The sequence below is a fragment of the Polaribacter sp. Q13 genome, from assembly GCF_016858305.2.
GTDB lineage: Bacteria > Bacteroidota > Bacteroidia > Flavobacteriales > Flavobacteriaceae > Polaribacter.
In genome coordinates this window covers 1,231,104-1,461,789 of the sequence record NZ_CP074436.1, presented here as the reverse complement: position 1 = coordinate 1,461,789, position 230,686 = coordinate 1,231,104, and the positions used below count along the sequence as shown (strand labels likewise).

The window sequence follows — 230,686 nt, the reverse complement described above, 5'->3', positions numbered from 1 at the left end:
AATATCTAAACATAGGTCACTAATTTCAGAAATCATTTTTTCATTAAGATGAAGAGAATGGATTTCAATAGTTTTTTCTAATTTTTCTCTTAGTTCTTTAACACGTTCTTTTTCCTTTTTGATTAATTCAAATTGTTCATTAATTGGAAGTTTTTTAAAATGTTCAACTATCATCAAGAATATTTTCGGATAGTTAACTTTGTTGAATACATTTATTTTCAGTAATCCAACAAAACGATAATTTTTCAAATCTTTTTTTGTCGTAAATATTGAGATTTTTTCTTTGTAAAGTTCTTTATCTGAATATGGCGAATAGTTTAAGTATTCACACATTTCCTGAATTACGTAAGATATTTTTCGAGCAATAAATTTTTTGTTTTTTTTATTTAATTGTCTGATTGTATAAATCGGAATAAATTTGATTGCTAATGGAATACTTAGTATAAAAAAAATAGAACTAACTAACACATTTAGCCAAAAGCCATTCCAATCAAAATTGTTAAAAAAATCTATCATTTTATATTCCTATTATACTGTTTCAGACGGTTTTCATTTTGTTTGTTGCCAACGTTGTTGTATAAGCTTTGTTGCGTTGTTTAAGCAGTGAATTTAGTAAATAAAGTACGAACGGCGAAATTCCGGAGGAATTTCCCAAGTGAGCTAAAACCAGCAATAAAGTTTATACGGTGTTGGCAAATGTTTTTATTTTCCATATAATTAAATTTATATATTAAATATAACTCTTATATATTTTTAATTTTTGAATTATACTTTTTTATTAATTTTATTAAATTTTCCATTTTTATTTTTTTTATGGAGTTAAGTTCTGATAAAACTTCTTTGTCATCATTAATAAATCTTTTAATTTCTTTATAAAAAGATTTAGTCCCAAAGTTTGAAAGTTGACTCATTCTTCCGTTTTTTGATATAAAATAATAACTATATCCTCCAGTCATTCCTCCATCTCCAATATGATAATAATAAAAATTAATTTTACCGTCAGTTAATCTTTCAGCAAATACCTTTTCCCTTTTTCTAGAAAATGCGTTTGGATTGTCAATTTTCTCATAATATGATTCGTCTTTTGATTTATAAAGACTTTTTATTTCTTCTAAAAGAAATTTTGTTTTTTTTCCATCTTTTTTTACTTTAATATTGTCAAACTTTATCCAAACTTGATCTACATAAATCGTATCATTAGAGTATGTAACAATAAAATCATTTTTTTGAGCATTGCTTTTAATACAAAAGGATATTATTGTTATTAATAATAATATTTTCAGATTTTTTTTCCTCATATTTGTTTTCATTGTAATGTTATTTTTTAATTTTCAGATTTTGATTGATTAATATTTGCCAACGTTGTTTTGTATGGAAAGTTGCGTTTTAAGTCGACGGCTATTTTCCGAAGGAAAATAGAAGTTGACAGAAATGCAACAAACTTTGATTAAGCCAAATTTAGCAATTTTTTATACAAGGTGTTGTAAAATGCGTGTTTAATTTCCACTTTATAAGTTATAAAATTCCTATTTCTTTTTTCTCTTTTTTAGAGTTTCTGAGTAAATTCCTTAATTTTGATTTTTCAGCGTTTTCACAAGTTTTTAATTCAGAACATGAGTAAACCTTTATTTTACTCATAGAAATCTCTCAGCCTTTTTAAATTTGTCTTTAGGAACGAATTTTTCCGACTTTTGCTCAATATTTTGTCAATTCAGCGGTTTTAGTTTCAAACAGTAATGAAGTTTCAAGTTTTCAGATATTTTCAAACAAGCTAAATTCCGCAAACTTTTTCCTTTTTTTTGAGTTTTAAAATTCCGAACGAAAAGAACTATTTTTTCCTTCCTTAAAATTCTAAAAACCTTCTATTTTTTTCGAAATTTTGATTCGCGAGAGAGTGTTCCAAAAACCTAATTTTTCAAACGTTTTATTTCGCTTTTTTGAGTTTTCAGACTTTAAAGCTAAATGTATTTTTAAATATCTGTTGTTCTTAAATTATACTTTCAGCAAGTTTTTTACAACGTATTTTTGTATGGAAATTTGCGTTTTAAATGAACGGCATTTTTCCGCAGGAAAAATAGAGTTTATAAAAAAGCACAAATTTTTGATTAAGCCAAATTAAGCAATTTTTTATACAAGTTGTTAGCCAAAGTTATTTGTTTTTTTCAGTTTGTTATTTCGTTTAAAGTTTTCCGTTTTCCAATATTCAGAGTTTGAGTAAAAATTCCGCAAAGATTTTAATTCCGTAATTTGCTCAATTCCGCAAACTTGCTAAATTCAGATTTTGAGTAAGAATTCCGCAATTTGAGTTTTCAGAGTTTGAGTGAAATTTCAACATTTTCAATTTCTCAAACTTTCAAAATTATATAATTTTTCATTAGCGAGAGAGTGTTTTACTTTTCCACTTTTTTGATTTTTTTCAACATTTGAGTGAGATTTTTTTCGCTTTATTTTGTGTGAATAATCATTGTTTTAACGGACCTTTTTTGATGAGTCAGAATTTTTTCGCGCTATTTTGGCTAACGTTGTTGTGTTATGGAAAGTTGCGATTTAAGTGAACGGCTATTTTCCGCAGGAAAATTGTTGTTTACAAAAAAGCAACTACTTTTACTAAAGCTAAAAATAGCAATTTTTTATACATAGTGTTGCTTAAAGTTGTTTTTTATTTTCTAATTCTAATCGTTTTTTCAAAATTCAGAATTCTAGTAAAAATCCTTTTACTTTTTTAAATTCCATAGTTTACTCAAATTTTGTTTTCAGCATTTGAGTGATTTCTCAGAAGCTTAATTGAAGTAACAATTTTAATTATTTTATTCAAATTTCCAAATTTTAGTTTTTCAGCGCATGAGAAGTTTTTCACACATTCAATTGAGACAACAATTTTGATGTTTTTCGGTTTTCAGAAAATACTTTCTTGTTATTTTTCTCAACCATTTAACTACTCAAAGCTTATTTTTTTGATGTTTTCAATTTTAAAATAAATACCTAAAATTCCTTCAGAATTTTCCATTAGCGAGAGAGTGTCTAACTATTTGAATTTCTAGATTTTTATTTATTATTTCCTAAGCTGATTGAGATTTCTTAGCAATTTTTAGCAACTTGTTTATATAAGGAACTTTTATCCTTTTATTATTCCGTTTTGCTGGGATATGCAAAGGTTTAGTATACTTATATCCGTTTTTTTATAAAAGTAAGTGATTAAAATAAATCATCAAACAGATTTTTAATTTTTTTAAACTTGTCTATGTAACGTGTGTGTAAAACATGATTTTTTTTGGACTAGGCCCTAATAGTTTTTGGATATATCTAATATCCATTCCTTTTTCAATAAATGGTTTGTAAAACTATGCCTTAATGAATGTAGCTTGTGATTGCTCACGTAAAAACACAATTTGAAATTAATATATTACAATAAAAAATCCACCAAATCACAACCTTCTTTAAGATCTAAACTTTCCAATAAAGAACTACATTGAATAGTAAATCCTTCTTTATTTAAAAGTATTGCTTTTTCATTCCATGATTTGTATTCTGTTTTATCTGGGTAGGCAATAACTTTATACTCTTTTATAGGTTGTAGCATTTCTTTTTTAAAACCTGTTTTACTACCTGTAGCTAACCATAGGAAATTTGGTATTACTATACTCATTATTACGGCAGTTTTTTCAGATTCTACAATACAAATAGTATCATCTTTTGAAATATTATTTATTTGATGTAAACCAAATAAACATTGTTGTAATACAAAGTTGTCTAACTTCAATTGCTTGTGCATCCAACTAACATGATTATAAGGTTGTTTCACCCTTTTACCTGTGTTACAATTGTACAACATAATTTTACCACCTCTTATTTTTTTTTTAGTATCTATTTGCCAAAATATAGTTGCTCCTTGCCAATAGTTTGTAATACCAATGTTGTACGTTTTTATGGCTTGTATTACACTTTTTACGCTAAAAGTGCTTAATAAATAGCTAATAAAGCTACTTTGTTGCAATGTATCACAATATTTTACTGCAATATCTTTACTGTGATACGTTGGTTGTATTACAGTTGTGATAGAGTTATTGTTATTTGTAATACAAATGTTATTTGAAGGTTTTTTAAAATAACCACACTTACTTTCTCTATCACATCTGCCATCAATATCATTTAGATAATGTTTTGTTTCCTTGTCAATAAATTTCACAAAGGTCTTTTTATGGCAATTGGGGCAAACAAATTTTTTACTTGTTCTGTCTAAACTATACTTATAAGAATTATTCATATTATATATACACCTCGTACCATTCGTACCATTATTATGGGTACGAATGGTACGATTATGTTTTAATTGTTTTTGTTATGTGATTCTTTAGTAAATAACGCAATCCATCTTCTAGTGTAAAATCTGGTAACTTATTTTTCTTTTTTAGTTTTATAGGATCTGGGTTTACTTCACTTCTGATTATTTCGTATAGCTTTATATACTCTTCTTTTGAAAGAGCTTTTGCTATAGTATGTACATCAGAAGCATTCATTCTAGATATCTATTTTTTTCTTCTTTTTCTAACAGCTCCTTCGGATAAACTAAATATTTCACCTATATGAACATTTGACTTTCCTTCAGAAATTAAAGACTTCATCTGCTCGTCTCTTTCTTCTAAGTCTGAAGAACCAAAAGTTTTAAGATGATTTTTCTCTGATCCAAATTCTACAAACTGAAATTCTAAAAAGTTAGATTCCTTTTCTACACTACATACTATTACATTTTCAGAATGATATAAATGTTCTGTATTACGTTGTTTAATTTGTTTGATATATCTAAATGAAGCGTCCTGAGAACTTGTACCAATGGCAAACGAACTGTCACAAAAATTCATTAACATTTTACTACCTGCTAAATCATTTTTACTGATGGGTTTAGATTCATCTCTTTTAGGTGTATGTGCTAAAACTAGAATTGATAAATCCTCTTTCTGTGATAATTTTTTAAGAGTTTTCATTAAAACTAAAGCATCTTTTGCTTTCTCATTTTCACTACTTAAAAAAGTAAGATTATCAATTATTAAAACCGAGACATCATTATTTTTAATAATTATATCTAATGTAGCGCATAGGTAATCTTCAACACCTTTAAACTCTTTAGGTATATCAAGTTCGGTATTAATTTCAGCTCTTAAAAAATTAGAGCTAAATTGATAATGGTTTTGATATTCTTCTGAACAACGGTTTTCAAATTGTTTATCAGACAACTCAAAGTCTAAATACAGTACTTTTCTGGGGTCACTTTCTAATTTAAAGCCAGAAATAGCAGTTCCTCTACTGATACTATCTGCAATTTGAACGGCTAGAATAGATTTCCCTAAATTTGTATCTGCAAAAAGAATACAAACTTCTTTTTCATACCACAATTCACTAAAGAGCATATTGGGTATTGGTCTATTTTTAGCTTCTTCAACCCATGTGTTGGCTTTTTTAACAACCAAACAACTACTCAATGTACTATTGTTTTCGAGTAGTTTTTGATTGTTTGCTATATCATCCGTAATTCTATCTATTGTATTACTTATCATAATGAATAGATTTAATACGAATTATTGTTTTCTTTTTCGTCTATGAATATTGTAATTACATTTGGTTTATTATCTGAATTAGCTTTTTTTAATTCACATAGATAATCAGAAATTATTTCTCTAATAATTACTGAAATTTTCTCTCCTCTTTTGTTTGCTAGAATTTAAAGCTCTTCTTTGTATTCGTTGTAAATTCTAAAATTAACTGTTGTTTTCATACTTTAAATTTTTAAGTATTATTAATAAATCTATTAATAAATGCTTGCTAAAAAGTATGATGAATTTATACCATAAACACAACGTCTTCACTAGCAGCACTTAACTAAGCGCAAGTTAGGAAGACATTGATGTTATTAAAAGGGCACTGAAAGGGTCAGTTGAGGAAATACTGGGTATTTCTGGGTCAGAAAGACCGAAGTTGGGTCAATGGTAAAAAAAGGCTACTTATTTTGAAAATCATCCCATTCTTTTGATAGCTGTTTTAACCTTTTTTGATGTGAATTACTTGATGAATCACTAACTTTAATCCTATTAAATTTAGTATTAAAATAATGATTTATGATTTCCCTAAAAGTTGGTTCTTTAGGGATTTTTAATTTTTTTTCGTTTTTAAAAAAGAAATAAAGACTAGTAATATATTTAGGTTTTTTATTATATTCAATGTTAAGCTCTTGTTCTATAAAATCTAGCTGCTTTAAAGAATAGAATTGCTCATGATATTCTTCATAGATGTTTTGTGCTTTCGTTTTTGGAGTAAAAAAATTTTCTTGCTCAAAATTAAATTTTTTATTTAAGTCAATCAGAATGGATAGAATATTTTCAAAATTGAACATTTTAATTAAAAAAGGAAGAGATTCAAATGTTTCTCTACTAAAATAATCTAAACTTCCAAGGAGGTATGATAAAACTAAATTATTGGGCTCTTGCAATTGATATCTAAAAGATTCTCTAAGAGCATACAGTGTTTTAAATCTTTTTTCGGCTACTATCTCTCGTTTAGAGTTGTATTCCATACCTATTGGAAAGTCTCCTTTTACTAAATTAAAATATTTATTAAAGTAATCTAAGGCTACCTTTTTCTTTTCTAATTCGGGTAATCCAAATGTTTCATCATCAAAATCTCTTTGAAATAAGGCTTTCTCTCCTCCAATACCAGCTTTATAGTGTTCTAAAAGAAAATCATGAACTACTTCGGTAACTTCATCAATATATAAATAGCTCATATTTTTATCAGAAATTTCAAGTCTATTTTTTACTACACCTAACTCACTAGTATGTGTTGGTTTTGTATTTGTTTGTCTATAGCTTTTATATGCTAATTTTTTGTCAAATAAATAGGTGTCAATTTGATTAAAATTGAGAGAATCTAATTGTTTGGCATCTATTATTCCGAAGTATTTTTTATGTATCATTTTAATAAGTTTGAATAGTCATCTGGTAAAACCGCATCAATATCTCTTAGGTACATTTCTAATGCTTTCATATCTGCATGACCTGTAATTAATTGTAATTTACTTTTTACCTCTAATGGAGTAGCGGTTTTTGCCATTTCTTTATATAATTTAGTAATAAAAGTATGTCTAAAACTATATAAGCCATAATCTTTACCTAAACCAAAATGGTCTTTTACTTTTTTAAATTGCTTTGAAAAATAATTTCTTTTATTATTTTCTATAGTATCCCATTTACCTCCAATAACTTCAGGGGTAAAAAGAAAATCATCTTTATCTAATTTTGTTAAATCGGGTAGTTGCTTAATTAAAATATCAGGAATAATTTTAATCTTAACTGGTTTGTTTTTCGCTCTAACATATAATTTCTTATCAGTTAAATCAATATCTTTAATTTTTAGCCTACATACTTCTACTGGTCTCAAATAGTTATAGGATACAAATTGTACAAACAAATATAAAATTTCATTACTTTGTTTTAGGTATTTAAAAATATCTTCTTGTTGTGTATTGGTATATGTTTTGTTTCTTTCTGGTGTAGCTTTTAACACATTTATTTCACTAACAAAATTTCTCTGTATTATTTCATTATCCACCAATGTTTGAAAAAGAGAACTTAGGTCTAATCTTGTATTATTTCTATTTCTAGCACTACTAGAATGTAATACAGAGTTTAGATATTGTATTACAGTTTTCTTAGTAATACTATTAATGTCTTCTTTTGAATCAATTTTTTCATTCTTTAACCATTTTTCAAATCTATTTATTCTACTATTAAAATTAGAATAAGAATTTTTACTTTGTATTTGTAATTTAATTTTTAATACAAGTTTAAAAGCTTTTTCTATAGGATAAATAGTTTTTATTATCTCTGTTTTTTTAGAGGGCTGAATTTCCTTAACTACTGTTTTTGTGGTTTTAACTTCTTTATTTTTATTTAAAAGCTTTTTTTCAATAAATTCAGCTAAAGAACTGTTATCTTCATAAGGATTATAACCTTCTGATAAAACATACTCTAAACTTTCCTTAAGGATTGATAAAATATGATAACGACTTTTTCTGTCTCTATATCTGTTAGCACCTCCTTTAATATTTGGTTGTCTTTTTAATCTTCCTGTTGTTGGATTTCGATAGGAGTAATGTACGTACCAACTTTTAGAAAGTGCGTCTTTTTTCTCCTTAAAGGAGAGCTTAGACCATGAGTTAATATCTATACCACCTGTGTATATTTTGGGTTCAGAATAATTCAATTTCATAGTTGAATCGTGTACTTTTTCGTGTACTTTTTGCAAAAGTAAGTAATATGAAGACATAAAAAAACGAATTGTGAGACACAATTCGTTGATTTAATTAACATTAAGTTTGTAGCGAGAACGGGATTTGAACCCGTGACCTCAGGGTTATGAATCCTGCGCTCTAACCAACTGAGCTACCTCGCCATGCTTTTGAGGCTGCAAATATAATAGAATTTTACAAACTGACAAGTAGTGTAGTAAATTTTTTTTAAAAAGAATTTATAACTATATTGTGAGCCTAAGAATAAAAGAATAATGGATAAAATAAAATTTGAACTTGAAATTTCAATTCACGCATCGCCGCACATGTTATATCAATATATATCATCACCTTCTAATTTACAAGAATGGTTTGCAGATAAAGTGAACTCAAGAGGTAAGGAGTATAGTTTTACTTGGGAAGGCGAAGAAGAAATTGCAGTATTAATTACAAAGAAAACGGATGATAGAATTCGTTTTAAATGGTTAGAAAGTGAAGATGATGATAGTTATTTTGAAATTAAAATTGAGGTAGATGACTTAACAAAAGACGTTTCTTTAATTATTACCGATTTTGCGGATGATGAAGATGATGTGGAAGAAGCAAAACAATTATGGGAAAACCAAATAGATGAATTAAGACATACAATTGGAGCTTAAGTTTTAATCTTTATTTATTAGTAGTATTCATTTAAAAAAAATTGCAGGTTTTGTGGTTTAATACATATGATTTTTAAAAAAAAAACTCAACATTATTGTTGAGTTTTTTTATGCTTACATATTTTAAAAACATTAATTTTGTAACTCTAAAAAAACGTATTTATGATTAACTTTAATGGAGCATTATTAAATCCAGAAAATATAAAATTATCATCAGAAAACAGAGCTTTTAAATATGGAGATGCCATTTTTGAAACCGTAAAAGTGATGCATAAAAAAGTGGTTTTTTGGGAAGATCATTATTTTAGATTAATGGCTTCTATGAGAATGCTTCGTATGAAAATTCCTATGGAATTTACTTTGGAATCTTTAGAGCAAGAAATTTTAAAAACGGTAGCAGCCCAAGCTGAAGCAAGTACGTATAGAGTTCGCTTAAATGTTTTTAGAAAAGACGGTGGTTTATATACGCCTAAATCTAATAAAATAGATTATACTATAGAAGCTACTGAAAGTTTTTATCAAATAAAGGAATCTTATTCTTTAGATGTTTATAAAGATTTTTATAATTACTCAGGGCTTTTATCAACTATAAAAACTAATAATAGAATGTTGAATACTTTGGCTAGTATTTTTGCAGATGAAAATGAATTAGATAATTGCATTTTATTAAATGAGAAAAAGGGGGTAGTAGAGGTAACAAATGCTAATATATTTGTAGTGAAAGGAAATGTTATCAAAACTCCTGCACTTTCCGAAGGTTGTATTAAAGGCATTACCCGCAATAAAGTAATTGATATTTTATCTAAGAATAAAGATTATACGTTAGAAGAAACTTCAATTTCACCTTTTGAGATACAAAAAGCAGATGAGGTATTTATAACAAATGCAATTATGGGTGTACAACCGGTTACTAGTTATAAGAAAAAAAGTTTTACTACGGAAATTGGAAAGAAAATAGGGAGTAATTTAAAAGTATTACAGGTTGCAGGAAATTAATTTAAATTAAAATCGCTAGGAGCATTTGCCCAAAGCTTATAATTTCCTCCTTTTTGTAATAATTTATTTTTCCATAGGCTTTCATCATCCATAGAAAAAATATTCTCGAAATCATTATCGCTTATAAACCAAGAATTTTGATTCATTTCTTGGTCTAGTTGTTCTTTTTCCCAACCAGAATATCCTAAGAAAAATCGAATATCAGAGGTGTTTAATGCGTCGTTGTTTAATAGGTTTTTTAGGCATTCAAAACTTCCTCCCCAAAAAATGCCATTAGCAACTTCTATACTATCTGGGAGTAGTTGGGGTACTTTATGCACAAAGTATAGATTATCTTGTTCTACAGGACCTCCTTGATATACAGGGAAATTGCAATCAATTTCTGGTAATAAATCGTTAATAGTATAATTTAAAGGTCTGTTTAATATAAAGCCAACAGAGTTATTGGGTGTGTGTTCTGTAAGTAAAACAATGGTTCTATTAAATGCGCTATCATTTAAAATAGATGGCTCTGCAATTAATAATTTACCTTTATTTAGTTTCAATTTATAAGTTTAGAATGGTTCTGTTAAATGTAATAAAAATTTTCATAAAAAAAAACTCTCTTAAAAAAGAGAGTTTTATATACTTTAAAACTAAAGGTCTTAGTTTACAGCATCGCTTAAACCAGCTCCCGCTTTAAATTTAGCTACGTTTTTAGCAGCGATTTCTATCGTTTTTCCTGTTTGAGGATTTCTACCAGTTCTAGCTGCTCTGTTTGAAACAGAAAAAGTACCAAAACCAACTAATGCAACTTTATCTCCACCTTTTAAAGCAGAAGTTACGTTATCTGTAAAAGATTCTAATGCCGCTTTAGCTGCTACTTTAGAAATTCCAGCATCTGCTGCCATTGCATCGATTAAATCTGACTTGTTCATAATAAATAAATTTTTTAAAATTAATTGAATATTTTTTGCTTAATAGCTTAACAAATATAGATGGATTAAGGGTTTACGCAAATTAGAGTGCTAAAAAAGTACCCTTTTGTTAATAAATATGTGTAAATTGTTAATAAAGGTAGTTGTAAAACACAAAAATCTGTAAAAACCATACGGATAAAGGCTTTAGAAGACATTCGCTTCAGAAGAAAAAGTATAGCCATTTAGTAAACTTTTTGCATCCATTTTTTTCTTTCCAGATAGTTTTATTTCATCAATAATAATGAAACCGCCATTAACAGCTACTTTCAACTCTTTCTTTGTAGCTAAAATTTTACCAATAATAAAATTATGAGCTTCTTCTTCCTTTTCTTTTCTAATGGCATAGATTTTAGCCGTTATTTCTTCCTCTCCATTTTTAATAATGGTCCAGGCTGCTGGAAATGGATTTAAACCTCTAATTTTATTATAGATGTTTTCTAAAGAATCTGTCCAATCAATTCTACAATTTTCTGGATTCAACTTAGATGCAGATTTTTCTTCTAAATCGGGTTGTTTTGTTGTTGTTACTTTTTCAGTAGCAATGAGGTCTATTGTTTTACCAACTAAATCGGCTCCTAAAAACATTAATTTATCATGTAATGTACCAACTGTTTCAATTTCTGAAACCGCTATTTCTTCTTGTAAGATAATTTCTCCCGTATCAATTTTATCATCAATAAAAAAAGTAGTTACACCTGTTTTAGTTTCGCCATTTATAATAGCCCAATGTATGGGAGCTGCACCTCTATATTCTGGCAATAAAGAAGCGTGTAAGTTAAATGTACCATATTTAGGCATTTGCCAAACAACTTTTGGTAGCATTCTAAAAGCAACTACAATTTGTAAATTGGCATTTAAATCTTTTAATTCTTTATTAAAATCCTCGTTTTTTAAGTTGGTAGGTTGTAAAACAGGTAAGTTTACCGAAGTAGCATATTTTTTTACGGCAGATTCATTTAACTTTCGTCCTCTTCCCGCTGGTTTGTCGGCTGCTGTAATAACACCAACTACATTATAATTATTTTCTACCAAATGCTTTAAAATAGTAACGGCAAAATCTGGAGTTCCCATAAAAACAATACGTACATCTTTCATAATTAGTGGATTAATTGGTATTTATTCTGATGATTAATTTTTATTTTATCATCGGTTAATAATTGTCGCAAATGTATTAAAATGTCTTTTTCATTCGCCACTAAAGACGCACTAATTTCTTGGGATGATAAAACTTGCTTATTCTCTAAAAGTTGTATTATTTCTGATGATAAATTTTTGGTAGGCTTTCTGTTTTCTGAAATACAAACATCACAAATACCACATTTTTCTATTTTTATTTCATCAAAATAACTTAAAACCTGATTACTTCTACAAAGGGAATTGTTATTTACAAAAGCAATTAAATCTTCTGATTTTTGTTTTTTCTGATGGATGAATTGCTTCATTTCTCTAGAACACCTGTTTATGGTGTAATCATCTTCTCTAGGTACTAGAAAAACAAGTTCGGCATCATTTTTTACAGGCTTATATGCAATAATATTATCGTTTTCTAATCGTTCAAAATTAGCTAAAACCAGATTAGTGGTTAAACCTGCTTTTTTTGCGATAAAAAATTCATCAATTTTTACTTCTTCCTCAAATAAACCTGCGTAGGTTCTTAATATGGAGTTGGTGAATTTTTTAAGCATTGGATTTTTATCCAAATAATTTAAAACAGTTTTACTACTCACTATAAATAATAAAGTAGACTTTTTATTATACTGATTGCTAATTTCTATAATTCCGTTATTGGCTAATATTTTAAGAGCAGTATCTACTTTTAATACGGAATAATTGTACTTTTTAGAAAACTCTAAAAGATTAAAAGAATATGACTCCTCGCTTAATTCGCCTAAAGAAATTCTAAAATATTGATATAATTTTTTGTGAATCTCTTTAATTTCTGGGATGCTTAAAAGTGTTTTTTCTAATCGATCTTTAAATAATATAATATCATTTTTATTAAATAATAAAACGGCAAATGATTTTTTACCACTTCTACCAGCTCTACCGGTTTCTTGTACGTAGTTTTCTATACTTGTAGGTAAATCTAAATGAATAACCAAGCCAACGTTTGCTTTGTCAATTCCCATACCAAAGGCATTTGTAGCCACCATAATGGGCGTTTTTTCGGTCATCCAGTTTTCAAAAGAACTATTTTTTTCTACGGATGATAATCCTCCATGATAAAAAGAACTTTTAAAGTTATTAGCATTTAAAAACGCGGCAATCTGAGTCGTTTTTTTTCTAGAATTTACATAAACAATAGCAGGTGTTTTCGTTTTTGTAAATATTTGAAGTAAGCGTTGTAATTTATCTTCAATGGTAAATATTTGATATGCTAAATTTTCTCTAAAAAAAGACTTTTTAAAAAGTTGAGGGTTTTTTAATTGAAGGTTAGTAGCAATATCTTCAAGAACTCTTTGGTTTGCAGTTGCTGTTAAGGCGATAAAAGGAACATTGGGTTTTAGTTCTCTTAAAATATTGATATTTCTGTAAGAAGGTCTAAAATCATGTCCCCATTCAGAAATACAGTGTGCCTCATCAATGGCAATTAAATTGATGTTTAATTCTTTTATTTTTTGTTGAATAAAATAAGACTGCAACCTTTCCGGAGAAAGATATAAGAATTTTATGCTTCCGAATTTAACATTGTCAAACAAGGTAATCATTTCATCTTGTGTAGAGCCAGATTTAATGCTTGTGGCTTTAATTCCTTTTTGTGTTAAGTTTTCTACCTGATCTTGCATTAAAGCAATTAAAGGAGAAATAACCAAACAAACACCTTCTTTTGCTAAAGCCGGAATTTGAAAACAGATAGATTTACCGCCACCTGTTGGCAGCAATGCAATGACATCTTTTTGAGCCAATGTAGCAGAAATTATTTCTTCTTGTTGGGGCCTAAATTCAGAAAATCCCCAATATTTTTTTAATATTTCTTTTGTAGCAATCATAAATCGCAAGCAAGCGAATTAACAACAAAATCGGCTCTTTCTTTTAAAGATCCAAAAGGAATATTAATGATGGTGTATCCTAAATCTGTATAAGAGTTCATTAAAAATTTGTCAATCTCTAAAGTTTCTTCAAAAGATTCATAACGTTCATTATCTGTAGTATGAATGTCTTCCCAAGGAGAAAAATGAAAAATTTTGGTGTATTTATAGTGGTTGCTTTTTTCGAAAAATGTTATCGGGTATTCTGTTTTAAAATAATCCATGTATGCGTGAACATCTGGAATTCCTCTATCAAAAAAAACAATTTTTTCCTTGCTTTTACTCGCTTCTAAAAATTGTTTTTCTCTACCTTCTAAAAGCATTTTGCTAAATAATAAAGGTTCTGTTAAGAACAGTTGGTCAATTCCTTTTTTTTGAGCCTCTAAAGTTACTTCTCTAGAAATTTCGGGCATACAAAAACACCCTCTATTTGTTAATTCATTTATAACCGAAGTTTTTCCCGTTCCTGGTCCACCTATTAAGACTATTTTTTGCTGCATTTCACAAAAATAAATGAATCTCTTTATAAAACTAATTTTTAATGTAATTTTGTTTCTTGTTATTTATAATTAATTTAGATTTAAGAACATGTTTTTATGAGTGATAAAAAAGAGTTTTATGCAAAGTTAAAAGAGCAACTAAATGGTACTACTAAATTTCCTGCAGATTATTTGTATAAATTTATTGTGCCTACAGATGCCAATCAGGTGCAAGAAGTAGAAGATTTATTTAACGATTCTGGAGCCGTAATAAATACAAAAAAGTCTAAGACCGGAAAATATGTGAGCGTTTCTATCGTATTAAATATAGAAAGTGCCGATAAAGTGATTTCGTATTATTTAAAAGCTGAAAACATTAAAGGAATTATATCATTATAGTTACGTATTTTATGAAGAAAATAGTTTTATTATTAGTTTTAGGTGTATCAATATCTGCCTTCTCACAGAAGAAAGATAAAACATTAGTTACTATAGACGGAGAGAAAACAACTGTTTCAGAATTTAAAAGAGTCTACGAAAAAAATTTAGATGCTATAGATAATAAAGAAGCTAAAAGTGTTTCTAAAAATTTAGACTTGTATATTAATTACAAGTTAAAAGTAAAAGAAGCTTATAGTATTCATTTAGATACACTGCCTTCTTATAAGAGAGAAATGGAAACGTATAAAAACCAACTTTCTGCGCCCTATTTACAAGATACTACGTTTATAGATCAGTTGGTAAAAGATGCTTATTTTAGAACAAAAAACCAAGTTAAGGCAAAACATATCTTATTAAGATTACCACGAGAAGCATCTCCAAAAGACACTTTAATGCTTTATAATAAAATCTTAGAATTGAGAGAAAGAATTCTAAAAGGTGAAAAATTTGAAGCTATTGCAGCACAGTATTCCGAAGATAAATCTGCCCAAGATGATCCTAAAACAGGAAGAAAAGGGAATGGAGGTAATTTAGGTTATTTCGCTGCTTTTAATATGGTGTACCCCTTTGAGGTAGCCGCTTATAATACTAAAGTAGGTGAAATTTCTATGCCTTTTAGAACACAATTTGGATATCATATTATGCAAGTAGATGATTTAAAAGAGTCTAAGGGTGAAATAGAAGCGGCACACATTTTAATTAGAGATACAACGGCTGTAGGTAAATTGAAGATAGATAGTATTTATACCAAATTAAAAAATAAAGAGAAATTTGAAGATCTAGCAATGCAGTACTCAGAAGATCCGGGTTCTAAAAAGAATGGAGGTAAGTTAGGTAAATTTGGTACAGGTAGAATGGTAAAACCATTTGATGATGCCGTATTTGCTTTAGAAAATATAAATGATTTTTCTAAACCATTTAAAACTCGTTTTGGTTGGCATATTGCTAAGCTATTAAAGAAACATCCTATTCAATCTTTTGATGAAATGAAAAAAGAGTTAAAAGAAAAGGTGAAAAAAAGTTCTAGAATGCAGTTGTCTGAAAAAGCAGTTGTAAATAAATTGAAAAAAGAATATACTATTACAGAATTTGAAGAAGCTAAAAAGATTTTAAATAAAAAAAATCTAACAGCACTTCCTATAGATTCATTACAGAGCACAATTTTAAGGATAAATGATAAAAATATTACACAAGAAGCTTTTATTAAATATATTAGAAATAGAAGACATTTAGCCGTTTTTAAACTTTTTGAAATGTTTGAAGAGGAAGAAATATTAACGTATTACAAAGAAAACTTAATTTATACAGAACCAGAATATGCATATACTTTAAAAGAGTATGAAGATGGTTTGTTGCTTTTTGAATTAATGCAAGAAAAAATATGGACAAAATCTTCTAGTGATACCATTGGTTTGCAAAAGTTTTTTGATACACACACTACTAATTATAAAACAACTGATTTAAAAAGTATAAAAGGTCAGGTAATAAATGATTATCAAAACTTTTTAGAAGAAAATTGGATTGCAGATTTAAGAAAAAAGAGCAAAATTAAAGTAAGTAAAAAAGAATTGAAAAAATTAATAAATTTTTACAAAAATAAATAATGAAATATTTAGCTATCTTATTTTGTCTTGTTCTTTTTTCTTCTTGTGATTTTTTTACAATGAAAGAGAAAGAAACCAATACTTCAGAAATTGTAGCTATTGTTAATACAGAAAAGCTTTTTAGAGAAGATTTGGTAAATATTTTACCTAAAAATATAAGTAAAAGTGATAGCCTAGTTTTAGTGAAAAGCTATATTCAGAATTGGGCAATAAAAAGACTTTTACTAGAAAAAGCTAAGAATAATAGTTCTTTAGAAACGATGAATCAAATAGATGATTTGGTTAAAGATTATAAAGAAAGTTTGCTAATTAATAACTTTAAAGAACAATTAATAAAACAACAATTAGATACTGTTATTTCTGATGAAGAACTAGCGGCATATTATATGTTGAATAAAGAGAATTTTAAATTAAATGAAGAACTTGTTAAAATAAAATTCCTTCATGTAGATAAGAATATAAAAGACAAAAAAAATATTTTAAAGCTTTTTAAATCCGATAGTATTAGCGACCTAGAAATATTAGAAAAACAAGAACTAAGTTTTAAATCTTATCAGTTTAACGACTCTGTTTGGACGCAATTAGATAACATTTTGTTAAAACTTCCTTTTTCAAAGGAAAAACTGTTAAAAAAAACAAAATTCATCGAAAAACAAGATTCAATAGGTTTATATTTGGTGGCTATAAATGACGTGTTAGAACGAAATTCTATAGCGCCTTTAAGTTATATTACACCTACAATAAAACAAATGATTTTACATAAACGTAAAATTGAATTATTAAGAGAGATAGAAAAAATAATAGTAAAAGATGCAACACAGAACAACAATTTCAAAATATATTAAAATTTCAATTTTTACCCTTTTTCTAGGGTTTTTAGGATTGCAAACATCAGCACAAAAAGTAAAAATAGATGGTGTAGCAGTGGTTATTGGTAAAAACATTGTTTTAGATTCTGATATTGCTAAATTTAAACAAGAAGTAGAATTAAGAAGTGAAGGAAAAGTAAAAATTACAGATTGTGAAATGCTAGAAGAACTGATGCAACAGAAATTATTGGCGCATCATGCCATTGTAGATAGTGTTACTGTTTCCGACTCAGAAGTTATGGGTAGAGTAGATAGAAGTATCAAATATTTTACACAGCAATACGGGAGTGAAGAAAAAGTAATTAAAGCATATGGTTTTAATGATTTAGATGATTTAAAAAAGGAATTGTCTACGGTTCAAACAGAAAATCTTTTAATAGAAAAAGAGCAACAAAAAATTACAGAAAAGATAGATGTTACTCCAGAAGAGGTGCGTTTGTATTATAATGGATTAAAAGAAAAAGGAGAATTACCTCAGTTTCCGGCAGAAATAGAACTTGCTCAAGTAGTTTTAAAAGCAATACCTACAAAAGAAGAAACAGACAGAATTATTAATAAATTAAATGAACTAAAAAAAGAAATAGAAGAGGGATCTAGTTTTAGAATGAAAGCTATTATTAATTCTGATGATCCTGGAGTAACAAGTAATGGAGGTGAATATACGGTAACAAAAGAGTCTGCTTTTATTAAGGAATTTAAAGAAATGGCATTTACTTTAGACGTTGGTCAAGTTTCTAAACCATTTAAATCGCAATTTGGTTATCATATTATGCAATTACATGCAATTAAAGGGAATACAAGAGTTGCTTCTCATATATTAATGCAACCAGAAATTCCTGAAGAAAAAATGAAGGAACTTAAAGATAAAGCAGAACATATTATTTTAGAAATTAAAGGAGGAGAATTAACTTTTGAGGAAGCTGTTAAAAAATATTCTAATGATGATGACACGAAGAATAATGGTGGACTTATTGTTAATCCGTCTACAGGAGAATCTAAGTTTGATTTAACCAGAATGGATCCTACTTTTTATGCAAGAGTAAGTGATCTTAAAAAAGGAGAAATGACAGACCCTTTTTATGATGAGGAGAGATCTGGTGATAAAATGTACAAGTTCATTTTAATGAAAGATAGAACAGATACGCATGTTGCAGATATTGTTGAAGATTATGTGAAAGTACAACAATTAGCACTTCAAAAAAAGAAAGAAGAAACCATTACAAAATGGTCTAAAGAAAAAATAAAAGATACCTACATTAATATTGGACCTGCGTATAGTAAATGTACGTTTGAGAAGAACTGGAAAAAAGAAGTAAATAAATAATGTCTGACGTAAAAGCAGTAAAAGATTTAGTAGATAAATACAACAAGTTAAAAACAGAGATTGGTAAAGTTATAATTGGGCAGCATGAAGCTGTTAGTTTTACTTTGTTGTCTGTCTTCTGTGGTGGTCACTCCTTATTAGTTGGAGTGCCGGGTTTAGCAAAAACGTTGTTGGTAAATACTGTTTCCGATGCTTTAGGATTGCATTTTAAAAGAATACAATTTACGCCCGATTTAATGCCTTCAGATATTTTAGGAAGTGAAATTTTAGATGAAAACAGACATTTTAAATTTATAAAAGGGCCTATTTTCTCTAATATTATACTTGCAGATGAAATAAATAGAACTCCTCCTAAAACACAAGCAGCTTTGTTAGAAGCGATGCAAGAGCGTTCTGTAACCGTTTCTGGAAATCATTATAAATTAGATTTACCCTTTTTTGTGTTAGCAACACAAAACCCAATTGAGCAAGAAGGAACATATCCGTTGCCAGAAGCGCAATTAGACAGGTTTATGTTTTCTATTTATTTAGAATATCCTTCGTTTGAAGAAGAGGTAGCTGTTGTAAAAAGTACAACGGGTAATAAAAAAGAAATTATAAAGTCATTATTTTCTGCGGAAGAAATTGTGGAAATTCAAAAACTAATACGTAAAATTCCTGTTGCCGATAATGTTATTGAATATGCAGTTCGTTTAGTAGGTAAAACAAGGCCGAAATCTAAAGAAGCTACAGATTTAGTAAAATCGTACTTAGATTGGGGAGCAGGTCCTAGAGCATCTCAAAACTTAATCTTAGCGGCTAAAGCTCATGCGGCCATAAACGGAAAGTTTTCTCCGGATATAGAAAATGTAAAAGCAGTAGCTATCCCTATTTTATCGCACAGAATTGTAAAAAATTATAAAGCAGAAGCTGAAGGTGTTTCTGTTGCAGATATTATTAATTCTTTGTTGTAAAACGAACTCTAGAGGTATAGAGAAGTCGCAAAGAGGTAAAGAAAAACGCAAAGTTCGCAAAGAATTAGGTGTTAAAACTTTGCAAACTTTGCGTTTATTTTTTTACAAGAATTTATTCGTTTTCAAAAAAGCTAAACACATTTCCTCCATAACGTTTATCATAACTATGCTTTTCATTTTTAGTTAAATCTGTGTGTTTAGAGTGTTCAACAATTAAAATACCATCTTCTTTTAGTAAATTTTTGGTAAAAACCAAATCCACTATTTTTAAGAATTGTTCTTCTTCAAAATCATAAGGTGGGTCTGCAAAAATAACATCTGCTTGTAAAGAAGTCTTTTCTAGAAATTTATAAACATCACTTTTAAAAGTGTTTATAGGTAAATCTAAGGTTTTGGCAGTTTCGTTAATGTATTTTATGCAACCAAAGTGTGCGTCTATGGCATAAATTTCTTTGGTTCCTCTAGAGCCAAATTCATAACTAATGTTTCCTGTACCAGAAAAAAGATCTATAACAGCAATACTATCAAAATAATAAGTGTTGTTTAAGATGTTAAAGAGCGATTCTTTAGCCATATCTGTTGTAGGACGAACAGGTAAGTTTTTAGGCGCGGATAAACGTCTGCTTTTGTGTTTTCCAGATATTATTCTCATGAATTTAAAAGGATATAATTTGAATGTTTAGAAGCATCTAATTGATTAAAAATTTTGTTATCACTTTCTAAAAAGGAAACATTTCTAATATATTGATACGTGATTTTATAAATTTCAGAAGCCATTTCAATATCTCCAATAAAAGATAGTTGAGTTTCTTCTACATTTAATTTTAATTGTTCAAAAGTAAATAAGATATAATAAATAAAATCTTCTTTTGTTTCAAAATTAAATGAATTTGTAAATAGGAGCTGTTTATTTTGAAGTACAACAATGTCAAAAGCTTCTTTTGATACATTTACAAATACCTTCTTTTGATCAGAATTATTGAAAGTAATTAATTTTTCAATTAAAATGGTTAAATGATGTTTGTATTCAAACTCACCAAAGTTTTGAAATAAGTAATTATTAATATTTACATAAGGTACATATACGTTTTTTGCGTTGATGCTTTCTATATCATCATAAGCAATAAAATCTGTAGCTAATGTTTTTATATTAAAATTAAGATATTCAGAAAGTATTTCTTCATTAAAATATTGATTAGGTACCAAAGAAAATAAATTATTTTGATGTATAACTAATACAGATGAAAAGTCTTTTTGCAGGTGTATATCTGTTTTAAATATTTCTTCTATTTTTTTTAATAGATTTTCTGGCGTTAATTGTTTTTCTTTAAAGATGTATTCAGAAAAGTAAAAGGTTTCTTTTGATGCATTATTTGTTATACAAAAAGAAAATCCATCCAAATTAAATTGGATGGATAACTTAGTATCTTTTACGTGTGTTAAAGTATGTATACTATTCTTCTTTATCACCGTCTTTTTTGTCATAAGAAGGAGGCCAATTACCACCAGTTGTAACTTCATCTAAAGAACCAACAGAAACATATTCTCCTTTAATTTGATCTGTAGCAATTTGCTCTAATTCTTGTTTAAGAAGAGATTCATCCATTCCTTTTAAAATATCTTGTTTTGCTGTTTTAACATAAAACGTTGGTACTACCATTCCTGGTACTTTTTCTACAGTTCCTACTTCTATTTCAAACTCTTTACCTGCAACGCCAGGTACTTTAAACATTTCTTTATAGTTTTTTCCTTTAAAGTATTTAGAAACAGGTTCGTAACCAATAGTATCTGTTTGTCTTTTTTCTACATCAATGATAATACCACCACCTCTGTGTTCTTTTTCTACAATAGTTTTAGTTTCTGTTAAAGCTAATTTAGCGCTATCAATAAACTTTATTAAACCAGCCTTGTCTTTAGTGTATGTACCTGTTACTTCAAAATGCTTAACTTCTGCATCTCTAATTATTTTTAAGTTTTGAATAACTTTAGAGTATTTTGCAACTTTATTTTTATTAAAAATAATCGGTTCCATTATACCATAGTATATTTTATAAACTAAAAAAGCGGTTAATGCCAAAAGAGATATAGAGGCAATCCATCTTAATTTTAATGGTAAAAATTTAACTATAATAATAGCTAGTAATACTGCAGCTATAAGAGCCGCCAAAATCATTCCAAGTAATCCCATTGTAAGTATTTTTTTTTAATAGTCTTAAGGCAAATCTACAATTTTTTTTTTATGATAAAAACTTTTATTTACAATTCAATGTATCTTTGTTGTATTAATTTTTATATGATAAATAAAACATCCAATTTTTACGCAGAATTACTGAAAAAATTTCAACATTTTCCAACCACTAAACAAAGCAAATTATTACGGCTTTTAAGCGATTTTAGTTTTACAGAGGACACAGATGCCTTGTTTTTGTTAAAAGGGTACGCAGGTACAGGTAAAACAACCAGTATAAGTGCTTATGTAAATAGTTTAGTAAGCATCGGTAAAAAAGCAGTTTTATTAGCGCCAACTGGTAGAGCTGCTAAAGTAATTTCTGTGTATTCTAAAAGACCTGCATTTACAATTCATAAAAAAATATATTTTCCTAAAAAGCAATCAAATGGTTCTGTAGGTTTTGTTTTACAACCAAATAAGCATAGAAATACGGTTTTTATTGTAGATGAATCTTCTATGATTCCGGATAGTAGACAAAATCAGAAATTATTTGAAACCGGCTCCTTATTAGATGATTTAATTCGTTATGTATACTCTGGTCATCAATGTAAATTAATTTTTATTGGAGACACAGCTCAATTACCTCCTGTTAAATTAAAAATTAGTCCTGCTTTAGAAGAAGACACCTTGGTGTATGATTATCATAAAAATGTTACATCAATAGAGTTAGATGAAGTTATGCGTCAGCATGAAGATTCTGGTATTCTTGCAAATGCAACGTTATTAAGGTTGATGATTCAAAATGATACCACTAATTTTAAGTTTGATATTAATTTTCCTGATATAATTAGATTAGATGATGGTTATGATATTGAAGATGCATTGGTTACCGCTTATGATAGTGATGGAGTGGAGGATACGGCATTTATTGTACGTTCTAACAAAAGAGCAAATGAATATAACCAACAAATTAGAATGAAAATTCGAGGGCAAGAAAATGAAATTTCTGCTGGAGATTATATTATGGTGGTAAAAAATAATTATTATTGGTTAAAAGAAAATTCAACCGCAGGTTTTATAGCTAATGGAGATATTTGTGAAATTTTAAAAATATTTTCTATTAAAGAATTGTACGGTTTTAAATTTGCAGAAGTAGAAGTTCGTATGATTGATTACCCAGACATGCAACCTTTTGAAACGGTTTTATTGTTAGATACACTAACTAGTGAAACGCCTTCTTTAACGTATGAAGAATCTAACAAATTGTATCAAGCAGTAAAGGAAGATTATGCACATATAAAATCGAAGTCAAAACAGTTTATGGAAATTAAAAAGAATGTGTTTTTTAATGCATTACAAGTAAAATTCTCATATGCCATGACCTGTCATAAATCTCAAGGAGGACAATGGAAAACGGTGTTTATAGAGCAGCCTTATTTGCCAGAAGGTGTATCTAAAGAATACTACAGATGGCTATATACCGCTTTAACTAGAGCGCAAGAAAAATTGTATTTAATTGGTTTTAAAGATGAATTTTTTGAAGAATAGCAATAAAATAGGATTTAAAGAAAGCGCTAGAAGTAATTGAAAACGATGTTAACGCAGCAGGTAGTTAATTGCTATACTACCATATTTATGCCCGTAGGTATATCTTAAATCTTTAGATTTACTAGTATTGTAATTAAAAGAATACCCAAAGTTTAAACGATTAACTGTAAATTTTAAACCTAACTCAATATCAAAAACAATTGGTTTTAATGCATTCGTAATTGGACTTGTTTTGTTTAAAAAACTACCTTGTAGCGTGGCGTCATAAGTAGCATATCGCAACATTGGTTTTATAAAAAAAAAGGATTCTACTTCTCTATAATAATCTGTTTGGTTATTATTTAAATTAGTATTAAATGCAATTGAATTTGCTAATTTCTGAAGTGGTTTTAGCCCAATTCTACTATAAAAACCTGTAGAAATATTTGTGTAAACAGTACCAAGATTTAAATTGTTAACCCAAGTGATATCAAAGTTATTATCAGTAGTTTCTAAGATGGTTTTTAAATATTCTGCATTAAAATTTAGTGCAAAAGCATTTTTTATTTGATATTTCCATCCTACTGCTTTTTTAAAACCATATATATCATGTATAAATTCTTGTAATTCTTCTGCATAAGAATTAGTACCAATTACCCCAATTTGAGCAGATGTCTTAAAAATTTGATTATTTTTATAAATCCTTTTTATACCGAAACTTCCATATAAATATCCTGCAAAAGGTCTATCTTGGTCATTTACATCTTCTACTGTAGTTTTGTAAGGCGTATACATTTCTTGCCCTATTTGCCATTCTAAAATGCGTTTTTCTAAAGAGGGTTTTTTATTTTTAGAAAGATATCTATACGTTAAAAAAATGCCACTTGTATAATACCTATCTCTATGGGCAGAAACATAAAGATCGTTATCTGTTACTAGGCTAATTTCTTTAGTAAATTTTTCTTGTGCAATTGTATAAGAAGAAACAAACACAATAATAGTAAGTATAAAATATTTCATAAAAGACAAATATAAAAGAACTTATTTAAAATGATGATTTTTTTATGTAATTCTAAAAAAAAGTAGTTATTTTAGTCCGAGTAAATAGAATTTATGGAAATTAAAAAGGGATTAAGTTCAGAGGACTTTCAAAGCGTTAAAAATAGTCAAGAATTATTAGCGCTAATAGAGGAGAAGAATGCTGCTAGTAAGAAAGTAAAAAAAACAATGATATATAATGAAGAACTAAGGTTGCTTCAAATAGAACTTGTTAAATTACAAAGATGGATATCTAATAACAACAAGCGTGTTGCTATTATTTTTGAAGGACGAGATGCAGCTGGTAAAGGAGGTAATATTCGTAGGTTTATGGAACATTTAAATCCGCGGTCTAGTAGATTGGTGGCTTTAAACAAACCTACAGAAATAGAAAAAGGGCAATGGTATTTTCAACGATATATAAAAGAATTGCCAAATCCTGGAGAAATTGTTTTCTTTGATAGAAGTTGGTACAATAGAGCGGTTGTAGAACCTGTTATGGGTTTTTGTTCAGACTTACAATATAAAGAATTTTTAGTGCAAGTACCAGAATTTGAGCACATGATGTACGAAGATGGTGTTGTGATTATTAAATTTTGGTTGTCAATTTCTAAAGGAGAACAATTAACTCGTTTTGAAGGTAGAAAAGAAAACCCATTAAAAAGATGGAAATTTAGTCCTGTAGATAAACAAGGACAAATTCTTTGGGATAAATATACTGATTATAAAGAAGAAATGTTCTCTAAAACGCATACTTCATACAGCCCTTGGATGATGATAAAGACAAATGATAAAAAAGTAGCAAGACTAGAAGCTATTAGACATGTTTTATCTCAGTTTGATTATGAAGGGAAAAAAGAAGCAAAAACAGTTTTAAATCCAGATCCTAATGTAGTAATGCGTTATTATAGATCTAACACAAATATAGATTAAATTTACTATGGAAATATCGTCTAAAAATTTAAAAAAATTAAACTCTAAAAAAGGCCTTTTAGCACTTTTATCTAAAGAACCTTTAAATATAGATAGAGCCATTAGATATGTAGATTATCAAAGAAAACTGGAAAAGTTACAGGTAGAATTGATACGTTTACAAAAGTGGGCAATTAATAAAGAAGAAAGAATAATTGTTGTTTTTGAAGGAAGAGATGCTGCCGGAAAAGGAGGCGCTATAAGAAGGTTAACAGAACGTATTAATCCACGTCATATGCGTATTGTTGCATTATCAAAACCCACAGAAGATGAGGAAACACAATGGTACTTTCAAAGATATATAGAGCAACTACCTAAAGCAGGCGAAATTGTTTTTTTTGATAGAAGTTGGTATAATAGAGCGGTAATAGAACCCGTAAATGGGTTTTGTACTCCGGAAGATTATAAAATTTTTATGAATCAGGTAAATGATTTCGAAAGAATGATTTTAGAGTCTGGAATTCATGTTGTTAAAATTTATATGTCTATTTCTAAAAAAGAGCAGTCTAAACGTTTTGAGGATATAAAAAATAATCCATTAAAGCAATGGAAAATGACTAAACTAGATGAGAAAGCTCAAGATTTTTGGGATGAATATACAGAGTATAAAAATGCGATGTTTGAAAAAACAAATACAGATATTTCTCCTTGGAAAATAATTAGAGCAAATAGAAAAACAGAAGCTAGAGTAAATGTTATTAACCACATTTTAAATAGCATTCCTTATGATAAAGATTTAGAAGTTTAAATATTTTTTAACAGAAAAAAGAGACATCTATATTTTTTGGAATTGTGCATTTTTATCTATTTAATCAAACTTCCTTACAATATGTTAAAAAGTCTTTCGCTATTATCTCTTTTATCTTCTCTAAAGTAAAATAAAAGTTTATTTTTACGCAAATTTTACAACACAACAAATTTATAATGAAGAAATACACGTACACAGAGAAAAAAGACACGCGTTCAGGTTTTGGAGATGGTTTAACAGAATTAGGTAGAACAAACCCAAACGTAGTTGCCTTATGTGCAGATTTAATTGGTTCTTTAAAAATGGATCAATTTATTGAAGAAAATCCTGAAAGATTTTTCCAAATAGGTATTGCAGAAGCTAATATGATTAGTATTGCAGCAGGATTAACAATTGGAGGTAAAATTCCGTTTACAGGTACATTTGCTAACTTTTCTACCGGTAGAGTGTATGACCAAATTCGTCAATCTGTGGCGTATTCTGGTAAAAATGTAAAAATTTGTGCATCGCATGCTGGAGTTACTTTAGGAGAAGATGGAGCAACACATCAAATATTAGAAGATATTGGTTTAATGAAAATGTTGCCAGGAATGACCGTAATTAATACGTGTGATTATAACCAAACAAAAGCAGCAACGATTGCAATTGCAGATTTTGATGGACCCGTATATTTACGTTTTGGTCGTCCAAAAGTACCTGTATTTATGCCAGCTGATGAAAAATTTGAAATTGGTAAAGGAATTCAATTAACAGAAGGAACTGATGTAACTATTGTTGCAACAGGTCATTTAGTTTGGGAATCTTTACAAGCAGCAGAACAATTAGAAGCAGAAGGAATCTCTGTAGAAGTAATAAACATACACACAATTAAACCTTTAGACGAAGAAATTATTTTAAAGTCTGTAGCTAAAACCGGTTGTATTGTTACTGCAGAAGAGCATAATAAATTAGGTGGTTTAGGTGAAAGTGTTGCTAGAACGTTAGCTTTAAATACACCAACTCCACAAGAATTTGTTGCAACAAATGATACTTTTGGAGAATCTGGAACACCAGAACAATTAATGGCTAAATATGGTTTAGATGCTGCTGCAGTTGTAAAAGCTGTTAAAAAAGTAATTTCTAGAAAATAATTACGTTTTAAGTTTTAAAGTAGTTTAATCTTTAAATTAAAAATAATGAAAAAAGTAATTTTAATGATGTGTTTGGCTTTTGGATCTATCCAAATGTCTAATGCTCAAATAGATTTTGGTATTAAAGCAGGGGTTAATTATAATAATACAGGTAACGATTCTTTTAAAACTACTGGAAGTGATGTTATAAACGGAGCGAAAGCTAAATCTGGTTACCATGCAGGTATTTGGTTTCGTGGAGATTTGCCTGTTCTTGGTTTATATTTAAGACCAGAAATAGTGTATACAGAAGTAAAAAGTGAATATGCTTTAAATACTATAAAATCTGATTACGATTTTAAGAAACTAGATGTTCCTGTTTTAATCGGGAAAAAGTTTTTTGGATTTGTAAACGCTTTTATTGGTCCGTCTTTACAGTATGTAATAGAAGATGATTTTAAGTTTAATAACTTAACTACAGATGATTTTGATAAATTTTCTGTAGGCGCTCAAATGGGACTTGGTTTAGAATTTGGAAACTTAGGAGTTGATGTTCGTTGGGAAAGAGGTTTATCTAACTCTGAAGCTAAATTTGCTGATAAGTTTACCGTAGATAACAGAACAAATCAAATAATATTTGGACTTTCTTTAAAGTTATAAATACATAGATTATTAAACACCATAAAGCTCTTGAAATTTTCAAGAGCTTTTTTTATTTCTATCATTTAATAGTAAAAGCTTCGTTTACTGTTGTATAAAAAATTGAGTATTCCTTCTTTATATTACAATTATTTTTTATCATGTACTAGTTACTCAATTTTCATTTTAAAAAGTAATTTAGAATTTTCTCTAAAGCGATATAAGAAGTCTTTATTCTATTTTTAAAGCAGACTGAATAGTTGGAGTACTTTTTTTTAGATACGCTTATTCAATCCTTTTTCTAACAGATTTTATTTACATTCTTTCTAAGCATCCAATTTATAGTAAAAAACAAAACATTCAACAAAAAAAAAGACTCTTAATTTCTTAAGAGTCTTATGTAGTTTTTTATAATTTTAATTAATATCCGGATTCAAGTAATCTGGTAAGTCAGGATTGTTAGGATCGCTACGATCGTTAGCAGGATTTTCATCATCATTAGCATCTTCATTTATCGTTAGAACACCATCACCATCATCATCCGTATCTAAGTAATTAGCTCTACCATCTAAATCGGTATCATCATTTAACGGATTTAAATCTCCATCAGGATCTTCCATTATAGAAGGCACCCCATCATTATCATGATCTGTATCTTTTACAAAGTCATATAAATCAATATAAAAAAGAATACATTCATTTGCTAAAATACTACTTGCTCCAAATCTACCATAACCTAAACCAGAGGGGATAAATAAAATTCCTTTACCTCCGTTTTTATAAGTAATTGGGCCATTATCTGTAATATTATCACCTCCTTTAAAATTAGTGAAACCATGAACCCATCCACGAATAACTCCATTTTTTAAAACTCCATTGCTATAATAAGGAACTAAATTTAGCCAAACATAATCATTATAATCAAAAACGTTACTAATAGTTTCGGTATCTACAATTCTTTGTCCATAATATTTAACAAATACAGAATCCATAACTGTTGGGTTTCCTTTGTCTATTGTTGGAGTACCTACACTATTTACGTAATAATATAGATTGTAATCTATATCATTTTCTTTAACCTTCATCGTTTTTAGATTCTCTTTATCATCGTATAAAGCCGTTTTTCCAGGAACTAAGGCTTTAATAGAATCTATATCAGTATCAAAATAATGATTTTTTAAAAATTGAACTAACGTGTCATTATCTATTAAAGCTTGTGCTTCATAATCAAAATCATCTACCTCAGAAGAAGAGCTACTACCACAAGAGTAAAGTAGTATCGAAATAATTGCAAAAGCAAAAATATGTTTTATTTTATTCATTTATTCTTAATAATTTGAGCGTGCAATTTACCAATTTTATACCTTTGTAAAAAGACAAACGAACTATTTTAACTATTTTTATGAGAATTGATAAATATTTGTGGTGTATTCGAGTTTATAAAACAAGAAGTATTGCAACAACAGCGTGCAAAAAAGGCCAAGTTAAGATAGATAATAAAAGCCTAAAACCTTCTAAAGAAATTTTTGGAGATGAATTGATATTCGTTAGAAAAAACCAAATCAATTATCAAATAAAAGTTTTAGATTTACCAAAAAGTAGGGTTGGAGCAAAAATAGTAGATCTTTATAGAAAGGATGTTACGCCTAAAGAAGAGTTTGAGAAAACAGATCTTTTAAAATATGCCAAAGATTACTATCGAAAAAAAGGAGCAGGTAGACCTACAAAAAAAGATAGAAGAGATATAGATAATTATCAAGACGATACAACAGAAGAAGTATGACAACACCAGGTAGCATTATATTAAATGAATTGCAAATTTCTCAAAAAATAAGAAGGATTGCGTATCAAATTTACGAAACTAATAGTTCTGAAAAAGAAGTTATATTGGCCGGTATTGTGGGGAATGGTTATCTGTTTGCTGAAAAATTGATGGAAGTTTTACAAGAAATATCTCCTATAAAAGTAACTATTTGTAAAGTTAATATTGATAAAAAACATCCTTTAAAACCAATTACCACTTCTTTAAATGTTGAGGATTATAAAAATAAACCTTTAATTTTAGTGGATGATGTTTTAAGTTCTGGAACTACCCTAATTTATGGAATTAAGCATTTTTTAGACGTCCCTTTAAAAAGGTTTAAAACAGCTGTATTAGTGAATAGAAACCACAAAAAATATCCTGTAAAGGCAGATTTTAAAGGAATTTCTTTATCTACCTCTATAAAGGAACATATACAAGTTGAATTTTCTGGAAAAGAAGCTGTAGCTTATTTAGCTTAATATTTTTTCTAATTCTTCTGCAACTTCTGTTTTAGTTTTATTGTCTATTTTTACAATCGTTTTTGCTTGTTCGTAAAAAGGGCGTCTTTCAAAAAGATGTTTTGCAACAAATTCAGGAATTTTATCATCACCTAAAGACGCTATTAAGGGTCTTTTAGCCTTTTTTCTAATTAAGCGCTCTATCATCGTTGCAGTGCTACCTTGTAAATAAATAGAATTTGCATCAGAATTATTAATTTCTTCCATATTATTTGCATAACAAGGTGTTCCGCCTCCTAAAGCGAGGATATATTTTTCGTCTTTATCTAGAATTTCTTTTAAATATTTGTTTTCTATCAACCTAAAATATACTTCACCTTTGGTTTTAAATATTTCAGAAACAGACATTTTTTCTTTTTCAATAATATAGTCATCTAAGTCTAAGAACTTCATAGACAGTTTTTTAGAAAGTCTTTTACCTATGCTAGATTTTCCCGAAGCCATATACCCTAATAATACTATTTTCATTGATTTTTATTTTTATGCAAATATCTATAATTTTTTTTCATTTTAATGGTTATAATTCCAATGTTTGATTGTATATTTGCAACCGGTTTACAAAATAGACCTGGTAGCTCAGTTGGTAGAGCATCTCCCTTTTAAGGAGAGGGTCCTGGGTTCGAGCCCCAGCCCGGTCACAAATAAAAATGTTAAGCAATATGCTTAACATTTTTGCTTTATACAAATGCGCACGTGGCGAAATTGGTAGACGCGCAGCCTTGAGGGGGCTGTGTTCGCAAGAACGTGGAAGTTCGAATCTTCTCGTGCGCACAATTTAATTTAACAATGTATTTAAATTCAAAGAATTAAGTTTCTTTGCCTATTTTTTTACGAATTCTACTCTACTTTTAGATCCTTAATCTTTTTATTTCCTTTTAATTAAGTTTCTATAAAATACTTTTTTATTATAATCCACAACTTTTGGTATTGATATATTATTTATGCCAATGGTGAGTTGTCATGGATGTTAAAAAAAAACTAAGCACAACACCGTGTATTAAAAAATGCTATATTAGTCCTCCATTCAATAACTTAACGCAACAAATCTAAATGAGAAATTAATAAATGAACAATAAACTTTTCTTTCATTATTTAAGTTATTTACAATACCCATTTTTAGTTGGTGGTTTATATTTTACATTTAAGTCAAACTCTAATGGATTTAATCTTCAAGCCCTTAATAATATGCTGATTTTTATGGGGCTTGCAATTAGTTTTGCCTCTCTTCAAGACACAAAAAAGGTTTCTCTAAAATTTGATAAAAAGATTTGGGAAAACCCTAAACTTGGAAAAATATTCATTCGTTACCTTATTATAATAACTCTTTTAATTTTTGTGTTTGGAATTTTTGGATATTTTATTTCAGATAATAAAAACATAAAAGAAGTATCATTTGGAATCATAATTTTTGGAGTTGGATTGATTGGAATGCTAAAAACTGGAATGGAAATTCTTGAAAATCATATAAAGAATGGAAAAAACAAAACAGATAAATAAAAACTACTGCCAACACCGTATAAACTTTATTGCTGTTTTTAGCTCACTTGGGGAATTCCTGCGGAATTTCGCCGTTCGTGTTTTATTTACTAAATTCACTGCTTAAACAACGCAACAAAGCTTATACAACAACGTTGTAAAACATTAACAAAAAAACTATGAAAAATCTAATTTTATTAATTCTAACTTCTTTTCTTCTAATTTCATGTGATAATGATGACAGCCCAAGTGATGAAATGTCTAATGATGCCGTTATTGGTAAATGGGTACAGATTGCAAGAGCATTTGATGGTGTAAATGATGAAAATCTCGATGAATGTGAACTTATGGAAACTATAGAATTTAAATCTAATAATATTGTATTAGAAGAAGATTACGATCCTGATTTCTTATTTCCTGATGACACTAGTTCCTCTGAATATGATGGATGTAAATTGAGTAAAACTATAGAATATACGTGGACAAAAAACGAAAATGTATATCAATTTAGTTTAGATGGAGAAACTGCGGAACCAATAATAACTTTCGAAAACGGAGATCTGAAAATAACTTTTGAAGAAATATATAATGGTGCCACACAAACAGATTCAAGAACATTTAGAAAAATTGAATAAAAAAAAAGTTTTACAAGACCGTTTAAAAATAATTGCGATTTAGTGCTTAATATAAGGTCGTTACGTGTTTGTAATGTCTGATTTTCCTTCGGAAAATCCTCGCATACAAACCCGCAACAAAGCTTATACAACAGCGTTGTACACAAGCAAAAAAATAATTCACTCAATCAAAAAGGCAGTTTACTCATTTAGTCTTTTAATAATTTCAACTTAAATGTACTTTTGAATAAAAACAAAATGAAAATACTTCTTTACTTTTCTTTATTTATAACTCCTATAATAATTCACTCACAAAATAAAGAGTTAGATTTTGAATACTTTCTTTACGGAATAAATCATTGCTACTTTGAATATGGAAATAGAGAATTCAAGGGCAATCAAGTGGATGTTTTTTTTGAAGATTTATTTAAAGAGGATATTATCGCTGAGTTTTTGAACAAAAAAATTGAAAAAGACAGCATTGATTATATAATAATAAAAAGAATTGATAAAGGTCCCAATTTCACGAATGACAGAGATGATAATTTAAGTCAATATTACATGTTTTCTGAATTAATAGAAAATGGACTCAAGGAAAATTTTGATGAAAAATCTTTATACAAAGAAAAGTTGAAATTAGATAAGAAGAAAGCCCACTCGTTCTTAACTGGAGCTTACCTAAGAAGTGGATTTAAAATAAATGACACATTATATAAAGTTAGTATATTTTCCTCTTCTAAACCTGAAAAATGCTATTCAGTTCTAAAATATACTAACTCAACAAATGTAGTTTATAAAATAAGGAGTCAGGAAAAAGATAGATTCATTAACCCGAAATCAACGGTTTATTTTAATCCATCTAACGAATTAAAAAAATACTTCGATTTAGTGAAAAATGTACCAAGCCTTACAGAACGACTAAATATTTACTTCTCAGATTACTATCTTGAAAAGATTTTATCCGAAAAAGATGTAAAAAAAATAAAGAAAATAGAGGAGGAGTTTGCTGAATTTAAAACTCTAAGCGAAAAAGGTGTTAAAGAAATGAACTTAGAAGATATTAAAATAGTTGAGGAATTATTAAATGAATAATGCCTGTTTACAACGCCGTATAAACTTTATTGCTGTTTTTAGCTCACTTGGGGAATTCCTGCGGAATTTCGCCGTTCGTGTTTTATTTACTAAATTCACTGCTTAAACAACGCAACAAAGCTTATACAACAACGTTAGCTACAAGTATGAAAAACATTCAGTACATATTAATAATTTTAAGCCTTTTGATTATAAGTTGCAATCAAGAAAAGCCTAAAACGGACATAACTGAAAATTCTATTTCAATATTAATAGATGATAGAGTAGAATTGTTGAGGGTTGCTTACTTCTTATCACTTGAAGATAGTATTGATGTCAATTTAAGACCTTGTAAAACGGGATTTTATAAAACAAATTTCGAGCCTTATAAAAAATACACCAGCCATCCTTTAGTTCAAAAAATAGGAAATGGAGATGAATGGAATGCTGATTTACCAAGTATTGCGCTTTGCCTTGATGAAAATTTAAAACCAAATGACAATCTTAATACAAAAGAACTTTCTGAACAATTTGGTTGGTATGGTAAAAACATTGATTCGCTATCAAAACTATTGATTGATTTCAAAAAAACAATTGCTTTCAAAAATGACTACAATGTAAATTTTAAACCTTTTACGGATTCCATAAAATCTAATCGAATAACAGAAAAACTAAATAAATTTTACAGAACGAAAAAGAAAACAAGTCTTAAAATATTATTCGATCCACTAAATAGAATTACTAATAAGGCTATAACCTTTACAAACAACCCAGAAAATGAAAGGTTATTTCTTATAACATATCTGTGTGATGAACCAAATGATTCTATCAAAGTATTAAAACTAAAATGGAATGATGATTATAGAAGGATTGTAATTCACGAAAACAGTCATATTTATACTGACAAATTATTCAGTAAATACTATGACAAAGAATTAGATTCTTTAGTAAAACAAGATAAATTCAAAGAAAAATACAAGGATATTGACGAAATTATAGTTGGCGGAATAACCGCGAAAATATTGGAACTGAATTATGGACAAAAAGTTGGAGAAGATGAAATTAATCATCAGCCAAAAAACTCAAGAATCGTATATGAACATTTGGATAAATATGTAAATAATAATAAAATGGAATTTGAACAAATATATAAGGAGATTATAGAACAATTAAAGAAAAAATACCAGTAGCTACGCCGTGTATGTTTTATTGCTTGGTTTTAGCCTACTTACAAAAATCCTTATGGATCTCCCAAAGGTTCATGCTTTTTAGTAATTTAGTTACTGGATTACGCAACTATCCTTATACAAACCGTTTTGTATGCAATTTAAACAGTAAGAATAAATGTTAGATAATTTTATTAATCACCTTCAAATAACCGAAGAAGAACTTCAAGATGAACTTCGCAAAAACTCAAATATAACAACACATAAAAAGGGTGAATTAATTATTAAAAACAATCAATATATTAAAGTATTAAAAATTGTTTTACGTGGAAAAGTAAGAGTCTATCAAGAAAATGAAGAACGTGAAATTCTTATTTATTATTTAAACGATATGGAGACCTGTACTTTGTCTCTATCTGCTTGTTTTGAAGATTGTAAAAGTACTGTAAATGCTATCGCTGAAGAAGAATGCACCATTTTAAATATACCTGTGAGGTTTGTTAAAGATTGGAATTATAAATATAAATCTTGGAACACTTTTACAACAAATACCTTTCGAGAGAGTTATAATTATCTGATTAATCAATATTCTAATTTAGCCTTTCAACCACTTAAAGATAGATTATTTGATTACCTGATTTCAAAAGCAGATAATTCGATAGTAAAGAAATCTCATCAAGAATTAGCAAGAGAATTGGGCACAACTAGAGAGGTTATTTCTAGACTATTAAAAACACTCGAAAAAAACAAAAAACTTCTTCTAGGCCAAAAAGAAATACTCATTTTAAACTCTATTTAAGTTGTGTGCTAAAAGTCACAGGTAATTATCCTTTCATTACTTTTTCTTTGTACCAACTTAAAACTACAATAAAATGAAAAGTGTTAAAACTAAACAGTCATTTACAGAACATACTCCAACAGCACACCACCAAATAGCATTAGAGGTATTGAATGCCAGTAAAGCTTGGTTAAACAATTTTAATAATGGAAATGCTGAAGCTTGCGTAAAAGGATATGATGAAAATGCAACAATGAAGGTTACGCCAATTGGAATAAAAAAAGGGACTACAGAAATTTCAGGTTTCTGGACACCTTTTATTAAATCGGGTGCGACCAACTTAATTTACACAAATGTAAGTATAGAAGTAGCAGATGAATCTACCGCATTTTTATCAGCAAATTGGAGCATGAATGTTGGAAAAGGAATTATTTATCAAGAAAAATGGGAGAAAATAAATGATGAGTGGTTATTAACATATGATGAATTTGAAATATTAGAACAGTTTCAATCTCCTAAAGAAAACACGACTAACCCTATAGCATGTCATATAATCTTAGAAGGTGTAATTAAAGCTTCTATTAAATTTACTAAAGGTTTTAACGCTGGAAATGGAATAGTGTGCGGAAATGGATACTCAGAAAAAGCGACACTAAACGCAATACCATTTGCATCTATAAATGGAAAGAATGAAATTCAGGTTTTTTGGGAGAAACTGATTAAAGATGGTGCTACAAACCTTACATACCACAATCCTACATTTAAAGTAACAACAGGTAATAATGCTTTTATATCATCACAATGGAGCATGAATATTGGTGAAGGTAAAATATACCAAGAAAAATGGGAGAGAATTAATAACGACTGGTTATTAACTTATGATGAGTTTAAAGTATTAAAACAATATTAATTATTTTAATAAGCGCTTTGTATTAAAAGGAAGGCGTTAAATCTTTTTTATATGAAATTACAAAGTTTTACATTACAAATATTCGAGCCAGAAAAGACGGTATCCTTTTATATAGATGTATTAGGATTTAAACTATTAAATGAATTATCAGAAAATGATTCTACGTATTATAACTTATGTTTTGAAAGCACTCGTTTTTACCTTCAATTAAAACACACGCCATCACTTAAAAAAACGGTTTATAAACAAGAATCGCTAGACAATTATTGGAAGTATAGCATATTTGTTAATGACATTCAAAGCGTTTATAAAGAGTTGCAAAAACAAAACATTGTTATAAGTGAACCTTCCCAATTTGGCGATATTGGTTATCTAGCTCACACCACTGACCCAGAAAATCATCAAATAGAATTTATCCAAAAAACATTTAAACAAAACACGGTAAAAACGTTACCTAACAGTAACTACCCGCTATTGGAAAATCCGGAACTAGGATTAATCACAATTAGAACAAAAGACCCAATCAAGAGTATCAATTTTTTTGAAGAGATATTAGATTTAAAATTATTTGTTAGAATGTATGTCACTAGAGGAAATGGATTTACATTATATTTTTTAGGAGACAAAAACTTAAACTTTCCTAATCTAGATATTGATGCTATAGAAAATAGAGAATGGATGTATCAACAAAGCCACTTGTTTATTGAAATCCAACATTATTGGAACAGTGAGTATGATACTAATTTCTCTTTAAAGGCAACCCCAAACAATGGATTAAAGAGTATTAATTTTTCAGGAGATTCAAAACTATTAAAAGAAAAATTAATAATGAATAATATTCCGTTTCATCAGGAAGGAGAAAGCGTCACTTTTGAAACAATAGATAAACATCTAATCTCGGTAAAAAATTGCAGAAGTACATTTAAATCAAGTACCAATCGTATCGAAAAAATAATGTAATTTTACCTTAACTAACAATTTAAAAACAAATCCAGTTCAAAATATTTTTTACCTTCTAAACGGTTAAAAAAATAGTTTGAACGATATAAATTAACCTAAAAGAAGTCAACTTTTATAAGTTTAAAACAAAAAAGAAATGAGGAATATATTAATACTAATTTTGATTTCAGGAATATGGAGTTGTAAACCTGAAAAAATACAAGTTCAAAACTTTGCAACATTTACAAGTCAACAGGTAACAGGTGTAACTGTCAGTGATAAAGGTAGAGTTTTTGCTAATTTCCCAAGATGGAGAGAAGGTGTGAAACACTCCGTTATTGAGGTATCTGAAAAAGGAACGTCAACAGCCTATCCTGATCAAGAATGGAATAATTGGAAAATGGGTAAAACAGTTTCTGATAGTGTATTTGTAGCTATTCAGTCGGTAGTAGCCTTCGAAAATATTCTTTATGTTTTAGATACACGTAATCCATTATTTAAAGGCGTAATAGATTCACCTAGAGTTTTTGCCTTTGACCTTTCATCGGGTCAATTAATAAAAACCTATATGCTAAGCAAAGAAAGTTTTCATAAAGATTCGTACATCAATGATTTACGTGTGGATAAAAAAAATGGCAAAATCTATTTTACAGATTCAGGACATGCTGGAATTGTTGTGGTGGACATAAAGTCTGGCAAAAGCTTTAGAGTACTAGATAATCACCCTTCAACACTTGCAGATACAGATCACTTAACTTTTAACAATGGAGTATGGAAAAATACGGTTCATTCAGATGGAATAGCACTCGATACCCAAAATGATATGTTATACTTTCACGCACTTACAGGCTATAATTTATATGCCCTTTCTACAAAAAAATTAATAACAGAAAATAATAAAGAAATAGAGGAAAGTGTAAAACTTATCGCAAAAACATCTGCTCCAGATGGAATGATTATTGATTCCTCAGGGAATCTATTTTTTGCCGATTTAGAAAATAAAAAAATTATGAAACTAGATATTTCAAGTGGAAAAATTAGTGTTGTAGTGGAAGGTGAAAAAATTAAATGGGCTGACACATTTAGTATCTATAAAGACGAGCTATATTTTACAAACTCAAGAATTAATGAAGCTAAAGGAGATATTAGCGAAATGGAGTTTAGTATTAATAAAATAAAAATAAACTAAGCACAACTCATACAATTTACCGTTAGCCACAATATATAACAAAAACTAAAATGAATAAACTAAAAATAACGAGACTACTATTGATACTATTTTTATGTGCTAATATTTCTTCCTACGCTCAAGAATCAAGCACGTTTGATGATAAACATTTTGTTGAATATCTTACGAGTTCATTAAAAAATAATGACGTAAATATTGAAAATAAAAATGCCTTTTTAAAAGCATCTAGAAATTACTGGAACGATAGAAAATTAGATTATAACTTACATCCAGAAAATTATGAAAAAGCAATATCTTTATTTCACGAGAATCAAGAAAAATTTAAAGGAATAGAAAGAGCCGCAAATAATAAGAGCAATAACAGGATTGAAAATGCTGTTAAGAATTTTCAAAATCTTGATGATAGAAATACATTTTCAAAAAATTCAATTTTATTTGTAGGAAGTTCAAGTATTGCTGGTTGGAAAACTTCAATTTCATTTCCTGAATTCTATATTATTAACAGAGGAATTGGAGGGATGAATATGACAGAAATAATACAACACTATGAAATTTTAATAAAAAAACATGCTCCTTCAGTAATTGTAATTTATTGTGATATTGACATTGAGCAAGGAAAATCTCCTGAAATTGCTGTTAATGCATTCAAAGAACTTACACGTAAAATTAAAGAAGACTTACCTAAAACATCTATATTATTACTTTCTATGAAACCTGTAATGATAGATGATTTCATAGGTAGAAATATCCGTAAAAATAAGATGATTACAAATGAACTACTTTTAGAATTTAGTGAAAAAGAAAATAATATTCAATTTGTTGATCTTGCTTCTCCAATGTTACATATAGATGGAAAACTAAAAACGGAGATTTTTATTAATGATGGAATGCATTTAAACAAATTAGGTTATGAAATTTGGAATCCAATAATTCGAAATATTTTACTTGAATTAACTAAATAAAAGCAAAGCACACAACATCTTAGTATATTTTATTGCTAAAACAAGCAACAAAGTATACCAAAAACCGCTGCCAGTAATTAAAAAAATCTCAAGTTGTTTTCAATACAATCTATAGAAGCAAAATATTTTATTAAAAATTATAATGTTCCCTTGTATTCCATTATTTTATTGGATGACGAGTCAGATTTTTCTGTGAATTTTGTAAAATATAAAACGAAACGAAAGTCTATTTTATTCCTTTCTCCTTATCAAAATTTAAAATGGTTAGGTTCTACTTCTTCAAAAGTGAAATTACTACAATTTCACGGAGATTTTTATTGTATTGAGTATCATAAAAAAGAAGTTGCTTGTAATGGATTGTTATTTAATAATATCTATTTGCAACCATACATTTCACTCAATAAAATTAAATTTCAAGAAATATCGCAACTAGTCGATAAAATGGAAAAAGAAGTTGGAGCCAATAAAAGGTTTTCAGAATCTGTTATAAAATCTTATCTACAGCTCATATTAGCTATTTGTAGTAGTGAAAAAGATGAACAACTTGGCAATAGATTCACACAACAAACTAATGAAAATGAGCTGCTCATATTTCAAGGTTTGTTAGAATTGCATTTTCATAAAGAACGTAATTCTTCATTCTATGCCAATAAGTTAAATATGTCCCTTTCTTCATTTAGTAAAAAAATAAAATCTCAAGTAGGAAAAACACCAACGCAACTCATTCAGGAGCGTGTTATTTTAGAAGCTAAGAAATTATTGCACCTAACTTTTAAAACTGTAAAAGAAGTTTCAATTGAGTTAAATTTTGATGACGAATTTTATTTTAGCAGATATTTTAAAAAAGAAGTTGGATTATCACCCACTCATTTTCGCGAGAAAGTTGGGATTTCTATAGTGGCAAAATAGTCCATTGTTCATCCGCTTTTATCCATTCTTTAGCTCATTCTTAATATTTAGTTTTGCTCTCAAACAAATATAATTATGAATAACTTACTTAATTTACTAATAAATAGTCAAACTAACTTTATCAATTTTATTCGTTTTGCCATTTTTATAGTGATGGTTTGGATTGGTGGTCTAAAAGCTTATCAATACGAAGCAGATGGAATAGTTCCTTTTGTAACAAATAGCCCTTTAATGAGCTTCTTTTATGAAAACAGTAACAAAACAGGCATCAATGAAGAAGGAAAAACTGTTAAAGAATACATGTTACACAAAAACCCAGAAGGTAAAATGGTAGAAAAAAATATAGAATGGCATAAATCAAATAATACATATGCCTTCTCTTATGGGTTAGGAAGTGTAATAGTTATTATAGGACTTCTGACACTTTTGGGAATTTGGTTTCCAAAAATCGGTCTTTGGGGTGGATTGTTGACGTTTGGAATGTCTATTGTTACCTTAACTTTCCTTATAAGTACTCCAGAAGTATATGTTCCAAACTTAGGAGGCGATATGCCAACACCACAATTTGGATTTCCTTTTCTATCTGGAGCTGGAAGATTGGTTTTAAAAGACATTATTATGATGGCAGCTGGGTTAATAATTGCATCTGACTGTGCAAAGAAGATAAAAATTACTGACAACACTAGGCGAAATTAACTGATTAATTTTCATCTACTTAGAGAAGTACTCACGAACTTTCTATCTATGCTTATTTACAAAGTTCCGCTAAACCGAAAAGTAAGAATATTTTAACCCTTTACTATTAACAGGCATAACAACCAATAATTAAAACCAGAAGTAGAAAAACCCTCTTTTCATGTTAATCGCATCATACATTTTTCAAAAAAAAACACCATTTATTGAAATTTGTTGTTGCATAAATTTTTATAATTTCATAATTTAGATTGAATAAAAAAACAAAGCCGAAATAGACTAAAAAAAGAGTGAACTATATTCGGATGATATCAAAAATTAAAAACAAAATAAGTAAACCATATGAACAAAAAATTAATTGTCATCACAGGAGCAAGTTCTGGATTTGGAATGGAAATGGCTAAGGAATTCGCAAAAGAAAATTACCCATTACTTCTATTAGCAAGAAGAATTGAAAAAATGGAAGCTTTAAACCTTCCAAACACAATGTGTGAAAAAGTAGATGTTACTGATAAAGATTCTTTTGAAAAAGCAGTTAGAAAAGCCGAAAGCATTTACGGAGAAACTGATTTATTAATTAATAATGCAGGAATAATGCTTTTAGGAGATATTGCCTCTCAAGATGCTAAAGAGTGGAAGGCAATGTTAGATGTAAATGTAATGGGAGTTATGAATGGTATGCAAATTGTCATGAATAAAATGAAGGAACAAAAATCAGGAACTATTATCAACCTTTCATCTATTGCAGGGATTCAAGCCTTCGGAGATCATGGAGCGTATTGTGCAAGTAAATTTGGAGTTACTGGTCTAACACGTGTTGCAAGGGCAGAAATGTCTGCACATAACGTTCGAGTATTATCTATTCTGCCTGGAGCTGTAAACACAGAGTTATTAAGTCATACAACAAGTGATGAAATAAAAAAAGGATATAATCAATGGAAAGAAAGTGTTGGAGCAGTTAATATTACAGCCAATGATGTAGCTAAAACAGTTAAGTTTATGTATGAATTACCTCAAAGTGTCTCGTTAAGAGAAGTTATAATTACAGACACAATGCAAGATAACTAACTAAACACAATGCTTTTGCTTACAAGGTATAAAAATAATAAGGGTTAAGTACCAAACCCAAAGTTGATGCTTATTAACAAAGTTTGCCAAATTTACAATTTGACGGTTAGATGAAAAAATAAAGAGTAAAATTGTAAATTTGGCTGATTGTTAAACTCGAAAATCATTGTATAATCGCCCCCTTGTTACTCATAAAAAAATAGTTACCAATAATTATAAAAAAATTCTTGAATTAATCTTAATTTTCACAGTAACACAAAGTGTATTCTCTCAAATTGAAAATTGTTTAGAATGTAATTCAAGGAAATATTCCGAAAAGGACATCCGTCATTTAACATTCTTGGAACTTAAAATCTTACGTAACGAGATTTTTGCAAGGCATCAGTATGTTTTTTCAGATGATGGGTTGAGTGATTATTTCTTAAGCAAATATGATTGGTACAAACCTAATAATAAACTAGGAAACAATATTGAGTTAAACCGTTTTAAAAAAGAAAATATTAGTCTTTTTTAAAAAAAAGAAAACGAGAAAATTAATTTTAAAAAGACAATAATTAAAGAATTGGAAGTATTATTAACTTCTTTGAACGAAAATGATACTTTAAAAATAAACAGAGTAATAAGTAATGCTACTATAGATTTTAATATTGAGCATAAAAATGCTGTTATAACTGAATTAAAAGATATTCTCACTAAAATAAATATCAAAGGAATCCATTGGTATAACGAAAATGGATTGTACAAAATAACAACTGATGATGGCTATTTTATAAACGAAACATCAATTAAAATAAAAGGTAAAGAAATCACCTTAAGCTATAATGATATAGAACATTCAGAATTATTATTAGATGAAACATCATTTGACTTTGGAAGTAGTTATGATTCAACTAACGAATATGCTTCTTGGTATACATTTGAAATAAAAAATAATAAATTAGTGCTAATCCAACATCAAGTAGTAGGATAAAAAACTATTGGTTGGTTTTAGCTTACTTAGAATTTTAATTTAAAAATGAGGCTAGCTAAAAGAAGTAATTTATTAATTTATAAAAAGATAAATAATTACTAGTAAGTACAATACCATCTAAAAAATTAATTTTAGATGGTCTTAATACATTATAAAAGTCCCCCAACTTTTAAATATATATGTCTTTATATTGCGGTACAAAATTATAGCTTTTATGACTTTGAATTTTTAGTTTTCGATAACTTGATGGTTATGGAAGTTGAATGGATTAAAAAGGACTTTAAGTATAATAGTATGCTTTTTCTTCTTTCTGTGTTATACCAAATGAATTTTGATATTAGTAAGAATTTAATACTTCTAGCACTTCATTTCGTTTTCGTACAGAAACCGGAATGCTAGAGTTATCGGTAAGCATAAGATAGCCGCCATCAGATTTTATAAACTCTTTTATATAAGTTGTATTTATTAAATGACTTTGGTGTACTCTTAAAAAACCGACTTCCTTTAACATGTCTGCGTAATACTTTAATGTTTTAGAAACGAGTATTTTATAGTTGTCTTTAAAGTAAAATGTAGTGTAGTTATTATCCGATTTACAGCGGATAATATCTTCAATATTTACCACAATTATTTTTTCTGAAGTATGTAGAGATATTTTACTAGGCTTATTGTTGGGAGCCGTTACCGCTTCTTGTAAAACATGCAGTTGTTCTTTATCTGGTTGAATTTGACTTTGGGCTTTTTCTATTGAAATTGCTAAATCTTCATCAGAATATGGTTTTAAAATATAGTCTATTGCCGCAAACTTAAAAGCTTTTATAGCAAAAGCATCACTTGCGGTTACAAAGATAATTTTCGATTTTAAATCAGGAAAAATTTCTAGGATATCAAAGCCTGTTCCATCGCCTAACATAATATCTAAAAATAAAATATCTGGTTGTTGTTTGCGTAATAATTTGGATGCTTCTACAACTGATTTAGCTTTTCCTATAATTGATATTTCAGGGTGATTGTTAGAAATATCATTTTCTAACATTTCTAATGCTACAGGCATGTCATCTACAATAATTGCAGTTAATTCTTTCATATTAAACTTCTTCAGTTAGTTCAAATAGTGTAATTTCTGGTCGTACATTTAGTCTTACTTGATATAAATTTCCGAGAGCTCTATTTATATATAAGGTTCTACCATCATATAAATCAAATTCACCAGAAGAGTATCTTTTATTTTTTACAGGAAGAATTGGCGGATTTAAAAATGGGGGTTTTACTTGTCCACCATGCGTGTGTCCAGACAATATCCATCCTTTATAATTATTCCAAACATTTAGATCGCAAACATCTGGGTTGTGGCATAATACTACGTTAGCTTTTTTAGAATCATACTTATTCATTATTTTTACTGGGTTAAAATTAGAACTCCAATAATCATCAATACCTAGTATATTTAAACCACTAAAATTTACTTCTTCATTTCTTAAAATGGTAATATTCTTTTTATCTAAAATGGTAGAAATTCTATCGGCAACCTTGGGTTCTAACCAATTAATGCCATAATCATGATTTCCTAAAACACCTGCAGTTCCTAACGTTCCGTTTACGGCATGTTTAAAAACTTTTTCTAATTGATCAAACTGTTCAGGTGTTTCATAAGAAACAAAATCTCCTGTATAGACTACAAATTCAGGATTATAAAGTTTTGCTTTTTTAAAAGAATCTATAATATATTCATAGTTAAATCTATTACCAACATGTATATCGCTAATTTGCATAAGCGTTTTTCCTATTAAGTTTTTTGGTAAATTTTTTATCGGCATTTTTACTTTTACAAATTCCAACCAAAAAGGTTCTACTTGCCAAGAGTAAAGTCCGCCAATAAGGCTCGCTCCAACACCTGTTAATAATGTGTTTTTTATAAATTTTCTTCTTTCCATATTTTTAATAATCTGTTTTTAGGGGAATTTTAAACATAACTTTGGTACCTTTTATTTCATTTTTCTCTTTTATTTCTTCCATAGAAAATGAATTATATTTGGTTAAATGCAGAATCCGTTCTTTAGTAACTTCTAGCGCCACAGATTGATGATTTGATTTTACTTTTTTAGATTGATGAAAGCCAATGCCGTTATCTTCTATGGTAAAATATAAGAATTTATTTTTGATTTCAAATAAAAGTTTAATTGTAGCGTCTGTTTTATTAGGAAGAAAAGCGTGTTTAATACAGTTTTCTACAAAAGGCTGCAATAACATTGGCGGAATTAAAATTTCTTCGGAGTCTATATTATTTAAAGCAGTTTCAATGCTATAGTTAAAAGATTTGGAATTCATTTTTTGTTCTAAATCTAAATAATTCTTTAAAGTATCAATTTCATCTTGTAAGCTTATTTCTTCTAATCGAGAATTATTTAAGATACTTCTTAGAAGTATTGAAAACTGAGAAATGGTCTTGTTTAATTCCTTCGAATTTCCAGAATTACCTAGTGCTTTTATCCCATTTAAAACATTAAAAATAAAATGCGGATTCATTTGTAGCTGTAAGGCTTTCTGTTCTAAAGTTAATACATGATTTTCTGTTTCTAAAGCAGTAATTTTTTGTTGATTTTTTTTATTCGTTTTTCTAATATAGATTTCAATAATTGCCGCTAAAAGTAGGCATAAAAGAACGCCACATAAAATTAAAAACCAGGCTTTTTGGTAGATTGGGGTTTCTATAAAAAATGAAAAAGACACTTTTTGACTAAGTAGGCTTCCTTCTTTAGATTGAATTGTAAACGTATAATCTCCTGCTTTTAAATTTGCAAAATCAACTTTATTTTGATGACTCCAAGGCGTAAACTCATTGTTTAGTTGATAACGATATTCTATGTTCTTCGGACTCTTTAAATTGATCGTTTTAAAAGAAAACGAAATGTTATTCTCATTTGGTTTTAAGGCTAGTTTGGCAATGTTTAAAGAATCGATTAATTTATAATTTACAGCAATACTTTCAATAAAAATTGTAGGTTTAACTATGGCTATAGCAGTACTATATTTGTACAATCCTTTGTTTAAGCTTGCAATCCAAACAGAATTCTGGTTGTCTTTAAAAACAGTAATTATTTTATCAGAAATAGCAGCATTGTATTTGTTTATTTTTCTATTAAATAGATACGTATTTGCATCTAAAATGTCAATTCCCTTTTTTTGGGAAGTAACCCAAATTTCATCATTTATTTTTTTGATAGATGAAATGTTTTCTAACGTAGAGATACTTTTTAAAAGACTATTATCACCAATAATTTTTAACCCTTTATTATACGTTGACGCAATTAACTGATTCTTACTTATTAAAAGAGAGGTGCTGTTTTCTTCTAAAATTCTATCAACTTTTAATGGTTTGTAAAGCTTGTCTATACTCCATAAACCTTTTATAGAAGCTATATAAATGCTGTTTTTAAAAGAAATAATGTCATTAATAATAGAAAAATCTATTTGAGTATTTATCTTTAAAGGCTGTATATAATCTTTTTTCAATTCGCAAACTCCTTGCACGGTTGCTAAAACTATTTTATTACGAATTGATTTTATTTTAAGAATTTCTTTACTCTCATAAAATGTAGATTTGTTATTTTGTAGTAGTAAAAGTCCGGTTTTTAAACCGATATAAATTTTGCCTTTTTCAATAAAAATACAAGTTGCTTTTTCTTGTTTGTAGTTCGTGAAATTTACACCATCAAATTTTGAGTAACCATTATCGGTTGCAATCCATAAATAACCTATCTCATCTTGAACAATATTATTTATTACGGTTGATGGTAATCCGTCTGAAATTGAAAAATTTTGAAGTTGATTCTCTTGAGAATGTATCGGTTTTATCAGGAAAAAAATAAGAAAAAATATTAAAAAGATGAGATTCCTTTTCATGCTACGTTTAGAAAAATAGGGTAAAAACAAAATTTTAAAAAATATTTTCATGATAACAAATTTACTAATTAAAACGTCATTACACCTTTTTTAATTATGGGTAATGACGTTTATTACTATACAATTTCTTTTTCAGTTTACTATTTCATTGCGTATAAGCGTTTATTATTCGTGTCTGGTTCTATATGTTTTAAATCTCCATAAGGTTTAATTAAGGGTTTTAAGACTACCAAACCAGTTGTTCTACCTCTAATAATTAGGGTGCTATTTTTTGTGCTCCAATTCCATCTGTATTTTTCTAACGGAATGTTATGTTTGTTAATTTCTACCATTAGCTCTTCATGTAACTCAATCCAATCCATTACTTCTTCTTGAGAAGTGAATATTGGCATTTCATCATCGGTGTTATGAAAACCAAATTCCCACTTAATTGGTATAGAAAATTGAGTTGTATATGCTTCACCTACATATCTTTCTTCTTCATTATTAAGTGCATCATACCAAATGATTTCTTTTTCTTCAGGGTATTTTCTTGCAATTTCTTTAGATAAATCAATTTTTCCTGGCGAATGAGCTGTAGGATAAAATACATAATAAGGTTGTGCTAAATAGTAGTTAGAAAACTTACCACTAAAAACAGTGTAATAAGGAGATGCAATAACTTTTGGTAAAGTTGGTGCGGAAAAAGCATCTTTTAAAGTTTTTAATAATTCTGTATTTTCTACTAAACCAGACGCATGAAACACTATTTTAGTCTCTTTATTTACTACATTTTTAAGGGTTGGTAGAGTACCTTGCGTAATACTTCTTCTTAAGGTTTCTGTTGTAATTTTATCTCCCTTTACAATGGTTTCTAAATTCATACCTTTATAAGGATTGCTTTTATTTACAATATGAACATCACCATAAGGATTTGCGTTCGCATTTTTATTTAACCATACAATAATTTCTTCTAGAGAATATTGTCCGTCAATTATTTTGATGCCTTTTTCTTGAAAATAATTTCTTGCGTTGGAATAATAAGTTTCATTTCCTTTATCGAAACCAGCTATAAAAACAATTGGTTTTCTATATTGAAACTCTGTTGTTGTTTCCTTTTCAATAGGAATGTTATTGTCTGCAATATTAATAATTTTATTTTCCTTTTTTATTTCGTTGTTATCACAACTGATAAAAGGACTGCTTAATAGGATTAAACCTGCTACAAATACTGATTTTTTTAAGAGCGTTTTCATAATTTCTGCTTTTTTAAGTGTTAATACACTGTAAAAGTAGAAGGGAAGTTGACTTAAATTTTACCGGTTTTAGAATCCGTTGATAATGAATTAGAATTCGTAATTTAATTTAAGATTAAAGTATAATCAATGTCTGCAGTAGTTATCATTTCACTTTTATTGCCTGTGCTAATACCTAAAAGTATTTTTAATTCTTCAATTTCATAAGAATCAAAAACCAATACTAAATTCTGATGAAAAGTGGGTACAGGTATTTTTCTTCTTTGCGTTGTACTTGCGCTATACTCTAACCAATAATTAATATCTATTTCTGCAACATATTCTTTAAATTTATTCAGTTGTTCTTCATTAAACTGAAAAAAGATATTATTGAAAACAAGGTTATAATTTTTGCAATCTTTACAAACAGATATTTCTCCGTTTTTAACGCTGGATATTATTTTAGATTTTTGGCACATTGTTTTAATTTTTAGTAACAGTCAGTTTTTATTTGATTGTTTTCTTCAAATTTATGTAATGAAGATTGCAAGTGTGTTTTAGATATTTCTTCTAATACTTTAGTTACACCTTTTTGCATGGAAATAGATCCGCAAAGCATAATTATATTTCCATTATTTAAAGTATCTGCAATTAATTTTGAGTGATTAATTAATACATCTTGAACGTATTTTTTCTCTTTTCCTTCTTGAGAATAGGCAGCATAAAAGGAATGAAGTGTATTATTGTTTAAAGCAGTATTTATATTTTTTTTATAGATTTCAAAAGATTCTTTTGTTCTTCCTCCCCAAAATAAATGAACTTTTGTTTTAGATTTCTTTTGATGAATCATTCCTAAAAAGGGAGCAATTCCGGTTCCGTTGGCAATTAAAACAACTTCTTTTGTTTTCTTAGGAAGATGAAATGCCGCATTCTTTTGAATGTTAGCAACCATTTTATTACCTTTTTGTAAACTATTAAAATAGGTAGAACAAAGTCCGAATTCATGTTTTTTAATACTTAGCAGAATTGTATCGTCAATTTTAGCAATAGAGTATAAGCGGCTTCTTGTTTCATCTTTTGGAGTGATAGCAAGTAAGTCTCCAGATTGGAATTTCGATTTTTTATTCGGTTTTAATGCAATTAAAAAAGTGTCATCAACATTAATGTCTGTTTTGGTTATCACTGTAAATTCTTGCTCTTTATTTGTACTTAAAAGACTTTCTTTAGAAATAGTGAGTTCCGTATTATAAAAAGTATTCCATTCTTTTAACCATTGATTAAAATCAGAAAAAGACTGATTATTCACTTTAAAAAGTGGTAAAACCGGGATAAATTTATCTTTTAATTGTAGGCTAGCTTGCACTAAAATTGCAAACTTACAGTACTGTGTATATTCTTTAGAGCCAAAACCAACTACAGAAAAATTTAAACTATTTTTTTGAGGTGTTTTTTCAATCTTTTTAACGAATTTATTGGCATTTATAGGAGCCTCTCCTTCACCATAAGTAGCGGCAAATACAATAATGTTTTTTGCATTTTTATACGTTGTATATGCGTTTAATTCTGATAAAAAAACGGTTTTACCATTTGCTATTAATGCTTTGTAGAAAGCAGAAGCAAAGTTAAATGTACTTCCGGTTTCGGAACCCACAAGAATAATAAATTCAGCATTATCTTTATTGTATTTGTTTTTTATCAACGTGGTTTTCTTTCTTCTTTTGAGGGTCATAGAAAACCCCGAAAAAATAAAGAATAAAATAGCAAAGCAAGATAATAACAAGACAGTAGACCATAAAATAGATCCTTTACCTGTATGAAGTAATAAACTATAATAAGAACCAAAAGTAACTAGAGGTTGTTTTTTTAAACTGATTATTTGCCCGGTAATTTGATTTACAGCAGCTTCTTTATTTGTAAGTTTTATATAGAAATAATCTTCTTTATCTGAAGAAAAAGGGAACTCTATTTTTTTAACTTGGTCTAATTTGGTGGATGTAAAGAATTTAGAATCAGCATTGTTTTCTATCTTTTTTGTTGATGAAATTGCTACATGTTTACTTTTGTCTTTAGGTAATAAAGAAAACTTTTCTAACGATAAATAAACTCCGGTTATGGTAATAATGATAATAGGAATTAAAGTATATCTACCAATAATTATATGATAATATTGATTAAAATCTTCTTTAATAATTTTAGAGAAAAACTTAGAAACACCACCTTGTCTTTTTGTGATTAATATAATGCCGGTTACGGAAATTAAGAACAGTAAAAAAGAGACAATACCGATAATAATTCTCCCCGTGGATTTTAAGAAAAGCGAACGATGTAAGTTTGTTGCAAACTCATAAATTGGTTTTTTCTTTATGATTTCGCCAATTTTTTCACCTGTTTTTGGGTTGATGTAAAAGGTAGCACTTTTACCGTTTTCTAAAATAACATTAGCAGATACAAAATCATTCTCATCTACTTCTATGGTGATTACTTCATTGTATTTTTGTTGTAATATGTTAATTGTTTCTGCAACAGAAACGTCACTTGTAGCAACAACATCAAACGAATTTAATTTGTCGGATATTGGTTCAAAAGCTAATATAATTCCGGTTACAGAAGCAATTATAATAAATAAAGCAGTAGATATAGCCAGGGTTAAGTGGCTATATCTCCAAATAGAAATTGTCATTCAGTTTATTTTATTGTGCTAACATTCTTACGTAACGGATAAATCCTTTACCTTCAATTTTAGATTTTAAGTTGTCTGTTGTAAGTTCAAATTCTACATCATCTTTATGATATTTTTGATCTTCCACGGCCGTTTCAAAACGAATTTTATAGCCTTTGTCTATTTTATCTTTATCAATTCTAATTACGCTAATTGTACGCTGACCGCCGCTAATGGTAGCTCCTGTAATTGCATCAATTTCGGCTCTTTTTTTACCTTGAAAATTCCACCATTCTGTAATGTCAAAATACCATTCATCATCATCACCTTGCACGTACAAAGTTTCTTCATATTCGCCTTTTGGGTTTAATAATGAAACCACAACATAAGCACCTTCGCCAGTGTAATTTTTCATCTGAATCATACATTTGTATGGAGTACTTTCACTTGCTTTCTTAAAGCTGAATAAAGCTGTTACTGCCAATAAAAATATTGGAATAATAAGTAAGATTTTTTTAATCATTGTTCTAGGGTCTTATTTTAAAAAGTTGATGTTTTGTGTATTTAATAATTCGTTTTCTGAAGCTAAATCAAAAATAGATTCATCAAAATCTGTTTTTACATTTTTGTTAGCACCAATACTTAGTAAATATTTAATGGTTTCGGTATTTTTTGCTTTCATAATTGCAATTTGTAGCGCAGATAAGTTTTCTTTATTTAGTGTATTTACATCAATATTGAAAGGCGCTAGTTTTTTTAATAAAGGCAAATTATTTTCTTGAGCAGCAATATGTAATAAAGTATTTCCAGAATTTTGAAGTTGATTTAGAACCAATCCATTTTTCTCTAATAGGTTTAATTTAGCGTCAAAAATTTCTGGCTTATTCACTTTAAAATTATTCAACAAATAGTACGATAATGTATTACCATCTTTATCCGTTGTGTTAATATCTGCACCTTTTTCTAATAAATAGGTAATAACGTCTGCAGAATTTCTGTTCACTGCGTTTGTTAATGCAGAACGCCCATCGTTATTTTTTAGGTTGATGTTTTTTACATCCTTAGCTAATAATTTTACAACTTTTAAAGTGTTGCTATTGGCAGCATTCATAAAAGGAGAATTGCCTTCTTTATCTTGTAAATTAGTAGAAACCCCTTTATTTATAAAGTAATTAAAAACGGCAAGATCCTTATTATTTCTAGCAATAAAATGAAGCGGATTTCTATTATTGTCATCAACAACATTTGGTTTTATACCATTTTTTTCTAAAAATTGATACGTTTCTAATTTATTTTGACTTCTTCTAGAGCCTTGTGCAGCAAATAACATCGCATTCTTTCCGGTGTTAATTCCTTTATCTAAAAGGATTTTGAAGAACTGTGTATTTCCTCCTTTGGCAGCATATTCAAACAACCCGTTTCCGTTGGCATCTTTATCGTTTAAAGTAGCTCCTTTTGTGGTAAGGTATGCAACCAAGTTAAAATCTTTTAAATGAGGAGCTACTAATAATAAAGCATTTGCGCCGTCATGGTTTTTCTCTTTAGTAATGTCTGCACCAACACTAAAACTGTATTTATACAATGCTATATCTAACTGACCAGCGGAAGCGGCAAAATTTAAAAAAGTGTTACCATGGGTATCAACAATATCAGTTTTTGCTCCTTTAGCAATAACATGTTTCATAATTTTTAAGTTGTTCGTATAAGCAGCCCAAAAAATATAAGTTCGTCCATCGTGTGTTTTTTTATTGACATCGTTTCCTTTTTTAGTTAAAAGGTATTCAATTGTTTTATTATTTGTTTTGCTTAAAATAGCATATACAACAGCATCAAATGCATTTTTATTGGATGCAGAAACGTCATTTCCATCAGCAATTTTTTGGTCTATAATAGCAATATTAGGGTTTGTTTCCCAAAAGCTTCTCTCATGAAAAATATTTGATTTTTGTGCTGATAATGTAATACTTATTAGTAAAAATAGTATTGATATTCTATGTATTTTTTTCATTCTTATTATTTTACAAATGATTCAATTATTGCATTCATTTCTTTCTCTTCTGTTATTTTATCAGAAAATAAAAACTTGTACAATGGTTTATTATCTACTTTAGTTTCTAAGGATAAATCTTTATTTCTACCATAAACTTCATTCCATTTATTTCTTACCAATTGCCATTTATTAGTGTTTGTTGTCCACCAATCTGCTGCTGCTTTACATCTGTTATCAGCTACTTTTACGTAAGTGTTATATCCTTTTTCTTTAGCTAAAACAAAGTCTTCTTTTCCGGCTTCGCGAATTATTTTACTATTGTTTTGGTCATGAACCCAACCATAGCTTGTAATTTCATGTCTATTCCCTCTTAAAGTAATGTTGTAATCGCTTCTTTTAGTGTATTCTCTTCTTGGTAAAGGAGCTGTTGTTTCGTTTTCCCAGTAGCTTTTTCCGTCTACATGAACCCAAGTTCCGGATCCTTCGTAACGCGGACTATCATCTACTTGATATACTTTTTGTGTCCACTGACCTTTTACATCTTTTTTGCTTTTCTGCTCAAAAGTCCAGTTATTATCACCGTTGTACGTGTAAAAATCTTTGTTTTGATATTCCCAATCTTGTCGCCAATGTTTTATAATCATCGGTTCTGCAGGATTACCAACTTGTAGTAAATGCTGAATTGATATTTTATTGTTTCCATCTTCAACCAATGTTGCCCACTCTAAACCTTTATCAACTTTAGTTTTAGAAGGTTTGTAGTTTTCATCTTTACTATAATTAAAAGTTTCTGTAAAGTTAAAAGTAACCTCATAACAACCACACATTTTTCTTATGGCGTTTTTATCTTTTGTTTTTTTGCTTTGTGCATTCATCGAAATTGACAAAAGAAGTAGTAGTGTGCTTAATAGTAATTTATTCATTTTTATTCTTTTTGTTTGGTTTTTAATTTCGACAAAAATATAAAATTTATTTAGATTGAATTAAAATAAGAACATATATTTGCAGAAAATTATTAAGAATGTTTCTAAATAAAGAAATCGCAATTGTATTACTAATATTTTCAATGGCTACTTTTAGTCAGAATATAAAAAAAGATGCTACAAGAATTACTGTTTTAGATGAAGTTGTGGTTACGGGGCAGTACAATGCTCAATCTGTTAAAAAATCGGTACATAACGTAACTATTATTAAAAGAGCGCAAATAGAAAATCAGGCAGCAAATAATTTAGCAGATTTATTAAATTTTAATTTAAACTTAACGATTACACCTAGTTCTCAAACAGGAAAATCTACCATTTCTTTCTTCGGATTAGATGCCCAGTATTTTAATATTTTGGTTGATAATATTCCGTTAGTAAGTGATAACGGTTTAGGTAATAATATTGATTTAACACAAATTAATTTAGACGATGTTGAGCAAATTGAAATTGTAGAAGGTGCGATGGGCGTAGAGTACGGAGCAAATGCTGTATCTGGAGTTATAAATATTATTACCAAGAAATCCATTAAAAATAAGTGGAATATTAAAGCTTCTTTACAAGAAGAAACCGTGAGTGATGAGTATGCTTGGTTTGATGAAGGTAGGCATATACAGGCATTAAATATTGGACATAATATTAATGAAAATTGGTTTGCTAGAATTGGTGTAAATCGCAATCAGTTTGCAGGTTTTTACAATGAAAGGCAAGGAAAAAGTTATTATCAAAACGATGGTTTCAGAGGGTACGATTGGTTGCCAAAAGAGCAATTTAATTCCACTGCTTTTGTACAATATAAGAAACAAAATTTTCAACTATTTTATAAGTTCGAATACTTTAATGAAACTATAAATTATTACGATGCTGCTGTGAGAGCCAATATAGATACACAAGCACAAACGAGTAATCCGTCTGCAACGGATAAAATTTTTAGAACACATAGATATGTAAATAATGTAAACCTTATAGGAAGTTTAAATTCTGGAGCTAATTACAGTGCTTCAGTTTCTTATCAGCAACAAAAGCGTTATTTAAACGAGTTTAACTATTACATTTTAAGTACAGAAATAAGTGATGAAACTGATGAAGTTTATCAATCTAGTAAAGTTTTCTTTTCTAAAGGAAGCATCAATAATTTGGTTAAAAGTGATTTTTTAAACTTTCAGTTAGGATATGAAACAAGGTTTATAAATGGTTTTGATACACAAGCTTCTGGTGATGTTACACAGCTAGATAAAACTCAATCTCAGAACAATTATGCTTTTTATACCTCGTCTGAACTAAAATTTTCTGATGCTTTTACGTTAAGACCTGGTGTACGGTACGAGTATAATTCCTTATTCAAATCTAAATTATTGGCTTCTCTAAGTGCACGTTATTTAATGAATAATGGATTTGAATTACGTGGTAATATTGGAACTTCATATAGAACTCCAAATTTCGAGGAATTGTATTATTATTTTGTTAATTCTAACCACGATGTAAGAGGGAATGAAAACCTGAATCCAGAAAACGGATTTACTGCGTTTATCAACCTAAAAAAATACAGTTATATAAATGAGTTTTCTCTGTTAAATACATTAAAATTAAGCTATTTAGATGTTGCTGATAAAATAGATTTGGCAATTGTAAATCCGACGCCTTTACAATATCAGTACATTAATATTGATGCATACAAATTATGGGGAATTTCTTCTGAAAATAGTATCAAAAAAGACAATTGGACTTTTAATTTAGGTGCTAGTTTACAAGGAACTTCTAGAATAGCAACAAATGAAGTAAATGCAGAAAACGATTTTTTATATTCTTTTCAATTAAATACGAGTGCCAATTATAACATCAAAAAATGGAATACGGCGTTTACAGTGTTGTTTAAACACAACGGTAATCAGCAAAACTATATTTCATCTGGAGTAGATGAAAATGGGAATGCTATTTTTTCTAAATCGACTACAAGTGCCTATAATTGGGTAGATGCTTCTATAAAAAAATCATTCCTTAAAAATAAAATTCAAGCCACTTTAGGCGGAAGAAACTTATTTGATGTTACCAATGTAAATGTGAGTAACGCAAGTACAAACGGAGTAGCACACGCTTCTAATAACAATTCTTTGTTATTAGGCTACGGACGCTCTTATTACCTAAAACTATTATATAATCTTAATTTTTAAACACTAATAACCAAATATTAAAATCATGACTAATAAATTTTTAACTTTTATTTTATGTGCAGTTGTATTTTCTTTTACAAGTTGTAGTTCAGAAGACACACCTCAAGCTCCAATAGTTGTATTAATAGATGGCGCAGCAGTTTCACCAGAAGTTGGTGGACCCAATGAACCAAATCAAGTATATGTAGATTTAAGTACAAATACAACTACTGTTGTAAAAAGAGGCTCTTGGGATTTAGGTTTCTATTCGGGATCTGAATTTAGAGTTAGCTTAAATGGATCAATTTCTATGGCAACTGCAGCACTTTCTACTACTAATATTGATGAAGTTAAATCTTCCGATCAAGAAGTAATCGATTTACAACCATTGGTAAGAACAAATACGTATACAGATGAAAGTGCTCCTTTTGTTGATGCTCCAAATGGAGATATTCTTGAAACGGCGATTTCTGAAATTTCTGATATAGATTCTGAAAACAAAGTATATTTAATAAATCTTGGTTACGAAGTAGATACTACTGCACCTGCAATAGGTAGTTATTCTGCAAATGGAGAAGCTAGAGGTTGGAAAAAAATTAGAATTTTAAAAGATGGTGACAATTATCTTTTACAATATGCAGATTTAGATGCTAATACACACAAAGAAATTTCTATTTCTAAAAATGAAGCATATCATTTTACTTTTTTTAGTTTTAATACTGAAAATGAAGTTAGTGTAGAACCTTTAAAAAACGAATGGGATTTAAATTTTACAATTTTCACTAACTTAATTCCTAATGCAGGGCCTTATGTCTATCCAGATTATGTAACAAATAATACAAAATCAGATGCTAAAGTTTATATGATAGATACAGAAGTAGATGCATATACTTATGATGCTTTTTCTTTAACAGATGTTGATGCAACAAAATTTACAACAGACCAACGAAGTATTGGAAGTAGTTGGAGAAATGGTGGTGGACCAGGTAGTTTACCGTCTTTAAAAGACAATGTATTTTATGTTGTAAATGACATCGATGGTAATTTGTATAAACTTAAATTTATAGCATTAACAAACGAAGCAAGAGAACGTGGGCATCCTGAATTTGTATATAGTTTATTGCAATAGTATAGTTCCTCAGCAATCTTTAGATTGTAGTTTTAGTTGGAAAGGCCGTTTAGATGAAAGTTTAAACGGCTTTTTTATTTCTTAATAACATTGTTATAGTTTACCAATTGCGTTAAGCCTTCTTTATTTGGATCTTCCGCAAAGGAACGTAAATAATTATCTAAATACTTTATGGCTCTATCTTCTGGATAAAACAAAACTTTGTTTTGGTCTGTAGACCATTCTATGACGTTTATATAGGTTTTTCCTTCAAAAGTTCTATAAAAATTTTGAGCATTTTCCGGTAGTTTTTCTTGCAGCTCTTCATCAATATAGATAATGTAATATTTTAAATCTGCTGTAAAAAAATGGAAGGATAACAGGTTGTCATAAAAACCAGTTAGATTATTCGCCAATGGTAAAATTATAGTAAAAACCAATACAGCTATTTTTTGTTTGTTAAAAAACTGTAAGAAAAATTCTAAAGCATTTGTTGTTTTTAAAGTCCAAAAAATGATAATAACACTTAACATGTTCTGAATATTCCAAGGGACAACATTATAACCATATCCTAAATAGAATAATAGAAAAGTAATTGTTCCGTGCATGCATAGAATAAAAACGACTCCAAATTTTCTTGTCTTATTAAACAACAATAAAATACCCATTAAAGCTTCTAACCAAGGTACTATATATGTAAAAGCAACTAAAAACCATTGTGGTAAAAAACTAAAGTGTTTGTTAATGGCGCTTAACCATTGTATATAAAAAGCTTCGTTTAGTTTCTGAATTCCGCTCCAAAAATAAGTAGCAAAAAAGATAAGGATTATAGCATATAATATTTTTCTTGGATTTTCTTTTCTATTGAAAATTTCAATCGCAAAAATGGTTAAGAAACTTTGATAGAAGTAAGGCTGTAGTCTATTTTGATCTGCGAGAGCTAAAAAGAGATAGAGTGCAAGAACAGTAAAACCTTGCCATCTTTTATTCTGAAAAATGTAGACAACCTGAATTAAGAAAAAGAATCCGGCTAAAATATAATCGAACGGATAAATAAATGTTGGTAGCCAATCGAACAACGGAATTAAAGGAAACACTTTTGTGGTGACCCATAATTTTGGAGCGTACACCATAATCACTAAAACCGCAAGAATAGAAAGGATTCTTACCCAGTTTATTTTCTGTTTGTCTGTTAGGTTTGTAATCATTCTATTTGTAAAGATTATTTAATCTAATTATTTTTATTTTCTGAGTCTTATTTAAACTAGCTAACTGAACCCAGTCTTCAATTAATTGAAAACTCCAACTTTTTAAGTTGACATTATTCTCTTCTAAAGAATTTTTAAATTCTGCAAAATTAGGAGTATAGTTAATTTTTTCAATTATTTTTATAATTATTTCAAAATATGATACTAAAGAACTGTAATTTTTATCATCAATTTTTAAAAATTTTATATTTTTTATGTGTTCTTTAGCTAATTCTATATTATCACCAATTATATAGGCTTCAATTAAGCTTAAATGATATCCCCAGGCTTTAGGATTATTATTAATGTATTTTTTATAAAATTGATAAGATTCTTCAAAGTATTTTTTAGAAAGAGAATCTTTATTTATTTTTTTTGATAACATTCCTGCTTCAGTCCATTTATTTCCATTAAACTTTGTACTAACTATTTCTAACGTTTTTAATGCTTGAATAGTATCACCTATTGCAAGCTCACTTTTAGCTTTGTATTTAAAATTAGGAATAATAGAGTTTAAAAAGCGTACATGCTCAGAAGTGTCTTTTTTTATTTGATTATTAGCAAACAAAATAGATTTATGATAATTCTTTGAATAATATAAAGCTTCTATATAACTATCTTTATATAAATATTTATTAGTTATTTTTTTATTTATAGAAAATGCTTTTTCTGCATATTCAACTCCTTTTTTGTATTCTTTATGTCTAATCTTTCTATTTGCTGTTTTTGCATAAGCAATTGCCAATTCATCTGTTTTTTCTAAGTCTTGCTCCTTTATAAAACCCTCTTCAACAAAAAGTAATTGGAGTTGTGTTTTATTAGCTCTGTAGGTATTTATTCCTTTATTTCTATTTAAATTTAATTCATTTAGATATTCAGCATTTACTATATCTTTTGGAATTGATGTAATTAAATTATCTCTAATATCTATAGATGCTGCTTTTATTGTATTCCAATGATTATCCGGTAACTTTTTAATATTACATTTTTCTAAATTAATTATATAATTTTTAAATTTTGATTTTTTAAGAATATCAAATAAAATATTTTCATCAATATTTTGATTTAAAGAAAGTTCTATAAAATCTAATTTTGATAAATTGGAAAAAGAGTATGGTAATGCAGTTATATTATTTGTTAAAACCTTTAAAGTTATGGTAGAATCTCTTTTAAAGTTTCTGTCAAAAACAAAATTATAATATTCTCTATTGTAAAGATATAGCTTTTTTAAATTCTCAAGTTCTCCAAAATTTTTAGAGAGTGATTGTAAATTATTATTTGTCAACACTAATTTTTCTAAACTCTTTAATTTACCAAATGATGTTGGCAATTTTTCTAACAAACAAAAGCCTGCATCTAATGTTTTAAGTTTATGAAGATTACCGAAATTTGATGGTAATTCTGTTATTTTATTTCTAGAGATATTAAGGTTTTCTAAATTTTCTAGTTTTTTTATTGATTTAGGTAGTTCTGTAAAATCATTTAATTCTAAATTTAATTGTTTAAGGCTCTTTAGGCTTCCTATATCTTTAGGAAGTATTTTAATATAATTTTCTTCTAAATTTAAAGTGTCAAGATTTTTTAAATTTGTTATAGAATTTGGTAAATACTGAATGTTATTATTATCTAAATTTAAATATGATAACTTTGGAAGCTCAATATTAACAGGTAATTGTTCAATTAAATTATTATTTAAAAATAGTTTTTGTAAGTTAGATAAACCATTAATATTATTAGGTAAGGTCTTTATTTCATTGAAATATAACTTTAAAATTTTAAGTTTTTTAAGATTATTTAAATCATTTGATATTGAAGCTACTTTACTTCCTTGAATTTCTAAACGTCTAAGATTAGTAAGGTTGTAAAAATTATTTGGTAATGTTTTTCCTAAAGAATTATTAGAACTATAAAAGTTTTTTAACGATTTTAAAAGTGGAATTTCTTTTGGAAATGACAGTTTATTGTTTAATAATATTAATGATTCTAAAGACTTTATTTTAGAAAGATCTGAAAAGAAATTATCTGAATTTTTAATTTCTACTGATGAAAGAGAAAGTTCTTTCAAATATTTAAATTTAGATAAACTTATATCCTTTATAGTAATATAATTTAGATTTAAAAATTTTAAATTAGGTAAATAGTAGAGTTTAGATAATTCTTTTTTCGAGTTTTCATTTGAGTCAAAACTTAAACTTAAAGATGTTAGGTTAGTGAATTCTTTTATGCTTTCTGGAAACTGAATTTTATTAGAACCAGAATAAGATAAGCCAAGTAAATGTTTTAATTTATGAAAATTAGGATTTTGAAAAACCTTACTAGGAAAAGAAGCATAAATTAAAGATAGGTTTTCTAAATTAGGTAGTTTTGAGACTGTATTAATAAAAACATCATAATTCCAATAAAAGTCTCCTTTTAGAGAAACTGTTTTTACGTTTTTTAGTTTGTAAAGATTGTTAGGGAAAACTATGTTTTCTACTTTTCCGTCCCTAAATAACGCAGCAGGTGTGTTAAATCGTATATATTCTAAATTTGGTAAGCTTTCTAAGTTTTCTATGATAGCTTTAACATCTAAATTTTCTGAAATTTTTATAGAAACATATTTTATTTTAGAAATTACATGCACAGAATCTTTATTCTCTATAAAATCTCTATCGTTGTAATTAAATACATCTTGAAAACCAAACCTTTTTAAATGAGTAATGTCTACTTCATTTTTAGCTCCATAAAGTGAATTAAATTGCTTAGAATAACTATTGTAATTTTGAGATTGCAATGTAGAGAAGCTAAATATTAAGAGTACTAAATTTAAAATTTTATACATAATAGTTTTCTGTTTTTGTAAACTTAAAAAATAGTTTAATTAAAAGCTTTTTTTTCACCATTAAATAAGCTAAAAAGTCTTAGTTTTTCAATTAGTAAACAAACTAGTCTAGCCCTGATAGAACGGTTTGTCTGAGCTCTTTTTTAGTCCTTTTTTAAGGATAAAAAAAGCGAGTAGTGATAGCAGGAAATAGCTTCTAATAAACCAGTTTCTCTGCCAAATATTTAGCGGTATAAGATTCCTTATTTTTAATTAATTCTTCTGGAGTTCCTTGAAAAATAAGGTTTCCACCATTTTTACCACCTTCTAAACCTAAATCTATAATATAATCTGCACATTTAATTAACTCGATATTATGTTCTATGACGATAATGGAATGTCCTTTGTCGATTAAAGCATTAAATGACGCTAATAATTTTTTAATATCATGAAAATGTAAACCTGTTGTAGGTTCATCAAAAATAAATAATGCCTTGTCTTTGGTGTTTCCTTTTACTAGAAAGGAAGCCAATTTTATACGCTGCGCTTCTCCACCAGAAAGGGTAGAAGAAGATTGGCCTAATTTTACATAGCCCAAACCAACATCTTGCAACGGTTTTAATTTACTGGCAATTTTAGGAACTAAATTTTCCGAGAAAAAAGCAACAGCATCATCGATGGTAAGGTTTAGAATATCATCAATAGATTTTCCGTCGAACTTAACTTCTAAGACTTCTTTTTTAAAGCGTTTTCCGTTACAAACGTCGCATTCTAAATGCACATCTGCCATAAATTGCATTTCAATAGTAACTTCTCCTTCACCTTTACAAACTTCACAACGACCGCCTTCTACATTAAAAGAAAAGTGTTTGGGCTTGTAATTTCTGATGGTTGATAATTTTTGATTTGCAAACAATGAACGAATATCATCATAAGCCTTAATATACGTTACCGGATTGGAACGAGAAGAACGACCAATAGGATTTTGATCGATAAATTCTACATGTTTTAAAGTATCAAAATCACCAATAACATCTGTGTGTTGACCGACTTTTTCTCCGTGACCAATCAGTTTTTTTTGCATTGTTGGGTACAAAATACTTTTAACCAACGTACTTTTTCCGGAGCCAGAAACTCCGGTAATTACAGACAAACAATTTAAAGGAAATGTAACATCTACATTTTTTAAATTGTTTTCTCTGGCACCAATAATTTGTATTTTATTTCTATAAGTTCTACGTTTTGTAGGGACTTCTATTTTTAATTCTTCGTTTAGATATTTTGCTGTTAAAGATTCTGATTTTAAGATTTCTTTAAAGTTTCCTTCTGCAACTACATGACCTCCAAAAGTTCCGGCTTCCGGACCAATATCTATAATATAATCGGCCTCTCGCATAATATCTTCGTCGTGTTCTACCACAACAACGGTGTTTCCTAAATCTCGTAAATCTTTTAAAACACCAATTAATCTTTCTGTGTCTTTTGGATGCAAACCAATACTAGGTTCATCTAAAATATACATAGAACCAACCAAAGAACTACCTAATGAAGTTGCTAAATTGATACGCTGACTTTCACCACCAGAAAGTGTATTAGAAGTTCTGTTGATGGTTAAATAAGACAAGCCAACATCGGTTAAAAATAATAATCGATTGTTGATTTCTGTTAACAAACGTTTTCCTATTTTTTCTTCGTATTTATCTAGTTTTATGTTCTTAAAAAAAGGAGCCAATTCATCTAAAGGAAGTGTTACTAAATCTGAAATTGTTTTCTCATTTATTTTTACAAAATTAGCTTCGTGTCTTAAACGTTTTCCGTTACACGATGTACATTTTGTTTTTCCGCGGTAGCGAGAAAGCATCACTCTATTCTGTATTTTATAACTCTTTTCTTCTAAAACGGTAAAGAAATGATGTATTCCGTTAAAGGATTTATTTCCGTTCCAAACTAATTCCTTTTGTTCTTCGGTTAACTCAAACCAAGGTTTATGAATAGGAATATCAAATTGATACGCAACGTCTATTAAGTCTTCCTTATAATGTATATAAGAAGGAGTCTTAAACGGAAAAATACAATCTTCCATTATTGATAAACCAGTATTTGGTATCACCAAATCTTCATCAATACCAATTACATTTCCATACCCTTCACAAGTAGGACAAGCACCATACGGATTGTTAAAACTGAATAAATGTGTATTGGGTTCTAGAAATGACATTCCATCTAAATCGAACTTATTACTAAATTCTGTAACTTTATTGTCTGCTAAATTTTCTATAAAACAAATGCCTTTTCCTTCAAAAAAAGCAGTTTGAATTGAATCAGCCAATCGATTGTAGAAATCTTCATCGTCTTTAGTTACAATTCTATCTACAACCAAATGTAAAGGTTCATTTTTAAATTCGCCTTGTGGAAAATCTGAAATTCTATATACCTTATCATTCCATTTTATACGGGCATATCCTTGTTGCTCTAAAACTTGTAAAACTGTTTTTAAGTTGCGGTTTTCATCAATAGAAATAGGTGCTAACAGTAATAGTTTTGTTCTTTCGCTAAACTCTTTCACAAAAGTTACCACATCCGAAACCGTATCTTTTTTTACTTCTTTACCAGAAATAGGAGAGAAGGTTCTACCAATTCTGGCATATAATAATTTTATATAATCGTAAATTTCTGTTGAGGTACCTACTGTAGAACGCGGGTTTGTAGAATTTACTTTTTGCTCAATAGCAATTGCAGGGGCAATACCTTTTATATAATCTACCTTAGGTTTGTGTAATTTTCCTAAAAACTGACGCGCATAAGAACTTAAACTCTCTACATAACGTCTTTGACCTTCTGCATACAACGTATCAAAAGCTAAAGAAGATTTTCCTGAACCAGAAAGACCTGTAATAACTACCAATTTATTTCTTGGTATAACTACGTCTATGTTCTTTAAATTGTGGAGTCTAGCTCCTTTAATTATAATGTTTTCTTTAGGATTTACTTTAGAAATGTCAGTCTTCATTCATCAAAAATATAAGCTATAAAAATACCTTTTTTTTAAGCCAATATAAAAGAAATGTTAATGAATTTTGTTAATTTATTTGTTGATTTGAAAAATAATAAGGATATTTACATTTCATAAGCATCACTAAATTAGAATCATATACATAAAAAACTACTTTTAAATTATTAATTTAATAATAAAATAGAAGAACAACATGTTCTTTAAAAGTGGTTATGATGCAAAAAAACTCAATTACAGACAGTACTTTAGTAAGTGATTACATACAAGGAAATGAAGCATCTTTAGAGGTTTTAATTAAAAGACATCATCAAAGACTGTTTAGCTTTATTTATAGTAAAGTTAAAGATAGAGATATTACAGAAGACATTTTTCAGGATACATTTATAAAAGTTATTAGAACATTAAAAAAAGGAAATTATAACGAGGAAGGTAAATTCTTACCTTGGGTTATGAGAATTTCTCATAATTTGGTGATAGATCATTTTAGAAAAATGAATAGAATGCCAACATTTAAAAATACAGATGAATTTGATATTTTTTCTGTGTTGGGTGATGGTAACTTAAATGCAGAAAAAAAAATTATACAAGAGCAGATACATAATGATGTAAGAGAGCTTGTAAATGAGTTACCAGAGGAACAAAAAGAAGTTTTGGTAATGCGTATGTATAAAGATATGAGTTTTAAAGAAATTAGCGAAAATACGGGAGTTAGTATTAATACAGCGCTCGGTAGAATGCGTTATGCACTTATAAATATGCGTAAATTAATAGAAAAGCATAAAATTATTTTGGTAGAATAACAATAAAAGAAAAAAGGTGTCGTTAGTTGTTTATAACCAGTTTATTAAATTAACTATATGATGCAAATTTACTCTAAAAAGCCTTCGGATTTTCGGATGCAACCTAAACAAGAAACAGTTCAATTTTTGATTAATTTTTCCAAATCGCTAACTTTTGTAAAAACGAAATCAAAAGACTTCATTGAATTGAATTTGAATTAAGAGAGGAAAAAGCTTCAACTAACGTTGGAGCTTTTTTTTCAAATAATTGATTACAAGTTTAATTACTATTTTTTGATTTTTTAATAAAAAAAAGAAAGTCAATTGAAACTAGTTTCAATTGACTTTCTTTTAATTGTTTGTTTTTTTATTAACAAATATTTTAATTATTCACCAAAACCCATTCTCCTTTTGCTAATAAAGGAATAGCTTGTTTGTATTTAACCTCTTTTTCTTGACCACTCATTACATTTTTAATGGTTACATGTTCATTTCTACCAATTTTAGGTTGGTCTCTAACAATGGTTTCAATAGGTTCTGATTGTTGAGGTTTAGAATTTTGGATGGCTTGTTCTGTAGAGTTTTGAACATCTGCTTTAGAGGTATTTAAACTTTCTCTTTTTTGTTGACGTGCTTCAGAAATTTGATTTACATCTTGGTTTGGTAATTCTCCTTTAAATAAGAAAGACAATACCTCTTTGTTGATGTCATCTACCGTAGTTTTAAATAATTCAAAAGCTTCAAACTTATAAATTAATAATGGGTCTTTTTGCTCGTAAGATGCATTTTGAACGGATTGTTTTAAATCATCCATTTTACGTAAATGATCTTTCCAGTTTTCATCAATAATTGCTAAAGTGATGTTTTTCTCAAAATCTGTAATTAAACTTTTTCCTTCACTTTCATAAGCTTCTTTTAAGTTAGTAACAACTTGTAAAGATTTGGTTCCGTCTGTAAAAGGAACAACAATTCGTTCGTATTTATCACCTTCATTTTCAAACACATCTTTAATTACAGGAAATGCTAAAACGGCATTTCTTTCAATTTTGTTTTTATAATGTTCAGTAACAATATCGTATAATTTATCTGTAATTTCTTTTTCTGAAAGTTTTTCAAATTCATCTTCAGAAAAAGGAGAAGTCATTGAAGAAAATTTAATCAATTCGAATTCAAAATTATGAAAATCTTTAGCTGCTTTGTTGGCGTTTACTATAGATTCGCAGGTATCATAAATCATATTTGCAATATCTACCTGTAAACGTTTACCATCTAAGGCATGACGTCTTCTTTTATAAACAAACTCACGTTGAGCGTTCATAATATCATCGTATTCTAACAAACGTTTACGAATACCAAAGTTGTTTTCTTCTACTTTCTTTTGTGCTCTTTCAATAGACTTACTAATCATAGAATGCTGAATTACTTCACCTTCTTTTAAGCCCATTCTATCCATCATTTTTGCAATTCTGTCAGAACCAAATAGACGCATTAAATTGTCATCTAAAGCTACGTAAAATTGAGTTGACCCAACATCACCTTGTCTTCCTGCACGTCCTCTTAACTGTCTATCTACACGTCTAGAATCGTGTCTTTCTGTACCAATAATAGCTAAACCACCGGCGTCTTTTACTTCGTTGGTTAATTTAATATCTGTACCACGACCCGCCATGTTTGTTGCAATGGTAACTACACCTGGTTTACCAGCTTCTGCAACTACATCTGCTTCTCTTTTGTGTAATTTTGCATTTAAAATATTATGAGGAATTTTACGCATTTGTAACATTCTACCTAATAATTCTGATATTTCTACAGAAGTTGTACCTACTAATACAGGTCTGTTTTCTTGAACTAGTTTTACGATGTCTTCTATAACTGCGTTGTATTTTTCACGCGCAGTTTTGTAGATTAAATCTTCTTTGTCATCTCTTTGAATTGGTTTGTTAGTAGGAATTTCTACAACATCTAATTTGTAGATTTCCCATAATTCACCAGCTTCTGTAATAGCAGTACCTGTCATACCAGACAGTTTTCTGTACATTCTAAAGTAATTCTGTAAAGTTACAGTAGCAAAAGTTTGTGTAGCATCTTCAATTTTTACATTTTCCTTTGCTTCAATAGCTTGGTGTAAACCATCTGAATAACGACGACCGTCCATTATACGACCTGTCTGCTCATCAACAATCATTACTTTGTTATCCATAACAACATACTCAACATCTTTTTCAAAAACTGTGTAAGCTTTTAAAAGCTGGTTCATTGTATGAATACGCTCACTTTTGATGCTAAAGTCTTTGTATAGTTCTTCTTTTTGAGCCGTTTTTTCTTCTTTACTACTTTCTGAATTGTCTATTTCACCAATTTTGACTCCAATATCTGGCAATACAAAAAAGTTGTCATTTGCTGTTTTTTCTGATAAATGAGCAATCCCTTTATCCGTTAAATCAATTTGATTATTTTTTTCTTCAACAACAAACCATAAGTCTTCATCTACTTCTGGCATTAATTTGTTGTTATCTTGCATGTAATAGTTTTCTGTTTTCTGCAAGATTTGTTTATTTCCTTCTTGAGATAAAAACTTGATTAATGCTTTATTTTTAGGTAAACCTCTGTAAACTCTTAATAATAAGAATCCACCATCTTTATCATTACCTTCTGCAATTAATTTTTTAGCTTCTGCAAAAACACTTACTAAATGTTGTTTTTGTAACGTAACTAAATCAGACACTAAAGGTTTTAATTCTGTAAACTCATGTCTGTCTCCTTGTGGTACTGGTCCAGAAATAATTAATGGAGTTCTAGCATCATCAATTAAAACAGAATCTACTTCATCAATAATAGCGTAATTTGGAGCTCTTTGCACTAAATCGTCTTTAGAGCTAGCCATATTATCACGCAAATAATCGAAACCAAATTCATTATTTGTTCCATAGGTAATATCTGCATTGTAGGCTTTTCTACGAGCGTCAGAATTAGGTTGATGATAATCGATACAATCTGTTGTAAAACCATGAAACTCAAAAAGAGGTCCCATCCATGCTTTATCACGTTTTGCTAAATAATCATTAACAGTAACTAAGTGAACTCCATTTCCGGTAAGTGCATTTAAGTAAACGGGTAGGGTAGAAACCAATGTTTTACCTTCTCCAGTCATCATTTCGGCTACTTTACCTTGGTGTAAAACAGAACCACCAATTAATTGAACATCGTAATGAACCATGTCCCAAGTAACGGGTTTACCAGATGCATCCCAAGAATTCGCCCAAAAAGCTTTATCACCTTCTAAGGTAACATTGTCTCTTTCTGCAGATAATTCTCTGTCAAAAGGAGAGGCTGTAACTTCTATTTCTTTATTTTCAACAAAACGTTTTGCGGTTTCTTTAACTACGGCAAAAGCTTCTGGCATAATTTTAAGTAAAGTTTCTTCAGAAACTTTATATGCTTCATCTTTTAACGAATCTATTTCTGTATAAATGTCTTCTTGACGATCGATGTCTGCTGTTTTAGCTTCTTCTTCTAATCCAGTAATTTTATCATCAAATTCTTTTGTAGCTGTTTTTATTCTTTGTTTAAACTCTATGGTTTTATCTCTTAAACCATCATTAGAAAGTTTAGAAAATTCTATTTCGAATTTTTTTACATCATCAACAACTGGTTGTAAAATTTTTAAATCTTTTTGTTGTTTATCACCAACAAAAATTTTGATTACTGAATTTAAAATATTCATTTATTATGTTATTTTCAATTAAATTAATAACTGCATTATAGTTCCGTATCAGGTTTTTTAAAAGCCTGAAAAATAGCTTTCTAGGTTAGGAGAAAACAAAAAAAAAGCCTCTTTAGAGACTTTTTAAATTTAATTATTATGTTTAGTATTCATCCTCATTCCAAAGATAATCATCTTCGGTTGGATAATCTGGCCATATTTCAACAATTGAATCATATGCGTCACCTTCATCTTCTATGTCTTGTAGGTTTTCTACTACTTCTAAAGGAGATCCAGTTCTAATAGCATAATCTATTAATTCGTCTTTGGTTGCTGGCCAAGGTGCATCTGCTAAATAAGATGCTAATTCTAATGTCCAATACATTTCTTAATGTTTAATTTTGTGCAAAAATAATTTTTTTACTGAATTATACAAGTCTTTTTTAAGAAATATATGGAGAAGTTATTTTATAATTTTGTTAATATCTTAAAATTAATGATTTAAGTGTGAAATAAAATTTAAAACTACTTCAAATCGATAAAAAAAGAACGTGTTAATTTTTTGTGGGAATCCATTTGATTTCCGCTACTGATAAGTCTTTAGACAACTTTCGTGCCAACGTAAAAAGGTAGTCAGAAAGTCGGTTTAAATATTTTATGATGTCATTATTAATATTTTCTTGATCGTTTAGTTCTACAACTAAACGTTCTGCACGTCTGCAAACGCATCTTGCAATGTGACAAAATGACACTGTTTGATGACCTCCGGGAAGAATAAAATGAGTCATTTGAGAAAGTTCTAAATCCATTTTATCTATTTCTTCCTCTAAAAAAAGAATAGAAGTTTCATCAATTTTTGGAATATTGAGTCTTTCTTTTCCGTTTTTTAGCGTTTCTTTTTCCGGTGGAGTAGCTAACATTGCTCCTAAAGTAAATAACTCATTTTGAATTATTAATAAAGCTTCTTTAATAGGTGTACTGATTTCTTGATCTTTGATTAAACCAATATAAGAGTTTAGTTCATCTATATTTCCGTAACTATCTATACGTAAATTGTATTTTTTAACTCTTGTTCCCCCAAAAAGTGCAGTTGTACCAGTATCACCAGTTTTTGTGTATATTTTCATAATATTAGTTGCAAAATTTTAGAAAGCCAAAGTTACAAAGTTTATTTTCTAAGAAAATGTTAAACTCTTATTTTAAAATGTTCTTTTTTCTGTTCTTTTCTGAAGAAAACAATTCCCCAGTAAAAAACATCTACCGTAACGGTTACTTTTTTGTGATTTTTAATTTCTATCCAAGCCTCTTTCATTTCATCACTCCAATAAATATCGTCAAAAATCCAAACTGAATTATTAGTAATGGTCTCTAAACAAGCATTAAAATAATGTAAGGTGTCTTTTTTTGTGTGATTTCCATCAAAATAGATACAATCGAATTGTTGGTTTTTGATAGCGATTGGCAAAGTCTTTTTAAAGTCGCCTGTTATAATTTTAATATCATTATAATTATTTTTAGAAAATAAATTGTCGGCAACTTTACTGGTTTCTGGGCATCCTTCTAACGTAGTAATAATTGAATTTATATTCCCTATTTTAAAAGCAGAAGTACCTAACCCTAACGAAGTACCAATTTCTAAAATATTTTTAGGTTTAAAATATTGAATTATACGAATTAGTAACTTTGCTTTTTTGTTTGATAAGCCAGCAATTTTGGCAATTTTAGAAACTTGACGGTTATTATTTTTAAAAATTTTAGATCCTGCACCAAAATCTGTGACTTTTATAAAAGTTTTGTTGTCTAACAGTTGTTGCTTGTTTTTAGAAAATAATTTAACTAAAATAGCATCTGTTTTTTTGTAAAAACATTTGGTTACTAAATCATACACAAAAGGAGAGTGAACACCGTGTTGATTGGAAGATTTTGTGAGAAATTTTAAATATTCTGTTATCAAATAAATCATTTTTATATAAAAGACGAAAGTAAAATAAAATTATAGTAAACCACTTTTAAAAAGTATATTTGTACCTATTCATGATTAAAATTACAATGAGAAAACATTTTTTACTGCTATTATTCATCCCTTTTCTTTTTTCGTGTATACCTGCTAAGGATATAATTTACCTACAAGGAGAACCTGTTGCTAGAAAAGAAATTAAAAGAATAAATAATATACCCTATAAATTACAGGTTGATGATATCTTAAATATTGATATTAAATCTAACGATGAGTCGTTAGTTTCTGTTTTTAAGAAACAATCAACTGGAAGTGGAGGAGGAAGTGCTAATACAAGTGCAAGTGCAGGAGCATCATTTTTTTCTGGATATAGTATAGATAGTTATGGAAATATAAGAATGCCTACTTTAGGAGAAATAAATGTTTTAGGTTATACCGAACTGGAGGTTAGGAAAAAACTTGAAAATGAATTAAAAAAATTCATTAGGACTGAAGAAGAAATTTTTGTTTCTGTAAAATTAGCAGGAATTAAATATACTGCTATTGGAGAAATAGGAAGTCCTGGGCCTAATGTTATTTTTCAGAACAAACTTTCTATTATAGATGCAATCTCTAGTTCTGGAGATATTACTACATTAGGAAATAAAAGAAAAGTTGAAATTATTAGAAATTCAATTACTGGAACTGAAAAATTCACAATCGATTTAACACAAATAAATGCTTTTGACTCTGAAGTTTTTTATATTAAACCAAATGATATTATAAACGTTATTCCATTGAAACAGAAAACATGGGGGACAGGTACTACTGGTCTTGGAGCACTAGCTACTATAGTTTCGATACTTTCATTGGTTAGTACTACTTATTTATTAGCAAGAAACCTATAGAGATTTATGGATAATTTAAATAAATTGAAAAGCAGTACTATTCAGGCCAATATTGATGTTAAAGGGTATGTTTTTAAGGTTTTATCTTATTGGAAACTTTTTTTTGTAACAATTGTTATCGCATTGATTGTTGCTAAATTTATGAATGACTATAAACCTAAAGTTTATAATCTAAATACTGTAATTTCTGTAAAGGAAGAGAATAATCCATTGTTTTCTACGGGTACAAACATTGCTTTTAATTGGGGAGGAGAAAGTGATGCTGTAGAAACTATTAAAGTAGTTTTAACTTCTAGAACTCATAATGAAAAGGTAGTTAGAAAATTAAATTTTTTTATAAATTATTTAAAAGAGGATAGATATAGATTAGAAGATGTTTATGGTTACACTCCGTTTGTTGTGGATTTAGATACAAGTAAACCTCAACTGTTTGGGAAACTTATACAGATAGAAATTACCGGAGAGAATACCTATAATTTATCATTTGATCTTAAAGAGGCAACTTCTAGTGAATTAATTACCTATGATACCAATAAAACAAGTCTTCACCATTTTTCTACTCCACTTTTTTCGAAAGAGTATAAAATAGGAGAACAAGTAAATACAGATTTTTTTAATTTTTCATTAAAAAAGACTAAAAAGTTTACTGTTGGAGAAAAATTTTATATTCAATTTGCTAGTTTTGATGGTACAGTAGGTAGCAATAGGTCTATTTCTGTTGCTGGTATCGCAAATGGAGCTTCTATGCTTAGATTATCTAAAGGGGGGACGAATAAAAATAGAATTGTAGATTATCTAAACGCAACTGTTGTAATTCTTGATGAAGATAAACAAGAACAAAAAATTCTTTATGCTAAAAAAACTAAAGATTATATCGAACTTTTATTTACGCAATTAGAAGATAGTTTACAGCGAATAGAAAAAGAATTAAGTGTTTTTAAGGAGAAAAATAATATTTATAATTTATCGGAAGAAGGTAGTGTTGTTTTTAATGAAACTATAGAAATAGAGCAAGAGAAAAAAAATATTTTTGAGTTTAATGACTATTTAAATAATTTAAGAAGTTATATCCTTTCTCATGATACTTATGGAGAAAACATACCGGTTCCTGCTTTAATAGCTGTTCAGGATGGAAAAATTTCTGGAGAAATAGCTACTCTCATACAATTATCTAGTTTAAGAGAAAGGCTAAGGGGATCAGTAACAGACAACCATCCACAGATTATAAAATTAAGTAATGAACTTAATATTTCGAAAGCTAATTTACTAGAAAATATAGCTACGTTAAAATTAGTAAATCAAAATAAAATAAATAAATTAAGTACTGAATTATCTACTTATAAAAGTAAACTTAAAAAATTACCTAAAACAGAACAGGGTTTATTAAAGTTTGAAAAGAACTATCAAATTTCTGAAGCAAATTATAATTACTTAAAGCAAAAAAGTTACGAAGCTGGATCTGCAATCGCTGCAAATGTGTCTGATGTTAAAATAATAGATACCGCAAAAGATTTAGGTAATGGACCTGTCTATCCTGTACCAAGTTTTAATTATTTAGTAGGTTTAATGTTAGGAATTGTTTTTCCTTTATTCTACATCATAACTAAAGAGGTATTAGATAATAAAATTCATACTGCAGAAGATATTCAAAATAATTATGCAATACCAGTTTTGGGAGTTGTGGGTAAAAATCATGGAAATAATAATTTAGCTGTTTTTGATAAACCAAAATCTTCGGTATCGGAATCTTTTAGAGCGTTAAGATCTAATATTCAATTTTTGTTTAAGAATGCACAAAAGGATGAATCTAAAACATTAGTTTTAACCTCGTCTGTGAGTGGAGAAGGGAAAACAATGATTTCTATTAATATGGCAACCGTTTTTGCTTTAAGTGGAAAGAAAACGGTATTAATAGGTTTAGATTTAAGAAAACCTAAAATTTATGATGATTTTGATTTGCCTAATGATGTTGGTGTGGTAAATCACTTAATTAACCAAAAGACATTAGATGAAATTATAATTAACACTAAAATACCAAATTTAGATCTTATTTTATCAGGGCCAATACCTCCAAACCCTTCTGAGTTGTTGCTGAATGAAACAGCAGATAAAATGATTAAAAGTCTTCAAGAAAGATATGATTATGTGATTATTGATACACCTCCAGTAGGTTTAGTTTCTGATGCATTAGAGCTGTTTAAATATGGTGATGCCATTATTTATGTTATTCGTCAGGATTATTCAGAAAAAGGAATGATGAGAATGATAGATGATAAATATAAAAACAAGGAAGTAACCAATATTAGTTATGTTTTAAACGACTTTACTGTTAAAAATAAGTACGGTTATGGTTACGGTTATGGCTATGGATACGGTTATGGTTATGGGAAATATGGTAACGGTTATCATGAAAATGAAGAAAATATAAGTTTCTTTTCAAAAATATCTAGTTTATTTAAAAAGAAATAATACAAAAAAAAAGCATCGTTAATTCGATGCTTTTTTTTTGTTCATAATTTAGGTTGACACTAATTATATTTTTTAAAACTTAATATTCAGTTTTGTCTTGTTTCTCTGCCCATTTATTAAAAGGCTCTAGTGCAATTTCTCTACCTATTTGTTCAAAGGGAATACTTCTTTTTTCATAAGGTAAAGGAATTTCTTTGTAGATAAACTCGTCATCAAAACCAATTTTTGCGGCATCTTGCTGATTACTTCCGTAAAAAACTTTGTCTGGTCTAGCCCAATAAATGGCACCTAAACACATAGGGCAAGGTTCGCAAGAAGTATACACAATACAACCATCTAACTGAAAAGAACCAATATTTTTACAAGCATCTCTAATTGCTGTAACTTCTGCATGTGCAGTTGGGTCGTTGGTAGAAGTAACTTTGTTATTTCCACGACCAATTATTTTTCCATCTTTTACAACGATACAACCAAATGGACCGCCTTCATTGTTATTCATTCCTTTTAAAGCTGCTTTTACAGCTTCGCTCATAAATTCTTCGTGTTTGTTCATCTTCATTTTCTGTTATTATGATTTATTTATTTTAGCCAAAAAAAGCTGCATTAGATATGCAGCTTTTAGATAATGTAAAATTAATATTTTTATTTTAAACTACCCGTCATTTCTTCTGGTTTTACCCATTCGTCATATTGTTCTGGAGTTACATAACCTAAACGTACTGCTTCTTCTTTTAAAGTGGTTCCGTTTGCATGTGCAGTATTTGCAATTTCTGCAGATTTATAATACCCAATTTTAGTATTTAAAGCAGTAACTAACATTAAAGAATTATTTACCAATTCTGTAATTCTTGCATGATTTGGTTCTATACCAGCAGCACAATTTATATCAAAAGATTTACAAACATCTCCAATTAATTGAGCAGATTGTAAAACGTTTGCAGCCATTATTGGTTTAAAAACGTTTAATTCATAATGCCCTTGAGCACCACCAATTGTTACGGCAACATCATTACCCATAACTTGTGCAGCAACCATAGTCATTGCCTCACATTGTGTAGGGTTTACTTTTCCTGGCATAATAGAAGAACCTGGCTCGTTTGCTGGAATAATAATTTCTCCAATTCCAGATCTTGGACCAGAAGCCATCATTCTAACATCGTTTGCTATTTTATTTAAAGAAACTGCAATTTGCTTTAAGGCTCCATGTGTTTCTACTAAAGCATCGTGAGCTGCTAAAGCTTCATATTTATTTTCTGCAGTAATAAAAGGCATTTCTGTAAAATCTGCAATATATTTAGCAACCAATACATCGTAACCTGCAGGAGTATTCATTCCTGTACCTACTGCTGTACCACCTAATGCTAATTGAGATAAATGCTCTAAAGTATTATTTAATGCTTTTAAACCGAAGTTTAATTGTGCAACATAACCAGAAAATTCTTGACCTAAAGTAAGTGGAGTTGCATCCATTAAATGCGTTCTACCAATTTTTACCACGTCTTTAAATGCTTCAGATTTTGCTTTTAAAGTATCTCTTAATTGTGTAATTCCTGGAATTGTAGTTTCTACAATTTTCTTGTAAGCAGCAATGTGCATACCTGTAGGAAATGTATCGTTAGATGATTGTGATTTGTTTACATCATCATTTGGTTGAATCACTTTTTCTCCTTCACCAATTACTTTTCCTGCAATTTCTTGCGCTCTATTAGCAATTACTTCGTTCACATTCATGTTAGATTGTGTACCAGAACCTGTTTGCCAAATAACTAAAGGAAATTGGTCGTCTAATTTTCCTTCTAAAATTTCATCACAAACCTGTGCAATTAAATCTCTTTTTTCTTCTGTTAAAACACCTAATTCTGCGTTTGTATATGCAGCTGCTTTTTTAAGATAAGCAAAACCATAAACAATTTCTAAGGGCATAGAAGCCGGAGCACCAATTTTAAAGTTGTTTTTAGAGCGTTCTGTTTGTGCACCCCAATATTTGTCTGCAGGAACATTTACTTGTCCCATAGTGTCTTTTTCGATTCTATATTTCATAATTATAATGTAAATTTTAGATATAACAAATTTACAAAAAACTATGTTTACAGAAAGTTGATATTTATCATTTTTAGATAAGTAAAAAAAATATTTTTTTGATGCCTATTTTTTTAAAAATAAATATTATTTTTGCAATAATAATTTTACAAAATATACAAATGTTAGATTTTTCAGAATTTTCAGGATTGGTTTTATTCATGTTTATTTTTACAGCTGGTTTCTGGTTGTTAATATTCTTATTAACATTTGTGGTTCCTTATTGGATTGGCGGAACTATTTGGGAAAACATGAAATTAAAAAAAGAAGCAAGAAAAGCTGCAGAAGGTAAGTAGTCTTTAAAACACATATAATTTATAAAAAGAAACTCGTTCATTTAATTGAACGAGTTTTTTTTGGGCGTTACCACAAGGGTCGGGCTTTTTGTTACAAGTCCTCGTTTTTTACAAAAAAGTAAAAACCTGTGGGCTTTTCACTACAATCCCTAACGCGGGCAAACTTGCAAGAACGTTGTTGTGTTATGAAAAGTTGCGTTTTAAGTGAACGGCTATTTTCCGAAGGAAAATAGAAGTTTACAAAAAAGTAATTAACTTTGATTAAGCAATTTTTTATACACGGTGTTGTGCCTAGTTATTTTATTTTTATTTCGTTCAGATTTAGTTCAAATATATTTCCAAATTTTTCATCTTCGTTTTTTTTAATTTGAATGTTATTCCAAGTTAATTCTAATCGTATTTCTTTGTTTTTTCCGTTCTCAATAACTGTAATGAAAATTGGAATATTTTCTCTTTTCGTTTTATAGAATTTGAGTAGATTTTCCGTTTTCCCAAAAAGTTGAGAAGTCAGAGGTGAACCTAATTCAATATTAATTCCGTTCGCGATTGGTTCAATTTCGATAAACCCTTTTTCAGAACTTTCATTTTCTAATCCGTGAAGAAATTCAATTGTCGGAAGTTTTATTTTTTCAATTTTTAGTGATTCCGATTTTATATTTCCGACATATTTAATTCTGTATATTCCGCAAGCTTGTCCAGAAGTATATTGAATTGATAGGCTTAAAATTAACAGTATAAATATTCTTTTCATTCGTTTTTTTAATTAGGCACAACTTGTTATAATAAACAAAGGATTTACAAATATGCCCGCGTTAGGGATTGAAGTAATTGTTTGAGCTCTTTTTTCTTTTTCAGAAAAAAAGCGAGTACGGAAAGCCCGCTCGAACGCCCAAATTTAGAAACTTTTAAAAAGCATCTCCTCCGCCATCATCTTCTCTATTTTCTCCAGATTTTCTATTTTTTTGATTTTTATTCTGGTTAAACCTATACGTAAATGTTAAAGAAACTTGACGCATTCTTCTCTGAAACGTTTGGTCTGTAATATTTGTAGGATTTTCTCTACTTGGTGCATAGCCCAAAACTTGGTATTTTCTAGAGTTAAAAAGGTCGCTAACATTAAGTACTAAAGTTCCTTTATTTTTTAAAATATCTTTACTAAAAGCTAGGCTTGTAGATAAAATACCTTCTATATTGCTTTGAGCATCGGTTTTTGGGCCATAATAAAAAACTCTTGTTTGGGATTGAATATCCCAAGGAAGTGTAATTTTTGCATCTAAACGTGTAAACCAGGCTTTGTTTTTTGTATCAAAATTTTGAGTAATTGGAGTAATATCATTTGTGCTAGGGTCTGTTACATTATACGTATATTCTCCTAGTGTTTTAAACTGATAAAAGTTGAAACTACCCGAAAAACGCACTTTATTGCTAGCGTTATAGTTTGCTGTAAACTCAAAACCAGATCTGTCTTCTGAAGCTAAATTAATAGGTTGTCTTACCAAAATATTGGTTTCTTTGCCGTTTATAATTCTAACATCCTGCCTGTTAACTCTAGTTATGTTATTTGTTGAATGTTGATAATAAATAGAGGAGTTTAAGGTTAATTTGCCCCATGTATTTAAATATCCTAAATCGAAAGAGTTGGTGTATGTTGGGTCTAAGTCTACATTTCCTTTATAGAAAATAACTTCACTTTCTCTACTTTCAAAAGGGTTTAAGTATCTAGAGTGTGGTCTTCTTAATCTTCTGCTGTATCCTAAAGTAAAACTTTGGTCTTCTGTTAATTCGTAACCGAAGTTTACCGTTGGAAAAAAGTCGGTATACTTTTTATTGTAACTTTCTTTGGTATTAAGTAATGAAATATCAATGTTTGTTATTTCTGCTCTTATACCTAAGAGGTAAGAAAACTTGTTAATCTTACTACCAAATTGTGTATAAAAAGCATTTACATTTTGAGTAAAGGCTAGGTTATTAGAAGGATTGTATGCTGCAGCTAAGTTTGGGGCAACTACAATATAATCTGATGTTAAGTCTTGAAAACTACCACGGTAACCTGCTTCAAATTGTGAGTTTTTACCAATTGGCAACACGTAATCTGCTTGAAGTAAGTTATCTAAAGAGAGCTCGTCTGTTGTATTTGTTTCTGGGTTTGTATCTGTAATTATAGCAAATTCATTTTCAGAACTAGCGCTGTGTTGTAAATCTACAGTCAATTTTTGACCTTTATCGTCTAAATTATTTGTATAATTTAAAGAGAATTGAAGTGTTTGATCTTTTTCTGATTCATCTTGTATACGTAAAGAATTGTATAAAGCGTTTTTGCTAGTATCAAAAGAATTAATGCTATTTGTAGAAATATTATCATTATTAGAATCTCTTACAAATATAGTACCTGTAATAGAACTTTTTTTGTTGAGGAAATATTCTAAACCAAAATTAGCATTAAAACCATTTCTAAGTCTTTCATTATCTCTATTTTCTATTCTTATACTATCTACAGTATTGTCTGTTAAATAAGTAATATTAGAATTGTAAATACCAGGGTTTCTGCTATTATTATAACCAATGTTAGAAAAAACGTTTATTTTTTCTGTACGTAAATTTAAATTTACACCGGCTTGATAATTTTTAGGATCTCCGGCAGTAACATTTACAGAGCCATTAAAACCAGAAGCTTTTCCTTTTCTTAAAATGATATTTAAAATTCCTGCGGTTCCTTCAGAATCGTATCTGGCAGAAGGAGATGTAATAACTTCAACTCTTTCTATTGCGTCTGATGGCAATTGCTTTAATGCTTCTGCGCCAGATAAACCTACTAAAGCAGATGGTTTTCCGTCTATTAAAATACGAACGTTTTCGCTACCTCTTAAGCTTACAACTCCATCAGGATCTACGTCTACAGAGGGTACGTTATCTAAAACATCTGAGGCGGTACCACCTTTTACGGTCATGTCTTTACCTACATTATAGATTTTTTTATCTAAACGAATATCTACGGTAGATTTTTCTGCAACCAATACCACTTCATCTAAAATACTAGAATCTTCATGTAGTTTAATGGTTCCTAAATTTTTGTTTGCTATTATTTCTTGATTAGGTAGTTTTAAGGTTTTAAAAGAGATAAATTCAATACTAATCTCGTAAGTTCCTTTAGGAGTTAGAATTCTAAAATTTCCTTTTCCATCTGTGATTCCCCCAGATATTTTTTGTGTTTTACTGTTTTTTATAACAACGGTTGCATATTCTAACGGTTGGTTTGTGTTTGCTTCAATAACCTTCCCAGTAATTGATATGGATTCTTTATTAGGCCTTTGAGCCAGTAAAATAGTTGATGTTAGTAAAAAGAATAATAAAAATGTAGTTTTTTTCATGTGTGCCTTTGAATAGTAGTTCAATTAAGACAGCAAAGTTCTTGCTAAGTTTAACTAGATGTAGTTAATAAAAAGTTAAAGAAAACATAAAAAGGTTCTCCCTAAATGATTGATAAAATAGCTTCTGTTGGCCTTCCAATAACGGCTTTGTTATTGTTAATTACAATTGGGCGCTCTATTAACTTAGGGTTTTCTATCATTGCTTTAATAATTTGTGTATCTGAGAGTTCTTTCCCTTTAAAGTTTTCTTTCCATATTTTTTCTGTTTTACGAACCAATTGAATAGGAGTGATGCCTAATAATTGGATTATTTCAGTAAGTTCTTTCTCTGTTGGAACGTCTTCTAAATATTTAACAATTTCAAATTCTTTTTTAGAGTTTTCTAAAATTTCTAAACCTTGTCTAGATTTAGAACAACGTGGATTGTGGTATATTTTTATCATTTATAAGCCCCTTTTAATTTCCCCAAAGGGGAAAACACTCTGATGGGAAAATGAGTGTTTTTTTGTTGTTTTTATTTGTTTTTAGACCTCATAGGTTTTTTAACTTGTGAGGTCTTTTATTTCACAAGAGTATTTCTTCCCTTCGGGAAGATTAAGATGGGCTTTTTTGCCCATTTAACATTAAATAAGCTTTTAAAAACGGGTTGATATCTCCGTTCATTACGTTGTCTACATTACCAGTTTCATAGCCTGTTCTTACATCTTTTACCAATTTATAAGGATGCATAACGTAGTTACGTATTTGGCTTCCCCATTCTGTTTTTAGCTTTCCAGATTCAATCTCGTCTCTTGTTGCTTGTTGTTTTTGTAACTCTATTTCGTATAATTGCGATTTTAGCATTTTTAAAGCTGTAGCTCTATTATCGTGCTGAGAACGCGAGGAAGAACAAGAAATTTGTATTCCGGTTGGTTTGTGTGTTAACTGAACTTTGGTTTCTACTTTGTTTACATTTTGTCCGCCAGCACCACTAGAACGGGCAGTTACAATTTCTATATCCGCAGGGTTTACTTCAATTTCAATAGAATCATCTACCACGGGAAAAACATAGACAGAACCAAAGGTTGTATGGCGTTTTCCGTTAGAGTCGAAAGGTGAAATACGAACTAATCTGTGTACGCCGTTTTCTCCTTTTAGCCAACCAAAAGCATAATCGCCTTCAATTTCTATCGTAATTGTTTTAATACCAGCAACATCACCGGCTTGATAATTGAGTGTTTTTAATTTAAAACCTTGCTTTTCTGCCCACATGGTGTACATTCTAGACAGCATTTCTACCCAATCGCAGCTTTCTGTTCCGCCTGCACCTGCATTAATTTGTATGGTGGCAGAAAGAGAATCTCCTTCATCTGAAAGCATATTTCTAAATTCTAGATCTTCTAAAAAAGTACTTGCTTTTTCAAATTGTTCTATAACTTCTGCTTCTTCAACTTCGCCTTCTTTGTAAAACTCATACAAGACGTTTACATCTTCGTTTAACGAAATGGTTTTATTGTAGTCTTCTACCCACTTTTTTTTGAAACGAAGTTCTTTCATTAGAACTTCTGCTGCTTTTGGATCGTTCCAAAAATCTGGATCTACCGTTTTTTCTTCTTCGTTAGCAATTTCAATCAGTTTTTTATCAATCTCTAAATAAGATTTTAGTTTTTCTATTCTTGTAGCAATATCTTTAAGTTGGTCTTGTGTAATCATAAGTTCTACAAAAATAAATGAAATTTTAAGATTACTTGTTTTATATGTTGATAGATATTTTAATTCCACATAGATTCGCAAAGAAAAAGACAGAGATTCATGGAGTAATAAAAATTTTCTGTGAAACTCAGTGAAAACTTAGCGTAACTCTGCGAAATAACTAAAAGTTATTCCACCATAATTTTACTTGTACCATAGACTGGGATTCCGTTTTCTGTAATTCCTTCAACTTCTATTAAGTAATTGCTTTTAGAGTCTGATGTGAAAAATGAAATAGAGACATCTCCTGTTTTTGTAGTTTTAATTTTAGGAACCCAATGTAATGTAGTTCTAATGTCTGCTTTTGTTTGTTCTTCAATTCCGTTAATATGGTCTGGTGCATAAAACTCTTTAGCGGTATAAAAACCTACGGCTTTAAAATCTATAATACCTGGTTTTCTTTTTACGTTTTTACTAGAATTATATCCTTCTCCAGATTTAGAGTAAATAGAAACTACGGCACCATTACTTGTAAATACAGAAGCTTCTCCTCCTAAAAGTAAATCTATAAAAGAAACATCAGAGGCAGAGATAACTGTTAAATCTGTTACATCTATAGGTACCTCATCAAACATAATTAGAGGTATGGTTTTAGAACCAAAACTTTTAACGTACACCGTGTCTTGTTCAATGTAGACTCCGTTTACATTAAATAATAAATCTAAAGCAGTACTTCCAGAATTGCTATCTGCTGCATCAAACCTTCTAAAAGAACCTCCGTAAGAAGTTTTTGCGTCCATTTCATCATTTCTTTTACTTTTTTCATCTTTTAAAGAAGTGCTTATTACTATTTCGTCTAAAACATTTTGTTGCTGTTTAAAAGTGGAGTCTAATTCTTTTAAATAATTTTCATAATTTAAAAAAGCACTCATACTTTTCTCGTTATCTAAGTTTTTATTTAGGCTATCTCTTATTATTTCGGGTCTTTTTTTGTCTTTATCATGTATGATTAATACTTTTCGGTCTCTTTCTCTTTCCGATTTAAAGTTGGTTAATCTTGCTTCTAAAAGAACAGGAACGCTATCAAAGAATATATATGGACCATAACTAAATTCTCCTTTAGAATTGGATGTTTGAATTGGTTCTTGAGCAATTTTTTTTCCAAAAAAAGTAAATCTTGTAGGCACAGATTTTATTTCGTACGGAGCTTTCATTGCTAATGTTTTACCAGAAATGGTGATTCCTTTTTCTACTTTAAATTCAGGTTGGGGTGCTGTGTTGTATAGTAAGTTTTGCCAAGTAAAACGTCTCCAACCATTGGTACGCATAATTAAATCTAATAAATAAGAACGTTCTCTGTCGTTTTCTTTTTCAAAGAAATAGCCAGGGTTTTTTATTTTTCCTCTTAAATCTGAATTTAATAACAACCAAGTTTTAATATTTTCTACTTTATGGTCTTCTGGATATGCATTTAAATCTCGAACACTCATAGACAAATTGCTAATTAAGTTTTCTTTTTTTATGTTCTGTACATTTAAATTTAGATGTACTTGTTTTCGTCTACCATAATAATCTTTTGGTTTAGTTATGGTAACTGTAGCTTTATTATTTGCACTGTTAATAAATATAAGTCTTTCAGAAACTGGTTTTCTTTCAGGATTAAATAGTGTAATATGGATAACTCCGTTTTGAAGCGTTTTGTTAGAAATTTTTAAGGTTTGATTCTTTTTTTCTGTAGTTTGTGTAACATTATAAAGTAAATTTCCTCTTTGATGAATTACTAATGAAGTGCCAAATAAACCCTGACTAACATTAGATTGTAAATTAATTAAGAGTTCCTTTCCATTATTTAAAGCATTTAAAGTGTAACCATTTTCTAAGGCTTTTGGTAAAGGATATCTATATTCATTACCCTCTAATTCCATAAGTGCAAAATAAGTTTTACCTAATTCTGGTTCTAAATAGAAAAGCCCTAAACCAAATTTAGTAGAGGTGAATTCTGTTATAAATTGATTGTCATTATCTACAATAGAAATACTAATGGGTAGTTCATTAAATAAATTGTTTTTCAGCTTTATAGCAATGGCGCTCTTTAAATTATTTACCAAATAACCACCTTCTGGATAGAAGTTTAAATCAGGTTTAAATGAATTTGATTTTTTCTCTGTTTGTATATTTTCAGGTGTTTTAGTTACTGTTTTTGTTTTATCCAAAGATAAAATAGAAATTTCTTTTTGAAAAAATGAAGTTGGTTTTTCATTTCTCATATAATTGGTATAGGCTCTTATCAAATAGTTTCCGGGTACTGTTTTTTTTGGTATTTTAAAATTTCCTGCAGTATTAACATCATTCATAAAGAGTTTTTCTTTAGCAATAATACTGTCGTTGCTGTTTATTAATTCTGCATATAGTAAATTACTTTTATTAGACTTGGTATGCGTAACACCATTTACTAAATATGCAGAAAACCAAATATCATCTCCAACAGAGTAATAGGGTTTATCTGTATGAACATATACTTTTTCAGGATAATTTACCAAAGCATAATTATCTACCTTTTCCTTTATCAATTTTGTAAATAAATTTTCTTGAATACTGATAAATGAAGCAAAAACAAGAAGTGCAATAGAAAGGAAAATAAATTTTTTCATCAATGTATAATTTTAAAACTAAATTAACTTATTTTTCTATATGAGATATAAAAATTAAAGTATTTTTAGGTCTTATTATTTACATGATGATTATAGACTTAATTTCCGATACAGTGACTAAGCCAACAAAAGGAATGTTGGATGCAATGATGAATGCCAAAGTGGGTGATGATGTTTTTAAAATGGATCCAACGGTGAATGCTTTACAAGAAAAAGCGGCTGCCATGTTTGGTATGGAAGACGCATTGTTTTTTCCATCAGGAACCATGGCAAATCAAACGGCTATAAAACTACACACACAACCTGGAGATTTGGTTATTTGCGATAAATATGCACATATTTATAATTACGAAAGTGGTGGAGTAGCCTTTAATTCTGGTGTTACTTGTAAGTTAGTAGATGGTGATAGAGGTATGTTTACAGCTAATCAAATAGAAGAAATGGCAGCGGTAAACCCCGAAATCTATTTACCGTATACAAAACTTATCTGCATAGAAAATACCACAAATAAGGGCGGAGGTGCTTGTTGGGATTTTGAAGAAATAAAAAAAATACAAAAGGTAGCTAAAAAAAATAATTTAGGTTTTCATTTAGATGGAGCGCGTTTATTTAATGCTTTGGTTGCAAAAAATGAAACTCCAAAGCAATATGGAGCGTTATTCGATACCATTTCTATTTGTTTATCAAAAGGATTAGGTGCACCAATTGGGTCTCTTTTATTAGGTTCTAAAAAAGATATCAAATACGCATTAAGAATTCGAAAATTGTTAGGAGGAGGAATGAGACAAGTTGGTTTTTTAGCAGCAGCAGGTATATATGCTTTAGATAATCATGTAGATAGGTTAGCTGAAGATCACTTAAAAGCAAAAGAAATAGGTGCTGTATTAGAAGCTGTTTCTTATGTTACTAAAGTAGAAACAATAGAAACGAATATTGTTATTTTTTATGTAGATAAAAAAATAGGAGATATAAATTTCATCAAAAAAATGGAACAAAAAAATATTCTCTTAACGCCAATGGGCGAAGGGAAAATTAGAATTGTTACCCATTTAGATTATACAGATGAAATGCATGAAATTCTTTTAAAAGAATTGAAAAATTTCTAGAAATAAAAACGAACAATTGGTGAAAAAGCAGAAGAATATACGCTTTTATTGCCAGGATATAAAACATCATATCTAAAACCAACAGCAAATCTACCTTGGTTATAAGCGGCTCCAAGATACAAGGCAGGGAAACTAGTGCTACTGCTAACGTTATTCGAAGTGTTTTTTGCAAAAGATTGTTCAAATTCTCCAGAAAGTTGAATGCCTATTTTGGGTATTTGATACAAAGAAATAATACTAGCTCCATAAACATTGGTTTTATTATCTTCATACTTGCTATAAATATAAGTTAAACCTGTACCTAAAGAAAAACCATTGTCAAAATTATAAATAGCACTAGGAGAAATACCAATTGTGGTTTGGTTGCCAAAACTCATACTAACACCACCACCAAATTGTACATTATCCCAGAAATCAATTTTTTCCTGAGAAATCATTGTAAACGAGCAACATAAAAACAAAAGAAGAAAATACTTTTTCATATTAGATATTAATTAGTCTCGTCTAATTTAGACAATTCTTTGTGATTTCTATTTAATTTTTTTAATAAAATTCCATAAAGTATTTGATAAAAGAGCCATAATACACCCAATAATACCAGTGTAACAACAAGAGTTAAAAGAATTACTAAAAATATTTGTTTGGTTTCTAAGTCTTCAGATTTAAAGTTTATTTCTGCAACCATAACAATTATCATCAACAAAGCCATAAAAACTAAATTAAAAAGTACATAGTTTCTTACCGTTTTTCTTGTTCTAAGAATTTTTTTCATTAAAACTTTGGTTGAATCAGAAGTAGATATGCTTTTATAATTTAAATAAAACTTTATTAAAAAATAAAAAATCACTAAATAGAATAATATATTAGAGATGTATATAAATTTTTCTAATCCAATTTTTTTATACTCAGCATAAGCTTCATCTAAGTCTATAAAAAAGTACAGAGAATTTAAACCAACAAATTCTATAATACCAATAATAAATATCCATTTTACAATAGATGACGACTTAGATTTTGTCATTTTATAGATATCAACAGAAGAAAATTTATTTTCTTCTTCAGGTTGATTTTTCCAAGTTGTTTTATATTTTTCTAATAAATCCATGCTGTTATGGGTTTAAGATGTTTTTTAATTTTTCTTTTGCTCTGTTCATTTTTACCCTTGCATTTACAGAAGATATTCCTAACGTTACAGAAATCTCTTTATAAGGTTTGTCTTCCAAGTATAAGAAAATGAGTGCTTTGTCAATATCATTTAACTGATGAATAGCTTTGTACAACGCTTTTAACTGTATTTCTTCTGTATCATCATAATCCGTTGCTTTAATCTTGTAAGCAAAATCAGTAATGTCTTGTGTTTTAACTCTTCTAGTAGATTTTCTATACAACGAAATTGCCGTATTTAAAGCTACTCTATACATCCAAGTACTAAATTTAGAATCTCCTCTAAACTTCGGATAGTTTTTCCATAGCTGAATAGTTATCTCTTGAAATAAATCATTATGCGCACTTTGGTTTGTAGTATAAATTCTACAAATTTTATGTGCTATATTTTGATTTTGTTCAAAATCCGCTAAAAAATTCTTTTCTAAAACTTTCTGCACTTGTTAGTTTTGGTTAGTTACTTATAAGTAGCTTAAATGTATGAATTGTTACAATTTTTATAAAATATATTTTATTCTTTCTTTTTTATCTAACTTTGTTGAACTTTAAATAAAATAGATTGAACAATATTAAGCAAGATTTTACTATCAAGGACCTAGAAAATATTTCTGGGATAAAAGCACATACCATTCGTATTTGGGAAAAAAGGTATAATTTATTGGTGCCTAAAAGAACGGATACAAACATTCGCTTTTATACTAATGAAAACTTACAGAAACTTCTAAATATTGTTTTGTTAAATAATAATAATTTTAAGATTTCTAAGATAGCTAAAATGTCTGAGGAAGAGCTTGTTTTACAATCTAGAGAATTGGCTTTTACAACTTCAATAAATGATGAAGCTATTAATTCTTTAAAATTAGCGATGTTTCAGTTTGATAAACTATTGTTTAACAATACTTATAACAAGCTTCTGCAAAAAAAAACATTTAAACAAATTTTTAAAGAAGTGTTTGTGCCTTTTCTAAATCATGTAGGTGTACTGTGGCAAACAGATACTTTAAAGCCAGCTCATGAGCATTTTATTTCGAATTTAATAACTCAAAAAATTTTAATAAACACAGAAAAAATTCAATATAACATAACTAACTCTTCAAAAACCTATGTACTGTTTCTTCCGGAAAATGAAATTCATGAAATAGGACTTTTATATTTAAATTACGAACTAGTTTTAAGAGGGTTTCAAACCGTATATTTAGGCCAAAGTTTACCTTTAAACAATTTAGATTATTTTTTAGAGAGTGAAAATGAAATTTGTTTTGTAACCGCATTAACTATAAGACCTTATGATGACGTAATTGAAGCGTATTTTAATGAAATTAATACGATTACTAACACTTATGGTAAAACATTTATAGCGGTAGGGCAAAAGGTAAATAAGGTAAAAGAGCTTGCATTAAATTCAAAAATACATCTATACGATTCTATTTCAGATTTGTTAAAAGTCTTATAATATTTAATGGTAGTTGTATTTTTGTTTAATAATAATGTATATTTGTTAAACAAAATAAATAGTGATGAAGAAAATATATATCATTGGTTCAGGTTTTTCAGCTTTGTCGGCTTCGTGCTATTTGGCAAAAGAAGGTTACAATGTTACTGTTTTAGAGAAAAATGACACTTTAGGAGGTAGAGCAAGACAATATAAAAAAGACGGTTTTACTTTTGATATTGGTCCGTCTTGGTATTGGATGCCAGATGTTTTTGAACGTTTTTTTGCTGATTTTGGTAAAAAACCATCTGATTATTATATTTTAGATAAATTAAACCCAGGGTACGAAGTTTATTTTGGAGAGAATTCTTCCATGAAAATTTCTAGTGAATTAAAGGAAATTTACGAACTCTTTGAAAATGAAGAAAAAGGAAGTGCAAAACATTTAAAAACCTTTTTAGATTCTGCAAAATCTAATTACGATACAGCTATAAAAGACTTGGTATATCAACCAGGAGTTTCGCCTTTAGAATTGGTAAACACGACAACAATTGCAAGGGTTTCTCAGTTTTTTTCAACCATAAGAAAACAAGTTAGAAAAAATATAAAAAGTACTAAGCTAATTAAGATTTTAGAGTTTCCGGTATTGTTTTTAGGAGCAAAACCCAATAATACCCCGGCATTTTATAATTTTATGAATTATGCAGATTTCGGACTTGGAACTTGGCATCCGAGAGGAGGAATGTATACTGTTATTGAAGGTATGGTTTCTTTAGCAGAAAGTTTAGGAGTAACCTTTAAAACGAATGCTAATGTTGATAAAATTATAACGAATACTTCTAATAATGTTACTGGTTTATTGGTAAATGGAAAAGAAATTAAAACTGATTTAGTTTTAAGTGGTGCAGATTATCATCATACTGAAACTTTGTTAGATAAAAATGTTAGACAATATTCTGAGAATTATTGGGATAAAAAAACATTTGCTCCATCCTCTTTATTGTTTTATGTTGGTTTTGATAAAAAAATAGAAAATGTAAGTCATCACACGCTGTTTTTTGATACCGATTTTGATGCACATGCAAAAGAGATTTATGATACTCCACAGTGGCCAACAGATCCTCTTTTTTATGCAAATTTTACGTCTATTACAGATAAAACTTCTGCGCCCGAAGGAAAAGAAACTGGTTTTTTCTTAATTCCTTTAGCTCCCGGAATTGAAGATACGGAGGGGTTGAGGGAAGAATATTTTCATAAAATTATGGATAGATTTGAGAAATTAACAAATCAAGAAGTGAAAAAACATGTGTTGTTTAAAAAATCATTTTGTGTCAATGATTTTAAAAGTGAATACAATTCTTATAAAGGAAATGCCTACGGAATGGCAAATACACTTTTGCAAACTGCATTTTTAAGACCAAAAATAAAAAGTAGTAAAGTAAATAATTTGTATTTTACAGGACAATTAACCGTTCCGGGTCCAGGAGTGCCTCCAGCTTTAATATCAGGAAAAATTGCATCAGCATTAATTTTTAAAAATCAACAATAATATGAAAGAATTATTTGATAGTGTTTCTAATGATTGCAGTAAGTTGGTTACTAAAAAATATAGTACTTCCTTTTCTTTGGCAGTAAATATGTTATCTCCAAAAATTAGAACAGATATTTATAATATTTATGGTTTTGTACGTTTTGCAGATGAAATTGTAGATACTTTTCATGATTATAATAAAGAACTATTAATGGAGCATTTTGAAAGAGATTATTATCTTTCAAAGGAACACGGAATTAGTTTAAATCCTATTTTAAATTCTTTTCAACAAACGGTAAATAGATATAAAATTCCGGATGAAATGGTACAAGCATTTCTAAAGAGCATGAAAGCAGATTTATATAAAACTGAATACCAAACCAAAGAAGAATATGATGCTTATATTTATGGCTCTGCGGATGTTGTTGGTTTAATGTGCTTAAAAGTTTTTGTTGATGGTGACGATAAAAGGTTTGAAGAATTAAAGGATGCTGCAATGCGTTTGGGTTCTGCTTTTCAAAAAGTAAATTTTTTACGTGATTTAAAAGATGATTATGAAGTCTTAAATCGTTCTTATTTTCCAAATATTGATTTAGGTCAATTAGATGCTGCTTCAAAGCAATTGATCATTGATGAAATTGAAGCCGATTTTGATTTTGCTTACAAAAACGGAATTCTTAAACTACCTGTAGAGGCTAAATTTGGGGTTTATATGGCTTATAGATATTACAGAAGATTATTAAAAAAGTTAAAGAAAGTTCCATCAGAAAAAATTATGGATACTAGAATACGTATTTCAGACCCAATGAAGATTAATTTACTAGCAAGAAGTTATGTAAAATATAAATTAAATATTATAAAATAATGTTTGCAATTATAACACTTGGCGTTTTTTTATTAATGGAAGGGGTAACTTGGTGTACGCACAAATTTGTGATGCACGGTTTTGGATGGTATCTACACGAAGATCACCATCAACCAAAATATAATGGTGTTTTTGAGAAAAACGACGCATTTTTTGTGGTTTTTGCAACACCTAGTATTTTGCTTTTTTACTTTGGAACTTATACCCAATACACTTATTTGTTTTTTATAGGATTGGGAATTTTGTTTTACGGAATTGCATATTTTTTAGTACATGATGTTTTAATTCATCAACGTTTTAAATGGTTTAAACACACCAATAATCGTTATCTAAAAGGATTGAGAAAAGCTCATAAAATTCATCATAAACATTTAGGAAAAGAAGAAGGAGAGTGTTTTGGAATGTTATTTGTTCCTTTTAAATATTTTAAAAAACCAAAAATATAGTGTATTTATATCTGCTTTTAAATCTTGGTTCTATTAGTATTCCGTTATTGTATTCTTTCGAAAAAAAAATGCGATTTATTAAACATTGGAAAGCGGTTTTTCTTTCTTTAATACTTATTTCTATCGTTTTTTTAATTTGGGATGCTATTTTTACAGCCAATGGAGTTTGGGGGTTTAATCCAGATTATCACTTAAATTTCTTGCTTTTTGGAATGCCAATTGATGAATGGATGTTCTTTATCTGTATTCCGTATGCAAGTTTATTTATTCATTATTCACTTGAGTATTTTAAACCTAAATTGTTAATTTCAGAAAAGTTTACGAAGTCTATTACACTCTTTTTTATTGTAATTTTACTGCCAGTAATTTTTCTGAATACAGACAAAGCATATACTTTTGTAAATTACATCTTTCTGCTTTTTGTTTTGGTGATTGGTTTTTTCTTCGGATTAAAACAATTGCAAAGATTCTATATTTCTTTTCTTATCATTTTAATTCCTTTTTTTATTGTAAATGGAGTTCTAACAGGTACAGGAATTGATGAGCCTATCGTATGGTATAACAATGCAGAAAATCTTGGTATTCGTTTGTTAACAATACCTATTGAAGATGTGGGCTATGCTTTTACTATGATTTTTGGTAATGTTTTATTGATTGAAAAGTTTAAGAAAATCTAAAAAATACTACTTCTAAGAATTCACCACATTTACGGGGTTTTCATTTAAAAATGCTTCTAAATTTAGCACTGCAGTTTGCATTAATCTGGTACGAGCTTCTTTCGGTGCCCAAGCAATATGTGGTGTTATAATGCAGTTTTTTGCATTTAATAATGGATTATTTTCTAACATAGGTTCTGCAGAAATTACGTCTACCGCAGCGCTTGCTACTTTACCTGAATTAAGTGCGTTCTTAAGGTCTTCTTCAACTACTAATCCACCTCTAGAGGTGTTAATAATTAATACGCCATCCTTCATCTTTGCAATATTGTTTTTATTAATTATTCCATCTGTGCTTTCCGTAAGTGGACAGTGTAAGCTAATAATGTCTGCTTTTTCAAACAAATGATCTAATGGAACATAACGGCAATTGGCTGTTTCAAGTTCAGGATATTTAGTTCTGCTATGTACCAAAATATGTAATCCAAAAGCTTCTGCTAATTTTGCAGTTGCTTGTCCGATACTACCAAAACCAATAATCCCAATAGTTTTTCCAATCAATTCTATTAAAGGTGTTTCTATAAATGAAAAATCAGCACTATTTATCCATTTTCTATTTTGAACAGCTGTATTATGTTTTCCTATATTATGGCACATTTCTAGCAATAAGCCCATGGTAAATTGTGCAACCGATCGGGTGCTATATGCAGGAATATTTGTTACTGTTATTCCTAATTCTTTCGCATAACTTACATCAACTACATTATAACCAGTAGCTAAAACTCCTATATAGGTAACGTGTGGCACTTTCTGAAGAATACTTTTTGTTAAGGGCGTTTTATTGGTAAACACAACCGTTGCTTTGCCAATAGCTTTAATAATAGTTTCTTCATCTAAACTAATTCTATCATATATTTTTAAAGAACCAAACTGTTCTATTCCTTGCCAATTAAGATCGCCAGGGTTTAATGTATATCCATCTAAAACTACTATATTCATAACTTTTTTAACTTTTAAAACTTCTATTAAATACTTCCTTCATTACGGAATATGAAGTAGAAGCTCCTGGAGAAGCACCTAAAAGGGCTGCAATTTTTTTATCTTCAGAAACTATAATTTCCGTTCCAAATTCTAGTTTACCAAATCCTTTTTTATTGCGTTTTATAATTTGAACACGTTGTCCTGCAACAACCGTTTTCCAATCATCATTATCTGCTTCAGGGTAGAAAGCTCTTAACTCATCCATTCTATCTTTAAAGGATAAACGGACTTGTTGAATAAGATATTTTACAAGCGGTAAGTTTTGGTATCCGGCACCTAATAGACTCATAATATTATCAAATTCTACAGACCTTGGCAAATCAAACATAGAACCATGTTTTAAAAACTTTGTTGTAAAACCAGCAAAAGGGCCAAATAACAATTCTTTTCTTCCGTTTATCATTCTAGAATCCATGTGAGGTACAGACATTGGTGGAGCACCACGTCCGGCTTTTCCATAGGCTTTTGCATGATGTCTTTCTATAATTTCTGGATTGGTGCAACGCAACCAAAGGCCACTAATAGGGAAACCTCCATATCCTTTCGCTTCTTTAATATTCGCTTTTTCTAGTAGAGGTAATGATCCGCCTCCAGCACCTATAAAAAGGTAATTGGATGCCAACATCCAATGTTTACCTACATTTTGTCCTTTTATACTCACTACCCAACGGTTTCTTTTAGACTTTTGAATGTTGTACACATTGCTATGATTCAATAATTCTACGTGCTCTTGTTTTTTTAAATAACGAAATATTTGTTCTGCTATTTCGCCAAAATTAACATCATATCCCTTTTTAAAATAGGTTGCTGCAACACTTTCTTTTGCAGAACGCCCCTCCATCATTAATGGTAGCCATTCTTTTACTTGTTCGGTATCTTTAGAAAAAAGCATGTCCTTAAAATTAGGGTGTTCTTTCATAGTAGTATAGCGTTTCTCTAAAAAAGCAATGTCTTTTTTACCTCTAACAAAACTAAGATGAGGAACTTCACTAATGCATTTTGATAGATTGTTGATATATCCTTTTTCTGCACAGTCTTTCCAGAAATTATAAGTTTCTGTAAATTGTTGAGAAATACTAATTGCTTTATCAATATTTACAACACCTTTTTTTTCTGGAGTATAATTTAGTTCACAATTTCCAGAATGTCCAGTTCCAGCATTGTTCCAAGCTTCAGAACTTTCTGCAGCCATGGTAGGTAATTTCTCAATAATAGTTATTTTCTTTCCCGGAAATTTTTCATATAATAATATGGCTAATGTGGCAGTCATAATACCACCTCCAATAAGTACAAATTCGGAGTGTTTTACAGATACAATTTTTGGCATTCTTTTGTTTTTAAAGGTGCAAATGTACTTGTTTCTGTATTTATTTTAATCGAATTTTTATTGAAAATTTAGCAATTTTAGTGGGTAAAAATAGAGAATAAGTCAATAAAAATATGCTGCTTAATTAAAAAAAAATAAGTTCATTTTATTTAAATACTTTCTAACCAATCATACATTCTATCTAACCAAGTATGTAAATATCCTTCTTGGTTAATAGCTAAAGAAAATCCGTGTTTTCCTGTCGGATAAATATGCATTTCTACTTTTACCCCTTTGTCATTTAATGCTTTGTAAATCTGTAAACTATTCTCTACAGGAACTGCTGGGTCATTAGAAGCATGTACTATAAAAGTTGGAGGTGTGTTTTCTGTAACATGTAATTCGTTTGAATATTGTGCTATTAATTCTTTAGAAGGATTTTTACCCAATAAGTTTTTACGAGAACCTTTGTGGGTATAATCATCTTTCATAGTAACTACAGGATAAATTAAAGCCATAAAGTCTGGTCTTGCAGAAATAGTGTCCAGAGCTTCTTCTTTAAAATCGTTGGGTGTATTAAATTGAGTTCCTAAAGTGGATGCTAAATGTCCACCTGCAGAAAAACCTATTACACCAATTTTATTTGGATTAATTCCCATCTTTTTAGCATTAAAACGAACCCATCTAATAGCTCTTTGCGCATCTTGCAATGGTGCTTTATTTGAGGTGATTAAAGATTTAGAGTTTGGTAGTCTGTATTTTAGAACAAAAGCAGTAATACCTTTACTATTAAACCATTTGGCCATATCTGTTCCTTCCCAATCATAGGCTAAAAAATTATATCCTCCTCCAGGACAAATAATAATGGCTTTATCTGTTGCGTTGTTTTTTGCAGGTGCATACACTTCTAATGTAGGCTTTTTAACTTTAAAAATTTTAATGATAGCTCCTTGTTCTAAGGATTCTTTTTCTGAAGTTTCTATGCTATTAGGTATGGTTTTCCAAAGAGGGATAACTTCATTTTGCGCTAGTAATTTTCCAAAGGATATCATCATAAAGAAAAAAATAAGTCTAAGTTTCATAATTTTAATTTTAAAAATAAATGTTTACCATTGTTCTCCAATAGCAAGCTCTGTGTGCTTCTTCTTGCCATTCAAATAAGTGGTGTGGAATTCCTTTTTCCTGTAAAATATTAGATAATTTGTAATTACTTTCTAAAAAAGAATCTTCTTTTCCGATGGCTAATATAATATCCATTTTACTTAATTGCTCAATTAAATTTGGGTCGTTTAAATTTTTTAAGTATTGGTTAGGCATATTAAAATAGACAAAATCATTATGAAAGCCACTTAATAAATCTTTAAAGTATCCACTAGATTTTGTTAAATCGTACCGACCACTCATTCCTACAACTTTAGTAAATAAATTAGGATGACGCATGGCAATATTTACGGCATGATAGGCGCCTAAACTGCAACCGGCAGAAATAACATTTTTATTTGAATTGATTAAATTAGCTAGTGGCAAAACTTCTTCTATAACATAGTTTTCATACTGAATATGCCTGTAAATACGATATCCTGGATCTTTAAAACTATTATAAAAAGATTCTAAATCTACACTATCTACACAAAAAACTTGTAAATTTCCATTTTTGATTTTCTGCTCTAAAGAAGCTATAATTTTCCAGTTTTCATAATCATAAAACCGTCCCATTCTCGGAGGGAAAAACAGCACTTTTGGGCCTGCATACCCAAATACAAGCAATTCCATTTCTTTTTCAAGATTAGGACTATACCATTTATGATATTCTCTTTTCACTGAAAATTAATTTTCCATCAAGGTACTCTTTTAATACATTTTTTCGAATATTTTTTGAGGAAAAATTTTAGGATACATTAGAAGTGTTTTTGTTAACAGTTTGTAACCTTTGGCATTAAAGTGTAGTCCATCTTCTTCAAAATATTTGCTATTGGGTTTTCCTTTTTTATCTAATAAAGCATCATAAATATTCACAAAATGAAAATTATCATCTTTAGACATTAATTTTTCTATGTTGTTATTTGTATAATGAATACTTTCTAGTAAATGGTTTCTTGCTACACTAGGTTTTATAGAAATATAGGAGCATTTTATATTGCCATATTTAGTTCTAATTTTTAATAATATATTTTCTAAAAATAAGAGAACTTCTTCCGGATGTCTTCCATCACTTAAATCGTTATCACCGGCATAAATTACAATAGCATCTATTTCTTCTATGTTTTCAAAAATACGATCAAAAAACCAAGTACAAGCCGCTAAAGTAGAGCCTCCAAAACCTAAGTTAACAGGATTATGCTCTCTAAAAATAGTGGTTAATTCATCCCATAAGGTTAGGGTAGAGCTTCCATAAAAAATTGTTTTGGGATCATATTCTAATTCTTGAATATGATTTTCTAATCGTTCTAAATCTGGATGATACCAAAACATGTATAATTTTTTTTAGGGGTTAAGAGTTAAAGATAAGAGATAAAATTAAAAATAGGAGTAATTTTCTATAAATAAAAATGATGTAGTAAGTTAATATCTACCTATGTACAACGATAATCAATAAAAATCACTAAGATAAAATGTTGTTTTATCAATTTTATTTTTCAAGTTATACTGCTTCTTATTTGATTATTACGATGTAAAATCAGTATTAAAAAGTTCTTTTTTTATTTATTGTAAGGTCTTATTTTTTTATCGTCTATAAAATGAATAATTTTGCTTATAACTTCTTAAAATAGAGATAAAATTAAATGAAACCTTTAAAACTTATAGTATTATTTGCTATTACATTTACTTTTTTTAACTGCGATAATCTTTTTGAATATAGCGTTTATGATGCAAATGTAAAAACAGCGAAAAGAAACACGACTGAAAAAAATTTAAAATTATTAGAGAATATTAAATTGGAGTCTCAAGACTTTAAATTCGCTTTCGTTACAGATGTTCATTATTATTACAACAACCTTAGTGCTGTTGTAGACGATATTAACAAAAGAGATGATATTACATTTGTTATTTTTGGAGGTGATATTGCAGATCAAGCATTATTAAAAGAGTTTGATATTTTTTATGATATCATGGGAAAACTTAAAAAACCTTACTTAACGGTTATAGGAAATCATGATTATAATGCAAATGGAAGTATTGTTTATCAGGAAATGTTTGGTGATCTTAATTATTCCTTCGTGTTTAATAATAACAAGTTTGTTCTTTTTGATGATATCGTTTGGGAAAGTAACAAAGATCCAGATTTTGATTGGTTAGCATCAGAATTAAGCGATCATGCTAAGTATAACCAAGTATTTCAAATTGCCCATATTCCTTTTACAAGCCTGCATTTTATAGGTGAGATGAGAGATAAATATGAGGCTATATTAAAAGGTAATAATGTTTCATTAGTTATAAACGGACATAATCATAGCTATTTTTATGAAGAAGGTAAGCCCACTTATTTAACAGTGCCTTCGCTTAAAGAACCTGAATATGGTATTATAAGCGTAAAAGATGATACTTTTAATATTGAAATGATAGAATTATAAATTGAGATGAAGATTAAAAACGTATTAATAGTATCCCTTGTATTTTTAGTTTTTACTAAGTTAAATGCACAAGAAGCCAATTTAAGTAAAGAGAAGTCTTGGTATGTACCAGATTATGTAAAAATGCAATTTGGCGGGAATATTGGGCTTGTCTCTGTTGGGGCAGGGTATCAGTTATTCAATAAAGTATTGTATTCAGAGTTATTATATGGGTATGTTCCGTCATCCGTATCTAAAGCAGATAGAATACATTTAATTACAATAAAAAATACTTTTCCTATTTTTAGAAAAGAAATAGGAAAAAATTTAACGATAACTCCTATAGCTGGTTTTACTACCACTTATGATATAGGAACCATGTCTTTTACTACGCTACCTGGCATATATCCTGAAGGATATTATGTACCGAATGCTTTTCATTTTACATTGTATGGAGGTGGTTTAATTCATAAAGATTTTAAGAAATCAAAAATAATAAAAGGGTTAGATTTTTATATTGAAATAGGAACAGTAGAAACGTATTTATGGTATACAATTACATCCAAAGATGTTGGTGTAAATGATGTATTTAGTGCAGATGTAGGAGTGAATTTCTATTTTTAAGAAATAAAATATTTAAAGATTCCATAAATAAAAAGCCTTGTCTACAATTTGTAAACAAGGCTTTTTATTTTTAGAAGGGTACTCAATTTTAATTGTATAGAACAATATTTTTACTTCGGATATTTCTCACGAATCTTATCTAAACTCAAATTATGAATACTTCCAACATGCGTATGTTGTTTTCCTAAATCTGGTTTGTAAGTTCCTGCTTGAACTTGTCCGCCAATTTTTTGATAGGCTTCTCTAAAAGACATACCTTCAACTACTAGATTATTGATGCTATCTACCGTAAATAAATACTGATATTTTTCATCATTTAAATCAATGTCTTTTACAATTACTTGTTGAATAGAGTAGTTAAAGATGTCTAAAATATCTTTTACATCCTCAAAAGCATTGATGATGTTTTCTTTTAATAATTGAAAATCTCTGTGATAACCCGTTGGTAAATTATTTGTAATCATTACCATTTCTGTATGTAGCGCCTGAATTTTATTACATTTTCCACGAATCAACTCAAAAACATCTGGATTTTTCTTGTGTGGCATAATGCTACTTCCGGTTGTTAATTCATCAGGAAAAGTGATGAAACTAAAATTTTGACTCATATACAAACAAACGTCCATAGCAAAACGAGACATGGTGTTACACAATCCGCCTAAGGCTGAAGCAATAGAACGTTCACTTTTTCCTCTACTTAATTGTGCAGCCACTACGTTGTATTTCATGGTTGCAAATTCTAATTCTTTGGTCGTTAATTCTCTGTCAATAGGAAAAGAAGAACCATAACCAGCAGCAGAGCCTAAAGGATTTTGGTCTACAACTCTAGATACCGCATTTAACATATAAACATCGTCAATTAATAATTCTGCATACGCAGAAAACCACAATCCGAAAGATGATGGCATGGCAACTTGTAAATGCGTATACCCTGGTAATAAGCTTTCTTTATGTGTTTCAGCTAAACCTAAAAGGGTATCAAATAACGTTTTAGTTTTATCATTTATAATAGCTAAATTTTCTTTATAATACAATTGCAAAGCAACTAAAACTTGGTCGTTTCTAGAACGAGCTGTATGAATTTTTTTACCAACTTCACCTAATTTATTAGTAAGTTCCCATTCAATTTTAGAGTGTACATCTTCAAAAGATTCTTCTATTACAAAGGTTCCTTTTTCAATATCGTCTGCTAATTCTTGCAATCCTCTTTTTAAATCTTTCAATTCATCGGCAGTTATAATGCCAATAGATTCTAGCATTATTGCGTGCGCTAAAGAAGCTTGAACATCATATTTTGCAATATGCATGTCAATTTCTCTATCGTTACCTACTGTAAATTTTTCTATTTGTTGATCTATTGAAAATCCTTTATCCCAAAGTTTCATATTTTTCTAATGTTTAATCTTGTAATTGTTTATTTGTGTAAATGAGAAAGCGTGTTATTGTTTTGACCTGTTGCCAATTAAACAATTTAACGATTAAACAATTACACGTTTTAATAATTCTACATAAATTTGAATTCCCTCTTCAATTTCTGCCAAATATATAAATTCATTTGCAGAATGAGAACGAGTACTATCACCAGGGCCTAATTTTAGAGATTCGCAACTTAAACAAGCTTGATCTGATATTGTAGGAGAACCATATGTTTCTCTGCCCATGGCAATTCCAGCTTTTACTAAATCGTGATCTATAGAAATAGAAGAGGAATTTAGTTTTAAACCTCTAGGAGTAATTGTGGTACAAGGTGATTTTTCTTGTAAAATATCTGCAATTTCTTGATTAGAATATGCGTCGTTTACTCGTACATCAATTACTAAATTGGTATGTGCAGGTACAACATTGTGCTGAGAACCAGCAGAAATTTGAGTTACCGTCATTTTTACATCACCTAAAGCTTCTGAAGTTTTTTTAAATTTAAAATCTTTAAACCATTGTAAAACTTCAATGGTATTGTATATTGAATTGTTATCATTTGGATGTGCCGCATGACTTGGAGTTCCTGCTACATCAGCATCAAAAACAACCAAACCTTTTTCTGCAACGGCTAAATTCATTAATGTAGGTTCTCCAACAATAGCCACATCTATATGCGGAATTATTTTTAACATGCTATTTAACCCATCCGGACCAGAATCTTCTTCTTCTGCAGAAGCTACAATAACCAAATTATATTTTAGGTTTTCTTGTGCATAAAAATTGGTAAAGGTTGCCATTAAAGACACCAAACATCCACCGGCGTCATTAGATCCTAAACCATATAATTTTCCATCTTCTACTATAGCTTTAAACGGATCGTTTGTATAGGCTGTATTTGGATGCACCGTATCATGATGAGAATTTAACAATAAAGTTGGTTTGCTATCATCAAAATATTTGTTGGTTGCCCAAACGTTATTTTTTGTTCTTATATACGGAATGTTTTCTTCTATAAACCATCCTTCAATCAATTTTGCTGTCTTGTCTTCTTCTCTAGAAAATGATTGGGTTTCAATCAGATTTTTTAAAAGAGAGATTGCTTTTTCTGTTAATTTTTCAATACTCATCATTATAATGTAATTGTTGTAAAATTATTGTTTTCTTTTGTCAACATAGAAGTATTACCAATATTAACTCTTGTTACTCCATTATTTAAAGCATCAAAACAATTGTCTAATTTAGGAATCATTCCGTCAGTAATAATTTTAGCATCTAATAACTCTTTATAAGAATTTGTATTGATGCTTTTTATAACAGAATTTTTATCGTTAAAATCTTTTAAAACTCCATTTAATTCAAAACAATAATAAATTGATGTTTCATAGATTTCACTCATTCCAACTGCAATGGTACTTGCTATTGTATCTGCATTGGTGTTTAATAATTGTCCATTTCCATCATGCGTAATAGCACAAAAAATTGGTGTAAAATCTGCTTTTATTAATTTATCAATAGAATGTGAAGCTATTTTTTTTACATCACCTACAAAACCAAAATCGACTTCTTTTACCGGTCTTTTTTCTGATTTTATACTGTTGATGTCCGCACCAGTTAAACCAATAGCATCTACCTGTAAAGCTTGTAGTTTAGCCACCACATTTTTGTTTACCAAGCCGCCATAAACCATGGTAATAACTTCTAAAGTTTCGGCATCTGTAATACGTCTACCATTCACCATTTTAGATTCTATACCTAATTTAGAGGCAATATGAGTAGCGCGTCTTCCACCTCCGTGAACAAGTATTTTCTTTCCTTCTAAATTAGAAAATAATTTTAGAAAAGCATTTAATGAAGTTTCATCTTCTATAATGTTTCCTCCAATTTTTATGATTGATAGTTTTTCCATTTTTATTAAGTTTCAGTCATTGCGAGGAAGAATGACGAAGCAATCTATTAATCAAATAACAGATTGCTTCGTGCCTCGCAATGACTTTAGTTGTTTTCTAATATTTTTTTCAACACCAACTGAGCAGCATACGTTCTATTATTTGCTTGTTCAATAACCAAAGAACTATCAGAATCTAAAACGGCATCATCAACTACCACATTTCTTCTAACGGGTAAACAGTGCATAAATTTTGCAGCACCAATTTTATCTTTGGTAATCATCCAATCCAAATCGGTTTTTAATATTTGTCCATAATCGTCATAAGAACTCCAATTTTTGGTGTACACAAAATCAGCATCTTTAAAAGCTTCTTCTTGGTTGTGATAAACAGGAGTATCCTTGGTTATTTCTGGGTTTAAATTATAACCTTCCGGATTTGCAATTACAAATTCAACATCCATTTTCTGCATCGCTTGAGTAAAACTATTGGCTACAGCATGTGGTAAAGCTTTAATATGTGGCGCCCAACTTAGTACTACTTTTGGTCTTTTTTTAGTCGTATTTTCAGAAATAGTAATTGCATCTGTTAATGCTTGTAACGGATGACCCGTTGCACTTTCCATACTTACAATTGGTACGGAAGCAAATTTTACAAAAGATTTTAAAACCTCTTCAGATTCGTCTTTTTCCTTGTCTGTTAATGTAGGAAAAGCTCTTACAGCAATAATATCACAATATTGAGAAATTACAGCAGCACCTTCTTTTATATGTTCTGCAGTGGTACCGTTCATTACAGTTCCATCTTCAAACTCTATTCCCCAAGCATCTCCGGTTACATTCATTACAATAGGATCCATACCTAAATTTAAAGCAGCTTTTTGTGTACTTAAACGCGTACGTAAGCTAGAATTGAAAAACAACAATCCTAAGGTTTTATTTTTTCCTAAATGATTGTTATTTAATGGTTTTCTTTTCAATTCTTTGGCTTCTTGAATCCAATTGTCAATATGTTCTATGTCGTTTATGGAGGTGTAATTTTTCATTGTGTTTTTTTTGCAAAAGGTTTAAATCCCTTGTATTGTGTGGTGTTATTTTATTTTTGTAAACGGAATTTTATTTTCAAAAGCATTGGTAATAAAATTATCTTCCAAACCGTTTACAATCCATGTTTCTATGTTTGCATTTTTTGCAAGTGCGGCTGCTTCAATTTTAGAACCCATTCCACCACTTCCGTGAGTAGATTTTGTGCTCACCACTTCTTTTAGTAACTCTTCAAAATTATCAACTTCTAAAATAGTTTCTGGAGCATTATTTTTAAAAGACTCTTTGGTGTAAATTCCGTTGGTGTTTGTGGCAATAATCAACAAATCTACATTTAATAAAGTAGCAGTTAAAGCCGCCAATTTATCATTGTCACCAAATTTTATTTCATCAGTGGCAACAGTATCATTTTCATTAATAATAGGAATGTAATTATTATGAATCAATACATTTATAGTATTTACAATATTTACTTTACTGTCTTGTTTTTCAAAATCAGAGTAGGAGAGCAGGCATTGAGAACTCAATAAACCATATTCTCTAAATATTTCTTGATAAATTCTAATTAAATGTGGCTGACCAATAGAAGCCAAAGCTTGTTTTACAAAAACTTCTTCGTGTTTACCTTCTAATTTCACAAACTGTTTAGCTACCGCAATTGCTCCAGAACTAACAATAATAAACTCGCAGGTATCTTGTAGTTTTGCAATTTGATTTGCAAGATCTTCAATTTTTCCTCTCGAAATATTATCGGTTTCTTTTGTAAGGGTGTTAGAACCTATTTTTAGTAAAATGCGTTTCTTTTTTTGCATTGTGTTTAATTACGAGTTTTACTTCTTAATTTTTCTATTTATTTTTTTCTTGATAAGTTGTAAATGGTTAAAGTTTTTACCACCAATCGGCACAGTAAAACTGTTAATTTCGTACTTGTCCATTTCCATGAACGTACCATTTATTGGTTACCAAGTGTTGCAAACCGATTGGTCCGCGTTGGTGCAATTTGTCTGTGCTAATTGCTAATTCGCCACCCAAACCTAATTGACCACCATCTGTAAAACGAGTGGAAGCGTTATGATATACAACAGCGGTATCTACGTTTTCCATAAATATTTTTGCTTTCTGAATATCCTTTGTAATAATAGCAGATGAATGTCCGCCAGCATATTTATTTATCATGGCAATAGCATCAGAATTTGAAGCAATTTCACCAATCACAATTTTATAATCTAAAAACTCTTCATACCAAACTTCGTTTGATGAAATCTGCTCTAAATTATGGCTTTTAGCTACAGCTGCATCACCCAAAACCTGAATTTTTGCTTCATTTAATTTTGAAATCAATTTATTGATAAATACTTCTTTATTCGGAAGGTTTTTATCAATTAACACTTTGTCAACGGCGTTACAAGCAGAGATTTTAGATTTTCCGTTGATAATTACATCAACAGCAATATCTAAATCGGCTTCTTTTTCTACGTACACAAAGTTGTTTCCTCGTCCGCTAATTATAACGGGGCAAGTAGCATGATTTTTTACAAAAGCAATTAAACGTTCTCCACCACGAGGTACAATTAAATCTACCTTTTGCGTTGGTTTCTCTAAAAAAGCCTGTGTTTCTGTCCTATTGAATTGTAAATATTCTACCCAATCTGTAGCAGCATTGTGCTTTTTTAAAGCCTCGTGCCATAAGGCTACAATTTTTAAGTTAGAATTTAACGATTCTTTTCCACCTTTTAATAATATTTTATTTCCAGATTTAAACGCAATTCCTGCAGCTTCAACGGTAACATCTGGTCTCGATTCATAAATAATAAGAATGGTTCCAAAAGAAGCCGTTTTATTATACACTTGCATTCCGTTATCATGCTTAAAACTAAAACGTTCTACACCCACAGGATCTTCTTGAGAAGCCAAATGTTTAGCCGCAGCAATCATTTCATCAACTTTAGTGTCATCTGCTTTTAAACGATCGAACATAGAAATGTCATCTCCTTTATAAGCCTCTAAATCTGTTTTATTAATGCGGATAATTGCTGCTCTTTCTTGCTCTAGCAGTTCGGCCATTGTTAGTAAAACAGCGTTTCTAGTTTCAATTGATAATAACGTATTCATATTCTTATAGTATTCAGTTTACAGTTGCAGTTTTTAGAAAAACTTTGCGAACTCTGCGAAAAACTTTGCGTCCTTTGCATTTAATTTTTTATTCACCTAAAGCATCAACCAAAGCTTCAAAAAATTGATTGATATGCTCTTTCTTTATTGTTAATGGAGGTAAAATTCTCAATAAATTTTTATTCATTGCGCCTCCTGTAAAAATTTGATAATCGTAAATTAATTTCTTGCGTAAATCTCCAACTTCAAAGTCGAATTCTAAACCAAGCATTAAACCTTTTCCTTTAATATTTTTTATCTGCGGAATTGTCTTAGCTATTTTTATAAAGTAGCAAGACATCTCGTTTACATTATCTATTAAGTTTTGTTCTTCAATAACATTTAGTACAGATAAACCAGCAGCACACGCCAAATGATTCCCTCCAAAAGTAGTGCCTAACATTCCAAATTTTGCTTCAATGCTTGGGTGAATTAAAATCCCACCAATCGGAAAACCATTTCCCATTCCTTTTGCAATAGAGATAACATCTGGAGTTACATTATAATGCTGAAAAGCAAAGAATTTACCAGTTCTACCATAACCAGTCTGCACTTCATCCGCAATAAAAAAGGTATTGTTAGCTTTACAAAGAACATCTACTTGTTCAAAAAACGCAGCAGTTGCTTGGTCTAAACCTCCAACTCCTTGAATAAACTCTACAATAACGGCACAAACATCACCTTTTTCTAGTTCTGTTTTTACAGCTTCAATATCGTTTAAATTTAAAAAGGTAACTTTTTGTTGTGCATTAATCGGTGCAATAATATTTTTATTATCGGTGGCAGCAACCGCAGCAGAAGTTCTACCATGAAAACCATTTTTAAAGGCAATTACTCTAGATTTATTGGTTTTAAAAGAAGCTATTTTTAAAGCATTTTCATTGGCTTCTGCACCAGAATTACATAAAAACAATTGGTAATCTTTACAACCGGAAAGCGCTTCTAATTTATCAGCTAATTCAACCTGTAAAGGATTCTGAATAGCATTAGAATAAAAGCCTAATTTTTCAACTTGATTTGTGATTGCTTTTACATATTTTGGATGTGCATGCCCAATAGAAATTACAGCATGCCCACCATATAAATCTAAATATTCCGTTTTGTTTTCGTCATAAACATAAACACCCTTAGCTTTTACAGGGGTAACATCGTATAGTGGGTAAACATTAAATAATGGCATAATATTAGTTTTTTATTTGGTTGATTTTCTCAAAAGATTTATTAATTCCTGTAATTAAAGAAGAGCTTAAACCTTGGTGTTCCATTTCGTTTAATCCCTCTATAGTACAACCACCAGGAGTGGTAACTCTGTCTATTTCTGCTTCTGGATGTCTGCCAGATTCTTTCAGTAAAGTAGCTGCTCCAAAACAAGTTTGCATGGCTAATTCATGCGCTACATCCGCTTCAAAGCCTAATTGAATAGCACCTTGAGTTGTTGCTCTAATTAAGCGCATCCAAAAAGCAATTCCGCTTGCACAAATAACGGTAGCTGCTTGTAATTGTTCTTCCGGAATTTCCATGGAAAGCCCTAAGCTATTAAAAATAGTTTTAGCCAATTCTACCTTTTCTTTCCCTTTTGTATTCGGAGAAAGACAGGTCATCGATTGCCCAACTGAAGCGGCAGTATTTGGCATAGAGCGAATAATAAATTTATCAACCCCAACAATAGCTTCTATTTTTGCAATAGAAAATCCTGTAATTACAGAAATTAAAACATGATTTTCTTTTAGAAGTGGTTTTAAATTGTTTAAGATATTTTCTAAATGTCTTGGTTGCACTGCAAAAATTAAAATATCAGAATTTTTAATAGCTTCCTCGTTATCAGAAGTTAAAATTACTTCACTAAAGTTGTTAAAATCTTTAATAGAATTTGTATTTCTTTTTGTTAAGTATAAAGAACTAACTACCTTATTTTTTAATAAACCTTTGGCGATAGATTGTCCTAAACTTCCTGCTCCAATTATAGCTACTTTCATAAATATTTTTTTTTAGGCGTTCCTTAAAGGTCGCGCTTTACACTGTATCTTTTTATGCTGAATTAAGTTCAGCATCTGCTTTTTCTATTTAAATCAATTTAATTTACCTAAAGATACAGAAACAAGTTCAGCATAAAAAGGATGCCGTTTCAATCGCTAACGCAAGCTAGTAAATAGTCAACAACATATTTTATATTATAATTAAGAGAAATTTTTTTGGAAATAAATCCTTAGCTATCACCCTACGATTAAAAGTAATTTGCTTTTATTTTTAACCCTAGTGTTTCCTCAAAACCATGCATTAAATTCAAATTCTGAATTGCCTGACCAGAAGCACCTTTTAATAAATTATCAATAGTACTCGTAATTAATAATTTATTACCGTGTTTTTCTAGTTGTATCAAACATTTGTTGGTGTTTACTACTTGTTTCATAAAAATACTTTCATCAGAAACAAAAGTAAAAACAGCATCTTTATAATACGCTTTATACATTTCTTTTGCTTCTTCCAAAGTCCCATCAAACTTTGTATAGGTTGTTGCAAAAATTCCTCTAGAAAAATCACCACGATTTGGCATAAAATTAATTTCAGAATTAAAACTTGGTTGTAACTGATTTACCGTTTGGTTGTATTCTCCTAAATGCTGATGATTAAATGCTTTATAATGAGAAAAATTATTATCTCTCCATGTAAAATGTGTGGTTGCAGATAAAGATGTTCCTGCACCAGTTGCACCCGTAACAGCATTTACATGTATATCATTTTGTAACAATCCGTTTGCGGCTAGAGGTAAAACTGCCAATTGTATTGCAGTAGCAAAACAACCTGGATTTGCGATGTAATTCGCAGTTTTTATAATTTCTTTATCTAGTTCTGGTAAACCATAGACAAAATCTTTTCCTTCGAAATTCTTATCAGCAAGTAATCTAAAATCGTTACTTAAATCAATGATTTTTGTGTTATCAGAAAAGCTGTTTTTTTGTAAAAAAGAAGTGGAGTTTCCATGACCTAAACATAAAAATAAGACATCAACATTTGCATTTATTTCACTTGTAAAACTGATATCCGTATCACCAATTAAATCTTGATGCACTTTATATAATTTGTTACCAGCATTAGAAGTACTGTAAACAAAATTGATATTTGTTTTTGGGTGATTTAATAATAATCTAATTAATTCACCTGCTGTATAACCAGCTCCTCCTATAATTCCTACTTCTAAATTTTTCATTTTGATGGTATTTATTATCTAAATATCCTGCAAGGTCTTTTTTTGACCTTGTAGGTATTCTTAATTTATACCTACAAGGTTTTTGAAACCTTGCAGGATGAGTCGATATTAACTATTTACTTGTCTGTATATTTTATTCTGATTTCCTAATATTTTAATAAATCCTTTTGCATCATCAGCTGTCCACGCTTTGTTTTCTTCACCATACGTGCTAAAAGCACTAGACATTAAGTCGTGATCAGAAATAATTCCGTCTAAAGAAAAATGATACGGTTTTAAAGAAACTACTACGTTACCAGAAACCATTTTTTGAGAACTTTGTAAAAACGCTTCCGTATCTCTCATTACAGGATCTAAATATTGCCCTTCGTGTAAGTGCATTCCGTAGAAACTAGATAAATACTCTTTGTGTTGTAATTGCCATTTAGTTAAGTTGTGTTTTTCTAACAAATGGTGTGCTTTTACAGTAATTAAAGCAGCTGCAGCTTCAAAACCAACTCTTCCTTTTGTCCCAACAATAGTGTCTCCAACATGAATGTCTCTACCAATTGCATACGCAGAAGCGATGTCGTTTAATTTTTCGATATTCACTTCAGGAGCATTTTCTTGTCCGTTTAAAGCAACAAATTCACCATTTTTAAAAGTCAAGGTAACTTTTTCTTCACCTTCTTTTTCTAATTGAGAAGGATACGCTTCACTAGGTAAAGGCAATTCAGATTTTAAAGTCTCAACACCACCAACACTTGTTCCCCAAAGACCTTTGTTTACAGAATACTTCGATTTTTCCCAAGGCATATCAATCCCTTCAGATTTTAAATAATCTATTTCTTCTTGTCTCGTTAATTTCTGGTCTCTAATAGGTGTAATAATTTTGATGCCAGGAGCCAAGGTTTGAAAAATCATATCAAACCTTACTTGGTCGTTTCCTGCACCAGTACTTCCGTGTGCAATATATTCTGCACCAATACTCTTTGCGTATTCTACAATTTCAATTGCCTGAATAATTCTTTCTGCACTTACAGAAAGTGGATACGTAGCGTTTTTTAATACGTTTCCAAAAATTAAATACTTTACTACTTTGTTATAGAAAGTAGAAACAGCATCAATATTTTTATAAGTAGAAACTCCCATTTTATAGGCATTACTTTCTATATGTTTAATTTCTTCTGATGTAAATCCGCCAGTGTTTACACTTACAGCATGTACATCATATTCTTTTGATAAACTTACGGCACAGTAAGAGGTGTCTAAACCACCACTATAAGCAATTACTAATTTTTTCATTTTTTATCTTTTTTTAGAAACAAGTTCTGTTTAATATTCTTTAATTTTTGAAAAACGCTTTCTTTAACTTCTTGAGAGGCTTCTTTATTATTGTTTTTTGGGTCAAACAACATTCCTGTACACAAGCACATTTTTCTTTCTGTTCTTGTTAAAACATCGTAATTTCTGCACGTTTGGCAACCATCCCAAAAAGATTGGTCGTCCGTTAATTCAGAGAAAGTAACGGGTTTGTAACCTAAATCGCTATTTAGTTTCATTACCGCTAAACCAGTGGTAATACTAAAAACTTTTGCATCTGGAAACTTTGTTCTAGAATGCTTAAAAATTACTTGTTTAATAGATTTTGCAAGCCCTATATTTCTATAATCTGGATGTACAATTAAACCTGAGTTGGCAACAAATTTACCATGTCCCCATTGTTCTATGTAGCAAAATCCTGCAAATTTACCATTGTCTAATGCTATAACAGCATTTCCGTTTTCCATTTTAGTGGCAACGTATTCTGGTTTTCTTTTTGCGATACCGGTTCCTCTAACTTGAGCAGCGTCTTCTATTGTTTTACAAATAATATCTGCGTAAACAGTATGTGATTTGTTAGCAATTACAATTTCCATTGCATTGTGTTTTTTATGTTGTTAAAGTTGTTGTTTGTATTTCTTGAATGTAGAACCGGACTCACCTTAATTCTATAATTAATTGATTACCCCAAAAGGGCGAAAAGAAAAACTACGTCGTAAATTGTTATTGTTAAAAATAACGTAAGGATGTAAGTAAGTTTTGTAAGAATTGTTCACGATAAAAAAAATAAAAGGATAAATACTATAATAAGTTAACTTGTTGCTGAAGTAGAATATTAGCGACGGCGGTTGCGCAAGCGCAAGCTGGGACTTATTGTTGTACATAATTTATTTCTTCTTGAAGTAATCATATGGCTAAAGTATATATTTTTTTAAAAGTATTATCAAAAGTGTATCGCTTTTTTATAAGTTTTATTAAATTTAAACAAATTTGAAGTTTGCGTTAAAAATAAATCAACAAAAACCTGAAATAATACTTTTTTCATAATTATGAAGTTGATAAAAGTATAATATATTCATTAATATAGAGCTACGTTTATTTGAAGCCGAAAATTTGTATGCTTTAATTAAAAAAAATAGGGATTCTGTCACAACTTTGTTTGATAATTAACCAATAAAATACAAATATGTTAGTACTAAATTTAAGATTTAAAGAAATGACAAAATATTTAAAATTTGGAGTTTTCTTCCTTACTTGTTATTCGTTTTCAATTTTTAAATAATTGATAATGTCTGAAGCTATTAATGCATTTTCTCCTTTTTGCTTGGTTGCATCATCTCCTGCTTTTCCATGAAAATAAACGCCAATTAAAGCAGCTTTAAGAGGCAGGTAGCCTTGCGCTAATAAGCCTGTAATTATTCCTGTAAGAACATCTCCGCTTCCTCCAGTTGCCATTCCGGGGTTTCCAGAAGTATTAAAAAATAAAGTTCCTTCCAGATTACAAACACAAGTATTTGCACCTTTTAAAACAACAATACATTTGTGTTCTTTTGCAAAATGTTTTTGTTTTTTAAAACATTCTTCAGTAGTTTTCCAAGGACCCACTAATCTTTTAAACTCTTTTGGGTGTGGAGTTAAAATTGAGTTTTTAGGAATGTTATCTATTAATTCTCTGTTTTCGGAAATAATATTTAATGCATCAGCATCTAGTACCAATGGAACTTTTATCGATTTAAAAAGTTGTTTTAAAACTTCTTTTGTCAAGGTGTTTTTTCCAAGTCCCGGACCTATTCCTATAGAATTATAAGAAGAAATATCTGGTAATTTTGAAATATAGGTTTTCTTTTTATCCGTTAAACACATGGCTTCTGGAGTAGAAATTTGAAGAATTTCATAGCCGCATTTTGGAATATATGTGGTTAAAAGTCCGGTGCCGGCTTTTAAGCAAGCTTTAGAGGCTAAAACTGCAGCTCCTATTTTTCCGTAAGAACCTGCAATAATTAAGGAATGACCAAATGTGCCTTTATGAGCATGTTTTTCTCTTTTTTTTACACTTTTAGTAATGGCGCTATCTAATACAAAAATATTGGTAGGTTGTTGTTGTATAAAATTTTCATCTAGACCTATATCTATTACTTTCCAGTCTTTTATGTATTGGTTACTTTCTTGAAAGAAAAATGAACGTTTTGGTCTTTGAAAACTAATGGTTAAATCAGATTTTACGATGAAATTAGAATCAGGTAGTTTATCGCAATAGAAACCAGACGGAATATCAACAGAAATAACATGTTTTTTAGCATCATTTATATGTTGAATAAATTTAGCAGCTAAACCTTCAACTTTTCTACTTAACCCAGTACCAAAAATAGCATCAATAATAATGTCATATTTTAAAAAATCAAAGACATCATCTTCAGATGCTATAATTGTTACTTTGGTAAGTTTGTTAAAATTAGTTTTACAATCAAGAGATAGATTGTTATTTATTTTTATTAAAACGATTTCTACATAATATCCTTTGGCTTGTAATATTCTTGCAATGGCAAAACCATCACCGCCATTATTACCAATACCACAAACAACGGCAATTTTTTGATTTTTGAAAATATTGTTTTCAATGGCACATACAAAGGCTACAGAAGCTCTTTCCATTAGATCTAAAGAAGAAATGCCTTCTTGATTAATAGTATGTGTATCGGTTTCTTTTGTTTGCTTTGCCGATATTATTTTCTTGAGACCTAACATAATTCAGGTTTTTTAAAGTAGTTCAATTTACATTTTTTTATGAAGAAAATTACTTTTAGATTTAAAAAAGTATCAAATTTTATGTGGAATTACAATTCATCCTAAAAAAGATACAACTCGGTAATCTTTAATTTAAAAAACTAGGGTTGTATTGCATCTTTGTATCATAATTAATTTATGCTGAACTTGTTTCAGTACCTAAAAACAATATATTATGAAACTTATTTTAGCAATTTTAGTAACAGGAATGATATTTATTACAAATGCAATAACTGCACAAAACAAAACAATTACTGCAACGGTAGTAAATGTAACTTCAGATGCGGGTAAAGTAGGATTTGCTTTATACAACAAAACTAATTTTAGAATGAAACCTTTACAAAGTGTAACTTCTAAAATCACTGAGGGAAAAAGTACTATAACTTTTACAAACGTGGAAGCAGGAGAATATGCCATTATTTGTTATCATGATAAAAATGATAATGATAAAATGGATTTTATGCCAAACGGAATGCCTTTAGAAAATTATGGTGCTTCTAATAATAATATGTCTTTTGGTCCACCAAAATTTGAGGATGCAAAATTTAGGGTTATTGATAAAAATGTATCTTTAGAAATTAAATTTTAATAAGTTTATAGCCTACTTAATTCCATAAAATGAAAACATCAAACCCAAATTTCTTTGATAAAATAAAAAATGATTTTATTGTTTGTACAAAACTTACTGTAGTTATAGGGATTGTTTTTATAATTATAAATCAGCAATTTAGTTTTAAAGGAATTGGGTTAACGTTTTTAATTTCTGGGATGTATTCTTTTACTTTAGGCCTTGGAAACGGCATTATAAATGAATATTTAAATACAAAATGGGATTGGGTTAAAGAAACCAATAAAAGAGTTTGGGCAGGCATTATTACTACCGTTTTATATACAGTTATTGCCGTTTTAATAATTCATTACATTCAATATATAGCGCTCTTTGGTTATCAGTTTAAAAACTTCTTTCAAGGAAATTTAGTTTGGGTGCATTTATTTGCTATCATATTTTCTTTGGGTGTAGCTGCTTTTTTTCATGCAAAAGGTTTTATGGATAACTGGAAATCTGCCATGACCCAAGAAACTACAAAACAAGAAATTGTAGCAAAAACGGAAACAGCAAAATTTGAGTCTTTAAAAAATCAATTAGATCCACATTTTTTATTTAATAGTTTAAATGTCTTAACGAGTTTGATTGGCGAAAATCCTGCGCAAGCAGAAAAATTTACCACAAAACTATCTAAAGTTTACAGATATGTTTTAGAGCAAAGAAATAAAGATTTAGTGCCTATTGAAGAAGAATTAAAATTTGCAAAAACCTACATGCAATTATTAGAAATGCGTTTTGAAGATGCAGTGAAATTTAATATTCCAGATTCAATTAGTAATAACGACTTAAAAATTGTGCCACTTTCTTTGCAACTTTTGTTAGAAAATGCGGTAAAACACAATGTAGTTTCTTCTTCTAAACCCTTAGCAATTAGTATTTATGAAGAAGATACTTACTTAATAATAGAAAACAATGTAAATCCGAAAGAAGCAATAGGTAAAAGTACCAAAGTAGGGTTGCAAAATATTGCCGATAGGTATGGATTGATCACTCATAAAGGAGTGAAAATAGAAAATAATAACAAAACTTTTAAGGTGAGTTTACCTCTCTTATATAAAATGAACGACATTATGTACACAGACGATTTAGAAAATAGCAAATATGTAAAAGCAGTAGAAAGAGTAGAAAAATTAAAAGAATTTTATCAGAATTTAGCAGCTTATTGTATTGTAATTCCTTTTTTAATTTTTATCAATTTAAGATTCTCTTCGGGGTTTCACTGGTTCTGGTTTCCAATTTTTGGATGGGGAATGGGATTGGCATTTCACTTTTTAGAAGTTAATAATTACAATATTTTCTTGGGCAGCAATTGGGAAGAAAGAAAAATTAAAGAAATGATGGATGAAGAGAATCAATCTAAAAATAGACGATAATGGAACGCGAATTTACACAAGAACAAAAATATATTTTAGCAAAGAAAAGAGTTGAAAAGATAAGTAAATTCTATAAGCACTTGGCAACCTATGTTATTGTAAATATCTTTTTAAGTGCCATTTTTATTGTTGGAGATATGAATGATGGAGTTACATTTATGGAAGCTGCTTCTGATTATCATAATTATAAAATTTGGATGTATTGGGGAATCGGAGTTGCATTTCAGGCATTAAATACTTTTGGTTTAAGTTTGTTTCTAAATAAAGATTGGGAGCAAAAGAAGATTCAGAAATATATGGATGAACAAAATTATAGAAGATAATCATGGAGACAAGTTTAGCTCAAAAACAACAGTATATTAAAGCTCAAAAAAGAGTGAAAAAGATAAAAGGGTTTTATACACATTTAAGTATTTACTGTATTGTGATTCCTATTATCATTTTTGTAAATTTAAAGTTTGAACCTCATTTTCATTGGTTTTGGTTCTCTTTATGTGGTTGGGGAACAGGGCTTTTCTTTCATTGGTTATCCGTTTTTGGATTGAATTTAATAGGTTTAGGAAAAGATTGGGAAGAAAAGAAAATTAAAGAATTTATGAACGAAAAGAATTAAAACGATGCAACAAGATTTTAGACAAGAGGACAAGTATATAAAGGCTAAAAAACGTGTAAAAGCCATAAAAGGATTTTACGTCCATTTAATGGTGTACGTTTTAGGAAACATTTTTATTAGTGGAATTGTTATCTTTGGCTTAATACAAAGTGGTTACACTATAGTAGATGCTTTTTCTAATTTCGGGGTTTATTCTACCTGGCTTTTTTGGGGAATAGTAATGTTTTTTCATTGGATGGGTGTTTTCGGTTTTAAATCTATTGGTTTTGGAAATGATTGGGAAGAAAAGAAAATTAAAGAATTTATGGAAAAGTAGTTTTGTTACACAGAGATTCACGGAGAAAAAGCTGAGATTCACAGAGTTTTTTTACAAATTAGAATAAAAGACCGGTTTTATAGTTTTTTTTCTTTGCGCACTTAGCGAAAACTCTTCGCGAACTTTGCGTTAATTTTTAACCTTTTTTACAAACCACAAACTTATGAACGTATTAATAATTGAAGATGAAAAGCCTGCAGCAAGAAGACTAAATAGAATGTTAGCTGCTTTAGATTTAGAAGTTCAGCAAATGTTGCACTCTGTAGAAGAGTCTTTAAATTGGTTACAGAATAACGAGCATCCAGATTTAATATTTTTAGATATTCAGCTTTCGGATGGATTGTCTTTTGAAATTTTTGAAGAAATTGACGTAAAATCTGCCATTATTTTTACGACTGCGTATGATGAATATGCGTTAAAAGCATTCAAATTAAATAGTATTGATTATTTACTAAAACCATTAGATGAAGATGAACTTAAAGTTGCGGTAGATAAATTTAAAGAGCATCGGCCAAAACAAACAGATGTTCAAGTTAATCTAGATGATATTAGAAAATTATTGGTAAACCCGGTAGATAGAAAGTTTAAAAAACGAATTTCTATTAAAGTAGGGCAGCATATAAAAATTATTCCTATTAATGATGTTGAGTGTTTTTATAGTGAAAATAAATCGACGTATATTCATACCAAAGAAAATAGAAATTACTTGTTAGATAACTCTTTAGAAACATGGCAAGAACAATTAAATCCGGAGCATTTTTTTAGAGTCAACCGAACTTTTATTGTGCATATAAATGCAATAAAAGACATTATTGCATATTCTAATTCTCGTTTAAAATTGATGTTACATTCTTATTCTGAAACTGAAATTATAGTGAGTAGAGAACGTGTAAAAGATTTTAAAAACTGGATTGACTGATGCAGTAAGTTTTATAATTTAGTTTGTTTCTAAAAGAATAAAACTCGTACTTCGCTAACTATGAATATAAAACATTTAAACGTTCCATATTCACGTTAACGTTGTGCGCAAGCTGAAAAAAGGAAGAAAAACAGTATAATAAAACATAAAATTATACTTTTACAAAATGGAGAAAAAATCTAGTTTAACTAATCATCAAAGTGACTTAATAGAAAGTATTAAATCTATTATTTCAAATTCACGAAAAAAAGTTGCAACTAAGGTAAATCATGAATTAATCCTGACTTATTGGAAAATTGGTGAACAAATTCTTTTGAATGAGCAGAAAGAAAGTCTTGATATGAAAACAGCAAATCAAGTAATTCTAAAACTTTCTAAAGAATTAACAAATGAATTAGGTCGTGGATTTTCTCGTTCTAATTTATTTAATATGAGAAAACTACATCTTGAGTATAAAGATATCCAGACACTGTCTGGACACTTAAGTTGGTCTCATCTCTGTGAATTATTAATAATAGAAAATTTAGAAAAAAGACAGTTTTATGAAACTGAGACAAAAAATTCTAAATGGTCAATAAGAGAATTAAAAAGACAAATAGATAGTTCTCTTTTTGAAAGATTATTACTTTCTTCTGGAAAAGCTAATAAAGAAAAAATAATAGAATTATCTAAAAAAGGACAAGAATTAACTAAACCTGAAGATATTGTAAAAAGTCCTTATGTTTTTGAATTTCTGGGAATTCCAGAAAACAAACCAATGCTAGAAAAAGATTTAGAAGCAAAGTTAATTAGACATATTGAGGATTTCTTATTAGAGTTAGGAAAAGGTTTTATGTTTGTTGGATCTCAACAAAGAGTAACAATTAATAATACTCACTATTACGTAGATATGGTTTTTTATAACAAAATATTAAAATCATATATATTAATAGAACTTAAAACTACTAAGCTAAAAATATCAGATGGAGGACAATTAAACACTTATTTGAATTATTACAAAACTGAAGTTAATGATGATAATGACAATCCTCCTATTGGAATAATTTTATGTACCGAGAAAGATGAAATTACAGCTGAATATATTTTAGGCGGATTTGAAAATAATGTATTTGCTTCAAAATACACTTACATATTACCAAACAAGGAAGATTTAATTAAAGAATTAGAAGAAGTAATTAAAAATGAATAGCCAGTGCCCAACACCGTGTATTAAAAATTGCTAAATTAGTGCTTAACCAAAAGTAGTTGCTTTTTTACTCACTTCAATTTTCCAGTGGAAAATAGCCGCTAATTAAAAACGCAACTTTCAATACACAACAACGTTAGCGAAGTATCTTTAGAATATTTTTTCAACAAAACCTTCCAAAACTTCCGCCTCCATTAAACTTTAAATTCTTCCTTCCACACCACAATAATAACCTAACTTTGCATCCCTTTAAAAAGGAAAATATTGCTATAATAAATGGCAATTGCAAAAACACAATCTATGAATATTTACAAACAAATAGAAGCAGAAATTTTAGCTGCATCAAATATTGTTATTACAGCACATAAATCTGCAGACGGAGACTCAATCGGATCCTCTTTAGGCTTACTTTATTTTATTGAAAAATTAGGAAAAAAAGCAGCGGTTTGTCATCCAGACAAAGCACCCGGTTTTTTAGATTGGTTAGATACTTCTTCAATTCTTTTAATGGATGAAAATCCTGAAGAAGTAACAGAACAAATGCAGAAAGCAGATTTAATTTTCTGTTTAGATTATAATGCAACCAATAGAGTAGGATCAGTAATGCAAGTATTGTTAGAAGCAGCAACTTGTAAGAAAATAATGATAGATCATCATTTAAACCCAGAAGAGTTTCCTACAATCACTGTTTCAGAAACAACAGCATCGTCAACATCACAATTAATTGTAGATTTAATAGAGCAATCAGGTCATTTAGATTTGTTAGATGAAAAAATAGGAACGCCTTTATACTTAGGTATTTTAACAGATACAGGAAGTTTTAGATTCAATTCTGTAAAACCGAGAACACATGAAGTTTTAGCCAAAATTTTAGCTGCGGGAGTAGAGCATCATTTAATTCACGAGAAACTAAGTGATAATAATACAGAAACTCGTTTGCGTTTGCAAGGATATGCAATGAGCGAAAAATTAGTGATTTTGTACGATTATAATGTGGCTATTATATCTTTGTCTAAAGAAGAATTAGCAAAATATCAGTATAAAAAAGGAGATACCGATAGTTTAGCAAACTTAGTTTTATCCATAAAAGGAATGAAAGCTGCGATTGTATTTACAGAAAGAGATGGAATTATGAAAATTTCTTTCCGATCTAAAGGAGCAGAAAATCCAGTAAATATGTTGGCAAAAGAACATTTTAATGGAGGTGGACATGCAAATGCTTCTGGTGGAATGAGTGATTTAACTGTTGATGAAACTTTAGAGAAATTAAAAGGATTGATTCCTCAGTATTTTCAAAAACAGTAAGAATAGCCTTGTAAAATAGATTAAAAATAAATACAAGACTCTGCATGAAAGAAATACTTTCACCAATAGAAGCTCAAAAGATAGTTTTGCTTTCTCAACGTGTTTTGCCTGGTGAGTTAAAAGGTGCGTCATTAGCTAATACACTTGCCAGTATTGAACATCTTGGTTATGTGCAGATAGATACCATTTCTGCTATTCAACGTGCCCATCATCATACGTTATGGAATAGAAATCCAGAATATCAACTTTCTGATATTGATACGTTAATTGAAACCAAACAGATTTTCGAATATTGGTCGCATGCGGCAGCATATCTGCCAATTCGAGACTATAAATATTCACTTCCTCGTAAACAAGCTATTTTAAAGAACGAACAAAGTCATTGGTTTCAGAAAGATGTCAAACTCATGGATGCCATACTAAAACGCATAAAAAACGAAGGGCCTTTAATGGCAAAGGATTTTGTTCACACAGCTAAAGTTGGGGAATGGCAAAGTAAACCGGCAAAGCAAGCTTTAGAGAATTTGTTTATACAAGGAGATTTGATGATTTCTAATCGTAAGAATTTTCACAAAGTATATGACCTTACGGAACGCGTTTTACCAGAGAATATTGATGTGAAATGCCCTACTCAGCAAGAACATATTCGTTTTTTAATTACAAGCTATCTAAGAGCCAATGGTATTGGTATGGCAAGTGAAATTGCCTATTTACTTAAAAATACCAAAACACTTGTTTCTTCTGAACTGAAGGATATGTATGCTAACAATGAATTATTAGAAGTGCATGTTAAGGGACAAGTATATTACGCCTTGCCTAATGTTTTGAGTTTGTTAAGTAAGCCCATAAATAGTCAACTAAAAATTCTTTCTCCTTTTGATAATTTATTGATTCAGCGTAAACGCATACAGCACTTATTTAATTTTGATTACAAAATAGAATGTTATACTCCAGCTGCAAAACGTAAATATGGCTATTTTTCATTACCCATTCTTTGGGATGGGAAATTAGTGGCAAGAATGGATTGTAAGGCTGATAAAAAGAGTGCGACGCTTCATATTCATCATTTATTTTTTGAAGAAAACTTTTCTTTTAATGATGACTTTAAAGCTGCTTTTATTAAAGAGATAGGGGTGTTCAAAAACTTTAATAATTGTACAGATGTTGAAGTCCATAAAACAACACCTAGCTCATTATTAAGGACCATTAAATCCATTTCTTAGTGGATATTAACGATTGTTTCAGGTGCAACTAGTTCATTTGATTTTGTTTAGGTGTTTTGGATTGCGAGTGTAAATACCGGATTAGGAACTTGGAGTACGGCTGCAATTTTATTTCCAATCGCTTGGGTAGAAATGATTATTGGAGCTTGGATAGCATCTAAACTTTATTCAAAAAAAGATCAAAGAATTATTGAGGAATTAAAACATGTAAACGCATCAGCAACCAATCAGTTAATTAAGGGGGTAGAACTTAAATTAGATCAATTCTTGAAAAATTAAAGAAAACTCACGTTAATTTTTTCTAAACAAATTCAAACAAACTCTTTAAATAATTTCCTAACAATTAAACTTTGATTATTTTTATCAAAATTTAGTTTTAAATGAGTCAGAAGGAAGAGTTTTTCGAATATATTAATAACGGTTACAAAACCAAAGGCGATTTTATAGCATTAGGTGCAGCAATGTTAGGGGAAGAAACCATAACAGATGCCATCGTTAAAATTCCACTTAAAACCTTGAATAGGCATGGTTTAATAGCAGGGGCAACCGGTACAGGTAAAACAAAAACGTTGCAAGTTTTAGCCGAAAATTTATCAGAAAAAGGAATTCCGGTCTTATTAATGGACATTAAAGGAGATCTTTCTGGTTTGGCGCAACCAAGTCCTGGACACGCAAAAATAGACGAACGTCACGCCAAAATTGGTTTCCCGTTTACAGCACAAAAATTTCCAATAGAAGTTTTAACCATTTCAGAGCAAGACGGAACAAGAATGCGTGCTACGGTATCAGAATTCGGACCTGTTTTATTATCAAGAATTTTAGACTTAACAGAAACTCAAAGCGGAATTGTTGCCATCATTTTTAAATATTGTGATGACAATAAATTTGCGCTTTTAGATATTAAAGACTTCAAAAAAGTTTTACAATATGTTACCAACGAGGGGAAAGAAGAAATTCAAGCAGAATATGGTCGAATTTCATCATCATCTACCGGTGCAATTTTGCGTAAAATTGTTGAAATAGAACAACAAGGAGGAGATTTATTCTTCGGAGAAAAATCTTTTGATGTAGAAGACTTAACCAGAGTAGATGAAGACGGAAAAGGAATTATTTCTGTATTGCGTTTAACCGATATACAAGACAAACCAAAGTTGTTTTCAACATTTATGTTACAATTATTAGCTGAGGTTTATGAAACTTTTCCGGAACAAGGAGATAGCGGAAAACCAGAGTTAATTATCTTTATAGACGAAGCACATTTGGTGTTTGAAGAAGCTTCTAAGGCCTTATTAAATCAGATAGAAAGTATTGTGAAATTAATTCGTTCTAAAGGAATCGGATTGTATTTTGTAACGCAAAATCCTAAAGATGTGCCAGAAGATATTTTAGCGCAATTGGGATTAAAAATTCAGCATGCATTAAGAGCTTTTACTGCAAAAGATAGAAAAGCAATTAAGTTGGCGGCAGAGAATTATCCTTCTTCAGAATATTATGATACTAAGGAAGTTTTAACGCAATTAGGAATTGGAGAAGCGTTTGTTTCTGTTTTAAATGAAAAAGGAATTCCCACTCCGTTGGCAAGAACCATGTTGCGTGCACCCATGAGTAGAATGGATGTTTTAACAGATAAAGAGTTGAAAAATGTAATAAATAATTCGCGTCTTTTTTATAAGTACAATGAAAACTTAGACAGAGAAAGTGCGTATGAAATGTTAAATGCCAAGATAGAAAAGATTAACAAGGCAGAAGAAAAAGCAATACAAGCAGAGGCCGATAAAAAAGAAAGAGAAAAAATAGCAAAGGAAAAAGAGAAAGAAAGACAAAGAGAAGAAAGAGCAACAAGAAGTACAACAAGAAGAAGAAGTACAGCTCAAAACCCGCTTATAAAAGTATTAACAAGCGCCACTTTTATTAGAGCGGCATTTGGTATCTTAAAAAAAGTATTAAAATAATATTTTCATAATAAACGTTTAAACAACGACTTAAAACAACAAAATGATTAAAAAAAATATCTCACCAATTATAGTAATCGCATTTTCTCTATTTATAATTAGTTGTAGTAACAGTAGTAAATTTAAAATTGAAAAAGGAAAAGTTGGTGAAGTGACAACTAAAACGACTATTAATCAATTAAGTACTATTTTTAAAAATGATTCTATCGTTAAAAATTTAAGCGAAGGAGCACAAGGTGATAATTACTTTCAGGAAGATGATGAATATTATATTTTTGAAAAAGGAGGGAAGCTATTGCTTACCATTTTGCCAAAAGAACAATTAGATTCTACGTCTACTATAAAAAGTATCGAAATTCATGATGCACGTTTTAAAACAGCATCTGGGATTAATGTTAACTCAAGTTTTTCAGAGATAAATGCCAATAATAATATTAACAGAATAGAAACGACTTTAACATCTGCAACGCTTTTTTTAAACGACTTAAATGCAACGATAGCTATAGATAAAGAAGAATTAGGTTTAAAAGATTTTACAACTCAAAAAGTTACAAAAGAGCAAATTCCAGATTTGGCAAAAATGAAAACCTTTATCGTTTGGTTTAATTAGGGCGTATTTTGTGCGTTTTATTTTAAACACAAAACCGCGCTAGGAATTTATCTTGAGCGAAGTCGAAAGGCTATATCTTTTTATGCTGAAATAATTCAGAATTCTAAAAAAACATTTATTTAATTAATACTATTTTGTTTTTGTAATTAAATAAGTGTTTTTTGCATAAAAAGGATGCCGTTTCAATCGCTTACGCAAAACTAATCTTTATGAAGAAAAAATATACCATTCAAAAATCACCATTTGTAGTTCCAACTACAGACGGTAAACTAATAGAAGAACACTTTGGTAATGCAACCGATGGAAATTCTCAAATAAGTATTGCACACATGATTGCGCCTTCTGGTTGGAGTGAACCTTTTCAAACCCCAAAATTTGATGAATACACCTATATTATAAAAGGAAAAAAACAATTTATTATTGATGGCGAAACAGTTGTTTTATCCGCAGGTGAATCTATCAAAATAGAAAAAAATACCCGAGTACAATACTCAAACCCTTTTACAGAACAATGTGAATATATGGCAATTTGTTTGCCTGCATTTTCTATAGATATGGTAAATAGAGAAGAAAATTAACCTTACTTTTCCTCTATTAGAATAAAAGTAAAGTTAAAAGCAAGAAATAGAGTTGTAATAAACACTGTTTGTTGGCAGTAATAACCTAACAAAAAAACATCTAGAACTATGGTGGAATTAAGGAACTATCAAATAGAAATAGCTAAGCAGTATGCTGAATATAGAAATAACCCAATTATATTTGATAATGGATATGATAAAGTTCCTAATCCTTTCACGTTAAAAGACGCTAAAGAGTTTATAAATCTGCAACTTAAAAAAGAACTTCCATAAAGAAAATTAATATATTGGAAAGGTCAATTCGTAGGAGAAATAGGAATTGAAATTAAGGAAGATGTATTTAGATTAAGTGCAGAAATGGGATATTTTATTGGAGAGCCTTTTTGGGGAAAAGGAATTGCTTCTAAAGCAATAAAACTAATGACAGATTATGTGTTCAATAATTTTAATATTATAAGAATTGAGGCTGGCGTTTTCGATTTCAATAAACCATCTATGAGAGTGTTAGAAAAAAATGATTTTAGTATAGAAAGCATTAAAAGGAACGCAGTTATCAAAAATGGGAAAATTATAAATGACCATATTTGGGTTAAATTAAAGGAATTAAAAGAATAATAGTATTGCCAACACCGTGTATAATGAATTGCTGGTTTTAGCCAATTTACGAAAGTCCTTGCTGTATAATATTTACTAACTTTAGTGCTTGATATACGCAACGAATCATACACAGCAACGATGGTCTTTATTTACAAACGCTTTAAAAAGATAAAAGCTCTTCTAATTTTCCGTATTTCAGAAAACTAGAAGAGCTTTTATAAATTTTATTAAATAAGTTCTTAAAAACTTAGTTATTTCTGTGACAAGCCAAAAGGGTGTTTTTTAACAACATTGCTATGGTCATTGGGCCAACTCCACCAGGAACAGGTGTAATAAAATCAGATTTTTTAGAAACTTCATCAAAGGCAACATCACCTACTAATCTAAATCCACTTTTTTTACTAGAATCTGGTAAACGAGTAATACCAACATCTATAACAGTTACATGATCTTTTACCATATCTGCCTTTAAAAACTCTGGAATACCAATAGCAGCAATAATAATATCTGCTTGTAAAGTTATTTCTTTTAAGTTTTTAGTTCTACTATGGCACATGGTTACAGTTGCATTACCAACCTTTCTTTTTTGCGATAATAAAATACTCATTGGGCTACCAACAATATGACTTCTACCTAAAACAACCACGTGTTTTCCAGAAGTTTCAACATTATATCTATCTAATAATTCTAAAATTCCGAAAGGAGTTGCAGAGATAAAAGTAGGTAAATTTAAAGCCATTTTTCCAACATTCGTTGGATGAAATCCGTCTACATCCTTATCAGGGTTTATAGCCATTAATATTTTTTGTTCATCAATATGTTTAGGCAACGGAAGTTGTACTATAAAACCATCAATGTCTTTATCAATATTTAAAATTTCAATTTCATTTAATAAATCTTCTTCAGTAGTGTCTTCTGGTAATCTAATTAAACTAGATTCAAATCCAACACGTTCGCAAGCTTTTACTTTTGCGTTTACATAAGTAATACTTGCTCCGTCGTTTCCAACAATTACAGCTGCTAAATGAGGAGTGTCCGCTCCATTGTTCTTTAATTCTCTTACTTCTAAAGCGATTTCTTCTTTAATATCTGCAGATGTTTTTTTTCCGTCTAATAAAATCATTTCTAGTTTGTTGTGTTGTTGTTGTTGTTGTTGTGTGTTATGTGAAAATAAAAAAGATAAACGTGCGTTTATCTTTTTTAATATTTTTATTTCATCCCTTGCATCATTTGCATCATCTTTTTGCCACCACCACCTTGCATCATCTTCATCATTTTGCTCATCTGGTTAAATTGCTTCATCAGTTGGTTTACTTCGTTAACAGAAGTTCCAGATCCTTTTGCAATTCTCTTTTTTCTACTTGCATTTATAGTTGTTGGTGTGCTTCTTTCTTCTGGTGTCATAGAATGTATAATTGCTTCAATACCTTTAAAAGCGTCATCATCTATATCTACATCTTTCATTGCTTTACCAGCACCAGGAATCATACCCACTAAATCTTTCATGCTACCCATCTTTTTAATTTGTTGAATCTGACTTAAAAAGTCATCAAAACCAAATTGATTTTTAGCAATCTTTTTCTGTAATTTTCTAGCTTCTTCTTCGTCGTATTGGTCTTGTGCTCTTTCTACTAAAGAAACAACATCTCCCATACCAAGAATTCTGTCTGCCATTCTATCTGGATGGAATACATCTATAGCATCCATTTTTTCTCCAGTACCAATAAACTTAATTGGTTTATCAACCACAGATTTAATAGATAAAGCGGCTCCACCACGTGTATCTCCATCTAATTTTGTAAGAACAACTCCATCAAAATTTAAGATATCGTTAAAAGCTTTTGCTGTATTTACAGCATCTTGCCCTGTCATAGAATCTACTACAAATAAAGTTTCTTGCGGACTTACAGCTTTATGAATGTTAGAAATTTCATTCATCATTTCTGTATCCACAGCTAAACGACCAGCAGTATCAATAATAACTACATTTTTACCGTTTGCTTTTGCATGCTTTATAGCGTTTTGTGAAATTTCTACAGGATTGTTGTTCCCTACTTCAGCATATACCTCAACGCCAATTTGTTCTCCAACAACTTGTAATTGATTAATTGCTGCAGGTCTATAAACATCACAACCTACTAATAAAACTTGTTTAGACTTTTTATCTTTTAGAAAGTTTGCTAATTTTCCTGAAAAAGTAGTTTTACCAGAACCTTGTAAACCAGACATTAAAATTACGGTTGGCGAACCACCTAAATTAACACCTACAGTTTCACCTCCCATTAAATCGGTTAGTTCATCTTTAACTAACTTTACCATTAATTGCCCAGGGTTTAACGTTGTTAATACGTCTTGACCTAATGCTTTGGTTTGAACTCTTTTGGTAAATTCTTTGGCAATTTTAAAGTTTACATCGGCATCTAATAACGCTCTTCTAACTTCTTTTAGCGTTTCTGCAACATTAACCTCTGTAATTTTACCATGACCTTTTAGGGTGTGTAAAGCTTTATCTAATTTATCGCTTAAATTATTAAACATAATTCGTCTTCTTTTTTAGGAATCACAAATATAAGAATTAGAATAGTTTTTTATTGAATCAGAATTAGAAAATATGTAGTTAAAGATATTTATTCATTGATTTGATATCAATTAAAGGAAAATAGCTGAAGTAAAAACGTTGTTTCTAATTAAAATATTGAATAATATGTATTTAAAATAGAAGGTTTAATTTTTATCACGAAGTAAAATGGAGTCATTTATAACCTAGTAAGGTTAGCAATAAGTATCTTCACCATAAGTCATTATTAATATTTCGGTATGATGTTCTGTGTGATATGCTGTCCACATAATAATTTCTCTAATAGTCATTTTACCCATTAATGGATGAGGAATTACTAATGTGTCTAAATTTACATCACTAATTTTTTTGATTTTAAATTGTAGTTTTTTACTCTGTATTAGCAGTCTTGTTAATAGACGCTCTCTATCTTTTAGCAAGGGTTTCTTTAACTTGTTGTTATACGTTTTTACTTTATCCTTACTATCAAGTAATTTTTGATGGTAGTTGTTTACAATCGTTTTATAATCTCTAGGTTCTCTATTGCATAACCCAAATTTATATTTTAAAAAAAAGCGAGGGTAGCTTAAAGCATTATTTAAAAGTTGCAAGCTGTTTACTAAATGAAGTATTTGTTGGCCAACAGTCCATTTACCATCGGGGCCTTTTTCCCAATTATCATCTGGTTGCTCTTCTAACCATTTACATAAAGCCTTGTGTTTTTCTTCTAATAAATCTGCAATTGCTTCTTTTTCCATTTATAATAGATTAAGAAAGTAAGATACAAAAAAATACGTTACTAATTGTTAAGACTAAATATGTCTTTATAGCATTGTTTAATTGTAAATAGTTGTTTTTTTTAGCAAGTGCTATTTTTTATACATTACTATTCAACTCAAACAGACATATTACTTTTTTTAAACATAATCGATTTAATGAACTACTTATCTTAATTAATTTTTTCAATAGTTAACATAGTTCCAGAGGGTATTATAGTTAAACTATCTGGAATTCCTCTATCACTTTCGAAAACTCTACCTTCAACTCCAATTTTATCATTTTTAAGTAAATCTAAAATTTTCACCATCATTATAGTACTTTTATTCACCAAACTACTATTTTGATAGCTATAAGATTTTGTATTATTTACTGATATTGTGTTTTTTATAAGTTGAAATTCTCCTCCAACTCGAACATTATTTATTACTTCGGATGTAATTCTGTAAGTAATTTTATAACGTCCTGCTTTAAGTACAATAATACCATCTGAAGTATTAGTGTAGTCTGAAGAGTTGGGAGTAAAATCTTGAGATTGAAAGTTGATGGTTGTAAAATTGGAAGATTCTGCAACTGTTTGTATTGCATTTGGGTAACATTCGCTTACTGTAGGTGTAAAAGTTGTTTTAGGAATATATTTAGAAATTGTACTATCATAAACTAAAGTTTGTCCGTCTATTGGATTTATGTTGGAAACATCTATGCTTTGTATTTTTTTAACGGTTGCTGCAGCCAAAGTTCCGGAAATATCTCCTGTAATTATTAACGCAGATAAATTGGTTTGTTTTGATATTTCTGCATCGTTTTCTAATGAAATTTCTAAATTTTTACCATCTGCATTTAAAGTATAAATATCAATTTTTTGAGTATCCGTATTTATAGTTGAAGAATTTACCCAACCTGTACCAGTAGTGGTTGCAGATAAAATTTGTCCAGTATTTCCTGCAGAATTATTTTCATCTAGAATATGACCATTTAATTTTAATGTCTGTTTTATTGTTACAGTAGTATTATTAGATATTTCATCTATGTTTAGAGCTTCAATACCACCAACTGAAAAGCTAATTTCATCTGCGACAGGGCTGTACATTCCTGTATCTGTATCATTTTTAAATCTATATGATGGTCTACCTAAAGTGCCATCAGAGTTTAAAATGCCTTCCGTTCTCATGGCCCCTGTAACATGAAGTTTATTGGTTGGAGAACTTGTTCCTATACCCAATCTATTATTAATATTATCCCAGAATAATTGAGAATTATCTTCTGTTAGTTCACCTGTTACACTTCCAAAAAATATAGATCCTTCGGTAGCTGTTGGAGATAGTTTTACCCAAGTAGTTCCGTTATAAATTTTAATAGTAGTGGGTGAGGAGGAGGTATCAAACCAAATATCGTTTTCTACTGGATTTAGATTACCCGTATTAGAGGTTGTAACGGTATTATTTCTTATATTAAGTATAGTACCTTTACTATTTATAACACTAATTTCTTGTGCATACATACTATTTACTAGCAGTAGTAAAAAAGATATAATATGTAGTTTTAGAAATTTGTGCATTTTTATTGATAAAAAATAATTTTAAAGTTAAGAGAACTAATTCTTTTATAAACAACTAGGATTATTTTAAGAAAAGTGACACTATCCTAAAATCTGTGTAAGTTGAAAAACTCAGGGTTAAATTATTTATAGTTTAATCCTGTTTTCAAATATAGCTAAAAATTGATTAAGTATAATTCCCCAATTTCTAATTGGCATTGTCCACTTTTTAGTACTTTCTCTCAGTGCTAAAAAAACAGATTTCATGACAGCTTCATCGGTTGGGAACGAGAGTTTGTTTTTAGTATATTTTCTAATTTTCCCGTTGAGATTTTCTATAAGATTTGTGGTATAAATTATAGTTCTTATTTCTATAGGGAAATCAAAGAAAACGGTAAGTTCATCCCAGTTATTTTCCCAACTTTTAATCGCATAAGAATATTTAGAATCCCATTTATCTTTAAAATCTTTTAAGGATGCCTTTGCAGCTTCTTTTGTAGGTGCAGTATAGATTTGTTTCATGTCTCTGGTAAACTCTTTTTTGTCTTTCCAAACAACGTAACGACAAGAGTTTCTAATCTGATGCACTACACATATTTGAGTAACAGAATTAGGGAAAACAGTTTTAATTGTATCTGTAAATCCGTTTAAATTGTCGGTTGCTGTGATTAAGATATCTTGTGTTCCTCTAGCTCTAATATCTGTTAAAACACTCATCCAAAAAGCAGAAGATTCATTCTTCCCTAACCATAAACCAAGTACTTCTTTTTTACCATCGGTTCTCAAACCTACAGCAATGTAAATGGTTTTGTTGATGACTTTAGAGTTTTCTCTAACTTTAAAAACGATTCCATCCATCCAAACGATAAGATATGTTGCTTCTAAAGGTCTATTCTTCCAAGCTATAATATCATTGGTGATACTATCGGTAATTCTTGATATAGTACTTGTGGAGATGTTAAAATCGTAAAGTTCTCGTATTTGTTCTTCTATATCACTATTGCTCATCCCTTTTGCATAAAGGGAAATTATAATGTTTTCTATACCTTCTGTAGTACTTTCTCTTTTTTTAACAATCATTGGGTTAAAAGAACTTTCACGGTCTCTTGGAACGTTTATTTCTGTCTCCCCTAAAGTTGTTTTTAGTTTCTTTTTGGTATACCCATTTCGAAGATTAGTTGATTTACTTTTTTGATGTCGATCATAATCTAGGTGAGCATCTAATTCTCCCTCAAGGATCTTTTCTATGCCTCGTTTATGAAGCTGTTCTAAAAAATTAGTAAGTTCTGATCCGCTTTTAAATTGCTTTAAAAAATCTTCGTTTAAAATGTCTTCTGGTTTCATAAGTATGTAAAATTTAAAATTAATAAAAAAATCTCAGGTTAATTAATTAACCTGAGATTTTAAAACTTACACACTTTATGAGACAGTGCCAGAAAAGTAAAATTATGACCTGTATTTTACAAGTCATAATTTTAAATATGCTATTTATTTAATAAAGTGTACTTCAAAAACATCTCCAGTATAAGCAGCACCACCTAATGCAGCGACAACTATGTTGACTTCATTAACTGTTGTAATTGTATAATCTGTACCGGATCTTAATTTAGCCCCATTTCTATAAACAGATACACGATTAACGTTTGTAGTTGCTAACATACCAATAGCATCCACAGTAAAATCGGTTGTTACATCTGCAGTTAATTCTGTTTCATCCCATAGAACGTCAATAAAGTTTGTCAATAAAAGTTTTTTTGTTTCGCCACTAGCTTCATCCCTAACTAATAATGAGTACCCAGTGGTATCAAAAGCAGTAGCAGCAGAGTTTTCGGCATCTCCGGCCGTAGCATCAATTCCATCAATTCCTGTAATTGCAAAAATAGCTCCAGATGCATCAATATAAGTATCATCAGTTAAAGTGCCTCCTAATTGCCAGGTGGTAATTATACCTCCATTGGGTGCGGTATCAGTAAACATTGTTACGCCATTACTAGATTGTAAATACTTAATTGTACCTTTATTATCAATCACTTTAATAGAACCGCCAGCTTCACCTAAAACAGTATTTGCTTGTTTTGTAAAATCTGTAGCAGCATTTGTTGATGTATTCGTTCTTTGCGCGTTTATTGCAGTGCTTATCATTATTATAAGGCTTAATACTGTTAATTTTAAATAATTCCTTTTCATAGTTTTCATTTTTAATTGATTTAGTTTTTTACGTTTTCATTTTAATTTGTTTTTATTCACAGGCTTTTAGTTTTTATTATCATTTAATAGAATTGTACTATTCTAATTTTATCGTCTTGGTAGCATTTTGCTTCTCGTTCTAATTTTATAGTAGTAGTATTAATTGCTGTAAAATTGATACGAACACCATTTCTATAAACGTCTATTTTATCCGTATTTGTAATGTTTAGGGGAGTAGTAAAATCAATTTGTCCTTCATAAGCAATTATAACTACTTGTTTTTTTTGAAGGAAAGTAGAAGTAGGTTTTTGTCTTAAGACACCGGTACTTTTATCTATTACAATTATTTTATCTTCGGTATTTGTACTTTCTAATAACCCTGCAATGGCAAATGTGTTAGTTACGTCTGTAGTAATTATAGTCGGTTCAATTAAAATGCCCCCTAGTTTTATGTTATCACCATTTGTATAAAGTCCATTTATTGCCTCGGTGTTTTTAGAAGATACCCAATGAGTTCCATCAAATATTTCAATACATTTACAAGTCTGGTTCCACACTTGATCTCCAGTTACAGGATCTTTAAATTGTATATTTCTAAAACTATCATTATCCACTACTATAAGTCCAAATTCATTTGTAGGGTCAAAATCATCATTAATAGGAATCCATTTTGTGTCATCCCAAATCATTAATGATGGGTTGTTATTTAGACCATAATTTGTAAGCCAAATAATATCTCCCAATTTAAAAGGAAGAGATAAGTCTCCTAAAGAGTTTACTATTTTTATGTTTCCATTTCTATTCCCGTTTCCATTTTCAGGTTGAGGTATGTATAGTATCTTCTGACTGTCTAAAAAGACAAAACCATCGTTATTGTTCAAAATATTTAATTCAACATTTAAATATTTTAATTTTCCATCCCAATTAATATCATAAAAAGTATTGTTAATGGGGGTTCCTTCACCTATAATAACGGAAACCATTCCGTTTTCATCTGTATTAATTGTATGTTCTTCTATGTATTCTGTACCTGCTTCATTTGTTATTGTAAAACGCAAAGCAATTTCTTCTAGACCTAAAGGAACCTGGTTCTCTAATACATCTGTTCCAGGAATCTGAATTTCTTTAGTATTTAAAATTAGCGCCTGATAATTAAAACCTGGTGTTTGACCAAACACAAAAGTGCTGGCTAATAAAAGTAAAATAAGCAGTGTTTTATGCGAAAATTTCATGTTTTTAGAATCGTCTTCTATTGTTTAATCTTAAAATATAGAATAACAATCCGAACGAAAATGCCTTGGTGTGAAATGAATATGATTCTTCTATATTACTGTCTTGGCTTTTTTCTTTAAAACTATCGGCTACATTATATTTTATATAGGTAGATAGATTATCATGAATAACATACTCTACACTTATTCCTCTGTGTATTCTAAGTAGATTTTTGTCGAATGTATTTTCCTTGTATAAATTAACTGTATTGTCTTTAGAGGTCCTTGCTCCAGCAATAAGCCAATCGTAAGAAACATGTGCGTGTATTTGTACTTTTAATCGTCTTTCATTAACAATAGCAAAATTAGCGCCTGCTTTTAAGGTTATATAACTTAAATCATAGGTTGCTGGTATGCTAATATTACCTGAATAATAACCAATGTTAATTTTATATTTGTTGTATCCGAGACCTAAATCCCAAGTATATCTTTCTTCATATAATTTAAACCTAAAACCACCTTCCATAAAAAAATCTTGTGCTTTTGAATAACTTAAATCTAAAGAGTTATTACCTAAATTATTTACATAATTTTTAAAATAGGCATTTTCAAAACCAGTTTCAATATAGACCTGTTGTGCTTCTGTTGTATAATTTATGAAAATAAATACAACAGTTATAATTATAATATGTGAGATATTTTTCAACATCTCTTATTCTGTTTTTAGAAGCTTTTCTGTAAATGTACTAGTACCACTTTGTATGCGTATAATATAAGTTCCTATACTATAATGTTTAAGGGGGATAAGTAAATTGTCTGTAGGGGTGTATTCTTTTGTAAAGATGATTTTACGATTGATGTCATAAATTCGTATATGAATTTTATGCTTAGTTTCTTTAGAGAAGTTAAGTGTTATAAATTCTATAAAAGGATTTGGAGAAATTACAAGTCTAAGAGATTCATCAATAATATCTATGTTAGAATTATTGATGTTAAATATTTTACTATTATTTAAAAACCCTTGTTGAACATTTATTTTACTAGTACTTTTTGTGCCAATAATACTAGATTGACCAATGCTTTGTGCAATTTGGTACCTTATTTTATTTTTAGAAATAGATTGTACAGAATTGCTACCTACAGTAGATATTGTAGAATTTAAAAGAGTTCGTTTTGTATGTTGAGAATAAGTTTCAAATACAAATAAAACAAGTATTATTAAAAGTGATTCTTTAATCAATGAAAATTTCTTTTTAATTATAATGCAGTTATTTTTCTAAATATATGCATTATTAACAAGAAATTAACTAAAAATAAAGTATTTTATTTATTTCTATTGATTAGTTAGCAATAAATTCTAAAGCATCACCATTAATACAATGACGTTTTCCGGTAGAGTTTTTAGGGCCATCATCAAAAGAATGTCCTAAGTGACCACCACAAGTATTGCATTTTAACTCTGTTCTAGCGTACCCAATTTTATAATCGACATCTAATTCAACATTATTTTTAATAGCTCTGTCAAAAGAAGGCCAACCAGAACCAGAATCATATTTGTACTCAGATTTATATAGAGGTGTTTTACAAGCAGCACAAACATAAGTACCAGTAGCTTTGTTTGTGTTAAAAGAACTAGAAAAAGCTCTTTCTGTGCCTGCTTCTCGTAATACATAATATTGTTTAGGAGTTAATATTTTTTTCCATTCGGCATTTGTTTTTTCAATGGTATAGGTTTTTTGTTCTTTGGATGAAGTCTGAGCATTGCTAGAACAACTAATTAAAAAAAGTAGCGTAAGTAAGGAGAATATATTTTTCATAAAAGTATCTTGTTTCTATTTTCGACGAATATTATTTGCAAAAATTACAAATTTAACTTTCTTTAAAGTATTATTTTTTTGATAAAGTTAGAATATGTAATTTTATAAAATTCTAAAAGATACTTTATAGTGACAATTTAAAGTAATATGTGTCTTATTAAGTATTGATGATAAAAAAAATAAATAGATGAAAAAAACAATTATTTTAGTTTTAACGGTTTTCCTTTTTGTAGAATGCAGTACCGTGCCAATTACAGGTAGAAGCCGTGTTAATTTTGTAAGTGATGCTCAGGTATTACCTTCTAGTTTTGCTCAATATAGTAGTTTTTTAGAAGAAAATAAGTTGTCTACAAATAGGGTAATGTCTAACCAAATAAAAGAAGTTGGTAAAAATATTTCTGCTGCGGTAGATCGTTTTATGAGAGCAAATGGTATGAGTAAAGAAGCAGATTCTTATAGATGGGAGTTTAATTTAGTAGAAGATAATACAGTAAATGCTTGGTGTATGCCAGGAGGTAAAGTTGTTTTTTATACTGGTATTATGCCAATTTGTGCAAATGATAATGGAGTAGCTGCTGTAATGGGGCACGAAGTTGCACATGCTTTTGCTAAACACGGTCAAGAAAGAATGTCTCAAGGGCAATTACAACAATTAGGTGGTGTTGCTGTGGCATTAGGTACTTCTGGTAAAAGTTCAGAATCGCAACAATTATGGAATACCGCATTTGGAGTAGGTTCTGGTTTAGGAATGTTAAAGTTTAGTAGAGTGCATGAACAAGAAGCAGACAGATTAGGTTTGGTTTTTATGATTATGGCTGGTTATGATGGTAGAGAAGCTGCTGAGGTTTGGGTAAGAATGAGTGCTAATTCTGGTGGAAGTTCGCAACCAGAAATTTTAAGCACACACCCTTCTAATGAGTCTAGAATTCAAGATTTAAGAAATTATTTGCCGACAGCTAAAAAATATGCGGCACAATACAATGCCAAAGTAAAGAATTAAATAAATTAGAAAAGGAATAGATTTCCTATATTGTGGCCGTTCAAATTAGTATTTGAACGGCTTTTTTTATAAATAAAATATGCTATGTTAAAAATAGGAGATAAAAAATTAATCAATGCTTGGGCTTTTTATGATTGGGCAAATTCAGTATATTCTTTGGTTATAAGTACTGCTGTTTTTCCTATTTATTATGCAGGTTTAACTACCTCAGAAGGTTTTGCAAATGCAGATGGTAAAATTGCCTTTTTAGGTACTTTATGGACACCGACAACCTTGTATAATTATGCTATGGCTTTTTCATTTTTAGTGGTCGCTTTTATTTCGCCAATGCTTTCTGGTATTGCAGATTATGCCGGTAATAAAAAGAAATTTTTAAAAGGTTTCTGTTTACTAGGCGCGCTGTCAGTAATGAGTTTATTCTTTTTTACAGGAAAAGAAACGCTTTGGGTGGGAATTCTTTTTACCATTTTAGCAAGTATTGGGTTCTGGGGAAGTATTGTGTTTTACAACGCCTATCTGCCAGAGGTAGCTTTACCAGAACAACAAGACAATGCCAGTGCAAAAGGGTTTATGTTAGGGTATTTAGGTTCTATAATATTATTGCTTTTGTGTTTGGTTTTAATAGAAACTAAAGTTTTTGGTTTTTATGATAAACAACTGGGCTCTCAGTTATCTTTTGTCTTAGTAGGATTGTGGTGGCTTGGTTTTGCACAAATAACCTATGCTAAATTGCCAAACGAAGAAAAAAAAGAAATCCCTAAAGACAATTATTTTTCGAAAGGACTAAAAGAAATAAAAAAAGTAGCCAAAGAATTATTTGCATACAGAGAATTAAAAATATTTTTAATTTCTTTCTTTTTATGGAGTATTGGTGTACAAACAATAATTTTAATGGCGGGTATTTTTGGAACTATTTTAGGTTTAGAAACCTTAAACTTAATTGGTACTATTTTACTAGTTCAGTTTGTAGGAATTTTAGGAGCTTTCTTGTTTTCTAGATTGTCAAATAAAATAGGAAATATCAAAACATTAAAAATTACCATTGTAATTTGGGGAGTTGTTTGTTTTATTGGTTTTAACCTCACAAAAGAGACGCCGAATATAGATATATATTTTTATGTTTTAGGAGCTTTAATAGGTTTGGTAATGGGCGCTATACAGTCTTTAGCAAGGTCTACCTATTCTAAAATGTTACCAAAAACGGAAGATACTGCATCGTATTTTAGCTTTTTTGATGTTACAGAAAAAATAGCTTTGGTGATTGGTATGGTTACTTTTGGAATTTTAAATTCTATGATATCGATACAATCTAGTGTATTGGCACTAGCTGTATTCTTTTTGGCTGCTTTTATTTCTTTAAGTAGGATTAAGAAAACCGAGTATGTGCATTAATAATATAAAAAGAACCTCAAAGATTTTTAAAACCTTTGAGGTTTAAGTTGTTATCTACAATACGAAATTAATCCCTAAAACAATATTTCGTCCTTGGTTTAAAATTCCATCTGCTTTTAATCTTGATAAATGATCAATATATTTTTTATTCAAAATATTATTTGCAGATACACTAGTAGAGAATTTGATATTATTTATCTTAATATCTCCGCCAAAACCAAAGTTTAATAAATTGTAACTAGGAGAATAGGTTTCAAACTCACTAACTTTATTTTGTGAAAAAGTACTTTTTAAAGTTAAAGAAGCATACCCTTGTTGTAACCAATTCTGAATGTTAAACTCAGTTCTTAAGGTGTTTTTCCAAGAATTAGCAGGGATTAAAGGTAAATAATTTCCATTATCTTGTTCGCCAATTACGGTTTCAAAAGTACTTTCTAAATGCAACCAGTCTAAAGGATGTGGGTGTAAGTGAAAACCAAATTCACCACCATATAATTTAGCGTCTTCTTGCAGATAATTATAAACAGGATTTCCATCTTCAATAGTACCAGTAGGAGAGATGTAAATATAGTCGTTTATTTTATTGTAAAAACCGTTTGCAAATAGTTCAATATGTTCTGTTTTATATTCTAAAGAAAGATCAAATTGAAAATTCTGTTCATTGGTAAGGTCATTATTTCCTTTCTCGAATCGGTTGGTACCTTCATGCACGCCATTAGAAGTTAATTCTGCTAAATTAGGTGCTCTAAAACCAGAAGCTATGTTTATTCTAGTTGTAATTTTATCAGTTAATGAAGCTTTATAGCCTAAAGAAGTAGTAAAACTATTGAAAGATTTATAAATAGCTTCAAAAACACGAACATCTCCATCTTCAGAAAGTTCATGTCTTTCTGTGTTTATATTTCTATTATCATATCTAATTCCGGCTTGTAAACTATTTTTATTCCAAGAATAATTTGCAGTGGTAAAAATTCCAAAATCATTTATAGTAGCATCAGGAATTAAGATTTCTTCACCAAAATTGGTGTTTGTTTGATGTAAACCTTGCACTCCAGAAAGAATTTCTACACTTCCAATTTTAGGAAAATGATATTTTCCATTATAACTAAATGTTTTTAATTTCATTCTTAAAGCAGCTTCATCACCTTCCTCAAACTCTTGTCTGTCATTAAAAGTATATCCCAAATCTAAATCTAATTTAGAATCACCTAAAAAGAAATGATTGTGAGAACTTAAAATATGATTATCGACAATTTGATAAGGATCTAAAAGAGTTTTACTTGTAGACTGTTCGCCAATTCCGTCTTCTGGTAACCCTAATTGAGATCTGTTAAAATTATAACGAATTTCTGAGGTAAAATTATTTTTAGAATACCCAATTCCTGTTTTAAAATCCTTTTCATTAAAACGAGTATTGGTTACTCTCTCATCTGTTGGGATTTTATAATCTGAATGATTTGCATACGTTGCTCTTGCTAAAAATTTCCAACTTTCCGAAGATAATTTTGCGCCAATAGAAGTATTAGTACCTATAGTATTACCAAAAAAACGATGACTAAAATTTATTTCTTTATCGTTTTCTGATGCAAATTTTTCTGGATTTAAATATAAAACACCACCCAAAGCATCAGAACCATAAAGTAGAGAGGCAGGGCCTTTTATAACTTCAACACTACTTATTCCTGCGTCATTAATCCCTAAACCATGTTCGCCACCAAATTGCTGGTTTTCTAATCGAATGCCTTGTGTATATACTAAAACTCTATTTCCGCTTAAACCTCTAATTACGGGTTTCCCTATAGAAGCACCTGTAGAAATTTGTGATACTCCAGCAATATTTGTAATTCCTTCGGCAAGTGTTGTCGCTCCTGTTTTTTGAATTGCTTTTGCGGATAACCTTTCTATTTTCATTACATTTTCTGACTGTAATTTATTAAAAGGTGCAGAAATGATTACTTCATCCATTTTAAAAGCAGTTTCTTTTAATTGAATATCTAATGATACGTTTCCGGTATTAAAATCAATGATTTTAGAGACTGTTTTAAAACCTAAATAACTAAAATTAATTTTAATTTTCCCATTAGGGATATTTTTAAGTACATAGGTTCCGTCTTCTTTAGAAGTAGTTCCTTTATGCAATTCTGGAGTGTTAATTTGTACGTCGGCTAAAGAGTTATTATCTATATCCGTAATTTTTCCTGAAATGCTATTTTGTGCATTCACAGAAAATCCCGCCACTAAAAGTAGCAATGTTATTAATGTTTTCATTGATGTTTTTTTACTGATTATTAAAATCTATGCGTCATTTTAAATAGTATGAAGCAATCTGTTTGTTTTATAGTGAGGTTACTTCGTCATTCATCCTACCATTTATATATTTGGTGGTGATTCTGTTTTAATGATCTATTGAGTTTAAAAGTTAAGAAAAACCTTCCGGTAGTCATTTCGACGATAGGATAAATTTCATAATTTAGAAAACCAAAATCATGTAACTTTAAGTAATTTCTTCAAAGCTTCGCTAGATACTTTCAATTAAAAAATATTTTAATTTAGTAGTAGTAGAAATGACAAAACTTCACTAGATCATTTTCGTTTGAGAATTTTTTTCTCGCGTATCAAAATGACAATTGTAATTTAAACAGTAAAATAGGGTGGGCCTCTAGATGTTTTTATAGACTGACAAACTTCTTTAATTCTTTGAGGTTTATCTATGAAAATTGAAGTGTAATAATGCGCAGGAATTACATCGAAATTAGATGTAAAATCCATTGAAAATATGGTTAAATGCTTATGGAATTGAGCACAATTTAAATGTTGATTATGTATGTGATGTTCACTAACAGAAGTACATACAGAGTGTTCATGATTTTGTAAATCGTGAATTATTTCTATAGATGTTGGTAACATCAATAATAAGAGAAAAAAAAAGCTAAATAATTTTTTGTACAAAAGTTTTATTTTTTTCTAATTTTTAAATTTAGCATTTCTACCCCTAAAGAAAATGCGATCGCAAAGTACAAATAACCTTTTGGAACCGCACCAACAGATTGGTTAAAAATTACTGTATTAGATAAATGAGCACTTTCTGTAATCAACATAAAACCTATTAAAATTAAAAAGGACAATGCCAACATTTGTATCGTCGGGTTTCTGTTTACAAAATTACTAATAGGGCTCGAAAAAATCATCATAATTATAATAGAAACAATTACGGCAATAATCATAATTAATAATGCGCCATCAATTCCGTTAGTCATACCAACGGCAGTTAAAATACTGTCAAAAGAAAAAACGATGTCTATTAGTATAATTTGAATTATAACATTTGTAAGAGATATTACTTTTGGCGTTTTTAAAATTTCATCTTCATTTGTGTGTTCTACTTTTTCTCTAATTTCTTTGGTACTCTTGTAAAGTAAAAAAAGGCCACCTAAAAATAAGATGATACTTTGGCCTGTTAAAGCTGTTTTAAACCAACCAATATTAATTTCTAAAAAAGGTTCTTTAAAAGCAATTAGATAAGAGATACTAATAAGTAATAAAATTCTAGTAATCATTGCTAAAGACAATCCTAGAAGTGTTCCTTTTTTTACTTGGTGTTTAGGTAGTTTATTAGCAGAAATTGAAATAAAAATAATATTGTCTATTCCTAAAACTATTTCTAAAAAAGTTAAGGTTAATAAGGCAACCCAAGTATCTAAATGTAAGAAAATTTCCATTTTACTTTACTTTATAAACAGTACCGTTTTGTTTAAATTTACTAAAACCAATTTTTGCAGTAAAATTATAAGAGCTGTCAGTAACTTTTGTTATTTGAATATAAATAGGATCTTTATCTAACTCTCTTTTTGGAGATTTCATTTTTAAAGAATAAAAGAAATTATTTTTCCATTTGATATATAAGGTATCAATATGTTTCATTCTTTTTTCAGTTGTAATACTGTCATTAGAAATACTTATAATCTTTTCGTATTCTTCAATTTGAAGGCTATCTTTTCTTATTACGGTGGTTTTACTATATCCTTTTCCTGCAGGAATTTCAAAAACTCCTTTTTTAAAACGATCTCCATTGTCTTTAATTTCTGAATGACAAGAAGTCAGAAAAAAGAAAAGAGATAAGAGAGAAAAGAACATAAATCTTCTTTTATTTATATTAAAAACAGAAACTTTTACATTCTTTACTCTCATAATATTTACTTCTTAAAAATTTATATTCCTGTATAGTTTGCAGGTGTAATTGCTTTTAATTCTTCTTTAATTTCTGACGAAACTTCTAAAGTGTCAATAAAATCTGCAATAGATTTTTGGTTGATTTTAGCATTTGTTCTTGTCAACCCTTTTAAGGCTTCATAAGGGTTAGGGTATGCTTCTCTTCTTAAAATAGTTTGAATAGCTTCTGCAACAACTGCCCAATTATTTTCTAAATCATCCTCAAATTTTTGCTTGTTTAGTAACAATTTGTTCAATCCTTTTAAGGTAGATGTAAAAGCGATAATTGTATGCCCAAAAGGCACACCAACATTACGTAAAACCGTACTGTCTGTTAAATCACGTTGCAAACGAGAAACTGGTAATTTTGCAGATAGGTGTTCGAAAATTGCATTTGCCAATCCTAAATTTCCTTCAGAGTTTTCAAAATCAATAGGATTTACTTTATGTGGCATTGCTGAAGAACCAACCTCACCGGCCTTAATTTTTTGTTTAAAGTACTCCATAGAAACGTATGTCCAGAAATCTCTATCTAAATCTAAAACAATAGTATTTATACGTTTTAGCGTATCAAACAAAGCAGCTAAATGATCGTAATGTTCTATTTGAGTTGTAGGAAAAGAGTGATGTAATCCTAATTTTTCTTGTACAAAAGTACTTCCAAATTCCTTCCAATCTATGGTTGGATAAGCCACTTTATGAGCGTTATAATTACCTGTTGCACCACCAAATTTAGCAGCACTTGGTATGTCATTTAATAAGTTAAATTGCTCTTTTAAACGAACTACATAAACATCTATTTCTTTACCTAACCTTGTAGGAGATGCTGGCTGACCATGCGTTCTTGCCAACATAGAAATGTCTTTCCACTCAATAACTAGTTCTTGTAATCTTTCTAAAAGCTCAAAATATTGAGGAACATAAACATCATTCATTGCTTCTTTTATAGAAAGCGGAATTGCAGTATTGTTTATGTCTTGAGAAGTTAAACCAAAATGGATAAATTCTTTATGTGCTTGTAAACCTAATGCATCAAATTTTTCTTTGATAAAATACTCAACAGCTTTTACATCATGATTGGTAATGCTTTCTATATCTTTTATTTTCTGAGCATCTTCTGCAGTAAAATCGATATAAATTTTACGTAAATCACCAAATAAATCGGTATTAAAGTTTGCTAATTGTGGTAAAGGAATTTCGCACAAAGCAATAAAATATTCAATTTCTACACGAACTCTGTATTTTATTAAAGCTTCTTCAGAAAAATAGTCTGCTAATTTTGATATTTTATCTCTATAACGTCCATCAATAGGAGAGATGGCATTTAATTTAGTTAAGTTCATTTTTTAGTTATGTTGTTAATTGCAAAAATAGTGAATTTAGCAGATTTATGATGTTTTTTGGATACGAATTTTATGAATTAACACATTTTTAATTGTCAGAAATTCACGATTTTTTTAATTATTAATTATGGCAAAGGTTGTTTCTTAAATTTTTAAAAAAGGTGAATGATTTTTAACTTTAGATATTATGTAAGCGCTCTTATTTTTTTTTACTAAATGAATTTTAGATAAAAAGAATCTGGGTTTCTAATTATTTTAAGTTCGTTTAGCTATCAAACTTAAAATAAATTTTCCACGTGCTTTACAGCCTTTACTTTCGTGAATAATTTTAGTTTCAATTAAATATTTTAATTCTGGGTGAATCCATTTTTTTTCTAAGCCAAAGAAGTACAACGTATTCATAGTATAGGCTCTTACCGCAATTTTTTGTGGTGTAATGAGCCAATCGAAACCTGTTTCTATTATGGCTTCTATTTGCAGATGGGAAAGTTTTTTTTTGATTTCATTTTCATTTTTTGCATAATAAGCAGTCGCTAAATGTTCGCAAATTTTGGCACAAGGTCTAATAGCACTATCAAATTTTAGAGATGCTATTTTTGAAGTAAACGCATCTAAATGTGGTAAAATCCACTCTAAATGATGATGCGTACATATCCATTCTAAAACCCAAGCTGCTTTTATAGAAACTTTATTTTCAATATCAAAAGTAATAGAAATCAATTCTTTAAATAAATTTTGATTTTCCAATACAATATTCGCAACTCTTTGTCGGTTTTCCCTTTTAGGGTTTTCCATATTATGGAGGTGTTCCGTTAAGAAATGAAGATTTGTTTTTGGCACTATTAATGTATATTTGTTTTCAAAATTAATACTAAATGTTAAATGTAAAGAGACTATTTTTTATTTTACTCTTTTTTGCCTGTTTTTTCACTAATGAAACAAGCAATGCTCAGAGAATTAATCAATTTGATCAGAATAAAAAAAGAACAGGTGTCTGGAAAAAATATTATTCCAATAAGAGAATACGGTATGTAGGCGAATTTAAAAAAGGAAAAGAAGTTGGCGTTTTTAAGTTTTATGATATTACTAGCTCTAAACATCCTGTTATTATAAAGACGTTTTTTACAGACTCTGATTCTTTATATGTTCAATTTTTTACATTAAATGGTAAAATTGAAACAGAGGGAGTTATAAATGGTAGAAAACGTGTTGGAAATTGGAAATATTTTTATTCTGATGGCAAAATTATGTCGGAAGAAAATTATAAAAACGGTAAATTAGATGGAGCTCAAATAATTTATTATCAAGACGGCCAGGTTACAGAGTTTGCCACTTATAAAAATGGTTTGTTAGATGGTGTTGCTAGTAAATATTCTGATAAACGGGTTCTTATTCAGGAGGTTACTTATAAAGAAGGAGTGTTAAACGGATTGGCGAAATACTTTGAACTCGACGGAAAATTAAAAGAAACTGGAAATTATAAAAACGGATTAAGAGTTGGCAATTGGGAATATTATATGGATGGGGAAGTGGCAACAGAAAAAGAACTAAGAAAGAAAAATACTTTTACTCGTAAAAAGGAAGATTGATTTTAGGCGTTTTTTCGTTATTCTATATAAAACAAAACAATAGCTACATCAATTCTTTCAATCTATAAAAACCATTTCTAATTTGTATCTTTGCAACCTCAAAAATTAAAAATGAAACGAGTAGTTGTTGGTCTTTCTGGTGGTGTAGATTCTAGTGTTACTGCACATTTATTAAAAGAACAAGGTTTTGATGTTATAGGACTTTTTATGAAAAATTGGCATGATGATTCTGTCACTATTTCTAATGAATGTCCTTGGTTAGAAGATTCTAATGATGCAATGATTGTTGCAGAAAAGCTAGGAATCCCTTTTCAAGTGGTAGATTTAAGTAACCTATACAAAGAACGTATTGTAGATTATATGTTCGATGAATATTCTAAAGGTAGAACGCCAAATCCGGATGTACTTTGTAACCGAGAAATAAAGTTTGATGCTTTTATGGACATTGCTTTAAAATTGGGTGCAGATTATGTGGCTACCGGTCATTATTGTAGAAAAGGAGAAGAGATTATCGATGGGAAACCAGTTTGTAAATTATTAGCAGGTAAGGATAATAATAAAGATCAGTCTTATTTTTTATGTCAATTATCTCAAGAACAATTAACAAAAGCATTATTCCCGATTGGTGAATTAACAAAACCAGAAGTAAGAAAAATTGCCAAAGAAGCAGATTTAATTACCGCAGAGAAGAAAGATTCTCAGGGTTTATGTTTTATTGGTAAAGTTCGTTTACCAGAGTTTTTACAACAAAAATTGCAACCTAAAGAAGGTGTAATTGTTACCATTCCAACGGATTTTGAGCAGTACACAAAACAAGCTCCTTCTTTTGAAAATAAAGAAAAGGAGTTAAAATATTATGCTACTAAATTTACTTACAATAAAGAAGATGGTAAAGTGGTTGGTAAACATCAAGGAGCACATTATTTTACGAAAGGACAACGTAAAGGCTTAAATGTTGGTGGCACAAAAGAAGGTTTATATGTAATTGAAACGGATGTTGTAGAAAATGTAATTTATACAGGAGAAGGTAAAAATCATCCAGGATTATATAGAAATGTGTTATTTGTTTCTAATGAAGAAATACATTGGATTCGTAAAGATTTAACACTAAAACCTGGTGAAAATATGCAAGTAGCTGCTAGAATTAGATACAGACAACCTTTAGAAAATGCTACTTTATATAAAGTAGAAACAGGTTTGTATGTTGCGTTCGAAAACCAACAATCTGCCATACAAGAAGGGCAATTTGTAGCTTGGTATAAAGAAGACGAATTATTAGGTTCTGGAGTTATCTCTTAAAGTTTAAAAAAATATGAAAAAGAAGTTTTTATTATTGTTTTGTTTCCTGGTTTCTGTATCAACTTTTTCTCAAAAAGATTCTGTTGTAAATTATTTAGACAGAAACTATAAGAAAATAAAGAAAGAACAAGCAACATACATTCAAACAATTGTTGAAAAAGATTCTTCTTGGTTAGGCACAGTTTACTTTGGAAGTGGAAAAATGAAACTTCAAGGTTCTTTTAAAGAGAAAAATCTTAAAACAAGAATAGGTGTTTTTAAGACGTTTGATGAAAAAGGAAATTTAAAATCTATTCAAGAATACAATTCCAAAGGAAAAAAGGAAGGTGTTTATACGTATTTTAATGATAACGGACAAAATATTACAAATGGATATTTTCTTAATGGAAAAAAAGAAGGAGTTTGGAATTATTTAGATGATCAAGAAAATAATAGAGCTAGAATTGTTTTTAAAAAAGGCAAAGTATTAAAGTACAATTTATGGGATGAAAAAGGAAATGTTTTAAATGAAAAGTTGATTTTATTTAGAAAACCAACCTATAAACGAGGAGACGAAGCTTTTAAATCAAAATTAAGACAAGAACTATTATCCGATTTAAAGAAAGAAGGTTTTAGCACTAATTTTTTAGTAAAATTTTTTATAAATGAATCTGGAAAAATTAAAAATATTCAGATTACTCCAAAGTTAGATGTTGTTTTTGAAGAAAAAATAATTGATTATTTTAGTAATGTAGAAGATATGGAACCTGCTATTATAGCAAATAGAAAAGTTAAATTCCCGCTAAAAGTCCCGATTATATTAAATAATACAAAAAAGCATTGATATAAATTATTTTAAAATCGTTAAAAAGTAGTAATTTCGGAATATGAAGAAATTACTACTTTTTTTATTTTTAAGTACTTTTATTCAAATTACAGCACAAGAAGATGCTTGGCTTTTTTTAAAAGATAAACCAAGTGAAACTTCTTTTTTAGAAACCCCCTTAACAATGCTTTCTCAAAGAGCATTAGATAGAAGATCTAAACTAAATATTTCTTTAGATTCTAAAGATGTTCCTGTTGAAGAAGCGTACTACAGCCAACTTAAAAATGATGTAAACATTGCTGTTTTAGGGAAATCTAAATGGCTAAATGCGATTCACATTCAAGGAGAAATAAGTGCTATTAATAATTTACGATCCACATATAATTTTATAGATCATATTGAGTTTGCTAATAAATCTTTAAATTTAAACGGAAAATCAAAAGGAAAAAAAATAACACCTAATCATTATAATAAGCTGAATGAAACCTTTATTGATTTTGATTATGGTGCTACCGATAATCAAATTAAAATGTTAAATGGAGATTATTTACATCAGCAAGGTTTAACAGGTGAGGGGCAAATAATAGCTATTATAGATGCCGGTTTTCCTAATGTAAATACCTTAGATGCTTTTAGTAGAATTAGAGATAATGGTCAAATATTAGGAGGTTATGATTTTGTTGAAAGAAGTACTGATTTTTATACGGGCGATAGCCACGGAACAAATGTTTTGTCTACCATTGGTGGTTATATAGAAAACGAATTTGTGGGTGCTGCCCCAGATGCTTCGTTTTATTTGTTTAGAACAGAAAACGGAGCAGTAGAAGTTCCTTTAGAGGAAACTTTATGGGTAGAAGCAGCTGAAAGGGCAGATAGTATTGGGGTAGATGTTATTAATACTTCTCTAGGATATACCACTTTTGATAATCCTAATTACAATTATTCTTACGCAGACATGGATGGTAAAACAACCTTTATTTCTAGAGGAGCAGAAATAGGTGCTTCTCGTGGCATGCTTTTAGTAAATTCGGTAGGTAATGATGGAGATAAAACATGGAAATATATGGGAGCACCTGCAGACTCAGCTTCTGTAATAAGTGTTGGAGCGGTAGATTTTTCTGGTAATATTGCTAGTTTTAGTTCTTTTGGACCAACTTCCGATGGAAGAATAAAACCAGAAATTTTGGCGAAAGGTCAAAATTCTACCGTTATAAATTATTATACAGGAGAAATAAGTACAGCATCTAGCGGAACCTCTTTTTCATCGCCTATTATGGCAGGTTTAATTGCGTGCCTAAATCAGCATGAAGGTAATTTGTTGAAATCATCATCAAAAACAGCTACAGATAATTTTAATACTTATTTAAAACAAGCTATTTATGAATCTGCGGATAAATTTAATAATCCTACGGACCAATATGGATATGGAATTCCGAATTTTGAGGTGGCTTTGAATAGTTATATTGCTAGTTTATCCGTGTTAAACAATGAGATTATCAACTTTAAAATATTTCCAAACCCTGCCGAAAGTGAGTTTCTAGTATCTACAGACAGTTTAAATAATTATACAATTCAGATATACACGGTTCTAGGAAAAAAAGTTCTAGAGAAATTAGATTCGAATTCTAAGTCTGTTGATATTTCTTTTTTAAATAAAGGTGTTTATATCTTAAAGATTTCAAAAGGAAATCAACATAAAACAATAAAGTTGATAAAAAAATAATGAAAAATAAAATCACGGAACTTTTTAAAGTAAAATACCCAATTGTTCAAGGAGGAATGGTTTGGGTGTCTGGTTGGAGATTAGCTTCTGCAGTTTCTAATGCTGGTGGCTTAGGTTTAATTGGTGCAGGTTCTATGTATCCAGATGTTTTAAGAGAACATATTATAAAATGTAAAAAAGCGACTTCTAAACCTTTTGGAGTAAATGTGCCAATGTTGTATCCTGAAATTGAAAAACTTATGGATATTATAGTGGAAGAAGGTGTGAAAATTGTTTTTACTTCTGCAGGAAATCCAAAAACGTGGACTAAATTTTTAAAGGAAAAAGGAATTACAGTTGTGCATGTAGTGAGTTCTGTAAAGTTTGCTTTAAAAGCCGAGGCAGCAGGTGTAGACGCTATTGTTTGTGAAGGTTTTGAAGCAGGCGGACATAATGGGAGAGAAGAAACGACCACTTTTACACTTATACCTATGGTAAAAGAACAAGTTAAAATACCTGTAATTGCAGCTGGTGGAATAGGAACCGGTAGAGGAATGTTGGCTGCTATGGTTTTAGGAGCGGATGGAGTGCAAATAGGAAGTAGATTTGCAGCAACAGTAGAATCTTCTGCACACATAAATTTTAAAAATACTATTATTGATGTTAAAGATGGGGATACTTATTTAACTTTAAAAGAGTTGGCTCCTGTACGTTTGGTGAAAAATAAATTTTATAATGATGTACAAAAATTGTATAAACAAAATCCATCTAAAAAAAATCTTATAGAATTATTAGGAAGAGCAAGATCTAAAAAAGGAATGTTTGAGGGAGATTTAGAGGAAGGGGAGTTAGAAATTGGTCAAATTGCTGGTTTAATTCATGAAATAATTCCTGTTAAAGACGTTTTTAAAGAGATAATTGATGAATTTAACTTAGTTAATTCGTTGATTATTAGTTTATAGTGCTTTTTTTTAAAAATATTTTAAATATTTTGTTCTGTTTGTTGTTTTTTGGCATTACATTTGCAATTCAATAAACGTTGTTAGGAATTAATTTAACAACATTATATTTTTTTATTATGAATAAAGGTACCGTAAAATTTTTCAATGAATCTAAAGGATTTGGATTTATCACTGAAGAAGGATCAAACAAAGAACATTTTGTACATGTGTCTGGATTAATTGACGAAATTCGTGAAAACGATGAAGTTGAATTTGACTTACAAGATGGAAAAAAAGGATTAAACGCAGTAAACGTAAGAGTATTATAATATATATTTATTACTAGTTAAATTTTTATCTAAAAGCCTATCAAATTTTGATAGGCTTTTTTTATTTTAGTACTTTAAAACTTTATGTATGATTGACGGTAGACAACGAAAAAATGTTAAGATTGGGTTATTTGTAGAAATTGTACAAAAACCACATCAAAGAAGTGGGGAGTTAACAGAAGGCGTAATTGCAAAAATTCTAACTAAATCTCAAAACCATCCGTATGGAATTAAAGTTCAGTTAGAATCTGGTTTGGTGGGTAGAATTAAAAATATTATTGAATAATAGGATTCTTAATTTACAGGTATTTTAATTTCGTATACTTTTCTACTCTTATTGTTCAGTTTGTTCTCTCTTAGCCAAGGATTGTATATTTTAAATTCTTTATAATTCATTCCGAATTTTTTAGCAAAATGAGTAATATTAGAAATTGCGGTGTCAACTTTTATAGTTCTAGTTGCTGCCAAGGTATATAAGTCTTCATTTTCAAAAACAAATCCATATTTTCTAGGGTTAGAAATTACTTCTTTTAGCGCAATAATTCTTAAAACATATCTTTCTGTCTCATCAGGTAGTTTAGCATCATAATAATTATCTACTTCTTGGGTTTCTAGTCGTTTACTAACTCCATAATTTCCTGCATTGTAAGCAGCAGCAGCTAAGGTCCAAGAGTTAAAACGTTCTTTAGATTTTATTAAATATTCTGCAGCAACTCTTGTAGATTTTTCAATATCATAACGTTCATCTACGTTACTATTTATTTCTAAACCATATTCTTTTCCTGTAGCCTTCATAAAATGCCACATACCTGCAGCACCTACATTAGAGGTTTCATCTATAAAAGCACTTTCTGCCAAGGCTAAAAATTTAAAATCGTCTGGCAAACCATATTTTTTAAGTAAAGGCTCTAAAATAGGAAAGTATTTATTAGCTCTTTTTATAAGTAACAACCCATTAGATTGCCAATAGGTATTTACTAATAATTCTCTTTCCATTCTTTCTTTAACATCTGGTATTTCTACAGGAACTCTTTCTCCGGCAAGATTTAAATTTGCAGGAAGTTTTAAAGCTTTTATTTTATAAGTTTTAGATGTACTAGTTTTAGGGTCAGTTTCATTTTTATTAATAGCGTTATAAAACAAGAAAGCTACTATTAGTACGCAAAATAGCGAAAGGAAACGGAAGGATTTATTCATAATATTAAATTTTTTAGTTATTTAAAAAGAAGGAAATATGCTGGTTTTAAGAAGTTAAAATAGCATCAATAATTTTAGATATTTTTTTTGCTTTCGTGATAATCATAATGTGGCTTCCGCCTTTAATCTCTATACAATTATCTATATTTTTAATAGGAAACACATGATCATCTGTACCATGAATATGAGTTATGTTTGTGTTTTTTTCTGTTTGTTCCCATCTAATAATAGTACCTATAGACCAGTTTAAGTATAATTTACTTCTAACCGAAAGATATTTTTTATAAATATCTGCTCTCTTTTTTAAAGATTTTCCTAAAAAATATTGAGCGTAATCTTCAAAATTAGAAACAACTTTTGTTGGAAAAAATTTATATGCTTTTGTGAATTTTACTACTCGAAACCTTTTTGGAAGTTCTTGATGATGTTTTACACTAGAAACGATAATAACTTTTTTCGTGTCTAAATATTTACTCATTTCTTGCACCATAATTCCCCCAAAAGAAACACCAATTAAAACAGGGTTTTCTGTTTTAACTTCTTCACACATTCTCATGGCATAGTTAGCAATCGTTTCTTCTTGTGCTACAGGCGTTATCCATTTTAAATAATGAATTTCATATTTGTCTTTTGGTAATTCTAAGTTTTCAAAAATTTCTGGTCCAGCAGCTAATCCAGGTACTAGGTAAATAGCAATTTTTTTCATGTTTTATAGAAATAATATTTTTTACGCTGTAATTTTATTTTTATCAAAATTAAATCTTACAAGACCATCTTCATCAATTTTGGTAAGTGTTATAGTGTGTAATGTATTCACTAACTCCGGATTCCAAGGTGTTTTAACTTTAACGTAATTTTCTGTAAAACCGTTTATAAAACCTTCTTTATTTTCGTTTTCAAACAAAACAGTTAATGTATTTCCTAATTGACTTTCATAAAAAGCACGCCTTTTTTTAGCAGATAAACCACGTAACATTTTACTACGCTTTGCACGTACTTTTTTAGGTATAACACCGTCTAAAAGAACAGCTTCTGTGTTAGGCCTTTCCGAATATGTAAAAACATGTAAATATGAAATATCCATTTCATTTAAATAGTTGTAGGTGTCTAAAAAGAGTTCATCCGTTTCACCAGGAAAACCTACAATAACATCTACACCAATACAAGCATTAGGCATTACTTCTTTAATTTTAGAAACTCTATTTGTATACGTATTGGTTAAATACCTACGTTTCATTTTCCTTAGTAATTCATCACTACCAGATTGTAGAGGTATGTGAAAATGAGGTACAAAGGAATTTGATTTTGATACAAAATCAATGGTTTCATCTTTTAATAAATTAGGTTCTATTGATGAAATTCGTAAACGATGAATGCCCTCAACTTTATCTAATTCTTTTACTAATTCTAAGAAAGTATGTTCGTGCTTTTTATTACCAAATTCACCTTTACCATAATCACCAATATTAACGCCAGTTAAAACGATTTCTTTAATTCCTTTAGATGATATTTCTTTGGCATTTTCAATCACATTTTCTAAAGTATCACTTCTAGAAATTCCACGAGCTAAAGGTATTGTACAATACGTACATTTATAATCGCAACCATCTTGCACTTTTAAAAAGGCTCGAGTTCTATCTCCTATGGAATAAGAGCCCACATAAAAATCTGCATCAGAAATTTCACAAGAGTGAACTTCACCAATATTATTTTTAGTTAAGTCGTTTATATAACTTGTAACATTAAATTTTTCTGTTGCTCCTAAAACTAAATCTACACCATCTACTGCAGCTAGTTCCTCTGGTTTTAATTGCGCATAACAACCAACAGCAATTAAAAAGGCATCATCATTTTTCTTTAAAGCATTTTTTACAATGGTTTTAAAGCGTTTATCGGCATTATCTGTAACGGAACAGGTGTTTATAACATAAACATCTGCTTTTTCTTCAAAATCTACACGTTCAAAACCTTCACTCACAAAATTACGAGCAATTGTAGATGTTTCCGAAAAATTTAATTTGCATCCTAAAGTGTAAAAGGCAACTTTTTTTTCTGCATTCATTCTAATAAGTTTGTTTAACTAAAAAACAAAACTTTAAAAAAAAGGATATATTTCTTAAAGTTCTAATTGTATATTTACAAATACTGTATTAAACAGTTTAGTAAGAGCAAAAGTACGACATTATTGATGATTTTTGAAACGGAAAGGTTAATTATTAGAAGACTAATTTTGGAAGATTTAGATGCATTTCATGAACTTGAGAGTAATGCTAATGTTCTAAAATATGCTACAGGTACACCAAAAACATTTATTGAAAATAAAGGAGAATTAAATTCTTTAATTTTAAGATATTATCAGCAAAAAAATGATTTTTGGATTTACGCAATCATTAGAAAAATAGACAATCAATTTATAGGAACAGTTGCCCTGGTAAAAGACAATTTAGATGATGAAATTGGATACCGATTTTTAGAAAAGTTATGGGGTTATGGTTTTGGAACAGAAGTTTGTGTTGGGTTAATTTCTTATTGTAAGAAAATTGGAATAAAAAAAATTGTAGGCTATGTTGTGGATAAGAATAAAGCTTCGGCAAAAATATTAGAAAAAAATGGCTTTACGGTAGTAAAGAAATTTATTAGTGATGATCTAAAGCTTCCTGAAACAAAATATAAATTGTATTTATAATTGAACGTAAATATGGGGTTGAAAAGTAAATTAAAGTATTTGTTAAGTATAAATAAATCTACCAATTAATTCTTGCCATTATAGGATAGTGATCGGAGTATTTTTCTGTATATGTTTTAAATTGATTTATTGTTGCTGTATTATCTGTTAAAATAAAATCTATCCTCATGGGAAAAGGGTAATCAAAACTTTTTCCAAATCCTTTACCTGCATCTATAAAAGCATCTTTTTTACCTCTAGAAATTTGGTTGTAAACCCAAGAATATGATGTGTTATTAAAATCTCCACAAACAATTTTTTTGCCTTTCCATTCTTTTTCATGGGCTAAAAAGAGTTCTGTCTGTTCTGCTTGTTTTTTAAAGGAATTTGTAACTCTTCTTAATAGTTTTTCTGAATTTTTTTGACCAAAATTTTCTTCATGCGGTCTTATTCCAAGAGATTCTAAATGTGTACCATAGATTCTTATAGTGTCTTTATCCTTTACAATATCCGCAAAAATTATATTATTAACCGTGTTTTTAAAATCGAAAGAACCAGAATTTATTATTTTATATTTAGAATAAATGGCCATTCCATATTTATGGTTTTTTTGCCCTAGCCTAATATATTTATAGGGAAATGAAATATTTACTTTTTTAGATTTGTAAAATTCTTGAACTACTAAAATGTCGGGATCTTTAACTTTAATAAATTCAAAACCATTTAGCTCTTTACCTTTAGAATCTTTTTTTATAAAAAGATCAAAAGATTTAACATTATAAGACATTACCTTTAAATCATTATTTAAAGCTGAGGTTTTACTAGAAATTTTAAAAAGAGGAGTAGAGAAAAAGAATCCTATTATTAAAACTAAAGAAGATAATAAAAGTTGTTTTTTTAGTTTTATTAACCAATAAAAGACAAAAATTATATTAATTATAATTAGTAAAGGGATAAAAGTACTTAAAACAACAAAAACAGGTAACGTTTTTGGAGAGATATAACGTAGAAAATAAGACAGCAATAAAATTGAAGCCAATAGCCCATTTATAGTGTATATAACCTTGTCAAAAAGCGATAATTTCTTCATGTTATTTTCTTCCTTGTTTAAACAAAAATTCTTTCTCGGCTTTGGTTAAAGTATCATAACCAGATTTACTAATTTTATCTAAAATACTATCTATTTGCTGCTGATTTAAATTGTTATTATTACTTGAATTAGCAGTCTTTTTAGGAGCTTTGTATACCGTTTTTAAAGGTTTCTGTTTTGATGAAAAAAAGGAAGAAAAATACTCCCAAATTTTTATTTCTTTATTTGCCGCTTTCTTAACGTAAAAAAAACCGAATAATGCGCCGCCTAAATGAGCAAAATGTCCTCCTGCATTACCTCCGGATAAGGCTAAAATATCTAAACCAACCCAAATGGCAGCAAGGTGCCAAAGTTTTACAAAACCAATAAAGCGTATTTTTAATTGATAATTAGGCATGTAGGTGGTTATGCCTATAAAAATGGCTGAAATTCCTGCGGAAGCCCCTACTAACATAGAAGATTGTCCTTGAAATAAGGGAAAATAATTTTGGCTTAAAATGAATAAAATTCCACCAAAAAGAGTTCCTAATAAGTAAAAAGTTAATAATTGTTTTTGTGTAAAATATTCTATAAATAGATTTCCAACAAAAAATAAGGTGATTAGATTTAAAAGAATATGTAAAAAGTCTGCATGCAAAAATCCATAAGTAATAATAGTCCATGGTTTTGTAAGTATAGAAGATAAGTTATCATCTAAAGAAAACCATTCTACTACCCAATTTATTTCTCCTTTATACAAATCTTGAAAAACAGAAACTAATAAGGTAAAAACAAAAACAGCAATATTTACGTAGATTAATTTTTCTACGATATTTCCACTTTTATAGCGGTTTTTTATTTCATCTATAAAACTCATTAACTTGATTTAAATTGATTTTTTTTCCAATACCAGGCAATAATAAAGCCTATTAAAGCACCACCAACATGAGCAAAGTGTGCTATATTTCCAATAGAATACTTTGTCATTCCAAAAAACAAATCACCTAAAATAATAACAGGAATAAAGTACTTTGCAGCAATAGGAACAGGGAAAAATATTAAAGCCAATTTTGCGTCTTTAAAATACATTCCAAAGGCAACTAAAACCCCATACACTGCTCCAGAAGCTCCAATTGCAGGAGTATGATATAAGCTGTAAAATTTATTCATAGTTTCGCTAGAAAGGGTAATAAGAGAATCATTATAACTACCACTATTTAATATGTTTTGAATATCTGAAGCATTTAATCCTAATGCTATAAGTTGATCGTATATTCCATTAAATTGATAATAATTAACTAAAGTATAAATAACTCCTGCTCCAATTCCGGCAGAAAAATAGAAGAATATAAACTTCTTTTTTCCCCACATTTGTTCTAAAGGTGTTCCAAAAGCCCATAAACCATACATATTAAATAATATATGACCAAAACTACCATGCATAAACATGTGAGTTACATATTGCCAAATTCCGAAATGTTCATTTTTAGGAAAATGTAAAGCCAAAACATTTGTTAAATCTATTTTTAAAAGTTGTGGAGCAACAAATAAAATTACATTTATAATAATTAAATGTTTTATAGCATCTGTAAGTTTATTATTCATTTTTAACTGTTAAATAGATTATCTATTTCGTTTAATGTTAGTGTTTTAAAAGTGGGTTTTCCAAAAGGAGAAACAGTAGGTTCTTTGCAAGAAAATAAATCATTTACCAAGCCTTCTTGTTCTCTTTCAGAAAGTTGAGTTCCTGTTTTTATAGACAATGTTTTTGCAAATGATTTAGCCATTACGTCAAAATGACTAAAACTAGCGTCTGGCACTTCTAAATCTATATCACTTAATAATTCTTCTAATATAATAGTTATTTTACTTTCTGTAACGGAAACCGGAATTCCTTTTATAGTAACACTATCTTTTGTAAATTCATCAAAAGAAAAACCTGCATTTTCTAATTCGGTTTTTATGGTATAAATCATTTCTATTTCTGCAGATGTATAAGAGATTTTAACCGGAAATAATAATTGCTGACTATTGGCTTCTTTTACGGTAATACTTTCTAAGAAATCTTCGTATAAAATACGCTGATGTGCTAAAGATTGATTTATTAAAACAACACCAGACTTTATAGAACTTAGTAAATATTTACGTTGAATTTGAAACGTTTTTTGTGTTTTTATTTCTTGCTGATTGTCAAATAATTCAGACTGTTTTTCTTCATCTGTAATAGCAACTGAAGTGTATAAAGACTCCCAACTTTGGGTTTGTGGTTCTCTTTTAAACGGCGTATGAATTTCTTTACTAGCCTCTTCTTTAAACGGATTAAAATCTGGATCTACAGATATTCTAGGAGTAGAAGTCGGTTTTGTTTTTGTATTAAACTCATAAGGAGTGTCTAAATTAGCATCTCTATTAAAATCTAAAAGAGGCGCTACATTGTACTGCCCTAAACTGTGCTTTACAGTGGCTCTTAACATGGCGTACAATGCTTTTTCATTATCAAACTTTATCTCCGTTTTTGTGGGATGTATATTGATGTCAATAGTGTTTGCAGGTACGGTTAAATACAAAAAGTAGGAGGGATGCGATCCCTGTTCTAACAAACCATCAAAGGCATTTACAACTGCATGATTTAAATAAGAACTTTTTATAAAACGATCATTTACAAAAAAGAATTGTTCTCCTCTTTTTCTTTTAGAAAATTCTGGTTTTGCAACAAAACCTTCTATACCAACAATATCTGTTTGTTCATTTATGGGAACTAATTTTTCATTCATTTTAGTACCGAAAACACTCACAATTCGTTTTCTTAAATTACTGCTTTTTAAATGATACACTTCATTATTGTTATGATGCATTAAAAAAGCAATAGTTGGATGCGCTAATGCTACTCTTTGAAATTCATCTATAATATGACGCGTTTCTACAGTATCCGATTTTAAAAAATTTCTTCTAGCAGGAATATTGTAAAATAAATTTTTTACAGCAATACTTGTTCCTTTACTGGTAGAAATAAAATCTTGTGATACAATTTTACTTCCTTCAATTTTTATACAAGTACCCAGTTCTTCGTTGTCTTGTTTTGTTTTTAACTCTACATGAGCAATTGCTGCAATAGAAGCCAAAGCTTCTCCTCTAAAACCTTTTGTGCTAAGGTTAAATAAATCTTCTGCTTTTTGAATTTTAGAAGTTGCATGACGCTCAAAACTCATTCTAGCATCTGTAGCGCTCATTCCTTTTCCGTTATCAATTACTTGAATTAACGTTTTTCCAGCATCTTTTAATAATAGTTTTATGTTGGTAGCACCTGCATCGATTGCATTTTCTAATAACTCTTTTACTACAGAAGCAGGACGTTGAACGACTTCTCCTGCAGCAATTTGGTTTGCAACATGATCTGGTAATAGTTGAATAATATCCGACATTAATTTTTATTGAAAATAGATAAATCGAAATCTATGATGTACAAAAAGATAAGTACCAAAATTGCGATGATAATAAAAAGTGTTTTGTTTACGCTTTTATCTGAGTTTTTTAGATCGTCAATAGCGTCACCAAATTTACCTTTAATCCCTTTATTTTTACCAGTAGTAGATCTAAATTGATCTAATTTATGTTCAATTTTAAAAGGACTTCCTTCTCCCTTGTAGAAGCGAGGTTGGTAATCAAATTTTTTATTAGTACGTTTTAAAAATCCCATAGTTTTAGTATTATTGGTTTATAATTTCTTGAATAAATCAAGGATTATACCAACTTATATAAGTATTTCAAATTTACAGAATTAAAAGTAATTCTTCAAAAAAAGATGTTAAAAGAGTTCTTAAAACTGTCAGAAGACACGAGGGGTCAATTAATTTCACATAAAGTTTTGTTATTTCTACCAAAGGGAGAAATAACATAAAGCTATAATCCTTTAACTATAAAAACTTAGAAATTATTTAAGAATTTAAGAATACCTATCCTGCAAGGTTTCTAAAACATTGCAGGGTAGGTGTTAATTAATATCCAATACTTTCTGTAGAAGTATCAATGTTTTTAAGTGCAGCCATTTTTATCGCTGCTACAGCACATTCGGTTCCTTTATTACCTAATTTACCGCCAGATCTATCTAAAGATTGTTGTTTTGTGTTATCTGTTAAAACACAGAAAATTACAGGAACATCATGCTTTACATTTAAATCTACAATACCTTGGGTAACACCTTCACAAACAAAATCGAAATGTTTTGTTTCTCCTTGTATTACATTACCAATGGCAATAATAGCATCTACTTGTTGTGTTGCAATCATTTTTTTGCAGCCATAAACCAATTCAAAACTTCCAGGAACATTCCAAGAAATAATGTTTTCTTTAGTTGCTCCACAATCTAATAAAGTTTCAATTGCGCCTTTTTGTAAATTCTCTGTAATTTCTGGATTCCATTCAGAAACAACAATCCCAAATCGAAAAGATTTCGCATTTGGGATTGTTGTTTTATCGTAAACTGATAAATTGGTAGTAGCCATTTTTATTAAGTTTTAAGTTTTTAGTTTCAGTATCTAGTAAGTTACGGCCTACTGCAACAGCTTACTGGTGGACTGAGAACTGCAGACTATTTTAGTTAGCGTATTTTGCAGCTGCTATATATTTTTCTATATCTCTACCTTGGTCAGATTTAGAATAGTTTTCTTTAATTTTTGTAAATAATGTTTCTGCTTTACCAAAATTCTTTAATTCCATAGCAGTTTGTCCTGCTTTAAATAAGTATAATGGAGCAGTAAATTCATTACTTTTTTTATTCGCTGCTTTTTCATAATATTCTAAAGCATCTTCTGGTTGATTAATATCTGCAAAAGCATCACCAATAGCACCTATAGAAACAGGTCCTAATAATTCATCATCAGAATTAAATTTACTTAAATACTCAATTGCTTTGTCGTATTTCTTCATTTGTAAGTAAGAAACACCAGCATAATAGTTTGCTAAATTTCCAGCATCTGTTCCGCTAAAAGAATCTGCAATGTCTAAAAAACCATATTTACCATCTGCACCTTCTAAACCTAAAGTTAACAAAGAATCTATTCCGGTACCTGCAATGGCAGCTTCATCAAAATATTTTCTAGGAAAAGCTAATTCATTAGAAGCTTCTGTTTCATTTGGTTCAGACACATATTTATTATATCCTAAATATCCTAAGAAGATAACAACAATTGCTATTAAAGTTAAAAACAAAGGTTTGTTATTCTTTTCAATCCATTGTTCTGATTTAGAAGCTGTTTCATCTAAAGTATGTAATACTCCAGCTGTTTCAAATTCTGATTCATCAATTTGATTTTCTACTTTTTTACTTTCTGCCTTATATTTTTTCTTGTATGTTGCCATTATTTCCTTAAAAATTAGTGGCGACAAAAATAGTTTTTTTAATTGGATTTTAAAAGCGGATAATTCGCTAAATTTTCAATAATTTGCAAAACGTTTTCAATATCAAATTTTATTCATGTATTTAAAGAAAATTTCTTTACTCAATTTTAAAAATATTGAGTCGCAATCTTTTGATTTTCAACAGAAAATAAATTGCTTTGTAGGTAATAACGGTATTGGAAAAACCAATGTTTTAGATGCTATTTATTACTTGTCTTTTACAAAAAGTTATTTTAATTCTGTCGCAGTTCAGAATATTAGGCATGGAGAAGGGTTTTTTATGATAGAAGGAGACTATCTTTTAAATGATAGAAATGAAAAAATAGTCTGCAGTCTTAAAAAAGGACAAAAGAAAGTCTTAAAAAGAAACGGAAAAAGTTACGAGAAGTTTTCTGAGCATATTGGTCAGTTGCCTTTGGTTATTATTTCGCCTGCAGATAGAGATTTGGTAACGGAGGGGAGTGATACGAGGAGAAAATTTATAGATGGTGTAATTTCTCAGCAAAATAAAACTTATTTAAAAGATTTATTGTCGTATAATAAGGTATTGAGTCAGCGAAACGCATTATTAAAATATTTTGCAGCTAATAGAACTTTTGATGCTTTAAATTTAAGTGTTTATGATGAGCAACTTTCTGAATATGGAAGTCGAATTTATGAGGTTAGAAAAAAATTTTTAGAAGAGTTTATCCCTATTTTTAATGAAAAATATCAAATTATATCTGGAGATAAAGAACGTGTTAATTTATTTTATAAGAGTCAGTTACATGATTTTGAAATGCAGGATTTATTGCAAAAATCATTGGTAAAAGATAAGATTATACAATACACCACTTCTGGCATACATAAAGATGATTTAAGTTTTGATATTGGCGATTATCCTATTAAAAAGTTTGGCTCACAAGGACAGCAAAAATCGTATTTAATTGCATTAAAATTGGCGCAGTTTGAGTTTATCAAACAACAATCGAAGGTGATTCCTATCTTATTATTAGATGATATTTTTGATAAATTAGATGAAAATAGGGTGTCTCAAATAATAGATTTGGTAAATAATGATGAATTTGGACAAATATTTATAACAGACACTCATTTTGAAAGAACCGAAAATATATTAAAGCAAGGAAGTAAAGAGTATCAGATTTTTAAATTGTAAGTTTCAAATCAAAACTTTAAAAATGAATCTGATAAAAATTGATAAAATGTTTATTTGATACAATAATGAGATTACTATATCAAGCAAAAAAAGTTTGATTCGTAATGACGAAGAAGTTTCATGATTTCAAAATTCAATTTATTTTACGAATATTAGACAGAGCTTGTCGAAGTCTTTTTATTCAAACAACAATTAGCAAAGGGCAAATAGTAAAAAGTAAAAAGCTACATATAATGGCAAAAAGAGAAAACGATTCCTTTTCAATAGAAGATTTAATGAAAAGTTTTATCAAGGAAAATAACTTGAGTAGGGGAATGCAAAAAATAAAAGCAGAAGAAACTTGGAATAAAATGATGGGGCCTGGAGTTGCCAATCATACAGTTTCTGTGAAATTGCAAAACAAAACTTTGGTTATTCAATTAAACTCTTCTGTTTTACGGGAAGAGTTAAGTTATGGAAAAGAAAAAATTATTAAAATGATGAATGAGGAAATTGGCGACGGTGTAATTTCTAAATTGTTATTGGTGTAGAGTTTTTCTCAACGTTCTATTAAAAGAATCGCGTTTAGATTGAAAAGAATATTTTTCAGTTTAAGAAGACCTTTTCTATTCTTTATTGTTTTTAAAACCTTAGGGCTTGTTCGTTATTTTTTTACTTTTTTATCTTCATCATTTCACTAAGCAAGTCATTCAAAAATTTTTGTTGCTTTTCATCTTCACTAAAATATCTTTGATAATTTACACTACAAGATTCAATATCCGAAATATTTTTTTTATTAAAAGACCAATCGTCAGTGTCTTGCACACTTATTTGTAATTTACTACTACAACTTTTCCATAAATTAGAAAATTGGGTTTCTTTGTTTTTATCTAATCTATTAAAATCAGCATAAACACTAAAACCTTTCATTTCTGGATTAAAAAATTTTAAAATAGAAGTAATTGGAACTCCTCCCCAATTTATTACTTCTGGAAAAGAAATCTCTTTAATGTTTTTTTCATTAAGTAGTTCTTTTTGCTCATATTTTTGCCAAAAGTAGTTTTTCTTATAGCTGATTTTCGTTCCTTTTGGCAAAAGTATATTTTTAACCACTATAGGTTTGGTTGTTATATAAAAAGGACTTTCATCAGGCTTATTCCCAAGAGCATACATTGAACCCAATCCTTTGGCATAGATGTAAAATAAACCAATAAGAACAAATAGTATTATTCCTAGTATTATAAGTATTTTCTTAGTTTCCATTCTTTTTTAGAGATTTTGTTACATATGGAAAGTAACCTTCCTTATGTAATTTTCAGTTTAATGATTTAGTTTAGAAGTTAGCTAAATTAAAGTTTTTGGCGTAGAAAGTGAATATGAAAACTTTTATTCCATCATAGAAATAAAAGTTTCCATGAAAGTATTATGGTCTCACCTATTTTTTTACCTTTCTATTTGTGGAAGATGTCTTATTTTATCAATTCTTTCATGATCATTTGGTTGGTCTTGTTTTTGAATTGGTGAACTAAAAAAGAATAATCCTTCATCTTCTCTAGTTCTTTAAAGTCTTCAAGATAAGATTCGTCTCCCATAAATTTCTTTGATAATGCTCTATTCAATTTATTAGCATTAATATCCTTTAGGTTATCAGGATTATTAATTCTGTCTGTGAAAATTTTAATACTTTTCTTATAATAAGTATTCGCTTTTTTATTATTCCCTTGGTGTTCATTTAAAAGTCCAGCAAAAAACCAACCTTCTGCTAATTTAGGTTTTTTCTTTATTACCATTTCACTTTCATACAGAGCTTTTTCGTATTCTTTCATCTCTAAATAAACTCTAATCTTGTTTAAATGTGGTAAATAGTAACTGTTATCAAGTTCAATAGCTTTGTTGTATAAAGTTAAAGCACTGTCTTTTTTAGAATCTATTGAAAGCTTTAAAGCATTATTGTTCAATTCTACGGCTTTCCGATTATATTCTGAATTTGCTTTTTTAGCATTCTTACAGCTTGCAAGCCCAATAATAATGAATAAGGTTATTAAATATTTCATATTTGTTTTTTTTACGTACTCTAACTTAAATGATACAACGTTTGTTTTACTGATTTAAATTAGAAGTTAGCGAAATATATTGGTTTTAAGGCAGAAGGTTAAAATGAAAAAAACTTTTTTAAAAAGTAAGCGTCTTAAAAAGATTAGGTCTTGGTGGTGTTGAATTAATTTTTTGTGTCTGAATATAAAAATAGCTAGTTGCTATGAGAATATGTAATAAGTTTAGGTTGATAAAAAAAGTATTCATTTTTAAACGAAAAAGACTCGTAACAATTATGTTACGAGTCTTTTTAAAATATTTTATTAAGAATTTTAAAATTCTTAAAATTGCTCTCTTCCAGAAAAATGAAAGTTTCCTTCAATTTCTGCATTTTCATCAGAATCAGAACCATGTACTGCATTTTCTCCCATAGAAGTTGCATACAATTTTCTAATAGTTCCTTCTGCAGCATCTGCTGGGTTTGTAGCGCCAATTAAAGTTCTAAAATCTTCTACAGCATTCTCTTTTTCTAAGATTGCAGCAACGATTGGTCCACGTGTCATGAACTCTACTAATTCTCCAAAAAACGGACGCTCATTATGCACAGCATAAAAAGTTTCTGCATCTGCTTTTGTCATTTGAGTTTTTTTAACTGCTACAATTCTAAATCCTGCAGCGTTAATTTTTTCTAAGATAGCACCAGTATGTCCGTTTTCTACAGCATCTGGTTTAAGCATTGTAAATGTTCTATTTGTTGCCATTCTATTTTTTATATTTTTGCAAAAATACATTATTTAATGTTAACTGCAAGTTAAGGGTAAACTTGTGTTAATTCTTGCTGTAATTTGTTGTTTTTACCTCGCATTTCCATAGTGATTTCTTTTTTCTTAAAATTGAATTTTAAAAGCCCAAAACTAATTTTAGAGACTACATTTTGCACTCTATATTTATTGGTTTCCTTAGTAAAATCACTATAAGAGTGAGTAAGTCCGCTAGAAGTGAAATCTATAAGTGGGTACGAAAGGTTTGGGACTGCTGTTTTAGAAAATTCAGAAATATGTCTATCTCCAGAAAGTAATAAAACACCTTTTGCTTTACTTTTAATAATTGTTTGTTTTAATTTATCAACTTCATTTGGGAAATTTCCCCAAGTTTCAAAACCATGCTCTGCAGCTAATACCTGAATACTACTTGTAATGATATTAAAATCTGCTTTAGAGGTGTTTAATTCTTTTATAAACCATTCCCATTGCGTTTCTCCTAAAATAGTTCCTTTTTCGCTAGTGTTTGGTGTAAATCTTTTAGAATTTTTGGTATCTTTTGTTAAAGCACTTCTAAAGTATCTAGTATCTAAAACAATAACTTTAATACTTCCTTTTGTTGTATTAAAAACTTCTGAATGATAAACGCCTTCCTGTAGCCTTCGAGGGCTTGTTTTATCAACATTAAAAAAATCTAAGAAAATTTGTTGCGCTTCTTTTTTTGTTGGCGATTCTACACCGCTATCATTTAGTCCATAATCATGATCATCCCAAGTAGCCATAACAGGTATATTTTCTACCAAGTCTAAATACCCCTTTTGCTTTCTTAATGTTAAGTAATCATTTCTTAATGTGTCCATGTTATGTGTATCCGAATAAATGTTGTCACCTCCCCAAATCCATAAATTTGGTTTGTTTTTTTTGATTTCTTTCCATAAAATATTTTCTAGATATTGTTTATTACAAGATCCAAAAGCAATGGTAAAATCATTGGTGTTACTATGATTAGAGTTTTTAGAGGACGAGCAAGAAACGAGAGCAATTGTAACTAAAAGGTAAATAAAGTTTGTTAAATTTTTCAAGACTAAATGGTTTTGTTTTAACACAAATGTAAAAGAAATAATATTTTGAACAATGTTATTAAATTGTATCTTCGCAGCTTATGATTTTAAAAGGATTTGAAGACTTAAAAATATTTCTTGATAAATCGAGAAATATTGTAATTGTAGGACATAGAAATCCGGATGGAGATGCTATGGGTTCTACATTGGCTTTAAAGCATTATTTAGATAAAAAAGGACACAATGCAACTGTTGTTGTACCGAATGAATATCCAGAATTTTTACATTGGTTGCCAGGGTCTGATACCACATATCGTTTCGATTGGCAAAATAATCAATCTCAAAAAGCAATAAAAGCATCAGATCTTATTTTTCTTTTAGACTTTAATACGTTGCATAGAGTAGGTTCTGATATGCAAAAAACGTTAGAAAAATATCCTAAAGATTTTGCTATGATAGATCATCATCAACAACCAGATGATGTAAAATATATGTATTCTGATGTTACTATTTGTTCTACAAGTCAAATGGTGTATCAATTTATAGAAATGAATAACGATTTAGATTTAATTGATGCCGCAATAGCTACTTGTTTATATACAGGTATTATGACAGATACTGGGTCTTTTCGCTTTAGATCTACTACAAGTACAACACACAGAATTATTGCAGATTTAATAGATAAAGGTGCTGAAAACGATAAAATACATAACAATGTATACGATGCAAATTCTTATAATAGATTGTTATTATTGGGACAAGCATTAAGTAATTTACAAATTTTACCAAAATATAAAACGGCTTATATTACCTTAACTTCGGAAGAAAAAAAGAGATTCGATTTTCAAAAAGGAGATACAGAAGGTGTTGTAAATTATGCGCTTTCTTTAAAAGGAATCATTTTTGCAGCCATTTTTATTGAAGACAGCGAGCAAGGAATTATAAAAATATCTTTCCGTTCTAAAGGGCGTTTTTCTGTAAATCAGTTTTCTAGAAACCATTTTTCTGGAGGTGGACATGATAATGCAGCCGGAGGAAGGTCTGAGGAATCGTTGGCAGAAACTGTAACCAAGTTTGTTAACTTATTACCACAATATCAAAAAGAATTGGAAGCGTCTTATGAAAATTAAAATTTTAATTCTTACAACTATTTTGTGTTGGGGTTGTTCTAAAGTAGCACCTAGAAGACCAATAAATCCTAAAAATTCTACCACAATTTTAAAAGAAACTATAAATAAGTCTATTCGATTAAATAAAATTGAAGAAGATAAAATTGTAGCGTTAATTAAAAAAGATTCAACTAAAACGTATCAAATTTCACCAAATGGATTTTGGTATACTTATATCAATAAAATAGAAAAAAATACACCAACGCCAAAAGTAGGAGATGTGGCAACTATAGCATATAATATATCTGATTTACAGGGTCATATTATTTATAGTAAAGCGGCAATAGGTGAAAAAAAGTACCAAGTAGATAAAGAAGATTTTATTTCTGCACTTCAGGCCGGAATAAAGTTGATGAAAGTTGGAGAAACCATTACATTTGTCATTCCGTCTTATAATGCTTTTGGTATTTCTGGTGATGGAAATAAAATAGGAATTAATCAATCAATAAAAAGTACAGTAACATTAATCAATATAAATAATTAAAAATGAAAGTAGTAAAAAGTGTTTTAGCAGTAGCAATCGTTGCGTCTATGGTTTCTTGTAGTAACCAAGTAAAAGAAGTTAAATCTTTAGAAACAGAAATAGATTCTGTTAGTTATGCAATTGGTTTAAGTATGTCTGGTCAATTAAGGTCTGGTTTTGAAGAAGTTAATCAAGAAGTACTTACACAGGCTATTAGAAATGGTTTAGATTCTACTAATTTATTAATAGATATTAAAGATATTCAGAAAGTAATAAGCCCTTACTTCCAAAAGAAGCAAGCAGAGCAAATGAAAGAACAACAAGCTAAAGTAGCTAAGGAAGCAGAAACTAAATTTGGTGATAATAAAAAAGCAGGTGAAGATTTTTTAGCTGAAAACAAAACTAAAAAAGGAGTTGTAACTACAGCTAGTGGTTTACAATACATTATTTTAAAAGAAGGTACAGGAGAAAAACCAGCAGGACCAACAACTAAAGTTAAAGTACATTACCATGGTACTAATTTAGAGGGTAAAGTTTTTGATAGCTCTGTAGATAGAGGTACTCCTGCAGAATTTGGTTTAAATCAAGTAATTAAAGGATGGACAGAAGGTGTGCAATTAATGAATGTTGGTTCTAAATACAAATTTTTTATACCTCAAGAATTAGCTTATGGAGCAAGACAACAAGGTGCAGATATTAAACCATTTTCTACATTAATTTTTGAAGTAGAGTTATTAGAAATTAAAAAATAATACCCTTTATGAAGAATTTAAAATACTTAATAGCATTTGTTGTTTTATTAACTGCATGCAGTACTACTCCAGAAAAGTATAAAGAACTTAAGGATGGAGTTTATGCTGAAATCTTAACTAACAAAGGAACGATTTTAGTAGAATTATATGCAGAAAATGTACCCATGACAGTTGCTAATTTTGTTTCTCTTGTAGAAGGAACAAATAGTAAGTTAGTAGATTCTTTAAAAGGTAAAGACTTTTATGAAGGTATTATTTTTCATAGAGTTGTAGATAATTTTGTAATTCAAGGTGGTGGTTTTACTGCTACTGGAAGAAAAGATGCGGGTTATACTTTTGGAGATGAATTTCCGAAAAGTGAAGATGGCAATTTAATGTACAGACATGATGATAAAGGGATTCTTTCTATGGCAAATGCCGGACCAGAAACCAATAATAGCCAGTTTTTTATTACACATAAAGCCATACCGCATTTAGATGGTAAGCATACTGTTTTTGGTAAAACAACCATCAATTCTCTTCAATTAAAAGAATTAAAAAATAAAATTAAAGATTCTTTACAGTTAAAAAAGGCTATAGATTCTACAAGAATGGCTGTTGTAAATAGTATTGTACAAAAAGATACTATTTTATCTGTAAAGATTCTTAAACTAGGTACTAAAGCAAGTAATTTTAACGCAGCTGAAGTTTTTGATGCGCAATTGGATGCATTTGAAAATTCAGAAAAAGATAAAAAGAAAGCAGAAGAAGAAGTTGAAAAAGCAAGATATGCTACTTACTTAACTGAAAAAGAAGCGTTTTTAGCTAAAATGGATGAAGGTAAAGCTATAAAAACATCTTCTGGACTTAGAATTTTAAAATTAAAGAAAACTTCGGGTAAAAAGATAGTTGATAACAAACCTTTGTCTATTAATTATACCTTGTATACGGCCGATGGTAAAAAGATTCAATCTACTTCAGATGCTAGTGGAAAACCTTTTGTTTGTCAGTTAGATGATGCTCAAAGACCTATGATTGCTGGTTTTAAAGAAGGTGTTTTAACCATGAATGAAGGCGAAAAAGCACGACTGTTTATCCCTTATTATTTAGGGTATGGAGAAGGTAAATACGGTCCTTTCCCAGCAAAATCAGATTTAGTTTTTGAAGTTGAAGTTTTAAAAATAGGAAAGTAATTTGTTAGATAATCTTATACATTTAGATAAAAATCTTTTAGTTTTTTTAAACAATTTAGGAAGTGAACAATGGGATCCTTTTTGGTTGGTAATTACCAATCAAATTTATTGGAGCCCATTGTTTATCTTTATTTTCTACCTAACCATTAAAGGTTATGGTTGGAAACGTGGAGGAATCATGATTCTTTCCATGATTTTATTGGTTGCTTTTTCAGACCAATTTACAAACCTTATTAAAAATAACGTACAACGTTTACGTCCGAATAACGACCCAGAAATAATGCATTTATTAAGAACTTTAATAAATCCACAGAGTTACAGTTTTACGTCTGGTCACGCCACAACATCTACATTTTTCTCTGTTTTTGTAGTGCTTCTTTTAAAAGATAAATACAAGTACATTTATTTTATTTTATTTTGGCCATTAATATTTGCTTATAGCAGATTGTATTTAGGTGTACATTTTCCTATTGATATTTCTGCCGGAATTATTCTTGGCGCTACTTTGGCTAATATTTACTATTTCTTTTTTAAGAAGATAGATAAGAGATTTTTTTAGGATAAAAATCTAAAATACAAGTTATTTTAACATGCATTTTTTAGGAGAATTATAATATCTTATTTTAAAGGTAAGGTGTTTTCTTTCTGTGAATTATCTTTTAAAAAAATGTAAAGTGTAAATAAATAAGGACTCAAAGGAAGCTTTATAAATTACTAAAACCCTTAGATTTGTTTTAAAACTAATAAACAATAGGCGGTAAGGAATATTCTACCTACCATTCTGTCTATTACATCAAAGATTACAATCTTAAATCTAAGGGGTTTATAATAACTTTAAGGTTTATTAAACTACGTAAATTGCAGTATTAGTAAATCACAAAACCAATTACTTCTTTTTCTTATTGTTAAAATATAAATATTTTGTAGAATGATAATAAGCGCTCAATAAACTATCCATTTTCTTCGCTACTAAAGGATATGTATCTTTAATATCTTTTACTTCTTTTGTTTTTAAATTAAACAACCCAGTTGTTTTACTGATGTCGGTTTTAGAGTAATATAAACTATCTTGTAGTAAACCTACAGCAGGTTCTCCATTAATTTTTAGATACACAAAAGAAGCTGTTTTTTTAGGGATAGAATCTAATAAATTGTTACCAAGTGTATAGTTTGTATAATTTATTTTAGCCAAACTAGCTACTGTTGGAAATAAATCTATTAGTTTTCCATTCTTAGAAATTGTTCCTATTTTAATTAAGTTAGGTGCATGAATAAAGAAAGGAACATGTTGTGCTTGAATATTTAAGTCAAATTCTTTGGTAAACTTATCGGTCCTTTTCATAGACGTATTATGGTCTCCAAAAAACGCAAAAATGGTGTTGTCATAGTATCCAGATTTTTTAGCTCTTTCTAAAAATTTAGCAATGTTAAAATCTAAATATCTTAAAGCATTTAATTGAGCAACAGATTTAAAACCAGATTTCTTTAACAAATCATCACTCACTTCATCTTCACTTAAAGGCGTATAACTTTCTTTTTGATCAGGCACTGTAAAAGGCATGTGATTAGAGGCGGTTTGTATAAAAGCAATAAAAGGTTTATCTTCTTTAGATAATTTTTTTAATACTTTATTCGATTCATTAAATAACTCATAATCATCAATCCCCCAAACATCAGCTCTTTTTTCGGTTTTGTAACTTCCTTCTTCAAATATTTGTAATCCGTTTATATTCGATTGAAAAATACTTCTAATATTAGCCCAATTGGCACTTCCTCCTAAAAAGTATAATTTTTCATATCCTTTAAATTGATCAAAAATAATACGCTGATCTTGAATTAATGGATTTCTAGAAGCTGTTTTAACATTTTCTATGTCTGGTAAACCTGTTATGGTTGCAAAAACACTAGCGGCAGTACCTACCTTATGAACATAAAAATTAGAAAAGCTAAGACTCTTTTTTATAATAGAATCTATTTTTGGAGAGCTATTTATAGCATTTCCGTAATAACTTAGTGGTTTTACCCCAACAGATTCCATCATAACAATAACTACATTTGGTTTTTTTGTATATGTGGAATCAAAAACTACTTTTCTTTCAAATGAAATACTGTCTTTTGGTAAGTTTAATTGTTTAGCTATAACAGGATAATAGGCTTTAAAACTATCCATATTTACGCCTTCACTTCTAAAAGCAAAACTATCGAAAAAGTATAAAACAGGATTCAAAGCAAATTGATTGACTTCGTTCTTTTTAGAGAAAAAAGCTTCACTCCAACGCAAAGGGTAGTGCGTAATGCTATTGTAAATTCCGTAGGATAATAGTAAGATTGTACTAATAAAATAGATGGCTTTTATTTTTTTTGAAATAGTATTTCTCTGACTCGAATAGGAGTTATAAATAAATTTAGACAATTTAAAAATTAGGAAGCATAGCAGTAAAAGCCCAAAAATTCCTTTATAAATAGGATAACTTTCCACTAAAACCTGACTAGAAATTTCTAAATTACTTAAAAAACGGAGAGAGGAAGCATCTAGTCGAATGCTTAAGTAATCATAATAACCAAAATCAAAAAGATAAAATAGGGTAAGTATTAAATATGCAAGTACTAAATATAAGTTAGCAATTTTTTTGTAAATTTTTGTTTTAAAAAAACGATAGTTAACAATTAGAATTAAGATTGCCAAAGGTAAAAATGTAATTACGGCTAATTTTAAATCAAAACGAACACCTAACGAAAATGCTTTTTGAACTTCAGAAGTAGCAACTCCTTCTAATTGCGCAAAAAACTGATAAAAAAGGATTCTAAAAAGTAAAATATAGATAAATAAAAATAAAACATTTGTAAAAATGTATTTGACGTAATTCGGTATTTTCTTGAACATTATTCAGATTTAAGAGTGCAAAGGTATTTATTTTAAAATTATTTAAATAAACTTTCGTTTTTAAAATGAAAAAGGATGATAAAAAGTAGATTTTAAGTAAATTTGCAACTAATAAACGTATAGACAGAATATGAAAATATCATACAGTTGGTTGCAACAATTTTTGCAAGTAGATTGGGAACCTATTAAGACAGGAGAATTGTTAACTGATTTAGGATTAGAGGTGGAAGGAATTGAAACCAAAGAATCTATAAAAGGAAGCCTAAAAGGAATTGTTGTTGGTAAAGTTTTAACCTGTATACAGCACCCTAACGCAGATAGATTAAAAGTAACTACGGTAGATTTAGGTTCTGGAGAACCTGTACAAATTGTTTGTGGTGCACCTAATGTAGCAGCAGGACAAAAAGTACCCGTAGCAACTATTGGTACCACTTTATATGATGATAAAGGTGATGGCTTTAAAATAAAAAAAGGAAAGATTAGAGGAGAAGAAAGTCATGGAATGATTTGTGCCGAAGATGAATTAGGTTTAGGTAAAGGTCATGACGGAATTTTAGTTTTAGATGACAAACTTAAAGAAGGAACTCCGGCTGCAGAAGTTTTTAAAATAGAAACAGATTATGTGTTCGAAATTGGGTTAACACCAAATAGATCTGATGCTATGAGCCATTTTGGTGTAGCAAGAGATTTACGAGCAGGTTTAATTCAAAAAGAGATTAAATTAGAATTGATTTCTCCTTCTGTAAGTAATTTTCATGTAGATGAAAGAACACTGCGTATAGATGTAGAAGTAGAAAATAAAGAATTGGTTCCTCGTTATTGTGGAATTACGATAACAGATGTAGAGGTAAAGGATTCTCCAGAATGGATTCAAAATAGATTAAAAGCTATTGGTTTAGTGCCTAAAAATAATATTGTAGATATTACCAATTATGTGTTGCACGAATTAGGACAGCCTTTACATGCCTTTGATGCTCAGAAAATAAAAGGAAATAAAATTCTTGTTAAAACATTAAAAGAAGGTACAAAGTTTACCACTTTAGATGAAGTTGAAAGAGAGTTATCATCCGAAGATATTATAATCTGTGATGCAGATTCTAATCCGCTTTGTATAGGTGGTGTTTTTGGAGGTTTAAATTCTGGTGTTACAAAAAACACAACTTCAATCTTTTTAGAAAGTGCCTATTTTAACCCAGTTAGTGTTCGTAAAACGGCTAAAAGACATGGTTTAAATACAGATGCATCTTTCCGTTTTGAACGTGGTATAGATATTAATACAACAGAATATGCTTTAAAAAGAGCCGCTTTGTTAATTGAAGAATATGCAGGAGGTAAATTGGCTTCTGATGTTTCTGATTTTTATCCGGTTAAGATAGAAGATTTTCAAGTGTTTTTGTCTTACGAGCATGTTTATAGATTAATAGGGCAGGAGATTCCAAAAGAAACCATTAAAAATATTTTAGCTTCGTTAGAAATTAAAATTAATAGTGAAACAAATGGTGGTTTAGGTTTAACCATACCTTCTTATAGAACAGATGTTCAGCGTGAAGCAGATATTATTGAAGAAATCTTAAGAGTATACGGTTACAATAATATTGAGTTTTCTCATAAACTAAATACGTCTATTTCTTTTGATTCTAATAAAGAAACGAAGATTGAAAACGTTATTGCAAACCAATTAAGTGCTTTAGGTTTTAACGAAACGATGGCTAATTCTTTAACAAAGCCGGAGTATACTGCATTGTCAGAGAATATTAATGAAGAAGCTAACGTAGCAATGTTAAATCCGTTAAGTAACGATTTAAAAGTATTACGTCAGTCTTTATTGTTTAGTGGTTTAGAATCTGTTGCGTATAATATCAATAGAAAAAATAATTCACTACAATTTTATGAGTTTGGTAAAACCTACCATAAGTATACTGATAAATACGAAGAAAATAAACATTTAACGCTTTTTGTTACTGGTAGCAGAACTAAAGAAAGCTGGAGTGTTGCTAATAAAATGTCTGATTTCTTTTACTTAAAAGGTGTTATAACTTCTTTATTAAGTAGATTAGGTATCGATAAAGTAAAATCTTCACCATCGAAACAAGATGTTTTTTCTGAAGGAATTTCTTTTGGTTTGGGAAAAATAAAATTAGTAGAATTTGGTGTAGTTAAAGGATCTCTTTTAAAAGAATTCGGAATTAAGCAAGAGGTTTTATTTGCAGATTTTAATTGGGACACTATTTTAAAATTAGTAGGAAATAAAAACGTAAAAGTAAGTGAATTACCTAAATTCCCTACTGTAAAGCGTGATTTAGCTTTGCTAATAGATTCTAAAGTAGCTTTTAATGAAGTTTATAATTTAGCTTTTCAAGCTGAGAAAAAACTATTAAAAGAGGTAGATTTATTTGATGTTTATGAAGGAGATAAACTACCTGAAGGGAAAAAATCGTATGCAGTAAGTTTCTTATTACAAGATGAAACAAAGACTTTAGCAGACAAACAAATAGATAAAATAATGCAAAAATTACAGCAATCTTTTGAGAAAAATTTAGATGCTGTTTTAAGGTAATTTAAGAATTACTGTTATTCTTATAAAAACAAAAACCTCTTTGAGAAATCAAAGAGGTTTTTTATTGGTTTTATTTTCTAATTAAAGAAAAATGTCCTTTTTTAAGAATGGGCATTTTGTTGGTGTCTATTGGAATTAGTTGTGCGGTAAACCAATAATCGTTAGAAGGTAATAATTTTCCGTTGTAAGTTCCGTCCCAACCTTCACCACCTATAGTTGTTTGGGCTACTAATTTACCATATCTATCAAAGATGTTAATGCTACTGTTAGATTGGTATAACGTGTTACTAGCTCCTTTTACAAACCAAGTGTTATTTTTTGTATCGCCATTTGGCGTAAAGAATTTTGGAAATTGAATTACAGAAACTATTAATTCTGAAATACCACACCCATCTTTATTTTCAACAATAATTTTATAAATTCCGCCTTCTATGTCTTCAAAAGTATTACTGTCTTGAAAAGAACGTATTGTATTTCCGTTTTCATCTTCTAAAGCAAATAGAAATTCCTCATTAATTAATGGATTTGTAGGAATGTCTATACGGATACTTAAATTAGAGCTTATACCAGAAGTATCATCGGTAATGGTAACAAAACTTTCTTCTAAGGTTTCAAAATTAGATTTTAAAACAATAATGGTTCTAGAATATGAACAAACTTTTGTTGTTTTACTAAATGCGGTAACTGTGTAATTTCCTGCATCATTAATGTCAACTTCTTTGGAGTTTCCACCAAAAGGATCTCCGTTTTTTGTCCATTCATACTTATAATCACCAAGGGTATTTACTTGTAATGTATACGGAATGTTTTTTGTACAAATAATTATCGGGTTGTCTGGATCTTCTCCATCAACAGAAAAAACAGGGATTTCATTTGTTTTTAGAGATAATTTTCCAATTCCTTCACAATCGTTATTATTCTTATTTTTTATTTTGAAATAAATAGTTTGATTATATGCATAAGAAATGTCTTTACTATTTCTATGATTAGAAATATCTGGAATTGGGTTTATAGCCGCATCTCTATCGCTTATTGTTTCGTAGAAAAATACTTCAATTTTATCTGGATCAGAAATACCTGGAGAATCTTTTATTGTTTGTACAGCACTGCTAAAATCAAAATTAGTAATTCCATCGGCGGCGGCATCAATATCAATAAAATCATCACATTCCTCAAAAGGTGTATCTATAGTAATATCAGGAATAAATTCTGCATTAATTTCTATTTTAGCGATAGAAAAACAACCATTATCGTTAGCAATTACTCTTACACCAGCTTCTGAAAATCCACTAGTTACAGGGTAGTTTTCTATGTCTGTGCCGGTAACTAATTTAGTAGCATCTCCATTAATTGCATCGGTTTCTGTTTCATAATACTCAAAAGAAAATTTACTATCTGTATTATCAATAATGGTTTTTTCTGCTTCTGTAAGGTTTATAATAGTGTTTCTGCTAACATCTGCTGCACATTGTTTTAGTAGGATTTCATTGTTTAACAATGCTGGTTTAGGGTTTACGGTTAAAGTAATTGCGTTAGAAATTAATCCACAGCTATTTCCTGTTCTGTTTAAAGCAACTTTGTATTGATAGTTGTTATAAGAAAAAGGTGTATCTGTAATTTGTAATGAATTTGTGTTGCTTCCAGAATAAATAGAATCGTCAGAAATTGGGTTCCAAGTTGTGCCATCTGTAGAAACTTCCCATTGAAAACTGTATTCTGATGCGTCTAGATCCATAACAATTGAAATTGTATCTGTATCAACTTCACAAAAAGTAACATCTATAAATGATGTTATAGTAATAGGTGCTGAGGTTGTGTAATTAGCATTTGGGATCGTATAACCGTTAGAATTTTCTACTTTTCCGTTGTTATCAACATCTAAATGATTTGGAGATAACCTACCAGAACCATCTCCGGTAAATCCAGCTTCAATAACATCGAAACAATCATCACCATCAGAATCTAAATCAACAAAATCAAATATTACATCTTGATTAGCAACTATTAAAGTAGCTCTGTCAGAATTTTTAATAGGAGTTTTTAATGCACCTGAATCTGGTGAAGTTTCTAAGTTATCTAACAAACCATTGGTACCAACAGTTCCGTTTACTCTTCCATCATTATCAGTGTCAAAATTTCCATAACCAGCTTCAACTACATCAAAAATACCATCGTTGTCAGTATCGTAATCTAAATAGTTTTTAACGCCATCACCGTCGGTATCTAAATTTGTTGTAATTGTATCAAAAACATCATCTAATCCATCAAGATTTGTATCCGTTTTTGTTAATACAATATTTTGACCATAAGCATCGTATAAATCAGGAATTCCGTCATTATCAGTATCTAAATCGAACATGTTTTCAATTCCGTCTGAATCTGAATCACGTGAGAAACAAGTTAATTGAATGTTTCCGTTAAATATAGATTGGGAAGTTGAACTTTTTGAATGATGTTCGAATGTGAGTTGTTTTACTTGATTTGCAACAAATTTAAATGTACTTGCAGAAGTTGTTGTTGCATATTTAAACCATATTTCTGATGCCGATATGTTTGTAATTCCGGATTTAAAATTATCATCAAAATTAGTAGCAATTAATAATTGATCATCAGGGTCTAAAAGGGTTATGTTTTTATTTGAAGGTCCAATTCTTATAATAAAATATTCGTCATTAATTGAGTTGTGAGTAGTAGCGACTTGTTGGGTAAAGTTTAAATTAATATTTTTTGAAAACTTAAGGTTGTAGGTAGATATAGAACCTGTTGTTGATGTATTAACGGTTGATGTAAAATTACCATTATTATCACCAGAAAATAAATTTGCGTTAGAATCATTATCTAAAGAACCAATTATAGTTGCTAAATTATCAGGAATAGTGGGAGTATTCACATTTGTAAAATTGATGATTTTATCACCTAAAGATTCATCGCAGTTTAAAATTCCATCATTGTCAATGTCGTTATCTAAATTGTCAATAATATTGTCGTTGTCGTAATCGTCTGGACAAATACTTACTGGTATCTCAATAGAATTCCATTCACTAATTACAGTTCCATCACAAATTATTTTTGTTCTAAGTTGGTATCTTCCAGGTGTTGTTGGTGTAATTTCTGTAGTTTTATTTGCTGTAGAAGTAAAGCCTGTGCCATCATCAAAAAACCATTCGAATTCATCGAAAATTTCTTCATTAGCTGCTTTTAATTTTAAATCATTTCCAATACAATTACCAGTGGTAGAAACTGAGGTGTTAAAATTAATTTCTGGAGAGGAAGGAAATCCAGAATAAAAACTACCAGAAGAAGCGCTTCCATTATAATTAAAATAAGCACAATATAACTCGTCTGTACTTTCTATAATAACGTCATTGGTAAGGTCTAATATTTCATAAGTTACATAATCTCTATTACCAGTAACTGTTTTTGCATTTGTAATATCTAGAATGGTTGAGTTTAATTTTATAACAGCAGTTTTATTTGTTACAATGGTAATTCCTCCTTTGAAATCTACCTCACCAATTTTATCAATCTTTGGAATATTAATTACAGCTTTTCTATTCTCACAGCTTAGAGGTGGAACAAAAAACATTCCTTGATTTGCTTCAGCAGGGTTTCCAGCCGCATTTAGACCACCTATTCCTTGATACGCAAAAACCTTTTTAGAAGTTCTAACATACATATTGTTATTTGTTCCAAAATTATCTCCTTCAATAATATAATATTCTCCAGGTTCAATTGTCGTAGTTTTTATAGGGTTTCCGTTAATAAAAATATCTGTACCACTTGTATGACCAACTATAAGTACATTTTCCCATTCATCATTTCCTCTTCCTTTTACAAAAATATATTCTGTACCAACTTTAGATTCATCTACAATTTGATCTAATCCATAATCTCTTCCGCCACCGTTATCAAAACTTCCATTTGCTGAACCTATATTTACAACAATAGGTTTTTTAATATCATCAGATTCTATTAAAGTTCCAATTAAACCATCTTCATTAATTACATTATCTGAAGCATTTGTAGCGATGATGTAACTTTCGCCTTCATTTAAATTTACAGATAATGAAGTAGCTGTTAAAATCCCATATTTTTTTATAGACAATCCAATTGGCAAATCATCGAATTTAACAACAGTACCATTTTCTGTGGCCATTACAGATATAAAATTCAAATAATTACCTGTAACTGGACTATCTTTGTTTGTATACATTCCTGCTCTAAAAATTGTTCCTAAAGCTGAAGCACCTTTACTCACTAAAGCACCTGCTTGTGGACCGCTTGTTGCGTTAAGAGCTCCTCCAGCGTTCATTCTTACAGAAACATAAATAACATCATCTGCTTCTATAATATATCCTTTGTTGTTATGAACTTGACTTGTTTGATTAGAGTTTACAAATAATTGTCCTTCACCATTTTGGAGAGATATTATTTTAGGAGCTGTGCGAGAAACAGTTCCAATAATATCATCAGAACTCCCAATTTTTTTTATTTTGAATGAAATGTTTTCATCTTTAGGTGTAGAGATGTAGAAATATTGATCATTTGGATTTGCATTACCTTCTTCTGCATAAGTTAATGGCGGAATAAAGTGTTTTTTGCTTAATTGTGCATTTATATTTTGAAAAGTTATAAAAATGAATAAAATATAGAGAAAACTTTTGCGCATTGTAATATTAAATTAAGTATTAATATTATTTGTGTTAAAATGATATTAATAACACAATAATTTAAAGGCAAATTACAAAAGTTTATTGAATGTAATGGTTTTTAAATATTAGAAAATAAGATAAAATATTTTGTTATAAATCTCTCTTTTGGAGTAGTTTGTAAGAAAGGTACATAAAGATAAAAGTCCATGCGCAAACAATAAGTATCGCGGAGAAATTTACATCGTAACTTTTTGTAAAATTTTCTCCTATTTGACTTGCTACAGATTTTACCGCATTCAATCTAGAAAATGGCTCTTTTATAAGGTTAGATATAGACTCTAACGGTAAAAATTGCATAATAGCATCAACAGATTCAGATGTTTTGTCCGCATCTCTAAAAGACCAAAAAAGATACCCTTTAAACATACTTTCTCCTATAAGCCAAACTACCATGGCACCTACTGCAAAAGCAGAGCGTTTTACTAAGATTCCAAAAAACAATCCCATAGAAAAGAAACCAACTAGTTTTATAAAGAAAGCTAATAGGTAGATTAAATCTGTAGTTATTATTGATAATTCATTATAATCTGAGTAAACAAGACCTAAAATTAAAGAGACTACAAATACAAAAATTGTTGAAATTAGTGCAAAAACGACTACTGTATAAAATTTAGAAAGTATAAATTCTTTTTTACTTAAACCATCAATTAAATTCTGTTTTAATGTTTTGTAGCTGTATTCATTGGCCATCATAGAAACAATTACCAAGAGTAAGAAAAACTTTAAAATGGATGCCACGTATGTGTTAAAATGCCAGATGTACGGGAAATTAAAAATTCCCATATCTGCTAAATGGAATTTTATAGGTCCAATATCAAATTTTACGGCAGCAATTAATGCAATAGAAGTAAGTAAGCCAAAGTAAATAATTGATAATACTTTACTGGCTCTGTTGTATTTTAATTTATGAAACTCTATGGTTAGTAGTCTTAACATGACTTTGTAGTTTAAAAGGTGGTTAGTTGTTGTTTGTTAGATCTAAGAATTGTTGCTCTAAACTAGGTTTACGTTTTACTAAATGCGATAAAACAATTCCTTTTTTAAAGAGAAATTCATTTATTTCTGCGGATGAAATAGTGGTATTTAAAGTAGCAATGATAGTTTCGTGATCTTTAGAAACTTTAGCTATTGCAGGATGTTCTTCTAATAGAAATCGTAATTTATCTTCGTTAGCTTCAACTTTTAATTCGAACAAACCATTAGAAGCTGTCATTTCATCTACACGACCAGCGTATAATTTTACGCCATTTCTAATAACAACAACATGAGAGCATACTTTTTCTACTTCATCTAATAGGTGAGAAGCTAATAAAATAGTAGTTCCGGTAGCGGCAATATTTTGTATAATTTGACGAATTTCATGAATTCCTTGCGGATCTAAACCATTAGTAGGTTCATCTAAAATTAAAATTTCTGGATCATTAAGTAGGGCAGAAGCAATAGCTAAACGTTGTTTCATTCCTAAAGAAAACGTACTAAATTTACTATCTCTGCGGTCAAAAAGATTTACGGTAGCAAGTTTTTCGTTAATTTTTTCTGTGGATATTTCTTTGATCTTACAGATTAAAGCTAAATTTTGAGTAGCCGTCATGTAAGGGTAAAAATTAGGTCGTTCTATAATAGCACCTACTTTCTTTAACGCTTGGTGGGTAGAAAGTTTTCCGTTAAACCAAGAAAACTCTCCAGAAGTTCTGTTTACAACATTTAAGATAATCCCTAAAGTGGTAGATTTTCCACTTCCGTTAGGACCTAAGATTCCGTAGACATTTCCTCTTTCTATATCAAAAGAAAGATTGTTTACTGCGTGAACTTTTCCGTATTTTTTATCGAGATTTTTGAGTGATAAGATAGTTTCCAAAGAAATTGATTTAGTCGGTTATGTTTGTAAGACGACTAATTTACAATTTTGTTACGAGAAATAAGTCCACAGTTTTCAGTTGGCAGTAATCAGTCAAGTTCAGAATAGAAATAATTGACTTGAATTATATAAAGGATAGTGTATAATGAGTGCTATAAACTGCAACTGAATACTAAATTAATATTCATTATAATCGTAATCATCATCAAAATGACCATATTCATCGTCTATGTCTCCATCATCACCAAAACCATCATCTAGTTTTTCTGCAACAAATTCCTTATCAGGAGCTTCACTTGGTATTTCTCCTACAGTTAAAATAATTTGTGGTAAATCTTCTTTTTTCTCATCAGAAACCTCAATAACTTCCACATAGAAAGTCCACATTTTTAAGAAATCATATACGTAAATTAGCTTATTACCTTCTTCTGGTAACGTATCATTTAAAATACAGGTTTGCATAGAAATACCTTCGCCCACTTCTTCCATATTAAATAACGGAATCTCTTCTCCCTGTTCCCATTCATCATCGGTTCTATAAAAAGAAGCCATTTCTCTACCTCCAAAACCAAAGGCTTTAGCAATTGTGGCATGTAAATCTTCTAAGTTTAAGCTGTTATCAACCAAAATAGTTCTGATTACATCTTCTTTTGTGTCTAAAATTACGCGTATTTTGTACATGAAATGGATTAATTTTTCTGCTGCAAAAATACAAAATTTTATATGTACTTTTACCATATAATTTGAAGGATATGGATACAGTTGCTATTTTAAAAGCGTTTAATGAGAGTTCTAAAAACACCTTAATGGAAACGCTTGATATTGAATATGTTGCTTTAGGTGATGATTTTTTAACGGCAAAAATGCCTGTTAATTCTGGGGTTCATCAGCCTTATGGGCAATTACATGGTGGTGCAACGGCAGCGTTAGCAGAAAGTGTTGGAAGCGCTGCTTCTAACTTTTTTATAGATAGTAAAACCCAGTTTGTAAACGGAATTCAGTTATCTATAAACCATATAAAAAGTAAAAGAGAAGGCACTGTTTTTGCAACTGCAACAAATATTCATAAAGGGAGAACAACACATTTATGGGAAGTTAGAATTGTTGATGAAAATGACGATTTAATTTCCGTAGCAAAAATGACTAATATCGTTTTAAATAGGAATAAGGACAAATAAACGCAAAGGAGCAAAGGCTTTCGCAAAGGTCGCAAAGTTTTTGTGAATTTTTCTTTGTTAACTTTTTTATGTTCGCTAGTGCTCTTTTAACTAGTGCCAAATAAGATATTTTCATTGAACAATACTCATTAAAATAAGCAAGATCTTTTTCCGCTAATAGAAAGGGAATCTTTGAAATAGATTTTAAAGACAAAATAATTTAGATAATACATTGAATATCATTTTTAATAAAATAGAAGAACATCACAAAAGAAATAGTCCTTTTGTAGCGTATAGAAAACCAAACTCAGAACAAGTTTCTGGTTTTTTTATGACTGATATTACATTGCATTTTACATCTCAATATACAGAGGCAGGATTTGTTTTTGCGCCTTTTAATAGAGAGGAAAATGCTGTTTTATTTCCTTTAGAAAAATCAGAATTTATCAATGAAAATATTTTAATTGAAGAAAATTTTTCTCTGAATGATAATTTTAAAGAGAATATAAATTCTGATAAAGAAAAACATGTTCATTTAGTAGAAAAAGCACTAGATGAAATTAATAAAAACGAGCTTGTAAAAGTGGTCGTTTCTAGAAAAGAAGAAATTCAATTAGATAAATTTGATATACTTCTTACATTTAAAAAACTTTTAAAAACCTATACAAATGCTTTTGTGTATGTTTGGTTTCATCCAAAAGTTGGTTTGTGGTTTGGCGCAACCCCAGAAACTCTTTTAAATATTACTGGAAACAGTTTTAAAACGATGGCTTTAGCAGGAACTCAAGTTTATATAGATTCTGAAGAGGTTATATGGAAAAGTAAGGAATTAGAAGAGCAGCAATTGGTTACTAATTTTATAGAGAGCCAATTAAAACCTCTTTCTACCAATCTAAAAATTGATAAAAAAGAAACGGTAAAAGCGGGGAACTTGTTACATTTAAGAAGTAGTGTAGCAGGGGAGTTGAATAAAAGTGCTAGTTTAAAAGCATTAATTAGAAGCTTGCACCCAACACCTGCAGTTTGTGGTTTGCCAAGAGACAAAGCCGAGGAGTTTATTTATCAAAATGAAAACTATAAAAGAACATTTTATAGTGGTTTTTTAGGAGAATTAAATATTGAAAATAAAAATTCTTCGCTTTTTGTGAATTTAAGATGTATGAGTATTGAAGATAAAATTGCGTCTATATATGTTGGTGGAGGTATTACAAAAGATAGCAATGCTAAAAAGGAATGGGAGGAAACCGTTGCTAAAACAAAGACTATTAAGAAGGTGCTTTAATTTATAAAAATAATAACCCAGAAAGTGTTTTAATCCTTTTCTAGGGGAGATAAATAATAATATTTATTTAAAATCAAAAAACCGCAAATAGTAAATTTGCGGTTTTTCTCTTTGTGTAAAATTCGAATTAAAATATTTTAAACGGACTTATTTGCCCGTATTTAGGTATTCATAATTAAGGGAATACAAAAACGGTGTGTAACTGTTATATATCGTCAAAAGAAAGATCAGTAAAACTTTCAGTAGATTTTACTTCATCAGTAGTTTCTGTTTCTTCTTCTTTTTTAAAGTCCTTTTGGTGACGCTCACTAATTACTTCGCTACCTTTTTCATTTAAAATGTAATCGGTCGCTTTACCTAACATTTCTTGAAAATCGGTAAAATCTTCTTTGTATAAGTAAATTTTGTGCTTTTGGTAATGGAAAGAACCATCATCGTGCGTAAATTTTTTACTTTCTGTAACAGTTAAGTAATAATCATCTGCTTTTGTTGCTCTTACATCAAAAAAGTAAGTTCTTCTTCCTGCTCTTAAAACTTGTGAAAAAATTTCTTCCTGTTCAACTCTCTCTACTCTCTCTGCCATAATTCTTTTAAATAGTAATTATAATATGTTTTTTATACTTAACAAATCTAACAAAATATTTTATGTAGCAAGGTTAAAGATTAAATTTCTTTTTCTAAAAGTTGTTGTTCATACAAATCTTTATAATATCCTTCTTGCGTTATTAGTTGATTATGAGTTCCTTGTTGTGTAATTTTACCGTTGTCTAAAACAATAATTTTATCGGCATTTTTAGCAGAAGAAATCCTATGACTAATAATAAAAGTAGTTATATTTTTTGAAATTCGTTCTAAATTAGATAAGATTCTTTCCTCGGTTTCTGTGTCTACAGCAGACAAACAATCATCAAAAATTAAAATCTTAGGTTTTTTAATAATTGCCCTTGCAATAGAAACACGTTGTTTTTGTCCGCCAGAAAGTGTAACCCCACGTTCTCCTAATATGGTTTTATATCCTTTAGGAAAATCGATAATGTTTTTATGTACATCTGCATTTTTAGCCGCGGTAATAATTTCTTCTTCTGTAGCGTCTTCTTTACCGAATTTAATATTATCTTCTATCGTTTCCGAAAATAAAAACGGATCTTGGGGTACAAAACCAATCTGACTTCTAACAGCATCTAAATTGGCTTCTTTAATAGGTGTATCGTCTAATAAAATGGTTCCTTTTTTGGTGTCATATAATCTAGATATGAGTTCAATAATAGTAGATTTTCCAGAACCTGTTTTTCCTAAAATAGCAATGGTTTCTCCAGATTTTACAGAGAAATTAACGTTTTTTAAAGCCGTAATATTTGTATCATCATACGTAAAAGTAACATCTTTAAAAGTAACGTTTCCTTTTAATTCAGAATAAGAAGTATTGGTGTTTTGTATTTCTGGTACTTGCTTTAGAAATTCATTAATTCTTGCTTGAGAAGCTTCAGCTTGCTGAACCATAGAGGTAACCCAACCAACAACGGCAACAGGCCAAGTTAAAATATTTACATATAACATAAACTCTATAATGGTACCTATTTGTATTTCTCCATTTATATATAGTTTTCCACCAACGTAGATTACTAGTAAATTACTGATACCAATTAAAAAAATCATTAACGGAAAAAATAAGGCATTTGCTTTTTGAAGGTGAATATTTTTTTCCTTGCTTTCATCGGCAATTTTATCGAAGTCTTTTATTATAGAAGCTTCAATTCCGTAAGATTTTACCACATTAATACCAGAGAAAAACTCTTGATTAAAAGTGGTCAGTTTTGATAGATATTGTTGAACAACGGTACTTCTTTTATGTATTACTTTACTTAAAACGAAAATAGAAATGGATAATAAAGGAAAAGGAATTAGGGTGTACATGGTTAATTTTACATTAATACTCATCATCTGAGTAAAACCAACAGCAAATAATACAATCATATTCATACTGTACATAATTGCTGGCCCAACATACATTCTTACTTTAGAGACATCTTCAGAAATACGATTCATTAAATCTCCCGTTCTGTTTTTCTTATAAAAATTAAGTGATAATCTTTGGTATTGTTGATAAATTTCGTTCTTAAGATCAAATTCTATCAACCTAGAAGTAACAATAATCGTTTGTCTCATTAAAAAAGTGAAGATACCTGACAAAAGAACAGCTCCAATAATTATTAGAATGTTAATTAATAACTGATGCTGTACAATGTTTAAATCTGTAACATTTCCTGCTTGATAATCTTCAACAATATTTAAAGAATCACCAATTATTTGCGGAACTTTTAAAGCTAAAAATTTTGATAAAATGGTTGCTAATAATCCAATTAATAAGCGCCATTTATATTTAGAAAAGTATTTATTTACGTGCCTTAGTTCTTTCAATCAATACTGAATTTTAAAAAATAAAATTACAATTAATAAAGTGTTTGTAAAATATTTTTTTGTTAAAAAAGTGAAAGCACAAAGATACACGTTTAAGGATAGAATTAAATCTTAAAAAAGAATTAAAAAGGTAGTCGAATAAAAGTAAAATAACACTATTTTTGCACCGAAATTTATATATAAGTTCTTTAGAAATGATTAACAGAAGACATATTCGAGTTAAAGTAATGCAATCTGTGTACGCTATGTTACATTCTCATAATGATGATATCATTAAGGAGGAAAAATTTTTAAAACATAGTATTTTAAAAATGTACGATTTGTACGTTTTAAATTTACAGTTATTAGTAGAAGTACAGAAATTAGCCGCTAAAAAAATCGCACTTTCTAAAAACAAAATTCTTGCTACAAAAGAAGATTTAAATCCAAACAACAAGTTTTTAAACAATAAACTGATAAATACCATCGCAGAAAGCATTAGTATAGAGGGGTATGTTGAGTTAAATGATTTAAGAAATTGGGAAGAAAGTGATGAGTATGTGAAAATTATTTTTGAGAAATTGCAAAAGAGCGATTTGTATAAAAAATATTTAGATACTGTAGAAGATTCTTACAAAGTAGATAAAACTTTTGTTATAGATTTTTTCAAAGAAATTATTGCTCCCGATGAGAAATTAGGAGAGTATTATGAAGATACTATGATTTCTTGGGCAGATGATATTCCTTTTGTAAATACTTGGATAGTAAAAACACTAAGTAAACAAAAAGACAATACCATTTTTGTTTTAGGAAAACTTTATAAAGATAAGGATGATGAAGATTTTGGATCTAAATTGTTTAAGAAAACGGTTTTAAAGAATGCAGAATACGAATTAATTATAGAAGAGAAAACGCCAAACTGGGAAATAGATAGAATTGCTGATATAGATATGATTCTAATAAAAATGGCAATTTCAGAATTTCTAAATTTCCATTCTATACCAACTAGAGTTACTATTAATGAATTTATAGAAATTTCTAAAGATTATTCTACAGAAAAAAGTAGTTACTTTATTAATGGAGTTTTAGATAAAATTTCAAAAGAATTTATAAAAGATAAAAAAATAGTTAAAATTGGTAGAGGCTTACTCTAAACTATTGTTTTCGAAAAATTATTTATTATTTTTACACAAAATTAAATCATAATGAAAAAAATAACAATTTTATTAGCATTTGTAATTACAGCATCTTTTTTTACCGCTTGTAAAGACGGCGGAAGTGCAGTAAAAAAAATTAACAAGGAAAATTTAGACCAAGCATCGTCTAGAGATAATGAAATTAAAAAAGGAACAGCATCTATTTCTTTAGATAAAAAAGTATACGATTTTGGTACTGTAAATGAAGGAGATATTGTAGAAACTAGTTTTTTAGTAACTAATTCTGGTAAAACAGATTTAGTAATTACAAACGCAAAAGGATCTTGTGGTTGTACAGTTCCTACATGGCCTAAAACACCTATTAAACCAGGAGAAACAGGTACTGTTAATGTAAAATTTAACACAAGCGGTAAACCAAACAGACAACAGAAAACAGTAACTTTAACAACGAATACAGAAGCAGGTAGAGAAATCTTAACACTTAAAGGTTCTGTAACACCAAAAGCATAATAATAATGATATCAACTGTAATATTTTTACAAGAAGGAGTAGGTAGTTTAATGAGTATGTTACCTTTTTTAGCAATTATTGTAGTGTTCTATTTTTTTATGATTAGACCACAAATGAATCGCCAAAAAAAGGAAAAAGCTTTTCAGGCTGAAATTAAAAAAGGCGCAAAAGTGGTAACATCTAGTGGAATTCATGGTAAAATAGCAGAAATAAATGCTACAGAAGGTACGGTAACGGTAGAAACAGGAGCAGGGAAAATTAAGTTTGAACGCTCTGCAATTTCTATGGAATTGACCAATAAAAAATTAGCTCCAGCTAAAAAATAAAAATTAAGTTTTAAAAGTATTAAGTGAGCTTTGTCTTTTTAGATACTGCTCACTTTTTTGTTTACATGCTTTTGTGTAGATTGCATAAAATTGAAATATAACCTCCTTGATAAAGAATAAAAAAATATCGAAAAGTTTTATAGGTTTTTTAATAGCATCTATTTTAATGTGGTTTTTAATTACGCTCTCTAAAGAGTATGTTACAACATTAACTTTTCCTGTAAAATACACAAATATTCCACAAGATAAGTTGTTGCAGAAAAAACCAATAAAAGAAATAGATATTATTGTAAAATCGTCTGGATTTAATATTATAAGCTCTAATTTTGGTGATAAAAGTATTGCCTTAAATGCAAATAGTTTACTTAAAAAATCTTCTAGTAAGTATTATTTTTTAACAAGAAATCAGGTAAACACTATTCAAAAACAATTGCCTTCTGGTGTTCAATTACAAGAAATTGTTTTAGATACTATTTACTTAGATATTGGCACTTTAACATCTAAGAAAGTGCCCTTAAAGCCTAATTTAGATATTAATTATCATATTGGTTATGATATTTTAGAGCCTGTAGTTGTAAAACCAGATAGTATTTTAATTTCTGGACCAGAAGCTCAAATAAATAAGATAACATCCATCAATTTAAAATTATTAAAATTAGATGATGTTCGGTCAGATTTCTCGAAACAAGTAGAAATTATATTACCTAAAAACTCGAGTAATATTAAAGTAAAATCAACATTTGCAGCAATAAGTGGTAAAGTAGAAAAATTTACAGAAGGCACTTTAGAAATTCCGTTTTTAGTAAAAAACCTTCCAGAAGGTGTAACTATTACTACACTAAATAAAACTGTAGAAGTTGTTTATGTGGTGGGGCTGTCTAACTTTAATAAAATTGATAAAAACTTTTTTAAAGTTGTTTGTGATTACAATGTTACTAAAGAGAATAACCTGGATTATTTGTTACCCAAAGTAATAGGGAGTCCAGATTATGTTAAAAGTTTTAAAATAATTCCTAATAAAATAGATTTTTTAATTCAAAAATAAAATGGTTGTAGGTTTAACAGGTGGCATTGGTAGTGGTAAAACGACTGTAGCTAATTTTTTTGCTAAATTTGATACAGTTGCTATTTACAATGCAGATTTTGAGGCCAAAAAGTTAATTAATGCTTCCTCAAGAATTAAAGCTAAAATTATTGAGTTTTTTGGTAAAGAATCTTATCAGGATAATCAATTAAATAGACCTTTTATAGCAAACCTTGTTTTTCAGGATAAAAGCAAATTAGCGGCCTTAAATGCAATTGTACACCCAGAGGTTAAAAATCATTTTCAACAATTTGTACATCAGCATGCAAATAAAGAGTATATATTATATGAAAATGCTATTCTTTTTGAAAGTAAAAGTAATTTAAAGTGCGATATTATTATTTCTGTTTATGCTCCTCTAAGTGTTAGAATAGAAAGAACAATGTTAAGAGATCATAGCTCTAAAAAGGATGTGGAAAACAGAATAAAAAACCAATGGTTAGAAGATAAAAAACTACTACAATCTAACTACGTTATTACCAATTTAAGTAAAGAAAATACTGAATTTCAAGTTATTAATATCCATAATATTTTAACAAAAAAATACTGTTGAATTTAATTTTATTCAATAGGATTGTTAAAATACTCTTAAATTTAAAGTAAAGCTGTTAATTTAGGTTAAAAACAATAAATTCAATTTTTGAAAGCCGTAACTTTGATGTATGGGTAAGAAAATGTTTGTTCTTATTGTAGTTTTAATGAGCATTTCTTTAATAGGAATTATTGCTGTGCAGATGTATTGGATAAACAATGCTGTGGCAAGTAAGAATGAACAATTTAAGAATGAAGTTCAAAAATCTTTAGGAGGTGTATCTCAAAAAATCAATGAGAAAGAAAAGGCCTTTTTTGATAAAAAAATGGAGAACTTTTTCGAAAATGTAGGTTTAGCAAATGATGCTCAAATTAGAAATTACCTTTTTCAAGAAATAGATACTACATCGAAAGAGCGATTTTCTTTAGGAACAACCTATTTAGAAGAAAATTTTAAGTTACCAACAGATTTTTTAGATAATGATTCTATTATTGTAAAAAGAGTTACAGGAAGGCAAGATTTTTTTCATTCTAGATTAATTAAAGGTGTAGATAACGCTTTTTCTTCTACAGATGAAAAAAGATACTCTTTTACTAAAAGATTTAAGGAAATTGAAAATGCGTATAATTCTCCATATTTTGAATACTATAAAAAGAATAAACCGATTCATCAAAGAATAAGTAATAATGATTTAAAGGTTACTATAAAAACGGCATTAGCAAAACGAAATATATTTTTAGATTTTAAATATGGGGTTTATAGTAAGGATGGTTTAGCAACAAAACTAAAGTCTGGTTATTATACGATTAATAAAAAGGAGAGCTATCGGTATCCACTTTTTTTTAACGAAAATGGACACGTTGAGTATGAGTTATATGTAACATTTCCGTCTAAAAATGAACACATACTTTCTGGTATTTCAAATATTTTATTACTGTCTTTGTTTTTTATCTTTATTATTATAATTGCCTTTTCAAGTTCTTTATATCAATTGGTAAGACAAAAGAAAATATCAGAAATTAAAACTGATTTTATTAATAACATGACACATGAGTTTAAAACTCCTATAGCTACTATTAATTTAGCTTTAGATTCTATTAAGAATCCTAAGATTATTAATGATAAGGACAAAGTTTTACGCTATGTGCAAATGATTAGAGATGAAAATAAAAGAATGCATTCTCAGGTAGAAAATGTCTTAAGAATATCTAGGTTAGAGAAAAATCAATTAGATATTAGTAAGGAAACTATTGATATGCACGATGTAATAGAAGATGCAATAACACACGTAAGCTTATTAATACAAGATAGAAAAGGAACATTAGAGACTCATTTTGAAGCGATTATCACAGAAATTCCAGGGAACGAATTTCATTTAACAAATATAATTGTCAACATATTAGAAAATGGTTTAAAATATTCTGAAGGGGCTCCAAAAATTGAAGTTTATACAGAAAGTACAAATAAGTTCTTTATCTTTAAAGTAAAGGATTATGGAATAGGAATGAGTAAGGCCGTACAAAAAAACGTTTTTGATAAGTTTTATAGAGAGCAAAGAGGAAATATACATGATGTAAAAGGACATGGACTTGGTTTAGCCTATGTAAAAGAAATAGTAGAAAAACATCATGGTACAGTTGTCGTAGAAAGCGAAAAAGGAGTAGGAAGTACATTTACAGTAAAATTACCTTTAATTTAAAAAATATAACAATGGGAAGTAAAAAAATTTTATTAGTTGAAGATGATCCAAATTTTGGAACGGTCTTAAAAGATTATTTAGCATTAAATGATTACAATGTAACTCATGCTAAAGATGGAATAGAAGGATTAATCATGTTTAAAAACAGTGATTATGATTTATGTATATTAGATGTTATGATGCCTCGTAAAGATGGATTTTCTCTTGCACAAGATATTAGAACCACCAATAAAGAAGTGCCAATTATTTTCTTAACAGCAAAAACTTTAAAAGAAGATGTTTTAAGAGGATATGCTGTTGGTGCAGATGATTATTTAAATAAGCCGTTCGATTCGGAAGTATTATTGCATAAAATTAAGGCCATTTTACAACGAAAAGATACAGATAAAACTGCAGAGTCAGAACAATTCGAATTTGTAATTGGAGGTTTTTTCTTCAATTCTAAGTTAAGACATTTATCTGTTGGAAAAGAAGGAGAACCTATTAAATTATCTCCAAAAGAAAGTAAATTGTTACGTATGTTGGCAATTCATAAAAATGATTTAATGCCAAGAGAATTGGCTTTGACAAAAATATGGAGAGACGACAATTATTTTACGTCTAGAAGTATGGATGTTTATATAGCAAAACTACGTAAATACCTAAAACCCGATGAAAAGGTAGAAATTTTAAATATACATGGTGAAGGATTTAGAATGGTAGATAAATCTTAAGAAAATTATAATTTCCCAGAAATAAAAAACTCAACATGATTGTTATCAGGTTGAGTTTTTGTACATTTAATATATGGCAGAATTTATTAAAATATATAATGAGAACCCAAACCAAAAGGAAATAGACAAAGTTGTTAGGGTTTTAAAACATGGCGGTTTGGTAATTTACCCAACAGATACTGTTTATGGCTTAGGTTGTGATATTACTAATAATAAGGCTTTAGAAAAGATTGCTCAGATTAAAGGTGTAAAGTTAGAAAAAGCTAATTTTTCTTTTATATGCAATAATTTAAGCCATTTATCAGATTATATAAAACAAATAGATAGCGCTACTTTTAAAGTGCTTAAAAGGGCGTTACCAGGTCCTTATACCTTTATTTTACCAGGAAGTAATAATTTACCGAAAGTTTTTAAAAAGAAAAAAACGGTAGGTATTCGTATTCCTGATAATAATATTATTAGAACTTTAGTAGAAGTGTTGGGCAACCCAATAGTGTCTACTTCTATTAGAGATGAAGATGAAGTTTTAGAATATACGACAGATCCAGAATTAATTTTTGAAAAATGGGGTAAGTTAGTAGATATTGTTATTGATGGGGGTTATGGAGATAATCAAGGATCTACGATTATAGATTTTACTGAAGGCTACCCAGAAGTAATAAGAGAAGGCAAAGGGAGTTTAGAAATTTTGTAAAATTAGTTGTAAAGCTTCATTTTTTTTATTTCTATACACGAGAAAAAAAATCTCAAGCGAAAATGATCACGGGCTGTTTTGTTATTTCAACCTAAGAGAGAAATTACATAATATAGCTCAATTTTCCATTCTCCTCTTTATAAGACATCTCCCAAAAGATAGAAGTGATAGGTTCGTGTAGTTATTTTTATAATTTGAAAAATATAATAATTAGTTAATTTTCTTCTACTTATAAAAGACGTTAATGGTGGTGGTTTTTAAAGTATGAAAAAAAGTATCAAGATTTTTTTACAATTACTTTAAATCATCAAACTTTTTTCTGCCAAGAGCAAAATATTGCCAAACAATACTTGTGTGTAGATTGTACTCTTGTTTCTTTTGTAAAACTCTACGTTTACCTAAAAATTTAAAGAAGTTTTTATAAAAGCTAAAATGTGCTTTAATGATGGCCCAAGTATGTATGGGATTGAACTCTAATAGAAACTTAAGACCTGCAATTCCGTCTAAAATTAAACGAGAAAAAATAACGAATAGAAACCATTTTTTAGGAACATTTTTTACTACATTCAATAAGCTATTTCTAAAGTTTAAATATGTTTTGTGCGGATTTGTTTCTTGCAAAGTGGCTCCGCCAATATGATAAACAGTAGAAGTACCTACGTATTTTACCTTGTAACCTCTATTTTGTGCTCTCCAGCATAAATCTATTTCTTCTTGATGTGCAAAATAATCTTCATCTAAACCACCTAATAGGTGATATACTTTAGATCGAATAAATAGACAAGCTCCTGAAGCCCAAAAAATAGTAGCTTCATCATTAAATTGACCATTATCGGTTTCTAATTCATTAAAAATACGACCTCTACAATAAGGATATCCGTATAAATCTACAAAACCTCCAGCAGCACCCGCATATTCAAATTTTGTTTTGTCTTTAAAATCTAATAATTTAGGTTGAATAATAGCCGTATTTTCTTCACTTTTAAAAACAGAAATAATGGGTTTCAGCCAATTTTCCGTAACCTCAACATCAGAATTTAAGAGGCAATAAATATCTGCATCTATTCTTTTCAAAGCATCATTATACCCTTTTGCATAACCGCCATTTACAATGTTTTCTACAATTTTAACTGAAGGAAAAAATTCTTTCACATATTTAATTGAAGAATCTGTAGAAGCATTGTCTGCTATATAAATATCCGCTTCTTGCGAACTAAAATTCAGAACCGATGGCAAGAACTGTTCTAACAGTTTTTGACCATTCCAATTTAATATGACAATTGCTATTTTCAAGGGTGCAAATTTACATTTTATAAGTTAGTTTAATTCTAATTTTTTCTTAATAAAAACGATAAACTTAACGAAGCTTATATAAGGTTATTATGGCATCGGATATTAGAATTTGTTTTATGTAATGAATCTTAATTTCTGCTATCGCAGGATTTACCAATTTTATTTATAATTAGGTATTTCTTTTAGAAAAATATATGTCTCATTTTCAAAATCCATTTTGCAGTAAAAATGCTCTAAACCATTGGTAACTATTAAAAATGTAGCTTTTAATTTTAAGTTATAACGAGCAATTTGATCAAAAGTATCTTGTGTAATTTTAATAGAAGGTGCTTTGCATTCTACAATAATTTCATGATTTCCTTCTTTATTAAAAACTAAAATGTCAGTTCTTTTTTTGCGATTATTAATGGTTAACTGTTTTTCTAAAGCAATTAAAGAAGTAGGATATTTTTTTTCATCGATCAAAAAATGTACATAATGCTGTCTAACCCATTCTTCTGGAGTTAAAACCATATATTTTTTTCTCAAATTATCAAAAATAAGCGTCTTATTTTCGCTACTTTTGAGCTTGAAGTTATAAGTTGGTAGGTTGAGTTTTTGCATCAGTCAAAAGTAAGAAAATGAACGAAATAAGAAGTATTGTTTCAGAGATAAAGAAAGGGAATATAAAGCCTATTTATTTTTTAATGGGTGATGAGCCTTATTATATTGATAAAATTTCTGATTATATAGAAGAAAATGTTTTAGATGAATCCGAAAAAGGGTTCAATCAGCAAGTAATGTATGGGAGAGATGCTAGTATAGAAGATATTGTTTCTTCGGCAAAACGCTACCCAATGATGGCCGAAAGACAAGTTATAATTGTAAAAGAAGCGCAAGATCTAAGCAGAAATATAGAAAAGTTAGTTTCTTATGCAGAAAATCCGCAACCAACCACTGTTTTAGTTTTTAATTATAAGTATAAAAAATTAGATAAGCGAAAAAAATTGCACAAAGTAATCGCTAAAACAGGTTTAGTTTACGAAAGTAAAAAGCTGTATGAAAATCAGGTTTCAGATTGGATTCGTAGAGTATTAAGTGGTAAAAAATATCAAATAGAGCCGAAAGCTTCTCAAATGTTAGTAGAATTTTTAGGTACAGATTTAAGTAAAATATCTAATGAATTAGATAAATTAATGCTAATTCTACCTAAAGATACTATAATTGATGACAAACATATTGAAGATAATATTGGTATTTCTAAGGACTTTAATAATTTTGAATTACGAAAGTCGGTAGGAGAAAAAAATATTGTAAAAGCGAATAGAATTATAAATTATTTTGCAGAAAATCCTAAAAATAACCCTTTGGTAATGACGATTTCTTTATTAAATGGTTTCTTTACACAACTGCTATTATTTCATGGATTAAAAGATAAGTCTAAAGGATCTGTAGCAAAATCACTTGGCGTGAGTCCGTATTTTGTAGATGAATATTTTTTGGCTGCTAAGAATTATCCGATGCGAAAAGTAGCGCAAGTAATTGCTTTTTTGCGAGATGCAGACGTAAAGAGTAAAGGAGTAGGAGCAAGCCAAACTCAAAAAGATATTTTAAAAGAACTATTATTTAAAATACTACATTAATATGAAAAATATTTTTGAGAAAGAAATCACCAATGAAGTTATTAAAAGAATTAATAATTTAACAACGTCCACAAAACCAACTTGGGGTAAAATGTCTGTTTCACAAATGTTATCGCATTGTTCTGTAAGTTATGAAATGGTTTATACGGATAAATATCCAAAGCCAAATGCATTTACCAAATGGATACTAAAAATGTTTGTGAAAAAGATTGTTGTTTCGGAAAAACCGTATGCTAAAAATGGAAAAACCGCTGCTCAATTCATTATTTCTGATGATAAGGAGTTTGAGGTTGAAAAGAAAATTTTAATAGATTATATAACTAAAACGCAAGAATTAGGAGAAGCTTATTTTGAAGGAAAGGAATCTCATTCTTTTGGGGAGTTAACTGCCGTAGAGTGGAATAATTCGTTCTATAAACATTTAGATCATCATTTAACTCAGTTTGGAGTTTAAGTATGATATTACTTAACCCATTTTGATTTTATAAAATTATAGGAAGAACGGATATCGTATTATCATTTAAAACAAAGAGAGAAATTATATAAAGATACTTAATTATAGATTTTTCTGAATTATGAGATTTCTCCTATCGCATAAATGACAAAACTGCATGTCATCATTTCCGCTTGTGAAATTTTTTTCTCGGGTCTCAGAAAGACATCTTGAGTTATAATTTGTTTTACGACATTATAGAATTCATTTGGGATTATAGGTTGAAATAACATTAGGAAGTGTTTTTACTCGAATTGATTGATTTTTTATCAATTATAAAACAACTTTATTTATAATATAAAAGCGAGCAATAAAATATTTACTGCTCGCTTTCTTAATTAATATCACTAATAATTGTCTTAATTCACAATCAACTTTTTAGTTAAAACTTGATTTTTTGAATCTTCAATTTTTATAAAATAAATACCTTTTTTTAAAGTTGATATTTCAAAGTAATTTGTTTTTATCACTTCATTAGAAAAGGATTTTACTTGTTTTCCGGTAACATCAAAAATGGTCACTTCATTTGTTTTATCAGAAAGAACAAAGTGTGTTTTAGCCGGATTTGGATACAGTTTCATAGAACTTATATTATCAACTGTAAAATCATCCGAAGAAAGAGAAGCAGGATTATTTGCATACACTTTAAATTCTCCGGGTGCTAAAGAAATAGTACTCGTTGTATTGGTAACAGAAATAGTAGTGTTATTTTTTAGTAAATTGTACCAAGTACCCGTTTGTTGAAAAGCAGGAGAAATACTTTGAGTTGTTACGCCAAAGTTTCCTATAATAACAATGTTTTGTATGTCTGAAGCAGCTGCATCTGTTAAGTGAATGGTATTTAATCCGTTAGCATTACCAACATCTAACGTGAAATCTGAAGTCTCAAAAATATCATATTGTAGTTTTAATTTAATTAATTTAGACCAAGTTTCTTTAACAGCTCTTCTGTTTTCGTTTGCTAAATAATTCCATAAAATAGGTTTATTACCCGTTCTTCCATTTTGTTCTATAGAAATATCATAACCCAATTCGCCAAATTGCCAAATCATTTTTGGACCTGGAATAGTAAAATAAAAGGCACCAGCTAATTCTTCTCTTTCTAAAGCGGTATTAAGGTTTTTAATATTGTAGCTACCACTAGAATTACCATATTGTAGATTCTTGTACATTAAACGCTCTTCATCATGGCTTTCCATATAACTTACATTTGCAGGTACAGACCAACCTCTATTTTTATAAGAAATCCAAGAGAAATCTGCATCACTACCAAAGCCCATAGTAGCTTGGTTATATTGATGGTTGTGATTGCCCCAAACCATAATTCCTTTTCCTTCGTCTAATTTATAATTTACCCATTCTGTTTCTTCTGCATTGGTACCTAAATGTTCGAAAATGATATAAAAACTGGGGTCTATTTCCCATTGGTTATCTGCATATTCTTTTAAAACATCAACTCTATCTTGTTGGTAAGCGTTTGTACAATTTTGGTCAGAATCAGAACAGTTTTGAGTAAATCCTTTTGTTAAATCCCAACGGAAACCATCAATTTTATATTCATCAATCCAATATTGAGTAACTCTTTTTACGTAGTCTTTAGTGGCTTGTTTAGCGTGATTAAAATCATTGAAAACACTGTAAGAGTGTGTAGCTGTTTGATTGAAAAAAGGACTATCTACACTTGCTTGTCCTCCATAACCACCATTATCTGTATTGTACATTCTGTAGTATGGATTTTGGCCAGAAGCATGATTAAAAGCAACATCTATAATTACAGCGATTCCTCTTCTATGGCATTCATCTATAAATTGTTTAAAAGCAGTGGTATTACCATAATATTTGTCTAAAGCCATGTGAAAAGAAGGATTGTAGCCCCAAGATTCATTGCCGTCAAATTCCATAACTGGTAAAAACTCGATGGCATTAATGCCTAATTCTTCTAAATAATCTAATCTTGCTTTTACAGCATCATAAGAATGCAAGGCATCAAAATCTCTTATTAAAAGTTCGTAAATAACTAGGTCTGTTTTTGCAGGTTTGGTAAAAGAAGTGTTTTGCCAAGCATAAGGAGTGTCTCCTGTTCTTAATAAAGTTACTGCGTGGTTTGTTTTTCCTGTTGGATAACTTGGTAAGTTGGGATATGTAGTTGCGTTTATATATTGATCGTTAGATTCATCTAAAATAACGGTAGAGTATGGGTCTGCAACTCTTAAATCGGCATTAATTATATATTGATACATATAATCTGTTTGCGGAGTTAAACCAGTTAATTCAATCCAAAAGCGATCTTTAGTACTGTCTTTTTTTAATAAATAAGTATTGTTGATTTGCCAGTTGTTAAAACTACCAATTATATGCACAAACTCCTTATTGGGCGCATAAAACACTAAAGTAGCTTTTGTATTGTCTGATGTGTTTAAGTTAATTCCGTCTTTCATACCTGCAGGAACAACGGCTTCTGAAACCGTTGGTTTTACAATTGCTTGAAACGTTGTGCTTTTTGTTTCTCCGTTATTTGTAGCTTCTAAAATATAAGTAGTATTTTCTGTTACGGTAGGAGAAAAGCTATATGATGTTATGTTATTTTGTTGATTAATAACAGCTCCATTTGCTTTTAAGCTAAAGTTTGATGATAATGAAGTTGTTGCAGCAATTGGTAATGTTTCTCCAGAATTTAATATTGTTGTAGCTGTAGATGGTGAATTTAAAGTTAATTGATAAGCACCAACCTCAAAATATTGGTCTTGAGATTTTTTATCACCAGAACCATCTTTTGCCTTTACTAACATTCCAATTCGTCCAAGACCTGTTCTGTTATAAAAGGTGGTTGGTGTAAAAGTTATAGAGTAAGTGTCATTGTTATTTTTTGTTAGTTTTTGAGCTTCGTTAGAATTTGTCCAACTTCCGTTGTTTGGAGAATCTATAGAATTGGCATCATTGATATCATAAGACCAAGACCATAAATAGATATCTGAAACTCCCCATGAAGCAGCTGTAATATTAGATACTGTAATTGTTATGGGATCAGTTTCATTAAAAGTAGCAGGAGAAACAGAAAAAGTAACATTCTGTACCTGGCTAAAAGTAAAACTGGTTATAAATAAGATTAAAAAAGTAATTTTTTTCATAAAAAAGGCTTTTTAAAGACAAAGGCTACCTTAAGTAGGTAGCCTTTGTAATGTTTTATAAAATTATTGAACAGTTACTGTTCCTTTATTATAGTCTACTGTAATTGTATATGAACCATCTCCAGGAGATTTTACATTATTTTCATCTTCTCTAACAATCATACCAGGGTATGTTTTACTTTCTCCCCAATCATTATCCCAAGCTCCTTGTTGCGGTAAGAACTTAAATTCATCTGTAGATGTTAAAGTTTGAGTTAATTCAAACAATCCTTCAGATACTTTTGTGAAAGCAGGAGCTGTTGCATTGTCCCATCCATTTGGAGAACCTACTAAATAAAGATTTGTAGGGATTTCTATAAGATTAAAAGTTAAAGTATTAAAATCTAGGGTAACCATATAAGTACCTGCATTTTCTACTTTAATGTTTTGTTCTTCATCTAACTCTAAAGTTCCGGCAGTAGTTTTATTTTCTCCCCAATCTCCGTCCCAAGAGCCAGATGTTGGTAATAATTTAAATTCATCATTTGCAGAAAAAGCTTGAACTTTTACAAAAACTCCATTTCCAGAGGTGTTAAATTGTTGCGTAGCATCGGCATTATTCCAACCATTGTGAGCACCTACCATAAACATGGTGTCTATGTTTTGTAATCTAAAACTAAGTGTATTAAAGTCTATCATAACCAAATACGTACCTGTTGTTGTAACTTTTATGTTTTGTTCTCCTTCTTGCACTATTTTACCAACATTATTTGGGTCTTCACCATAATCTCCATCCCAAGCGCCAGAAGTTGGTAATAATTTAAACTCATCACCTGCAGAAAAAGCTTGTACTTTAGTAAATACACCATTTCCAGTAGTATAAAGTTTTTGTGTGGCATCAGCATTGTTCCATTCATTATGGGCACCTACCATAAATAAATTATCTGGTATTGCCGCTTTAAAGGCAGTTAAGGCAATGGTTATAGCATCTGAAGTTCTTTCTAAATCTCCTGAAGCCGATTTTGCAATTGCTTTAATTCTAAAATCGAAGTTTGTGGCAACATCTGCAACTCCTCCATTGGCAATTACTAAATCATTTAAGTCTTTATAAGAAATTTCGAATGTTGTAGAAGTTGATGAACCGATATTTGCAAGCGCAGCAAAACTTGTTCCTGCTTCTGCCATTTCTATTTCATAGCTAATAGCTAAACTACTTGTTTCTCCAATTTCAGGATCGTCCCAAGTAATAGTTAAGGCTGTTTCATCAGGATTCACATCTGTTAATACTTGAGAAAAAGTATTATCTGGGCTCGTAATTACTGGTGGTTTCACTGCAAATTTAGAAATTTGAAATAAAATTACATTAGACATTGAGCTACCTGTAGATAATCTTACATAGATTGGTGTATCTGTATAAGATTTTACATCCGTATTTTCTAAAGCTTTATTTAATTCAGCAACGGTTATGGTAAAGTTCTTTTTATCTGTTGTACCTAATTGAATAGGAGCATCAAAAGTACTTTCTAAATCCATTTCTACGGTATAGGTTGCAGAAGGATTAATTTCATCGATCCAAGTAATTGTAAACGCAGGGTTATCTAATAATTCTGAATTTAAAAACACGGTACTAATTCCTGGTGTTACTAACTCAAAAACAGCATCTGGACTTGTTATTGTTAAGCTCTCTTCTGTCTCACAAGCACCTAAAAAAAGTGTTAGTGATAAAAATAAGTAGCTTAATCTTTTTATATAAGTTTTCATTTTTTATCTATTTTTAAGTTATTATAAATTTAAAGGAATTAAGATATAACGACCAGTTAAATCATTAAACCAAACATCATAATCATCTTCTACAATTACTGGTATTGCACCACCACCATCGGTTGCTACACCAGAAAAAGAAGTAGAGCTTCCCCATTTAGCACTAGCACCTGTAACAAATTCTACTTCGCCAGGAGTTAAATGTATTTTAGTAGCAAACCAAATATGACCATCAAAAGCAAGAGGTGTCATTGCTGTGTTGGCAATACTAGATCCTTGTATTTCTAATGATGTAGGACTTATAATTCCTGCTTCATTAAAAGATTCTATAGAAAACTCTTTAGAAGCAAAGTTTATTTTAAAAGTATAAAAACCATCAGATTTTACACCAAATCTTCCTGGATCGGCTTCTTGTGTTGCAGGGTTACCAGCAATATCTCCTTCAGTTTCTATTGGGTCTTCGTTATCTGGGTATGTAGTTCCCCATTGATTAGTCCATTCTCCTTTCGTTTCAATAACTTTAAATCTTCCTTCACCATCATCGGCAGAAGATTTTGAGAAATAACCAGTATAGTAAAAAGTATTACTATCTGTTTCGTCTCTAAATAAAGCGGGATTGTTACCTGTAGCTAAATTATCCCAACCAGGTGCAGTTGCATTACCTACTAAATAATAATCATTAAAAGAGTAATTAAAGTAAGGGTATACACTAAATTGAACTGTATTTGATGCAGCTGTTTCGCTATTTTGAGTTCCTAAAGAAGAAACAATTCTTATATAGATGTCTGACCAATTAAATGGATTGATTCCTGCGTTACCTGCCGCCGCATTTACCTCATTGATAGATAATGTAACCGAAGTTTTACCTGAAATAGTAGACGCAGTAACGGGTTCTGTAAAAGCATCATCTTTAGAAAATTGAATGGCATAATTAACAGCCGCTTGAATTCCATAATCGGCTTCATCCCAATTTAAAGTTAAAGCTGGGTTTGATGTATTTACAGCGTCTAATTCTAATTGTGTGAAATTTAATTCAGCTAGAGTAGGAGCTGTTGGTGCTGATATCGTAAATGTATCAGAAGTGTCATCGCAAGATTGGAAAAATAAAAGTATTAGACCAATGATACTAACTGCTGAAAATCTTTTTATGTTTTTCATCATTTGTAATTTGTTTTTAAATTAATACCCAGTATTTTGAGTTAAATTAGGGTTAGAAGCTAAACTTGCAGTAGGTATTGGGTATACTTTCATGTAAGCTGGTAAAGCAATACCGTTGCTACCGTTTCCTTTCCAAGCCCAATTGTAATTACCTCCAGTAAATTTACCAAATCTAATTAAATCTTGTCTTCTGTGTGCTTCCCAATGTAATTCTCTTGCTCTTTCATCTAAAATAAAATCTAACGAAATGTCTGATGCTGTTAGGTTATTTTGAGGATTGTTTGCTCTTGTTCTTAAGGCGTTTATATAAGAGATCATATCTGCATCTGTTCCTCCAGAACCTCCTCTTAAATGAGCTTCTGCGTACATTAAATACACATCTGCTAATCTAAATAAAGGGAAATCTGTATCTACAAAAGTTTGATCTGATCCAAAGGTTCCTGTAGAGGTAGCATTCGAATATTTTTCTATTACATACCCTTGGTCTTTATCAGAAATGTCTGTAATATCAATACTTCTAGTTCCAGAAATAATGGTATTTCTAGTATCTCCAGAAAAAATACCGCCATTAAATAATTCTGCAAATTGTTTTCGAATTCTTAAAGCGCCTCCCCAACCTGCGGCACCAACACCTAAAGGAATTCCGTTTGCTTCTAAACTCCCTATTTCACCATTTACCATTACTGTTGTTGGTCCGTAGTTCTGTGTGATTAAACCATCTGAAATTAAGGGGAAAATAATTTCATTATTAGCAGAGTTCGTGTTGTTATCTGCCATAAATAAATGTGTATAATTGGTTGCTAAAGAAAATCCACCACCTAAAATTTTTGTACATTCAGCTAAACATTCTGTATATTTTGGCTCACCAATATAAACATCTGCATTTAAGTATATTTTAGCTAAAATCATCCACGCAACTGCTTTGTCTGCTCTACCATGTAGATTAGTTCTTGGAGCCATTAAATCTGCATCAATTGCTAATAATTCACTTTCTATAAATGTAAATAATTCCGCTCTATCCGCTTGCGGAGGATTAAAACCAGCAATTGGGTCAGTTTCTATAACCATAGGAGCTTTACCGTACAAGTCCATTAAGTTATAATAAGACAAAGCTCTTAACAAACGGGCTTCTGCTCTATAAGTAACAATGTCTGCTTTTGTATTGGCAGATACGTTTCTTGCATTTAATTTTTCTGGGGTTGTTTCTCTTAAGAAATTGTTAGCAAATGCTACGGTTACCATCGCTCTACTAAACATACCTAATATTACTGGATTTTGTGCAGTCCAAATATTACGTTGAATTTCTCTTGTACCAGGGTCATTCTCATAAGACCAAATCATTTGGTCTGCAGAAAGAGTTTGCAAATACAATAATGTTCTACCATATTGACTAGTACCTGCATCTAAACCTTTAATATTAGAACTTTCTGGACCATCAACTCCGGTTAAAGATAAGTTGGCATAAGTTCCGGCTAATACTTCTAAATAAGCGCTTTCATTTTCAAAAAGTGCTTCGCTTAAAACCGTTTGATCATCTTCTGGTACAATATTTAAATCGTTTGTACAAGAAGTAACTACTGATGTTAACAAAATAACAACGAATAGATTTTTTATTGTTTTTATATATTTTTTCATCTTGTTTTTATTAGAATTTAATATTAGCTCCAACTAAGAAGTTTCTAGATCTAGGATAAATTAAATTATCAATTCCATCAAACACTTCTGGGTCTAAACCAGAGTAGTTTGTTAAAGTAAATACATTTTGAACCCCAGCCCATAAGCGAATACTGCTGTAAGAGAATTTTTTAATTGGGTTGTTAAAAGTATATCCTAGAGTAACATTGTCCATTCTTAAATAAGAAGCATTTTCTATATAAATATCAGAATTTATAACGTTAGACGTTCTTAAGAAATCTGTGTTTAATACAGAGGTAGGCAAGTTTCCTAAAACAGCGTTGTCTTGTAATAATTCGTATTGTGCTCTAGAAGAGTTTACGTTATTATATACATAATTACCAAGGCTTGCTCTTAAGTTAAAACCTAAATCGAAATTTTTGTAATTAAAACTAGATTGAAAACCTAAAGTTACATCTGCATTTGGGTTTTCTTTTAAATAACGATCTTCATCATTAATAATACCATCATCATTTAAATCTGCATATGCTCCTTCTATTGGTTTGCCTGCAGTGTTGTATAGTTGTTTATATACGTGAAAAGAGTTTGGTGCAAAACCTTCTCTTAATAATTGAATGGTATTTCCTGTTCCACCAGAAGTACCACCAGTTCTAACGTCTTGGTTATTTGCAAGCTCTGTAATTTTTCTATCTAAATACGTCGCGTTAAATGTAAAGTTCCAATTATAATCTTCACTTTTAAGGATGTCTCCATTTAAAGTAAACTCTAAACCTTTAATTTGTAATTGACCAATATTCTGAATTGTACTGTTACCAAAGTTTGTACCATCTGCTAAAGCAGCATCAAATAATAAATCATTAGATGTTTTTTGAAATGCACTTACAGATCCACTAAATTTATTATCAAACAAACCATAATCTACACCAAACTCTATAGTTGTTGTTTCTTCCCACTTTAAATTTGGGTTTACAACAGAAGGAATGGTAGATTTTATGGTGGAGTTTCCAAACAAATATCTAGAAGTTTCATTACCAAAACGGTATCTATCTAAATACAAATCATTAACACCAGGTATGTTTTGTTGTCCTGTTAAACCAACACTAGCTCTTAATTTTAAGTTTGAAATTACTTTAGAATCTTTTAAGAAATCTTCATCACTAATGTTCCATGCTAATGCAGCACCACCAAAGTTACCCCATTGATTGTCTGAACTAAAACGAGAAGTACCATCTCTTCTAAAATTTAAAGTAAGTAAATATTTTTGGTTGAATTTAAATTTAGCTCTACCAAAGAAACCAATATTAACAACATCTGGATCTGCAAAAGTTGTAGATATATTTTCTGGGTTATTTCTATTTCCAGAATTGGCACCAAAATTTTCGAATCGTTGATAAGAATAACCAGTGGTAAGATCTACATTAAAGTTATTGTAATCTTTTATATAGTTAAAATAAGTATCAAATAATTTATTACCTCTTTCTTGTGTATTAAATGCATTATTACCCAAATATAAAGCGTTAGACTGTGCAGGTGCTAATTTAGATGTTACATCACTATTTTCTGAATTAATTTTATCGAAACCAACATTTACAACAGCTCTTAATTCTGGTAAAAAATGAAATTTATAATCGAAATTTAAGTTTCCGTATTGTCTAAAAGCATATCCCGTATTGTTTCTTTGCAATAAAGATGCTACTGGGTTGGTTGTTCCGTTTGCAATTTCTCCGTTAGAAAAGTGTTGGTAATACCCACCAAACCTAGAAGAAGAATCATACACAGATTGTGTAGGGTCGTAACGTAAAGCAGCACCTATTTGTCCGGAATCTCCAAAACGACTGTCTTCAAAAACCCTGTTATAATTTAGGTTAATTTTTAAATGATCTTTAAATAAAGAAGGATTCATTGATAAGGAAATAGTTTTTCTATCAAACTGAGAAGTTAACAAAGCACCTTCTTGGTTTGCAAAACCTATAGATAATCTTGTAGGTATTGCCCCAAAAATTTGTCCTTTTGCAGTAAGATTATATAAAGAAGACGTTGTAGAACGTAATACTTTATCTTGCCAATTTGTATTTGCACTACCTAAAGCAGCAACATCTCCAGGTCTTTTTGCTGTAATTAAATTTCTATAATCATCAGCAGAAAAAACATTTACTTTATCTAATACTTCTCCAAAAGTATATTGCATATCAAAATCTAATGTAAATTCTTTTCTACCTTTTTTAGTAGTAATGATTATAACACCATTAGAAGCTCTAGAACCATAAATAGCGGTTGCAGAAGCATCTTTTAAAACAGAAAAAGACTCTATGTCATTAGGGTTAATGTTTGCTAATAAACCACGAGAACCAGCAATAGAAGCATCACTATTTTCTATAGGTAAACCATCAATAATAATTAAAGGACTGTTAGAAGCACCGATAGAAGAACCCCCACGAATTGTAATCTGAGATCCAGAACCAGGTGCACCACTTGTAGTAACACTTACCCCAGAAACCCTACCACTTAATAAATTTTCTGGTGTTACAATGTTCCCTTTTGTAAAATCTTTAGAGGTAATAGACTCTACAGAACCAGTAGCGTCTTTTACAGTAGTTGTACCATAACCTACCACTACAATCTCATCTAACGATTCTGCAGATTCTTCTAATACTACCGTAAGGTTATAATTTGTACCAATAGTAAGCTCTTTATCTGCAAAACCTAAATATCTAAAGACAAGAATGTCTCCTTTATTTATTTTATTAATACTAAAGATTCCATCAAAATCGGTTTGTATACCTTTTGTAGTACCTTTAATTACTACACTAACACCAGGCAAAGGATCACCAGATGTTTTATCTTTTACAACACCTTTAACTGTTTGTTGTGCAAACATGCTAAAAGAAGTAGTTAAAAGAATTCCAATTAACAATAATTTAAATTTTTTCATGTATATTTTGTTAAATTATAACTGTAAATTTGAGTTTGTGATTTTACAATAAATTTACATTCCACTCTGTAAATATACCTATTAGAGAAACATTTACAACATGATTTAAATCACGAAAACGTTTTCGTGTTAACAACTTTCTTTGAGTTATTATTACATAATTAATGAAATTTAACACTAATATTTTACTTTTGATAAATAATGAAGCAAAAAATAACCATAAAAACAATTGCTAAGGAATTAGGTGTTTCTACATCTACTGTTTCAAAAGCTCTAAAAGACAGTCATGAAATTAGTAAAGAAACAAAAGAGAAAATTCAAGCTTTTGCAGATTACTATAATTACAAACCTAATAGTTTAGCATTGCAACTTCGCAATCAGAAAACAAAAGTAATTGGCGTTATTTTACCTAAAATAGTACACCATTTTTTCTCTACAGTTATTATGGGGATAGAAGAAGGAGCTATAGAAAAAGGGTATCATATAATGGTGTGTTTTTCGAATGAATCCTATAAAAAGGAGGTAGAGACTCTAAAAGTTTTATCAAACGGAAGTGTAGATGGTTTAATCGTTTCAATAGCGAATGAAACTCTAGAAAATAAAGACTTTAAACATTTTCAGGATTTAGTATCAGAAGAAATTCCATTAGTATTATTTGATAGAGTTGTAGATGAAATTCTATGCGATAAAGTAGTGGTAGATGATGTTGGAGCTGGGTTTAAAGCTACCAAACATTTGTTAGAAATCGGAAGAAGTAAAATTGCTTTATTAACAACACCAAAACATGTGAATGTAGGAGCTTTAAGGAGGCAGGGCTATGAAAAAGCTTTGATTGAAGCCTATATTAAAACAGATTCTAAATTAATTATAGAGATTGATGAAAGTATTAATATCTGTAATCAAATAGAAAAAATATTTGAAGAAGATATCGATGGTATTTTTGCGGTAAATGAAATTTATGCAGCAAAGGCAATGAAATTAGCTAAAGATAAAGGTTTAAGGGTTCCTGAAGATATTGCAATCATTGGTTTTACAGATGGTTTAATCTCTAGGTACTCATCTCCATCTATAACCACTGTTGCACAACATGGTTTTGTTATGGGTAAACAAGCAGTAGAACTTTTAATAGAACGAATTGAAAAGGATTCTGAAGTTTACAAACCTAAAAAAATTGTTATTTCTAGCGACTTAAAACTACGAGAATCTACGAAAACGTCGTCGTAGATAGTTTTATTACTTTTCCATAAATTCAGATAAAATATCTACTTTTGTTTCATTAATCTGATTTATCAATAAATTACATTCCACAAAATTTATGAATTGATAAGTCTAGTCGCTTATCGTAATAGTTACTTAATAGAATACGATAATGGAAAAGCGTAAGTTAAGCTTCTGGCAAATCTGGAACATGAGTTTTGGATTTCTAGGAATACAATTCGGGTTCGCCTTGCAAGGTGGATTCATGTCAAGAATTTTTCAAACTTTAGGAGCCGGTAAGGAAGAAATTCCGATGCTTTGGATAGCCGCACCTTTAACAGGGTTACTTGTACAACCAATTATTGGTTATATGAGTGATAGAACTTGGAGTATAAAATGGGGGAGAAGAAAACCTTACTTTTTAGTAGGTGCTATTTTAAGTTCTTTAGCACTGTTTTTTGTACCTCATTCTCCTGTTTTATGGGTTGCTGCTGGTTTTTTATGGATTTTAGATGCATCTATAAATGTTTCTATGGAACCCTTTAGAGCTTTAGTAGCAGATAAATTACCACAATCTCAACGATCTTATGGTTTTGTTGTACAAACATTAATTATAGGTATTGGAACTTGGATTGCAAGTAATTTACCTTGGATGGTCTCTCAATTTGGTGTAAGTAATGAAGCGGCATCTGGTGTTGTACCAATGTCTGTAAAAATTGCTTTTGCTATTGGAGCATTTGTTTTTATGGCAAGTATTTTATATACCGTTTTTACAACGGATGAATATCCGCCAGAAGACATGGTAGAATTTGAAAAAGAAAAGGAGAAAAAGAATAATTTTATTCCAGATATCTTAAACAATATTGGCAGCATGCCAACCACAATGAAAAAATTGGGAGTGATTCAGTTTTTCTCATGGTTTGCTTTTTTTACCATGTGGTCTATGGCAAACCCTGCTTTAACAGAACATGTGTTTCATACGCCAGCTCCTATAGAAGCCGCTTTTAATATGGCAGATACGGTACAAGCAGAAGCGTTTAAAATAGCCAATACAAAATTTCAAGAATCATCTAATTCAGTAGGTTCTGCAATGGGAATTTACGGACTATCTTCAATGGTATTTGCTTTGTTATTAACCTTATATACTTCCAAAAGAAACATCAACAGAAAATATGTACATATGTTTTCTTTAATTATTGGAGGTGCAGGTTTTTTAGCGATGAGTTATGCATCACCAGAAAATTTAAAATATTGTTTTGTATTAATTGGTTTTGCCTGGGGTAGTATATTATCCATGCCATATGCGATGTTATCTAGTTCTGTAGATCCAAAGAAAATGGGAGTAATTATGGGAATATTTAATATGTTTATTGTAATTCCGCAAATTATTGCCGCATTAGGAGGGATTAATTATGTCTCTAATTTATTAGGAGAAGATGCTATTAATGCTATGACAGTTGCAGGAATTAGTTTAATAATTGCAGGTTTATGTAATTTATTAATTACCAATAAAAACGCAATTAGTTATCAAGAAGAGATTTAAAAATAAAAAGCATATATATTTAATTAGTTGACTTTAAAATTAATTAAATTTCAAAATTAAAATTTAAAAATACATGAAAAAAGGATTTATATTCGATTTGGATGGTGTTATTGTAGACACTGCAAAATACCATTATTTAGCTTGGAAAAAACTAGCAAACGAACTAGGTTTCGAGTTTAGTAAAGAACAAAACGAATTATTTAAAGGCGTAAGCAGAAAACGTTGTTTAGAAATTTTGTTAGAAATTGGTAATAGAGAAGCTACACAAGAAGAGTTTGATACTTGGATGATCGAAAAAAATGTAGATTATTTAAAGTATATCGAAAATATGGACGCTTCAGAGATTTTACCTGATGTGCCTAAAGTTTTAGAATTTTTAAAAGGACAAAATATTCCTATTGCTTTAGGTTCTGCGAGTAAAAATGCACAACCTATTTTAGAAAAAGTAGGACTTTTACACTATTTTGATACTATTGTAGATGGAAATAATGTAACCAAAGCAAAACCAGATCCTGAAGTTTTTCTTTTAGCAGCAAAACAATTAGGTGTAAATGCAAATGATTGTGTTGTTTTTGAAGATGCTGTTGCCGGTGTAGAAGCTGCAAATGCTGCAAAAATGATTAGTATAGGTATTGGAGATCAAAAAATACTTTCTGAAGCACAATTTAACTTTTTGGATTTTACAGAAATCAGTACTGATTTTATTCAGGAGTTGATTGATAAATAAGTAGGTCTAGAATAGAAACAAGACTAAAAAGAGTCAAGAAACAAGATCAAAAAATAAATTACATAGCAAGAGTCAGTCTAATAGCGTAGCGGTCTAGCATCTTTGCTCTTATATCTTAAAAAAACAAAATGAATCAAGATTATATCATACCAAACGAATGGTCTATTATAGAAGAAGGCTTTAATTCAGAGAAAGTAAAATCATCAGAAAGCTTGTTCAGTATTGGTAATGGCGCCATGGGACAAAGAGCAAATTTTGAAGAAAATTACTCAGGAGAAACTTTTCAAGGGAGTTATATTGGTGGTGTTTATTACCCAGATAAAACACGTGTTGGATGGTGGAAAAATGGATATCCAGAGTATTTTGCAAAGGTATTGAATGCACCAAATTGGATTGGAATTAACGTACTTATCAATGAGGAAAAATTAGATTTAAACACCTGTAAAGAGGTTTCTAAATTTAAGAGAGAGTTAAACATGCAAGAAGGTTGTTTGTCTAGAAGTTTTGAAGCTGTTTTACAAAACGGAATCAAAATTAATGTTGCTACAAAACGTTTTTTAAGTCTAGAAATCGATGAGATTGGTGCTATAAGTTACAATATTACTTTGTTAAATTCCGATGCTAAAATTACATATATTCCTTATATAGATGCAGGAATTACCAATGAAGATACCAATTGGGATGATCAATTTTGGGATGTTTTAAAAGTTTCTCAAAAGAACCAACAATCTTATATTGAGGCAAGAACCATGAAAACACATTTTTATACGTGTACTTTTATGGAATCTCGTTTTTTTATAGATAATAAAGAAGTTGAGGTGAGTGGTAAAAGTGAGCAAACTTCTAACTTAATTTCTTCTACATATCAACAAGATATTAAAGAAAATCAAACATTTACCATTCATAAATTTGGTGGTTATGTAGTTGATAGAGATCATGATAAAGAAGCATTAGTTGCTGCTGCAAAAGTAGCTTTAGACAAAGCTGTGAGTTTTGGTTTTGATGTTTTATTAGAAAAGCAAAAAGAATCTTGGGCACAAATCTGGAGCATGAGCGACATTACTATAGAGGGTGATGTAAAAGCACAACAAGGAATTCGTTTTAATATTTTTCAATTAAATCAAACGTATTTAGGTACAGATGCTAGTTTAAATATTGGTCCGAAAGGGTTTACAGGAGAAAAATATGGAGGAAGTACTTATTGGGATACTGAAGCATATTGTATTCCTTTTTATATGGCAACCAAAGATCAATCTGTTGCAAGAACCTTGTTAGAATACAGATACAATCATTTAGATAAAGCTATTGAAAATGCAGGAAAGTTAGGTTTTACTAATGGAGCTGCGTTGTATCCAATGGTAACCATGAATGGTGAAGAATGCCATAACGAATGGGAAATTACTTTTGAAGAAATTCATAGAAATGGTGCCATCGCTTTTGCTATTTATAACTATTATAGATTTACAAATGATTATTCTTACATTCCAGAAAAAGGATTGGAAGTTTTAATTGCCATTGCACGTTTTTGGCAACAAAGAGCAACTTTTTCTTCGGATAAAAACAAATTCATGATTTTGGGTGTTACAGGTCCTAATGAATATGAGAATAACATCAACAATAATTTTTACACGAATTACATTGCTAAATGGTGTATTAATTATGCGTTAGAAAATATCGAAACTGTAAAAACGGATCATGTTTCTGATTACATCAGAATAAAAGAAAAAGTTAATTTCACGGATGAAGAATTGGTGAAATGGAAAAGTGTTGCTGATGGAATGTATTTCCCATATTCAGAAAAAAACAAGGTGTATTTGCAACAAGATGGTTTCTTAGATAAAGAATTAATTACGGTTGCCAATTTAGATAAAAGCCAAAGACCAATAAATCAAAAATGGAGTTGGGACAGAATTTTACGTTCTCCGTACATAAAACAAGCCGATACTTTACAAGGTTTTTATATGTTCGAAGATGATTTTTCTACGGAAGAATTAGAACGTCATTTCGATTTTTACGAGCCATTTACGGTACATGAAAGTTCATTGTCTCCTTGTGTACACAGTATTCAGGCTGCAAAATTAGACAGAATGGACCAGGCGTATACGTTCTATTTACGTACTTCTCGTTTAGATTTAGACGATTATAATCACGAAGTAGAAGAAGGGTTACATATTACTTCTATGGCAGGAACTTGGATGAGTATTGTAGAAGGTTTTGGAGGAATGAGAGTAAAAAATAACACGCTTTCTTTTTCTCCAAAAATACCTAAAGGATGGAAAGCGTATTCATTTAAAGTGAATTTTAGACACCAAGTAATTACCGTAAATGTTTCTCAAACAGGAACTGAATTTACTTTAGCAGGAAAAGAAGCAATAGATATTTTGGTTGATGGAGCGCAAGTAACTGTGTCACCAAATAACTAAATATAAATACGAACCTCAAAGGTTTTTAAAACCTTTGAGGTTTACATAATAATCGAATTAAAAATATGGAAAAATATGATGTTTTAGAACCAGACCATTTTTACCATATTTATAATAGAGGAAATAATAAAGAAAATTTATTTGTTGAAGATAGTAATTATTCACATTTTTTAAATTTAGTAAAAAAGCATATTTCACCAATTGCAGATGTATATGTGTACTGTTTGTTGAAAAATCATTTTCATTTATTGATTAAAATAAAGTCAAGAGAAGAGTTATCATTAATTAATAAAATAAATTTAGATAAGTTATCTCAACCTTTTTCTAACTTATTTAATGCTTATACAAAAGCTATAAATAAAAAGTACAACAGAGAAGGAAGTTTGTTTAAAGTTAGATTTAAACGTAATAGAATTACGGATTTAAATTATTTAAGAAATGTAATTTTATATATTCATTTAAATCCTCTTAAACATGGTTTTACAGATAATTATCAAGAATATTTATATTCATCTTATAAATCTATTTTATCATCAAAACCAACAATTTTAAAGAGAGAAGAAGTAATTGTATTATTTGATGATAAAGATAATTTTATTCATGTTCATTATGAAAATGAACAAAGTGATAATTTTGAAGAACTTGAATAAATAGTAACAAAGCAAACCTCAAAGGTTTTTAAAACCTTTGAGGTTTAAATAGGATAAAATGAAACTATTAAAATACATCCTTTTAACTGTTCTTATAATTTTTGTTATCGTATTTTTGTTTTCATGCCAAAAACGAGAACAAAATAAAATGGAGGTTACTAAGGAAATTACAGCAGTAATAAACGAAATTGAAAGAGTAGAACCACCTAATTGGTTTATTGGTTTTAAGGATACTTCACTACAATTATTAGTTAAAGAAGAAAATATTGGGTTTGCAACACCTTCCATTTCTTACGAAGGGGTTTCTATTGAAAAAGTTAACAAAGCTAGAAGTAACAATTACTTATTTATTGATTTAATCATTGATAAATCAACAAATCCAGGTGTATTTAATATTGATTTTAATTTTACTGATGGTACAAAAAAAACGCATACGTATGAGTTAAAATCAAGAGAGAAAAACGCGGAAGATTATATTGGTTTTAACAGTTCTGATGCTATTTATTTAATTACACCAGATCGTTTTGCAAATGGAGATGATTCTAATAACATTAATTTAGCATTAAAAGAAACAGATATAGATCGTTCTGATAATTATAAGCGCCACGGTGGTGATATACAAGGAATCATAAATCATGTAGATTATATTTACGACTTAGGATTTACAGCTGTTTGGCCAACGCCAGTGTTAATAAATGATATGGCAGAAAGTTCTTATCATGGCTATGCAATTACAGATTTCTATACAGTAGATTCTCGTTTTGGTAATTTATCAGAATATAAAAAATTAGCTGATAAGTTAAGAGAAAAAAATATGAAATTAATCATGGATCAAGTTGCCAATCATTGTGGTATTGGCCATTGGTGGATGGAGGATTTACCTTTTGATGATTGGTTAAACAATCAAAAAAACTATGAAGAGAATATTAATAATTGGAATAATGAAACCAATATAGGATCTAATCATAGAAGAACTACAAATCAAGATATATATGCCGCAAAGGCTGATGTAAAAGGGAATAATGAAGGGTGGTTTTCGCCTAAAATGCCAGATTTAAACCAACGGAATCCATTTTTAGCCAAATATATTATTCAAAATAGTATCTGGTGGATAGAAACGTTGGGGTTAGGCGGTATTAGACAAGATACCTATCCATATCCAGATAAAGCCTTTATGAGTAATTGGGCAGGTGCTATTATGCATGAATACCCTAATTTTTCTATTGTAGGAGAAGAATGGAGTTACAACCCCTTAATTGTTGGTTATTGGCAACGAGGAGCTTGTAATAAAGATGGTTATGAGTCTAACTTAAAATCACCTATGGATTTTCCGATGCAAAAAGCTATTGTAGAAGGTTTAAATGAAGAAGAATCTTGGGATCAAGGGTTAGTAAAATTGTATGAAGGTTTAGCAAATGATTTTCATTATACAACTCCAAAAGATATTCTAGTTTTTTTAGATAACCATGATAAAACCCGGATATATACAGAACTATGGGAAGATCTTTATAAAGTGAAAATGGGTTTAAGTTATATGTTGACTTTGCCTAGAATTCCACAAATATATTATGGTACAGAAATTTTAATGAGCGATTCTGCAAATCCAGGAGATCATGGTTTAATTAGAAGTGATTTCCCTGGAGGTTGGACAGATGATGTTGTAAATGCTTTTACTGGAGAAGGGTTAAATGAATACCAAAAGGACATGCAATCTTTTATTAAAAAGCTTTTAAACTATCGTAAAAATAGTGCAGCCATTCATGATGGAAAAACAATACATTTTGCGCCTTTAATGGGTGTTTATTTCTTGTTTAGAATAAAAGATGATGAAACCGTAGTGCATATTATCAATAAAAATAAAGAACCTATTACGGTTGATTTAAACCGATTTGAAGAGGTTGGAATGAAAGGAAAAACAGTAAAAAATATTATTACAGACGAAGAGTTTGTATGGGGAAATGAAATTCAATTAACCGATAGAGGTAGTATTATTTTAACAACGAAAATATAGTTATAAATAAGCAGGTATTCCTTTTTGTAACAAAAACCAAAAGACTTAAAACACATTAATATGAAAACCTATATCATTCTTTTTTTATTATTGTTTATAGCATCTTTTGCTTTTACTCAAAACTCTAAAAGAGTTTTTAAAAAAGCAAGTGTTGATAAAGGAAATTTATTGAAAATTGAAGTGAATGATGGAATTTACCAAATTCAATTTTATAACTCTAAAATTGTAGAAACATCTTTTATTCCAAAAGGAGAAGAATTTAATTCTACTTCTCATGCGGTTGTTTTAAAACCAAATCTGGCAGATGTTCAGTTAAAAGAATCGGAATACTTTGTTGATTTTTCCTCAAAAGGTATTTCCGTAAAAATTCAAAAATCACCTTTTAAAATTTCTTATTTTTATAAGGATAAAGAAATTACATCAGAGAAAAAAGGATATTTTAAATCCAAACATCAACCGTTGGAATCGGTAAAAGGGAATATTGTAGCTAAAAAAACAGAAAAAATTGAATTCAATTTAACTGCTGAGGAAGTTTTATATGGAGCTGGAGCAAGAGCTTTAGGTATGAATAGAAGAGGTTACAGATTACCACTTTATAACAGAGCGCAATATGGCTACGAAACGCATGCAGAGTTAATGAACTTTACAATTCCGTTGGTAATTTCATCAAAAAAATACATGCTGCATTTTGATAATGCACCCATTGGTTATTTAGATTTAGATAGTAAAAAAGACAATTCCTTAACGTATGAAACTATTTCTGGACGAAAAACTTATCAAGTTGTTGTAGGGGATTCTTGGGAAGATTTGGTGAATAATTATACCACTTTAACAGGAAAACAACCTTTGCCTGCCCGTTGGACTTTAGGTAATTTTTCTAGTAGATTTGGGTATCATTCTCAGCGAGAAACAGAAGCTACCATAGCTAAATTTCAAGAAGAAAAAATACCAGTAGATGCCGTGATTTTAGATTTGTATTGGTTTGGAAAAGAGTTGCAAGGCACCATGGGGAATCTTGAGGTTTACAAAGACTCTTTTCCTGATATTAAAGCAATGATTTCTAGGCTTAAAGACAAGGGAATTAAAACTGTTTTAATTACAGAACCTTTTATTTTATCCACTTCTAAAAAGTGGAATGAAGCTGAAGAAAAAGAAGTTTTAGCAACAGATTCCATAGGAAATTCAGCTAAATATGATTTCTATTTTGGTAATACAGGTATTGTAGATATTTACAAAAAGGAAGGAAAAGAGTGGTTTTGGAACATTTATAAAGAACTTATAAATCTTGGAGCAAAAGGACTTTGGGGAGATTTAGGAGAACCAGAAGTATTGCCGTCTTGGGTAAATTTCCAGAATAAAAAAGCAGATGAAATTCATAATATTTATGGACATGATTGGGCGCGTTTAATTTTTGAAGGATATCAAAAGGAATTTCCGCAAGAAAGACCGTTTATTTTAATGCGTGCAGGTTCTTCAGGTTCGCAACGTTTTGGTATGATTCCTTGGTCTGGAGATGTAAATAGAACTTGGGGCGGATTGCAATCTCAACCAGAAATTGCCTTACAAATGGGCATGCAAGGTTTGGGGTATATGCATTCTGATTTAGGCGGATTTGCCGGAGATAATTTAGACGATAATTTATACACACGTTGGCTGCAATATGGTGTTTTTCAACCTATTTTTAGACCGCATGCGCAAGAAGGAGTTGCTAGTGAACCTGTTTTTAGAAGTGATAGCGCCAAGGAATTAGCTAAAAAAGCAATTGAATTACGCTACAAATTATTGCCTTATAATTACAATGTGGCTTTTGAAAACAATCAAAAAGGTACACCTTTAATGCGTCCTATTTTCTTTGAAGAAGATGATGAAAAGTTGATGAGTAATTCAACAACATATATGTGGGGAAAAGACTTTTTAATTACGCCAATATTAAAAGATGCCGTAAAAACAAAAGAAATTTATTTTCCTAAAACAGCCAATTGGTTTAATTTTTATACGGACGAAAAAGTTGAAGGAGGACAAACTAAAACTGTTCAGTTAAATGAAGAAACGATTCCTACCTATGTAAGAGGAGGTGTTTTTATTCCGATGACAAAAATTGTTCAAACAACAGATGATTATACAGGTGATGTTTTAGATCTTCATTATTATTACGATGCATCAGTGCAAAAAAGTGAGGGTTCAATGTATAATGACAATGGTTTACTTTCTAATGCTTTTGAGAAAGGAGCATATGAAATTCTAACCTTTGAATCTGAAATAACAAAACGTTGGTTAGAAATTGATTTAGAAGCAGAGTTAGGTGCTAATTGGAATTCATCAGAAAAAGAAATTAAATTAATCATACATAGTATCAATTGGAATCCTAAAAAGATAAAAATCGATGGAAAAGGAAAACAATTTTCATTAGAAAAAAATACACTTACCATTCCTTTAAAATGGAATACTAAGAAAGAATTAAGAGTAAAAATAGCATTAAAATAATAATCAATTATGAGAAAAATAAATAGCGTTTTATCCGTTTTAATTTTACTATTGGTAATTGGTTGTTCAACAGAAAAAAAATCAAAAAACGACATGAAAAGTGCATCAAAAAAGAAAAAGGAAGTAGTTTATCAGGTATTTACACGTTTGTTTGGTAATACAAACACCACGAATAAACCTTGGGGAACAATTGAAGAAAATGGTGTGGGTAAATTCAACGATTTTACAAATAAAGCCTTGTCTGAAATAAAAGATTTAGGTGTTACTCATATTTGGTATACAGGTGTTCCGCATCATGATGTAATTAGAGATTATACAAAGTTTGGCATTTCTAATGATGATCCGGATATTGTAAAAGGTAGAGCAGGTTCTCCGTATGCAGTGAAAGATTATTACAATGTAAATCCGGATTTAGCTGTAAATGTAGCCAACAGATTAGAAGAATTTGAGGCTTTAGTAGCTCGTTCTCATAAAAATGGATTAAAAGTAATTATTGATATTGTACCAAACCATGTTGCAAGAAATTATCAAAGTTTATCAAATCCTAAAGGGACCAAAGATTTTGGGGCAGATGATGATAAAACAGTGGAATATGATGTAGATAATAATTTTTATTATGTACCAAATGAAGCGTTTCAAGTGCCAGATTTCTTAAATGGATATGCACCGTTAGGCGGAGAAAAAAATAGGTTGTCTGATCATAAATATGTTGAAAACCCTGCAAAATGGACAGGAAATGGATCTCGTGCAGCAAAACCTCATTTTAACGACTGGTATGAAACGGTAAAAGTAAATTATGGTGTTTCTCCGGACGGAAGAAAAGATTTTGATGAATTGCCAAACGGATTTGAAAACGAAGATTACAAAAAACATTTTGAGTTTTGGCAAGATAAAAAAGTACCAAGTTCTTGGATTAAATTTAGAGATATTGCTTTGTACTGGACAGCAAAAGGAATAGACGGATTTAGATATGACATGGCAGAAATGGTGCCTGTAGAGTTTTGGAGTTATATGAATTCTGCTATTAAAATGAAAAATCCAGATGCTTTTTTATTAGCAGAAGTATACAACCCAAATGAATATAGAAACTACATTCGTTTAGGTAAAATGGATTATTTGTATGACAAAGTACAGTTATATGATACCATTAAGCACATAATGCAAGGGCATGGAAAAACAGATTATATTCCTGGAATTCAAGAAGATTTAAGAGATATAGAGCATAATATGTTACACTTCTTAGAAAACCATGATGAACAAAGAATTGCAAGTCCAGAGTTTGCAGGAGATGCTTTAAAAGCAAAACCAGCTATGGTAGTTTCTGCAACAATTTCTACTTCGCCTACAATGATTTATTTCGGACAAGAATTTGGGGAACCAGGTGCAGAAAATGCAGGATTTGGAACTGAGTCTAGAACTTCAATTTTCGATTATATTGGTGTTCCAACGCTTCAAAGATGGGTAAATAATAAGAAATTTGATGGAGGTCAATCTACGGATCAAGAAAAATCTTTAAGAGATTTTCACAAACGCTTATTAAATTTCACCATTAAAAGTGATGCCTTAATGGGCGATTACCAAGACATTCATTATTTTAACCGTCAGCATACAGAATGGTATAATGAAAGAGTTTTGTCTTTTGTACGTTGGAGTGAAAATGAAAAATTAATTATAGTTTCTAATTTTAATGCACATGATACTTATGGTTTTGAGTTAGGTGTACCACAAGATATTATTGCAAAATGGAAACTGAAAGATGGAGAGTATCAAGTAGAAGATCAATTGTATAAAACGTATTCATCAACTTTAAAAGTAGAAAATGGAGAGGCGAGAGTAAGAGTTGATGTAAAACCATTAGAATCTTTTATTTTAAAGCTGAAAGAATAATTCTAAAAGACTACAATACCTTTCAAATATCCTGCAAGGTTTCAAAAACCTTGTAGGTATAAATACATAATCTATCCATGAAAAAAATACTTTTCCTATTCCTTTTAGTAACTATTTTTAGTTGTAAAGAAAATTCATCAACAGAAAAAATAGCAAAACAAATCGTAAAAAAAGAATTCGTTTGGGAAGGAGCAAACATTTATTTTTTGTTGACAGACCGTTTTAATAACGGAGATACCACCAATGATATCAATTTTAATAGAACCAAAGAAACCGGAAAATTACGTGGTTTTGAAGGCGGAGATATCAAAGGAATTACTCAGAAAATAAAAGAAGGATATTTTACAAAATTAGGAATCAATGCCATTTGGATGACGCCAATTGTAGAACAAATTCATGGAGGTACTGATGAAGGAACTGGTTTGTCTTATGGTTTTCATGGCTATTGGGCTAAAGATTGGACAAAGATTGACCCAAATTTTGGAACTAAAGAAGACTTAAAAGAATTGGTAGCAATTGCACATAAAAACGGCATTCGAGTTTTGTTAGATGCGGTTATCAATCACACAGGTCCGGTTACGGATAAAGATCCGGTTTGGCCTTCAGATTGGGTAAGAACTGGTCCGCCGTGTACGTATGATTCTTATGAACATACCATTTCTTGTACGTTGGTAAAAAATTTACCAGACATAAAAACAGAAAGTAATGAGGCTGTAGAATTGCCAAGTCAATTGGTTAAAAAATGGAAAGCAGAAGGACGTTACGAGCAAGAAGTAAAAGAATTAGATACTTTTTTTACTAGAACAGGACATCCAAGAGCGCCACGTTTCTATATTATGAAATGGCTTACAGATTATATTACAGAATTCGGAATTGATGGTTACAGAGTAGATACTGTAAAGCATACAGAAGAGTCTGTTTGGCAGGAATTTAAGCAAGAATGCGATGCTGCTTTTGCAGAGTATAAAAAGAATAATTCGGAAAAGGTTTTGGATGAAAACAACTTTTATTTAGTAGGTGAAGTGTATAATTATACTATTTCAGATGGAAAATCTTTTAATCTTGGTGAGAAAAAAATCAACTATTTTGACCATGCTTTTAATAGTTTAATCAATTTTGAGTTAAAATGGAATGTGAAGCAAATGCCAGAAACAGCCGTTTTTCAAAAATATGATTCGCTTTTACATACAGATTTAAAAGGGTATGGCGTCTTAAATTATCTAACCTCTCATGATGATGGGCAACCTTTTGATAAAGAAAGAGAATTGCCATATAAAACAGCCACAATGTTGTTGTTAACTCCCGGAACTTCTCAAGTATATTATGGTGATGAATCTGCAAGAGATTTAACAATAGAAGGGACAGTTGGGGATGCAACTTTACGTTCTTTTATGAATTGGAATGACATTAAAACGAAAGCTAAAACGCAGAAAATTTTAAAACATTGGCAAAAATTAGGTCAGTTTAGAGCCAATCATCCAGCAGTAGGAGCAGGGAAGCACACACTTATTTCTAAAGAAAACGGAATGGTTTTTTCTAGAGTTAGAAATACTGATAAAATTATTGTTGGTATCAATTTACAGAAAGGAATTAAAGAAATACAAGTTTCATCATTATTTAAAAATGGAGAGAAATTGAATGATTTTTATGCTAACCAAGAGGTAGAAGTTAAAGACGGAAAAGTAATAGTAAATTCAGATTTTGATATTATCTTGTTAGAGAAACTTTAATTTTTGGGCGTTTTAACGGGCTTTCCGCACTCGCTTTTTTTCTGAAAAAGAAAAAAGAGCTCAAACAAATGCTACAATCCCTAACGCAAGCTTGTCTGTGGGCAAATTTTATAAGCCAAAAACAAATAGATTTATTGAATAAAATTTCACAAATTCAAGACAATAATTATTTAAGAAAAAGAGAAATCAACTTAAATACGATTTAATAAAACAATTAGAATAACTTTGTCGTTTGTAAAGAACGTAAAGTAATCTTATTAAACGGTAAGATTTACTTCGTTTCTCTAACAATGAGAAATAAAGAAAAAGATATGGGAACATTGGTAAATAATTATATTTTTAAAGCTTTAGAGAGCTATCCTTTCGATTTAGAAGAGGTAATGGAAGCCTTAAATTTTGCGTTGTCTTATGACGATAAAAATACAATGGCCTTAACGCTAATGGGGCGTGTTTATGCAGAAAAGTTGTATAAGTATGAAGAAGCCATCGTATATTTTAAACAAGCTTTGGCAGAAAACATTCATGCTTTTGAAGTGTATACACCTTATATAAATACACTTTTATGGAATGAAGATTATAAAGAAGCTGAAGATTTTATAGATTTTGCATTAACCGTAAAAGGATCTGATAAAGCCATTTTATATCTAAAAAAAGCCATTTTAAATGAGCAATTAAAAGACTATAAAACAGCCTTAACCTTTATAAAATTAGCAAAAGAGCATACATTTAATTCAGAATTTATGGCAGATATCGTCATTGAAAAAGATAGAATAAAAGGTAAAATGCCAAAGAAGAAGAAAGTAAAGGCAATTAAAAAACAACCTAATAAGGCTAAGAAGGTTAAAAAATAAGGATAAAGAGGCTGTCTAAAAAGGATTTAATCTTGGCATACTGAACTTGTTTCAGTATCTTCACTTACTGAACTTAAATCTTCATAAGAATCTGAGATAAGTTCAGATTGAAAAAAACTCCCTTTTTAGAATTCTTTTTTTATTCAAACAAGGCATCTATAGTTAAAACATCTAGAACTCCATCCGCAAATAAGTTGTTTTTTTCTTCAAATGTTTTAATTGCATTAAGCGTTTCAGTTTTGTATGCACCATCTAAAGAAACCTCGAAACCTTTTTTATTTAATTGTTTTTGAATTTCAAATATCAAAGCATTTTTATGGCCATAATTCATTTTTATATTGGCATTAAACATACTTTTAATTTTGGTATTCACTAATGATTCTTGGTAAGCCTTATAGCTGGTTCCTGTTTTTTCTAAAAATTGTATTTCTTCATTAGACAAACCTTTTGCTTTTAAAAGGAAAGATTTTTCTAATTTGCTCTCATAATATTTAATAGTGGCAAGTTTTTCGGCATAATTTTTAACGGCTAATTTGGTTTTTTCAGAATCATCTTCTGGACTTCTAACATCTATATCATTAGCTGTCCATTCCATTTTTATAAAACTGTTAGTGTTTTCAATAGCTTTATAATAATTCAATACCACTTCTTGATTGTGGTATTCCGTGTCTATTTTTTTAGTGGTTTTATAATCCACATTTGGTGAGTTGTACCTTTTGTATTGTTTATATTTTCCATATCCAATGGTACAAGCAATAATTAATAATAATAAAATAATTAGTTGTTTCATTTAAAGTAGTTGGTGTTATTTATAGACATATCAAAAATAGGAAAAAGTTTCTATTCTAATGTAAAGAAAAGGTAGGCGTATTACCGGTTAGAAGAATCTCTTTCTATAAGTGCAACATCTAATATTCTTTTGGTAAAAGTTTGTTTAACAACTTTTGTTTTTGCGTGCGCTAAGAAAGCAAAAGCAGCCTGTTGTCCTATTTCTGCACTATGCTGGTCTATACTCGTTATAGTTGGTGTTGTCATAGAGGTAAAGGGTTCGTTACCAAAACCTACTAAGGCAATTTCATCTGGTATTTTAATATTATTTTCTTTTAATACTTGTAAAGCTCCTAAAGCAGCATAATCACTTGCTACATAAACAGCATCTGGTCTATTTTTTAAAGATAAAAGCTGTATCATTTTTTCTCTTCCATCCTCTATTGTAAGGCTTCCTTCTATTAATAACTCATCATTTAAAGGTAAATTATTCTTTTTTAAGGCATCAATATAACCTCTAATTCTATTGTTAAAAATTCTAGTATGTTTATATCCACCAATGTGTGCAATTCTTTTACATCCTTTTTTAACAAGGTGCTCTACTATTATATGACTGCTATTATAATCATCAATACCAATATAATCTACATTTAAATCATTTTCTCCTCTATCAAACAGAATTAAAGGGATACTTGCTTTTTTAATTTTTTCAAAATACGTTAAATCTACAGTTTCGTTTGCCATAGACGCGATAATACCATCTACTTGTGTAAATAATAAGGTGTCTATGCTAGCACATTCTTTTTTAAAAGACTCGTTAGATTGTGTAATAATGATACTATAACCTTCCTTATTTAAAACTTCCTCTATATTCTGAATTACAGATGAAAAAAAATTGCTATTTGTTCTAGGAACAATAACACCCACTAATTTACTTTTTCCACTTCTAAGAGCACTTGCCAGATGATTAGGCTGATAATTTAAATTTTCAGCAACCTGCCTAACAGCTTTCTTAGTCTTTTCGCTTATTCTATCATCATTGTGTAGCGCTTTAGAAACAGCAGCTGCAGAGATGTTTAAAACATTGGCAATATCTTTTATGGTAGTTTTCTTTTTGATAATAATTTTTTTTATATATTTGCTTAATCGATTAAGCAAATATAATTCGATATTAATTATAATCAAAACGATAGTTCAATTCTTTCCTTTTGATTTTATTTTTAGAATCTGCTTAAACGTTTAACCAATTAACTATAATATTAAAAAAGGATTAAAATGGCAAAAGTAGTAACATTCGGAGAGATCATGTTAAGATTAGCTCCTCAAGGATTTTTAAGATTTTCACAAGCAAATAATTTTGACGCTGTTTACGGTGGTGGAGAATCTAATGTAGCAGTATCATTAGCAAACTACGGAATAGATGTAGATTTTGTAACACGTTTACCAAAGAATGATATTGGTGAGTGTGCAATGATGGAAATGCGTAAAAGAGGTGTTGGTGTAGATAAGATTGTGTATGGTGGAGACCGTTTAGGAATTTATTTCTTAGAAACTGGTGCTGTATCTAGAGGATCTAAAGTGGTTTATGACAGAGCGCATTCTGCTATTGCAGAAATTGAATCTGGAATGATTGATTGGGATGCAGTTTTTGAAGGATGTGAATGGTTTCATTGGACTGGTATTATCCCTGCAATTTCTCAAGGAGCTGCAGATGTAACTTTAGAAGCTTTAAAAGTGGCAAGTGCAAAAGGAATTACTATTTCTACAGATTTAAACTACCGTGCAAAATTATGGAATTTCTGTGATGCTGCGCATAGAGAAACAATCATGACAGAATTAACGTCTTATTGTGATATCATTTTAGGAAATGAAGAAGATGCAGAAATGCACTTTGGTATTAAGCCTGATGGTGCTGCAGTTCAAACAGCAGGACATGATGTTAAAGCAGAAGCTTTTTTATCTGTTTGTCAGCAAATGATGGAGAAATTTCCAAGAGCTAAAAAAGTAATTACTACTTTAAGAGGTTCTGTTTCTGCATCTCATAATACATGGGCAGGAGTTTTATATGATGGAAAACAAATGTTAGAAACGCGTCAATACCAAATTACAGATATCGTAGATAGAGTAGGTGGTGGAGATTCTTTTATGGGAGGTTTAATCTACGGATTATTAACTTACCCAGATAACGATCAAAATGCTTTAGACTTTGCAGTTGCTGCATCTTGTTTAAAACACACTATTAAAGGTGATGCTAACTTAGTTACTGTTGCAGAGGTAAACAAACTTATGGGTGGTGATGCATCTGGAAGAGTAGCAAGATAAAAATGTTTAATCGTGTAATTGTTTAAGCGTTTAACTGCTAAAAATAATTACACGATTAAAACAATTATATATTTTTAAACATTTACAATAAAACATGAAAAAATCTATAGCTATTATGTGTGGAGGCGGACCTGCCCCTGGTATTAATACCGTTATTAGTACTGTGGCTAAAACCTTTATGAAAGATGGTTATAAGGTTATTGGTGTGCATCATGGATACCAAGGGTTGCTTTCTGAAAATCCTGAATTGGAAATTTTCGATTTTCATCGTGCAGATCGTATTTTTAGTCGTGGTGGATCTAGTCTTATAATGAGCAGATTTAAACCAAAAGACAGTGATTTTAAGGCAGATTTTTTCAAAAAAAATAATGTAAAGTTATTGGTTACTATTGGTGGAGACGATACCGCTTCTACTGCAAATAGATTAACCAAATATTTAAAGGAGCAAGAATTAGATGTTAGACATATTCATGTACCAAAAACAATAGATAACGATTTACCTTTGCCAGATAGAAACCCAACATTTGGTTTTCATACAGCAAAAGATGAAGGTGTACGTATTGGTAATACGGTTTATGAAGATGCTAGAACCAGTGAAAATTGGTTTGTAATGTCTGCAATGGGACGTTCTGCAGGGCATTTAGCATTTGGAATTGCTTCGGCATGTCATTTTCAGATGGTGATTATTCCAGAAATGTTCAACAAAACAACTATTACATTCCAGAAGTTAATCAATATGATTATTTCTTCTATTGTAAAATGTAAAATTATGGGTGTGGAATACGGAGTCGCTTTAATTAGTGAAGGTGTTTTTCACTTCATGGAAGAAGAGGAAATTATTAATTCTGGAATTAATTTTACCTATGATGATCATGGACATCCAGAATTAGGGAATGTTAGTAAATCTCATATATTTAATTATTTACTACAAGTTAAGTTAAAAGAAATTGGATTAGAAATTAAATCTAGACCCGTAGAGCTTGGTTATGAATTAAGATGTTGTAATCCTATTGCTTTCGATTTAACCTTATGTACTTTATTAGGTATTGGAGTTAAAAAATTATTTGATCAAGGTGTTACAGGTTGTATTGTAAGTGCTAATTCTAATGGAGATATTTCACCTTTATATCTAAAAGATTTTGAAGATGAAAATGGTAAAATTCCACCAAGATTAGTAGATATCAATTCTGATATGGCACAATTATTCATAGAAAACTTATTCTTCTTAAAAGAAAAGGATTATGAAAATGCAAAAAAGTATGTTTCAAATCCTGAAGTGTATGATTTCAAAAAAATATTAAACTGGAGTTAAAATTGTTTAAGGGTTTAATTGTTAAATTGTGTAACTTTAACATTCAAGTACAATTCAACAATTACACGATCAAACAAATACACAAATAAACGATTACACAAATAAACATTAAAAAAATGGCACAATTTTCAAGATTAGAAGTAGCACAAGTAATGAAAGAAACAGGAATGATTCCTTTATTTTTTCATAACGACATAGAATTAAGTAAAAAAGTATTAAAAGCATGTTACGATGGTGGAGCTCGTTTAATGGAGTTTACAGCTCGTGGAGATTTTGCTCACGAAGTTTTTGGTGAGTTAACAAAATATGCTATTGCAGAATTACCAGGTATGATAATGGGTGTAGGTTCTGTAACAGATGCAGGTGCAGCATCATTATACATGGCATTAGGAGCAAACTTTGTTGTAACTCCTGTTTTAAGAGAAGATATTGCAATTGCATGTAACCGTAAAAAAGTTTTATGGTCTCCTGGTTGTGGTACCTTAACAGAAATTACTAGAGCAGAAGAATTAGGATGTGAAATCGTTAAATTATTCCCTGGTGATATTTATGGACCTCAATTTGTAAAAGGAGTTAAAGGGCCTCAACCTTGGACAAGCGTTATGCCAACAGGTGGAGTTTCTCCAACAGAAGAAAATTTAAAAGGTTGGTTTGATGCAGGTGTAACTTGTGTTGGAATGGGATCTAAATTAATTTCTAAAGAAATTATAGCAAATAAAGATTATGCGAAATTAGAAAAAGATGTGAGAGCAGCTTTAGCTATTGTAAAAGCAGTAAGAAAATAGTCTAAACTATTTTATACAAAAAAGCTCCAGCTGAAAAGTTGGAGCTTTTTTTTGTCTTTACAATTTAATATGGTCTATACTTTTTTGCATTTCATCTACACCTAATCCTTTTTGACCAACCATCGATAGATAACTCTAATTAATAATCTTAAATTTGTATAAAATAAACGTAAAACCTCCTAAAATGGCTAAGAATTTAAAAGTATTATTGATTGAAGATAATCTAATTGAAATTATGAAAATGAAAAGAACACTTTCATTGTTAAAATTAGAACACACTATGCAAGAAGCTAAAAATGGTGAAGAAGCATTAGAAATTTTACAAGATAAAAGTAACTTTCCTGATTTAATTTTATTAGATTTAAACATGCCAAAAATGAGTGGTATAGAATTTTTATCAATCTTAAAAAATAATAAAGAGATACAACATATACCTACTGTTATTTTAACCACTTCAGATAATCAAAAAGATCTAGAAGAATGTTATAAAATAGGGGTTTCTGGTTACGTTTTAAAGCCTTTAAAATATGATGATTATGTTAAAAAGATTGAAGCCGTATTATCTTATTGGAGCATAAATGAATTAAAAAAATATTAATATGAAGGGAGTCGTTTTTACAGAGTTTTTAGATTTAGTAGAAGAAAAGTTTGGTTTAGAGATGGTAGATAAAATTATTTCTCAATCTAAATTAGAATCAGAAGGGGTATATACATCAATTGGCACCTATAGTTTTTCTGAAATGCTACAATTGGTTACTAATTTAAGTGGTAATACAGGTATTTCTACAGATGATTTACTTTTAGTTTATGCAGAACACTTTTTCGGATTGATAGAAAGAAGTTACCCAGGTCTTTTGGCAACGTATAAAGACCCTATAGAAATGTTAGCATCTATTGAAAATCATATACATGTAGAAGTTCAAAAAATATATCCAGATGCAGAACTGCCTACATTTATTGTAGAAGAAAAAACGGATAACTCTATAATTATGATTTATAAATCTAGTAGAGCAATGCATCATTTTGGATTAGGTTTAATGAATAAAACTTTTGAGCATTTTAATACTAAAGCATCTATCGTTTTAGAAAAAATTAAAGAAGATGGTACAGAAGTAAGGTTTATTGTTAATAAAATTTAAATAGGTCTATTTTCTACAAAAATTTTTTTTTAAGCAGAAAATAAATTAAATTTATGTGCTATACCGTAAAAGAAGTAAAAAATGACTATTCCCCTAAAAGAAAATCAAGATCAAATAGGAATATTACAACGCGCTCTAAAACGTGAAAAAGCTGCAAGGAAAGCGGCAGAAAAAATTCTTGAAGATAAATCTAGAGAACTATATTCTAAATCTCAAGAATTAGAAGAACTTTTAAATGAGAAATCATCTACACTAGAAGGAGTTTTTAAAAACATTAATGATGCATATTTAGTTATGGATCTTTTTGGTAATGTTTTACAGATGAATGAAATTGCTGTAGACCTTTTTGGGTATGATATAGAAAAAGAAAAGTTTAATTTAACTGATATTGTATACCAAGATGATATTGAATATACCTATAATGCTTTTAAAGAATTATACGAAAAAGGATTTTTTAATAGATATACTTCTAGAGTTTATACCAAAAGTAAAGAAGTAAAATGGCTACAAGTAAATGCAACACTTATTTATAATAAAGAAAATAAAGCTGTTGCTGCACAAGGTATTATTAGAGATATTACAAAACAAAAAGCTTCAGAAGATTTAATTATTGAATCTGAAAATAGATTGGCTGCACTTGTCTTAAATTTAAATAGTGGTATTATTTTAGAAGATGAAAATAGAAAAATAATATTATCCAACACCAAATTTTGTGAATTATTTAAAATAGATGCGCTACCCAAAGATTTAAAGGGGATAGATTGTAAAATGGCATCAGAACAAAATAAAGTTTTATTTAAAGAATCATCTACTTTTGTAGAAAGAATGGATGAAATAGTAGCTAATAAAAAACCTGTTTTTGGCGAACAATTAGAAATGATAGACGGTATAATTCTCGAAAGAAATTATACACCTATTTTTATTGGAGATAAATTAAAAGGTTATTTATGGACGTTTAGAGATATTACCCTAGAAAAAAAATACAGTTTAAGTTTAGAAGTAGAAAAAGAGAAATATAGCAGCATAATTGCTAATATGAATTTAGGGCTCGTAGAGATTAATAAGGAGGAGCAAATTTCGATGGTTAATCAAAGTTTTATAGAAATGTCTGGTTATGCTAAAGAAGAGTTAATAGGAAAAGTAGGACGTGATATTTTTACATTTAACGGAGATTTAGATATTATAAATGATCAAAAAGTAAAACGTCTTAATGGAGAGTCTTCTTCTTATGAATTAAAAACTAAAAATAAAAAGGGAGAAATTAAATATTGGTTGGTAAGTGCTGCACCTAATTATAATTTGTTTGGAGAAAATGTGGGGTCAATAGCATTAAATTTAGATATCACTAAATTTAAAAGATTGCAATTTCAAAAGGAACAAATTTTAAAAGAGTTAGAAAAAAGAAATACAGAATTGCATGAGTATGCGCATATTGTTTCGCACGATTTAAAATCTCCGCTAAGAAGTATAGATGCATTAGTTACTTGGATAAAATTAGATAACGAAGGTAAATTTGATGAAATAACACTTCAAAACTTCGATCTGTTAAATACCACATTAGAAACCATGGAAAAATTAATTTCTGATGTTTTAGAATACTCAAGTGCTGGTACTGCTGTTACAGAAGATGAAGATGTAGACTTAAATATTACGTTGTCTAATTTAAAAAAGTTTTTATTTATTCCAGAAAATATATCTGTAAATGTAATTCATAAATTACCAATCGTTAGAGGAGATAAAACCAAGTTTCATCAATTATTTCAAAATTTTATAAGTAATGCTATTAAATTTTGTGATAAAGAAATAGGTCTTGTAGAAATAGATTACACAGACAAAGGAACCTTTCATCAATTTTCTGTAAAAGATAATGGTATAGGTATAGAAAAAAAATATCATAGTAAAATATTTGAAGTGTTTACTTCGTTAAATAAAAGGGAAGATTCTACAGGAATAGGATTATCTATTGTTAGAAAAATAATTGATTTACACGAAGGAAAAATCTGGTTAGAAAGTGAACCAAACATTGGTACTACTTTTTACTTCACCATAAAAAAGAATTAAATGAAAACTGTACAACTTAAAAAGCATAAAAATACTGATTGGAAATATTTATCAGAAAAAATAGATTTAATAGCACCGTTAGTTCTTGTTTTTGGTAATCGATATTTATTAGAAGAAGAAACTATTCTTGATGAGGTTAGAGACTTATTTAAAGATGGTCATATTGTGTTTGGTTCTGCTTGTGGAGATATTTCATCAGAATCTATAGATGATGAAACCATAACAATTACAGCTATTGAATTCGAAAAAAGTACTTTTGTTATTAAAACAGCAAATATTTTAAACGCAGATCCAAACCACAAAATTGATAGTTTTGCAATAGGTAAAGACTTAATAAGTCAGTTGCCAAAAGAAGGTTTAAAACACGTTTTTGTACTCTCTGAAGGCAGTTTTATAAACGGTAGTCAATTAACGAGAGGAATGAATGCCGCTACAGACAATAACTTGTTAATTACAGGTGCTTTGTGTGGAGATGATGCACGATTTGAAAAAACAATTTCTTCTTACAACGAAAACCCTAAACCAGGAGAAATGGTGGCTATAGGATTGTATGGAGAAACCTTAGAAATTACTTTTTCTATTAATGGAGGTTGGACTCCTTTTGGGCCAGAAAGAGTGGTCACCAAATCTAAAGGGAATATTTTATATGAATTAGATAATTTACCTGCTTTAGATTTGTATAAGAAATACTTAGGAGAAAAATCTAAAGAATTGCCAGGAGCAGCATTGTTATATCCTCTAAATGTAAAATCTGAAGATGGTACTAATACAATTGTGCGAAGTATATTAAATATAGACGAAGAAGAGAATTCTATGATTTTAGCGGGTGATATTGTAGAAGATACTAAAGTGCAATTAATGATGACTAATGTAGATAACATTGTAAATGCAGCAGAAAAAGCAGCTGTAAGTGCTTTAGAATTTAGAAAGAAGAAACCAGAATTAGCAATTTTAGTAAGTTGTATTGGTAGAAAATTAGTGTTAGACCAAAGAGTAGAAGAAGAAGTAGAAGAGGTAATAGAAGTTGTTGGTGATACTGCAACGATAACAGGGTTGTATTCTTATGGCGAAATAGCGCCTTTTATTGGAGAAAATAGTTGTCAATTGCACAACCAAACCATGACAGTTACATTAATAAGCGAGTAATGAATTCTCTATTAAAAAGACAAATAAGAAAATTTCTTCCCAAAGAATTACAGTCTAACAAAGAATTGGACCAATTCTTAGAGGCTATAGATAAATCTTACAGTATTTCAGAAGAACAGTTTTTAATGTTGCAAAGAGCAACTAAATTCAGTTCAGACGAACTGTATAGTGCTAATGAACAATTAAGAGAAGAGTCTGACTCTCAGAAAAATATAATTTCAAAATTAGAAAGTGTAATCGATAAATTACAGTTTTATGATTTAAAAGATGATCGTCCAATGGAGAATTCAGATTCTTTAAAATTGGTAGATTTTATTGATAATCAGACAAGAGAAATAATACGTATCAATCAACAAAAAGATATCCTTTTAAAGAATTTAGAACATCAAAATCAAGAATTAAAAGAGTACACACAAATGTTTTCTCATGATTTAAGAACTCCTTTACAAAGTGTAGAAGCCTTAACAACTTGGTTACAGGAAGACTATTTAGATCTTATAGATGAAAGTGGAAATGAAAAGCTAGAACTTATTAAAGAAAATGTAGAAAGAATGGATATTATTGTAAAAGGAATTTTACAATATTCATCAATAGGTAATGCTTATAGTGATTTAATAGATATAAGTTTAGCTGCTTTAGTTGATACAATTATACAAGATATTGATAAAAAAGAGAATGTTACTTTTATTATTCCAAAAAAATTACCAACTATTAAAGGAGATGAATACAGACTTGAAAAGTTATTTTCTCACTTAATAGATAATGCTATAAAATTTAACAATAAAGAAAATATTATAGTTGAAATTGGTTTTAAAGAAGAAGAAGACTTCTGGAATTTCTATATTAAAGATAATGGAATAGGTATTGAAGAAAGATATTTTGATAAAATATTTGTTACATTTCAAAAATTAGAGGACGATTATAGCTCATCTGGAATTGGATTATCGATTGTTAAAAAAGTAATTGAGCTATATAAAGGTGAAATTTCTATAGAATCTACACCAAAAGTAGGTTCTACTTTTTATTTTAGTTTAAAAAAATAACCATGGAGCAACCAAATTTAGAATATATAGAACAATTAGCAAGAGGCGATGATTCTATTAAAGCAGAGTTAATAAAAGTAATTAAAACAGAGTTTCCAGAAGAGAAAAAAGATTACTATAACAGCTTAGAAAATAAAGAGTTTAAAAAAATTGAAGAAAATGTTCATAAACTTAAACATAAAATTAGTATTTTAGGTCTCGAAAAGAGCTACGAAATTGCTAATGAGTTTGAACATAATCTTCGAGAACTAAGTTTAGAGAAGGAAGAAGATTTTGAGAAGATTTTAAAAACAATTACGGCGTATATAGAAACTATATAAGTTTTATGAATTGTATTATTATTGATGATGAAAAAATGGCAAGGGTTATAATTAAAACCTTATGCAATGAAATAGATTCTTTAAACCTTTTAGAAGAGTTTCCAAGTGCCATAGAAGCAATAAAGTATTTGAATGAGAATAAGGTAGACTTAATCTTTTTAGATATTCATATGCCTAATTTTAGTGGTTTAGATTTTATTAAAAGTTTAAAAAACCCACCAAAAATTATTTTAACTACTTCAGATCCTAAATTTGCTATAGAAGCTTTTGAGTATGACTTTATTGTAGATTATTTATTAAAACCTTTAGAGTTACCTCGTTTTAAAAAAGCAATTGATAAAGCTGAAAGAAAAAATTTAGCCTCAAATGAAGTAAAAAAAGAAACTTCTAAACCCATAGATATTGAAAACGATTTTTACGTAAACATAGATCGTAGATTGATAAAAATAGATTTACCTAGTATTTATTTAATAGAAGCCAAAGGAGATTATATTAAAATAAAAACAGAAACAAAAGATTATAAAGTACATTCTACTCTTAAGAAAATTGAAGAAAAACTACCAGATTCTCTATTC

The 230,686-nt window shown here is 29.5% G+C and carries 214 protein-coding genes and 3 tRNA genes (2 of these 217 only partly in view); 109 read left to right on the top strand and 108 right to left on the bottom strand.

Translation table 11 applies throughout. From position 1 onward, the window contains the following. From JOP69_RS06075 to JOP69_RS06040, 8 genes are all read right to left on the bottom strand, one after another. Nucleotides 1-516: the 5' portion of a hypothetical protein gene (locus JOP69_RS06075; RefSeq protein WP_203395333.1), read on the bottom strand. 177 nt of this gene lie to the left of the window's left edge; the window shows 516 of its 693 coding nt (coding positions 1-516); its start codon is at nt 514-516; its stop codon lies beyond the left edge, outside the window. Nucleotides 517-743: 227 nt separating this feature from the next. Next, on the bottom strand, nt 744-1,310 hold the full coding sequence (locus JOP69_RS06070) for a hypothetical protein (RefSeq protein ID WP_215602661.1): 567 nt from the start codon (nt 1,308-1,310) through the stop codon (nt 744-746). Between the two features lie 2,093 nt (nt 1,311-3,403). Beyond that, nucleotides 3,404-4,264 carry a DUF6371 domain-containing protein gene (locus JOP69_RS06065; RefSeq protein ID WP_203394325.1) on the bottom strand — a complete coding sequence of 287 codons (861 nt, stop codon included), beginning with the start codon at nt 4,262-4,264 and terminating at the stop codon, nt 3,404-3,406. A 55-nt stretch (nt 4,265-4,319) separates the two neighbouring features. Next, complete coding sequence (locus JOP69_RS06060) at nt 4,320-4,517, bottom strand: hypothetical protein (RefSeq protein WP_203394326.1); 198 nt, start codon at nt 4,515-4,517, stop codon at nt 4,320-4,322. Nucleotides 4,518-4,526: 9 nt separating this feature from the next. Further along, nucleotides 4,527-5,552: an AAA family ATPase gene (locus tag JOP69_RS06055; RefSeq protein ID WP_203394327.1), complete on the bottom strand. Its 1,026-nt coding sequence runs from the start codon at nt 5,550-5,552 to the stop codon at nt 4,527-4,529. Between the two features lie 440 nt (nt 5,553-5,992). Next, complete coding sequence (locus tag JOP69_RS06050) at nt 5,993-6,964, bottom strand: hypothetical protein (RefSeq protein WP_203394328.1); 972 nt, start codon at nt 6,962-6,964, stop codon at nt 5,993-5,995. Then, nucleotides 6,961-8,295, bottom strand: coding sequence for a tyrosine-type recombinase/integrase (locus JOP69_RS06045; RefSeq protein ID WP_368378315.1), 1,335 nt, complete (start codon nt 8,293-8,295; stop codon nt 6,961-6,963). The genes JOP69_RS06050 and JOP69_RS06045 overlap by 4 nt, the downstream gene beginning before the upstream one ends. Nucleotides 8,296-8,368: 73 nt before the next feature. Further along, nucleotides 8,369-8,442: transfer RNA gene (locus JOP69_RS06040), tRNA-Met, on the bottom strand. A 111-nt stretch (nt 8,443-8,553) separates the two neighbouring features. On the opposite strand from JOP69_RS06040, the gene JOP69_RS06035 reads away from it, so the two are divergent. After that, nucleotides 8,554-8,937, top strand: coding sequence for an START-like domain-containing protein (locus JOP69_RS06035; protein WP_203394330.1), 384 nt, complete (start codon nt 8,554-8,556; stop codon nt 8,935-8,937). Between the two features lie 162 nt (nt 8,938-9,099). Next, nucleotides 9,100-9,933, top strand: coding sequence for an aminotransferase class IV (locus JOP69_RS06030; RefSeq protein WP_203394331.1), 834 nt, complete (start codon nt 9,100-9,102; stop codon nt 9,931-9,933). Here JOP69_RS06030 and JOP69_RS06025 read toward each other — a convergent pair. The 5 genes from JOP69_RS06025 to JOP69_RS06005 form a co-directional block, all read right to left on the bottom strand. Then, on the bottom strand, nt 9,930-10,478 hold the full coding sequence (locus JOP69_RS06025; RefSeq protein ID WP_203394332.1) for a YqgE/AlgH family protein: 549 nt from the start codon (nt 10,476-10,478) through the stop codon (nt 9,930-9,932). The genes JOP69_RS06030 and JOP69_RS06025 overlap by 4 nt on opposite strands. A 99-nt stretch (nt 10,479-10,577) precedes the next feature. After that, nucleotides 10,578-10,850, bottom strand: coding sequence for an HU family DNA-binding protein (locus JOP69_RS06020; RefSeq protein WP_068449845.1), 273 nt, complete (start codon nt 10,848-10,850; stop codon nt 10,578-10,580). Nucleotides 10,851-11,036: 186 nt separating this feature from the next. Then, a complete protein-coding gene (gene fmt, locus JOP69_RS06015; protein WP_203394333.1) occupies nt 11,037-11,987 on the bottom strand; it encodes a methionyl-tRNA formyltransferase in 951 nt (316 codons plus the stop codon). Between the two features lie 2 nt (nt 11,988-11,989). Further along, the gene (locus tag JOP69_RS06010; protein ID WP_203394334.1) at nt 11,990-13,882 is read right to left on the bottom strand and encodes an ATP-dependent DNA helicase RecQ; all 1,893 of its coding nucleotides are present in this window, start codon (nt 13,880-13,882) and stop codon (nt 11,990-11,992) included. Further along, the gene (locus JOP69_RS06005; RefSeq protein ID WP_203394335.1) at nt 13,879-14,421 is read right to left on the bottom strand and encodes an AAA family ATPase; all 543 of its coding nucleotides are present in this window, start codon (nt 14,419-14,421) and stop codon (nt 13,879-13,881) included. Before JOP69_RS06005 ends, JOP69_RS06010 begins: the two co-directional genes overlap by 4 nt. A gap of 96 nt (nt 14,422-14,517) precedes the next feature. On the opposite strand from JOP69_RS06005, the gene JOP69_RS06000 reads away from it, so the two are divergent. Genes JOP69_RS06000 through JOP69_RS05980 form a run of 5 tightly spaced genes read left to right on the top strand, consistent with a single transcriptional unit; the run spans nt 14,518 to nt 19,591 of the window. Further along, complete coding sequence (locus JOP69_RS06000; RefSeq protein WP_203394336.1) at nt 14,518-14,799, top strand: DUF493 family protein; 282 nt, start codon at nt 14,518-14,520, stop codon at nt 14,797-14,799. An 11-nt stretch (nt 14,800-14,810) separates the two neighbouring features. Further along, nucleotides 14,811-16,445: a peptidylprolyl isomerase gene (locus JOP69_RS05995; RefSeq protein ID WP_203394337.1), complete on the top strand. Its 1,635-nt coding sequence runs from the start codon at nt 14,811-14,813 to the stop codon at nt 16,443-16,445. Nucleotides 16,446-16,504: 59 nt separating this feature from the next. Then, nucleotides 16,505-17,290, top strand: coding sequence for a hypothetical protein (locus tag JOP69_RS05990; protein WP_252191200.1), 786 nt, complete (start codon nt 16,505-16,507; stop codon nt 17,288-17,290). Continuing rightward, on the top strand, nt 17,256-18,638 hold the full coding sequence (locus tag JOP69_RS05985; RefSeq protein WP_203394339.1) for a peptidylprolyl isomerase: 1,383 nt from the start codon (nt 17,256-17,258) through the stop codon (nt 18,636-18,638). The genes JOP69_RS05990 and JOP69_RS05985 overlap by 35 nt, the downstream gene beginning before the upstream one ends. Further along, nucleotides 18,638-19,591: a MoxR family ATPase gene (locus JOP69_RS05980; protein WP_203394340.1), complete on the top strand. Its 954-nt coding sequence runs from the start codon at nt 18,638-18,640 to the stop codon at nt 19,589-19,591. Before JOP69_RS05985 ends, JOP69_RS05980 begins: the two co-directional genes overlap by 1 nt. A gap of 112 nt (nt 19,592-19,703) precedes the next feature. On the opposite strand, the gene JOP69_RS05975 is transcribed toward JOP69_RS05980, so the two are convergent. The 3 genes from JOP69_RS05975 to JOP69_RS05965 are packed head-to-tail and all read right to left on the bottom strand — an operon-like array spanning nt 19,704 to nt 21,779. Continuing rightward, nucleotides 19,704-20,243: an RsmD family RNA methyltransferase gene (locus JOP69_RS05975; protein ID WP_203394341.1), complete on the bottom strand. Its 540-nt coding sequence runs from the start codon at nt 20,241-20,243 to the stop codon at nt 19,704-19,706. Then, nucleotides 20,240-21,076: a DUF3822 family protein gene (locus tag JOP69_RS05970; protein ID WP_203394342.1), complete on the bottom strand. Its 837-nt coding sequence runs from the start codon at nt 21,074-21,076 to the stop codon at nt 20,240-20,242. The genes JOP69_RS05975 and JOP69_RS05970 overlap by 4 nt, the downstream gene beginning before the upstream one ends. Next, nucleotides 21,045-21,779 carry a hypothetical protein gene (locus JOP69_RS05965; protein ID WP_203394343.1) on the bottom strand — a complete coding sequence of 245 codons (735 nt, stop codon included), beginning with the start codon at nt 21,777-21,779 and terminating at the stop codon, nt 21,045-21,047. Before JOP69_RS05965 ends, JOP69_RS05970 begins: the two co-directional genes overlap by 32 nt. A gap of 105 nt (nt 21,780-21,884) precedes the next feature. On the opposite strand from JOP69_RS05965, the gene JOP69_RS05960 reads away from it, so the two are divergent. Next, entirely contained in the window at nt 21,885-23,309 is a 1,425-nt protein-coding gene (locus JOP69_RS05960; RefSeq protein ID WP_203394344.1) for an ATP-dependent RecD-like DNA helicase, read from the top strand. Between the two features lie 48 nt (nt 23,310-23,357). Here JOP69_RS05960 and JOP69_RS05955 read toward each other — a convergent pair whose 3' ends face one another. Further along, a complete protein-coding gene (locus tag JOP69_RS05955) occupies nt 23,358-24,308 on the bottom strand; it encodes a lipid A deacylase LpxR family protein (protein WP_203394345.1) in 951 nt (316 codons plus the stop codon). 93 nt (nt 24,309-24,401) lie between these two features. Here JOP69_RS05955 and ppk2 (JOP69_RS05950) point away from each other — a divergent pair, with 93 nt between their 5' ends. The 4 genes from ppk2 (JOP69_RS05950) to JOP69_RS05935 all read left to right on the top strand — a co-directional run bounded on the left by ppk2 (JOP69_RS05950) (nt 24,402) and on the right by JOP69_RS05935 (nt 27,815). Continuing rightward, nucleotides 24,402-25,259, top strand: a complete 858-nt coding sequence (gene ppk2, locus JOP69_RS05950) for a polyphosphate kinase 2 (protein WP_203394346.1) — start codon at nt 24,402-24,404, stop codon at nt 25,257-25,259. A gap of 7 nt (nt 25,260-25,266) precedes the next feature. Continuing rightward, complete coding sequence (gene ppk2, locus JOP69_RS05945; RefSeq protein WP_203394347.1) at nt 25,267-26,046, top strand: polyphosphate kinase 2; 780 nt, start codon at nt 25,267-25,269, stop codon at nt 26,044-26,046. Between the two features lie 176 nt (nt 26,047-26,222). Next, nucleotides 26,223-27,176 carry a transketolase family protein gene (locus JOP69_RS05940; RefSeq protein WP_203394348.1) on the top strand — a complete coding sequence of 318 codons (954 nt, stop codon included), beginning with the start codon at nt 26,223-26,225 and terminating at the stop codon, nt 27,174-27,176. 45 nt (nt 27,177-27,221) lie between these two features. Further along, complete coding sequence (locus tag JOP69_RS05935) at nt 27,222-27,815, top strand: outer membrane beta-barrel protein (protein ID WP_203394349.1); 594 nt, start codon at nt 27,222-27,224, stop codon at nt 27,813-27,815. 395 nt (nt 27,816-28,210) lie between these two features. On the opposite strand, the gene JOP69_RS05930 is transcribed toward JOP69_RS05935, so the two are convergent. Next, nucleotides 28,211-29,116, bottom strand: a complete 906-nt coding sequence (locus tag JOP69_RS05930) for an FKBP-type peptidyl-prolyl cis-trans isomerase (RefSeq protein ID WP_203394350.1) — start codon at nt 29,114-29,116, stop codon at nt 28,211-28,213. A gap of 80 nt (nt 29,117-29,196) precedes the next feature. On the opposite strand from JOP69_RS05930, the gene JOP69_RS05925 reads away from it, so the two are divergent. Both JOP69_RS05925 and JOP69_RS05920 read left to right on the top strand, forming a co-directional pair. Then, nucleotides 29,197-29,577, top strand: coding sequence for an RNA-binding S4 domain-containing protein (locus JOP69_RS05925; protein ID WP_203394351.1), 381 nt, complete (start codon nt 29,197-29,199; stop codon nt 29,575-29,577). Continuing rightward, nucleotides 29,574-30,077 carry a phosphoribosyltransferase family protein gene (locus JOP69_RS05920; RefSeq protein ID WP_203394352.1) on the top strand — a complete coding sequence of 168 codons (504 nt, stop codon included), beginning with the start codon at nt 29,574-29,576 and terminating at the stop codon, nt 30,075-30,077. Before JOP69_RS05925 ends, JOP69_RS05920 begins: the two co-directional genes overlap by 4 nt. Here JOP69_RS05920 and JOP69_RS05915 read toward each other — a convergent pair. Continuing rightward, on the bottom strand, nt 30,069-30,584 hold the full coding sequence (locus JOP69_RS05915) for a shikimate kinase (RefSeq protein WP_203394353.1): 516 nt from the start codon (nt 30,582-30,584) through the stop codon (nt 30,069-30,071). The genes JOP69_RS05920 and JOP69_RS05915 overlap by 9 nt on opposite strands. Nucleotides 30,585-30,681: 97 nt before the next feature. Here JOP69_RS05915 and JOP69_RS05910 point away from each other — a divergent pair. The 16 genes from JOP69_RS05910 to JOP69_RS05835 all read left to right on the top strand — a co-directional run bounded on the left by JOP69_RS05910 (nt 30,682) and on the right by JOP69_RS05835 (nt 42,861). Further along, nucleotides 30,682-30,754: transfer RNA gene (locus JOP69_RS05910), tRNA-Lys, on the top strand. Nucleotides 30,755-30,803: 49 nt separating this feature from the next. After that, nucleotides 30,804-30,887: transfer RNA gene (locus tag JOP69_RS05905), tRNA-Leu, on the top strand. A 294-nt stretch (nt 30,888-31,181) separates the two neighbouring features. Then, nucleotides 31,182-31,613, top strand: coding sequence for a hypothetical protein (locus JOP69_RS05900; protein ID WP_203394354.1), 432 nt, complete (start codon nt 31,182-31,184; stop codon nt 31,611-31,613). 158 nt (nt 31,614-31,771) lie between these two features. Further along, nucleotides 31,772-32,227 (top strand): lipocalin family protein, encoded by a 456-nt coding sequence (locus tag JOP69_RS05895; protein WP_203394355.1) that lies wholly within the window; start codon nt 31,772-31,774, stop codon nt 32,225-32,227. Between the two features lie 237 nt (nt 32,228-32,464). Next, a complete protein-coding gene (locus JOP69_RS05890; RefSeq protein ID WP_203394356.1) occupies nt 32,465-33,298 on the top strand; it encodes a hypothetical protein in 834 nt (277 codons plus the stop codon). 146 nt (nt 33,299-33,444) lie between these two features. Then, nucleotides 33,445-34,467, top strand: a complete 1,023-nt coding sequence (locus JOP69_RS05885; RefSeq protein WP_203394357.1) for a hypothetical protein — start codon at nt 33,445-33,447, stop codon at nt 34,465-34,467. 154 nt (nt 34,468-34,621) lie between these two features. Beyond that, complete coding sequence (locus JOP69_RS05880) at nt 34,622-35,242, top strand: Crp/Fnr family transcriptional regulator (protein WP_203394358.1); 621 nt, start codon at nt 34,622-34,624, stop codon at nt 35,240-35,242. A 73-nt stretch (nt 35,243-35,315) separates the two neighbouring features. Next, nucleotides 35,316-36,131, top strand: coding sequence for a hypothetical protein (locus JOP69_RS05875; protein ID WP_203394359.1), 816 nt, complete (start codon nt 35,316-35,318; stop codon nt 36,129-36,131). 51 nt (nt 36,132-36,182) lie between these two features. Beyond that, a complete protein-coding gene (locus JOP69_RS05870) occupies nt 36,183-37,091 on the top strand; it encodes a VOC family protein (RefSeq protein WP_203394360.1) in 909 nt (302 codons plus the stop codon). 136 nt (nt 37,092-37,227) lie between these two features. Further along, a complete protein-coding gene (locus JOP69_RS05865) occupies nt 37,228-38,259 on the top strand; it encodes an L-dopachrome tautomerase-related protein (protein WP_203394361.1) in 1,032 nt (343 codons plus the stop codon). 50 nt (nt 38,260-38,309) lie between these two features. Beyond that, a complete protein-coding gene (locus tag JOP69_RS05860) occupies nt 38,310-39,221 on the top strand; it encodes a GDSL-type esterase/lipase family protein (RefSeq protein WP_203394362.1) in 912 nt (303 codons plus the stop codon). Between the two features lie 129 nt (nt 39,222-39,350). Next, on the top strand, nt 39,351-40,130 hold the full coding sequence (locus JOP69_RS05855) for an AraC family transcriptional regulator (RefSeq protein ID WP_252191226.1): 780 nt from the start codon (nt 39,351-39,353) through the stop codon (nt 40,128-40,130). Nucleotides 40,131-40,205: 75 nt separating this feature from the next. Continuing rightward, complete coding sequence (locus JOP69_RS05850; protein WP_203394363.1) at nt 40,206-40,826, top strand: DUF417 family protein; 621 nt, start codon at nt 40,206-40,208, stop codon at nt 40,824-40,826. A gap of 339 nt (nt 40,827-41,165) precedes the next feature. Then, a complete protein-coding gene (locus JOP69_RS05845) occupies nt 41,166-41,891 on the top strand; it encodes an SDR family oxidoreductase (protein ID WP_203394364.1) in 726 nt (241 codons plus the stop codon). Between the two features lie 166 nt (nt 41,892-42,057). After that, nucleotides 42,058-42,405: a YARHG domain-containing protein gene (locus JOP69_RS18795; protein ID WP_203394365.1), complete on the top strand. Its 348-nt coding sequence runs from the start codon at nt 42,058-42,060 to the stop codon at nt 42,403-42,405. 69 nt (nt 42,406-42,474) lie between these two features. Beyond that, a complete protein-coding gene (locus tag JOP69_RS05835; protein WP_203394366.1) occupies nt 42,475-42,861 on the top strand; it encodes a hypothetical protein in 387 nt (128 codons plus the stop codon). A 337-nt stretch (nt 42,862-43,198) separates the two neighbouring features. Here the strand turns inward: JOP69_RS05835 and JOP69_RS05830 are convergent, their stop codons facing one another. The 9 genes from JOP69_RS05830 to JOP69_RS05790 form a co-directional block, all read right to left on the bottom strand. Further along, a complete protein-coding gene (locus tag JOP69_RS05830; protein WP_203394367.1) occupies nt 43,199-43,948 on the bottom strand; it encodes a LytTR family DNA-binding domain-containing protein in 750 nt (249 codons plus the stop codon). Between the two features lies 1 nt (nt 43,949). Further along, nucleotides 43,950-44,795 carry a metallophosphoesterase gene (locus JOP69_RS05825; protein WP_203394368.1) on the bottom strand — a complete coding sequence of 282 codons (846 nt, stop codon included), beginning with the start codon at nt 44,793-44,795 and terminating at the stop codon, nt 43,950-43,952. A gap of 4 nt (nt 44,796-44,799) precedes the next feature. Next, entirely contained in the window at nt 44,800-46,815 is a 2,016-nt protein-coding gene (locus JOP69_RS05820) for a histidine kinase (RefSeq protein WP_203394369.1), read from the bottom strand. 89 nt (nt 46,816-46,904) lie between these two features. Further along, nucleotides 46,905-47,999, bottom strand: a complete 1,095-nt coding sequence (locus JOP69_RS05815) for a hypothetical protein (RefSeq protein WP_203394370.1) — start codon at nt 47,997-47,999, stop codon at nt 46,905-46,907. 104 nt (nt 48,000-48,103) lie between these two features. After that, nucleotides 48,104-48,457 carry a DUF6686 family protein gene (locus JOP69_RS05810; protein ID WP_203394371.1) on the bottom strand — a complete coding sequence of 118 codons (354 nt, stop codon included), beginning with the start codon at nt 48,455-48,457 and terminating at the stop codon, nt 48,104-48,106. An 11-nt stretch (nt 48,458-48,468) separates the two neighbouring features. After that, nucleotides 48,469-50,658 carry a PepSY domain-containing protein gene (locus tag JOP69_RS05805; protein ID WP_203394372.1) on the bottom strand — a complete coding sequence of 730 codons (2,190 nt, stop codon included), beginning with the start codon at nt 50,656-50,658 and terminating at the stop codon, nt 48,469-48,471. Nucleotides 50,659-50,668: 10 nt separating this feature from the next. Beyond that, a complete protein-coding gene (locus tag JOP69_RS05800; protein ID WP_203394373.1) occupies nt 50,669-51,160 on the bottom strand; it encodes a DUF2271 domain-containing protein in 492 nt (163 codons plus the stop codon). 12 nt (nt 51,161-51,172) lie between these two features. Next, complete coding sequence (locus JOP69_RS05795; protein ID WP_203394374.1) at nt 51,173-52,645, bottom strand: ankyrin repeat domain-containing protein; 1,473 nt, start codon at nt 52,643-52,645, stop codon at nt 51,173-51,175. A 5-nt stretch (nt 52,646-52,650) separates the two neighbouring features. After that, complete coding sequence (locus tag JOP69_RS05790; protein ID WP_203394375.1) at nt 52,651-53,550, bottom strand: DUF6607 family protein; 900 nt, start codon at nt 53,548-53,550, stop codon at nt 52,651-52,653. Between the two features lie 98 nt (nt 53,551-53,648). On the opposite strand from JOP69_RS05790, the gene JOP69_RS05785 reads away from it, so the two are divergent. Both JOP69_RS05785 and JOP69_RS05780 read left to right on the top strand, forming a co-directional pair. Further along, nucleotides 53,649-55,778, top strand: coding sequence for a TonB-dependent siderophore receptor (locus JOP69_RS05785; RefSeq protein ID WP_203394376.1), 2,130 nt, complete (start codon nt 53,649-53,651; stop codon nt 55,776-55,778). A gap of 25 nt (nt 55,779-55,803) precedes the next feature. Further along, nucleotides 55,804-56,886, top strand: coding sequence for an HmuY family protein (locus JOP69_RS05780; RefSeq protein WP_203394377.1), 1,083 nt, complete (start codon nt 55,804-55,806; stop codon nt 56,884-56,886). A 74-nt stretch (nt 56,887-56,960) separates the two neighbouring features. On the opposite strand, the gene JOP69_RS05775 is transcribed toward JOP69_RS05780, so the two are convergent. The 3 genes from JOP69_RS05775 to uvrA form a co-directional block, all read right to left on the bottom strand. Next, complete coding sequence (locus JOP69_RS05775; protein WP_203394378.1) at nt 56,961-58,073, bottom strand: MauE/DoxX family redox-associated membrane protein; 1,113 nt, start codon at nt 58,071-58,073, stop codon at nt 56,961-56,963. A gap of 1 nt (nt 58,074) precedes the next feature. Next, a complete protein-coding gene (locus JOP69_RS05770) occupies nt 58,075-60,933 on the bottom strand; it encodes a leucine-rich repeat domain-containing protein (RefSeq protein ID WP_203394379.1) in 2,859 nt (952 codons plus the stop codon). A gap of 196 nt (nt 60,934-61,129) precedes the next feature. Then, a complete protein-coding gene (gene uvrA, locus JOP69_RS05765; protein ID WP_203394380.1) occupies nt 61,130-63,922 on the bottom strand; it encodes an excinuclease ABC subunit UvrA in 2,793 nt (930 codons plus the stop codon). Nucleotides 63,923-64,140: 218 nt separating this feature from the next. On the opposite strand from uvrA, the gene JOP69_RS05760 reads away from it, so the two are divergent. Then, nucleotides 64,141-64,725, top strand: a complete 585-nt coding sequence (locus JOP69_RS05760) for an RNA polymerase sigma factor (protein WP_203394381.1) — start codon at nt 64,141-64,143, stop codon at nt 64,723-64,725. A 361-nt stretch (nt 64,726-65,086) separates the two neighbouring features. On the opposite strand, the gene secA is transcribed toward JOP69_RS05760, so the two are convergent. The 4 genes from secA to JOP69_RS05740 all read right to left on the bottom strand — a co-directional run bounded on the left by secA (nt 65,087) and on the right by JOP69_RS05740 (nt 70,370). Further along, the gene (gene secA / locus JOP69_RS05755) at nt 65,087-68,428 is read right to left on the bottom strand and encodes a preprotein translocase subunit SecA (RefSeq protein ID WP_203394382.1); all 3,342 of its coding nucleotides are present in this window, start codon (nt 68,426-68,428) and stop codon (nt 65,087-65,089) included. Between the two features lie 142 nt (nt 68,429-68,570). After that, nucleotides 68,571-68,792, bottom strand: a complete 222-nt coding sequence (locus JOP69_RS05750) for a DUF2795 domain-containing protein (protein WP_065318236.1) — start codon at nt 68,790-68,792, stop codon at nt 68,571-68,573. A 169-nt stretch (nt 68,793-68,961) separates the two neighbouring features. Further along, nucleotides 68,962-69,534, bottom strand: a complete 573-nt coding sequence (locus tag JOP69_RS05745) for a cob(I)yrinic acid a,c-diamide adenosyltransferase (protein WP_203394383.1) — start codon at nt 69,532-69,534, stop codon at nt 68,962-68,964. Nucleotides 69,535-69,593: 59 nt separating this feature from the next. Continuing rightward, nucleotides 69,594-70,370, bottom strand: coding sequence for an O-methyltransferase (locus JOP69_RS05740; protein ID WP_203394384.1), 777 nt, complete (start codon nt 70,368-70,370; stop codon nt 69,594-69,596). An 86-nt stretch (nt 70,371-70,456) separates the two neighbouring features. On the opposite strand from JOP69_RS05740, the gene JOP69_RS05735 reads away from it, so the two are divergent. Both JOP69_RS05735 and JOP69_RS05730 read left to right on the top strand, forming a co-directional pair. Next, complete coding sequence (locus JOP69_RS05735; protein ID WP_203394385.1) at nt 70,457-71,251, top strand: polysaccharide biosynthesis/export family protein; 795 nt, start codon at nt 70,457-70,459, stop codon at nt 71,249-71,251. Between the two features lie 6 nt (nt 71,252-71,257). Further along, a complete protein-coding gene (locus tag JOP69_RS05730; RefSeq protein WP_203394386.1) occupies nt 71,258-73,720 on the top strand; it encodes a polysaccharide biosynthesis tyrosine autokinase in 2,463 nt (820 codons plus the stop codon). Between the two features lie 79 nt (nt 73,721-73,799). On the opposite strand, the gene JOP69_RS05725 is transcribed toward JOP69_RS05730, so the two are convergent. Next, on the bottom strand, nt 73,800-74,273 hold the full coding sequence (locus JOP69_RS05725) for a nucleoside deaminase (protein ID WP_203394387.1): 474 nt from the start codon (nt 74,271-74,273) through the stop codon (nt 73,800-73,802). Between the two features lie 89 nt (nt 74,274-74,362). After that, nucleotides 74,363-75,760, bottom strand: a complete 1,398-nt coding sequence (gene fumC, locus JOP69_RS05720; protein ID WP_203394388.1) for a class II fumarate hydratase — start codon at nt 75,758-75,760, stop codon at nt 74,363-74,365. A gap of 161 nt (nt 75,761-75,921) precedes the next feature. On the opposite strand from fumC, the gene JOP69_RS05715 reads away from it, so the two are divergent. Beyond that, nucleotides 75,922-76,095: a hypothetical protein gene (locus tag JOP69_RS05715; protein ID WP_036821348.1), complete on the top strand. Its 174-nt coding sequence runs from the start codon at nt 75,922-75,924 to the stop codon at nt 76,093-76,095. A 295-nt stretch (nt 76,096-76,390) separates the two neighbouring features. Here JOP69_RS05715 and JOP69_RS05710 read toward each other — a convergent pair whose 3' ends face one another. The 5 genes from JOP69_RS05710 to JOP69_RS05690 all read right to left on the bottom strand — a co-directional run bounded on the left by JOP69_RS05710 (nt 76,391) and on the right by JOP69_RS05690 (nt 83,785). Then, the gene (locus JOP69_RS05710; protein ID WP_203394389.1) at nt 76,391-76,846 is read right to left on the bottom strand and encodes a hypothetical protein; all 456 of its coding nucleotides are present in this window, start codon (nt 76,844-76,846) and stop codon (nt 76,391-76,393) included. 154 nt (nt 76,847-77,000) lie between these two features. Next, nucleotides 77,001-79,463 carry a TonB-dependent receptor gene (locus JOP69_RS05705; RefSeq protein ID WP_203394390.1) on the bottom strand — a complete coding sequence of 821 codons (2,463 nt, stop codon included), beginning with the start codon at nt 79,461-79,463 and terminating at the stop codon, nt 77,001-77,003. A gap of 101 nt (nt 79,464-79,564) precedes the next feature. Then, complete coding sequence (gene arsC, locus JOP69_RS05700; RefSeq protein ID WP_203394391.1) at nt 79,565-79,906, bottom strand: arsenate reductase (glutaredoxin); 342 nt, start codon at nt 79,904-79,906, stop codon at nt 79,565-79,567. Nucleotides 79,907-80,057: 151 nt separating this feature from the next. Next, nucleotides 80,058-81,155 carry a peptide chain release factor 2 gene (gene prfB, locus JOP69_RS05695; RefSeq protein ID WP_203394392.1) on the bottom strand — a complete coding sequence of 366 codons (1,098 nt, stop codon included), beginning with the start codon at nt 81,153-81,155 and terminating at the stop codon, nt 80,058-80,060. A gap of 167 nt (nt 81,156-81,322) precedes the next feature. Further along, the gene (locus JOP69_RS05690; protein ID WP_203394393.1) at nt 81,323-83,785 is read right to left on the bottom strand and encodes a hypothetical protein; all 2,463 of its coding nucleotides are present in this window, start codon (nt 83,783-83,785) and stop codon (nt 81,323-81,325) included. Between the two features lie 86 nt (nt 83,786-83,871). On the opposite strand from JOP69_RS05690, the gene JOP69_RS05685 reads away from it, so the two are divergent. After that, entirely contained in the window at nt 83,872-84,891 is a 1,020-nt protein-coding gene (locus tag JOP69_RS05685; protein ID WP_203394437.1) for a low specificity L-threonine aldolase, read from the top strand. On the opposite strand, the gene JOP69_RS05680 is transcribed toward JOP69_RS05685, so the two are convergent. From JOP69_RS05680 to JOP69_RS05670, 3 genes are read right to left on the bottom strand one after another with little or no spacing between them, the layout of a single operon-like run. Continuing rightward, on the bottom strand, nt 84,888-85,328 hold the full coding sequence (locus JOP69_RS05680) for a hypothetical protein (RefSeq protein WP_215602658.1): 441 nt from the start codon (nt 85,326-85,328) through the stop codon (nt 84,888-84,890). The genes JOP69_RS05685 and JOP69_RS05680 overlap by 4 nt on opposite strands. Nucleotides 85,329-85,381: 53 nt before the next feature. Beyond that, nucleotides 85,382-85,996, bottom strand: coding sequence for a hypothetical protein (locus JOP69_RS05675; RefSeq protein WP_203394395.1), 615 nt, complete (start codon nt 85,994-85,996; stop codon nt 85,382-85,384). A 4-nt stretch (nt 85,997-86,000) separates the two neighbouring features. Continuing rightward, the gene (locus tag JOP69_RS05670) at nt 86,001-86,495 is read right to left on the bottom strand and encodes an RNA polymerase sigma factor (protein ID WP_203394396.1); all 495 of its coding nucleotides are present in this window, start codon (nt 86,493-86,495) and stop codon (nt 86,001-86,003) included. A 119-nt stretch (nt 86,496-86,614) separates the two neighbouring features. Here JOP69_RS05670 and JOP69_RS05665 point away from each other — a divergent pair, with 119 nt between their 5' ends. The 5 genes from JOP69_RS05665 to JOP69_RS05645 all read left to right on the top strand — a co-directional run bounded on the left by JOP69_RS05665 (nt 86,615) and on the right by JOP69_RS05645 (nt 91,006). Then, nucleotides 86,615-87,508 (top strand): MerR family transcriptional regulator, encoded by an 894-nt coding sequence (locus JOP69_RS05665; RefSeq protein WP_203394397.1) that lies wholly within the window; start codon nt 86,615-86,617, stop codon nt 87,506-87,508. A 61-nt stretch (nt 87,509-87,569) separates the two neighbouring features. After that, nucleotides 87,570-89,036, top strand: a complete 1,467-nt coding sequence (locus JOP69_RS05660; protein WP_203394398.1) for an NAD(P)/FAD-dependent oxidoreductase — start codon at nt 87,570-87,572, stop codon at nt 89,034-89,036. Nucleotide 89,037: 1 nt separating this feature from the next. Beyond that, nucleotides 89,038-89,883, top strand: coding sequence for a phytoene/squalene synthase family protein (locus tag JOP69_RS05655; protein ID WP_203394399.1), 846 nt, complete (start codon nt 89,038-89,040; stop codon nt 89,881-89,883). Beyond that, the gene (locus JOP69_RS05650; RefSeq protein ID WP_203394400.1) at nt 89,883-90,329 is read left to right on the top strand and encodes a sterol desaturase family protein; all 447 of its coding nucleotides are present in this window, start codon (nt 89,883-89,885) and stop codon (nt 90,327-90,329) included. The genes JOP69_RS05655 and JOP69_RS05650 overlap by 1 nt, the downstream gene beginning before the upstream one ends. Continuing rightward, a complete protein-coding gene (locus tag JOP69_RS05645) occupies nt 90,329-91,006 on the top strand; it encodes a lycopene cyclase domain-containing protein (RefSeq protein WP_249987768.1) in 678 nt (225 codons plus the stop codon). Before JOP69_RS05650 ends, JOP69_RS05645 begins: the two co-directional genes overlap by 1 nt. A 12-nt stretch (nt 91,007-91,018) precedes the next feature. Here JOP69_RS05645 and JOP69_RS05640 read toward each other — a convergent pair whose 3' ends face one another. From JOP69_RS05640 to JOP69_RS05620, 5 genes are all read right to left on the bottom strand, one after another. Beyond that, on the bottom strand, nt 91,019-91,984 hold the full coding sequence (locus JOP69_RS05640; protein ID WP_203394401.1) for a D-2-hydroxyacid dehydrogenase: 966 nt from the start codon (nt 91,982-91,984) through the stop codon (nt 91,019-91,021). 7 nt (nt 91,985-91,991) lie between these two features. After that, the gene (gene mqo / locus JOP69_RS05635) at nt 91,992-93,353 is read right to left on the bottom strand and encodes a malate dehydrogenase (quinone) (protein ID WP_203394402.1); all 1,362 of its coding nucleotides are present in this window, start codon (nt 93,351-93,353) and stop codon (nt 91,992-91,994) included. A 149-nt stretch (nt 93,354-93,502) separates the two neighbouring features. Then, nucleotides 93,503-94,414, bottom strand: coding sequence for an alpha/beta hydrolase (locus tag JOP69_RS05630; protein ID WP_203394403.1), 912 nt, complete (start codon nt 94,412-94,414; stop codon nt 93,503-93,505). A 10-nt stretch (nt 94,415-94,424) separates the two neighbouring features. Then, complete coding sequence (locus JOP69_RS05625; protein ID WP_203394404.1) at nt 94,425-95,153, bottom strand: esterase family protein; 729 nt, start codon at nt 95,151-95,153, stop codon at nt 94,425-94,427. Between the two features lie 30 nt (nt 95,154-95,183). Further along, nucleotides 95,184-95,804, bottom strand: coding sequence for a GDSL-type esterase/lipase family protein (locus JOP69_RS05620; RefSeq protein WP_203394405.1), 621 nt, complete (start codon nt 95,802-95,804; stop codon nt 95,184-95,186). Between the two features lie 311 nt (nt 95,805-96,115). On the opposite strand from JOP69_RS05620, the gene JOP69_RS05615 reads away from it, so the two are divergent. Next, complete coding sequence (locus tag JOP69_RS05615; RefSeq protein WP_203394406.1) at nt 96,116-96,904, top strand: metallophosphoesterase; 789 nt, start codon at nt 96,116-96,118, stop codon at nt 96,902-96,904. A gap of 6 nt (nt 96,905-96,910) precedes the next feature. Then, the gene (locus JOP69_RS05610) at nt 96,911-97,507 is read left to right on the top strand and encodes a hypothetical protein (protein WP_203394407.1); all 597 of its coding nucleotides are present in this window, start codon (nt 96,911-96,913) and stop codon (nt 97,505-97,507) included. Nucleotides 97,508-97,617: 110 nt separating this feature from the next. Here the strand turns inward: JOP69_RS05610 and argH are convergent, their stop codons facing one another. The 12 genes from argH to JOP69_RS05550 all read right to left on the bottom strand — a co-directional run bounded on the left by argH (nt 97,618) and on the right by JOP69_RS05550 (nt 111,261). Continuing rightward, nucleotides 97,618-98,892 (bottom strand): argininosuccinate lyase, encoded by a 1,275-nt coding sequence (argH, locus tag JOP69_RS05605; RefSeq protein WP_203394408.1) that lies wholly within the window; start codon nt 98,890-98,892, stop codon nt 97,618-97,620. Between the two features lie 93 nt (nt 98,893-98,985). After that, nucleotides 98,986-100,053 (bottom strand): M20 family metallo-hydrolase, encoded by a 1,068-nt coding sequence (locus JOP69_RS05600; RefSeq protein ID WP_203394439.1) that lies wholly within the window; start codon nt 100,051-100,053, stop codon nt 98,986-98,988. 2 nt (nt 100,054-100,055) lie between these two features. Then, nucleotides 100,056-100,832, bottom strand: coding sequence for an acetylglutamate kinase (argB, locus tag JOP69_RS05595; protein WP_203394409.1), 777 nt, complete (start codon nt 100,830-100,832; stop codon nt 100,056-100,058). Nucleotides 100,833-100,918: 86 nt separating this feature from the next. Further along, the gene (locus JOP69_RS05590) at nt 100,919-101,857 is read right to left on the bottom strand and encodes an N-acetylornithine carbamoyltransferase (RefSeq protein WP_203394410.1); all 939 of its coding nucleotides are present in this window, start codon (nt 101,855-101,857) and stop codon (nt 100,919-100,921) included. 45 nt (nt 101,858-101,902) lie between these two features. Then, nucleotides 101,903-102,667: a glutamate 5-kinase gene (proB, locus tag JOP69_RS05585; RefSeq protein WP_203394411.1), complete on the bottom strand. Its 765-nt coding sequence runs from the start codon at nt 102,665-102,667 to the stop codon at nt 101,903-101,905. A 103-nt stretch (nt 102,668-102,770) separates the two neighbouring features. After that, a complete protein-coding gene (locus JOP69_RS05580) occupies nt 102,771-103,967 on the bottom strand; it encodes a glutamate-5-semialdehyde dehydrogenase (RefSeq protein ID WP_203394412.1) in 1,197 nt (398 codons plus the stop codon). Between the two features lie 88 nt (nt 103,968-104,055). Beyond that, nucleotides 104,056-105,186 (bottom strand): aspartate aminotransferase family protein, encoded by a 1,131-nt coding sequence (locus JOP69_RS05575; protein WP_203394413.1) that lies wholly within the window; start codon nt 105,184-105,186, stop codon nt 104,056-104,058. Nucleotides 105,187-105,190: 4 nt separating this feature from the next. After that, the gene (proC, locus tag JOP69_RS05570; protein WP_203394414.1) at nt 105,191-105,982 is read right to left on the bottom strand and encodes a pyrroline-5-carboxylate reductase; all 792 of its coding nucleotides are present in this window, start codon (nt 105,980-105,982) and stop codon (nt 105,191-105,193) included. 248 nt (nt 105,983-106,230) lie between these two features. Further along, complete coding sequence (argC, locus tag JOP69_RS05565; protein ID WP_203394415.1) at nt 106,231-107,214, bottom strand: N-acetyl-gamma-glutamyl-phosphate reductase; 984 nt, start codon at nt 107,212-107,214, stop codon at nt 106,231-106,233. 108 nt (nt 107,215-107,322) lie between these two features. Beyond that, nucleotides 107,323-108,498 carry an argininosuccinate synthase gene (locus tag JOP69_RS05560; RefSeq protein WP_203394416.1) on the bottom strand — a complete coding sequence of 392 codons (1,176 nt, stop codon included), beginning with the start codon at nt 108,496-108,498 and terminating at the stop codon, nt 107,323-107,325. After that, nucleotides 108,495-109,112: a GNAT family N-acetyltransferase gene (locus JOP69_RS05555; RefSeq protein ID WP_203394417.1), complete on the bottom strand. Its 618-nt coding sequence runs from the start codon at nt 109,110-109,112 to the stop codon at nt 108,495-108,497. The genes JOP69_RS05560 and JOP69_RS05555 overlap by 4 nt, the downstream gene beginning before the upstream one ends. 661 nt (nt 109,113-109,773) lie before the next feature. Further along, nucleotides 109,774-111,261, bottom strand: coding sequence for an NAD(P)H-hydrate dehydratase (locus tag JOP69_RS05550; protein WP_203394418.1), 1,488 nt, complete (start codon nt 111,259-111,261; stop codon nt 109,774-109,776). Between the two features lie 214 nt (nt 111,262-111,475). Here JOP69_RS05550 and JOP69_RS05545 point away from each other — a divergent pair, with 214 nt between their 5' ends. From JOP69_RS05545 to JOP69_RS05475, 15 genes are all read left to right on the top strand, one after another. After that, nucleotides 111,476-111,889, top strand: coding sequence for a DUF2141 domain-containing protein (locus tag JOP69_RS05545; RefSeq protein ID WP_203394419.1), 414 nt, complete (start codon nt 111,476-111,478; stop codon nt 111,887-111,889). 29 nt (nt 111,890-111,918) lie between these two features. Continuing rightward, the gene (locus JOP69_RS05540) at nt 111,919-113,280 is read left to right on the top strand and encodes a 2TM domain-containing protein (protein WP_203394420.1); all 1,362 of its coding nucleotides are present in this window, start codon (nt 111,919-111,921) and stop codon (nt 113,278-113,280) included. Beyond that, a complete protein-coding gene (locus JOP69_RS05535; protein ID WP_203394421.1) occupies nt 113,280-113,603 on the top strand; it encodes a 2TM domain-containing protein in 324 nt (107 codons plus the stop codon). The genes JOP69_RS05540 and JOP69_RS05535 overlap by 1 nt, the downstream gene beginning before the upstream one ends. Before the next feature lie 2 nt (nt 113,604-113,605). Then, nucleotides 113,606-113,893 (top strand): 2TM domain-containing protein, encoded by a 288-nt coding sequence (locus tag JOP69_RS05530; protein WP_203394422.1) that lies wholly within the window; start codon nt 113,606-113,608, stop codon nt 113,891-113,893. Nucleotides 113,894-113,897: 4 nt separating this feature from the next. Continuing rightward, nucleotides 113,898-114,209, top strand: coding sequence for a 2TM domain-containing protein (locus JOP69_RS05525; RefSeq protein ID WP_203394423.1), 312 nt, complete (start codon nt 113,898-113,900; stop codon nt 114,207-114,209). A 163-nt stretch (nt 114,210-114,372) separates the two neighbouring features. After that, on the top strand, nt 114,373-115,128 hold the full coding sequence (locus JOP69_RS05520; protein WP_203394424.1) for a LytTR family DNA-binding domain-containing protein: 756 nt from the start codon (nt 114,373-114,375) through the stop codon (nt 115,126-115,128). A gap of 166 nt (nt 115,129-115,294) precedes the next feature. Continuing rightward, entirely contained in the window at nt 115,295-116,317 is a 1,023-nt protein-coding gene (locus JOP69_RS05515) for a YhcG family protein (protein WP_203394425.1), read from the top strand. Between the two features lie 273 nt (nt 116,318-116,590). Beyond that, nucleotides 116,591-117,619: a bifunctional oligoribonuclease/PAP phosphatase NrnA gene (locus JOP69_RS05510; RefSeq protein ID WP_252191199.1), complete on the top strand. Its 1,029-nt coding sequence runs from the start codon at nt 116,591-116,593 to the stop codon at nt 117,617-117,619. Nucleotides 117,620-117,663: 44 nt separating this feature from the next. Beyond that, nucleotides 117,664-118,842, top strand: a complete 1,179-nt coding sequence (locus JOP69_RS05505; protein ID WP_203394426.1) for a winged helix-turn-helix domain-containing protein — start codon at nt 117,664-117,666, stop codon at nt 118,840-118,842. 51 nt (nt 118,843-118,893) lie between these two features. After that, nucleotides 118,894-119,121 (top strand): hypothetical protein, encoded by a 228-nt coding sequence (locus tag JOP69_RS05500; protein ID WP_203394427.1) that lies wholly within the window; start codon nt 118,894-118,896, stop codon nt 119,119-119,121. A 101-nt stretch (nt 119,122-119,222) separates the two neighbouring features. Continuing rightward, nucleotides 119,223-120,794: a helicase HerA-like domain-containing protein gene (locus tag JOP69_RS05495; protein WP_203394428.1), complete on the top strand. Its 1,572-nt coding sequence runs from the start codon at nt 119,223-119,225 to the stop codon at nt 120,792-120,794. A 43-nt stretch (nt 120,795-120,837) separates the two neighbouring features. Then, entirely contained in the window at nt 120,838-121,404 is a 567-nt protein-coding gene (locus tag JOP69_RS05490) for a hypothetical protein (RefSeq protein WP_203394429.1), read from the top strand. A gap of 209 nt (nt 121,405-121,613) precedes the next feature. Then, on the top strand, nt 121,614-121,982 hold the full coding sequence (locus tag JOP69_RS05485) for a cupin domain-containing protein (RefSeq protein WP_203394430.1): 369 nt from the start codon (nt 121,614-121,616) through the stop codon (nt 121,980-121,982). Between the two features lie 108 nt (nt 121,983-122,090). Further along, nucleotides 122,091-122,255, top strand: a complete 165-nt coding sequence (locus tag JOP69_RS05480) for a hypothetical protein (RefSeq protein WP_203394431.1) — start codon at nt 122,091-122,093, stop codon at nt 122,253-122,255. A gap of 9 nt (nt 122,256-122,264) precedes the next feature. Further along, complete coding sequence (locus JOP69_RS05475) at nt 122,265-122,597, top strand: GNAT family N-acetyltransferase (protein WP_203394441.1); 333 nt, start codon at nt 122,265-122,267, stop codon at nt 122,595-122,597. Nucleotides 122,598-122,826: 229 nt separating this feature from the next. Here JOP69_RS05475 and folD read toward each other — a convergent pair whose 3' ends face one another. The 10 genes from folD to msrB form a co-directional block, all read right to left on the bottom strand. Then, nucleotides 122,827-123,702: a bifunctional methylenetetrahydrofolate dehydrogenase/methenyltetrahydrofolate cyclohydrolase FolD gene (gene folD / locus JOP69_RS05470; protein WP_203394432.1), complete on the bottom strand. Its 876-nt coding sequence runs from the start codon at nt 123,700-123,702 to the stop codon at nt 122,827-122,829. A gap of 86 nt (nt 123,703-123,788) precedes the next feature. Beyond that, a complete protein-coding gene (gene ffh / locus JOP69_RS05465) occupies nt 123,789-125,117 on the bottom strand; it encodes a signal recognition particle protein (protein WP_203394433.1) in 1,329 nt (442 codons plus the stop codon). Nucleotides 125,118-125,351: 234 nt separating this feature from the next. Further along, on the bottom strand, nt 125,352-125,894 hold the full coding sequence (locus JOP69_RS05460; protein WP_203394434.1) for a DinB family protein: 543 nt from the start codon (nt 125,892-125,894) through the stop codon (nt 125,352-125,354). 191 nt (nt 125,895-126,085) lie between these two features. After that, the gene (locus tag JOP69_RS05455; protein WP_203394435.1) at nt 126,086-127,471 is read right to left on the bottom strand and encodes a hypothetical protein; all 1,386 of its coding nucleotides are present in this window, start codon (nt 127,469-127,471) and stop codon (nt 126,086-126,088) included. Nucleotides 127,472-127,597: 126 nt separating this feature from the next. Next, a complete protein-coding gene (locus tag JOP69_RS05450) occupies nt 127,598-128,794 on the bottom strand; it encodes an IS256 family transposase (RefSeq protein ID WP_215602623.1) in 1,197 nt (398 codons plus the stop codon). 144 nt (nt 128,795-128,938) lie between these two features. Continuing rightward, on the bottom strand, nt 128,939-129,637 hold the full coding sequence (locus JOP69_RS05445; protein WP_166386423.1) for a hypothetical protein: 699 nt from the start codon (nt 129,635-129,637) through the stop codon (nt 128,939-128,941). Nucleotides 129,638-129,720: 83 nt separating this feature from the next. Next, nucleotides 129,721-130,869, bottom strand: coding sequence for a hypothetical protein (locus JOP69_RS05440; protein ID WP_203392112.1), 1,149 nt, complete (start codon nt 130,867-130,869; stop codon nt 129,721-129,723). A gap of 4 nt (nt 130,870-130,873) precedes the next feature. Next, complete coding sequence (locus JOP69_RS05435) at nt 130,874-131,557, bottom strand: hypothetical protein (RefSeq protein ID WP_203392113.1); 684 nt, start codon at nt 131,555-131,557, stop codon at nt 130,874-130,876. Nucleotides 131,558-131,560: 3 nt separating this feature from the next. Then, nucleotides 131,561-132,088, bottom strand: coding sequence for a T9SS type A sorting domain-containing protein (locus JOP69_RS05430; RefSeq protein WP_203392114.1), 528 nt, complete (start codon nt 132,086-132,088; stop codon nt 131,561-131,563). 100 nt (nt 132,089-132,188) lie between these two features. Beyond that, nucleotides 132,189-132,665, bottom strand: a complete 477-nt coding sequence (gene msrB, locus JOP69_RS05425) for a peptide-methionine (R)-S-oxide reductase MsrB (RefSeq protein ID WP_203392115.1) — start codon at nt 132,663-132,665, stop codon at nt 132,189-132,191. Between the two features lie 187 nt (nt 132,666-132,852). Between msrB and JOP69_RS05420 the strand changes: the two genes are divergently transcribed. Further along, the gene (locus tag JOP69_RS05420) at nt 132,853-133,665 is read left to right on the top strand and encodes a M48 family metallopeptidase (protein ID WP_203392116.1); all 813 of its coding nucleotides are present in this window, start codon (nt 132,853-132,855) and stop codon (nt 133,663-133,665) included. Between the two features lie 84 nt (nt 133,666-133,749). After that, nucleotides 133,750-135,057 carry an MFS transporter gene (locus tag JOP69_RS05415; protein WP_203392117.1) on the top strand — a complete coding sequence of 436 codons (1,308 nt, stop codon included), beginning with the start codon at nt 133,750-133,752 and terminating at the stop codon, nt 135,055-135,057. A 54-nt stretch (nt 135,058-135,111) separates the two neighbouring features. Here the strand turns inward: JOP69_RS05415 and JOP69_RS05410 are convergent, their stop codons facing one another. The 6 genes from JOP69_RS05410 to JOP69_RS05385 form a co-directional block, all read right to left on the bottom strand. Beyond that, nucleotides 135,112-137,325, bottom strand: a complete 2,214-nt coding sequence (locus JOP69_RS05410; RefSeq protein WP_203392118.1) for a TonB-dependent receptor — start codon at nt 137,323-137,325, stop codon at nt 135,112-135,114. A gap of 366 nt (nt 137,326-137,691) precedes the next feature. Then, on the bottom strand, nt 137,692-138,006 hold the full coding sequence (locus tag JOP69_RS05405; protein WP_203392119.1) for a hypothetical protein: 315 nt from the start codon (nt 138,004-138,006) through the stop codon (nt 137,692-137,694). Nucleotides 138,007-138,011: 5 nt separating this feature from the next. Continuing rightward, the gene (locus tag JOP69_RS05400; protein ID WP_203392120.1) at nt 138,012-138,776 is read right to left on the bottom strand and encodes a TerC family protein; all 765 of its coding nucleotides are present in this window, start codon (nt 138,774-138,776) and stop codon (nt 138,012-138,014) included. 1 nt (nt 138,777) lies between these two features. After that, complete coding sequence (locus JOP69_RS05395; RefSeq protein WP_252191198.1) at nt 138,778-139,245, bottom strand: hypothetical protein; 468 nt, start codon at nt 139,243-139,245, stop codon at nt 138,778-138,780. Nucleotides 139,246-139,265: 20 nt separating this feature from the next. Then, nucleotides 139,266-140,609: an adenylosuccinate lyase gene (gene purB / locus JOP69_RS05390; protein ID WP_203392121.1), complete on the bottom strand. Its 1,344-nt coding sequence runs from the start codon at nt 140,607-140,609 to the stop codon at nt 139,266-139,268. Between the two features lie 255 nt (nt 140,610-140,864). Further along, nucleotides 140,865-141,404, bottom strand: a complete 540-nt coding sequence (locus JOP69_RS05385) for an adenylosuccinate lyase (RefSeq protein ID WP_203392122.1) — start codon at nt 141,402-141,404, stop codon at nt 140,865-140,867. Between the two features lie 80 nt (nt 141,405-141,484). Here JOP69_RS05385 and JOP69_RS05380 point away from each other — a divergent pair, with 80 nt between their 5' ends. From JOP69_RS05380 to JOP69_RS05350, 7 genes are all read left to right on the top strand, one after another. Then, nucleotides 141,485-142,198 (top strand): toxin-antitoxin system YwqK family antitoxin, encoded by a 714-nt coding sequence (locus tag JOP69_RS05380; RefSeq protein WP_203392123.1) that lies wholly within the window; start codon nt 141,485-141,487, stop codon nt 142,196-142,198. Between the two features lie 111 nt (nt 142,199-142,309). Continuing rightward, complete coding sequence (mnmA, locus tag JOP69_RS05375; RefSeq protein WP_203392124.1) at nt 142,310-143,497, top strand: tRNA 2-thiouridine(34) synthase MnmA; 1,188 nt, start codon at nt 142,310-142,312, stop codon at nt 143,495-143,497. Between the two features lie 13 nt (nt 143,498-143,510). Further along, the gene (locus JOP69_RS05370) at nt 143,511-144,320 is read left to right on the top strand and encodes a toxin-antitoxin system YwqK family antitoxin (protein ID WP_203392125.1); all 810 of its coding nucleotides are present in this window, start codon (nt 143,511-143,513) and stop codon (nt 144,318-144,320) included. 43 nt (nt 144,321-144,363) lie between these two features. Further along, nucleotides 144,364-146,025 carry a S8 family serine peptidase gene (locus JOP69_RS05365; protein WP_203392126.1) on the top strand — a complete coding sequence of 554 codons (1,662 nt, stop codon included), beginning with the start codon at nt 144,364-144,366 and terminating at the stop codon, nt 146,023-146,025. Continuing rightward, complete coding sequence (locus tag JOP69_RS05360) at nt 146,025-146,966, top strand: nitronate monooxygenase family protein (protein ID WP_203392127.1); 942 nt, start codon at nt 146,025-146,027, stop codon at nt 146,964-146,966. Before JOP69_RS05365 ends, JOP69_RS05360 begins: the two co-directional genes overlap by 1 nt. Nucleotides 146,967-147,082: 116 nt before the next feature. Further along, nucleotides 147,083-147,274: a cold-shock protein gene (locus JOP69_RS05355; protein ID WP_018943662.1), complete on the top strand. Its 192-nt coding sequence runs from the start codon at nt 147,083-147,085 to the stop codon at nt 147,272-147,274. Nucleotides 147,275-147,362: 88 nt separating this feature from the next. Then, nucleotides 147,363-147,560 (top strand): YwbE family protein, encoded by a 198-nt coding sequence (locus JOP69_RS05350; protein WP_284041439.1) that lies wholly within the window; start codon nt 147,363-147,365, stop codon nt 147,558-147,560. 8 nt (nt 147,561-147,568) lie between these two features. Here the strand turns inward: JOP69_RS05350 and JOP69_RS05345 are convergent, their stop codons facing one another. The 3 genes from JOP69_RS05345 to mtaB are packed head-to-tail and all read right to left on the bottom strand — an operon-like array spanning nt 147,569 to nt 150,533. Next, nucleotides 147,569-148,471 carry a lytic transglycosylase domain-containing protein gene (locus JOP69_RS05345; protein ID WP_203392128.1) on the bottom strand — a complete coding sequence of 301 codons (903 nt, stop codon included), beginning with the start codon at nt 148,469-148,471 and terminating at the stop codon, nt 147,569-147,571. 46 nt (nt 148,472-148,517) lie between these two features. Next, entirely contained in the window at nt 148,518-149,177 is a 660-nt protein-coding gene (locus JOP69_RS05340) for an alpha/beta hydrolase (protein WP_203392129.1), read from the bottom strand. A 21-nt stretch (nt 149,178-149,198) separates the two neighbouring features. Beyond that, nucleotides 149,199-150,533, bottom strand: coding sequence for a tRNA (N(6)-L-threonylcarbamoyladenosine(37)-C(2))-methylthiotransferase MtaB (gene mtaB / locus JOP69_RS05335; protein ID WP_203392130.1), 1,335 nt, complete (start codon nt 150,531-150,533; stop codon nt 149,199-149,201). Between the two features lie 126 nt (nt 150,534-150,659). On the opposite strand from mtaB, the gene JOP69_RS05330 reads away from it, so the two are divergent. After that, on the top strand, nt 150,660-151,157 hold the full coding sequence (locus JOP69_RS05330; RefSeq protein ID WP_203392131.1) for a GNAT family N-acetyltransferase: 498 nt from the start codon (nt 150,660-150,662) through the stop codon (nt 151,155-151,157). 58 nt (nt 151,158-151,215) lie between these two features. Here the strand turns inward: JOP69_RS05330 and JOP69_RS05325 are convergent, their stop codons facing one another. From JOP69_RS05325 to JOP69_RS05295, 7 genes are all read right to left on the bottom strand, one after another. Next, complete coding sequence (locus JOP69_RS05325; RefSeq protein ID WP_203392132.1) at nt 151,216-152,226, bottom strand: endonuclease/exonuclease/phosphatase family protein; 1,011 nt, start codon at nt 152,224-152,226, stop codon at nt 151,216-151,218. A gap of 1 nt (nt 152,227) precedes the next feature. Next, nucleotides 152,228-153,082 (bottom strand): rhomboid family intramembrane serine protease, encoded by an 855-nt coding sequence (locus JOP69_RS05320; protein ID WP_203392133.1) that lies wholly within the window; start codon nt 153,080-153,082, stop codon nt 152,228-152,230. Further along, the gene (locus JOP69_RS05315; protein WP_203392134.1) at nt 153,082-153,810 is read right to left on the bottom strand and encodes a rhomboid family intramembrane serine protease; all 729 of its coding nucleotides are present in this window, start codon (nt 153,808-153,810) and stop codon (nt 153,082-153,084) included. The genes JOP69_RS05320 and JOP69_RS05315 overlap by 1 nt, the downstream gene beginning before the upstream one ends. A gap of 2 nt (nt 153,811-153,812) precedes the next feature. Beyond that, entirely contained in the window at nt 153,813-155,627 is a 1,815-nt protein-coding gene (gene mutL, locus JOP69_RS05310; protein ID WP_203392135.1) for a DNA mismatch repair endonuclease MutL, read from the bottom strand. Continuing rightward, nucleotides 155,627-155,902 (bottom strand): riboflavin synthase subunit beta, encoded by a 276-nt coding sequence (locus JOP69_RS05305; RefSeq protein ID WP_203392136.1) that lies wholly within the window; start codon nt 155,900-155,902, stop codon nt 155,627-155,629. The genes mutL and JOP69_RS05305 overlap by 1 nt, the downstream gene beginning before the upstream one ends. Before the next feature lie 298 nt (nt 155,903-156,200). Further along, the gene (gene ribH / locus JOP69_RS05300; protein WP_203392137.1) at nt 156,201-156,707 is read right to left on the bottom strand and encodes a 6,7-dimethyl-8-ribityllumazine synthase; all 507 of its coding nucleotides are present in this window, start codon (nt 156,705-156,707) and stop codon (nt 156,201-156,203) included. A gap of 91 nt (nt 156,708-156,798) precedes the next feature. After that, the gene (locus JOP69_RS05295) at nt 156,799-157,590 is read right to left on the bottom strand and encodes a tol-pal system YbgF family protein (protein WP_252191197.1); all 792 of its coding nucleotides are present in this window, start codon (nt 157,588-157,590) and stop codon (nt 156,799-156,801) included. 88 nt (nt 157,591-157,678) lie between these two features. Here JOP69_RS05295 and JOP69_RS05290 point away from each other — a divergent pair, with 88 nt between their 5' ends. Both JOP69_RS05290 and JOP69_RS05285 read left to right on the top strand, forming a co-directional pair. Then, nucleotides 157,679-158,758 carry a DNA replication/repair protein RecF gene (locus JOP69_RS05290; protein WP_203392138.1) on the top strand — a complete coding sequence of 360 codons (1,080 nt, stop codon included), beginning with the start codon at nt 157,679-157,681 and terminating at the stop codon, nt 158,756-158,758. 233 nt (nt 158,759-158,991) lie between these two features. Continuing rightward, a complete protein-coding gene (locus JOP69_RS05285; protein ID WP_203392139.1) occupies nt 158,992-159,288 on the top strand; it encodes a DUF721 domain-containing protein in 297 nt (98 codons plus the stop codon). Nucleotides 159,289-159,409: 121 nt separating this feature from the next. Here the strand turns inward: JOP69_RS05285 and JOP69_RS05280 are convergent, their stop codons facing one another. The 4 genes from JOP69_RS05280 to JOP69_RS05265 all read right to left on the bottom strand — a co-directional run bounded on the left by JOP69_RS05280 (nt 159,410) and on the right by JOP69_RS05265 (nt 162,614). Further along, the gene (locus JOP69_RS05280; RefSeq protein WP_203392140.1) at nt 159,410-160,000 is read right to left on the bottom strand and encodes a hypothetical protein; all 591 of its coding nucleotides are present in this window, start codon (nt 159,998-160,000) and stop codon (nt 159,410-159,412) included. Nucleotides 160,001-160,206: 206 nt separating this feature from the next. After that, nucleotides 160,207-160,791, bottom strand: coding sequence for a tetratricopeptide repeat protein (locus tag JOP69_RS05275; protein WP_203392141.1), 585 nt, complete (start codon nt 160,789-160,791; stop codon nt 160,207-160,209). Between the two features lie 321 nt (nt 160,792-161,112). After that, the gene (locus tag JOP69_RS05270) at nt 161,113-161,532 is read right to left on the bottom strand and encodes a nucleoside-diphosphate kinase (RefSeq protein ID WP_203392142.1); all 420 of its coding nucleotides are present in this window, start codon (nt 161,530-161,532) and stop codon (nt 161,113-161,115) included. A 50-nt stretch (nt 161,533-161,582) separates the two neighbouring features. Next, the gene (locus JOP69_RS05265) at nt 161,583-162,614 is read right to left on the bottom strand and encodes an alkaline phosphatase D family protein (protein WP_203392143.1); all 1,032 of its coding nucleotides are present in this window, start codon (nt 162,612-162,614) and stop codon (nt 161,583-161,585) included. 80 nt (nt 162,615-162,694) lie between these two features. Between JOP69_RS05265 and JOP69_RS05260 the strand changes: the two genes are divergently transcribed. The 5 genes from JOP69_RS05260 to JOP69_RS05240 are packed head-to-tail and all read left to right on the top strand — an operon-like array spanning nt 162,695 to nt 166,708. Continuing rightward, entirely contained in the window at nt 162,695-163,723 is a 1,029-nt protein-coding gene (locus tag JOP69_RS05260) for a bifunctional oligoribonuclease/PAP phosphatase NrnA (protein ID WP_203392144.1), read from the top strand. Beyond that, nucleotides 163,713-164,246, top strand: coding sequence for a gliding motility-associated peptidyl-prolyl isomerase GldI (gldI, locus tag JOP69_RS05255; protein WP_203392145.1), 534 nt, complete (start codon nt 163,713-163,715; stop codon nt 164,244-164,246). Before JOP69_RS05260 ends, gldI begins: the two co-directional genes overlap by 11 nt. Before the next feature lie 2 nt (nt 164,247-164,248). Beyond that, on the top strand, nt 164,249-164,977 hold the full coding sequence (locus JOP69_RS05250) for an FKBP-type peptidyl-prolyl cis-trans isomerase (protein ID WP_203392146.1): 729 nt from the start codon (nt 164,249-164,251) through the stop codon (nt 164,975-164,977). 8 nt (nt 164,978-164,985) lie between these two features. Then, nucleotides 164,986-166,149, top strand: a complete 1,164-nt coding sequence (locus JOP69_RS05245) for a peptidylprolyl isomerase (RefSeq protein WP_203392147.1) — start codon at nt 164,986-164,988, stop codon at nt 166,147-166,149. Nucleotide 166,150: 1 nt separating this feature from the next. Further along, nucleotides 166,151-166,708: a phosphatase PAP2 family protein gene (locus tag JOP69_RS05240; RefSeq protein WP_203392148.1), complete on the top strand. Its 558-nt coding sequence runs from the start codon at nt 166,151-166,153 to the stop codon at nt 166,706-166,708. Between the two features lie 327 nt (nt 166,709-167,035). On the opposite strand, the gene JOP69_RS05235 is transcribed toward JOP69_RS05240, so the two are convergent. Beyond that, entirely contained in the window at nt 167,036-169,033 is a 1,998-nt protein-coding gene (locus tag JOP69_RS05235) for an LTA synthase family protein (protein ID WP_203392149.1), read from the bottom strand. Between the two features lie 130 nt (nt 169,034-169,163). Here JOP69_RS05235 and pheT point away from each other — a divergent pair, with 130 nt between their 5' ends. Continuing rightward, entirely contained in the window at nt 169,164-171,590 is a 2,427-nt protein-coding gene (gene pheT / locus JOP69_RS05230) for a phenylalanine--tRNA ligase subunit beta (RefSeq protein ID WP_203392150.1), read from the top strand. A 70-nt stretch (nt 171,591-171,660) separates the two neighbouring features. Here pheT and JOP69_RS05225 read toward each other — a convergent pair whose 3' ends face one another. The 4 genes from JOP69_RS05225 to JOP69_RS05210 form a co-directional block, all read right to left on the bottom strand. Further along, a complete protein-coding gene (locus tag JOP69_RS05225; protein WP_203392151.1) occupies nt 171,661-176,259 on the bottom strand; it encodes a T9SS type B sorting domain-containing protein in 4,599 nt (1,532 codons plus the stop codon). Between the two features lie 133 nt (nt 176,260-176,392). Then, nucleotides 176,393-177,238 carry an ABC transporter permease gene (locus JOP69_RS05220; protein ID WP_203392152.1) on the bottom strand — a complete coding sequence of 282 codons (846 nt, stop codon included), beginning with the start codon at nt 177,236-177,238 and terminating at the stop codon, nt 176,393-176,395. A gap of 22 nt (nt 177,239-177,260) precedes the next feature. Continuing rightward, nucleotides 177,261-178,160 (bottom strand): ABC transporter ATP-binding protein, encoded by a 900-nt coding sequence (locus tag JOP69_RS05215; protein ID WP_203392153.1) that lies wholly within the window; start codon nt 178,158-178,160, stop codon nt 177,261-177,263. 177 nt (nt 178,161-178,337) lie between these two features. Further along, nucleotides 178,338-178,841, bottom strand: coding sequence for a hypothetical protein (locus JOP69_RS05210; protein WP_203392154.1), 504 nt, complete (start codon nt 178,839-178,841; stop codon nt 178,338-178,340). A gap of 71 nt (nt 178,842-178,912) precedes the next feature. On the opposite strand from JOP69_RS05210, the gene JOP69_RS05205 reads away from it, so the two are divergent. Together JOP69_RS05205 and JOP69_RS05200 are read left to right on the top strand one after the other, a co-directional pair. After that, entirely contained in the window at nt 178,913-179,338 is a 426-nt protein-coding gene (locus JOP69_RS05205; protein WP_203392155.1) for a PaaI family thioesterase, read from the top strand. Nucleotides 179,339-179,549: 211 nt separating this feature from the next. Beyond that, nucleotides 179,550-180,599 carry a chorismate-binding protein gene (locus JOP69_RS05200; RefSeq protein ID WP_252191196.1) on the top strand — a complete coding sequence of 350 codons (1,050 nt, stop codon included), beginning with the start codon at nt 179,550-179,552 and terminating at the stop codon, nt 180,597-180,599. A 205-nt stretch (nt 180,600-180,804) separates the two neighbouring features. On the opposite strand, the gene JOP69_RS05195 is transcribed toward JOP69_RS05200, so the two are convergent. Both JOP69_RS05195 and JOP69_RS05190 read right to left on the bottom strand, forming a co-directional pair. Next, nucleotides 180,805-181,182 carry a PUR family DNA/RNA-binding protein gene (locus JOP69_RS05195; protein WP_203392156.1) on the bottom strand — a complete coding sequence of 126 codons (378 nt, stop codon included), beginning with the start codon at nt 181,180-181,182 and terminating at the stop codon, nt 180,805-180,807. 80 nt (nt 181,183-181,262) lie between these two features. Further along, entirely contained in the window at nt 181,263-183,017 is a 1,755-nt protein-coding gene (locus JOP69_RS05190; protein ID WP_203392157.1) for an ABC transporter ATP-binding protein, read from the bottom strand. A 194-nt stretch (nt 183,018-183,211) separates the two neighbouring features. On the opposite strand from JOP69_RS05190, the gene nusB reads away from it, so the two are divergent. The 8 genes from nusB (at nt 183,212) to JOP69_RS05150 (ending at nt 189,711) form a co-directional block, all read left to right on the top strand. Further along, entirely contained in the window at nt 183,212-184,150 is a 939-nt protein-coding gene (gene nusB / locus JOP69_RS05185; protein WP_203392158.1) for a transcription antitermination factor NusB, read from the top strand. 51 nt (nt 184,151-184,201) lie between these two features. Next, nucleotides 184,202-184,663, top strand: a complete 462-nt coding sequence (locus JOP69_RS05180) for a DUF1573 domain-containing protein (RefSeq protein ID WP_203392159.1) — start codon at nt 184,202-184,204, stop codon at nt 184,661-184,663. A gap of 5 nt (nt 184,664-184,668) precedes the next feature. Next, nucleotides 184,669-184,989: a preprotein translocase subunit YajC gene (gene yajC, locus JOP69_RS05175; protein WP_203392160.1), complete on the top strand. Its 321-nt coding sequence runs from the start codon at nt 184,669-184,671 to the stop codon at nt 184,987-184,989. Nucleotides 184,990-185,095: 106 nt separating this feature from the next. Beyond that, nucleotides 185,096-186,034, top strand: coding sequence for a CdaR family protein (locus JOP69_RS05170; protein ID WP_249987876.1), 939 nt, complete (start codon nt 185,096-185,098; stop codon nt 186,032-186,034). A gap of 1 nt (nt 186,035) precedes the next feature. After that, entirely contained in the window at nt 186,036-186,626 is a 591-nt protein-coding gene (gene coaE, locus JOP69_RS05165; protein ID WP_203392161.1) for a dephospho-CoA kinase, read from the top strand. A gap of 109 nt (nt 186,627-186,735) precedes the next feature. After that, complete coding sequence (locus tag JOP69_RS05160; RefSeq protein ID WP_203392162.1) at nt 186,736-188,304, top strand: sensor histidine kinase KdpD; 1,569 nt, start codon at nt 186,736-186,738, stop codon at nt 188,302-188,304. A gap of 11 nt (nt 188,305-188,315) precedes the next feature. After that, nucleotides 188,316-189,017, top strand: coding sequence for a response regulator transcription factor (locus JOP69_RS05155; RefSeq protein WP_203392163.1), 702 nt, complete (start codon nt 188,316-188,318; stop codon nt 189,015-189,017). Between the two features lie 73 nt (nt 189,018-189,090). Continuing rightward, nucleotides 189,091-189,711, top strand: coding sequence for an L-threonylcarbamoyladenylate synthase (locus tag JOP69_RS05150; RefSeq protein ID WP_203392164.1), 621 nt, complete (start codon nt 189,091-189,093; stop codon nt 189,709-189,711). Nucleotides 189,712-190,005: 294 nt separating this feature from the next. Here JOP69_RS05150 and JOP69_RS05145 read toward each other — a convergent pair whose 3' ends face one another. Together JOP69_RS05145 and JOP69_RS05140 are read right to left on the bottom strand one after the other, a co-directional pair. Further along, nucleotides 190,006-191,004, bottom strand: coding sequence for a glycosyltransferase family 2 protein (locus tag JOP69_RS05145; RefSeq protein WP_203392165.1), 999 nt, complete (start codon nt 191,002-191,004; stop codon nt 190,006-190,008). 159 nt (nt 191,005-191,163) lie between these two features. Continuing rightward, entirely contained in the window at nt 191,164-191,607 is a 444-nt protein-coding gene (locus tag JOP69_RS05140; RefSeq protein WP_203392166.1) for a type I restriction enzyme HsdR N-terminal domain-containing protein, read from the bottom strand. A 17-nt stretch (nt 191,608-191,624) separates the two neighbouring features. Here JOP69_RS05140 and holA point away from each other — a divergent pair, with 17 nt between their 5' ends. Beyond that, on the top strand, nt 191,625-192,626 hold the full coding sequence (gene holA, locus JOP69_RS05135; protein WP_203392167.1) for a DNA polymerase III subunit delta: 1,002 nt from the start codon (nt 191,625-191,627) through the stop codon (nt 192,624-192,626). A gap of 1 nt (nt 192,627) precedes the next feature. Further along, entirely contained in the window at nt 192,628-193,080 is a 453-nt protein-coding gene (locus JOP69_RS05130; RefSeq protein ID WP_203392168.1) for a DUF1569 domain-containing protein, read from the top strand. 398 nt (nt 193,081-193,478) lie between these two features. Here JOP69_RS05130 and JOP69_RS05125 read toward each other — a convergent pair whose 3' ends face one another. From JOP69_RS05125 to JOP69_RS05105, 5 genes are all read right to left on the bottom strand, one after another. Beyond that, nucleotides 193,479-196,247 carry an alpha-amylase family glycosyl hydrolase gene (locus tag JOP69_RS05125; RefSeq protein WP_203392169.1) on the bottom strand — a complete coding sequence of 923 codons (2,769 nt, stop codon included), beginning with the start codon at nt 196,245-196,247 and terminating at the stop codon, nt 193,479-193,481. Between the two features lie 63 nt (nt 196,248-196,310). Next, nucleotides 196,311-197,987, bottom strand: coding sequence for a SusE domain-containing protein (locus JOP69_RS05120; RefSeq protein WP_203392170.1), 1,677 nt, complete (start codon nt 197,985-197,987; stop codon nt 196,311-196,313). A gap of 21 nt (nt 197,988-198,008) precedes the next feature. After that, nucleotides 198,009-199,148 carry a SusE domain-containing protein gene (locus JOP69_RS05115; RefSeq protein ID WP_203392171.1) on the bottom strand — a complete coding sequence of 380 codons (1,140 nt, stop codon included), beginning with the start codon at nt 199,146-199,148 and terminating at the stop codon, nt 198,009-198,011. A gap of 18 nt (nt 199,149-199,166) precedes the next feature. Continuing rightward, on the bottom strand, nt 199,167-200,780 hold the full coding sequence (locus JOP69_RS05110) for a RagB/SusD family nutrient uptake outer membrane protein (protein WP_203392172.1): 1,614 nt from the start codon (nt 200,778-200,780) through the stop codon (nt 199,167-199,169). Between the two features lie 10 nt (nt 200,781-200,790). After that, the gene (locus tag JOP69_RS05105; RefSeq protein WP_203392173.1) at nt 200,791-203,712 is read right to left on the bottom strand and encodes a SusC/RagA family TonB-linked outer membrane protein; all 2,922 of its coding nucleotides are present in this window, start codon (nt 203,710-203,712) and stop codon (nt 200,791-200,793) included. A gap of 201 nt (nt 203,713-203,913) precedes the next feature. Here JOP69_RS05105 and JOP69_RS05100 point away from each other — a divergent pair, with 201 nt between their 5' ends. From JOP69_RS05100 to JOP69_RS05055, 10 genes are all read left to right on the top strand, one after another. Further along, nucleotides 203,914-204,936: a LacI family DNA-binding transcriptional regulator gene (locus JOP69_RS05100; RefSeq protein WP_203392174.1), complete on the top strand. Its 1,023-nt coding sequence runs from the start codon at nt 203,914-203,916 to the stop codon at nt 204,934-204,936. Between the two features lie 145 nt (nt 204,937-205,081). Then, a complete protein-coding gene (locus JOP69_RS05095) occupies nt 205,082-206,452 on the top strand; it encodes an MFS transporter (RefSeq protein ID WP_203392175.1) in 1,371 nt (456 codons plus the stop codon). 73 nt (nt 206,453-206,525) lie between these two features. Further along, nucleotides 206,526-207,179, top strand: a complete 654-nt coding sequence (gene pgmB, locus JOP69_RS05090) for a beta-phosphoglucomutase (protein ID WP_203392176.1) — start codon at nt 206,526-206,528, stop codon at nt 207,177-207,179. 128 nt (nt 207,180-207,307) lie between these two features. After that, nucleotides 207,308-209,602, top strand: a complete 2,295-nt coding sequence (locus JOP69_RS05085; protein WP_203392177.1) for a glycoside hydrolase family 65 protein — start codon at nt 207,308-207,310, stop codon at nt 209,600-209,602. A gap of 65 nt (nt 209,603-209,667) precedes the next feature. Continuing rightward, nucleotides 209,668-210,252, top strand: a complete 585-nt coding sequence (locus JOP69_RS05080) for a transposase (RefSeq protein WP_203392178.1) — start codon at nt 209,668-209,670, stop codon at nt 210,250-210,252. A 58-nt stretch (nt 210,253-210,310) separates the two neighbouring features. Continuing rightward, nucleotides 210,311-212,263: a glycoside hydrolase family 13 protein gene (locus tag JOP69_RS05075; protein WP_203392179.1), complete on the top strand. Its 1,953-nt coding sequence runs from the start codon at nt 210,311-210,313 to the stop codon at nt 212,261-212,263. Between the two features lie 60 nt (nt 212,264-212,323). Further along, nucleotides 212,324-214,747: a TIM-barrel domain-containing protein gene (locus JOP69_RS05070; RefSeq protein WP_203392180.1), complete on the top strand. Its 2,424-nt coding sequence runs from the start codon at nt 212,324-212,326 to the stop codon at nt 214,745-214,747. A gap of 9 nt (nt 214,748-214,756) precedes the next feature. Then, nucleotides 214,757-216,634 carry an alpha-amylase family glycosyl hydrolase gene (locus tag JOP69_RS05065; RefSeq protein ID WP_203392181.1) on the top strand — a complete coding sequence of 626 codons (1,878 nt, stop codon included), beginning with the start codon at nt 214,757-214,759 and terminating at the stop codon, nt 216,632-216,634. Nucleotides 216,635-216,711: 77 nt separating this feature from the next. Beyond that, nucleotides 216,712-218,364: an alpha-amylase family glycosyl hydrolase gene (locus tag JOP69_RS05060; RefSeq protein ID WP_203392182.1), complete on the top strand. Its 1,653-nt coding sequence runs from the start codon at nt 216,712-216,714 to the stop codon at nt 218,362-218,364. Between the two features lie 290 nt (nt 218,365-218,654). Next, the gene (locus JOP69_RS05055) at nt 218,655-219,215 is read left to right on the top strand and encodes a M48 family metallopeptidase (protein ID WP_249987898.1); all 561 of its coding nucleotides are present in this window, start codon (nt 218,655-218,657) and stop codon (nt 219,213-219,215) included. Nucleotides 219,216-219,354: 139 nt separating this feature from the next. Here the strand turns inward: JOP69_RS05055 and JOP69_RS05050 are convergent, their stop codons facing one another. After that, the gene (locus tag JOP69_RS05050) at nt 219,355-220,005 is read right to left on the bottom strand and encodes a peptidoglycan-binding protein (protein WP_203392183.1); all 651 of its coding nucleotides are present in this window, start codon (nt 220,003-220,005) and stop codon (nt 219,355-219,357) included. A gap of 80 nt (nt 220,006-220,085) precedes the next feature. Next, nucleotides 220,086-221,141, bottom strand: coding sequence for a LacI family DNA-binding transcriptional regulator (locus tag JOP69_RS05045; protein WP_252191195.1), 1,056 nt, complete (start codon nt 221,139-221,141; stop codon nt 220,086-220,088). 117 nt (nt 221,142-221,258) lie between these two features. On the opposite strand from JOP69_RS05045, the gene JOP69_RS05040 reads away from it, so the two are divergent. From JOP69_RS05040 to JOP69_RS04995, 10 genes are all read left to right on the top strand, one after another. After that, nucleotides 221,259-222,305, top strand: a complete 1,047-nt coding sequence (locus JOP69_RS05040; protein WP_203392184.1) for a sugar kinase — start codon at nt 221,259-221,261, stop codon at nt 222,303-222,305. Between the two features lie 94 nt (nt 222,306-222,399). Continuing rightward, nucleotides 222,400-223,617 (top strand): 6-phosphofructokinase, encoded by a 1,218-nt coding sequence (locus JOP69_RS05035; RefSeq protein WP_203392185.1) that lies wholly within the window; start codon nt 222,400-222,402, stop codon nt 223,615-223,617. Between the two features lie 116 nt (nt 223,618-223,733). After that, complete coding sequence (locus tag JOP69_RS05030) at nt 223,734-224,402, top strand: bifunctional 4-hydroxy-2-oxoglutarate aldolase/2-dehydro-3-deoxy-phosphogluconate aldolase (RefSeq protein ID WP_203392186.1); 669 nt, start codon at nt 223,734-223,736, stop codon at nt 224,400-224,402. Nucleotides 224,403-224,586: 184 nt separating this feature from the next. Next, nucleotides 224,587-225,000 carry a response regulator gene (locus tag JOP69_RS05025; protein ID WP_203392187.1) on the top strand — a complete coding sequence of 138 codons (414 nt, stop codon included), beginning with the start codon at nt 224,587-224,589 and terminating at the stop codon, nt 224,998-225,000. A 1-nt stretch (nt 225,001) separates the two neighbouring features. Further along, the gene (locus JOP69_RS05020) at nt 225,002-225,541 is read left to right on the top strand and encodes a heme NO-binding domain-containing protein (protein WP_203392188.1); all 540 of its coding nucleotides are present in this window, start codon (nt 225,002-225,004) and stop codon (nt 225,539-225,541) included. Between the two features lie 81 nt (nt 225,542-225,622). Continuing rightward, nucleotides 225,623-227,602, top strand: a complete 1,980-nt coding sequence (locus tag JOP69_RS05015; RefSeq protein ID WP_203392189.1) for a PAS domain-containing sensor histidine kinase — start codon at nt 225,623-225,625, stop codon at nt 227,600-227,602. Next, nucleotides 227,603-228,748, top strand: coding sequence for an FIST signal transduction protein (locus tag JOP69_RS05010; RefSeq protein WP_203392190.1), 1,146 nt, complete (start codon nt 227,603-227,605; stop codon nt 228,746-228,748). Next, nucleotides 228,748-229,791, top strand: a complete 1,044-nt coding sequence (locus JOP69_RS05005; protein ID WP_203392191.1) for an ATP-binding protein — start codon at nt 228,748-228,750, stop codon at nt 229,789-229,791. The genes JOP69_RS05010 and JOP69_RS05005 overlap by 1 nt, the downstream gene beginning before the upstream one ends. A 2-nt stretch (nt 229,792-229,793) precedes the next feature. After that, nucleotides 229,794-230,111 (top strand): Hpt domain-containing protein, encoded by a 318-nt coding sequence (locus JOP69_RS05000; protein ID WP_203392192.1) that lies wholly within the window; start codon nt 229,794-229,796, stop codon nt 230,109-230,111. A 5-nt stretch (nt 230,112-230,116) separates the two neighbouring features. Then, nucleotides 230,117-230,686, top strand: the 5' portion of a protein-coding gene (locus tag JOP69_RS04995; RefSeq protein ID WP_203392193.1) for a LytTR family DNA-binding domain-containing protein. Its footprint extends 141 nt past the window's final position; the window shows 570 of its 711 coding nt (coding positions 1-570); its start codon is at nt 230,117-230,119; the stop codon falls past the right edge of the window.

What these genes read in the sequence shown, in the direction of transcription:
- JOP69_RS06070 (WP_215602661.1), bottom strand. Translation starts at nt 1,310, where the DNA reads ATGAAAACAAATATGAGGAAAAAAAATCTGAAAATATTATTATTAATA.
- JOP69_RS06065 (WP_203394325.1), bottom strand. Translation starts at nt 4,264, where the DNA reads ATGAATAATTCTTATAAGTATAGTTTAGACAGAACAAGTAAAAAATTT.
- JOP69_RS06060 (WP_203394326.1), bottom strand. Translation starts at nt 4,517, where the DNA reads ATGAATGCTTCTGATGTACATACTATAGCAAAAGCTCTTTCAAAAGAA.
- JOP69_RS06055 (WP_203394327.1), bottom strand. Translation starts at nt 5,552, where the DNA reads ATGATAAGTAATACAATAGATAGAATTACGGATGATATAGCAAACAAT.
- JOP69_RS06050 (WP_203394328.1), bottom strand. Translation starts at nt 6,964, where the DNA reads ATGATACATAAAAAATACTTCGGAATAATAGATGCCAAACAATTAGAT.
- JOP69_RS06035 (WP_203394330.1), top strand. Translation starts at nt 8,554, where the DNA reads ATGGATAAAATAAAATTTGAACTTGAAATTTCAATTCACGCATCGCCG.
- JOP69_RS06030 (WP_203394331.1), top strand. Translation starts at nt 9,100, where the DNA reads ATGATTAACTTTAATGGAGCATTATTAAATCCAGAAAATATAAAATTA.
- JOP69_RS06020 (WP_068449845.1), bottom strand. Translation starts at nt 10,850, where the DNA reads ATGAACAAGTCAGATTTAATCGATGCAATGGCAGCAGATGCTGGAATT.
- fmt (WP_203394333.1), bottom strand. Translation starts at nt 11,987, where the DNA reads ATGAAAGATGTACGTATTGTTTTTATGGGAACTCCAGATTTTGCCGTT.
- JOP69_RS06010 (WP_203394334.1), bottom strand. Translation starts at nt 13,882, where the DNA reads ATGATTGCTACAAAAGAAATATTAAAAAAATATTGGGGATTTTCTGAA.
- JOP69_RS06005 (WP_203394335.1), bottom strand. Translation starts at nt 14,421, where the DNA reads ATGCAGCAAAAAATAGTCTTAATAGGTGGACCAGGAACGGGAAAAACT.
- JOP69_RS06000 (WP_203394336.1), top strand. Translation starts at nt 14,518, where the DNA reads ATGAGTGATAAAAAAGAGTTTTATGCAAAGTTAAAAGAGCAACTAAAT.
- JOP69_RS05995 (WP_203394337.1), top strand. Translation starts at nt 14,811, where the DNA reads ATGAAGAAAATAGTTTTATTATTAGTTTTAGGTGTATCAATATCTGCC.
- JOP69_RS05990 (WP_252191200.1), top strand. Translation starts at nt 16,505, where the DNA reads ATGAAAGAGAAAGAAACCAATACTTCAGAAATTGTAGCTATTGTTAAT.
- JOP69_RS05985 (WP_203394339.1), top strand. Translation starts at nt 17,256, where the DNA reads ATGCAACACAGAACAACAATTTCAAAATATATTAAAATTTCAATTTTT.
- JOP69_RS05980 (WP_203394340.1), top strand. Translation starts at nt 18,638, where the DNA reads ATGTCTGACGTAAAAGCAGTAAAAGATTTAGTAGATAAATACAACAAG.
- JOP69_RS05975 (WP_203394341.1), bottom strand. Translation starts at nt 20,243, where the DNA reads ATGAGAATAATATCTGGAAAACACAAAAGCAGACGTTTATCCGCGCCT.
- JOP69_RS05970 (WP_203394342.1), bottom strand. Translation starts at nt 21,076, where the DNA reads ATGACAAAAAAGACGGTGATAAAGAAGAATAGTATACATACTTTAACA.
- JOP69_RS05965 (WP_203394343.1), bottom strand. Translation starts at nt 21,779, where the DNA reads ATGGGATTACTTGGAATGATTTTGGCGGCTCTTATAGCTGCAGTATTA.
- JOP69_RS05960 (WP_203394344.1), top strand. Translation starts at nt 21,885, where the DNA reads ATGATAAATAAAACATCCAATTTTTACGCAGAATTACTGAAAAAATTT.
- JOP69_RS05955 (WP_203394345.1), bottom strand. Translation starts at nt 24,308, where the DNA reads ATGAAATATTTTATACTTACTATTATTGTGTTTGTTTCTTCTTATACA.
- ppk2 (WP_203394346.1), top strand. Translation starts at nt 24,402, where the DNA reads ATGGAAATTAAAAAGGGATTAAGTTCAGAGGACTTTCAAAGCGTTAAA.
- ppk2 (WP_203394347.1), top strand. Translation starts at nt 25,267, where the DNA reads ATGGAAATATCGTCTAAAAATTTAAAAAAATTAAACTCTAAAAAAGGC.
- JOP69_RS05940 (WP_203394348.1), top strand. Translation starts at nt 26,223, where the DNA reads ATGAAGAAATACACGTACACAGAGAAAAAAGACACGCGTTCAGGTTTT.
- JOP69_RS05935 (WP_203394349.1), top strand. Translation starts at nt 27,222, where the DNA reads ATGAAAAAAGTAATTTTAATGATGTGTTTGGCTTTTGGATCTATCCAA.
- JOP69_RS05930 (WP_203394350.1), bottom strand. Translation starts at nt 29,116, where the DNA reads ATGAATAAAATAAAACATATTTTTGCTTTTGCAATTATTTCGATACTA.
- JOP69_RS05925 (WP_203394351.1), top strand. Translation starts at nt 29,197, where the DNA reads ATGAGAATTGATAAATATTTGTGGTGTATTCGAGTTTATAAAACAAGA.
- JOP69_RS05920 (WP_203394352.1), top strand. Translation starts at nt 29,574, where the DNA reads ATGACAACACCAGGTAGCATTATATTAAATGAATTGCAAATTTCTCAA.
- JOP69_RS05915 (WP_203394353.1), bottom strand. Translation starts at nt 30,584, where the DNA reads ATGAAAATAGTATTATTAGGGTATATGGCTTCGGGAAAATCTAGCATA.
- JOP69_RS05900 (WP_203394354.1), top strand. Translation starts at nt 31,182, where the DNA reads ATGAACAATAAACTTTTCTTTCATTATTTAAGTTATTTACAATACCCA.
- JOP69_RS05895 (WP_203394355.1), top strand. Translation starts at nt 31,772, where the DNA reads ATGAAAAATCTAATTTTATTAATTCTAACTTCTTTTCTTCTAATTTCA.
- JOP69_RS05890 (WP_203394356.1), top strand. Translation starts at nt 32,465, where the DNA reads ATGAAAATACTTCTTTACTTTTCTTTATTTATAACTCCTATAATAATT.
- JOP69_RS05885 (WP_203394357.1), top strand. Translation starts at nt 33,445, where the DNA reads ATGAAAAACATTCAGTACATATTAATAATTTTAAGCCTTTTGATTATA.
- JOP69_RS05880 (WP_203394358.1), top strand. Translation starts at nt 34,622, where the DNA reads ATGTTAGATAATTTTATTAATCACCTTCAAATAACCGAAGAAGAACTT.
- JOP69_RS05875 (WP_203394359.1), top strand. Translation starts at nt 35,316, where the DNA reads ATGAAAAGTGTTAAAACTAAACAGTCATTTACAGAACATACTCCAACA.
- JOP69_RS05870 (WP_203394360.1), top strand. Translation starts at nt 36,183, where the DNA reads ATGAAATTACAAAGTTTTACATTACAAATATTCGAGCCAGAAAAGACG.
- JOP69_RS05865 (WP_203394361.1), top strand. Translation starts at nt 37,228, where the DNA reads ATGAGGAATATATTAATACTAATTTTGATTTCAGGAATATGGAGTTGT.
- JOP69_RS05860 (WP_203394362.1), top strand. Translation starts at nt 38,310, where the DNA reads ATGAATAAACTAAAAATAACGAGACTACTATTGATACTATTTTTATGT.
- JOP69_RS05850 (WP_203394363.1), top strand. Translation starts at nt 40,206, where the DNA reads ATGAATAACTTACTTAATTTACTAATAAATAGTCAAACTAACTTTATC.
- JOP69_RS05845 (WP_203394364.1), top strand. Translation starts at nt 41,166, where the DNA reads ATGAACAAAAAATTAATTGTCATCACAGGAGCAAGTTCTGGATTTGGA.
- JOP69_RS05830 (WP_203394367.1), bottom strand. Translation starts at nt 43,948, where the DNA reads ATGAAAGAATTAACTGCAATTATTGTAGATGACATGCCTGTAGCATTA.
- JOP69_RS05825 (WP_203394368.1), bottom strand. Translation starts at nt 44,795, where the DNA reads ATGGAAAGAAGAAAATTTATAAAAAACACATTATTAACAGGTGTTGGA.
- JOP69_RS05820 (WP_203394369.1), bottom strand. Translation starts at nt 46,815, where the DNA reads ATGAAAATATTTTTTAAAATTTTGTTTTTACCCTATTTTTCTAAACGT.
- JOP69_RS05815 (WP_203394370.1), bottom strand. Translation starts at nt 47,999, where the DNA reads ATGAAAACGCTCTTAAAAAAATCAGTATTTGTAGCAGGTTTAATCCTA.
- JOP69_RS05810 (WP_203394371.1), bottom strand. Translation starts at nt 48,457, where the DNA reads ATGTGCCAAAAATCTAAAATAATATCCAGCGTTAAAAACGGAGAAATA.
- JOP69_RS05805 (WP_203394372.1), bottom strand. Translation starts at nt 50,658, where the DNA reads ATGACAATTTCTATTTGGAGATATAGCCACTTAACCCTGGCTATATCT.
- JOP69_RS05800 (WP_203394373.1), bottom strand. Translation starts at nt 51,160, where the DNA reads ATGATTAAAAAAATCTTACTTATTATTCCAATATTTTTATTGGCAGTA.
- JOP69_RS05795 (WP_203394374.1), bottom strand. Translation starts at nt 52,645, where the DNA reads ATGAAAAAAATACATAGAATATCAATACTATTTTTACTAATAAGTATT.
- JOP69_RS05790 (WP_203394375.1), bottom strand. Translation starts at nt 53,550, where the DNA reads ATGAATAAATTACTATTAAGCACACTACTACTTCTTTTGTCAATTTCG.
- JOP69_RS05785 (WP_203394376.1), top strand. Translation starts at nt 53,649, where the DNA reads ATGTTTCTAAATAAAGAAATCGCAATTGTATTACTAATATTTTCAATG.
- JOP69_RS05780 (WP_203394377.1), top strand. Translation starts at nt 55,804, where the DNA reads ATGACTAATAAATTTTTAACTTTTATTTTATGTGCAGTTGTATTTTCT.
- JOP69_RS05775 (WP_203394378.1), bottom strand. Translation starts at nt 58,073, where the DNA reads ATGATTACAAACCTAACAGACAAACAGAAAATAAACTGGGTAAGAATC.
- JOP69_RS05770 (WP_203394379.1), bottom strand. Translation starts at nt 60,933, where the DNA reads ATGTATAAAATTTTAAATTTAGTACTCTTAATATTTAGCTTCTCTACA.
- uvrA (WP_203394380.1), bottom strand. Translation starts at nt 63,922, where the DNA reads ATGAAGACTGACATTTCTAAAGTAAATCCTAAAGAAAACATTATAATT.
- JOP69_RS05760 (WP_203394381.1), top strand. Translation starts at nt 64,141, where the DNA reads ATGCAAAAAAACTCAATTACAGACAGTACTTTAGTAAGTGATTACATA.
- secA (WP_203394382.1), bottom strand. Translation starts at nt 68,428, where the DNA reads ATGAATATTTTAAATTCAGTAATCAAAATTTTTGTTGGTGATAAACAA.
- JOP69_RS05750 (WP_065318236.1), bottom strand. Translation starts at nt 68,792, where the DNA reads ATGTATTGGACATTAGAATTAGCATCTTATTTAGCAGATGCACCTTGG.
- JOP69_RS05745 (WP_203394383.1), bottom strand. Translation starts at nt 69,534, where the DNA reads ATGAAAATATACACAAAAACTGGTGATACTGGTACAACTGCACTTTTT.
- JOP69_RS05740 (WP_203394384.1), bottom strand. Translation starts at nt 70,370, where the DNA reads ATGATTTATTTGATAACAGAATATTTAAAATTTCTCACAAAATCTTCC.
- JOP69_RS05735 (WP_203394385.1), top strand. Translation starts at nt 70,457, where the DNA reads ATGAGAAAACATTTTTTACTGCTATTATTCATCCCTTTTCTTTTTTCG.
- JOP69_RS05730 (WP_203394386.1), top strand. Translation starts at nt 71,258, where the DNA reads ATGGATAATTTAAATAAATTGAAAAGCAGTACTATTCAGGCCAATATT.
- JOP69_RS05725 (WP_203394387.1), bottom strand. Translation starts at nt 74,273, where the DNA reads ATGAACAAACACGAAGAATTTATGAGCGAAGCTGTAAAAGCAGCTTTA.
- fumC (WP_203394388.1), bottom strand. Translation starts at nt 75,760, where the DNA reads ATGAAATATAGAATCGAAAAAGACACTATGGGACAAGTAAATGTTCCT.
- JOP69_RS05715 (WP_036821348.1), top strand. Translation starts at nt 75,922, where the DNA reads ATGTTAGATTTTTCAGAATTTTCAGGATTGGTTTTATTCATGTTTATT.
- JOP69_RS05710 (WP_203394389.1), bottom strand. Translation starts at nt 76,846, where the DNA reads ATGAAAAGAATATTTATACTGTTAATTTTAAGCCTATCAATTCAATAT.
- JOP69_RS05705 (WP_203394390.1), bottom strand. Translation starts at nt 79,463, where the DNA reads ATGAAAAAAACTACATTTTTATTATTCTTTTTACTAACATCAACTATT.
- arsC (WP_203394391.1), bottom strand. Translation starts at nt 79,906, where the DNA reads ATGATAAAAATATACCACAATCCACGTTGTTCTAAATCTAGACAAGGT.
- prfB (WP_203394392.1), bottom strand. Translation starts at nt 81,155, where the DNA reads ATGATTACACAAGACCAACTTAAAGATATTGCTACAAGAATAGAAAAA.
- JOP69_RS05690 (WP_203394393.1), bottom strand. Translation starts at nt 83,785, where the DNA reads ATGAAAAAATTTATTTTCCTTTCTATTGCACTTCTTGTTTTTGCTTCA.
- JOP69_RS05685 (WP_203394437.1), top strand. Translation starts at nt 83,872, where the DNA reads ATGATTATAGACTTAATTTCCGATACAGTGACTAAGCCAACAAAAGGA.
- JOP69_RS05680 (WP_215602658.1), bottom strand. Translation starts at nt 85,328, where the DNA reads ATGATTTCTCAGGAAAAAATTGATTTCTGGGATAATGTACAATTTGGT.
- JOP69_RS05675 (WP_203394395.1), bottom strand. Translation starts at nt 85,996, where the DNA reads ATGGATTTATTAGAAAAATATAAAACAACTTGGAAAAATCAACCTGAA.
- JOP69_RS05655 (WP_203394399.1), top strand. Translation starts at nt 89,038, where the DNA reads ATGAAAGAATTATTTGATAGTGTTTCTAATGATTGCAGTAAGTTGGTT.
- JOP69_RS05650 (WP_203394400.1), top strand. Translation starts at nt 89,883, where the DNA reads ATGTTTGCAATTATAACACTTGGCGTTTTTTTATTAATGGAAGGGGTA.
- JOP69_RS05640 (WP_203394401.1), bottom strand. Translation starts at nt 91,984, where the DNA reads ATGAATATAGTAGTTTTAGATGGATATACATTAAACCCTGGCGATCTT.
- mqo (WP_203394402.1), bottom strand. Translation starts at nt 93,353, where the DNA reads ATGCCAAAAATTGTATCTGTAAAACACTCCGAATTTGTACTTATTGGA.
- JOP69_RS05630 (WP_203394403.1), bottom strand. Translation starts at nt 94,414, where the DNA reads ATGAAACTTAGACTTATTTTTTTCTTTATGATGATATCCTTTGGAAAA.
- JOP69_RS05620 (WP_203394405.1), bottom strand. Translation starts at nt 95,804, where the DNA reads ATGTTTTGGTATCATCCAGATTTAGAACGATTAGAAAATCATATTCAA.
- JOP69_RS05615 (WP_203394406.1), top strand. Translation starts at nt 96,116, where the DNA reads ATGAAACCTTTAAAACTTATAGTATTATTTGCTATTACATTTACTTTT.
- JOP69_RS05610 (WP_203394407.1), top strand. Translation starts at nt 96,911, where the DNA reads ATGAAGATTAAAAACGTATTAATAGTATCCCTTGTATTTTTAGTTTTT.
- argH (WP_203394408.1), bottom strand. Translation starts at nt 98,892, where the DNA reads ATGAAACTTTGGGATAAAGGATTTTCAATAGATCAACAAATAGAAAAA.
- JOP69_RS05600 (WP_203394439.1), bottom strand. Translation starts at nt 100,053, where the DNA reads ATGAGTATTGAAAAATTAACAGAAAAAGCAATCTCTCTTTTAAAAAAT.
- argB (WP_203394409.1), bottom strand. Translation starts at nt 100,832, where the DNA reads ATGGAAAAACTATCAATCATAAAAATTGGAGGAAACATTATAGAAGAT.
- JOP69_RS05590 (WP_203394410.1), bottom strand. Translation starts at nt 101,857, where the DNA reads ATGAAAAATTACACCTCCATAAACGACATAGAACATATTGACAATTGG.
- proB (WP_203394411.1), bottom strand. Translation starts at nt 102,667, where the DNA reads ATGCAAAAAAAGAAACGCATTTTACTAAAAATAGGTTCTAACACCCTT.
- JOP69_RS05580 (WP_203394412.1), bottom strand. Translation starts at nt 103,967, where the DNA reads ATGAATACGTTATTATCAATTGAAACTAGAAACGCTGTTTTACTAACA.
- JOP69_RS05575 (WP_203394413.1), bottom strand. Translation starts at nt 105,186, where the DNA reads ATGCCATTATTTAATGTTTACCCACTATACGATGTTACCCCTGTAAAA.
- proC (WP_203394414.1), bottom strand. Translation starts at nt 105,982, where the DNA reads ATGAAAGTAGCTATAATTGGAGCAGGAAGTTTAGGACAATCTATCGCC.
- argC (WP_203394415.1), bottom strand. Translation starts at nt 107,214, where the DNA reads ATGAAAAATTTAGAAGTAGGAATTATAGGAGGAGCTGGTTATACAGCA.
- JOP69_RS05560 (WP_203394416.1), bottom strand. Translation starts at nt 108,498, where the DNA reads ATGAAAAAATTAGTAATTGCTTATAGTGGTGGTTTAGACACCTCTTAC.
- JOP69_RS05555 (WP_203394417.1), bottom strand. Translation starts at nt 109,112, where the DNA reads ATGGAAATTGTAATTGCTAACAAATCACATACTGTTTACGCAGATATT.
- JOP69_RS05550 (WP_203394418.1), bottom strand. Translation starts at nt 111,261, where the DNA reads ATGTTAGGTCTCAAGAAAATAATATCGGCAAAGCAAACAAAAGAAACC.
- JOP69_RS05545 (WP_203394419.1), top strand. Translation starts at nt 111,476, where the DNA reads ATGAAACTTATTTTAGCAATTTTAGTAACAGGAATGATATTTATTACA.
- JOP69_RS05540 (WP_203394420.1), top strand. Translation starts at nt 111,919, where the DNA reads ATGAAAACATCAAACCCAAATTTCTTTGATAAAATAAAAAATGATTTT.
- JOP69_RS05535 (WP_203394421.1), top strand. Translation starts at nt 113,280, where the DNA reads ATGGAACGCGAATTTACACAAGAACAAAAATATATTTTAGCAAAGAAA.
- JOP69_RS05530 (WP_203394422.1), top strand. Translation starts at nt 113,606, where the DNA reads ATGGAGACAAGTTTAGCTCAAAAACAACAGTATATTAAAGCTCAAAAA.
- JOP69_RS05525 (WP_203394423.1), top strand. Translation starts at nt 113,898, where the DNA reads ATGCAACAAGATTTTAGACAAGAGGACAAGTATATAAAGGCTAAAAAA.
- JOP69_RS05520 (WP_203394424.1), top strand. Translation starts at nt 114,373, where the DNA reads ATGAACGTATTAATAATTGAAGATGAAAAGCCTGCAGCAAGAAGACTA.
- JOP69_RS05515 (WP_203394425.1), top strand. Translation starts at nt 115,295, where the DNA reads ATGGAGAAAAAATCTAGTTTAACTAATCATCAAAGTGACTTAATAGAA.
- JOP69_RS05510 (WP_252191199.1), top strand. Translation starts at nt 116,591, where the DNA reads ATGGCAATTGCAAAAACACAATCTATGAATATTTACAAACAAATAGAA.
- JOP69_RS05505 (WP_203394426.1), top strand. Translation starts at nt 117,664, where the DNA reads ATGAAAGAAATACTTTCACCAATAGAAGCTCAAAAGATAGTTTTGCTT.
- JOP69_RS05495 (WP_203394428.1), top strand. Translation starts at nt 119,223, where the DNA reads ATGAGTCAGAAGGAAGAGTTTTTCGAATATATTAATAACGGTTACAAA.
- JOP69_RS05490 (WP_203394429.1), top strand. Translation starts at nt 120,838, where the DNA reads ATGATTAAAAAAAATATCTCACCAATTATAGTAATCGCATTTTCTCTA.
- JOP69_RS05485 (WP_203394430.1), top strand. Translation starts at nt 121,614, where the DNA reads ATGAAGAAAAAATATACCATTCAAAAATCACCATTTGTAGTTCCAACT.
- JOP69_RS05480 (WP_203394431.1), top strand. Translation starts at nt 122,091, where the DNA reads ATGGTGGAATTAAGGAACTATCAAATAGAAATAGCTAAGCAGTATGCT.
- folD (WP_203394432.1), bottom strand. Translation starts at nt 123,702, where the DNA reads ATGATTTTATTAGACGGAAAAAAAACATCTGCAGATATTAAAGAAGAA.
- ffh (WP_203394433.1), bottom strand. Translation starts at nt 125,117, where the DNA reads ATGTTTAATAATTTAAGCGATAAATTAGATAAAGCTTTACACACCCTA.
- JOP69_RS05460 (WP_203394434.1), bottom strand. Translation starts at nt 125,894, where the DNA reads ATGGAAAAAGAAGCAATTGCAGATTTATTAGAAGAAAAACACAAGGCT.
- JOP69_RS05455 (WP_203394435.1), bottom strand. Translation starts at nt 127,471, where the DNA reads ATGCACAAATTTCTAAAACTACATATTATATCTTTTTTACTACTGCTA.
- JOP69_RS05450 (WP_215602623.1), bottom strand. Translation starts at nt 128,794, where the DNA reads ATGAAACCAGAAGACATTTTAAACGAAGATTTTTTAAAGCAATTTAAA.
- JOP69_RS05445 (WP_166386423.1), bottom strand. Translation starts at nt 129,637, where the DNA reads ATGAAAAGGAATTATTTAAAATTAACAGTATTAAGCCTTATAATAATG.
- JOP69_RS05440 (WP_203392112.1), bottom strand. Translation starts at nt 130,869, where the DNA reads ATGAAATTTTCGCATAAAACACTGCTTATTTTACTTTTATTAGCCAGC.
- JOP69_RS05435 (WP_203392113.1), bottom strand. Translation starts at nt 131,557, where the DNA reads ATGTTGAAAAATATCTCACATATTATAATTATAACTGTTGTATTTATT.
- msrB (WP_203392115.1), bottom strand. Translation starts at nt 132,665, where the DNA reads ATGAAAAATATATTCTCCTTACTTACGCTACTTTTTTTAATTAGTTGT.
- JOP69_RS05420 (WP_203392116.1), top strand. Translation starts at nt 132,853, where the DNA reads ATGAAAAAAACAATTATTTTAGTTTTAACGGTTTTCCTTTTTGTAGAA.
- JOP69_RS05415 (WP_203392117.1), top strand. Translation starts at nt 133,750, where the DNA reads ATGTTAAAAATAGGAGATAAAAAATTAATCAATGCTTGGGCTTTTTAT.
- JOP69_RS05410 (WP_203392118.1), bottom strand. Translation starts at nt 137,325, where the DNA reads ATGAAAACATTAATAACATTGCTACTTTTAGTGGCGGGATTTTCTGTG.
- JOP69_RS05400 (WP_203392120.1), bottom strand. Translation starts at nt 138,776, where the DNA reads ATGGAAATTTTCTTACATTTAGATACTTGGGTTGCCTTATTAACCTTA.
- JOP69_RS05395 (WP_252191198.1), bottom strand. Translation starts at nt 139,245, where the DNA reads ATGAGAGTAAAGAATGTAAAAGTTTCTGTTTTTAATATAAATAAAAGA.
- purB (WP_203392121.1), bottom strand. Translation starts at nt 140,609, where the DNA reads ATGAACTTAACTAAATTAAATGCCATCTCTCCTATTGATGGACGTTAT.
- JOP69_RS05385 (WP_203392122.1), bottom strand. Translation starts at nt 141,404, where the DNA reads ATGGAAAACCCTAAAAGGGAAAACCGACAAAGAGTTGCGAATATTGTA.
- JOP69_RS05380 (WP_203392123.1), top strand. Translation starts at nt 141,485, where the DNA reads ATGTTAAATGTAAAGAGACTATTTTTTATTTTACTCTTTTTTGCCTGT.
- mnmA (WP_203392124.1), top strand. Translation starts at nt 142,310, where the DNA reads ATGAAACGAGTAGTTGTTGGTCTTTCTGGTGGTGTAGATTCTAGTGTT.
- JOP69_RS05370 (WP_203392125.1), top strand. Translation starts at nt 143,511, where the DNA reads ATGAAAAAGAAGTTTTTATTATTGTTTTGTTTCCTGGTTTCTGTATCA.
- JOP69_RS05365 (WP_203392126.1), top strand. Translation starts at nt 144,364, where the DNA reads ATGAAGAAATTACTACTTTTTTTATTTTTAAGTACTTTTATTCAAATT.
- JOP69_RS05360 (WP_203392127.1), top strand. Translation starts at nt 146,025, where the DNA reads ATGAAAAATAAAATCACGGAACTTTTTAAAGTAAAATACCCAATTGTT.
- JOP69_RS05355 (WP_018943662.1), top strand. Translation starts at nt 147,083, where the DNA reads ATGAATAAAGGTACCGTAAAATTTTTCAATGAATCTAAAGGATTTGGA.
- JOP69_RS05350 (WP_284041439.1), top strand. Translation starts at nt 147,363, where the DNA reads ATGATTGACGGTAGACAACGAAAAAATGTTAAGATTGGGTTATTTGTA.
- JOP69_RS05345 (WP_203392128.1), bottom strand. Translation starts at nt 148,471, where the DNA reads ATGAATAAATCCTTCCGTTTCCTTTCGCTATTTTGCGTACTAATAGTA.
- JOP69_RS05340 (WP_203392129.1), bottom strand. Translation starts at nt 149,177, where the DNA reads ATGAAAAAAATTGCTATTTACCTAGTACCTGGATTAGCTGCTGGACCA.
- mtaB (WP_203392130.1), bottom strand. Translation starts at nt 150,533, where the DNA reads ATGAATGCAGAAAAAAAAGTTGCCTTTTACACTTTAGGATGCAAATTA.
- JOP69_RS05330 (WP_203392131.1), top strand. Translation starts at nt 150,660, where the DNA reads ATGATTTTTGAAACGGAAAGGTTAATTATTAGAAGACTAATTTTGGAA.
- JOP69_RS05325 (WP_203392132.1), bottom strand. Translation starts at nt 152,226, where the DNA reads ATGAAGAAATTATCGCTTTTTGACAAGGTTATATACACTATAAATGGG.
- JOP69_RS05320 (WP_203392133.1), bottom strand. Translation starts at nt 153,082, where the DNA reads ATGAGTTTTATAGATGAAATAAAAAACCGCTATAAAAGTGGAAATATC.
- JOP69_RS05315 (WP_203392134.1), bottom strand. Translation starts at nt 153,810, where the DNA reads ATGAATAATAAACTTACAGATGCTATAAAACATTTAATTATTATAAAT.
- mutL (WP_203392135.1), bottom strand. Translation starts at nt 155,627, where the DNA reads ATGTCGGATATTATTCAACTATTACCAGATCATGTTGCAAACCAAATT.
- JOP69_RS05305 (WP_203392136.1), bottom strand. Translation starts at nt 155,902, where the DNA reads ATGGGATTTTTAAAACGTACTAATAAAAAATTTGATTACCAACCTCGC.
- ribH (WP_203392137.1), bottom strand. Translation starts at nt 156,707, where the DNA reads ATGGCTACTACCAATTTATCAGTTTACGATAAAACAACAATCCCAAAT.
- JOP69_RS05290 (WP_203392138.1), top strand. Translation starts at nt 157,679, where the DNA reads ATGTATTTAAAGAAAATTTCTTTACTCAATTTTAAAAATATTGAGTCG.
- JOP69_RS05285 (WP_203392139.1), top strand. Translation starts at nt 158,992, where the DNA reads ATGGCAAAAAGAGAAAACGATTCCTTTTCAATAGAAGATTTAATGAAA.
- JOP69_RS05280 (WP_203392140.1), bottom strand. Translation starts at nt 160,000, where the DNA reads ATGGAAACTAAGAAAATACTTATAATACTAGGAATAATACTATTTGTT.
- JOP69_RS05275 (WP_203392141.1), bottom strand. Translation starts at nt 160,791, where the DNA reads ATGAAATATTTAATAACCTTATTCATTATTATTGGGCTTGCAAGCTGT.
- JOP69_RS05270 (WP_203392142.1), bottom strand. Translation starts at nt 161,532, where the DNA reads ATGGCAACAAATAGAACATTTACAATGCTTAAACCAGATGCTGTAGAA.
- JOP69_RS05260 (WP_203392144.1), top strand. Translation starts at nt 162,695, where the DNA reads ATGATTTTAAAAGGATTTGAAGACTTAAAAATATTTCTTGATAAATCG.
- gldI (WP_203392145.1), top strand. Translation starts at nt 163,713, where the DNA reads ATGAAAATTAAAATTTTAATTCTTACAACTATTTTGTGTTGGGGTTGT.
- JOP69_RS05250 (WP_203392146.1), top strand. Translation starts at nt 164,249, where the DNA reads ATGAAAGTAGTAAAAAGTGTTTTAGCAGTAGCAATCGTTGCGTCTATG.
- JOP69_RS05245 (WP_203392147.1), top strand. Translation starts at nt 164,986, where the DNA reads ATGAAGAATTTAAAATACTTAATAGCATTTGTTGTTTTATTAACTGCA.
- JOP69_RS05235 (WP_203392149.1), bottom strand. Translation starts at nt 169,033, where the DNA reads ATGTTCAAGAAAATACCGAATTACGTCAAATACATTTTTACAAATGTT.
- pheT (WP_203392150.1), top strand. Translation starts at nt 169,164, where the DNA reads ATGAAAATATCATACAGTTGGTTGCAACAATTTTTGCAAGTAGATTGG.
- JOP69_RS05225 (WP_203392151.1), bottom strand. Translation starts at nt 176,259, where the DNA reads ATGCGCAAAAGTTTTCTCTATATTTTATTCATTTTTATAACTTTTCAA.
- JOP69_RS05220 (WP_203392152.1), bottom strand. Translation starts at nt 177,238, where the DNA reads ATGTTAAGACTACTAACCATAGAGTTTCATAAATTAAAATACAACAGA.
- JOP69_RS05210 (WP_203392154.1), bottom strand. Translation starts at nt 178,841, where the DNA reads ATGTACAAAATACGCGTAATTTTAGACACAAAAGAAGATGTAATCAGA.
- JOP69_RS05205 (WP_203392155.1), top strand. Translation starts at nt 178,913, where the DNA reads ATGGATACAGTTGCTATTTTAAAAGCGTTTAATGAGAGTTCTAAAAAC.
- JOP69_RS05195 (WP_203392156.1), bottom strand. Translation starts at nt 181,182, where the DNA reads ATGGCAGAGAGAGTAGAGAGAGTTGAACAGGAAGAAATTTTTTCACAA.
- nusB (WP_203392158.1), top strand. Translation starts at nt 183,212, where the DNA reads ATGATTAACAGAAGACATATTCGAGTTAAAGTAATGCAATCTGTGTAC.
- JOP69_RS05180 (WP_203392159.1), top strand. Translation starts at nt 184,202, where the DNA reads ATGAAAAAAATAACAATTTTATTAGCATTTGTAATTACAGCATCTTTT.
- yajC (WP_203392160.1), top strand. Translation starts at nt 184,669, where the DNA reads ATGATATCAACTGTAATATTTTTACAAGAAGGAGTAGGTAGTTTAATG.
- coaE (WP_203392161.1), top strand. Translation starts at nt 186,036, where the DNA reads ATGGTTGTAGGTTTAACAGGTGGCATTGGTAGTGGTAAAACGACTGTA.
- JOP69_RS05160 (WP_203392162.1), top strand. Translation starts at nt 186,736, where the DNA reads ATGGGTAAGAAAATGTTTGTTCTTATTGTAGTTTTAATGAGCATTTCT.
- JOP69_RS05155 (WP_203392163.1), top strand. Translation starts at nt 188,316, where the DNA reads ATGGGAAGTAAAAAAATTTTATTAGTTGAAGATGATCCAAATTTTGGA.
- JOP69_RS05150 (WP_203392164.1), top strand. Translation starts at nt 189,091, where the DNA reads ATGGCAGAATTTATTAAAATATATAATGAGAACCCAAACCAAAAGGAA.
- JOP69_RS05140 (WP_203392166.1), bottom strand. Translation starts at nt 191,607, where the DNA reads ATGCAAAAACTCAACCTACCAACTTATAACTTCAAGCTCAAAAGTAGC.
- holA (WP_203392167.1), top strand. Translation starts at nt 191,625, where the DNA reads ATGAACGAAATAAGAAGTATTGTTTCAGAGATAAAGAAAGGGAATATA.
- JOP69_RS05130 (WP_203392168.1), top strand. Translation starts at nt 192,628, where the DNA reads ATGAAAAATATTTTTGAGAAAGAAATCACCAATGAAGTTATTAAAAGA.
- JOP69_RS05125 (WP_203392169.1), bottom strand. Translation starts at nt 196,247, where the DNA reads ATGAAAAAAATTACTTTTTTAATCTTATTTATAACCAGTTTTACTTTT.
- JOP69_RS05120 (WP_203392170.1), bottom strand. Translation starts at nt 197,987, where the DNA reads ATGAAAACTTATATAAAAAGATTAAGCTACTTATTTTTATCACTAACA.
- JOP69_RS05115 (WP_203392171.1), bottom strand. Translation starts at nt 199,148, where the DNA reads ATGATGAAAAACATAAAAAGATTTTCAGCAGTTAGTATCATTGGTCTA.
- JOP69_RS05110 (WP_203392172.1), bottom strand. Translation starts at nt 200,780, where the DNA reads ATGAAAAAATATATAAAAACAATAAAAAATCTATTCGTTGTTATTTTG.
- JOP69_RS05105 (WP_203392173.1), bottom strand. Translation starts at nt 203,712, where the DNA reads ATGAAAAAATTTAAATTATTGTTAATTGGAATTCTTTTAACTACTTCT.
- JOP69_RS05100 (WP_203392174.1), top strand. Translation starts at nt 203,914, where the DNA reads ATGAAGCAAAAAATAACCATAAAAACAATTGCTAAGGAATTAGGTGTT.
- JOP69_RS05095 (WP_203392175.1), top strand. Translation starts at nt 205,082, where the DNA reads ATGGAAAAGCGTAAGTTAAGCTTCTGGCAAATCTGGAACATGAGTTTT.
- pgmB (WP_203392176.1), top strand. Translation starts at nt 206,526, where the DNA reads ATGAAAAAAGGATTTATATTCGATTTGGATGGTGTTATTGTAGACACT.
- JOP69_RS05085 (WP_203392177.1), top strand. Translation starts at nt 207,308, where the DNA reads ATGAATCAAGATTATATCATACCAAACGAATGGTCTATTATAGAAGAA.
- JOP69_RS05080 (WP_203392178.1), top strand. Translation starts at nt 209,668, where the DNA reads ATGGAAAAATATGATGTTTTAGAACCAGACCATTTTTACCATATTTAT.
- JOP69_RS05075 (WP_203392179.1), top strand. Translation starts at nt 210,311, where the DNA reads ATGAAACTATTAAAATACATCCTTTTAACTGTTCTTATAATTTTTGTT.
- JOP69_RS05070 (WP_203392180.1), top strand. Translation starts at nt 212,324, where the DNA reads ATGAAAACCTATATCATTCTTTTTTTATTATTGTTTATAGCATCTTTT.
- JOP69_RS05065 (WP_203392181.1), top strand. Translation starts at nt 214,757, where the DNA reads ATGAGAAAAATAAATAGCGTTTTATCCGTTTTAATTTTACTATTGGTA.
- JOP69_RS05060 (WP_203392182.1), top strand. Translation starts at nt 216,712, where the DNA reads ATGAAAAAAATACTTTTCCTATTCCTTTTAGTAACTATTTTTAGTTGT.
- JOP69_RS05055 (WP_249987898.1), top strand. Translation starts at nt 218,655, where the DNA reads ATGAGAAATAAAGAAAAAGATATGGGAACATTGGTAAATAATTATATT.
- JOP69_RS05050 (WP_203392183.1), bottom strand. Translation starts at nt 220,005, where the DNA reads ATGAAACAACTAATTATTTTATTATTATTAATTATTGCTTGTACCATT.
- JOP69_RS05040 (WP_203392184.1), top strand. Translation starts at nt 221,259, where the DNA reads ATGGCAAAAGTAGTAACATTCGGAGAGATCATGTTAAGATTAGCTCCT.
- JOP69_RS05035 (WP_203392185.1), top strand. Translation starts at nt 222,400, where the DNA reads ATGAAAAAATCTATAGCTATTATGTGTGGAGGCGGACCTGCCCCTGGT.
- JOP69_RS05030 (WP_203392186.1), top strand. Translation starts at nt 223,734, where the DNA reads ATGGCACAATTTTCAAGATTAGAAGTAGCACAAGTAATGAAAGAAACA.
- JOP69_RS05025 (WP_203392187.1), top strand. Translation starts at nt 224,587, where the DNA reads ATGGCTAAGAATTTAAAAGTATTATTGATTGAAGATAATCTAATTGAA.
- JOP69_RS05020 (WP_203392188.1), top strand. Translation starts at nt 225,002, where the DNA reads ATGAAGGGAGTCGTTTTTACAGAGTTTTTAGATTTAGTAGAAGAAAAG.
- JOP69_RS05015 (WP_203392189.1), top strand. Translation starts at nt 225,623, where the DNA reads ATGACTATTCCCCTAAAAGAAAATCAAGATCAAATAGGAATATTACAA.
- JOP69_RS05010 (WP_203392190.1), top strand. Translation starts at nt 227,603, where the DNA reads ATGAAAACTGTACAACTTAAAAAGCATAAAAATACTGATTGGAAATAT.
- JOP69_RS05005 (WP_203392191.1), top strand. Translation starts at nt 228,748, where the DNA reads ATGAATTCTCTATTAAAAAGACAAATAAGAAAATTTCTTCCCAAAGAA.
- JOP69_RS05000 (WP_203392192.1), top strand. Translation starts at nt 229,794, where the DNA reads ATGGAGCAACCAAATTTAGAATATATAGAACAATTAGCAAGAGGCGAT.